The 230686-nt window shown below is 61.2% G+C and carries 184 protein-coding genes, 2 tRNA genes and 1 pseudogene (2 of these 187 cut by a window edge); 115 read left to right on the top strand and 72 right to left on the bottom strand.

Going from position 1 to position 230686, the window contains the following annotated elements; genetic code table 11:
* The 3 genes in view from ntrB to HNQ65_RS05970 are tightly spaced (at most 25 nt apart) and all read right to left on the bottom strand, a layout consistent with a single transcriptional unit that may run on beyond the window.
* Nucleotides 1-604 carry the 5' portion of a nitrate ABC transporter permease gene (ntrB, locus tag HNQ65_RS05960; RefSeq protein ID WP_184338582.1) on the bottom strand. 281 nt of this gene lie to the left of the window's left edge, so 604 of the gene's 885 nt are visible here — the first part of the coding sequence; it begins with the start codon at nt 602-604; its stop codon lies beyond the left edge, outside the window.
* A 25-nt stretch (nt 605-629) separates the two neighbouring features.
* The gene (locus HNQ65_RS05965) at nt 630-1913 is read right to left on the bottom strand and encodes a CmpA/NrtA family ABC transporter substrate-binding protein (RefSeq protein WP_184338583.1); all 1284 of its coding nucleotides are present in this window, start codon (nt 1911-1913) and stop codon (nt 630-632) included.
* Entirely contained in the window at nt 1910-3010 is a 1101-nt protein-coding gene (locus tag HNQ65_RS05970; RefSeq protein WP_184338584.1) for a CmpA/NrtA family ABC transporter substrate-binding protein, read from the bottom strand. The genes HNQ65_RS05965 and HNQ65_RS05970 overlap by 4 nt, the downstream gene beginning before the upstream one ends.
* A gap of 91 nt (nt 3011-3101) precedes the next feature.
* On the opposite strand from HNQ65_RS05970, the gene HNQ65_RS05975 reads away from it, so the two are divergent.
* Nucleotides 3102-4016, top strand: coding sequence for a LysR family transcriptional regulator (locus HNQ65_RS05975; protein WP_184338585.1), 915 nt, complete (start codon nt 3102-3104; stop codon nt 4014-4016).
* Here HNQ65_RS05975 and HNQ65_RS05980 read toward each other — a convergent pair.
* Both HNQ65_RS05980 and HNQ65_RS05985 read right to left on the bottom strand, forming a co-directional pair.
* The gene (locus HNQ65_RS05980; protein WP_221306052.1) at nt 3927-4883 is read right to left on the bottom strand and encodes a hypothetical protein; all 957 of its coding nucleotides are present in this window, start codon (nt 4881-4883) and stop codon (nt 3927-3929) included. The genes HNQ65_RS05975 and HNQ65_RS05980 overlap by 90 nt on opposite strands.
* Nucleotides 4880-6082, bottom strand: coding sequence for a magnesium transporter (locus tag HNQ65_RS05985; protein WP_246437714.1), 1203 nt, complete (start codon nt 6080-6082; stop codon nt 4880-4882). The genes HNQ65_RS05980 and HNQ65_RS05985 overlap by 4 nt, the downstream gene beginning before the upstream one ends.
* 97 nt (nt 6083-6179) lie before the next feature.
* Between HNQ65_RS05985 and HNQ65_RS05990 the strand changes: the two genes are divergently transcribed.
* The 3 genes from HNQ65_RS05990 (at nt 6180) to HNQ65_RS06000 (ending at nt 8025) form a co-directional block, all read left to right on the top strand.
* Complete coding sequence (locus tag HNQ65_RS05990) at nt 6180-7169, top strand: rhomboid family protein (RefSeq protein ID WP_184338587.1); 990 nt, start codon at nt 6180-6182, stop codon at nt 7167-7169.
* Nucleotides 7170-7215: 46 nt separating this feature from the next.
* Nucleotides 7216-7389, top strand: coding sequence for a hypothetical protein (locus HNQ65_RS05995; protein ID WP_184338588.1), 174 nt, complete (start codon nt 7216-7218; stop codon nt 7387-7389).
* Nucleotides 7390-7473: 84 nt separating this feature from the next.
* The gene (locus HNQ65_RS06000; RefSeq protein WP_184338589.1) at nt 7474-8025 is read left to right on the top strand and encodes a cob(I)yrinic acid a,c-diamide adenosyltransferase; all 552 of its coding nucleotides are present in this window, start codon (nt 7474-7476) and stop codon (nt 8023-8025) included.
* Between the two features lie 30 nt (nt 8026-8055).
* Here the strand turns inward: HNQ65_RS06000 and HNQ65_RS06005 are convergent, their stop codons facing one another.
* Together HNQ65_RS06005 and HNQ65_RS06010 are read right to left on the bottom strand one after the other, a co-directional pair.
* Nucleotides 8056-8739 carry an SDR family oxidoreductase gene (locus tag HNQ65_RS06005; RefSeq protein WP_184338590.1) on the bottom strand — a complete coding sequence of 228 codons (684 nt, stop codon included), beginning with the start codon at nt 8737-8739 and terminating at the stop codon, nt 8056-8058.
* 125 nt (nt 8740-8864) lie between these two features.
* Nucleotides 8865-9992, bottom strand: a complete 1128-nt coding sequence (locus HNQ65_RS06010) for a Gfo/Idh/MocA family protein (RefSeq protein WP_184338591.1) — start codon at nt 9990-9992, stop codon at nt 8865-8867.
* A gap of 137 nt (nt 9993-10129) precedes the next feature.
* On the opposite strand from HNQ65_RS06010, the gene queA reads away from it, so the two are divergent.
* Nucleotides 10130-11110, top strand: coding sequence for a tRNA preQ1(34) S-adenosylmethionine ribosyltransferase-isomerase QueA (gene queA, locus HNQ65_RS06015; RefSeq protein WP_184338592.1), 981 nt, complete (start codon nt 10130-10132; stop codon nt 11108-11110).
* Nucleotides 11111-11146: 36 nt separating this feature from the next.
* Here the strand turns inward: queA and HNQ65_RS06020 are convergent, their stop codons facing one another.
* Complete coding sequence (locus HNQ65_RS06020; protein WP_184338593.1) at nt 11147-13333, bottom strand: AMP-binding protein; 2187 nt, start codon at nt 13331-13333, stop codon at nt 11147-11149.
* Between the two features lie 185 nt (nt 13334-13518).
* Between HNQ65_RS06020 and HNQ65_RS06025 the strand changes: the two genes are divergently transcribed.
* The 4 genes from HNQ65_RS06025 to HNQ65_RS06040 all read left to right on the top strand — a co-directional run bounded on the left by HNQ65_RS06025 (nt 13519) and on the right by HNQ65_RS06040 (nt 19216).
* On the top strand, nt 13519-14763 hold the full coding sequence (locus tag HNQ65_RS06025; protein ID WP_184338594.1) for a class I SAM-dependent rRNA methyltransferase: 1245 nt from the start codon (nt 13519-13521) through the stop codon (nt 14761-14763).
* 79 nt (nt 14764-14842) lie between these two features.
* On the top strand, nt 14843-16684 hold the full coding sequence (locus HNQ65_RS06030; RefSeq protein ID WP_184338595.1) for a GreA/GreB family elongation factor: 1842 nt from the start codon (nt 14843-14845) through the stop codon (nt 16682-16684).
* Nucleotides 16685-17145: 461 nt separating this feature from the next.
* Nucleotides 17146-18237, top strand: a complete 1092-nt coding sequence (locus tag HNQ65_RS06035; protein ID WP_184338596.1) for a hypothetical protein — start codon at nt 17146-17148, stop codon at nt 18235-18237.
* A 91-nt stretch (nt 18238-18328) separates the two neighbouring features.
* Nucleotides 18329-19216 carry a sugar phosphate isomerase/epimerase family protein gene (locus HNQ65_RS06040; protein ID WP_184338597.1) on the top strand — a complete coding sequence of 296 codons (888 nt, stop codon included), beginning with the start codon at nt 18329-18331 and terminating at the stop codon, nt 19214-19216.
* 372 nt (nt 19217-19588) lie between these two features.
* On the opposite strand, the gene HNQ65_RS06045 is transcribed toward HNQ65_RS06040, so the two are convergent.
* Entirely contained in the window at nt 19589-20266 is a 678-nt protein-coding gene (locus HNQ65_RS06045; RefSeq protein WP_281382072.1) for a response regulator, read from the bottom strand.
* A gap of 683 nt (nt 20267-20949) precedes the next feature.
* Between HNQ65_RS06045 and HNQ65_RS06050 the strand changes: the two genes are divergently transcribed.
* The 5 genes from HNQ65_RS06050 to HNQ65_RS06070 all read left to right on the top strand — a co-directional run bounded on the left by HNQ65_RS06050 (nt 20950) and on the right by HNQ65_RS06070 (nt 28936).
* The gene (locus tag HNQ65_RS06050; RefSeq protein WP_184338599.1) at nt 20950-21570 is read left to right on the top strand and encodes a LuxR C-terminal-related transcriptional regulator; all 621 of its coding nucleotides are present in this window, start codon (nt 20950-20952) and stop codon (nt 21568-21570) included.
* A gap of 731 nt (nt 21571-22301) precedes the next feature.
* On the top strand, nt 22302-23030 hold the full coding sequence (locus HNQ65_RS06055) for a choice-of-anchor E domain-containing protein (RefSeq protein ID WP_184338600.1): 729 nt from the start codon (nt 22302-22304) through the stop codon (nt 23028-23030).
* 77 nt (nt 23031-23107) lie between these two features.
* Nucleotides 23108-24649, top strand: a complete 1542-nt coding sequence (xrtU, locus tag HNQ65_RS06060) for an exosortase U (protein ID WP_184338601.1) — start codon at nt 23108-23110, stop codon at nt 24647-24649.
* Nucleotides 24646-26121: a tetratricopeptide repeat protein gene (locus HNQ65_RS06065; RefSeq protein ID WP_184338602.1), complete on the top strand. Its 1476-nt coding sequence runs from the start codon at nt 24646-24648 to the stop codon at nt 26119-26121. Before xrtU ends, HNQ65_RS06065 begins: the two co-directional genes overlap by 4 nt.
* 223 nt (nt 26122-26344) lie before the next feature.
* Complete coding sequence (locus HNQ65_RS06070; RefSeq protein ID WP_184338603.1) at nt 26345-28936, top strand: DNA topoisomerase III; 2592 nt, start codon at nt 26345-26347, stop codon at nt 28934-28936.
* A gap of 79 nt (nt 28937-29015) precedes the next feature.
* Here the strand turns inward: HNQ65_RS06070 and HNQ65_RS06075 are convergent, their stop codons facing one another.
* The 3 genes from HNQ65_RS06075 to HNQ65_RS06085 are packed head-to-tail and all read right to left on the bottom strand — an operon-like array spanning nt 29016 to nt 31331.
* Nucleotides 29016-29438: an acyl-CoA thioesterase gene (locus tag HNQ65_RS06075; RefSeq protein ID WP_221306053.1), complete on the bottom strand. Its 423-nt coding sequence runs from the start codon at nt 29436-29438 to the stop codon at nt 29016-29018.
* A 4-nt stretch (nt 29439-29442) separates the two neighbouring features.
* A complete protein-coding gene (locus tag HNQ65_RS06080; RefSeq protein WP_184338604.1) occupies nt 29443-30681 on the bottom strand; it encodes a 4-hydroxy-3-methylbut-2-enyl diphosphate reductase in 1239 nt (412 codons plus the stop codon).
* A 23-nt stretch (nt 30682-30704) separates the two neighbouring features.
* Nucleotides 30705-31331 (bottom strand): L,D-transpeptidase, encoded by a 627-nt coding sequence (locus HNQ65_RS06085; protein WP_184338605.1) that lies wholly within the window; start codon nt 31329-31331, stop codon nt 30705-30707.
* Between the two features lie 112 nt (nt 31332-31443).
* Here HNQ65_RS06085 and HNQ65_RS06090 point away from each other — a divergent pair, with 112 nt between their 5' ends.
* The 16 genes from HNQ65_RS06090 (at nt 31444) to HNQ65_RS06165 (ending at nt 47308) form a co-directional block, all read left to right on the top strand.
* Entirely contained in the window at nt 31444-33141 is a 1698-nt protein-coding gene (locus HNQ65_RS06090; RefSeq protein WP_184338606.1) for a GspE/PulE family protein, read from the top strand.
* A gap of 35 nt (nt 33142-33176) precedes the next feature.
* Nucleotides 33177-33431 (top strand): addiction module protein, encoded by a 255-nt coding sequence (locus HNQ65_RS06095; protein ID WP_184338607.1) that lies wholly within the window; start codon nt 33177-33179, stop codon nt 33429-33431.
* The gene (locus HNQ65_RS06100; RefSeq protein ID WP_184338608.1) at nt 33415-33714 is read left to right on the top strand and encodes a type II toxin-antitoxin system RelE/ParE family toxin; all 300 of its coding nucleotides are present in this window, start codon (nt 33415-33417) and stop codon (nt 33712-33714) included. The genes HNQ65_RS06095 and HNQ65_RS06100 overlap by 17 nt, the downstream gene beginning before the upstream one ends.
* A 9-nt stretch (nt 33715-33723) precedes the next feature.
* Entirely contained in the window at nt 33724-34953 is a 1230-nt protein-coding gene (locus HNQ65_RS06105) for a type II secretion system F family protein (RefSeq protein WP_184338609.1), read from the top strand.
* A 65-nt stretch (nt 34954-35018) separates the two neighbouring features.
* Complete coding sequence (gspG, locus tag HNQ65_RS06110; protein WP_184338610.1) at nt 35019-35471, top strand: type II secretion system major pseudopilin GspG; 453 nt, start codon at nt 35019-35021, stop codon at nt 35469-35471.
* A gap of 7 nt (nt 35472-35478) precedes the next feature.
* Nucleotides 35479-36192, top strand: a complete 714-nt coding sequence (locus tag HNQ65_RS06115) for a pilus assembly FimT family protein (RefSeq protein ID WP_184338611.1) — start codon at nt 35479-35481, stop codon at nt 36190-36192.
* Nucleotides 36189-36602, top strand: coding sequence for a type IV pilus modification PilV family protein (locus tag HNQ65_RS06120; protein ID WP_184338612.1), 414 nt, complete (start codon nt 36189-36191; stop codon nt 36600-36602). Before HNQ65_RS06115 ends, HNQ65_RS06120 begins: the two co-directional genes overlap by 4 nt.
* Complete coding sequence (locus tag HNQ65_RS06125; RefSeq protein ID WP_184338613.1) at nt 36577-37605, top strand: PulJ/GspJ family protein; 1029 nt, start codon at nt 36577-36579, stop codon at nt 37603-37605. Before HNQ65_RS06120 ends, HNQ65_RS06125 begins: the two co-directional genes overlap by 26 nt.
* Entirely contained in the window at nt 37602-38552 is a 951-nt protein-coding gene (locus tag HNQ65_RS06130; RefSeq protein WP_184338614.1) for a type II secretion system minor pseudopilin, read from the top strand. Before HNQ65_RS06125 ends, HNQ65_RS06130 begins: the two co-directional genes overlap by 4 nt.
* A gap of 105 nt (nt 38553-38657) precedes the next feature.
* Nucleotides 38658-39875, top strand: coding sequence for a hypothetical protein (locus HNQ65_RS06135; RefSeq protein ID WP_184338615.1), 1218 nt, complete (start codon nt 38658-38660; stop codon nt 39873-39875).
* 21 nt (nt 39876-39896) lie between these two features.
* On the top strand, nt 39897-40466 hold the full coding sequence (locus HNQ65_RS06140) for a GspMb/PilO family protein (protein WP_184338616.1): 570 nt from the start codon (nt 39897-39899) through the stop codon (nt 40464-40466).
* Nucleotides 40463-41236, top strand: coding sequence for a hypothetical protein (locus HNQ65_RS06145; RefSeq protein ID WP_184338617.1), 774 nt, complete (start codon nt 40463-40465; stop codon nt 41234-41236). Before HNQ65_RS06140 ends, HNQ65_RS06145 begins: the two co-directional genes overlap by 4 nt.
* A gap of 54 nt (nt 41237-41290) precedes the next feature.
* Nucleotides 41291-43999: a secretin N-terminal domain-containing protein gene (locus HNQ65_RS06150; protein WP_184338618.1), complete on the top strand. Its 2709-nt coding sequence runs from the start codon at nt 41291-41293 to the stop codon at nt 43997-43999.
* A 92-nt stretch (nt 44000-44091) separates the two neighbouring features.
* Nucleotides 44092-45075, top strand: a complete 984-nt coding sequence (locus HNQ65_RS06155) for an enolase C-terminal domain-like protein (RefSeq protein ID WP_184338619.1) — start codon at nt 44092-44094, stop codon at nt 45073-45075.
* Complete coding sequence (locus HNQ65_RS06160) at nt 45072-46277, top strand: M20/M25/M40 family metallo-hydrolase (RefSeq protein ID WP_184338620.1); 1206 nt, start codon at nt 45072-45074, stop codon at nt 46275-46277. The genes HNQ65_RS06155 and HNQ65_RS06160 overlap by 4 nt, the downstream gene beginning before the upstream one ends.
* Before the next feature lie 71 nt (nt 46278-46348).
* Nucleotides 46349-47308, top strand: a complete 960-nt coding sequence (locus HNQ65_RS06165) for a nitrilase-related carbon-nitrogen hydrolase (RefSeq protein WP_184338621.1) — start codon at nt 46349-46351, stop codon at nt 47306-47308.
* 34 nt (nt 47309-47342) lie between these two features.
* On the opposite strand, the gene HNQ65_RS06170 is transcribed toward HNQ65_RS06165, so the two are convergent.
* Both HNQ65_RS06170 and HNQ65_RS06175 read right to left on the bottom strand, forming a co-directional pair.
* Nucleotides 47343-48641 (bottom strand): DUF1501 domain-containing protein, encoded by a 1299-nt coding sequence (locus HNQ65_RS06170; RefSeq protein ID WP_184338622.1) that lies wholly within the window; start codon nt 48639-48641, stop codon nt 47343-47345.
* Between the two features lie 29 nt (nt 48642-48670).
* Nucleotides 48671-50839: a DUF1549 domain-containing protein gene (locus HNQ65_RS06175; protein ID WP_184338623.1), complete on the bottom strand. Its 2169-nt coding sequence runs from the start codon at nt 50837-50839 to the stop codon at nt 48671-48673.
* 182 nt (nt 50840-51021) lie between these two features.
* Here HNQ65_RS06175 and HNQ65_RS06180 point away from each other — a divergent pair, with 182 nt between their 5' ends.
* From HNQ65_RS06180 to HNQ65_RS06205, 6 genes are all read left to right on the top strand, one after another.
* The gene (locus HNQ65_RS06180; protein ID WP_184338624.1) at nt 51022-51444 is read left to right on the top strand and encodes a hypothetical protein; all 423 of its coding nucleotides are present in this window, start codon (nt 51022-51024) and stop codon (nt 51442-51444) included.
* Between the two features lie 55 nt (nt 51445-51499).
* On the top strand, nt 51500-52453 hold the full coding sequence (locus HNQ65_RS06185) for a hypothetical protein (RefSeq protein ID WP_184338625.1): 954 nt from the start codon (nt 51500-51502) through the stop codon (nt 52451-52453).
* Between the two features lie 125 nt (nt 52454-52578).
* Nucleotides 52579-55323, top strand: a complete 2745-nt coding sequence (locus HNQ65_RS06190) for a zinc-dependent metalloprotease (protein ID WP_184338626.1) — start codon at nt 52579-52581, stop codon at nt 55321-55323.
* A 177-nt stretch (nt 55324-55500) separates the two neighbouring features.
* Nucleotides 55501-57690, top strand: coding sequence for a DUF1592 domain-containing protein (locus tag HNQ65_RS06195; RefSeq protein WP_246437725.1), 2190 nt, complete (start codon nt 55501-55503; stop codon nt 57688-57690).
* Nucleotides 57691-57763: 73 nt separating this feature from the next.
* Nucleotides 57764-58300: a hypothetical protein gene (locus HNQ65_RS06200; protein WP_184338627.1), complete on the top strand. Its 537-nt coding sequence runs from the start codon at nt 57764-57766 to the stop codon at nt 58298-58300.
* Nucleotides 58301-58419: 119 nt separating this feature from the next.
* Complete coding sequence (locus HNQ65_RS06205) at nt 58420-59844, top strand: DUF1552 domain-containing protein (RefSeq protein WP_184338628.1); 1425 nt, start codon at nt 58420-58422, stop codon at nt 59842-59844.
* Between the two features lie 13 nt (nt 59845-59857).
* On the opposite strand, the gene HNQ65_RS06210 is transcribed toward HNQ65_RS06205, so the two are convergent.
* Nucleotides 59858-61195, bottom strand: coding sequence for a CCA tRNA nucleotidyltransferase (locus HNQ65_RS06210; protein WP_184338629.1), 1338 nt, complete (start codon nt 61193-61195; stop codon nt 59858-59860).
* Nucleotides 61196-61290: 95 nt separating this feature from the next.
* On the opposite strand from HNQ65_RS06210, the gene HNQ65_RS06215 reads away from it, so the two are divergent.
* Complete coding sequence (locus HNQ65_RS06215; RefSeq protein WP_184338630.1) at nt 61291-61770, top strand: Lrp/AsnC family transcriptional regulator; 480 nt, start codon at nt 61291-61293, stop codon at nt 61768-61770.
* Between the two features lie 20 nt (nt 61771-61790).
* Complete coding sequence (locus HNQ65_RS06220; RefSeq protein ID WP_184338631.1) at nt 61791-62966, top strand: pyridoxal phosphate-dependent aminotransferase; 1176 nt, start codon at nt 61791-61793, stop codon at nt 62964-62966.
* Between the two features lie 84 nt (nt 62967-63050).
* Here the strand turns inward: HNQ65_RS06220 and HNQ65_RS06225 are convergent, their stop codons facing one another.
* From HNQ65_RS06225 to HNQ65_RS06240, 4 genes are all read right to left on the bottom strand, one after another.
* Nucleotides 63051-64331, bottom strand: coding sequence for a DUF1552 domain-containing protein (locus HNQ65_RS06225; RefSeq protein WP_184338632.1), 1281 nt, complete (start codon nt 64329-64331; stop codon nt 63051-63053).
* Nucleotides 64332-64363: 32 nt separating this feature from the next.
* The gene (locus tag HNQ65_RS06230) at nt 64364-66757 is read right to left on the bottom strand and encodes a DUF1592 domain-containing protein (RefSeq protein ID WP_184338633.1); all 2394 of its coding nucleotides are present in this window, start codon (nt 66755-66757) and stop codon (nt 64364-64366) included.
* A gap of 177 nt (nt 66758-66934) precedes the next feature.
* Nucleotides 66935-67810: a subclass B3 metallo-beta-lactamase gene (bla, locus tag HNQ65_RS06235; RefSeq protein ID WP_184338634.1), complete on the bottom strand. Its 876-nt coding sequence runs from the start codon at nt 67808-67810 to the stop codon at nt 66935-66937.
* The gene (locus HNQ65_RS06240) at nt 67803-68900 is read right to left on the bottom strand and encodes an aminopeptidase (RefSeq protein ID WP_184338635.1); all 1098 of its coding nucleotides are present in this window, start codon (nt 68898-68900) and stop codon (nt 67803-67805) included. The genes bla and HNQ65_RS06240 overlap by 8 nt, the downstream gene beginning before the upstream one ends.
* Here HNQ65_RS06240 and uxaC point away from each other — a divergent pair.
* A complete protein-coding gene (uxaC, locus tag HNQ65_RS06245; RefSeq protein WP_184338636.1) occupies nt 68890-70296 on the top strand; it encodes a glucuronate isomerase in 1407 nt (468 codons plus the stop codon). The two genes, HNQ65_RS06240 and uxaC, sit on opposite strands and share 11 nt — an antisense overlap.
* 6 nt (nt 70297-70302) lie before the next feature.
* Here the strand turns inward: uxaC and HNQ65_RS06250 are convergent, their stop codons facing one another.
* The 4 genes from HNQ65_RS06250 to HNQ65_RS06265 all read right to left on the bottom strand — a co-directional run bounded on the left by HNQ65_RS06250 (nt 70303) and on the right by HNQ65_RS06265 (nt 74408).
* Nucleotides 70303-70965 (bottom strand): DUF1294 domain-containing protein, encoded by a 663-nt coding sequence (locus HNQ65_RS06250; RefSeq protein WP_184338637.1) that lies wholly within the window; start codon nt 70963-70965, stop codon nt 70303-70305.
* A 63-nt stretch (nt 70966-71028) separates the two neighbouring features.
* Nucleotides 71029-71235 carry a hypothetical protein gene (locus tag HNQ65_RS06255; RefSeq protein WP_184338638.1) on the bottom strand — a complete coding sequence of 69 codons (207 nt, stop codon included), beginning with the start codon at nt 71233-71235 and terminating at the stop codon, nt 71029-71031.
* A 60-nt stretch (nt 71236-71295) separates the two neighbouring features.
* Nucleotides 71296-72729 (bottom strand): exopolysaccharide biosynthesis polyprenyl glycosylphosphotransferase, encoded by a 1434-nt coding sequence (locus HNQ65_RS06260; protein WP_343076551.1) that lies wholly within the window; start codon nt 72727-72729, stop codon nt 71296-71298.
* 86 nt (nt 72730-72815) lie between these two features.
* The gene (locus tag HNQ65_RS06265) at nt 72816-74408 is read right to left on the bottom strand and encodes an O-antigen ligase family protein (RefSeq protein ID WP_184338640.1); all 1593 of its coding nucleotides are present in this window, start codon (nt 74406-74408) and stop codon (nt 72816-72818) included.
* Between the two features lie 210 nt (nt 74409-74618).
* On the opposite strand from HNQ65_RS06265, the gene HNQ65_RS06270 reads away from it, so the two are divergent.
* The 27 genes from HNQ65_RS06270 to HNQ65_RS06400 all read left to right on the top strand — a co-directional run bounded on the left by HNQ65_RS06270 (nt 74619) and on the right by HNQ65_RS06400 (nt 107877).
* On the top strand, nt 74619-75614 hold the full coding sequence (locus tag HNQ65_RS06270) for a UDP-glucuronic acid decarboxylase family protein (RefSeq protein ID WP_184338641.1): 996 nt from the start codon (nt 74619-74621) through the stop codon (nt 75612-75614).
* Nucleotides 75615-75635: 21 nt separating this feature from the next.
* Complete coding sequence (locus HNQ65_RS06275; RefSeq protein ID WP_184338642.1) at nt 75636-77012, top strand: UDP-glucose 6-dehydrogenase; 1377 nt, start codon at nt 75636-75638, stop codon at nt 77010-77012.
* Nucleotides 77013-77078: 66 nt separating this feature from the next.
* Nucleotides 77079-78368, top strand: coding sequence for a lipopolysaccharide biosynthesis protein (locus tag HNQ65_RS06280; protein ID WP_184338643.1), 1290 nt, complete (start codon nt 77079-77081; stop codon nt 78366-78368).
* Nucleotides 78340-79233, top strand: a complete 894-nt coding sequence (locus HNQ65_RS06285; RefSeq protein ID WP_184338644.1) for a hypothetical protein — start codon at nt 78340-78342, stop codon at nt 79231-79233. Before HNQ65_RS06280 ends, HNQ65_RS06285 begins: the two co-directional genes overlap by 29 nt.
* A 17-nt stretch (nt 79234-79250) precedes the next feature.
* Nucleotides 79251-80417, top strand: a complete 1167-nt coding sequence (locus HNQ65_RS06290; protein WP_184338645.1) for a glycosyltransferase family 4 protein — start codon at nt 79251-79253, stop codon at nt 80415-80417.
* Nucleotides 80396-81556, top strand: a complete 1161-nt coding sequence (locus tag HNQ65_RS06295) for a polysaccharide pyruvyl transferase family protein (protein WP_221306054.1) — start codon at nt 80396-80398, stop codon at nt 81554-81556. Before HNQ65_RS06290 ends, HNQ65_RS06295 begins: the two co-directional genes overlap by 22 nt.
* 39 nt (nt 81557-81595) lie before the next feature.
* A complete protein-coding gene (locus HNQ65_RS06300; RefSeq protein WP_184338647.1) occupies nt 81596-82492 on the top strand; it encodes a glycosyltransferase family 2 protein in 897 nt (298 codons plus the stop codon).
* A 30-nt stretch (nt 82493-82522) separates the two neighbouring features.
* Nucleotides 82523-83095, top strand: coding sequence for an acyltransferase (locus HNQ65_RS06305; RefSeq protein WP_221306055.1), 573 nt, complete (start codon nt 82523-82525; stop codon nt 83093-83095).
* 78 nt (nt 83096-83173) lie between these two features.
* On the top strand, nt 83174-84391 hold the full coding sequence (locus HNQ65_RS06310; protein WP_184338648.1) for an acyltransferase family protein: 1218 nt from the start codon (nt 83174-83176) through the stop codon (nt 84389-84391).
* Between the two features lie 33 nt (nt 84392-84424).
* Nucleotides 84425-85693, top strand: a complete 1269-nt coding sequence (locus HNQ65_RS06315) for a glycosyltransferase family 4 protein (protein WP_184338649.1) — start codon at nt 84425-84427, stop codon at nt 85691-85693.
* A gap of 57 nt (nt 85694-85750) precedes the next feature.
* Nucleotides 85751-86962, top strand: a complete 1212-nt coding sequence (locus HNQ65_RS06320) for a glycosyltransferase family protein (RefSeq protein ID WP_184338650.1) — start codon at nt 85751-85753, stop codon at nt 86960-86962.
* Nucleotides 86913-88031 (top strand): glycosyltransferase, encoded by a 1119-nt coding sequence (locus HNQ65_RS06325; protein WP_184338651.1) that lies wholly within the window; start codon nt 86913-86915, stop codon nt 88029-88031. The genes HNQ65_RS06320 and HNQ65_RS06325 overlap by 50 nt, the downstream gene beginning before the upstream one ends.
* Nucleotides 88032-88106: 75 nt before the next feature.
* Nucleotides 88107-89465, top strand: a complete 1359-nt coding sequence (locus HNQ65_RS06330) for an O-antigen ligase family protein (protein ID WP_184338652.1) — start codon at nt 88107-88109, stop codon at nt 89463-89465.
* A 29-nt stretch (nt 89466-89494) separates the two neighbouring features.
* Nucleotides 89495-90646 (top strand): glycosyltransferase family 4 protein, encoded by a 1152-nt coding sequence (locus tag HNQ65_RS06335; protein ID WP_184338653.1) that lies wholly within the window; start codon nt 89495-89497, stop codon nt 90644-90646.
* 91 nt (nt 90647-90737) lie between these two features.
* Nucleotides 90738-91937 (top strand): glycosyltransferase, encoded by a 1200-nt coding sequence (locus tag HNQ65_RS06340; RefSeq protein ID WP_184338654.1) that lies wholly within the window; start codon nt 90738-90740, stop codon nt 91935-91937.
* A complete protein-coding gene (locus HNQ65_RS06345; RefSeq protein ID WP_184338655.1) occupies nt 91918-92376 on the top strand; it encodes a DapH/DapD/GlmU-related protein in 459 nt (152 codons plus the stop codon). Before HNQ65_RS06340 ends, HNQ65_RS06345 begins: the two co-directional genes overlap by 20 nt.
* Entirely contained in the window at nt 92373-93476 is a 1104-nt protein-coding gene (locus tag HNQ65_RS06350; RefSeq protein WP_184338656.1) for a glycosyltransferase family 4 protein, read from the top strand. Before HNQ65_RS06345 ends, HNQ65_RS06350 begins: the two co-directional genes overlap by 4 nt.
* Before the next feature lie 5 nt (nt 93477-93481).
* Nucleotides 93482-95098 carry a glycosyltransferase gene (locus tag HNQ65_RS06355; protein ID WP_184338657.1) on the top strand — a complete coding sequence of 539 codons (1617 nt, stop codon included), beginning with the start codon at nt 93482-93484 and terminating at the stop codon, nt 95096-95098.
* 38 nt (nt 95099-95136) lie between these two features.
* On the top strand, nt 95137-96387 hold the full coding sequence (locus tag HNQ65_RS06360) for a glycosyltransferase family 4 protein (protein ID WP_184338658.1): 1251 nt from the start codon (nt 95137-95139) through the stop codon (nt 96385-96387).
* Nucleotides 96388-97124: 737 nt separating this feature from the next.
* Nucleotides 97125-97964 (top strand): hypothetical protein, encoded by an 840-nt coding sequence (locus HNQ65_RS06365; protein ID WP_221306056.1) that lies wholly within the window; start codon nt 97125-97127, stop codon nt 97962-97964.
* Between the two features lie 8 nt (nt 97965-97972).
* On the top strand, nt 97973-99250 hold the full coding sequence (locus HNQ65_RS06370; protein ID WP_184338660.1) for a porin family protein: 1278 nt from the start codon (nt 97973-97975) through the stop codon (nt 99248-99250).
* Nucleotides 99251-99284: 34 nt separating this feature from the next.
* Nucleotides 99285-99998 (top strand): polysaccharide biosynthesis/export family protein, encoded by a 714-nt coding sequence (locus HNQ65_RS06375; RefSeq protein WP_221306057.1) that lies wholly within the window; start codon nt 99285-99287, stop codon nt 99996-99998.
* A 9-nt stretch (nt 99999-100007) separates the two neighbouring features.
* Nucleotides 100008-102245: a GumC family protein gene (locus tag HNQ65_RS06380; RefSeq protein ID WP_184338662.1), complete on the top strand. Its 2238-nt coding sequence runs from the start codon at nt 100008-100010 to the stop codon at nt 102243-102245.
* A gap of 362 nt (nt 102246-102607) precedes the next feature.
* Nucleotides 102608-104491, top strand: a complete 1884-nt coding sequence (locus tag HNQ65_RS06385; RefSeq protein ID WP_184338663.1) for a DUF1549 domain-containing protein — start codon at nt 102608-102610, stop codon at nt 104489-104491.
* An 80-nt stretch (nt 104492-104571) separates the two neighbouring features.
* A complete protein-coding gene (locus HNQ65_RS06390; protein ID WP_184338664.1) occupies nt 104572-105897 on the top strand; it encodes a DUF1501 domain-containing protein in 1326 nt (441 codons plus the stop codon).
* A gap of 15 nt (nt 105898-105912) precedes the next feature.
* A complete protein-coding gene (locus HNQ65_RS06395; protein ID WP_184338665.1) occupies nt 105913-106977 on the top strand; it encodes a WD40 repeat domain-containing protein in 1065 nt (354 codons plus the stop codon).
* Nucleotides 106978-107280: 303 nt separating this feature from the next.
* Nucleotides 107281-107877 (top strand): hypothetical protein, encoded by a 597-nt coding sequence (locus HNQ65_RS06400; RefSeq protein WP_184338666.1) that lies wholly within the window; start codon nt 107281-107283, stop codon nt 107875-107877.
* A 176-nt stretch (nt 107878-108053) separates the two neighbouring features.
* Here HNQ65_RS06400 and ybeY read toward each other — a convergent pair whose 3' ends face one another.
* The 6 genes from ybeY to HNQ65_RS06430 all read right to left on the bottom strand — a co-directional run bounded on the left by ybeY (nt 108054) and on the right by HNQ65_RS06430 (nt 113854).
* Nucleotides 108054-108503 carry an rRNA maturation RNase YbeY gene (gene ybeY / locus HNQ65_RS06405; RefSeq protein ID WP_184338667.1) on the bottom strand — a complete coding sequence of 150 codons (450 nt, stop codon included), beginning with the start codon at nt 108501-108503 and terminating at the stop codon, nt 108054-108056.
* On the bottom strand, nt 108503-110239 hold the full coding sequence (locus HNQ65_RS06410) for an HD family phosphohydrolase (protein ID WP_184338668.1): 1737 nt from the start codon (nt 110237-110239) through the stop codon (nt 108503-108505). Before HNQ65_RS06410 ends, ybeY begins: the two co-directional genes overlap by 1 nt.
* A gap of 87 nt (nt 110240-110326) precedes the next feature.
* Complete coding sequence (locus tag HNQ65_RS06415; protein ID WP_184338669.1) at nt 110327-111298, bottom strand: PhoH family protein; 972 nt, start codon at nt 111296-111298, stop codon at nt 110327-110329.
* The gene (locus tag HNQ65_RS06420) at nt 111298-111741 is read right to left on the bottom strand and encodes a hypothetical protein (RefSeq protein WP_184338670.1); all 444 of its coding nucleotides are present in this window, start codon (nt 111739-111741) and stop codon (nt 111298-111300) included. The genes HNQ65_RS06415 and HNQ65_RS06420 overlap by 1 nt, the downstream gene beginning before the upstream one ends.
* A gap of 55 nt (nt 111742-111796) precedes the next feature.
* Nucleotides 111797-112621, bottom strand: a complete 825-nt coding sequence (locus HNQ65_RS06425) for a hypothetical protein (protein ID WP_184338671.1) — start codon at nt 112619-112621, stop codon at nt 111797-111799.
* A gap of 480 nt (nt 112622-113101) precedes the next feature.
* Entirely contained in the window at nt 113102-113854 is a 753-nt protein-coding gene (locus tag HNQ65_RS06430; protein WP_184338672.1) for a hypothetical protein, read from the bottom strand.
* Nucleotides 113855-114055: 201 nt separating this feature from the next.
* Here HNQ65_RS06430 and HNQ65_RS06435 point away from each other — a divergent pair, with 201 nt between their 5' ends.
* From HNQ65_RS06435 to HNQ65_RS06445, 3 genes are all read left to right on the top strand, one after another.
* A complete protein-coding gene (locus HNQ65_RS06435; protein ID WP_184338673.1) occupies nt 114056-115396 on the top strand; it encodes a coproporphyrinogen-III oxidase family protein in 1341 nt (446 codons plus the stop codon).
* Nucleotides 115397-115443: 47 nt separating this feature from the next.
* Nucleotides 115444-115995: a hypothetical protein gene (locus HNQ65_RS06440; protein ID WP_184338674.1), complete on the top strand. Its 552-nt coding sequence runs from the start codon at nt 115444-115446 to the stop codon at nt 115993-115995.
* 699 nt (nt 115996-116694) lie between these two features.
* Nucleotides 116695-118086, top strand: a complete 1392-nt coding sequence (locus HNQ65_RS06445) for a trypsin-like peptidase domain-containing protein (RefSeq protein ID WP_184338675.1) — start codon at nt 116695-116697, stop codon at nt 118084-118086.
* Nucleotides 118087-118554: 468 nt separating this feature from the next.
* On the opposite strand, the gene HNQ65_RS06450 is transcribed toward HNQ65_RS06445, so the two are convergent.
* The 7 genes from HNQ65_RS06450 to HNQ65_RS06480 all read right to left on the bottom strand — a co-directional run bounded on the left by HNQ65_RS06450 (nt 118555) and on the right by HNQ65_RS06480 (nt 126195).
* On the bottom strand, nt 118555-121476 hold the full coding sequence (locus HNQ65_RS06450; RefSeq protein WP_184338676.1) for an ATP-binding protein: 2922 nt from the start codon (nt 121474-121476) through the stop codon (nt 118555-118557).
* Nucleotides 121473-121952 (bottom strand): response regulator, encoded by a 480-nt coding sequence (locus HNQ65_RS06455; RefSeq protein ID WP_184338677.1) that lies wholly within the window; start codon nt 121950-121952, stop codon nt 121473-121475. Before HNQ65_RS06455 ends, HNQ65_RS06450 begins: the two co-directional genes overlap by 4 nt.
* Before the next feature lie 51 nt (nt 121953-122003).
* Nucleotides 122004-124178 (bottom strand): GspE/PulE family protein, encoded by a 2175-nt coding sequence (locus tag HNQ65_RS06460; protein ID WP_184338678.1) that lies wholly within the window; start codon nt 124176-124178, stop codon nt 122004-122006.
* A gap of 14 nt (nt 124179-124192) precedes the next feature.
* On the bottom strand, nt 124193-124726 hold the full coding sequence (locus HNQ65_RS06465) for a type II secretion system protein (RefSeq protein ID WP_184338679.1): 534 nt from the start codon (nt 124724-124726) through the stop codon (nt 124193-124195).
* Nucleotides 124727-124742: 16 nt separating this feature from the next.
* Nucleotides 124743-125150, bottom strand: a complete 408-nt coding sequence (locus tag HNQ65_RS06470) for a type IV pilin protein (protein ID WP_184338680.1) — start codon at nt 125148-125150, stop codon at nt 124743-124745.
* A gap of 18 nt (nt 125151-125168) precedes the next feature.
* Entirely contained in the window at nt 125169-125648 is a 480-nt protein-coding gene (locus HNQ65_RS06475; RefSeq protein ID WP_184338681.1) for a type II secretion system protein, read from the bottom strand.
* Nucleotides 125649-125790: 142 nt separating this feature from the next.
* The gene (locus HNQ65_RS06480) at nt 125791-126195 is read right to left on the bottom strand and encodes a prepilin-type N-terminal cleavage/methylation domain-containing protein (protein WP_184338682.1); all 405 of its coding nucleotides are present in this window, start codon (nt 126193-126195) and stop codon (nt 125791-125793) included.
* A 615-nt stretch (nt 126196-126810) separates the two neighbouring features.
* On the opposite strand from HNQ65_RS06480, the gene HNQ65_RS06485 reads away from it, so the two are divergent.
* Entirely contained in the window at nt 126811-127251 is a 441-nt protein-coding gene (locus tag HNQ65_RS06485; protein WP_184338683.1) for a rhodanese-like domain-containing protein, read from the top strand.
* 24 nt (nt 127252-127275) lie between these two features.
* Here HNQ65_RS06485 and HNQ65_RS06490 read toward each other — a convergent pair whose 3' ends face one another.
* The gene (locus HNQ65_RS06490; protein WP_184338684.1) at nt 127276-128115 is read right to left on the bottom strand and encodes an MBL fold metallo-hydrolase; all 840 of its coding nucleotides are present in this window, start codon (nt 128113-128115) and stop codon (nt 127276-127278) included.
* Nucleotides 128112-129494, bottom strand: a complete 1383-nt coding sequence (locus tag HNQ65_RS06495; RefSeq protein ID WP_184338685.1) for an NAD(+)/NADH kinase — start codon at nt 129492-129494, stop codon at nt 128112-128114. The genes HNQ65_RS06490 and HNQ65_RS06495 overlap by 4 nt, the downstream gene beginning before the upstream one ends.
* 390 nt (nt 129495-129884) lie before the next feature.
* Between HNQ65_RS06495 and HNQ65_RS06500 the strand changes: the two genes are divergently transcribed.
* The 6 genes and pseudogenes from HNQ65_RS06500 to HNQ65_RS06525 form a co-directional block, all read left to right on the top strand.
* Complete coding sequence (locus tag HNQ65_RS06500) at nt 129885-131327, top strand: alginate export family protein (RefSeq protein ID WP_184338686.1); 1443 nt, start codon at nt 129885-129887, stop codon at nt 131325-131327.
* Nucleotides 131328-131444: 117 nt separating this feature from the next.
* The gene (locus HNQ65_RS06505) at nt 131445-132437 is read left to right on the top strand and encodes a sulfate ABC transporter substrate-binding protein (protein WP_184338687.1); all 993 of its coding nucleotides are present in this window, start codon (nt 131445-131447) and stop codon (nt 132435-132437) included.
* A 43-nt stretch (nt 132438-132480) separates the two neighbouring features.
* Nucleotides 132481-133257, top strand: coding sequence for a M14 family metallopeptidase (locus HNQ65_RS06510; protein WP_184338688.1), 777 nt, complete (start codon nt 132481-132483; stop codon nt 133255-133257).
* 23 nt (nt 133258-133280) lie between these two features.
* Entirely contained in the window at nt 133281-134108 is an 828-nt protein-coding gene (gene cysT, locus HNQ65_RS06515) for a sulfate ABC transporter permease subunit CysT (RefSeq protein WP_184338689.1), read from the top strand.
* Between the two features lie 41 nt (nt 134109-134149).
* Nucleotides 134150-135010 carry a sulfate ABC transporter permease subunit CysW gene (gene cysW, locus HNQ65_RS06520; protein WP_184338690.1) on the top strand — a complete coding sequence of 287 codons (861 nt, stop codon included), beginning with the start codon at nt 134150-134152 and terminating at the stop codon, nt 135008-135010.
* Nucleotides 135007-135723 (top strand): annotated as a pseudogene (locus HNQ65_RS06525) (sulfate/molybdate ABC transporter ATP-binding protein); the annotation flags it as partial. The gene cysW and the pseudogene HNQ65_RS06525, both read left to right, overlap by 4 nt.
* 659 nt (nt 135724-136382) lie before the next feature.
* Here the strand turns inward: HNQ65_RS06525 and HNQ65_RS06530 are convergent.
* Nucleotides 136383-136838 carry a hypothetical protein gene (locus HNQ65_RS06530; RefSeq protein WP_221306058.1) on the bottom strand — a complete coding sequence of 152 codons (456 nt, stop codon included), beginning with the start codon at nt 136836-136838 and terminating at the stop codon, nt 136383-136385.
* Between the two features lie 188 nt (nt 136839-137026).
* A tRNA-Leu gene (locus HNQ65_RS06535) sits at nt 137027-137111 on the bottom strand.
* Between the two features lie 154 nt (nt 137112-137265).
* On the opposite strand from HNQ65_RS06535, the gene HNQ65_RS06540 reads away from it, so the two are divergent.
* Both HNQ65_RS06540 and HNQ65_RS06545 read left to right on the top strand, forming a co-directional pair.
* Complete coding sequence (locus tag HNQ65_RS06540; RefSeq protein ID WP_221306059.1) at nt 137266-139461, top strand: alpha/beta hydrolase family protein; 2196 nt, start codon at nt 137266-137268, stop codon at nt 139459-139461.
* 57 nt (nt 139462-139518) lie between these two features.
* Nucleotides 139519-140151, top strand: coding sequence for a DUF1801 domain-containing protein (locus HNQ65_RS06545; protein WP_184338693.1), 633 nt, complete (start codon nt 139519-139521; stop codon nt 140149-140151).
* Between the two features lie 163 nt (nt 140152-140314).
* Here the strand turns inward: HNQ65_RS06545 and HNQ65_RS06550 are convergent, their stop codons facing one another.
* From HNQ65_RS06550 to HNQ65_RS06560, 3 genes are all read right to left on the bottom strand, one after another.
* On the bottom strand, nt 140315-142684 hold the full coding sequence (locus tag HNQ65_RS06550; RefSeq protein WP_184338694.1) for a hypothetical protein: 2370 nt from the start codon (nt 142682-142684) through the stop codon (nt 140315-140317).
* A gap of 239 nt (nt 142685-142923) precedes the next feature.
* Entirely contained in the window at nt 142924-143655 is a 732-nt protein-coding gene (locus tag HNQ65_RS06555; protein WP_184338695.1) for a hypothetical protein, read from the bottom strand.
* A gap of 90 nt (nt 143656-143745) precedes the next feature.
* Entirely contained in the window at nt 143746-144630 is an 885-nt protein-coding gene (locus HNQ65_RS06560; protein WP_184338696.1) for an alpha/beta hydrolase, read from the bottom strand.
* A 248-nt stretch (nt 144631-144878) separates the two neighbouring features.
* Between HNQ65_RS06560 and HNQ65_RS06565 the strand changes: the two genes are divergently transcribed.
* Nucleotides 144879-149561 carry a hypothetical protein gene (locus HNQ65_RS06565; protein ID WP_184338697.1) on the top strand — a complete coding sequence of 1561 codons (4683 nt, stop codon included), beginning with the start codon at nt 144879-144881 and terminating at the stop codon, nt 149559-149561.
* A gap of 261 nt (nt 149562-149822) precedes the next feature.
* Nucleotides 149823-154406, top strand: coding sequence for a PAS domain S-box protein (locus tag HNQ65_RS06570; RefSeq protein ID WP_184338698.1), 4584 nt, complete (start codon nt 149823-149825; stop codon nt 154404-154406).
* A gap of 12 nt (nt 154407-154418) precedes the next feature.
* Here HNQ65_RS06570 and HNQ65_RS06575 read toward each other — a convergent pair whose 3' ends face one another.
* The 4 genes from HNQ65_RS06575 to HNQ65_RS06590 form a co-directional block, all read right to left on the bottom strand.
* Nucleotides 154419-155330: a DUF58 domain-containing protein gene (locus HNQ65_RS06575; RefSeq protein WP_184338699.1), complete on the bottom strand. Its 912-nt coding sequence runs from the start codon at nt 155328-155330 to the stop codon at nt 154419-154421.
* 27 nt (nt 155331-155357) lie between these two features.
* Nucleotides 155358-155807: a hypothetical protein gene (locus tag HNQ65_RS06580; RefSeq protein WP_184338700.1), complete on the bottom strand. Its 450-nt coding sequence runs from the start codon at nt 155805-155807 to the stop codon at nt 155358-155360.
* A 17-nt stretch (nt 155808-155824) separates the two neighbouring features.
* On the bottom strand, nt 155825-156817 hold the full coding sequence (locus tag HNQ65_RS06585; protein WP_184338701.1) for an AAA family ATPase: 993 nt from the start codon (nt 156815-156817) through the stop codon (nt 155825-155827).
* Between the two features lie 94 nt (nt 156818-156911).
* Nucleotides 156912-159521, bottom strand: a complete 2610-nt coding sequence (locus tag HNQ65_RS06590) for a DNA translocase FtsK (RefSeq protein WP_184338702.1) — start codon at nt 159519-159521, stop codon at nt 156912-156914.
* Nucleotides 159522-159686: 165 nt separating this feature from the next.
* Here HNQ65_RS06590 and HNQ65_RS06595 point away from each other — a divergent pair, with 165 nt between their 5' ends.
* Nucleotides 159687-160121: a c-type cytochrome domain-containing protein gene (locus tag HNQ65_RS06595; protein ID WP_184338703.1), complete on the top strand. Its 435-nt coding sequence runs from the start codon at nt 159687-159689 to the stop codon at nt 160119-160121.
* Nucleotides 160122-160191: 70 nt separating this feature from the next.
* Nucleotides 160192-161235 (top strand): SAM-dependent methyltransferase, encoded by a 1044-nt coding sequence (locus HNQ65_RS06600; protein ID WP_184338704.1) that lies wholly within the window; start codon nt 160192-160194, stop codon nt 161233-161235.
* Nucleotides 161236-162297: 1062 nt separating this feature from the next.
* Here HNQ65_RS06600 and mutM read toward each other — a convergent pair.
* Nucleotides 162298-163110: a bifunctional DNA-formamidopyrimidine glycosylase/DNA-(apurinic or apyrimidinic site) lyase gene (mutM, locus tag HNQ65_RS06605; RefSeq protein WP_184338705.1), complete on the bottom strand. Its 813-nt coding sequence runs from the start codon at nt 163108-163110 to the stop codon at nt 162298-162300.
* A 236-nt stretch (nt 163111-163346) separates the two neighbouring features.
* Here mutM and HNQ65_RS06610 point away from each other — a divergent pair, with 236 nt between their 5' ends.
* Both HNQ65_RS06610 and HNQ65_RS06615 read left to right on the top strand, forming a co-directional pair.
* The gene (locus HNQ65_RS06610) at nt 163347-163496 is read left to right on the top strand and encodes a toll/interleukin-1 receptor domain-containing protein (RefSeq protein WP_184338706.1); all 150 of its coding nucleotides are present in this window, start codon (nt 163347-163349) and stop codon (nt 163494-163496) included.
* A gap of 26 nt (nt 163497-163522) precedes the next feature.
* A complete protein-coding gene (locus tag HNQ65_RS06615; protein WP_184338707.1) occupies nt 163523-166867 on the top strand; it encodes an SIR2 family protein in 3345 nt (1114 codons plus the stop codon).
* A gap of 759 nt (nt 166868-167626) precedes the next feature.
* Here HNQ65_RS06615 and sufU read toward each other — a convergent pair.
* The 4 genes from sufU to HNQ65_RS06635 all read right to left on the bottom strand — a co-directional run bounded on the left by sufU (nt 167627) and on the right by HNQ65_RS06635 (nt 169888).
* Entirely contained in the window at nt 167627-168064 is a 438-nt protein-coding gene (gene sufU, locus HNQ65_RS06620; RefSeq protein WP_184338708.1) for a Fe-S cluster assembly sulfur transfer protein SufU, read from the bottom strand.
* Between the two features lie 34 nt (nt 168065-168098).
* Nucleotides 168099-169316 carry a cysteine desulfurase gene (locus tag HNQ65_RS06625; RefSeq protein ID WP_184338709.1) on the bottom strand — a complete coding sequence of 406 codons (1218 nt, stop codon included), beginning with the start codon at nt 169314-169316 and terminating at the stop codon, nt 168099-168101.
* A gap of 17 nt (nt 169317-169333) precedes the next feature.
* Nucleotides 169334-169543: a hypothetical protein gene (locus HNQ65_RS06630; protein WP_184338710.1), complete on the bottom strand. Its 210-nt coding sequence runs from the start codon at nt 169541-169543 to the stop codon at nt 169334-169336.
* A gap of 114 nt (nt 169544-169657) precedes the next feature.
* Nucleotides 169658-169888, bottom strand: coding sequence for a hypothetical protein (locus tag HNQ65_RS06635; RefSeq protein WP_221306060.1), 231 nt, complete (start codon nt 169886-169888; stop codon nt 169658-169660).
* 134 nt (nt 169889-170022) lie between these two features.
* Between HNQ65_RS06635 and HNQ65_RS06640 the strand changes: the two genes are divergently transcribed.
* Both HNQ65_RS06640 and HNQ65_RS06645 read left to right on the top strand, forming a co-directional pair.
* Nucleotides 170023-173973, top strand: a complete 3951-nt coding sequence (locus tag HNQ65_RS06640; protein WP_184338712.1) for a PVC-type heme-binding CxxCH protein — start codon at nt 170023-170025, stop codon at nt 173971-173973.
* Between the two features lie 283 nt (nt 173974-174256).
* The gene (locus HNQ65_RS06645) at nt 174257-174769 is read left to right on the top strand and encodes a hypothetical protein (RefSeq protein WP_184338713.1); all 513 of its coding nucleotides are present in this window, start codon (nt 174257-174259) and stop codon (nt 174767-174769) included.
* Nucleotides 174770-174913: 144 nt separating this feature from the next.
* Here HNQ65_RS06645 and HNQ65_RS27100 read toward each other — a convergent pair whose 3' ends face one another.
* Nucleotides 174914-175096: a helix-turn-helix domain-containing protein gene (locus tag HNQ65_RS27100; RefSeq protein ID WP_408004802.1), complete on the bottom strand. Its 183-nt coding sequence runs from the start codon at nt 175094-175096 to the stop codon at nt 174914-174916.
* A gap of 63 nt (nt 175097-175159) precedes the next feature.
* On the opposite strand from HNQ65_RS27100, the gene HNQ65_RS06655 reads away from it, so the two are divergent.
* Complete coding sequence (locus HNQ65_RS06655; RefSeq protein ID WP_184338716.1) at nt 175160-175399, top strand: DUF2281 domain-containing protein; 240 nt, start codon at nt 175160-175162, stop codon at nt 175397-175399.
* Entirely contained in the window at nt 175396-175782 is a 387-nt protein-coding gene (locus tag HNQ65_RS06660) for a type II toxin-antitoxin system VapC family toxin (protein ID WP_184338717.1), read from the top strand. The genes HNQ65_RS06655 and HNQ65_RS06660 overlap by 4 nt, the downstream gene beginning before the upstream one ends.
* A 59-nt stretch (nt 175783-175841) precedes the next feature.
* Here the strand turns inward: HNQ65_RS06660 and dnaA are convergent, their stop codons facing one another.
* Together dnaA and HNQ65_RS06670 are read right to left on the bottom strand one after the other, a co-directional pair.
* The gene (gene dnaA / locus HNQ65_RS06665; protein ID WP_184338719.1) at nt 175842-177275 is read right to left on the bottom strand and encodes a chromosomal replication initiator protein DnaA; all 1434 of its coding nucleotides are present in this window, start codon (nt 177273-177275) and stop codon (nt 175842-175844) included.
* A 362-nt stretch (nt 177276-177637) separates the two neighbouring features.
* On the bottom strand, nt 177638-178690 hold the full coding sequence (locus HNQ65_RS06670) for a DUF3500 domain-containing protein (protein ID WP_221306062.1): 1053 nt from the start codon (nt 178688-178690) through the stop codon (nt 177638-177640).
* Nucleotides 178691-178898: 208 nt separating this feature from the next.
* On the opposite strand from HNQ65_RS06670, the gene HNQ65_RS06675 reads away from it, so the two are divergent.
* The 7 genes from HNQ65_RS06675 (at nt 178899) to HNQ65_RS06705 (ending at nt 186437) form a co-directional block, all read left to right on the top strand.
* Nucleotides 178899-180563 (top strand): GspE/PulE family protein, encoded by a 1665-nt coding sequence (locus HNQ65_RS06675; protein ID WP_184338721.1) that lies wholly within the window; start codon nt 178899-178901, stop codon nt 180561-180563.
* 51 nt (nt 180564-180614) lie between these two features.
* Nucleotides 180615-182279: a GspE/PulE family protein gene (locus tag HNQ65_RS06680; protein WP_184338722.1), complete on the top strand. Its 1665-nt coding sequence runs from the start codon at nt 180615-180617 to the stop codon at nt 182277-182279.
* A 125-nt stretch (nt 182280-182404) separates the two neighbouring features.
* Nucleotides 182405-183685 carry a type II secretion system F family protein gene (locus tag HNQ65_RS06685; RefSeq protein WP_184338723.1) on the top strand — a complete coding sequence of 427 codons (1281 nt, stop codon included), beginning with the start codon at nt 182405-182407 and terminating at the stop codon, nt 183683-183685.
* A gap of 55 nt (nt 183686-183740) precedes the next feature.
* Nucleotides 183741-184457, top strand: a complete 717-nt coding sequence (locus tag HNQ65_RS06690; protein WP_184338724.1) for a type II secretion system protein — start codon at nt 183741-183743, stop codon at nt 184455-184457.
* 68 nt (nt 184458-184525) lie between these two features.
* A complete protein-coding gene (locus HNQ65_RS06695; RefSeq protein ID WP_184338726.1) occupies nt 184526-184873 on the top strand; it encodes a hypothetical protein in 348 nt (115 codons plus the stop codon).
* A gap of 86 nt (nt 184874-184959) precedes the next feature.
* Entirely contained in the window at nt 184960-185754 is a 795-nt protein-coding gene (locus HNQ65_RS06700; RefSeq protein ID WP_184338728.1) for a class I fructose-bisphosphate aldolase, read from the top strand.
* 35 nt (nt 185755-185789) lie between these two features.
* Nucleotides 185790-186437: a hypothetical protein gene (locus HNQ65_RS06705; protein ID WP_184338729.1), complete on the top strand. Its 648-nt coding sequence runs from the start codon at nt 185790-185792 to the stop codon at nt 186435-186437.
* 29 nt (nt 186438-186466) lie between these two features.
* Here the strand turns inward: HNQ65_RS06705 and HNQ65_RS06710 are convergent, their stop codons facing one another.
* Nucleotides 186467-187324: a DUF3108 domain-containing protein gene (locus HNQ65_RS06710; protein ID WP_184338730.1), complete on the bottom strand. Its 858-nt coding sequence runs from the start codon at nt 187322-187324 to the stop codon at nt 186467-186469.
* Between the two features lie 77 nt (nt 187325-187401).
* Here HNQ65_RS06710 and HNQ65_RS06715 point away from each other — a divergent pair, with 77 nt between their 5' ends.
* On the top strand, nt 187402-188502 hold the full coding sequence (locus HNQ65_RS06715; RefSeq protein WP_184338732.1) for an aminopeptidase: 1101 nt from the start codon (nt 187402-187404) through the stop codon (nt 188500-188502).
* A gap of 85 nt (nt 188503-188587) precedes the next feature.
* On the opposite strand, the gene HNQ65_RS06720 is transcribed toward HNQ65_RS06715, so the two are convergent.
* The 3 genes from HNQ65_RS06720 to HNQ65_RS06730 all read right to left on the bottom strand — a co-directional run bounded on the left by HNQ65_RS06720 (nt 188588) and on the right by HNQ65_RS06730 (nt 192120).
* Complete coding sequence (locus tag HNQ65_RS06720; RefSeq protein WP_184338733.1) at nt 188588-189229, bottom strand: histidine phosphatase family protein; 642 nt, start codon at nt 189227-189229, stop codon at nt 188588-188590.
* 84 nt (nt 189230-189313) lie between these two features.
* The gene (fbaA, locus tag HNQ65_RS06725) at nt 189314-190345 is read right to left on the bottom strand and encodes a class II fructose-bisphosphate aldolase (protein WP_184338734.1); all 1032 of its coding nucleotides are present in this window, start codon (nt 190343-190345) and stop codon (nt 189314-189316) included.
* Between the two features lie 92 nt (nt 190346-190437).
* Entirely contained in the window at nt 190438-192120 is a 1683-nt protein-coding gene (locus tag HNQ65_RS06730; RefSeq protein ID WP_184338736.1) for an autotransporter outer membrane beta-barrel domain-containing protein, read from the bottom strand.
* A gap of 230 nt (nt 192121-192350) precedes the next feature.
* Here HNQ65_RS06730 and HNQ65_RS06735 point away from each other — a divergent pair, with 230 nt between their 5' ends.
* The 9 genes from HNQ65_RS06735 to HNQ65_RS06775 all read left to right on the top strand — a co-directional run bounded on the left by HNQ65_RS06735 (nt 192351) and on the right by HNQ65_RS06775 (nt 202358).
* Nucleotides 192351-193208 (top strand): MotA/TolQ/ExbB proton channel family protein, encoded by an 858-nt coding sequence (locus HNQ65_RS06735; protein ID WP_184338737.1) that lies wholly within the window; start codon nt 192351-192353, stop codon nt 193206-193208.
* On the top strand, nt 193205-193636 hold the full coding sequence (locus HNQ65_RS06740; protein ID WP_184338739.1) for an ExbD/TolR family protein: 432 nt from the start codon (nt 193205-193207) through the stop codon (nt 193634-193636). The genes HNQ65_RS06735 and HNQ65_RS06740 overlap by 4 nt, the downstream gene beginning before the upstream one ends.
* A gap of 22 nt (nt 193637-193658) precedes the next feature.
* Nucleotides 193659-194567 (top strand): TonB C-terminal domain-containing protein, encoded by a 909-nt coding sequence (locus HNQ65_RS06745; RefSeq protein ID WP_184338740.1) that lies wholly within the window; start codon nt 193659-193661, stop codon nt 194565-194567.
* 10 nt (nt 194568-194577) lie between these two features.
* Entirely contained in the window at nt 194578-195795 is a 1218-nt protein-coding gene (locus tag HNQ65_RS06750; protein WP_184338742.1) for a PD40 domain-containing protein, read from the top strand.
* Nucleotides 195796-195807: 12 nt separating this feature from the next.
* Nucleotides 195808-196302 (top strand): OmpA family protein, encoded by a 495-nt coding sequence (locus HNQ65_RS06755; RefSeq protein ID WP_184338743.1) that lies wholly within the window; start codon nt 195808-195810, stop codon nt 196300-196302.
* Between the two features lie 143 nt (nt 196303-196445).
* Nucleotides 196446-199178 carry a PVC-type heme-binding CxxCH protein gene (locus HNQ65_RS06760; protein WP_221306063.1) on the top strand — a complete coding sequence of 911 codons (2733 nt, stop codon included), beginning with the start codon at nt 196446-196448 and terminating at the stop codon, nt 199176-199178.
* Between the two features lie 70 nt (nt 199179-199248).
* A complete protein-coding gene (locus HNQ65_RS06765) occupies nt 199249-200316 on the top strand; it encodes a hypothetical protein (protein WP_184338744.1) in 1068 nt (355 codons plus the stop codon).
* A 142-nt stretch (nt 200317-200458) separates the two neighbouring features.
* The gene (rsmD, locus tag HNQ65_RS06770; RefSeq protein WP_184338746.1) at nt 200459-201040 is read left to right on the top strand and encodes a 16S rRNA (guanine(966)-N(2))-methyltransferase RsmD; all 582 of its coding nucleotides are present in this window, start codon (nt 200459-200461) and stop codon (nt 201038-201040) included.
* On the top strand, nt 201021-202358 hold the full coding sequence (locus tag HNQ65_RS06775; protein WP_184338747.1) for a 3-deoxy-D-manno-octulosonic acid transferase: 1338 nt from the start codon (nt 201021-201023) through the stop codon (nt 202356-202358). The genes rsmD and HNQ65_RS06775 overlap by 20 nt, the downstream gene beginning before the upstream one ends.
* Nucleotides 202359-202405: 47 nt before the next feature.
* Here HNQ65_RS06775 and HNQ65_RS06780 read toward each other — a convergent pair whose 3' ends face one another.
* Nucleotides 202406-203317 carry a nucleotidyltransferase family protein gene (locus HNQ65_RS06780; RefSeq protein WP_184338748.1) on the bottom strand — a complete coding sequence of 304 codons (912 nt, stop codon included), beginning with the start codon at nt 203315-203317 and terminating at the stop codon, nt 202406-202408.
* 179 nt (nt 203318-203496) lie between these two features.
* Here HNQ65_RS06780 and HNQ65_RS06785 point away from each other — a divergent pair, with 179 nt between their 5' ends.
* Entirely contained in the window at nt 203497-204201 is a 705-nt protein-coding gene (locus tag HNQ65_RS06785; RefSeq protein ID WP_184338750.1) for a zinc ribbon domain-containing protein, read from the top strand.
* A 15-nt stretch (nt 204202-204216) separates the two neighbouring features.
* Here HNQ65_RS06785 and HNQ65_RS06790 read toward each other — a convergent pair whose 3' ends face one another.
* Together HNQ65_RS06790 and HNQ65_RS06795 are read right to left on the bottom strand one after the other, a co-directional pair.
* Complete coding sequence (locus tag HNQ65_RS06790) at nt 204217-205668, bottom strand: DUF1501 domain-containing protein (RefSeq protein WP_184338751.1); 1452 nt, start codon at nt 205666-205668, stop codon at nt 204217-204219.
* Between the two features lie 97 nt (nt 205669-205765).
* Entirely contained in the window at nt 205766-207295 is a 1530-nt protein-coding gene (locus HNQ65_RS06795) for an SIS domain-containing protein (RefSeq protein WP_184338753.1), read from the bottom strand.
* Between the two features lie 89 nt (nt 207296-207384).
* On the opposite strand from HNQ65_RS06795, the gene HNQ65_RS06800 reads away from it, so the two are divergent.
* Both HNQ65_RS06800 and menD read left to right on the top strand, forming a co-directional pair.
* Entirely contained in the window at nt 207385-208416 is a 1032-nt protein-coding gene (locus HNQ65_RS06800) for a chorismate-binding protein (RefSeq protein ID WP_184338754.1), read from the top strand.
* Nucleotides 208413-209948: a 2-succinyl-5-enolpyruvyl-6-hydroxy-3-cyclohexene-1-carboxylic-acid synthase gene (gene menD / locus HNQ65_RS06805; RefSeq protein ID WP_184338755.1), complete on the top strand. Its 1536-nt coding sequence runs from the start codon at nt 208413-208415 to the stop codon at nt 209946-209948. The genes HNQ65_RS06800 and menD overlap by 4 nt, the downstream gene beginning before the upstream one ends.
* Here the strand turns inward: menD and dhaL are convergent.
* The 8 genes from dhaL to HNQ65_RS06845 form a co-directional block, all read right to left on the bottom strand.
* Nucleotides 209935-210570 carry a dihydroxyacetone kinase subunit DhaL gene (gene dhaL, locus HNQ65_RS06810; protein ID WP_221306064.1) on the bottom strand — a complete coding sequence of 212 codons (636 nt, stop codon included), beginning with the start codon at nt 210568-210570 and terminating at the stop codon, nt 209935-209937. The genes menD and dhaL overlap by 14 nt on opposite strands.
* Nucleotides 210571-210630: 60 nt before the next feature.
* A complete protein-coding gene (locus HNQ65_RS06815; RefSeq protein ID WP_184338756.1) occupies nt 210631-211623 on the bottom strand; it encodes a hypothetical protein in 993 nt (330 codons plus the stop codon).
* A gap of 138 nt (nt 211624-211761) precedes the next feature.
* The gene (locus HNQ65_RS06820; protein ID WP_184338757.1) at nt 211762-212142 is read right to left on the bottom strand and encodes a cyclic nucleotide-binding domain-containing protein; all 381 of its coding nucleotides are present in this window, start codon (nt 212140-212142) and stop codon (nt 211762-211764) included.
* Between the two features lie 33 nt (nt 212143-212175).
* The gene (locus tag HNQ65_RS06825; RefSeq protein WP_184338758.1) at nt 212176-213189 is read right to left on the bottom strand and encodes a dihydroxyacetone kinase subunit DhaK; all 1014 of its coding nucleotides are present in this window, start codon (nt 213187-213189) and stop codon (nt 212176-212178) included.
* 104 nt (nt 213190-213293) lie between these two features.
* On the bottom strand, nt 213294-213908 hold the full coding sequence (locus HNQ65_RS06830) for a hypothetical protein (protein WP_184338759.1): 615 nt from the start codon (nt 213906-213908) through the stop codon (nt 213294-213296).
* A 79-nt stretch (nt 213909-213987) separates the two neighbouring features.
* Nucleotides 213988-214518, bottom strand: a complete 531-nt coding sequence (locus tag HNQ65_RS06835; RefSeq protein WP_221306065.1) for a YraN family protein — start codon at nt 214516-214518, stop codon at nt 213988-213990.
* A complete protein-coding gene (locus tag HNQ65_RS06840; protein ID WP_184338760.1) occupies nt 214515-215132 on the bottom strand; it encodes a ribonuclease HII in 618 nt (205 codons plus the stop codon). Before HNQ65_RS06840 ends, HNQ65_RS06835 begins: the two co-directional genes overlap by 4 nt.
* 9 nt (nt 215133-215141) lie before the next feature.
* Nucleotides 215142-216062 (bottom strand): hypothetical protein, encoded by a 921-nt coding sequence (locus HNQ65_RS06845; RefSeq protein ID WP_184338761.1) that lies wholly within the window; start codon nt 216060-216062, stop codon nt 215142-215144.
* Between the two features lie 129 nt (nt 216063-216191).
* Between HNQ65_RS06845 and HNQ65_RS06850 the strand changes: the two genes are divergently transcribed.
* On the top strand, nt 216192-217064 hold the full coding sequence (locus tag HNQ65_RS06850) for an alpha/beta hydrolase (protein ID WP_184338762.1): 873 nt from the start codon (nt 216192-216194) through the stop codon (nt 217062-217064).
* Nucleotides 217065-217220: 156 nt separating this feature from the next.
* Nucleotides 217221-220031 (top strand): M16 family metallopeptidase, encoded by a 2811-nt coding sequence (locus HNQ65_RS06855; RefSeq protein WP_184338763.1) that lies wholly within the window; start codon nt 217221-217223, stop codon nt 220029-220031.
* Nucleotides 220032-221338: 1307 nt separating this feature from the next.
* On the opposite strand, the gene thiE is transcribed toward HNQ65_RS06855, so the two are convergent.
* The gene (gene thiE, locus HNQ65_RS06860; protein ID WP_184338764.1) at nt 221339-221968 is read right to left on the bottom strand and encodes a thiamine phosphate synthase; all 630 of its coding nucleotides are present in this window, start codon (nt 221966-221968) and stop codon (nt 221339-221341) included.
* Between the two features lie 413 nt (nt 221969-222381).
* Here thiE and HNQ65_RS06865 point away from each other — a divergent pair, with 413 nt between their 5' ends.
* From HNQ65_RS06865 to HNQ65_RS06875, 3 genes are all read left to right on the top strand, one after another.
* Entirely contained in the window at nt 222382-224331 is a 1950-nt protein-coding gene (locus tag HNQ65_RS06865; RefSeq protein ID WP_184338765.1) for a TonB-dependent receptor plug domain-containing protein, read from the top strand.
* A gap of 22 nt (nt 224332-224353) precedes the next feature.
* On the top strand, nt 224354-225130 hold the full coding sequence (locus HNQ65_RS06870; protein WP_343076552.1) for an AraC family transcriptional regulator: 777 nt from the start codon (nt 224354-224356) through the stop codon (nt 225128-225130).
* 162 nt (nt 225131-225292) lie between these two features.
* A tRNA-Val gene (locus tag HNQ65_RS06875) sits at nt 225293-225367 on the top strand.
* A gap of 16 nt (nt 225368-225383) precedes the next feature.
* On the opposite strand, the gene HNQ65_RS06880 is transcribed toward HNQ65_RS06875, so the two are convergent.
* Nucleotides 225384-225863 (bottom strand): hypothetical protein, encoded by a 480-nt coding sequence (locus HNQ65_RS06880; protein WP_184338766.1) that lies wholly within the window; start codon nt 225861-225863, stop codon nt 225384-225386.
* 409 nt (nt 225864-226272) lie between these two features.
* Here HNQ65_RS06880 and HNQ65_RS06885 point away from each other — a divergent pair, with 409 nt between their 5' ends.
* Nucleotides 226273-227322, top strand: coding sequence for a Fic family protein (locus HNQ65_RS06885; protein ID WP_184338767.1), 1050 nt, complete (start codon nt 226273-226275; stop codon nt 227320-227322).
* Nucleotides 227323-227555: 233 nt separating this feature from the next.
* Nucleotides 227556-230686, top strand: the 5' portion of a protein-coding gene (locus HNQ65_RS06890; protein ID WP_184338768.1) for a beta strand repeat-containing protein. It continues 2011 nt past the right edge of the window; only the first 3131 of its 5142 coding nucleotides appear in the window; its start codon is at nt 227556-227558; its stop codon lies beyond the right edge, outside the window.

The raw sequence follows: 230686 nt of genomic DNA on the forward strand, positions 1-230686 counted from the left end.
CCTTGGCCACATTGAGGTAATCCTGCGGCACGGCACGCACCCCCACGGCGGTGTTCATGACGGTGGGCCACATGGCGCAGATGGCGATGGTGAACAGAGCGGCGGCATCTGAGGCACCAAAGGTGGTGCGGCCGTCGGAGTTGACGAACTTGATCCCGCTGAAGAGGATCATGCCCAGCGGCAGCCAGGCCAGCGGTGAAACGGGCCGCAGCACCTGGATGAGCGGATCAAACGCCTGGGTGAACTTCTTTGAGAGGCCGAGGAAGAAGCCGATGGGCGTGCCAATGACCAGGGCGATGAAATACCCCTCCGCCACGAGCACGAGTGACATCCAGGTGAACCGCAGTATGCCCTGATCCAGCTCTCCACGTTTCGCAAAGGGCTCGGTGATGTAGAGCCTGCTGGCCGTCCAGGTCTCCCCGGGCGTGGGCAGGTCTGCCGAGAGACCTTCGCGTTTGGTGACTTTAACCTTGTCGCCAAATTCATCCACTTTTTCAGTCGTGATGGATTTTCCGGCAATCAAATACCAGAAAAGCCCACAAACTAATATTGCTGCCACCGGCAAAAGGATGGATTCGAGCTTGAAGCGTTGGATCAGGTGCATAATACGGCTATGCGGTTTGGGGTTATCAGGCTTTGAGGGTTTTGACCGCAAAGGACGCGGCGTAGGCTTCCAGGTCGGCCTTTGGATCAAAGGTGACGCCGTCGAAAAGGGTTTCCGGCTTGTCATCGGCACCACCGTGGGTGTAGCCGATCTCCTTCATAGCCTCCTCGTAGATATCCGAGCGCATGACCTGCTTTGCCACGCCTTCGTAATCAGGGGCGGTGTCCACAAAACCCCAGCGGCGGAGCTGCGTGAGCCACCACTTGGCGTACTTGGCCTGCGGGTAGTTGCAGTTGCGATCGCTGAAGATCATGTAGTTCGGGTCCTTGTACTTGCGGCCGTCTCCCATGTTGTACTTGCCCTGCAGACGGCCGAGGATGGCCTCGGGCGGGCAGTTGATGTAGGTCGCAGCGCTGACGATTTTTGCCTGCTCCTCGCGGTTTTCCATCTTGTCGAGCCAGACGCTGGCCTCATGCAGGGCCTTGAGCACGGCCTTGACGGTCTTGGGATTTTTTGCGGCAAACTCCTCGGTGAAGGCGCAGACTTTTTCCGGGTGATCCTTCCAGATACCCTGAGTGGCTATGGAGGTGTAGCCGATCTCGTCGGCGATGGTCTTGGCATTCCAGGGCTCGCCCACGCAGAAGCCGTCCATCTTGCCGACCTTCATGTTGGCCACCATCTGGGGAGGCGGCACGGTGATGAGGGAGATGTCCGCACCGGCACCGGCGGCGTCTCCAGGGTTGATGCCGCCGGCGGCAAGGTAGTAGCGCAGCCACATGGCATGCGTTCCCGGCGGGAAGGTCATGGCAAAGGTGAGCGGATTTCCCTTGGCCTTGGCTTCATCGACGAAAGGCTTCAATGCCTTGGGGTCATCAGCCACCTTGCCTTTGAAGGTGTTGGAAAGGGTAATGGCCTGGCCATTACGGTTGACGATCCACGGCACGATCATCGGTTTCTTCGGAGCGCCGCCCAGACCCATGGTGCTGGCGATGGGCATGCCGAGGAGCATGTGCGTGGCCTGGATGTCGCCATTGGTGAGGGAGTCGCGGATGGCGGCCCAGCTAGCACCTTTGCTGACGGTGGAGTTGATACCGTATTTTTTGAAGAGACCCTTTTCATGCGCCACCACGATGCTGGAGCAGTCGGTGAGGGCGATCATGCCGAACTTCAGGTCGGTGGTTTCTGGGGCGGCGGAAGCGTAGGCTGAGCCCACCCAGCCCTGAGGCAGGCCGGAGAAGAGGGCGCCGAGACCGGCGGTGGCGCCGGAGCGGAGGAGGGAGCGACGAGTGTGCGTAGCGGATGGATTCATGCTTTGAGTTGCTGGATGCGTTTGCTGGTTTTGTTGCTGGCGGCGGCTTTGGCTTGAGGGAAAGAGAGATCGGCAGTCCAGGCCTCCCGCATTGCGGTGCCGCCTGCGGCGTACTGGGCGCTGGTAATGAGGCCGTGGGCGATGAACTGATCGAGCAGCCAGCGGCCGCGATCACTCACCGGTGTGTTGGCATCCCGACGGTGGAAGATGTGGAAGTCGGTCACATCCACGGACTTCTCGGTGCCGAGGTCCAGCGGGCCGATGAGAGAGCGCTTGAGGATTTTTTCACTGACGGAGAAGTAGCCGCTGCCGGCCAGAATGCGGACGACCTCGGGGCGGTTCTCCCGCAGATCGCAAAACTGGCAAGCCTCCTTCAAGGCGCTGATGACGGCCTCCACCTCCGCAGAGTGTGTGGTGACAAACTGCTCGGTTGTAAGCAGCACCTTTTCAGGATGCTCTGGTACGAGCTGCGCGCTGGTGGCGGCGATCCAGCCGATACCCTGCTCCACGGCGTAGGAGTTCCATGGCTCGCCAACGCAGTAACCGTCGATGAGCCCCTCGGCGAGGCTGGAGGTCATCTGAGTGGGCGGAAGGGCGACGATGCGCACGTCCTTCTCCACATCAATGCCGCCCGACTGCAACCACTGGCGCAGCAGGAAGCAGTGGGAGGCGTAACGCGACACCATGGCAAAGGTGAAGCGGCGGCTGAAGGTGCTGCGGATGAGTTTTTTCAGGCTGGCGGCATCGCGCACGCCGCGGTTCCAAAGATCGCGGCTGAGAGTGATGGCATTGCCATGAAGATTGAAGACAAATGGGGCCACCACGCGGCAAGGCGGTGAGCTGAGCCCGAGGCGCAGGGCGAGCGCCAGGCCGGCAATGGCGTGTGCGGCATCCAGCTGGCCGTAGAGGAGCTTTTCGCGGACGGTAGCCCAGCCGACTTCGCAGCTCAGCTCCACCCGGGCGCCGTGTTTGCCGAAGAGATCCAGGTGCCTCGCCACCAGGAGAGGCGCGCAATCCACAAGCGGGATGAACCCGATGCGGACCGGCTTATAGGAGGCGGAGACAGCAGGCTTTTCGATCTGGGTGAGCTTCGGCATGCCCGAACATATCAGCAGCCTCAGGACCAGAAGCGATATTTCCCGCATAAACAACGCGCAAACTTTTTCAATCGATGTATGAATTTCATTCATGGATCAAGCCATCGACACCCGACAGCTCCGCGCCTTTGTTCGCCTGGCGCGCAGCGGCAGCTTCACCCAGACCGGCCGCGAGCTGCACCTGACACAGAGCGCCGTCAGCCATGCCATCAAGTCCCTGGAGACGGATCTGGGCAGCACTCTTTTCCACCGGCAGGGCAAGCGTGTGCACCTCACGCATGCCGGGCGCGAGCTGCTGCCGCATGCAGAATCCATCCTGCAGTCCATGAGCCATGCGCGCTCCGTTCTCGGCACGCTGGACCAGACGCCGCGCGGGCGGCTTCGCATAGGCTGCACCACGGCGGCGGCGCAGTTCATTCTGCCCACGGTGCTGCGGGAGTTTAAGGAGTCTTTTCCTCTTTATGAGATCAAGGTCACGTGCGGAGAGACGCCGGACACGATCGACCGGCTGGTGAACAACGAGGTGGATCTGGCAGTGAGCCTGCGACCGATGGATGTGTCCCGCATGAACTGCCACGCCATCTTTGATGACGAGCTGGAGTTTCTCGTCTCACCCCTGCACCGCTGGGCGCAGAACAAGCCGAAGCTGAAGGACGCGGCCAACGAGACCTTCATCGTAGCCAGCCGCAACAGCCTGAACTTTGCCATGATCCAGGAGTACTTTTTGAAGAACGGCGTCCGGCTGAACTCCTTCATCGAGCTGGGCAGCTCAGATGCGGCGGTGGAGCTGGCCAAGCTGGGGATCGGCGTGGCGATCGCGGCGCAGTGGATTGCGCGTGGAGAGATCGAGGCGGGGCAGCTGATCGCGCTGCCGCTGCCGAAGTCCAAGCTCAAAAGGCGCTGGATCGTCTCAGCCCTAAAGAACCGCCCGCTGAACCTGCCGGAGCGCACCTTCATCGGCCTGTGCGAGGAGGTGGGCCGGCGTATGGGAGATGGCAAGCTCTGAGAGCGTGAGGCACACGGACTGCAGCCTGCGTCGCAGCTCGACCGCTTGCTGCGCCAGTGCGCGCTGCTCGCGCTCATACTGCGCGCGGCCTTCGGGATTTTCAATTTTAAGCGCTTCGTAGCCGAGCGCCGCGAGATCATAGGGACTGGCGCGCATGTCGAGATCTCGCCCGCGCATGGCCAGCTCAAAGCATTCGCCGATGAGGTCAGAGCCAGTCCAGGGCCAGAGCTTGGAGGACCATTTGTAGAGGTCCATGTTGGCGTGCAGGCAGGCGCCCTGCTCAAAATCCGGACGGGTTTCGAGCGTGGGGTTCAGCACATTGAGCGGACGCGCCTCCGGCGTGAAGAAGCGGTAGGCGTCGTAGTGGGAGCAGCACACGGTCAGTGAATTGACAAAGGCGGCGAGCTCATCCGGCGGCAGGCGCAGCTCATAGCCCTGATGCCTCACTTCGTCCGCACTCTGGCGGTACACCATGGCCCACTCGTGCAGACCGTAGCAGGAGAAGCGCCCTGCCCTGCCAAGGATGCGCGCGCAGAGCGTGGCCACCCAGGAGGCAAAGTCCGCCTCACGCAGGGTAAAGCGACGTGTGTCGAGATGCAGCAGCCCGTTTGCCTGCACAAAGCGGTCGCCCTGCAGCCAGGGGTATGAGGCGAGATCTTCCGCCGTGCATTCAAGGCCGACGCCTGCTGGCGGCACCCACTGCTTGAGCCGTGCCGGGGCAAAGCTGTAGTAAGTGAAGAGGAAATCGTGCACGGGGTGCTTGGTGCCGCGGCTGCGGCGGTCCACAAAGGCGTCTGCCAGCGCCTCCACACGCGCCGCATGGGCCTGCATGCGTGCGCGCCACTGCTCCCTGCCCCAGATGATCATGGCACGAGCAGCGTGGCCAGACCAAGGAAGGTGCCCATGCTGATGACATCCGTGGCGGTGGTGAGGAAGATGCTGGAGGCGGTGGCGGGGTCGGTGCCCAGTTTTCGCAGCAGCAGCGGGATGAGCGCGCCGCTGAGGCCGCTGACCACACAGCTGGAGGTCATGGCCAGCCACACCACACCCGCCAGCGTGAGGGCGTGGGGATTGGCATTGTAGCGTGCATAGGCCCACATGCCGATGCCTGCGGAGATGCCGACCAGCATGCCATTGAGCAGGCCGAGGAGCCCTTCCTTGAGCACGAGCTGGCGCTCCTCTCCGGGCTTCAGGTCTCCGAGCGTCATACCACGCAGCGCCACGGCCAGGGCCTGGCAGCCGGTATTTCCAGACTGGCCCGCCAGCACGGGGAGAAAGACGGCCAGCAGCACCATGCGGTCCAGCGTGCCCTGAAACACACCCACCACAGCGGCTGCGACGAAGCAGGTGACGAGATTGATCTGCAGCCAGGGGTGGCGGAAGCGCAGGCTGCGCAGCAGTGGCGTGGAGAGGCGCTCCTCCTTTTCCACACCGACCATGGAGCCGACCTGCGCGCTGATCTCGATGGCGCGCGCCTCAAAGAGCGCCTGGCCGCGCACGAGGCCCAGCAGGATGCCGCCCTGATCACACACGGGATAGACGGGGTAGTGCTTGTTCACGACGACGCGCATGGCCTCGGTTAGCTCCATGGCGGGGTCCAGGGTGAAAGGCTCCCGGATCATGATGTCCTCCAGCCGCGCCTCCGGTGCTGCGAGCATGAGATCACGCATGACGAGGAGGCCTTTGAGGTGACCGGCTTCGTCCGTGATGTAGCCGTAGGTGACGAAGGCCTTTTTGCTGAGGCTGCGCACCTCCTCGATGGTGTCCCGCGCGGTGGCGTCAGGACGGAAGACGGCCACGGGCGCCTCCATGAGCCAGCCAATGCTGTCCTCCGGATACTCGCGGTTTTTCTCCCACTGGCGGGCCTTCTGCACAGGCACAAAGGTGAGGGCCGCGGTGCGCGGCTGCTCCTGCATCTCCTCCAGCACCTGCTGGGCCACCATGGGGTTGAGCTGCTGCAGCACGCGGGCGGCGTCCTCCCCGGAGGCCCGCTCCAGCAGGTCTGCGGCATCGTGGGCTCCGCTCTGGGAGACGGCGTCTAGCAGGGATTCAGAGGACGATTTCATACTGCACGCCGGCAGCGTAACAGCATGGTGCGGGCTTGTCATCGCGAACGAGAAAAAAACCTCGCACAGCGAGCGCGTAGAAGGCACATTGGAGGACATGTCCCTGTATGACCGAGACTACATGCGTGAAGATGCCCCCGGCTCTGAGAGCCGTACGGCCTCGGGTCCCACAGCGTTTCATGTGATCCTGGGCATCAACATCGCGGTGTTTGTACTGCAGTATGTCTTCGAGACCGGCTGGATGCGGGACCCGATGACCGGCGCGGCCATGCCGATCGGCGGTGTGAGCCTGGACGAGCTGGCGCACGGGAATGTGTGGACGCTCTTCAGCTACATGTTTGTGCACGGCGGTGTGGGCCACTTCATGCTGAACATGATGCTGCTGTGGTTTGCCGGGCGCGGGGTGCAGCAGCTCTTTGGCAGCTTTCACTTTACCATGATCTACCTGGTCTCCGGCATCGCCGGGGCGGCGGCGGAGATGGCGGTGAACGGGCTGCTGGAGGGAGACACCAGCACGACGCTGATCGGGGCTTCGGCCTCTGACTTTGGCCTGCTGATGGCGCTGGCGGTGCGTCAACCGGGAGAAAAAATCACGGCTTTCATCTATTTCATCATTCCCATCCAGATCCGTTTGTGGACGCTGGCCAAGGGGCTCTTCATCCTGCAGCTGGTGTTTGGACTGGCGAGCGTGCTTTTCCATGTGCTGCCGGAGGGCATGAAGATCGCGTATTTTGCCCATCTGGGTGGCGCGGCGCTGGGATGGTTTTATGCCCGCAGCCTGGGCTATGGCAGCCGCCCGATGTCGTATGCCAGCCAGTGGCAGCCGGTGCCTTACCAGCAGCAACAGCGCAAGCCCGCGATGGCACGCTCCACCGCCTCAAGACCACCCTCCGAGCTGGATGTGGACACTGTGCCTCTACCAAGACGACGCCCGCAAAAAACCCTGGAAGAGCTAATGGAAGAGGATGTGAACCCGCTGCTGGACAAGATCAGCCGCTACGGCAAGGACAGCCTGACACCGGAGGAGCAGCGCAAGCTGGAACACAGCAGCAATGAGCTGAAGCGCCGCCAGTCCGGCGATGCCTGAACCTGCGCCCTGCTCCTAGCCACACCTGACGCCCCGCTACCGAGCCATGCTGAACACGCGCTCCACACGCATCGCCGCAGCCTTGCTGCTGGCGCTGCTTTTTGGGTGGATCGTGCGAGCACATCGGAAAGATGGCACAGATACCCAACCCACAGACACTCCAGCACCACCGACTGCCATACAGGAGCCGCCCACCCAGAGCGTGCTGAATAACGAGTAGTCCGCTCGCTGCATCTTGAGGCATCCTTTGCGCTCTGGCATTCGTCATCCAGAGTTGCCGCTTCACGTCATTAATTTTCCTACCATGTCCATCGCCACCCGCAAAGGAGACCAAGGCCAGACCGATTTGCTGTTTGGATGCCGACTGACCAAGTCCCACCCGCGAGTTCATGCGCTGGGTGCGGTGGATGAGCTGAACGCCGCACTGGGTCCGCTGCGCATCGCGGCACTGCGTGCAGAGACGCGGGAGATCGTGCCGCAGGTGCAGCGATGGCTCATCGAGCTGATGGGAGAACTTGCCACCCCTCCAGGAGAAGAGGCCCGTTATGTAGCCACGCACCCAGAGCACATCTCCTCCAAGCATGTGCTGTGGCTGGATGAATGGGTGGCGAATCTGGAAGCCGGTGGTGCCCTGAAGTTTAAAGGCTGGGCCCTGCCTGGAGAAGCAGGTGTGATGAGCGGCGCCTATGCCGACCTGGCCCGCGTAGCCTGCCGACGTGCTGAGCGCAATGTCATCGACCTGCTAGGCACCCCTGACGAGGCACCGAATGCAGAGCTGATCCGTTTTTTAAACCGACTCTCCGATGTGCTGTGGCTGCTGGCACGCTGGGAGGAACAGAGTGCAGCGACAGAGTAGCGGCTTTTTAAAGCCCCTGCCCGCCGAGATTCAACTCCAGCGCCGAATGCGGCTGTCGAGCTGGAAGACCTGCCCGCTCACATTTTCCATGCTTTGGAGAAAGGCGATGAAGCGAGCGGCATCCTGAGGGCTGTTGAGGCGGCCGAGGACGTGAGAACCGAGGAGATCATCCTTCCTCGCGGCGTCTTCTATCAGGTGGCGAGTCATCTTGGTGTCCAGAAAGCCGGGCAGGATGCAGTTGGCGCGGATGTTTCGTGGGCCGTATTCCTTTGCAGTGCTCTGCGTCAGGCCGATGAGCCCTGCTTTGGCTGCAGCGTAGTTCGCCTGTCCAGCGGGGCCGCTGAGGGCAGAGTAGGAACCGATATTGATGATGTGGCCGTGGCGCTGCCGGGACATGAGCTTTACGGCGGCCTGCGTGGTGAAAAACGCGCCCTTCAGGTTCACATTCACGACGTGGTCGAAATCGGCCTCGGACATCTTGAGCGTAGAGGCGTCACAACAGACGCCAGCGTTGTTGATGAGTAAATCAAGACCAGTCAGTGTGGCGAAGAAGGCGCGCACGGAATCGGCACAGGTCACATCCATCGCAGCACGTCCGGGAGCGAGGACAGTGAAGCCTGCACACTGAAGCTCTGCGGCAATGGCCTGCGCCAAATCCCCCGCTCCGCCGGTGATGACGGCGGTGCGTGGGTGGGATGTGGCGGGCGTGGACATGCGGAGAAGCGGCGGCTGGCGGAACAAGTGAGCAGGACGAATGTGGATGTCCGCCCTGCACCCGGAACGATGACCTAGCGTAGCGTGGGCCATCCCACCCGCAAGCCGGGCGCTCTACAGCCTTCTCACTTCAGCGTGAAGGTCGGCAGTTTCACGATCTTGCCGCCGGCCATGGCGGACTGGTGGGCACAGAGGCCCACGCAAGTCCAGTTAGCGGACTGGGTGGCGTTCGGGAAGGGCTGGCGCTTTTCAGCGAGAGCACTGGCAAATTCATGAGCTAGATGCGGATGGCTGCCGCCGTGGCCGCTGCCTTGCGTGAAGCTGAGATGCGTTTTCTTGCCGAGATCGTAAACGCCTTTGGTGGTGAAGCGCTGGATGGGCTTGGGCAGGCGCTTGGCAAAGTCGGGAGCTTTTACCAGCTTGGGGATCTTATGCTCTGGCAACTTGGCGCGGTGCATGATGAGCGGCTCATGCTCGATGAGCGGCCACTCGATGGAGACTTTGTCGCCATAGACATCAATGCTCTCGCGGTACTGGCGGGCGGTGTCAAACAGGCTGCGGATGATCCGGGCGTTCACATCGGTGCCTTTGAATTTGATGTGAGCGGTCTCGACAGCGAAGGGAGAGCCATAGCACTTTTGCAGCTCCTTGCGCACGGTGCCGGAGCCAAAGCAGCTCACATATTCGGCGGGTTTGCCGATGAGGCCTGCTACAGGGCCGACGCAGTGAGTGGCGTACCACATGGGCGGGAGGCCCGGCCAGTAGTTGGGCCAGCCGTCCATGTCCTGCTGGTGGGAGGCCTGGACGAACTGCAGCTTGCCCAGCGTGCCTTTGTCCAGCTGCTCCTTCATGTAGAGGTACTCTCGGGCATAGACGACGGTCTCCATCATCATGTAGCTGAGGCCGGTTTTTTTGACGAGATCGCAGATCTTTTTGCAGTCCTCGATGTTGGTGGCCATGGGTACAGTGCAAGCCACGTGCTTGCCGGCTTTGAGCGCGGCGATACTCATCCAGCCGTGATCAGGAATCGGCGAGTTGATGTGCACGGCATCGATGTTCGGATCTTTGAGCATCGACTTGAAGTCCGTGTAGCGCACGTCCACGTCAAAGGCATCGCCGATGGTGTTGAGCTTCTTTTCATCGCGCTGGCAGATGGCGTAGCAGGTGGTCAGCGGGTGGCGCTGCCAGATGGGGATGAACTCCGCCCCGAATCCGAGGCCGACGACGGCGATGTTGAGCTTTTTGGCTGGCATGGTGGTTGAGGTGTGAACGCGGGCTTTATAGGCGGGGGCGGCGGGAAATGGGAAGGACAAAGTTTGGGAGAAATCGGACAGGCACGGCAAAGTTTCAGGTTTCAGGTTCAAAGTTTCAAGTTAGTGAGTCACACTCCATGCTTACCTCCGACTTCGACTACAACCTGCCACCCGAACTCATTGCCAGCGAGCCGCTGGCGGAAAGGTCAGCGTCTCGCATGATGGTAGTGCACCGGAAGGAGGGGCACATCGAACACCGGATGTTCCGTGACGTGGGGCAGTTCATCTCTCGGGAGGCGGGAGACCTGCTGGTGCTAAATGACACGCGCGTGGTTCCGGCGCGCTACTTTACCGACAAAGGCTACGAGGTACTGCGCGTGCAGATGCTCACACCAACGCGCTGGCGCTGCATGGTCAGGCCGGGAAAGAAATTCCGCGTGGGCCACACCTTCTCCATCGGCGAGGCAACGGGCACGGTGGTGGAGATCGCGGAAGAAAACGGCGACCGTATTATCGAGTTTGACCGTGTGGTGGATGAGTCAAAGCACGGCCACCTGGCACTGCCGCATTACATGGGGCGCGAGGACCAGCCTGCGGACCGCGAGCGCTACCAGACGGTGTTTGCGCGCAGCGAAGGCTCCATCGCCGCACCCACGGCCGGATTACACTTCACGCCGGAGGTGCTCAATCCCCTGCCCCACACCTTTGTCACGCTGCATGTGGGCGTGGGCACCTTCCAGCCCGTGAAGGTCGAAAACATCGCCGAGCACAAGATGCACTCGGAGGTCTATGAAGTTTCAGAAGCCACCGCGCAGGCCGTTCAAAAAGCAAAGCGTGTCATCCCCGTGGGCACCACCGCCATGCGCACGCTTGAGACCGTGGCGCGCGATCACGGAAAAGTCGTCGCAGCTCAGGGCAGCACAGACATTTTCATTCACCCAGGTTTTGAGTTTCGTGTAGCGGGCGGCCTGCTGACAAACTTCCACCTGCCCAAGTCCACGCTCATCATGCTGGTCAGCGCTCTCGCTGGAAGAGAGCTAATCCTGGAGGCGTACGCCGAGGCGATCCGGGAGAAGTACCGCTTCTTCAGCTACGGGGATTGCATGATGATTGTGTGAGGCAAATTGTCCAGTTGCGGCGCAACTGGCCTACTTTCACGCTCCCGCCTTCGCGATCTTCTCGCAGTTTTGCACGTCCAGCTTGCCAGATGCCAGCACGGGGATGTCACTCACTCGGATCATCTTCTTCGGAATCCACAGAGGCGGCATGCCTTTGTCGAGCAGGCGGTAACGGAGGTCGAGGATCTCTTGATGCTCGGGGCCGCCGGGCATGCTGGTGAGGAGGATGAGGGCCTCACCCTTCTCAATGTCCGGCACGCCGACGACGGCGATCTTTCGCACGGTTTCACTTTCGAGTCCCATGGCTTTAACCAGGGCTTCTTCGACAGTTTCGTGCGGCACCATCTCTCCGGCGATCTTGGAGAAGCGGCTGAGACGGCCTTCGATGTAGAGAAAGCCGTCGAGGTCCACGCGTCCGATGTCTCCGGTGCGGAACCAGCCGTTCTGCAGCACCTCGGCACTGCGCTTGGCATCGTTGAGGTAGCCTTCAAACACGTTGGCCCCCTTGAACCAGATCATGCCGCTCTGATGCAGGGGAACCGGGGCGTTGGTTTCGGGATTGGTGATGCGCACGGCCATACCGGGCAGCACATGGCCCACGGAGCCTTGGCGGTGGCTCGGCAGCCAGGAGTAGCCAGCCTCCTCGTCTCCGAGCGGTGCAGGATCGGGCAGGTTGATGTTGAAGGCGGGGGAGGTCTCAGTGAGGCCGTAACCTTCCAGCACGGACTTGCCAAAGCGGGCCTCGAAGGCATCCGCCACGGTGCTGGGCAGTTTTTCCGCGCCGGTGACGCAGTACTTGATCGAGGCGAGCGACTCACGGTTCACACCGCGCAGGTAGCTGCGCAGGAAGGTGGGCGTGGAGATCATGAGCGTGATGCGGTACTTCTCGATGAGCTGCGCGAGCTTCTTCACCTCCATAGGTGAAGGATAGGTGACGAGGTGCAGCCCGTAGATGATGGGGAACCAGAGCGTGACGGTGCAGCCAAAGCTATGGAAGAGCGGCAGGCAGCCGAGGATGCTGTCATTGGTCTGCATGCCGAGACGGCTGCCAAACTGGGTGACGTTGGCAATGATATTCCGGTGCGTGAGGGCCACGCCCTTGGGCTCGCCGGAGCTGCCACTCGTAAAGAGCAGCAGCGCCTCTTTGCGCCCGCCCTTGCGGGAGATGCCCAGCACAGCCGCGAGAATGGGCGCTGGCAGCACCTTGCTAAGCAGCAACCATTTGGCGATGGATGCCTTCATCTTGGGCAGGATGCGCTCGATAAGGATGAGCTGCTTGCTGGGCGGCCAGGGGAAGCTCTGCATCTTGCGCACGAAGATGTCGGCGGTGAGGAAGCGGTCGATGTCGCCACGGCGGATGGCGCTTTCGATGGAGGCACGCCCGGCGGTGAAGTTGAGGTTCACCGGGATCTTGCCCGCGAGGACCACGGCCACATTGCAAATGAGGCCGCCGAGCCCTGGAGGCAGGATGATGCCCACGCGCTGCTTCTGGGTCTCGCGCTTGATCACCTGGGCGAGTGCGAGCGCGGTGGCGAAGACTTTGTCAAAGCGCAGGATCTTCTCATCCTTGCCATCAACGACGCTGTTGCGAGTGCCGTGTTTTTTAAAACCGTGAATCAGGGCATAGCCCAGGCTCATGTCCAGCGTGGGAGACTCACCAAAGCTCTCCTCCGCGAGCATGAGGAGGGATTCCTGATAGCTGGCGAGGTTCACTTCGGAGCCTTGGAGCAGCTTGCCAAAATTGAAGATGACCTCAGCGTCGGAGTAGCGACGTTCGATAGGCAGGGCGGTGTCCTGGCGGCTGTGCACGTAGAGAGGCAGTACTGGGATCTCCCCTTTGAGGAGAAACTCCAGCTTGGTGCCCGGCACAGTGGTCATGGGCGCGGAGATGGTGGCCGCCTCGGCAGGCAGATAGATGATGACAGCCCCCCCTTTTGCGGCATCTGCCAGAGCCTGGCGATAGGCTGGCACAGCGGTCTCCCCGATCGCAAACTCCAATGCGTGGACGTTTTCGCGCTCCAGATGCACGCGCAGCAGCGGATGCAGAGCAGCGCCTTTCTTGACGACATAGACCACCGGGCGGCCCTCCAGCACGAGTTCCAGACGCAGGAGGTCAAAGTAGCCCAGCTTGCTGGGCAGGATCATGAACCCACCTCCGGAGGGCAGGTTTTCTTTGCCGAGGATGGTCAGGTCTTTGAGGGTGACGGGCTTTTCGGAGGCCATGGTGAGTACAGCGCTAGGGATGCGCCCCACCTAAGCGGGAAGCAACGCGCATGCCAGCGGGAAAAGGGGCGGTGGGGGAGTTTGCCGTTGTTTGCGATTGTTGGCAATGGTTTGCAGTTGTTGTGGGGGGCTGGCTGTGGAATGAGGTTCTGGCAAACCACTGCAAACAACCGTCAACTTCTGTCATGCCCCCTCCCCCGCGTCATCCCCGCCGTGATTCAGCCGCCAGTTCCTCCCCGCCTCCGGGCAGCGAGAACTGGCTGCGGCCCTGGGCACAGATGAAGTATTTTTCCTTCCACCCGGCGGTCTACCCCAACATGATTCGGGCCACCTCCCCAGACGCGGGAGCGGGAGATCTGGTGAATGTCTATGACAAGGAAGGGCAGCTCTTTGGCAGCGGCTTTTACAATCCCAAAGCGCACGTTCCGCTTCGCGTGCTGCAGCATGGTGAAAACGTGCTGACCGAGGACGCGCTGGACGCCCGCCTGGACGCCGCGCTGGACTTGCGCCTGAAGATGCTGCGCCTGCCGGACACAACCGACGCATGGCGTGTAATCTCCTCCGACGGTGATGGCCTCAGCGGCCTCGTGGTGGACCGCTATGCAGATGTGCTTTCCATCGAAGTCACCTCGCTAGGCGTGTGGCGCCGCCTGCGCCGCTGGCTGCCCAAGCTGCATGCGGCGCTGGGCACCAAGCAGCACGTCATTGACGTGGACGCAGACATCGCCCGCATCGAAGGCATGCGCCGGGCGGACGTGCCTGAGATGGACGACCCCGCTCCACGCAGTGTGCGCGTGCGCGAGCACGGCGTGCGCTATCAGGTGAATTTTGAAGACGGGCACAAGACGGGATTTTTCTGCGACCAGCGGGAGAACCGCCTAAAATTCGGCCAACTGACGCGCGGACGCCGTGTGCTGGACCTATGCAGTTACACGGGAGGTTTTGCCCTCAGCGCACGGATGGCCGGTTGCGAGGACGTCACCGGCGTGGACTTGGACGAAAAGGCCATCGCCCAGGCCAAAAAAAACGCGGACCTGAACCAGGTGCGCATCGACTGGGTGCACGGAGACACCTTCACCTGGGGCCGCCAGATGCAGCAGAACGGCAAGCAGTGGGACGCCGTGGTGCTGGACCCGCCGAAGCTCATCTTCTCCCGCGATGCGGAGGAAGGCCAGCTGGGCCGCAACAAGTACTACGACATGAACGCCGTGGCCCTGGGCCTGCTGGAGCGCGGCGGGCTGTTTGTGACCTGCTCGTGCTCCGGGCTGCTGGATGTGGCGGAGTTTGAAGACATCGTGATGCGTGCCGCGCACCGCAACAAGCGCCGCCTCCAGATCCTGGACCGCACCGGCGCAGGCGCGGACCATCCGGTGATGTCCAACTGTCCGGAAAGCCGCTACCTCAAGGTGCTGTGGTGTCTTGCGTGGTGATGACCACCCTCTGACAAGAAGAGAATCCGTCACAGGTTTCCTTTGCCTCCACTCCCCGTCTGTTTACTTTGGATGCCTCATGAATCCAGAGGTGCAAAACATTGTGGCCGCAGGCAAGCTTTCTGCAGCCGACGGCGAAAAACTTTCGAAACTCGAACCCGGGACCTTCTGTGTCCATAAAAGCTGGGGCGTAGGCAAAATCGCTGAATGGGACCTGCTGGGCGACCGCCTGCTGATCGACTTTGAGGGCAAGCCCGGGCATCCACTGAAACTAGCCTTTGCCATCAACTCCCTGGAAATCCTGCCGGCGGATCACCTGCTGTCCCGCCGTCTGGCAGATCTGGACGCCCTGAAGCAAATGGCTGCAGACAACGCCCCCGCACTGGTGGAGCTGGCGCTGAAGAGCAGCGGCAACACCCTGCATCTCGACGATCTGGAAAAGCTGCTCAAGGGCCGCATCATCCCCGACGCTGACTACAAGAAGTGGTGGGAAGGCGCCAAGCGCGCACTGAAGACGCACCGCCACATCGTGGTGCCCGCCAAGCGCACGGAGAAGCTTGTGCTGCGAGACCAGGCTGAAAACGCCGGAACCCAGATGGTGAAGTCCTTCCTGGCCGCACGCGATCTCAAGAGCAAGCTGGCCACCCTGGCGAGCATCCAGAAGGATCTGGACCTCTTCACTGATGCAAAGGCCGAACTGGTGCCCGTTTTTCAGGACATCTCCGACTCTGCGCGCAAAAGCGTGAAACTGAACCTCAAGGAGTGCCTGCAACTGCTGCTGGCGCGCGATGAGCTGATCGACACCCTGGGCACCACGGCCCCAATGGGCTCCATGAAGATCTCCGACCTGATCTGCGAGACGAAAGATGTGCTGGCGGACGCCATCAAGAGTCTGGCTTCCAGCGCTCTGGGCCGTATCTACCGCGCCTTCCCCGAGGCCTTCCCAAACCGAGCTTGGGTGTCTGAGATTCTCCACCACCTGACCAAGACCGGCGGCCGCGCCGTGGCGGAGATCGCCGTGGTGCTGGATGCCAATGACGAGCGCGATGTGCTGGCTGAGGCGCTGAAAAAATCCCTGCGCAACCGCATGCTCTCCTCCGACCTACTTATCTGGATGGCACGCGAGCGCAAAGGTCTGGCGGAATCCGTTTTCGACATCGATCTGGGCCACGCCATCCTCGGTGTGATCGAGAGCGACCACATGGAAGGTGGCCCGAAACGCACCGGCCGCCTGCAGGATCTCCTCTCCGACGACAAAACATTGCTGGGAGAAATGGTGGCTGAAGCCGACGACGAAGATGTGCGCCTGCTGGCCAAGCGCCTGATCAACGGCTCCCTCTTTGACGAACTGACACGCCGCTCCCTGATGGCGCGCATCATCAAGGCACGCCCTGAGATGGAGCAGATGATGGACGACAACTCCGCCGCAGTGAAGAATGACGCCCTGATCGCCTCCTGGGAGAGCCTGGAGAAGAAAAAGTTGGAGCTGGAAGACCTCGTCAATGTCAAGATCCCAGAGAACAAGCGCGAGATCCAGATCGCACGCGATGAGGGCGACTTGCGCGAAAACGGCGGCTACAAAGCGGCGCGCGACCAGCAGTCCGTTCTTCTGCGCATGCAGGCCAAGCTGGAACGTGAACTGCGCCACGCGCGTGGCACAGACTTTGCCAACGTTTCCACGGATAAAGTGGGCATCGGCACCATTGTGGACCTGGAAGACGTGCCCTCTGGTGAGAAGGAAACCTTCACCATCCTGGGCGCTTGGGACGGAGATCTGGAGAAGAATATCATCAGCTATCTCTCTGAATCTGCCAAAGCCCTGATCGGCAAAGCCGTAGGAGACGAAGTGGAACTCCCCACTGACAGTCATCATGTAAGCCGCAAGGCTAAAGTGACAGCAATCCGCGCCTTTAAAGTGTAAGCGGCAAGCCTATTTTTCAGCTTCAAATCACGAAAATCTCCGCTCTGGCGGAGATTTTTTTGCACCCCAGCATTCAGCATGATTTTTTCGAAATCTGCTGCACGTATGGATCGTCCATGCCTGATCTCCCCCTCAACCATGGGGATCGGCTAAATGAGCTACGCGAGTAGCATCTGCTCCATGCACGCCCCTGCCACATGTCCCTAGTTTCCCTCTCAGCCAGTCAAACCCAAAGCCTGCGAGAGTACATCTTTACAAGCCGTTCGCGCAGCACCCTTTTGCTGATGAAAGTCATCGCTGGCATGTGCCTCATGCCTGCCGCAGGAGTTGGCCAGAGCATACTGTCACAGAAATCCAGCGTCATTCTCAGTCAGCCAGCAAGCACGATTTTGAGCCAGGCTGAAGCAGCCCCCCCTTCCCTCCCGGGAGTCTTCGAGGCCCAGCCAGGCCCATGGGGACGCATGAAATGCGCCTATGTCTATCTGGAGGCGCCAGCCAGCCTTGTGGAGGAGTTTCCACTGCCCAGCCCGGTAACGCGATGGACCTTTCCAGCCTCAGCAGTCATCAGTCTGCCGATGCTGTTTTCCAAGGCCGGCCTCTCTCAGTCACTGGTGGAGACACTGCTAGCCCCCAAGCACCTGGTCAAAGACGGCCCGAATGTGCATGTGATGCCACCGCTCAACGAGGTGGAGGCCATGTCCGCAGAATCTCGTGCCATCATCTACGCTGAGCTGGCCAAATATCCGGAAAACGAATACTACGCCGACCCCGTGCTGATCATCGGCGCCAGCATTGATGAATGGTACAAGGGCAGCAAGCTGCGCATGGAAATCGTCAACAAGATCAAGCAGATGAGCTACATGCGCGGAGAAGCCGTGGCCTTCAGCGACATCTCTGTACTTCTAAACTACGCCCAGTCAGACTCCGAGGCGCGGGCCATTTTCAAGGCCTGCACCCGCACGCGCAACCTGATGATCCGCCTCATCCTGGACAAAACAGCCAATGCCGAGGAGATCCTCAAGTATTGGAGTTTTGGCCCGGGCATACGCCGTAAAGACCTCGAACCGCTGGTGCGCTCCGTCATCGAGTTGGATGGCGAGGACGAACTGGGCCTGGTGCATGTGCTGCCCGCCCTGCCCCGCAAACTGCTCTACACCTACCCTGGCCTTGATATGGCCAAACACGGCATGCTGCCAGACTGCCACTGGACCTCGCTGAACTTTTTCAACTTTGAGCCGCACGAGTACCTGCTAGACGCACGTCTGGCTACCAGCCAGGTTCTGGAGCAGTTTGTGCCAGTGGACCCGCCTTATCAGTTTGCGGATGTCCTCTTCTTTTTGGACAACAACACAGGAGACGCCTTCCACTCCTGCGTGCATCTGGCGGACAACATCGTGTACACCAAGAACGGGCGCAATGTGCTTTCCCCCTGGGTCATCATGAAGCTGGATGACGTCAAAAAGATCTATCTCTACAAGGGCAACGGCCGAGTTCAGGGTTTCCGTCGCAAGGACATCGCGGCAGAGAAGAAGGCATCGCAGGAAGCTCCTTAAAGGAGAGAGGCACCCAGCATTTGGCTCTGTTTCAAATGGTGGCTGCAATGTGCGGGCTGTGGCAGGCGTTAAACCACGCACTACTCTCACCATGTCCTCCCGCCGCCATTTCATCCACACCGTGCTCGGCACCAGCGCCGCAGCCGCCTTTGCAGCAGACTCCAAGCTTAGCTACAAAGGAGAGAACATCCAATTTGGCCTCGTGACGTACATGTGGGGCGCAGACTGGGACCTGCCCACGCTGCTGAAAAACTGCGAAACTGCGCAGGTGCTCGGCGTGGAGCTGCGCATCGACCATGCACACAAGGTCAGCCCTAGCCTCACGCCCGAACAGCGCGCAGCGGTGCGCAAACAGTTTGAGGACTCTCCCGTGGACCTCCTCGGCATGGGCACCAATTATGAATTTCACTCCCCCAATGTGGAAGAGGTGAAGAAGAATATCGAAGGAGCCAAGCAATACATCAAACTCTGCCACGATCTGGGGGGCACCGGTGTGAAGGTGAAGCCTAATGCCCTGCCGAAGGACGTACCAGCGGAGAAAACGCTGACTCAGATCGGCAAGGCGCTGGCGGAGCTGGGAGACTATGCGCTGGGCTTTGGCCAGGAGATTCGTCTGGAGGTACATGGCAAGGACACCTCCGAACTGCCCAACATCAAGACCATCATGGACGCCGCCAACCGCGACAACGTACGCGTCTGCTGGAATTCCAACGATACCGACCTCAATGGCGCAGGACTGGAGGCTAACTTTGCCCTCGTTAAGGACCACCTCGGCCACACCACGCACATCCGTGGTGTAAACCAGAGCAGCTACCCGCTCGACAAGCTGGCCAAACTTCTGGTGGAGGCCGACTATGAAGGCCATGTCTGCCTGGAAGCCCACAAGCTACCCTCTGGAGACCGAGTGGCAGCCTTGGCGGAACAGCGCGAGCTTTTCATGAATTTGGTGACGGAAGCACGTAAAAGCGCCAAGGACTAATCCCATGCACACCTCTAAGCGTTTCTAAAGACAGGGTGTGTCATCACACACCATCACTGAGAGAGCCAGGTGGCACACTGTGAGCATTCCACTTTGACCATTGTATTCTGGAAACACGCGACAGACGCTTGCAACTTTGGGAACATTCCGCCCCGTTGCCAGTTGAAGCGGTGCATCGCCTTCGTCGCAAACGCTGCCTCCCTGCTCATAGATTAACGCACTTGCTTCGAAGGCATTCCACATAACCTTACCTGACATTCACCCTTCACAGCACCAACAAATGACCGCGAATCCACACGAAGCAGCTGGTCAGATACCGGTATCGTGTCAATTAGCGGTCACAGCTCTGGCGTTGAGCTCATCGCTAAAGCGTTACGCCGCTTGAAAAGTCTGGGCTCCACCAGCCAGGAGGCCGTGCTCCACACAATAGCGGGCGATTTTGGCCCCGGAGTCGATGCCGGTCTTCTTCCAGATGTTGTGCTTGTGAACAGAAACCGTCTTGGCCGAGAGGCTTAGATCCAAGGAGATGGCTTTCAGACTCTTTCCATGCGCCAGTTGCAGGAAGATTTCAAACTCGCGACTGCTCAACACCTTGTGCAGTTCCTTGCCGCCGGTCGGCAGTCTCACGGCATTTTCTGCGAAGGACTGCGCCACGCTGCGGGAGAGGTATTTTTTGCCACGCAGGGCGTAATTGATAGCGGTGACGATCTCCCCTGGAGGAGAATCTTTGGCCACATACCCGCAGGCACCTGCCTTCAAAGCACGCTCGATCCACAACGCCTGGATGTGCATGCTGACGACGATACAGGCCGGAGAAGGCATGGCGGCGGCAAAGTCTGCCAGCAGAGTCAGACCGGAACAGTCAGTCATTTCGAGGTCGATTAGGACGACATCGACGGCCTGCCTTGATGATAACTCACGCGCTTTTTCAGCACTTGTAGCGATCAGGATTTCATAGTCTTTGAACATCAGGCGCAGATACTGGCCTAGCGTCTCAGCGAACATGGCATGGTCATCAACGAGCAAGATTTTTTTAGATGCGGGAGTCATTGTTGTTGAATGAGTTAGAGCACAAAGCGCTCTGTTATATGTGGGGTAAAAGCAGCCTGTCTGACTGCTATGACAATCCAAATTTATATGGAAAATCTCATATGGCGTCTAAATTAAGTTTTAATTATTTAGACGGAAACGTAACAAAACTTAAGGACACGCTTAAGGTCATCTGTTCCTTGTCTGAGGCACTCTTCCTGAGGCTCGTCTCAGGCTCCTCTCACCCAAGATTTAGCGCCTTCCGCCCACCATCTTGAGCCGTCTTGTGAAACGAGTGATATGCAAATAGCGTGCCACTGTGACATAAGCCGCTGCTTAGCCCATTCCAAGAATGGGCTTTAATGACCTTCAGCGCTTGTTTCCGATAATATTCAGAAATTCTATTCTCTTTGTTTTCAATCTTTAACAGCTTCGCGCTCTTAAGGACCGGATTCGAAAAGAACGTGTTAATATTTTTCTCCCCCCCGGCAGACTGCGATTCATTTACGGAGATATGAATAGTCAGCCCCTTTTACTGTAAAAACTACAAATTTTAAATCAGCTGACAAATTTTGATCGCCTTCACACTGCAATCGTTCGTTTTCTAATCTAGCCATCTTTCCGCACACACCCCTTCCACTAGACCGCTCTGAACTGCCTTCAGGCTCCGCCGGTCCCACCTGTTACCTGATATGCCCACTTGTGTGTTGTTTCACCCCAGCGAATTCACCCGTTCCAGCTGGAAGCTCCTGCTCAAGAAGATACTCCCTGGGTGCAAAGCGATCGAGACCTCATCTGTGGAAGAAGTACGCCATGCGGTGGAATCCGTGCAGGTGGACGCCTTGATGATGGAATTCCACCCGCGAGACGTGGAGCACGGCATCGATACCCTGAAAGCAGTAATTTCCATAACAGGCGGAAAGCGCGTCATGCTCATCTGCGGACCACCTGCACCCGTGACCACGAGGACCGCCATGCAAGCGGGAGCCAGTGTCTTTTTAGGATGCAACGAATCTGTGGAAGAGCTTAAGCGCGCCCTGAGCGCCGCGCTAGAATGCGTACCCTACATGTCTAGTGAACTGGCCTCTGCCCTGGCCCGCTCAGTAGGCCCAATCAACGCCCCGCAGGAAGAAGAGGAGTCATCACAGTACGCTCTCTCCGTTCGTGAGGAGGAGGTGCTAGAGTTGCTGGTCTCTGGCATGCGGCCCAGCCAGGTAGCCAGCCGCCTTGGCCTGAGCATGAAGACCATTTCGAGCCACAAGCGCAACGCTTTGGGCAAGCTGGGGGTTTCCAATATCTTGGAAGCAGTGCGTATCTGGGTGTGACCTGCATGCCTACGGGTTCTGCGGATGCCGCAGGCCCACCATGACTTTTCACGCCCATCCCCCTGCAAGCCAGCAGGAAGCTTTGCTTTCATGCCCATTCGTCAAAGGCTGCTCGTGAGTGCAAATCCTTCGCCGCCCTAGGAAATGATGCAGCATTCCAAAGGTGCCTGCATTGGCAAAAGCTAAGTCGCCCGCTGACTTGTTTGCGCCCGCTCAAGCAGGCTGCCATATTTAAACTATTTCATAGCCGATGAGAGCTGCAGCGGGTCACGGATTCCAAGAGAAATACTTAGCTCTATCAGAAAAATGCCGCGTCGATTTTTTGCCGATTTGGATTCTGCAAGGTCTCTAGTGTTGGTGGGACGTCAGGGAATCCATGAGCCATATTCACGTGCTCTCTAAAATGCTATCAAGAAAAGCTGAATACTGAAGCGCATGCGCGCTAAACATTGAATTCAATAAATCAGCCATTCCTTTAACAAACAACAAAGGTCTGGCTCACTTTATTCAGCCTGAAACGATCCCTTTATGAATAGTTGGATGGTTCCAAACCATCGAAAAGCATACCTGAAAGAGCACATTAAAACACGACATAATGAATTGATAACAAGCGATCTGTTTGAATCTTTTTTAACACCACTTACACATAAAAAAAGAAGCCACCCCTCATAAGGATTCACTTACCAAAGGTCATTTGTCTCCATCCTCTTTACCCTGACAGTATGGCTGCTATGAAAATAATCTCTTCTCTAGCCGCACTCATTCTAGCAACAGCTCTTAACAGCCATGCTAGCGTCATCACCCAAACGGTGGACTTTGGCACCATCAACAGTAGCCAGCAGTTCTACTTCAACCAGTTCAACACGTCCCTTGGCAACCTGACCAATGTGACCTTGGACTGGACAGTCAACTCCTCCATCAACTCGTTCACTTTGACCAACAAAAACACCGGAACGGTGACGCTCAAAAGCCTCTCCTTTACCGCATCGGTGCAAGGCTTTGTGCCATCCGTTGGCGACGCGGGCGATCAAGTTCTGTCAGGGTTTTCCAATGGCTCCAAGACCAACATCAACCAAACCCTCGCGAAAGACGCCTCCTACAGCACGACAAATGTCCTGCTGTCACCCACCATCTACCAGACTGACAGCTACGTAAGCGGCGACGCCAACTTCAATTCATTCAAAGGTACAGGCCAAGTTCCTCTTTACCTTTCGAGTGCATTTGGTGCTACTGTCACAGCTACCGGTGCCGGGTCCAATCCGACCTGGCTGACCAGCATGACGGGCAGCACCACGGGCAACCTGGTGGTGACCTACACCTATGATGCGGCCCCTCCCCCTGTCGCCCCTGTGCCTGAGCCGCCTGCGGTCATTCTTGGCTTTGGAGGCATCTTGGGCATGGCTGGCATCGCCTTCCTGCGCCGCTCCAAGCAACCTGCCGAAGAACAGGCTGCGGCATGATGCAGGCTGAACGGATCTTTTCTTAACCTTCACCCCTGGCTCTCTTGAACACTCGGAATTCAACAACAAACAGTTCTATGTGGCTGCTTTCGGCTGCATCTATCGTCTGTCTGTCTTTTGCTCTTCAGGAGATCTGGGTTCGTCATCCGGCCAGTCATTTCTTTCCGCTGCCTATGGTGGCGTGGATCTGGCTGGCCAGACGAGACGGCGTATTCCGCGCCGTCTCGTCTCCTCAAAATACGTCAGCCTTTAAATGGCTGACAGCTAGCCACTTGCTGCTGGCACTGGCTGCTTTTGTACTTGTCTCTCCTTTCCTGGCAGGAGTAGCCTTTGTGCTTGCCTCCACAGCGCTGGCCGCAGCCAAAGGTAGAACCTCCCTGAATGAGGCACCTGCGTGGTCTTTGCCGGTGCTTTCGCTCTTTTTCATTCCTACGCCTCTCATGCTGGATCAGCATCTGCACCAGGTGCTGGCGGGGCAAGCTGCACGCCTCAGCCAGGTGTGGCTGGACGCGATGAACGTGCTGCATGCCGTGCAGGGCACTATCGTTGCCACAGCGCAGAAACGCTTCTTTGTGGACGATGCCTGCAGTGGCACCAACACCCTTCTCGTGGCCGTTTGCATGGCGGTCATCCTCAGCTGCTTCAACCGCCGCTCATTTCTACACGTCGGCACCCTCATGCTCAGCGCAGCCCTCATCTCAGTGACCTCTAATGTGCTGCGCATCTGCGTCGTGATCGGCGGCCTCCACTACTGGGGCATGGAGCTCGACCAAGGGGCTGCACACGAGGCTGTGGGACTGGTCTTTTTCATTGTGGATCTGCTCATGGTATGGAGCGCCGACCACGGCATCCATTTCATCCTCAACAGCGCCCCTGGCAGGTTTGTTCAATCTCGTGAGCAGCCGAGGCAGATACCAGCCGCCAGCATGGGCCCGCTCGGTGGCTTCAGCGTGGCTGTGGCCGTTGTGGGCGCAGGCCTGCTGCTGGGTCCTGAAATTTTGGCCCTCACCCGCCCTGCTCAAACCGCACCGACACCTGCGATCTCTGAGAATGACGAGTTCCAGATGCCACACACGCTGGCCGGCTGGGTGCGCGAAGGGGACAAGCCCGTGGAGAACGCCATGATCGGCAAGCTCGGCGTGCGCAATCAAGTCTGGCTCTACCGCAAAGATGGCAGAGAGGCTTATGTTGCGGTCAATTTCCCATTCCTCGGCTTCCACGACACCCGCCTCTGCTACACCGGCCAGGGCTGGCAGTTCCAGCGTCAAGTGGATGGTGCCCTGCCCGGCGACAAGCAAAACACCGTGCGCTTTCTGGAAATGAATCAGCCAACGGAGATGGCACGCGCCAACCTCTGGCTGAGCGTGCTGGATCAGAACGGCATCCCGCAGACGTTTCATTCCGAAAAGCCAGCGAACCGGATCGCCGACCGCCTGATCTCCCGCTGGACGGCTCCCAAACCCGTCTCAAACACGTACGTGCTCCAAGTGATGTCATTGGACGCGGAGGCAGACGACCATGGCCAGGATGCCTTGACTGAGCTTCTCAGTGACGCCCGCAAAATCCTTGCTCAAACCCTCGTCAATCAAAGCACACTCGCAGGAAAGGAAAGCGAATGACCGGAGAATTTCTAGACCACACCCGACACCGTATCGACTACATGCTGGATGAGCGCCGCCCGAAGGACGCCATGCTGGGACTGCCGGCATTTTTTGCGCTGCTCGTGCTCATCTTCATGGTGATCAATTCCCGCACGGACGACAGCCTCGAAAACATTAGCAAACTTGAACGCGAGGCGCAAAGCCAGCTGGACCAGGGGCACTTTGCCGAAGCCCGCCTGGCCGCCATGCGTGTGATGCAGGATGGCAAGATCAACTCCAAGGCCATCGTCATCGAAGCCAAGGCGCTCAGTGGCATGAGGAGGGAGGGAGACGCTTTGCGCCTGCTTTCCCGCATCGCCCCGCTCACCCGCCCTGGCTATGCCCCTGCCCATGTCCTGCAGGCCGTCATCATCCTTGGCCAGAGGAATCCGAACGTGGCCCTGGCCCAGGAACATATCAATAACGCCATCAACAGCGATCCTGCCAACCAAGACGCCCGGGAACTGGCTGCGCGGCTCGCCGCAGGGCAGCAGCGATGGAAGCTGGCGCTCCAGCACCTGGATAAGATGGAGCTGGAGAAGCGTCCCGACATTATGCTCATGAAGGCCACCGCCCTGCAGTACACTGGCCAGGAAGACGCCTCCATCGAGCTCGCTGCGAAGGCTGAAAAAGCACTTCGCGCCATGGCCAAAAAGGTCACGGCCAGCGGGCATGAAGTGCGTTTCTCCATCGCTGTGTGCCTCAGCCTGCAACGCCGTTTTGACGAAGCGGTGCAGTGGATCACCAGCACCACCAAAGGCTCCCCCTCCAAAGAGGAGCGCCAGCTCATCGGCGGCATCTACCTTTCTTGGAGCCGTCACCTGAAGGACCAGCCCACCTATGACCGCACGCTGGTGCTGAAACTGCTGGAGCAAGGCATCCACGCCAGCCCTGAGAGCCAGGATCTGATCATGGCCTTCCTCGGCGACTGCGAAGAGCTGACCAGCGCTCCGGAAGAACGCCAGCGCTACGTTGAGCGCATCCTGGGCAATGGCGGCATCTCAAACTCCTTCCTCCATTATTATCTGGGTGTGATGGACTGGAAACAAGGCCGCCGCGAATCGGCCAAGTCTCATTTTGAACTGGCCAGCTCCCTGAATCCTGGATTCAAGGTCATCAGTAACAACCTCGCCATGGCCATAGCCTCGGTCTCCACTGACAAGGCCGAGCTGGAAAAGGCCCTGGCTATCATCAACGAACTAGTGCAGAAAGAACCTGAAAACCCCTTCTTCCTGGACACCCGAGGCCACATTTACGCCAAGATGGGCCAGCTCAAGGAAGCGGTGCGCGACATCGAGCGCAGCCTGCCAAACGCCCGCGACAAGAACTCCGCGCATGCCCTGCTGGCAGAGCTCTATCAGCAACTGAACATGCCGGAACTGGCCGCCAAGCACCGCTCTGCTTCCTTGATGCACATGGCCTCGACGGAAGATGCTCCTGCGACACGCTAATTCCGACAGCGAACTCCTCCGCCACAAAAAACCGCAGTTTCAGGGCTGCGGTTTTTTGTTTTCAGCACGCGTTATTGACAGACTCTGGGTGCATCCTGATGAACGATCTGGCACGTTGTCTGTGTAGCAACATTCCGGTTCTAAAGAGCACCAACCTTGACAGCCGGGGGTAAAGCATGCCCTAAGTAGGCCCCTTTTTCCGTTTCATTCTGTTCATACGCACATGCCCAAAGCCCTGATCATTGCCGAAAAGCCCAGCGTGGCAGCCGATCTTGCCCGCGCTCTAGCCAAAGCCCCCGGCATGACGCCATTCGCCAAAGAGAAGGACTGGTACGAAAACGAAACCCACGTCATCTCCTCCGCCGTTGGCCACCTGCTGGAGCTGGGCATGCCCATGGTCAACGGCAAGAAAATCGGCTGGGGCTTCACCAGCCTGCCGATCATGCCGGAGAAGTTTGAGCTCAATCCCATCGAGAGCAGCGAGGACCGCTATAAACTCCTGACCCGCCTGCTCAAGCGCAAGGACATAGACACCGTCATCAATGCATGCGACGCCGGCCGTGAGGGGGAACTGATCTTCCGCTACATCATGGATGCCAGCGGCTGCAAAAAGCCCGTGCAGCGTCTCTGGATGCAGTCCATGACCCAAGGTGCCATCCTCGATGCGTACAAAAACCTGCGCACCGACGAGCAGATGATGCCCCTGGCGGACGCCGCCAAATGCCGCAGCGAAAGCGACTGGCTGGTGGGCATCAACGGCACCCGTGCGCTCACCGCCCTGAACTCCCGCCACGGCGGCTTCCGCCTCACCCCCGTGGGCCGTGTGCAGACCCCCACGCTCTCCGTGCTGGCCCAGCGCGAGCGCGACATCGCCGCCTTTGTGCCGCGCACCTACTTTGAAGCCATTGCCCTGTTTGAAGTGCCCGCCGGCCGTTATGCGGGCCGCTGGATCGACGAGAGCTTCAAGAAGGACGAAACCGACGAGCACAAGAAAGCCGAGCGCATCTGGGACCAGGGCACGGCCCAAGCTATTGCTGACCGCTGCAACGGCAAGCCGGGCGTCATCGAGCAGACCACCAAGCCCGCACGCCAAGCCCCTCCCCTGCTCTACGATCTGACCAGCCTGCAACGCGAGGCCAGCAACCGCTTCGGCTTTTCCGCCCGCCGTACGCTGCAGATCGCGCAGGCGCTGTATGAAAAGTTCAAGGTGCTGACCTATCCTCGTACCGACTCCCGCCACCTGCCTGAAGATTACCTCGGCACCGTGACGGGTACGCTGAAGACCTTTGCCAGCCACGACAGCCGCAAGCAGGACGCCCTGCCGCATGAGCTGGGCACGCACGCCGCCACCGCGCTGGACAACAAGTGGGTGCGCCCGAACAAGCGCATCTTTGACAGCAGCAAAGTCAGCGACCACTTCGCCATCATCCCCACCGGCCAAATTCCGCCGAAGGAGCTGCCCGAGGCCGAGCAGAAGCTCTTCGACATGGTGGCCCGCCGCTTTGTGGCAGTGTTCTTCCCTGCCGCCGAGTTTGAAGTGACCACCCGCATCACCCGCGTGGGTCAGGACGCCTTCCAGAGCAACGGCAAGGTGCTCAAGGAAGCCGGCTGGCTGGCTGTGTATGGCAAGAAAGCCGCCGAAGAAGCCGCCGAGGAAGGCGAGGACTCCGGCAAGCTGCTCGTGGCCGCGAACACTGGCGACAAGGCGCAAACTCTCGATGTCGAGGTGAACGAGCACCAGACCAAGCCGCCGCCCCGCTACACGGAAGCCACCATCCTTTCCATGATGGAAGGCGCCGGCAAGCTGGTGGAAGACGAAGAACTCGCGGAAGCGATGAGCGAGCGAGGCCTGGGCACCCCCGCCACACGCGCCGCCATCATCGAAGGCCTGATCATGGATCGCTACATCGAGCGTGTGCAGCGTGACTTCCATGTGACCGCCAAAGGGCTGGCACTGATTGATCAGATCAGCGCCATCGGCATTGATGCCCTGCGTTCTCCGGAAATGACCGGCCAGTGGGAATACAAGCTGCGCCAGATGGAGCAGCGCCAGCTGGACCGTGAAAAGTTCATGCGGGAGATCCGCAGCCTGACCAAGGACGTGGTGGAAAAGACCAAGGCCTACTCCAAGGCGGCCAAGGACAAGGTCTTCCCCGACTTCCCCGCCACCTGCGGCACCTGTGGCAGCAAGGAAGGCTACAAGCAGACCGAGGAATTTTACGGCTGCAAAAACCCCAAGTGCAAGGTGCGCGTGTTCAAGACCGTGGCCGGACGCACTCTGACAGACGACGAGATCCGCACGCTCATCGAGCAGCGCTTTGTGGGCCCGCTCGAGGGCTTCCGCAGCAAAAAGGGCAAGGAATTCAGCGCCGGACTCCAGGTCAAGGAGGACATGAAAGTGGCTTTTGTCTTTGGCGACGGCTCCGACCCCGACAGCATCAACTGGGACGAGTGCCCCGTCATCACCGACTGCCCCGTGTGCGCCAAGAAGGGCCGCAAGGGCGAGAAGATCTACGAGACGCCCGACGCCTATCAGTGCAAGGTGAACGCCAACGAGTCCTCCAAGTGCAACGCCCGCCTGCCCAAGAAGCTCTGCCAGAAGGACATCACGCCGGAAAACGCGCGCGAGTTTTTCCACGATGGCAAGACCTCCCTCATCACGGGCATGATCTCCAAGCGCGGCCGCCCCTTCAGCAGCTTCCTCATCTGCACCCCCGGCGAAAAACGCCTTATGAGCTGGGAGTTCCCGCCGCGTGAAACCAAGCCGAAGGCCGAGAAGAAGCCTAAAAAGCCGGCAGGCGTGAGCGGGCGATGATCCATGTGATGCAGGCACTCATACCTGCAAAACGAGAGTCCTAAGCACATTCATTGCGGGCAGGAGTGCCCGCATCGCTTCAAGCCTTCATCAGATGCTCGTACTTTACCTTCCAGTCGTCAGGAAGGCGCACGGGCCTGCCCTCCGGCATCTGCACAAGTGCGAGTGACTGGCGGCAGGTGATGAGCAGGGCGTTGTCCTCAGCGCGGCGCATTTCAAAGGCGCACCAGAAGCGCACGCGCTCCACGCTTTCCAGACGGCCGTGGATGACGAGTTCGTCTCCCAGCTTTCCGGGTTTTTTGTAGTCGATCTCAGTGCGGACCACGACGGGAAAGAGGTGTGTCTGTGCCATCTCGCGCAGTTTCATGCCCATCAGCGCAGCCAGGCGCGTGCGCGCGGTTTCGATCATGCGCAGGTAGGCGATGTTGTGCACCACGCCGCCGCAGTCGGTGTCGAAGAACATGACCTCTTCGCGGGTCTCGATGGTCGGTGTGAGATGCATGGGATCAGGCAAGAGCGGCACGCACGGCGGCCTCGTCAATGCCACGCAGGCCAAACACGCGCAGCACGGTGTCTTCGATCAGATTATTGGGGCAGGACGCACCGGCGGTGATGCCCACCGTTACGGGGCCGTCACTGGCCAGCTTGGCGGAGTAGCTTTCCTTTTCCGCTTTGATGTGGAGGTCAAAATGCACAATCTGCTCCAACGACTTGAGGCAGTCAGCGGTGCGGATGAAGAAGGTCGGCAGCCGCTGCTCGCCGATCTCAACGAGATGGGTGGTGTTGGAACTGTTGTAGCCGCCCACGACCAGCAGCACGTCCAGAGGCTGCTGCAGCAGGCCAAAAAGCGAGTCCTGGCGTTCCTGGGTGGCACCGCAGATGGTGTCAAACACCTGGAAATTGGCACCTCCGCTTTCCGCACCATCGCGGTCCAGCACGGCCTGCTTCAGGCGGCGCTGCACCTCCTCGGTTTCGGATTTGAGCATGGTGGTCTGATTGGCCACGCCGATGCGCTTGAGATGAAGATCAGGATCAAAGCCATCCGAATGAGCGCCGGATGGGAAACGCTTCAGGAAAGCTTCTTTGTCTCCGCCATTGCGGATGTAGTCGCAAACATAATCCACGTCCGCCAAGGTGAGCACCACGAGGTAGTTTCCCATGCCGTCGTCTCCCATGGCGCGGGAAGAGGTGGCGCGGGTCTCCTCATGGCTGGCCTTACCGTGAATGATAGAGGTGAAGCCAGTCTTTGCGTATTGGCGCACACGCTTCCAAACACTCATCACGTCTCCACAGGTGGTGTCCACCACCATGCAGCCGCGGTCAGCGATGAGCTTCATGAGCCGGGTCTCGGCCCCAAAAGCGGGCACTATCACCACATCATCAGGGGTCAGGGTGGCGACGGTGGACTCGTGCTCAGTATTGGGAATGCTGATGACCCCCATCTCCGAGAGTTGTCGGTTTACCTCCTGATTGTGAATGATCTCCCCTAGCAAGAAAACGCGCCTGTCGGCAAAGACTTTGCGTGCAGCGTAGGCCAGGTCGATAGCGCGCTCAACACCGTAGCAGAAGCCGAAATCGCGTGCCAGACGGACAGTGGTATTACCAATCTGGATGACACTACCCTTGGCGCGGAGCTGCTCAACGATCAGGCTTCGATAGTGGGTCTCCACCTCGGCCTGCACACGCTCCATCACCTCCGGAGTGCGAACATTCACACGACGAGCGGCTGGAGCGGGAGTAGGCATGAGATGAGAGGATAAAAGTTAGACTAGAAGCGGAGCTTGCGGCCAGCGGCGGCGTCTTCAAAGAACTCACTGCTCATGAGGTAAGCACGGTTCGGGTTCGGCAGGGGGCCGTCGTCGATCGTGGGGAGTGTCTTGCCGATGGTAGCGTCCTCAGGCTGGGAGGGGGCGATGTTAATCGGGGTGCCCACCTTGGTGAGGGAGAAGAGCTTGCGGGCGGTGTTCATTGGCAGGCGGATGCAGCCGTGGGTGCAGGGATAGGGCTTCACAAAGCCCCAGTGCAGGCCGTAGGCGGGCTTCCACTCCTGCCAGTAGGCCATGGGGTAGCCGGAATCCGGCTCGCTCACGCGACGCTTGCGCGCATCCTTGTAGCCGATGGTGTAGCTGCCCTGACCGGTGGCTCCGTTCACGCCGACAGCGCATGGGGAGGCCAGGAGGACCTTGTTCCCTTCCACGGCATACACGCGGCCCGCGCCGGTGCTGACCTTGATCTTCACATTGCCGGGATTGGTCGGCTGCGTCACGGGCGGGTCAAAATCATGTCCATAATGGCCGGATTTTTTGACAGCGGCGCAGTTGCTCAGAGAGAGGGCGAGCCCCGCAAAGGCAAGCGCCTTCAGGGAACGGCTGAGGGTGGAGTGAGAAGAATTCATGGAGAGTTGGCATGTAGCACACGTTTCCATCTGCTCCACCGTTTTTCTTCCTCTCAACTCCCTTGCAGAGAACGAGAAACTTTGTCCTCCTTGGTGCGTTGTATCGCCGCTCATGCCTTCACCTACTTTGATCGATGTCCTCGTGCGCACGGCCGCCAGCGCCGGGTGCGAGGAACCCACGCGCCTGCGCCACACTCTCGAGCTCGCCTCGGACAACCGCCAGCCGCTCATGGATGCACTGGTGGACAGCAGCATGGTGGATGAGGACCGCTTCTTTGCCCAGCTGGCCACCGGCCTGGGCATGCCCTACTCCGAAGAAGGCGTGGGGGAAGGCGCGGAGGGTCTGCGCAACAACTTCCCCGCCAAGCTGGCGCTGCGCCACCGCATCTGCCCCCTCCAGGTGACGGGGGGAGATGCCACCATCCTGACGTACAACCCCTTTGACCTCAGCGCACGCCAGGCCGTGGGCCAGGAACTGCGCAAGCGCGTGCACTGGCAGATCGCCCCGCGCCACCGCATCCTGGAGGCCCTGCATCAGGGCTACGGGGTCGGCGCTGAGAATTTTGAGGAACTGCTCGAAGGCCGTGAAAGCGGCGATGACCACGACGACCTCAAGCAGGAAACCACCGTGCTGGATGAGGCGGACGAAGAAGCCACCGTGCTCAACTTTGTGAACCAGATCTTCCGCGAGGCACTCAAGGAGCGCGCCACGGACATCCACGTGGAGCCGCTGGAGCGTGATCTGCGCATCCGCTATCGAGTTGATGGCAAACTGCTGGAAGTGCCCGTGCCGCCAAACATGCGGCTGCTGCAGGCATCACTCATCTCCCGCCTCAAGATCATGGCGCATCTGGACATCGCTGAGCGCCGCCTGCCACAGGACGGCCGCATCAACCTGGAGCTGGATGGCGAACCCATCGACGTGCGCGTGGCCACCATTCCCAGCGTCAACGGCGAGTCCGTGGCGCTGCGACTGCTCACCCGCAAGAAATTCGACCTCCAGGCCATCGGTCTGGACCCCGCCACAGAGGCTACCATCCGCAAGCTGCTGGCTGCGCCCAATGGCATCATCCTCGTGACGGGCCCAACAGGCTCAGGAAAGTCGTCCACGCTTTACACCTTCCTTAAAGAGCTCAATACCAAGGATCGCCGTATCGTCACTATCGAAGACCCCGTAGAAAACAAGCTGGATGGCATCATCCAGATCGCAGTGAAGCCGGAGATCGATCTGACCTTTGCCGCCGGCCTGCGCAGCATCCTGCGCGGTGACCCTAACGTGATCATGGTGGGTGAAATGCGCGACCAGGAGACCGTAGAGATCGCCATCCGCGGCGCGCTTACAGGTCACCTGGTCTTCTCCACGCTGCATACCAATGACGCCGTCAGCGGCATCTCCCGTCTCATCGACATGGGCATTGAGCCCTTCATGATCTCCTCCTCCGTACGCGCCTTCCAGGCTCAGCGCCTCGTCCGCACGCTCTGCGGTTTGTGCAAGCAGCCCGCGCACCACGAAGACAGCCACCTGCGCACCATCGGCTTCCCGCTGGAGTGGAAAAACAAGCTCTTCAAACCCGTTGGCTGCCGCGCCTGCCGCAATACCGGCTTCACCGGGCGCCTGGCCATCATGGAGATCTGCCTCATGACCGAGGCCCTTCAGGAGAAGATCAACGTCCGAGCCAACACCATCGAGCTCAAGGCCCAGGCCATCAAAGACGGCATGGTGCCCATGCGCCAGTACGGCTTCCGCAAGGCCTCCGAAGGCGTGACAACGATCGAGGAAGTGATGACCGTCACGGCCGCCACGGAGTAGTGTTGCGCAGCCGTCCCTTGTGAATATCCTACCCCATGACCATCGCCTCCAATCCGCCCATTGAGATTCCGTTGGAACGCATGACCGCCCCCCAGAAGTGGGATCTGTTTCAGGTGCTCTGGGATGACCTCAGAGCCAGTGCGGACGACGAAGCTCTCTCGCCCGAGTGGCATGCAGATGTTTTGCGTGAACGCCTGGAACGCGAGGAGCGGGGCGAGGCCGTCTGGCGCAGCGTGGATGAAACCTTTGATCGCATTCGTGCCCAGATCGCTCATGGTCGTCCGAATTGAGGAAGGAGCAGAACGTGATCTGTTGAGTGGCTTCTGGTTCTATGAGGATCAAGAGCCTGGGATGGGAGACTATTGCCTGACCAAAATCCGCGAAGAGATTTTGGAACTGGCCGGGTGCGGCGGTGTTCATCGCAAACGCCACGGCTTTCATTTCTGCCCTGCACGACGCTTCCCTCATGGCTTTTATTATCAAATCAGCGGCGAGACTGTGAAAGTATACGCCGTTCTCGACTGCCGTCGCAATCCACGCTGGATACGCCGTCGGCTCAAAGATCGCTCCTAACCCCCAAAGATGCCCGCTTTCACCTACACCGCACTCACCGCCACCGGACAGACAGTCTCGGGCTCGATCACGGTCGGCTCGCGCGCGGAGGCGTTTCGAAAGATCGAGGCGCAGTCGCTCACACCAGTGAAGGTCACTCAGGAGGAAAAAGCGGGAGCGGCGAAGACGACGAAGAATGTGGACGAAGGACCGGTAACGATGAAGCGCGCGCAGCTCATCCTTTTCACCGAAGAGCTGGCAGACCTGCTGGATGGCGGACTGCAAATCGACCAGGCCTTCCGCGTCATGCAGGAGCGGCAGGAATCCGGAGCGCTGCGCCGTGTGGCCGCCACCATGCGCAATGAATTGCGCGAGGGCTCCTCCGTAGCCAAGGCGCTGCGCAAGGCCTCCCCCAGCTTTGACGATCTCTACTGCAACCTGGCCGCCGCAGGCGAAGTCAGCGGCTCCCTGCCGAGCATCCTGCGCCGTCTGGCCAACAACCTCGTGGTTATGGCAGACCTGCAGGCCAAGGTGACTCAGGCCATGATCTACCCGGCTTTCCTCATCGGCGCGTGTGTGGTGCTCATGATTGTGTTCATGACCTTCATGGTACCGCAGATCATGGATCTCATGGGCAAGAACGGCCAGAAGCTCCCGGCCGCCACGCAGTTGCTCATCAATTTCAACCACTTCATGGGCGAGTGGTGGTGGGTCATAGGCATTATCATCACCGCCATCGTGCTGACCTTCCGCGGCTACATCTCCAGCCCAGCAGGCCGCATGTGGTGGGATGAGACGAAGCTGAACCTGCCGCTTTTCGGTCCCATCATGAGCATGCGTTTCTACGCACAGTTTGCCCACTCGCTGGGGAACCTCATCATGAACGGCGTACCGCTGCTCAACAGCATACGCCTGGTGTCCAAGATTTCCGCCAATGTCTTCATCCAGTCGCTCCTGGCCAAAGTCACCACCCTCGTCTCCGAAGGTGCTCCACTCTCCAGCACACTGCGCAAGGTGGGCAGCTTCCCCCTGCTGCTGGCAGACATGATCGCCGTGGGCGAACAGACCGGCCAGTTGGGCAAATCCATGGAAAAATGCGCCGCCCGCTACGACAAGGAGCTGGACAAGCGTATCAAACGCATGACCTCGATGATAACGCCCATCATTCTCGTCATCATGGCCGTCATGGTCGGCACCGTGGCCTACTCGATTGTCGCCGCCATCGCCCAGAGCGTCACCGGCATTCGTGGCGGCGGCTAGGGCTGCGCAACCAACCTCATTTCCTTCTGTTCATAAACTCATAAATCCTGTTCAATCGTCCCATCATGAAAATCCGCACACCGCATCATCAGCACCGCTCCACAGCCGCCTTCACGCTCATCGAAATCGTCATCACCCTGACGATCATCGCCATCCTGGCTTCCGGCTCGATCTACCTGCTCAAAGGCCAGATCGACTCTGCCAAGGACACCCGTGTGGACAGCGACATCCAGGCCATCGGTCTGGCGCTGCAGTCCTATGAGTCCCGCGCCCTCCGCATGCCCACCACCGAACAGGGTCTGATGGCGCTGGTGGAAAAGCCCACCATCGAGCCCGTGCCTGAAAACTACCGCCCCTTCATGGAGGAGCTGCCCAAGGACCCTTGGGGCTCCCCTTACAAGTACCGTTTCCCCGCCCAAAAGTCCAAGAAGCCCTACGACCTCTGGACCGCCGGCCCTGATGGCGCAGACGGCACAGACGACGACATCGGCAACTGGAAGAAATCAGCGGCCAAGTAACTAACCCATGAAGCAAGCATGCCGCAGCCTGAAGACCAGCCCTGACGCGAGCGCCCATCCTGCCTCCCGTCATTGCCCCTTCACGCCTCAGCGGCATGCCGGCTTCACCTTGGTGGAGATCGTCATCGCGCTGACCATTGTTGCGGTGCTGGCGGCTGCCACCGTTCCAATGCTGAAAGGTTTCCAGGACGAGCGCCTGGCGCGAGAGCCCATCACTGCGCTGCTCAAGCTGGCACGTGAGGCACGCATGCGCGCCATGAAGGAAAAGCGCCCCTATCAGGTGGCGTTTCATGCTTCGGGATTCACCGCCTCGCGTTATTTCAATCCCTACCTGCAGCTGGCGGAGCTGAACGAATTTCTCACCGCTGGGGAATCTTCCACCGTCGTGGAGAGCACGGTGGAAGAGGGGGACAAGACCGATATCGACAGCGGAGGAAATGTGAAGGCCACCGAACTGCCGCTGGCACCGCCGCCACCCAAGTATGACGAGCACTGGTCGGAAAAATACGAGCTGCCCAAAGAGGTGAAATACCAGATCCAGCACTGGTATGACGCCGAGCCCACCCTGATCGAGGGAGAGGTGGTGAAGCTCTGGGTCTTCCAGCCCAGCGGTGTCTGCCAGCCGCTGAAGATCCATGTGGAGGGCACCTCCTCCGTTTATGATGTCGAGTTTGCCGCACTCACCGCAGACATCGTGAAGGAAACCGTGGATTTCCGATGAAACTCAAGCTCCAGCTCCATACACACGCTGCTCTGCGAGGCTATATTCTCTTTGAGCTGGTGCTGGCGCTCACCATTTTCTCCATCTCCGTGCTGGGGCTGGCCAAGTCCCTGAATCAGGCGCTGGAGACGGCCAACCTGCTGCGGCGGGACCAGATCATCCGCATCGGCATGCGCAATTTTTTCGAAGAGGTTCGCAACAAGCCGCTGGCACAGATGACCACCACCAAGACGGACACGACCTTTGGCATCACCTTCAGCAGCACCACGGAGGCCCTGTCTCTCAAGACCACCAATGGCGGCGTCTTGAGCGACATGTACAAGCTCACCATCCGCGCCACCTCCTCATTCGATGGCGTGCCGCAGGAGGACACCCTGACCGTTTATGTTTACAAGCCCTCACAGTCCTAGACTCAGAGGGCGCGCCGCCTTCACCCTGATCGAAGTCGTGATCGGCATCACGATCCTTTCCATGATCACAGCGGCTCTCTTTGCCATCATTCGCGGCTCCGTGCGCGGCGCCTCGGAGATCGAGCACGTGCAGCGAGAAAGCGATTCGATGAACCGCTTCATCGAGCTCTGCCGCCGCACCTTTGCCACGATGCCCAGCACGGCCTCTCTCTCACTCAAGATCGTGCAAAGCTCCGAGCCAGTGATCCAGGAGCTGACCATCAGCGGCTCACCCGACTGCTTTCCCTTTGGCAGCAATCCCATCACACGGAAGGACACCATCCTAACCCTGCGCCCCTACCCTGACCAGGCGGCAGATGACAACCAGAAGCTGCTGAATTACCTGAGCCTCTCCCGCGACGACCTCATCCCGCAGACCTCTGAAAAAAAGGCCGATTTCCAGCCCTCCATGAGCGGCCTCTACGCGCCAGACACCCAGGGCCGCTACTGGATGCCGCTGCTGCCGGATGTCGTGTCATTCAAATGGCGCTTCTACGTCGAGAAGGAAGACACCTGGTATGAGGAGTGGAGCAAGTCCAAGTGGCCCGATCTCATCGAGGGCCAGCTGGTCATGAAAAACCGTACGCTTCCCATACGCATGGTCTTCAGCCTGCCTGTCCTCACCATTGTGGCCGGACGGGCCCCGACCAACGCTGACAACAACAACCAGTCCGGGAACGCCAACTTCGGCGCTAACAACAATAACAACGGCCAAGGCGGCGGGCGTGGGGGCCCCGGAGGTCCTGGCGGTCCAGGTGGCCCCGGCGGAGGACGTGGCGGTCCTGGAGGACCAGGAGGCGGCCCCGGAGGTCCCCCCGGCGGTGGTCGTGGCGGTCCCGGAGGCTTCCCAGGTGGTCCACCCCCTGGAGGATTCCCCGGCGGCCCGCCTCCTGGCGGTGGATTTCCCGGCGGCCCCCCACCGGGCGGCGGAGGTGGCGGAGGAGGAGGTGCCCCACCACCATGAAGACAGCCCATCCATTACCTTCAGGCAGCCGTCGCCTGGCCACCGAGCGGGGCTCTGCCCTCATGCTCATGATCTGGGCCATTCTCGTCATGTCCGTTACTGTCATGGGGGTGGTGCAGTACATTTCCTTCAGTGCGGAGGAGTCCAAACAGGCGGCGTATGATTTCCGCGCCCTCCATCTTGCAGAGAGCGGACTGGCCGTGGGCCTGCACCCGAATACACGGCGCGGGGACATTGTGATGAAGCAAAAAGTGGGGCCTGACAGCGGCTTTGATGTGGTGATCAACTACGAAGGCGCACGCATCCCCATCAACTACATCACCGACGAACGCCTGCGCGAGGCCATTTACAACCTCTTCATCTACTGGCAGCTCAATGCTGAAGACGCCGGCATCGCCGCAGACTCGCTGGCAGACTGGGTGGACAATGACAACACCCAGCGCGCCAACGGCGCCGAAGCCGAGTACTACAAGAGCCTGGGCATCTACGACGCGCCGCGCAACCAGGGCTTCATCCGCGTGGAGGAGATGATCCTCGTGCGTGGCATGGACGCCGTGGACCGCAAGAAGCCCGACTGGCGCGAGTTTTTCAGTATCTATGGCGAAGGCCAGATCGACCTCCGCACGGTCTTCAAGGACGTGCTGCTGGCCGTCACTGGAGCGTCAGAGAATGATGTGCGGCGCTTCATCAGCGAGCGCGATGGAGGAGACGGCATCCCCGGCACCGAGGACGACCGCCGCATCCGCGCACCCGAGGCTTACCAGATGCTGGGCCTGAGCGGAGACCGCCTCAATGCCGTGAGCGGAATCGTGAACGACAGTGACACCACCCTGCGCCGCATCACCAGCATCGGCTGGGTGGGGGACAAACGCGCCAAGATCATCCTCGTGACCCGGCGAGATCAGACCACCGGAGCTGTCACTTATCTCGGGAGGATCGAGGAATGACTTTTGCTCCAGAATCCCTTCCAATCCCTCTCCCAACGAGTTTAGATATTCCGCAAGCAGCAGCGCAACTTCCACACCGTTTGCACGTTTAGAAGCCCCTCCCGCATGTCCTTAGCCGCCACTACCCTGCTCCTCCCCGCCCCTGATGCCTCCTGGCGTGTGTGGAAGCCGCGCGCTACCTCCAGCGCCGAGACCGTGGAGAGCCCCGCCGAGGCCGCGCATGTGAGCAAGCCGCTGCTCATCGGGCTGCCGGCCTCCGCCTGCCGCACCATCGGCCTCATTCTGCCGCAGACAGATGAGGAGCTGCTGGAACAGATCATCATCACCCAGCTGGAGCGCCGAGGCTTCAAGCTGGAGCAGGATGCCGTGGGCAGAAACTACCGCTGGCACCTGCTGGGACAGGTGAATGGCCAGGCTGTAATCAGCGTTGACATCCTGGCTGAGCCTTTTCCAGAGGCGCTGGCCGCCTCTCATGCCAGCGACTACACCGCTGCACTCCGACTCGCCCAGCTCCCGGCGGGCCACCTCGTCGTGGTGGAGGAGCAGGGAGACCTCGTGCTGGCGGCCTGCCATCAGGGCAGACTCTATCACAGCCATATTTTCTCCAAGGTGCCTGCCACCGAGGAGGGGCTCGCTTTGGAGATCACGCTGGCCCGCCTGACACTGGAAGCAGACCTAGGCCCCGACACCATCGAGGGCGTGGCACTCGTAGGTGCCAGCTTTGAGCGCAACCTCACCACCCGGCTGAGCTCCGTGCTCGAGCTGCCGGTACGCCTGCTCGCCGATCTGCCGCCCAACCCAGCCTTGGACACCAAGGCATGGACCAAGCTGCTGCCCGCCGGCGTGCGTTCCTCCATCAGCGCCAGCACACAAAAGGCCAAGATCATCCGCGGCCTCATTTTCGGCGGGCTGCTCTACGCATCCCTGGCCTTCCTGGGTTTTGCCTACCTGCATGTGCAGGAGCAGCGCGCCGCCAGACTGGCTGATGAGGTGGAGGCCACCAGCGAGCCTGCCGCCGCTGTGCGCAAGGCCAATGAACGCTGGCGCGCACTCGCGCCCGCCATCGAGCCGCAGCGCTACCCGATGTTCCTGCTGGGGGAGATCAACCGCATCATGCCCGCCAGCGGCATCGTCATCCGCAAATTTGAAATCAAAGGCAAGGAGATCGACATCCGTGGCGAAGCCCGCGACGCCCAACTGGCCTTTCAGTTCATCGAGGACTTCAAAAAGAACCGCGTCCTGAGCCGCTACGAATGGACGAACCCACGCCCCGAGGTCAAAGGCACCACGGCCAACTTCCGCGCCCAGGGCAAGCTGCAATAACTCTCGCGCCACACCCATTTCATGGCACTCGCCCTCACCCAACGTGAAAAGAAACTGCTCGGAGCCTGCATCGGCGCACTGGTGCTGATGGCCACATTCATCCTGCTCAAGCAGTTCCTGGACCGCCGCACGGCGGTATTGGCACGCATTACCTCGCTGGAGAATGAAAAAAAGGATAACAGCCACTGGATGAGTGACCGCGAGTTCTGGGACAAGCGCTCTGCCTGGATGGAGAAGAACATGCCCGTCACCGAAAGTCTGGGTACCGCGCAGGCCAAGCTGCTGGAGGAGATCCAGAACGTGGCGCTGGACAACCAGTTCCAGGTGCAGAAGCAGCAACTCCTGCCCGACGCGGCGGACAGCAAGGCCAATGCCAGTGTTTACCGTGAAGTGGCCGTGGAGGTGCGCCTGCGCGGAGATCAGACCACGCTGCTGAGCTGGCTGGCCACACTTCAGTCTCCAGAAAAGTTTCAGGCCATCAAGCAGCTGGAGATGGAGATCGACTCCAAGGCCAAGGAGAAGACACCGCAGGTGGTGTGCAACCTCGTACTGGCACGCTGGTTTAAACCCGAAAACGGATTCCAGCCATGAAAGCCTCCCTCGCCGTAATGTTTCTGCTGAGCGCTGCACTGAGTGTGCATGCGCAGACCATTGTGCCTGCCGCCCCGGCAGAGGCACCGCTTACAACCTCGGACCTGCTACCTCTCCCAGGGGATGAGTTGCTGGCCCCCGAACCGGCTTCTGCACCAACTCCAACTGCCCCCCCAACACCCGCAGACCCCGATCTGCCTCAGCCCTTTGATGCCACCACTCTCGGGCCGGTGATTCAAAACTCCCCATTTACCCGCATCGTCAGCATTTCAGATTCCCTCGTTCTAACCGGCATGGCCTACGTGAACGGCAAGCCGGTGGTGACCATTTTTGATAAAAACGAGAAGCAGTCTCTTGTCGTTTCCGAAGAGCCCAACCTCAAAGGCTGGAAGCTCATGGAAGCCACGCCCACCACCAACATCGAACGTGCTCAGGCCAAGATTGCCATCGGCGGCGAGACCTTCAGCATCCGCCACAGCGTGCTGGACAAGAACGACCTCACCAAAGGCAAGAGCGACAAGGGGGGCGACAAAGGCCCGCGTAGCGACTCTTCAAGCAGCGACCGCTACAATCGCGGCAGCCGTGGCCCGAGCGAGGAAGATCGCAAAAAGTACGAAAGCCTATCCGACAAGGCCAAGGAGAAATTCCGCGACGCCATGCGTGAAAAGTTCAGCGACGAGAAATTCCGCAACGCACCCGAAGAAGACCGCCGCAACGCCATCCGCGCCATGTTTGATAAAATTCAAAAAGAAGACGGCGGAGCCAAATAAGCCCCGACCGCGCTGCCCCACCCAACTGCCCTACACGCCTCATCCATCCTTCGCATGCCTCGCCGTCTTCTTGCCCTTGCCTCCTCAGTCCTCGCTCTCAGCTCGGTGAATGGACAGACCATCGTCCCCCCCGCACCACCTCCTTCTCCAACGCCAGCTCCTGCCGCCGCAACGCCAGCGGCATCAGACACCCCTGCAGCAGCCCCTGCCGTGGCTGCTCCTGCACCACCGCCCGCTGCCGCAGCACAGGCTCCTGATGCTGCCGCAGCACAGCCACAGCCTGCAGGGCCTGGTGGCCCCGGAGGTCCCGGTAGCGGAGGATTCCCCCCTGGAGGAGGCCGTGGCTTTGGAGGTTTCCGTCGTGGTGGCTTCGGCGGTCCCGGAGGTGGTTTTGGCGGAGATGGCGGAGGCCCTCCCGGAGAAGCCGAGTCCTTCCAGATCACGGGAGACAATGTGATGATGCAGTTTGCCAACAACCCCGTGGCGGACCTGCTGGCCATCTACGAAAAGCTCACCGGCTACACGCTTGTTAAAGACACCAACATTTTTGAGGGTGCCACCATCAGCCTTGTGACCCCCAAGCAGGTGGCCAAGGCGGAAGCCATCAAGCTCATCGAAGCCTCCTTGCTGGCCAACGGCTACGCCGTTGTGGCAGACCCTGGCGGCAAGAGCGCCAAGATTCTGCCAGCGCGCAACCAGAGCGCCAATGCCGTGCAGTTCTCTCATGGCGTTCAGTTTTACACCAGCGCCCGGGAGATTCCGGACAATGAGAGCATCGTGTCTTATTTCATGAAGCTGGATTTTCTCGACCCCGAGGACGCCGCCACCATGTTCTCCGGACATGTGGGTCTGGGTGCCTACGGCCGAATCACTCCCGTCACCGCACCTCCTGGCCTGCTCATCACGGAGAGCGCCACGGTGGTGAAGCAGCTCATCGGCATCCGCGAGGCGATCGATCTTGGCGATACCGGCTCCGCCCTCGTCACCAAATTCATCCCCATTAAGTTTGCGGATGCGGCTGTCATCGCCCAGGTCATTCAGGCCACGCTGACCGCCCAGGCTCAGGAAAAAGAAACCAAGGGTGTCAAGACCATCCGCGGCACTGCTGCCAGCGATGGCCGCGACAAGAGCAGCGGCGACAACAAGCAGCCGTCCGCCCCTCCCGTACCGGGCAGCACCTCCTCCCAGAGCCAGAACTCGCAAAATCCCCAGCCCAGCACGCAGGTGGTGGCGGACACGCGCCTCAATCAGATCCTCGTCGTGGCCTCGCCGCTGGATTACACCTATGTGGCCAGCCTCATCGCTGAATTTGACAAACCTCTGGAAGCCACGGAGCCCTATGAACGCAAGCTCAAGTATGCCGCCGCCATTGATGTTCTCAGCTCGCTGGTGGACCGCCTGCAAGAAGTGAACGCAGGAACCATCCAGCTTCCGGGGGGCGGCACCATCCAGCAGCAGCGCCAGCAGGTGCTGGCCACCAACAGTGCCCAGCTGCTCGGCGGCAGAACCACTCAGGGCACCCGTGGCGGCGTCATCGGCAACACCGGTGCCTCAGCCGCTGGCTCTGATACAGCCAGCACTGCTGGTGGCACTACAGGCTCGACCACGACTACCAGCAGCACCGGCGGCTCGCGTGCAGACGTCGTCTCCGGCCCCACGGAAAACAACGCCCCTGTGTCCGTGCTTGTGGGCAAATCCCGTATCGTCGCAGATCCCATGTCCAACACCATCATCGTCATGGGCCGGCAGGAAGAGATCGCCAAAGTGGATGCGCTGCTCGACAAACTGGACCGCAAGCCCTCCCAGGTTTACCTGGCCACTGTCATTGGCGAGCTCACTCTCACGGATACGCTGCTCACAGGCGTGGATTATATTTCCTCCCTGACGAACAAGAACTTCACCGCCAGCAGCATCACCAACCGCACGGACATCCTAGGCGGAACCGGGGGGGCTGGGCGGGCCATCAATGACCTGCGAAACAACGCCATCACCTCGGCTTTTGGACCGGCTTCAGGTCTGAATTTGTACGGAGCCGCAGGCAGCGGTCTGGGCGTCTTCCTCAATGCACTGCAGACCAACAACAATTTCAAAGTCCTCTCCAGACCCTCCATCTTTGCCCTGAACAACAAGAAGGCCGTCATCTCTTCAGGCCGCAAAGTCCCCTACCCCGCCAGCACGGTGACCAATGCCGCCAACCTCAATGGCACCGTCACCTCCACCACCAGCTACCTGGACGTAGTGCTGAAGCTCGAAGTCGTGCCGCTGATCAACACTGACGGCGAGGTAACCCTGACCATTTCTCAGATCAATGACACACTGATTGGCACGCAGCTCATCCAGCCGAACCTTGTTCCTATCATCGGCACCGAGCAGCTCGTCACCTCCGTGACCATCCCGGACCGCAACACCATCGTGCTCGGCGGCCTCATCTCCGAGGAAAAAAACCTCGCTCAAAACGGCATTCCCGTGCTGGGCAAGATCCCCGGCCTTGGCAAGCTCTTCCGCACCGACAACAACAGCCTCACGCGCAAAGAGCTTATTGTTTTCATTCAGCCACAGGTCGTGAGCGACAATGGCAGTATTCGCGAGACCTCCCTGAGCGAAGACATCCGCACCACCTCCGGCTCACAGGCCGCACAGCGCTTCCCGCAGGTACCTGCTCCGCCTGTGGCAACGCCGGTCGAAGTGCCCAAGAAAAAGAAGAACTTCTTCCAGCGCATCTTCAGCCGCAACCAGGGCACCGATCCCAATCCCGAACCGTGATCGCGGCCTCTGCATTCAGCAGGCAGATTCTCACAAGAACAAAGACAGGACTCCTTGACCATCGGGGGTCTTGATCGTTCACTGCGAGAGTCTTGCACTTCGAGCTTAAAACCCTTCAGCTGATTGAGCCTTTTCGCATTGCGCACGGCACCTCCGCCACGCGCCAGGTGCTACGCGCCACCAACGGTACATTGGTGACGGAGGCTCCTTTTGTGCCCTATTATGGCGAAGATCCGGCCGCAACGCTTGCCTTGCTGAATCAGACCGTGCTACCTCTGAATCTGCCGCGCACGGCCACACTGGCCCTCAACCTTCTGCGTCATGACATCGTAGGCCACCAGACCAGCAGGCCGCTTTCATCATACGCTGAGTCAAAGCTGGGCGCGCCTGTGCATCCTGCGCCACCCGGCTGCCGCTCCTTCAGCATTCCTGAAGACCTCGGCGCCTTTGCGGAAAAGGTGGCGGCCATAGCCGCGCAGTTTCCTGTGCTGAAACTCAAGCTCGGTTCCGGCGATCTCGGGCTGGACATTGCCACCGTCTCCGTGGCACGCATGGCCGCACCTGACGCACAGCTGCTGCTGGATGTAAATGGCGGCTGGGACATCGCCGAAGCCCCGCTGATGGTGGAGAAAGTCTCTGAATACAGTCCGGCATTGATTGAGCAGCCCATCCATCATCGCCACGGCGTCGAGGTCTGGGAGGAACTGCGCACTCAGCTTCCTGGAAATGCGCCGCCCATCTTTGCCGATGAAAGCATCCAGAACGTGGGAGACGTGGAGGCGCTGGCTGACTTCATCGACGGCATCAATATCAAGCTGCTCAAGTGCGGCAGTCTTGATGCCGCCGTGGCCATGATCTCCGCAGCGCAGAAGCAGAACCTGCAGATCCTGCTGGGTTGCATGATCGAGACCAGCCTGGGCACCACCGCCGCCGCACACCTCGCACCTTGGGCCGACTGGATCGATCTGGACGGCCACTTCTACGTGGCCAATGACGACTACACCGGCATCACCTACGATGCCAAGGGCAGGCTCATCATGCCAGAGCGCCCCGGCATCGGTGCCATACCACGATGAATATTTCCCAGCTTCAAGCCTCCGCCGAACACCATCTGCACGCAGCACTCAGTCTGCTACGCAAGCTGGTGGCTGTAAACAGCTTTACTTCCAACGCTGAAGGAGTGGACGAGGTGGCCCGCCTGACTGCGGCCGCCTTTGCACCACTCGGCTTTGAGGCGGAGCTGGTCCCGTGCAGCACGCCCGGCACCGGGCATCATCTCTTCCTCACCCATCGTGGCGCGGGTGGAGATCCCATCGTACTCGTCACACATTCAGACACCGTGTTTCCTCCAGAGGAAGAGCAGCAAAATGATTTCAAATGGGACGAGCGCCCCGATGAAGGCCGCATCTACGGCCCCGGCACGGTGGACAACAAAGGCGGCACCGCCTTGATCTGGCTCATCCTGCAGATGCTGCGTGAAGCCGCGCCCGAGGCCTTTGAGCGCACCCACTGGATGGTCGCTGCCAATGCCGCCGAGGAAATCATCGGCGACGATTTTGGCCGCGCCACTGCCGCGCGCTGTGGCGGCAAAGCACGGGCCGTGCTCGTCTTTGAAGGTGGCCCGAAAGATGAACGCGGCTGGCACATCGTCACTTCCCGCAAAGGCCGCAGTACTTGGCGGCTCAGCGCCGAAGGCAAGGCCGCACACGCCGGCAGCAAACACCACGAAGGCATCAATTCCATTGATGCCCTGGCAGCCGTTCTTCCATCCGTGGCCACGCTGACCAATGCAGCCGCAGAGCGCACGGTAAACATCGGCCTGGTCCACGGCGGCACGGTGGTCAACCGCGTGCCTCACGAGGCTTTTGCCGAATGGGAGTGCCGCGCCACCGAGCCCGCCATGCTGCAGCAGGCGGATGACTTTTTTGCCTCTCTCAGCGGCACCGCACCGAATGGTGCCAAACTGAACGCCGAGTGCACTGGATACACCGCAGCCTGGCCTGGGGGCAGCGAATCCCTCTTTCAGCTCTGGCATGAAGCGGCGGCGCAGATGGACCTCACCGCCATCTCCGTCCCTCGCGGTGGCCTCAGCGATGCCAATCACCTCTGGCATCTGGCTCCCACGCTCGACGGACTGGGCCCATACGGAAACAACGCCCACTGCTCCGAGCGCAGCCCCGATGGCAGCAAACTGCCCGAATATGTGGAGCCGGGCTCTTTTGTGCCAAAGGCGGTGATGAATGCCCTGGCGCTGCTGAAGCTGGCCACGACATCATGACTGCTGGCACAAGTGCTTTTTGACGGACGCCGGAATGGCGGCATGCTGACAGACAACAACCCCACGGATGCATGCCTGACTCCGACTCCAGCACAACCAGCAGCAACGCCAGCACGCCCAAGGCCAATGTGAAAGTAGAGGCCTGGACCCTCGACGTGGGAGATGCAGGCAAAACTGTGGACGAGTTTGCCGAAGAGGTGATGCACCGTGTGGAAACTGCCTGGGCGGGCGGCGCCGACATCGTGCTGCTGCCTGAATACCTCTGGGCGGCGCTGGAGCCTTTGCTGCCGCCGGACACGGATATGGACGACATCGCCAAAGTCGTGTGGGTTGACCTTATGCCACGCTTGCGGCAGCGCCTCTGCCGCAAGGGCAAGCACGCCGTGGTGGGCACCGCACCGTGGAGCGATCCGACAAACCGCCATCTCTACAACCGCGCCATCATTTTCACCGACGGCCGGGTGCTGCATCAGGACAAGCTCTTCCTCACCCCATGGGAGCATGAATTCCGCGCAGGCAAGGAGCTGTATGTCTTTGAGATGCAGGGGCTGCGTGTGGCCGTCGTCATCTGCCTGGACATCGAGGTTCCCGAGATAAGCTCTCGACTGCGCGGGCTGAACATTGATCTGCTGCTGGTACCCAGCGCCACGGAAACCATCTACGGCAGCGAGCGCGTGACGCGCTGCGCCTCCGCCCGCGCCATTGAGCTGGGCTGCGCTGTGGTGGTATGTCCGCTGGTGGGCAAGTGCGACTCCAGCATGGTGAATATCAATCTGGGCAAGATAGCCCTCTATCTTCCAGCGCAGAAATCCTTTGAGGCCTACGACCGCACCGAGGACACGCGCGTGGTGCGCCAGGGCTGGCATGTGCTCCGCGCCGATGTGCCCGCTGCTGTGATCCAGGAAACTCACCGCAGAAGACAAGAAACCAACCCCTCGCAGCTCAGCGTAAACCTGAGCCCGGACGAGATCAAAATCGACCCAAGCGCACGCGAAGCGCCGCGCAAAATCGTGCGCCGGGAGCGGATGTAAAACAGCAGGCGCATCACGGCACCCGCTGCTGCTGCTAGCCAAACAAGCTCGTGATCGGCTGTCCTTTGTCCGCCACGGTGAAGGGTCGCTTGGTGCTGGAGTACAGCACCAGATCCAGCGGCAGGCCCAGCGCATAGGCGATGGTGGCATTGAAATCGGGCACGCTGACTTTGTTCTCGGTCACTTCGATTCCTTTGTCCGTCTTGCCATAAATCTGACCACCGGCAATGCCGCCGCCCCACATCACGGAGCTGAAGGCTTTGGGGTAATGATCGCGGCCGTCGTTCTGATTGATCTTCGGCGTGCGGCCAAACTCGGAGGTGAGGACGACAAGGGTGTCGTCCAGCAGGCCACGACGCTCCAGATCAGTGATGAGCGCACCCAATGCCTGGTCCAGATCTCCACAGCGTTCCGGCAGGCGGGCGGCGATGTCCTGATGCATGTCCCAGCCGCCGAGGTTCACTTCCACAAAACGCACGCCGTGCTCCACGAGGCGGCGCGCGAGGAGGCAGCCCTGCGCGAAGTTTCCTTTGCCGTACTCCGCATGGGTGGTCTCTGATTCCTTGCTGAGATCAAAGGCGTCGAGGTCCTCGCTGCGCATGACCTTGATGGCATCCTTGTAAGCTTCGGCGTAGGCCTTCACATTTTTGTACTCGTAGGCCTGCTGAAAGCCCTGATCGAGACGGGCGGAGAGATTGAGGCGGTAGTCAAAGTCGCTTTCAGAAAGCGCGGCTGGGCGGTGGCTGTTTTGCAGCCCACGTGCTGGGTCGTTTAGAATGAGAGGCTGGCAGGCGGCCTCGAAGAATCCACCGCCAGGGTGTTTGCTGTCGCCCGTGATAATGACAGAGCCAGGGAGATCTGTGTTCCCCTTCCCTTGAAACTTCTGCAGCCAGGCACCCATGGTGGGATGGCGCGTGGCCCCGCGCATGGTGTAGCTGGTGTGCTGAAAATAGTTTCCCTGAGCATGCGCCCCCTGAGTGGAGGTGAGGGAGTTGATCACCGCCGCACGGTGCATGGTCTTGGCTGTATTCGGCAGCAGTTCGCCTATCTGCACCCCATCTGCACTCGTGGCGATGGTCTTCGTTCCGCCCATGGTGTCAGCACCAGGCACGCAGCCAAAGGTGTCCAGATGCGTCATGCCACCGGACATGTAAAGGTAGATCACACGTTTGGCGGTGGCGGCCTGTTTCATCTTGCTGGAGCCTTCAAACGGCGCAGCAAAACCACGCGGAGCCAGCGCGCTCATGAAAGAGACGCCTAGGCAGGTCTTGGCGATGTTTTTGGCAAAGTCGCGGCGGCTGACTTCATCGCAGGTGTGGAGGAGCGTTTTCATGAGTGGCGCGTTGGGAGGTAGTTTCAGGCTTACTGCACAAAGAGGAACTGGGAGCCGGTGATCAGCGCGTGGGCCACGTCGGCCACGGCCTTGTCTCCGCGCTCGCGGATCACGCCATCAAGGATGCTTTTTTCAGCAGCGGTGGGCTGACGGCTGAGCAGGGCTAGGTAGAGCGTGTTCACTTTGTCCGCCGCGCTGCCGCTGGCGGCCAGAGCCTGGCTGAGCTTGGAGGCAGGGCTGGAGAGCACCTCGGCAGCCGGACCATTGAGCAGCGTGAGTGCTTGAGGCACGGACGCGTCATCACTGGCGTTTTGGATCAGCTCGCGGTCGCTCTGGCCAAAGGTGCGCAGAAAGGTGCCCGGGCGCGCAGGGCTGGGCTGCTCGGAGGCGCGGGCTGTCAGCCCCATGGCGTCCTTGCCGCCGCCCTTCTTGTAGGCTTTGAGGAATTCCTTGCGCTGCTCGCTGGTCATGGCTTCGAGCGCCTTGCGGTCGATCTCTGGCTTGCTGTTGCCGCCGGGCTTTTCAGGCTTGTACCCCTGGCGCAGATCACTGGCGCGTTCCTTGCCCAGCAGGGCTACGAGGATGTCTTTTTCGGAGGACTTGCGCAGGCTGCTGGCCTCCTTGGCCAGGGCCTTGATTTCATCGCTGACATCCTCCCCCTTGGCCTTCAGCTCATCCAGCCTGGCTTTTTTTGCTTCGATCTTCTTCTGATTGTCTTCGATTTTGGCACGGCCTTCCTTGGCGATCTGCACCAGCCCCTCCGCCCCCTTGGACTTCACGGTGCCCAGGAAGGTGGCAAGATCATCCAGGTATTGGTGCAGGCGGGTGTTATCGTCGTCGATGGTGTCATCCACATTTCCTTTGGAAAGCGTCACGAAAGAATCCCAAATCTGCTCGGCGCTCATGCGTCGGAGGATGGGACCAGTAAAATGGTAAAGCTCTCCAGCAGGCACCTCATGGGTTGTGGCGGCGCGCTGGTAGGCGTCGGTGTTGTAGAGCACGCGCAGGAAGGATTTGAGAGAATACTTCTTCTCCACCATGAGCTGGGAGAGGTAGTCCATCAGCGCGGGATTGCTGGCCACGGTGCTGTCCGTCATTTCATCCACCGGCTCGATCAGGCCAATGCCAAAGGCCTTCTTCCACATGCGGTTGGCGATGACGGTGGTAAAGCGCGGATTCTCCGGACTCGTCATCCAGTCGGCAAAAGCCTGCAGGCGTGTCTGACCGGGTTGCGCCACAGCATCATGGCCAAACATGGTCTTGGGTTCAATCTTGGCACCAGGCTTCGCATCCGGGTATTTGTAGTCGGAGGGCAGACTGGGCAGCCGGGAGTCCTGCCACTCGGCGCTGGTGTAGCGCAGGGGTTTCATCACATCCTGCATGGCGCGCTTCACCTGCTGCATATCCTCACGGCTCACGCGGGATTCGGCTTCTTTCTTCTGCGCCTCGATGCGCGCTTTGTACGCCTTCTGCTCTTCCTTGCTCATGGACTTGAGCTTCTTTCTGTCGATCTCCTCCACCTTGGCAGCGGTGGGCTTGAACTCAAAGCCACGCCCCTTGGTGTCCATGCCGTAGGTAAAGGCGGCCATGTGGTAGTAGTCCATCTGCGACCACTTGTCGAAGGGGTGGTTGTGGCACTGGGCGCAGACGATGCTGGTGCCCAGAAAGACCTGCACGGTGTAAGCCAGGTGGTCGAGTTTGTTCTCATCCCGCTGCCAGAAGCCGATGCTGCCGCTGTCCCACACTCCGCCCTCGGTGGTCAGGAGGTTTTTCACCATCTGGTCATAGGGCGTGTTGTCCTTGACCTGTTTTTTCAACCACTCCTCGTAGGCTTCAGCAGTGATGCGCCCCTTCACATTGTCCGTCAGGCGCAGCACATCGGCCCAGTAGTTGAACATGTGGCTGGTATGGCCGTCGGAGGCCAGCAGAGTGTCGATGAGCTTGATTCGCTTCTCCGGATCCTTGGAGCTGAGATAGGCACGGGATTCCTCCACCGTAGGAATGCGGCCCACAATGTCCAGATACAGGCGCCGTACCAGCACCTCATCGCTGGCTGGTGGGTTGGGCTTCAGCCCGGCCTTGTCCCAGTCCTGACGCAGCAACTGGTCGATCCTCTGGCTTTCCGCAAGCGGAGCAGAGCGCAATGTGGCCAGGCCAAAACTGGCAATGAGCACAGGGGTAAGGTAAAGCGCTTTCATAGGGGGAGAAGGGGGCGTGTGTGGCGGCGGAAACGACGGGTTTACGCGCATCTTAGCGCAAAATGTGAGCAAACTGTTTTGCTGCGGCTTTCTGGCATCCACCTGGTGTTTTCAGCACCTGAGCGGCAATTATAAATGGTTTTTAGAATGCAGCCCCGGCGACTTGCTTATGTTGACGGCTAATGAAAATCCACCTTGTCCTCGCCAGCGTTTCTGTGCTGCTGGGCACCAACCTGCTGACCTATGCCCACACGCAGTATCACACCACCAGCAGCGTACTGGTGGCGGCCGAAGAACGCGTGCGCGCAGCTCTGCGCCCCGAAGGACTGGACGAGGAGCTCCTGCCACGCACGGGCGCAGACCGCAGCATGGTCCGCACGGCCTTGATGGATGCCGGAGGCAAATACTATGGATGGAATGAGCAGGTGGGCACCCGCATGCTGGGCCTCTTTCTGACGGGCACCGGACTCGTGCTGCCATTTTACAATCCTCGCCGCCGTACGGATGCCCTGCAAGTTTTCACCCTCACGCTGGTGCTGCTCAGCGCTGGAGCGGGTGGGTGCCTACTACGGCAAAGTGCTGCCGAATGGATGAGTCTGCACTGAGACTTCCCTGCCTTTACAGTGACTGTCATACAGATGACAGCGCATCCAACGCGCCATGTCCTGTTCTGTTTGTACCACGCTCTGCTGCCTCGTGGCCTCATTTGCCTGCCTGCATCCCAGGACAGTCATCGGAGAGGATGCACAGCCCACCCCCGCCCAGCGTCTCCTGAAAGCGCTGCAAGCCTGCCAGAAAAGCCAAGCCATCCTCTCTCTGGATGCCCATACTCGAACCTTGCGGGAAGGCCTGGAGCAATGCCGCGCACGCATCTCCGCCATGATGCCGCTGGACGGTAGTGAGAGATTTGCCGTGCTGAGCAGCACACCCCACCGCGAGCATGCCCCGCCGCCCGGCATAGAGACCAATCTATCTGCCACCTTCAATGGCCGATACTGGACCCTGGCCACCTACGACCGCGGCACAGTCGGCAGCATGCGACGCGCGGAAAAAACGCTGCATATCAGCCACAAAGCCCCCGATGTTTTCAGAGCCCATCGCCATGCCACCGCTTTATCCCTCTACCTGCCTTTTGTGCGCCTGCAGAGACCCGAGGGGAGCATCTTCCTGCATCAACTGCTGGAGGGAAAGACTTCACTCCGGTGGAAGGTGACTGAGGAAGCACGTGGAGAGTCACAGGTGCTGAAACTGAGCATCCCGCCAGACGAGTGGCTGATTATCGATCCCGCCAAACCCTTCGTGGTATTGGAACATGTGGTGGAGCACGCAGACAGCCGAGAGGAGACTCGTGCCCAGAAACTGGGACTGACCAGCTGCGGCCTATGGTTTGCCACCGACTTTGTTTTTGTTCGTTTCCAGAAGCATCAGGAGGAGCTGCGTATCGAAACCCAGCTGGATGATGTGACTTTTGCCGGGAGAAGTGAATTGGAGAAACGGCTGAAGCCAAGCTATGGCAGGGGCTGGCGTATCTGGGACGAGCGCACCCAAACAGAGTACAAGATTGAAGACGACTCCAAGTCGGTCTTTGAAAAGCTCGACGCCGTAACCCAGTAAAGCTGCGAGCAGGCCCGTGCCACGCCGCCCGCCACCTCCCCCCGCGCTTTTTTTATACAATGATCTGGCGGCTGGGCCGTTGTGTCGGGTAGCATCTTGCCAACGACCAACCCAACGACCTCTTCATGATCCAGCCACGCCGCCTCATCCTGGCCAGCTCAGCACTGCTCCTGCCCCTTTGCGAACTGCCAGCGGCTCCTGAGCGCAAACCGGAACCCAAACCCGCACCTGCCAAGCCTGAGCCAGCGAAGCCAGAACCAGCCAAACCAGAGCCACAGCGCGATCCGAAGCCGGAACCCAAACCCGAGCCTAAACCAGAACCCAAGCCCGACCCCAAACCGGAGCCAGCCAAACCCGCCCCGCAGCCCAGTGCGCCGGCAGCCCCAACTCCAGCCCCTGCAACGACCGCGACCAGGACAAACAGCGGCAGCGACGACAAAGCCAAAAAGAAGTCCGTGGAAGAATTCACCAAGGGCTTCAACCGCGTAAACGGCCTCTTCCGGATCTACCACGACGTCGAGCATGGAAACTCCTGGCTTTATGTATCCAAGAACCAGCTGGGCTCGGAGTTCATCTACTTCAACCACAGCGTGGACGGTCCCGTGGCCTCTGGTCACAACCGTGGGCGCTACGGCGACTCCCTCGTTTTCATCTTCCGCAAGATTTATGACCGCATCGAGATGGTGGAGCAAAACACCAAGCTCTACTTTGATCCGCAGAGCCCGCTGAATCGTGCCGCACGCGCCAACACCAGCAGCGCCATCCTCAACAGCGAAGCCGTGGCCGCCGAGGACGCCGAAGGCTACCTCATCCCTGCCACCAACATGTTTGTGCGCGAAAACCTCACCCAGGTGAAGTTTGGCGGCAGCGGAGACCGTGCCGTGCTGGGCCGTCTGTCCGAGCCCAAGTCCAAGATCCTGCGCATCAATGGCTACCCGCGGAACACCACCGTCACCGCTGAGTACGTTTACGAAAACCCCACTCCCGCCTGGGAGAGCGCCGCAGACGTGGCCAATCCGCGCTATATCAGTGTGAAGGTGCAGCACACCCTGCTGGCTCTGCCGGAGAGCGACTACAAACCCCGCGCCGACGATCCGCGCATCGGCTACTTCACCCATCAGATCACTGACATGACGAGCATCGACGCCGCCCCCTACCGCGACGTCATTCACCGCTGGCGCCTGGTGAAGCAGAAGCCCGGCACTCCACTCAGCGAGCCCGTGGAGCCGATCGTCTTCTGGATCGAAAACACCACCCCTGTGGAATTCCGCGACACTATTCGCGCTGCCGTGCTGCGTTGGAATGAGGCCTTTGAGACCGCCGGCTTCAAAGACGCCGTGGTGGTGAAACAGCAGCCCGATGACGCCAAGTGGGATGCGGATGACATTGAGCACAATGTCCTTCGCTGGACTAGCAGTGTGGCCCCTCCCTTCGGCGGTTACGGCCCCAGCTTTGCCAACCCCCGCACTGGAGAGATCCTCGGCGCGGACATCATGCTGGAATACAGTTTTGTGACCAAGCGCCTGCTGACCAAGAAGCTTTTCACTGATGCCAATGCCGTGGCCACTGACAAAACCGGCAGCAGCGAAACCGCCGCCTTTGATCCCTACGCCTGCGAGGCCAATGGCTCCGCACGCAACGGCCTGCTCTTTGGCCAGACCATGCTGCGTCTGCAAAAAAGTGACCGCGTGGAGGTGGACCGCCTGATCAAAGAGTCTCTCTACTACCTCTGCCTGCATGAGGTGGGCCACACACTGGGCCTGAACCATAACTTCCGAGCCAGCCAATTGCACAGCCTCAAGGACATTCACAATGCGGAGATCACCGAAAAGACCGGCCTCACCGGCTCTGTCATGGACTACCCGCCGGTCAACATCGCCCCCAAGGGCGTGAAGCAGGGCCAGTATTTCACCACCAAGCCCGGCCCCTACGACCACTGGGTCATCAAGTATGGCTACAGCGAGGCGCTGGAAGATCCCGTGGAGGAGGAGAAGCGCCTGGAGGAGATCGCCGCGCACTCCCACCAGCCAGAACTCGCCTTTGCCAATGATGCGGACGACATGCGCGCTCCTGGCAAGGCCATCGACCCCCGCGCCATGCTCTATGACATGAGCAGCGACTCCATCGGCTACGCCGAACAGCGCTGCGAGATGGTGCGCACCGAACTGGCAGACATCATGAAGGACGTTTCAGATCCCGGCAAAAGCTGGCAGGAACTGGCACAGGCCTTTGCCGCTGTGACCAAGGAGGCCAGCAGCTCGCTCAATGCAGTCTCCCGCTACGTAGGCGGTGTCTATGTGGAGCGTGCCGTGCAGGGCCAGGCCCCGAATACCGTGCCTTTCAAACCCGTCGAGGCGGACAAGCAGCGGCAGGCGCTCAAGGTGCTGGCAAAGCACGGATTCGGCCCGGACGCTCTCTCCGCGCCACCGGAGCTCTACGCCCACCTGCAGCTTCAGCGCCGTGGCTTTGACCACCGGGATGAAGGAGAAGACCCCAAGCTGCATGAGCGCATCTTCCAGATCCAGCGCGGCCTGCTGGACCACCTGCTGCACTCCCGCACGCTGGAGCGCATCGAAGACAGCAGCCTCTACGGCAACCAGGTGACCCTCGATGAAGTGATGGACACTCTCACCACCGCCATCTGCACCGGAGACGACCCCGCCAAGCCGGTGAGCATCGCACGTCAAAACCTGCAGTTGGATTATGTGACCCGCCTCATCAACATCGCCCACAACGGCAGCTATTACCACGCTGTGCATAGCGTGGCCCTGCTGCAACTGGAGCGCATCAAGGGGCTGACCTTTGCCAATTCACCCGCTCACCAGCTCGCCATCAAATACCGCATCCGCCGCGGGCTGGATGAGAAGTAAAAGCGCCGCAGAAGATTTAACCGCCCGGCCCCATGCGTGCAGCAGCGCGCATGGGGCCTCTTTTTTGCCTTGTGTGACGTGAGCCATGCCTGCTGCCTCAGCGTGTCCTTCTCTGATAAACTCACAGGCACGGCACCGTAACCTTCGGTGCCCCCCAAAAATTTGAATCCCTCATTCATGCCATTCACCCCCGGAATGCGAATGCTGCGGCAGCGCTGCCGTGCTCGCGTCATGCTCACGGCCAGCACAGCCCTGCTTCTTTTTTCCACGCTGCTGAGAGCCGCTGAGACTCCTGCACCTGCCGTCCCCGCGCTCACTCCTGCAGGCTCCAAGCCCGTTGCCTCGGCGCCAGGCAAACCAGCCACAGCAGCGCCCAAACCTGCGGCCAAGCCGCCCGAGCCCAAACCCAAGACGGACGAAAAGCGCAAGCCCCCCACCTTTCCAAAGCTGCCTCCGCCTGTGGGCCCGGTCCCCACCGACCCCGAAGACGCCTATCTCTACTCCCGCCAGGCGGCCACGCGCCAGACGTTCAACGACAAGATCATTCCCTTCGTCACCAAGTACTGCCACGAATGCCATGGCGACCGCCGCATGAAAGGAGGCGTCAATTTCCACCCAGCCATGCGCAATCCCGGCGACCCCGCCTACCTCCGCCGCTGGGTCACAGGCATGGCCACCGTGAACGCTCACGACATGCCCCCTGATGACGCTGACAATCAGCCTAGCGATGCCGAGCGCCAGGCCTTCATCGACTGGGTCGGCCAGCTCAAATACCTCAGCCCAAAAGACCCTGGCGTATTTGTCATTCGCCGCCTCACCAAGACCGAATACGGCAACACCCTGCACGACCTCCTCGGCGTCAGCACGGACCTCGTGAAAGACCTCCCAGATGAAGTCCCCGGAGAAGGCTACCTCAACACCCTCTCCCCGCTCCAGATGGAGCAGTACCTCAGCATCGCCAATGAGGCCTTGGACCGCGCACTTTCCGCTCCTGGTGCCAAGCCCACGGCCGTAGAGCAGCGACTCTTTGGTGCTGCGCTGAAACCAGATGGCGATCCACGCTCTGCTGCGCAGAGAGTGGCGCGCAGCCTAGCCCGCAGTTCCTACCGACGCCCCGCCACTGATCAGGAAACCAACGTGCTCATGCAGGTGTACGACCTCGCGCTGGCCAGCAAGCAGCCCCACGCCGCCGCCCTCCGGCTCATGCTCAAGGCCACTCTCGTGTCCCCACAGTTTCTCTACATCACTCCCGCCATCAAGGCCACCCCCGGTCAGCAGATCCTCCCGCTCGACGACTGGATGCTCGCCTCCCGCCTCTCCTACTTCCTCTGGGCCAGCATGCCGGACGAGCAGCTCTCCTCCTTGGCTGATGCTGGCAAACTGCACGAACCCGCAGTCCTCAAGGCCCAGGCGGTGCGCATGCTCAAAGACAAACGCTCCCGCGCCCTCTTCGATGGATTCGGCGCGCAGTGGCTCAGCCTCGCCGATCTCGCAGACAAGACCTTCGATACCACCAAATTCCCCCAGATGACACCCGCGCTCCGTCGCGCCATGTACGACGAAGCACGTCTCTTCTTTGACAGCATCGTCCGGGAAAACCGAAGCATCACCACCTTTGTGCAGAGCGACTACACCTTCCTCAATGCAGAGCTCGCCGCAATCTACGGCAGCGGCCTGCCCGAAGGCATCACCGGCGGCGAGATGCGCCGCGTGCAGCTCACCGATGCCAACCGCGGGGGCATCCTCGGCATGCCCGGCGTGCTGGCCATGACGTCTCTTCCCAATCGCACCAGCCCGGTGAAACGCGGAGTCTGGGTGCTGGAACAGGTCCTTGGCGAGCACGTCCCTCCCGCCCCGCCCAATGTCCCCACGCTGGAAAAGCAGGACAAAAACAAAATCGCCAATCTCACCCTCCGCCAGCGCACCGAGCTCCACCGCACCAACGCCGTCTGCGCCAACTGCCACAAGATCCTCGACCCCATCGGCTTCGGGCTGGAAAACTTTGACGCCATCGGCCGCTGGCGCACCCAGGATGACACCGGCGGGGCCATCGATGCCGGGGGCGAGCTCCCTGGCGGCAAACGCTTCACCAGCCCCAAGGAACTCAAGGCCATCATCGCCACCCGCAGCCAAGACCTCGCCCGCAACCTCACCGAAAAAATCCTCGCCTACGCCCTGTGCCGCGAGCTGGAAGGTTACGACCAAATCATCGTGGACGGCTTGCTCTCCAACCTCGCCCCCGAAGGCTACCGCATGCAGAGCCTCATCACCTCCATCGTCACCAGCTACCCCTTTACCCATCGCAGAGTGGTGGAGACGCTCGCTCCTGCAGTTCCAGCCAAACCTGCTGCCGCAGGAAAGAAGTAGGCATCTGAGGACAAAAGCGCTCCCAGTCGCTCCATAGGCGTATCAGGTTTGAACCGCTTACCTCTCAGACCGCATGAACACACAACGCGCCCTTGATCGCTGCTCCAGTCGGATCGCCCGCCCCTTCACGGCAGTATTGCTGCTCGGCATGCTGCTCACGCTCAGCTCATGCACCTCATGGAGAAAACAGGCAGACTATAAAAAACTGAACCGAAGAGTTCTGGAGGATCGCTACATGCGCGTGATCCAGCTCGAAAACCAAGTAGATGCTAAAACCCTGCAGTCAGTCACCCCAAAGACCTCTCGCAATTCACGAGGCCGCACCGAGCTCAGCGGCACTCCTTTCTGGACGGCTCCTCAGTTTGAATGGATTCGCTCCATAGACACCGCTGTCATGTCCGCCGGAGAGCGCCGTAGGTTCAAGCTCAAGCTCATCAAAAAATACGGTGTCGGCTACGTGGTGTTCAAGCCCGATCCCGCAGACACTCAATTCCCCCTGGTTGGCGAATCCGATGACGAAGGCTTCACCATGGCCGAGCTTCACCGAGCCTTCGGTCCGAAGCTCCCGCCCTTTTCATCCCTGCTGCAGCTCAGCCTGCGGCGGAACTAGGTGATTACGATGGCAGCCCCCCATGCAAGACATGTGCGGCCCCTTGCATACACCACGATAGAATCGCCGATGAGGGCGAGTAGGAATACGTGGACGATTTTGCCCCCGCTATCCCCCACATGACCCGCAGCCCCCTCATCTCCCGCCGCACCTGCCTGCGCGGCATTGGCACCACGCTGGCCCTGCCCCTTCTCGAAGTCATGGGCTGGGCGGAGACTGCCAAGAAAGCCAGCACAGCCGCTGCCTCCACCGCCGCACGCCCGCCGGTGCGCCTGGGCTTCATGTACATGCCGCATGGCGTCATCCCGGAGCAGTTCTGGCCAGCCAATCCGCAAAGTTTTCTCACGAATCCCACGCCCGCTCTGGAAAGCCTGCGTCCCATCATGAGCGAATGCCTTCTCATGAAAGGCATCGGCGGCATCCCCATCGCGCCCTTCAATGGAGCACCGCACGCGCTGGAGCTCAGCACCTGGCTCACCGCCCAGCTGCCGGACGCACGCCAGCGCAATAAGATTAACATCTCCATCTCCGCCGACCAGATCGCCGCGAACTACGTGGGCGCCTTCACCTCCCTGCCCTCCCTGGAGCTGGCCACCATGCCGCAGACGCACAAGGAGAACCAGGAAGGCCTGAATGAAGGCTACTACAGCCACTGCAGCTTCCGCTCCGCCACCCAGGCCATGCCAGCTGAGATCAATCCCCGCAGCGTGCTCAACCGCCTCTTCAATCAAGGCGACAGCGCCACTGCCGCCGCCTCCGGCAAAAATGCCGCCGCAACCACCCAAAACCGCGCGCTCGACCAAAGCATGCTCGACCTCGTGATTGGCGGAGCCAAAGACCTCCGCAAAACTCTCCCCCAAAGTGATCAGCACAAGCTCGATGAGTACCTGGACAGTGTGCGTGCCGTCGAGCGCCGCATCGCCGCCATCGAACAGCGCCAGAAAGATGCCGCCCTGGAAAAAGCTGGTCTTGCCCCCAGCCGCCATCGCGACTCGGACTCCCCGCCCATCGAGATCAAGATCCCCATCGGCGACAAGCGCAGTGAATACATGCAGGTGATGTGCGACCTCAACGTCCTCGCCTTCCAGACCGACACCACCCGCGTCAGCACCTACATTGGTTCCACGCCCAACGGCGTGTCGTATCCCGAACTCGGCTTCAAAGACGAGCACCACTCCCAAACTCACCACAACAACCGCCCCGAAATGGTGGCCAAGGTGCAAGCCATCACCGCCTTCAACATCTCTCAGTTTGCCTACATGGTGAAGAAGATGCACAGCCTGCGCGAAGGAGATGGCACCCTGCTGGACAACTGCATCATGATGTGGGGCTCCGGGCTGGAGGATGGCAACAAGCACTCCCGAGAAAATCTCCCCTTTATCCTCGCCGGCAAAGGCGGCGGCAGCATCAAGACCGGCCGCTTCCTTACCGACGTCAAAGGCAACCAGGGCGACCTTCTCACCACCCTCCTCTCCTGCATGGGCGTCCCTCTGGACCGCACCATCGGCATCGCCACCAAGCAGATCACCGAAATCAAGGCGTAGGCGGGCAGGCTCGCTACTCCTCCACCGTCTCAAAAACATCCGGCACCGGCGCGTTTTGGGCCACCCAGGTCAGCGCCTCCTCCTTTGTCTTGAGGGTGCCTTCGAGCTGCAGCGTCTGCAGCGTCGTCAGCAGCCGCCCCATCGCTTTCCCGGCGTGCCAGCCTTGAGCGATGAGGTCTGCGCCTGTGATCAGACGCGGAGGGAGCATGGGCTCGGCAGCCAGTTCCTCCCGCTTTGCCAGCAGAAAGTCATAGTTGTCCAGCCAGCCATTTGAACCCATGCAGTCCACGCGGTGCAGGGCCAGTTCGTCATCAAACGATGGGCGTGCCATGAAGCGTCGCAGCTTGGCGGTGCGCATCTTTTTAACGTCCTTGAAGACCATGTGGTTCTCCACCGCCACCACGGTGGGCTCGATGACGTCATTCGGAAACTTCATGCGCCGCATGATCTCGCCGGTCATATCCGCGCCCAGCTTGTCGTGGCCGTTGAAGCGGATGCGGCCAGTGTCGGCATCGCGCGTCTGTGTGGCCGGTTTGGCGATATCGTGCAGCAGCACGCTCATGACCAGCGGCAGGGACACCTGCTCCGGCAGCAGGCTGAGCATCAGCCGCGTGTGGATGAAGACATCTCCCTCCGGATGAAACTGCGGCGGCTGCTCGCAGCCCTGCAGCACCAGAATCTCCGGCAGGAACTGCTCCATGAGACCGCTGTTCACCAGCAGATCAAAGCCACGCACTCGGTTCGGGCTCAGCATCGTCTTCACAAACTCCTCTCGGATGCGCTCGATGCTCACGCTTCTGATCTTCGGTGCCAGCCCGCAAATGGACTCCCAGGTGGCGTGCTCGATGTCAAAACCCAGCACCGTGGCAAAGCGGACCGCGCGCAGCATGCGCAGGTGGTCCTCCTCAAAGCGGTCCCGCGCCACGCCGATGGCGCGCAGCAGGCCCATGCGCAGGTCCGCCTGGCCACCCACGTAGTCGATCACCTCCTCTTTGAGCGGATCAAAAAACAAGCCGTTGATGGTGAAGTCACGCCGCTGGGCATCGTGCTCAGGCGTGGAGTAGGTCACGCTGTCAGGGCGGCGGCCGTCGCTGTAGCTGCCGTCGCTGCGAAAGGTGGCCACCTCCACGTGGTGGTGGTCCAGGCGCACGATCACCACGCCAAAGTGCGCACCGACCGTTTGCGCTCCGGGAAACAGCCGCACCACCTGCTCCGGCGTGGCGCTGGTGGCCACGTCGTAGTCCTTGGCCTCGCGGCCCAGCAGCATGTCCCGCACGCAGCCGCCCGCCAGCAGGGCCGTGTGTCCGGCTTGCGTCAGTTTGGTGATGACCTTGATGGCGGTGTCTCTCATCCAGCCAGCTTCAGCGCAGCCCCGCTGCCGTGCAATCTTCATTCCGCTTTCCGCTGTTCAAAACCCAGACTCGCGCTAAAATCCCTCCCCCTATTATGGACCCACTCATCGAAATGCTGCACAACAACTCCAGGCGCTCCCATCACGAGATGGCCGCAGCCCTGGGCCTCACGGAATCCGAAGTCGCTTCACGGATCGCCGCCGCCGAGGCTGATGGCACCATTCTGGGTTACAGCGCCGTGGTGGACCGCCTGAAAGCGGGGCACCGTGGTGTCACAGCATTGATCGAGGTGCGGATCGCACCCGAGCGCGACGGCGGATTTGACCGCCTGGCACGCCGCATTTCCAAATTTGACCAGGTCCGCGAATGCTTCCTCATGAGCGGCGGCTATGACTTGGCTGTGATCGTCGAGGGCAAGGACCTGCTCGACGTGGCAACTTTTGTGGCTGAAAAACTCAGCACCCTCGGCGGCGTGCTTTCCACGGCCACTCGCTTCCAGCTGAAGGCGTACAAAGAGGGCGGATTTTTCGCAAATTCCGGCGGTGACGAAGAGCGCCTGCCGGTGAGTCCATGATTTAAGAGGAGCCTGTGATCATGGATTACGACAACAAGATTTCCACCATCATTCGCGACCTGCCGCGCTCCGGCATCCGCGATTTCTTTGAGCTCGTCATCGGCCGCTCCGACGTCATCTCCCTTGGCGTAGGCGAGCCCGACAAGCCCACTCCCTGGCCCATTCGCGAGGCGGTCATCCGCTCCCTGGAGAAAGGCCAGACCAGCTACACCTCCAATCTCGGCCTCGAAGCCCTGCGCGTAGGTATCAGCGAATACGTCACCAAGCACTTCCGCACCACGTATGACCCCAAGACGGAGATCCTCGTGACGGTGGGTGTTTCTGAGGCGCTGGACATCGCCTTCCGCGCGGTGCTCAATCCGGGAGATGAGGTGATCTATCATGAGCCCTGCTACGTTTCCTACAGCCCAAGCATCAAGATGGCCTACGGTGTGCCCGTCGTGGTGCAGACGCGGGAGGAGAATGAGTTTGCTCTCATGGCTGAGGATGTGGAGAAGGCCATCACGCCAAAGACGAAGGTCATCGCGCTGAACTTCCCCACCAACCCCACCGGCGGCATCATGCCGCACGAGGAGCTGGCCAAGATCGCCGCACTGGCGGTGAAGCATGACCTCTTTGTCTTCACTGACGAGATCTATAGCGAGCTGCTCTATGACGGCCGTCAGCACAAGAGCATCGTGGAGTTTCCCGGCATGCGTGAGCGCACCGTGCTGCTCCACGGCTTCAGCAAGGCCTTTGCCATGACCGGCTGGCGCCTTGGCTATGCCTGCGCCCCGGCCCCGCTGCGCGAGGCCATGATGAAAATCCACCAGTACTGCATGCTCTGCGCCCCGATCATGAGCCAGATGGCCGGCATCGAGGCGCTCAAGATGGGCGAGGCCGCCTACGAGGACATGCGCCAGAGCTACGAGCAGCGGCGCAATCTCATCGTGAGCCGCCTCAATGGCATGGGCCTGCACTGCTTCAATCCGGGCGGGGCATTCTATGTCTTCCCTGAGATCCGCAGCACCGGACTGACCAGCAAAGAATTCGCCATCCAGCTTCTGGAAAAAAAGAGCGTGGCCGTAGTTCCTGGCAGCGCTTTCAGCAGTGCAGGGGAAGGCTTCGTCCGCTGCTGCTACGCCACGGCACCGGAACTCATCGCCAAGGCCATGGATCTCATGGAAGAGTTTGTGAACGAGGTGTGCGGCAAGTAGCGCTTCTCCGCTCAAACAGATTCGTCAGGCCTGCAGGCAAACGCACTTCTGGTGCTTGTCTGCAGGCCTTTCTCTTTTCAGCGATCAAGCCACCAGCCCCGGCAGGCTCGTGCTTGTGCTCGATCCAAACGCATCGGCCTCGATCCCCATCCGCTGGAGCATCTGCACAAAGAGATTGCACATCGGCTGGTTGTTCTTGGCATCAAACGCCAGGTGCTGGCCATGCTTGAATCCACCGCCCGCAAAGAGCAGCGGCAGGTTGTGCCAGTCATGGCTGTTGGCATTGCCCAGGTTGCTGCCCAGAAGGATCATGGTGTTGTCCAACAAAGTGCCGTTGGCTTCCTTCTTGGCCTTGAGAGCGGTAAGCAGACCGTTGAAGGCTTCAAACTCGGCGCGCTCGATGCGCTGCAACTGCTCGATCTTCTCCGGGTCCTGGCCGTGGTGGGAGAGATTGTGATGAGCCATCGTCACTCCCTTCACCAGCGGCACATCTCCCCTGCCCTGGATGAGCACGGTGATGGCGCGCGTGCTGTCCGTCTGCAAGGCCAGCGGGATGAGGTCAAACAGCAGGCGCATGCGGGCGATGAGGTCGGCCTCGTTTTCCACATCGGTGGGCGGCTTGGCGTCCACCTTGGGCTTGGGCTTCTGCACCCAGGCTTCAGACTTCAGCATTCGCTCCTCCATCTCGCGCACCGAGGTGTAGTACTCATCCAGCTTCTCCTTGTCGGCTGCGCCCACACGATTCTCGAACCTCTTGGCCTCGGCCATCACGGTGTCCATGATACTGCGTCCTTCCTTCAGCTTGCGCATCTGGTTGCTGATCTCAACGGGTGTTCCATCGAGGAAGAGTTTGGCAAAGACCTGCGAGGGCTTTGAACTGGACGGCACCATGACACCGCTGCGTGTGTAGCTCTGGCTGCCCTGCCCCGCCGTGCTGAGCACCAGCGAGGGATAGCGCGTCTCATGGCCGATCTTTTCAGCCACCAGCTGATCGATGGAGACCGTGTTGCGAAACCCACCGAGCCCCGGACCGCGTGCCGAGGTGAGCCAGGTCTGCTCAGAGGTATGCCCATCCGCACCAGCCTGGTCCGGGTGAGAGACCCCGGAGAGCACGGTGAAGTCATCCCGGTGATCCTTCAGCGTCTCCAGATAAGGTGTCAGCGTGTAGGCCCGGCCGGTCTCCTTCGGGAAAAACGACGGGCCGTATATGCCGAGAGAGGCACAGGCAAACACCATGCGCTTGGGAGGCGTGGCTCCTGCTGCACTGGTGAGGCGCGGCATCATGGCCTCCAAAAACGGCAGGGCCAGCGAGACACCTGAGCCATGCAGAAAGGCGCGGCGGGAAAGGGCTGGGCGTGTGATCATAGGTGTGTAAGGCGGCTGGAGTAAAACGTTGGCTACTTGCTCAAAAACAAAGGTGACTGCACCACTGCATGCACCAGGGTGCGCAGGCCGGAGCCCTCGGCTTGGGTCTGGTTGGCGATGGTGTCGATGGCTTCGCGATCAGCAAACTGGATGCCTGCACCGGTGCCGTAGGTGACGAGGCTGCCTGCTAGTGCTCGCAGCACCTGATCCTGCTGCCCGAGGAGGAGCTGCTTGAAGTCGCGTATGTCTTTGAAGGTGCGGCCGTCTGCCAGCTCTCCGCTGGCATCCACCGGCAGCCCTTCTTTGTACTGCCAGATGTTCTGCCCGCGCAGCTTGCGCTTGGCGTTGGCTCCCTTCTCATTGGAGCGGTAGTTCTCACGGTAGCCACCGATGACGTCGAAACTCTCAAGCGCAAAGCCGGGAGGATCGATGTTCTTGTGGCAAGAGGCGCAGGATTCACTGTCGCGGTGCTTGGTCAGCTGCTCGCGAATGGTGGTGGAGCCCCGGGTGTCCGGCTCGATGCCACCCACACTGGCGGGCGGCGGAGGCGGGGGCTGCCCCAGCAGGTGCTTCATGACCCACGCACCGCGCAGCACGGGAGAGGTGACGGTGCCATTGGCCGTGACCTTCAGCACACTTGCATGAGTCAGCACACCGCCACGCGGACTGCCTGCAGGGAGCGAGACACGGCGGAACTGCTCTCCTGAGATGCCCGGCACCTCATAATGCTCTGCCAGACGATTGTTCAGCATGGCAAAGTCGCTTTGGATGAAATTGGCCACCGGCAGGTTGTGCTTGAGCAGCTCGCTGAAAAAAGCCTCTGTCTCCGTGACCATGCCCAGCTTCAGCAGCATGTCGTACTCAGGGTAGAGCTTGGCATCGGGAGCCGTGGCGTCGATGTTCCGCAGCTCCAGCCACTGGCCGACAAAGTTGGTCACGAAAGCTGCCGATCGCGGGCTCTTGAGCAGGCGCTCAGTCTGTGCTTTGAGGACTGCTGACTTGAGGATCTGGCCAGAAGCCGCCGCCTTCATGAGTTCATCATCCGGCATGGAGCTGGTGAGAAAGTAAGACAGACGAGAAGCCACGGCATAGGGGCTCAGCCTGCCGGGGTGCTCCTCAAGCAGCAGAAAGGCGGGAGAGGTGAGAATGGCGCGCAGACCGAGGCGCATGGCCTCCTCAAAGCCACGACCTGCGTCGAGCGCCTGGGTGGCGAGTGCGATGTATGGCGCAGCCTCATCGGCCTCCAGCGGGCGGCGAAAGGCACGGGAGGCAAAGCTCTGCAGCCCGGTGCTGACAGACTGGCGTACATCCTGGGGGGCCAATTCATAGCCGAGCGGTTTGCCATCGCGGAACTTGCGCTGTTTTTCATCCAGCTCTTTCAGCGGCACATCTCCGAGGGCTTTTTTCAGGCTGGCAGGCGGCCACTCCGAGGCAAGCGGGCCTTCCACCTCGATCCACTGCATGGCGATGCCCGAGCCCTGAAACTCTGCGGCTCCCACGTTGTAGATATTCTGCCCTTTTTTATCGCGGCCCACGTAGTCGCAGTTTACGACGATATGCTCGGTACCGTCCAGGCGTGCGGTAAACTCAAACTCACGCGGCTTGTCTGCGGGCAGCTCGCAGTAGCTGAGGAGACGCTTGAGCTTGTAGTTGTTGGCGTAAACCATGACAGTGAGGGGCTGCCCCTCGGTCTGAAAAGCATTGCCCGAGAGCCGGATGCGGTACAGTCCCGGCCCGGGGATGCGACACTGCTTCAGGCCCACCAGATAGTCTCCCGTGGTGAACATGATGACCTCCTTGTCCGTCTCCCGGAACATGACTCGGTGCCCGCTCTTGGGGTTCGTTTTGTCGCTGAGCGTGCCGGGCGGAGTGTCCAGGTTTTTGCGAATGGCCGGCTCGTCTTTATACGAGTAGCGCTTGTTGATGCCCTCCGGACGGCGGCTCAGCACGATAGCCGCATCCAGCGCGGCATCGGCCGCCTCCAGGTATTTCTCGATCTGGAGCTGGGAGAAGCGCAGCCCCTCCGCCACCGTGTCAAAGCCATGCATCGGCGTGTCCTCGGGCAGGATGTGCTTCAGCGGCAACGAGATGCCCAGAAGATCGTGCACGGTGTTTTCATACTCCGTGCGGTTCAGCCGGCGAAGCAGGGTGCGGCCGTTGTTTGCCTGCTGCGCCCGCTCGTAGCCACTGAGCGGCGTCTTGAGTGCCGCGAGAAATTGACGCTGATCTCCAGCCTCCGGCCGGGGCTTTTTGGCAGGCGGCATCTCCCCCTTTCCCACCCGGTCAAAGACCTTCACCCAGGTGTCGAAGTTCTTTTTGTCGTCAGGAGCAAACTTCAGCGCCGAGAGGTCCAGCCCGCCTTTTTTGACATCGCCATCGTGGCACTCGGTGCAGTGCTGCTCTAGAAAGGGCGCAACGGGAGGCATTGCTCCATGTGCACTGGCAAGCGCGATAAGCAAAAAGGCGGATGCAAAAACGGGAGGGCGTGACATGGCAAAAGCTGCAAGGGCAGGAACGTGCGGGGATCTTGCCAAATTGCACCGGAAACAGGCAAGCTTTTTGGCATGCCTGTCCCTTTTCTGGAATCTGGCTGCCCGTGATCCTTACTTCCCTTTCTTCTGCTTCTCCCATTCCGTGAGAAACGCCTTCTCCCGATCCAGCACATAGCTCATGTAGCCTGTGGGATCGATGAAAGGGTTCTCCTTTCCTCTGCCGAGGTGCGCATGCTTGGCCTCCATGCCATAGTAGCCGCCGTGGGCGCCCAGAAAAAGGTCCACGGGCAGAGCCTTGAGGGTGCGAAAGGTCATTTCGTAATCAGTGGCGATAGAGGGGTAGTTCTTGTTGCCCACCAGAATATAGCCGGGGTTCACATTCGGGCTGCCGATGACGACGGCGTTCAGCGCCTTGCCGCCGTCCATGACCTTCATCGTCCAGGTGGTGCAGCCGGGGGTATGGCCGGCCGTGCGGCGGGCCACCAGCACGGCGTCTCCCAGCTTCACCTCCTCGCCATCCTTCAGCCGGTGGTCCACCTTGGCGGCTGGAAACTGCGTGTAGTCCCCCTTGCCCACTCGCGATTTTGACGCACCGCCGCGCTCCACCACATCAGCGTCCTCATCCATTACATAATACTTCGCACCGGTGAGTTTGAGCATCTCCGCGCTGCCCGCGCAGTGGTCCGAATGAGCATGGCTGATGAGCAAAATGCGAATGTCCGTCAATTTAAAGCCCAGCTTTTCCACGCTGTCTCGGATCAGTGGCACGGACTCCTCCAGGCTGCTGTTGATCAGCACATGCCCCTGAGGTGTGGTGATGAGGTAGGAGGCCAGATCTCGCGACCCCACATAATAAAGATTGTCAGCGATGCGGTGCGGCGGAAACGGCTGCGTCCAGGCGGCGGTGTCGATCCCATACGCCCCCAAGGGCAGCAGGCTCAGCAGCAGCAGATGGAAAAAGGAGCGAATAAAACGAGTGTCAGTCATGGGATGGAATGGGTGTGCCGAGAATCTTCATTCGCTGCTCGTTGTTGAGCTTGCGCATATCATGGACCTCGCGATGAAACGCCTCCAGATCGCCTCCTTTTTCCTTGAGAAGACGCTCAAAGCCCGGAACCATGGTGAAATAGGTGGCCACGGTGTTGATGCGCGCATTGTTCCATGTCCTGGCTGCATGATGGATGTGCAGCTTCACATAGGGACCATCAGCGAGGGCCTTGCGCAGCATGTCATCAAAGATCCGCTGCTTGGCCTTGCGCTCCTCTTCCACACTGGGGTAGCTGCCAGCATAGACGGCTTTCAGTTTCTCGCGGGTGCTGAGCATGAGGTGCACCACCTCCCGCTGCTTGCTCAGATTGGCTTCATAGGCACGCAGGGTTTTAAAATCTCCCTTGGAGCGCAGCCAGCGGCGGACGCCGTCTTCGGCATTGGCGGTGGCAAAGGCCTCGTTGAAATCAGTATCCCCAGGCACAAAGACCTTGGCGTGCGTCAGTTCGTGGAAAATCAGCTCGGCCAGATCGGCATCGCTGCGGTGCAGGAAGGTGTTCAGCACCGGGTCTGCCAGGTATCCCAGGGTGGAGTAGGCCTCCACGCCGCCCATGAAGACATCATACCCTTTGGCCTTGAGCTTGTCCGCCTCCTGGCGTGCGTCTTTTTCATCAAAAAAGCCTCGGTACTTCAGGCTGCCCACCAGGGGGTACCACCACTTTTTCCCCTCCACGGAAAACTCCGGCGCGGCATATACCACCCAGACCACGTAGGGCCGCTGGAGATCGCAGTATTTGCCAAAGCTCTTGGTGGGCAGGTGCAGATCGCTCGCCGCAAAGGCCCGCAGCTCCTCGATGAGCTTCAGGCGCTGCTTCACGTGCTCCGCCACGCTGGGATCCGCCAGCGCCTCGGCATTGGGCCGGGATTTCCGCCAGATCTCGGACTGGCCGCTGAACGCCTGGGTGTAAAATTTCACCGTGCTGCACGCACAAAGCAGAAGGACGGGCAGCAGAGCGAACCAGTTGCGCGTTAAAATCATCCTGCCAGTGTAGGGCATCCACTCCAACCGACAAACATCAATGTCCTTCATCCACGACGATTTTCTGCTCTCCACCAAGTCTGCCAGCCGCCTCTACCACACCTTTGCCAAAGACGAGCCCATCCTGGACTACCATAATCACCTGCCGCCGAAGGACATCGCGGAAAACCGCCAGTTCAAGAACCTCTTCGAAATCTGGCTGGAGGGCGACCACTACAAATGGCGCGCCATGCGCTGCAACGGTGTCCCCGAGGAGTTCATCACCGGCAAGGCCTCCCCGCGCGACAAATTCCTCGCCTGGGCCAAAACCGTCCCCCACACCCTGCGTAATCCCCTCTACCACTGGACCCACCTGGAGCTGAAGCGCTACTTTGGCATCGACACCCTGCTGGATGAAAAGACCGCCCCCGCCATCTGGGAGCAGACCGAGGCCGCCCTGGCCAAGCCCGAGATGAGCGCCCGCGGCATCCTCCGCACGCAGAAGGTGAAGGCCCTCTGCACCACCGACGATCCCATCGACGACCTCGCCCACCACCAGAAATGCGCCGCAGACGGCTTTGAAGTCGGCGTGTATCCCACCTTCCGCCCGGACAAGGCCCTCGCCGTCCACCTCCCTGAAGCCTGGAATGCGTGGTGCGACAAGCTCAGCTCCGCCAGTGGCATCGAGGTGAAAAGCTACGCCTCCCTGCTCGATGCTCTCAAGCAGCGCCACGACTTCTTCCACAGTGTCGGTGGCCGCCTCAGCGACCACGGCCTGAACTACTGCCACTCCAATTTCGTCAGTGATGCTGAAGCCGAGCGCATCTTCCAGAAAGCCCGCTCAGGCACCGCCGCCAGCGCCCAGGAGCAGGACCAGTTTGCCAGCAACATCATGCTCCACATAGGCCGCCTCAATGCCGCCCGCGGATGGACCATGCAGCTGCACCTCGGCCCTGTGCGCAACAACAACAGCCGCCTGGCCCGCGAGATCGGCGCAGACGTCGGCTGCGACAGCATCGGCGACTACCTGCAGGCGGAGACGCTCTCCCGCTTCCTGGACCGCTTGGACACCGAAAACGCCCTGCCCAAGACCGTGCTCTACAACGTCAACCCCGCGCACAACTACGTCTTCGGCACCATGGCAGGAAACTTCGCCGACGGCACGACGCCCGGCAAAGTCCAGTTTGGCTCCGGCTGGTGGTTCGTCGATCAGAAGGAAGGCATGGAGTGGCAGATCAATGCCCTCAGCAATCTCGGCCTCCTCAGCCGCTTCATCGGCATGCTCACCGACAGCCGCAGTTTCATGAGCTTCCCCCGCCATGAGTACTTCCGCCGCACGCTCTGCAACCTCCTTGGCGCAGACATCGAAGGCGGCCTTATTCCAAACGATGACGCCCTCGTCGGCAGCATGGTGAAGAACATCTGCTACGCGAATGCGAAGGCTTACCTGGGGCTGAAGGTGTCCTGATCATACTTAGCCCCTCTGCCGGGTGCGTGTTGTTCTTTGATCCTCAAAAAGCGCTTGCTTCAACATGTGGGAATACTTCCACTGTTGAAGCGAGTCGAACGCCACAAACTGGTGGAGGCAGATGATCAGCCAGAAATGAAACTGGTAGAAGCCCTTTGAGCACTTGTGCCGCAGCCGCCGCTGCGCCACCCACGCTCCCGGCCAGCCGCCCGCAAGCTCCAGCAGATGCAGATGCATCTCCGGGATGCGCCACGCATCCATGCGCGCCTTGCGCTTGTCACTTCGATATGCCGCATACGTGATCAGTGACAAAGCGCAGACGTAGGTCACCAGTCTCCACATTTCCCAGCCTGTCTGCCGCCACGCATAGGCAGGCAGCACCAGCAGAGCGCCCAGAAGGCACAGCCCAGTCAGACGGAGATCCTCCACCTCACGTACCTGCACTGCATTTTGCGCGCACGGGCGGCATTCGGCATCCAGCCCCCAGTTAAAGCGAATCTCCTCCCCCACCCTCGGCGTGTGGTGCCACCTGGAAAAATCACGCCGATGCAGAAACAGCCGCTTGTCGTTAAACTTCAGCCAGCCAAACCCCTTGTCCGCATGCCACTCAACGACACGGGCCGTGTACTCAGGTTTGCGCGTTTCGGCGATCATTTTGGGAGGTGCCATGTCTGATGCGCCCCATCAGACGCGGCGAATTCCAAAGAGCAAGCTGCACCGTCTGCCGCCAGCCTACTCCTTCCAGCTCATCAGCACCAGCGTCAGCACCGCCCCGCTCGTCCACAGCAGCCAGCTTTCGGTGATGAGGTACGAGCAGGCGAGCATGCCAGCTCCCAGAACCATTTTGACCACGGAGCCCACCGATTTGCCGTAGAGCAGAGCCGCAAGGCCGATGGCTCCGACGATAAGGGAGCCGAAGAACACAGAGGCAGTGGGCATTTGAATCGAACGCAGTTTCACTCATCAGCCTTGCCGCTCTTTCTACTTCCCGCCCGGCCCTTAGCAGGACTTGGCGTGGAAGGAGAACACATGCAGGAAGGTGCGCGCGATGATGGCCAGATCCAGATAGAAGGACCAGTTCTGGCAGTATTCGATGTCGGAGGTGACGCGGTGCTTGATCTCGCTGGCATCATCCACCGGGCCGCGATGACCACGCACCTGGGCCAGGCCCGTCACTCCGGGTTTCACCGTATGGCGCAGGGCATACTGGCTGCACTCCATGGCAAAGAGCACGTCATGCTCCGCCATGTGCGGGCGTGGCCCTACGACAGACATGTCTCCCAGCAGAACGTTAAGAAACTGCGGCATTTCGTCGATGCTCAGCTTCCGCATCAGCCCGCCGCCGGTAAAGATGCGCGAGTCGTTCGCACGTGCCTGCACGCTTTCGCGGCCATGGTTCACTGTCATCGTGCGGAACTTGAAGATCTTGAACATCTGGCCGTCCGCACCTGAGCGGGACTGCTTGAAGAAGAGCGGGCCGGGGGAATAGATGCGGTGGAGAATCCAGACGCCCACGCAAAGGAAGGGCAGCACCAAAACCACCACCGGCAGGCTGATGGAGATGTCCAGCACACGCTTGAGGAAACGGTGTGCGGGGCTTACCAGCGGGTGCTTGTGCAGGCTGACCAGCTTCATCGGCAGATATTCCGTGAGCTGCACCGTCCCCATTTCTCCCACAATAGGCTCCAGATCCACGGCCAGATGCGTGCCATGGGATTCCGCGATGAGGCGGATCTTTTCCGTGCGTGCGGCATCGGTGGGCAGCCGCCAGATCAAAAGGTTGGGCCTCCCTTGGTTGAGCGCCTGCTCAAGCTGGTGCTCCAGGAAAGATTCATGGCGGGCATCATTTTCCACCGCCAGCACGTCGCAGAGGTGGATGCCGAGCATCGCCTTGTTGGCAAACCACTGGCGCGTGGCTGTTTCACTGGCTTCGTCACATACAGCCAGAATGCGCAGGCGTGGCTGCAGCCGGGCTCCCAAAGCGCGCAGAAACTTCATGAAAAGGAGTTTCCCAAGCCAGAGAGCAGGCCCCATCATGGTGATGAAGAGCAGCAGCATTTTGCGGGAGACATCGTAGTTCCGCCACAGGCCAAGATAGACGAAAAGCGTCAGCACCATGAAAAGCACCTGACCGGCGCACACCCTGAGCTTATGACCGCTGATGATCTGGAACATGTACTGACCATCACGCTCACGGAGCAACATGTGGAAGAGCAAACCGATGATTCCCAGCGCCAGAAGCACCCCATCTTTGGAAGGCGGCGCAAAAGCCATGATGGACATGTCCGGTTTCAGCAACTGGGAACAGACGAACGCTACAAAGTAGGCACCGGCAACGGCGATTGCGTCCACCAGCACAAAAAATGGGGTCCATCCGCGAACTCTGAGGCTAAGGGCGTCTTGCATATGGGAAAAATCCGCCCTACCAGCCATAAATTCCAGAATGGCTGGCCTTACATTCCAATCAGGATTGCTTTAGCCACCCCTCAGACAAACGGAAGACCGGCCCATCTTTTCCCCTAGCGCCAAGGGACCAACTCCGGATGAAGCGGCCTGGACCCGCTGCCTGATGATGCAGAGCGGGAAGCCGATGAACTCGTTAGCGCCAGGACTAATCCCATCACAACGGCAAACAGGTGCCTGATGGCATCAATCTGCAGTGGAAAGTCCACCAAGGAATGGACTAAGATGGAAATCACCCCCGCAGAGAGGCATATCAGCCCTGTCCGGCGATGGAAAGACATTTCACTTTTTCTGGGCGTTGGAGCAAAAACCTGCCGCAACGCTCTGATCCAGCGTCTGAAGGGAAACAAAAGCAGCAAGATGAAGAAGGCAGCGCCAGGCCAGCCCCATTCAGCAAAAAACTCCGCATAGTCGTTGTGCGCGTGCCGCCAGTGCCCGCCTTTCAGCACGGGATCCAGCGCCGTGTAGTGTTTCGACACCCATTCAAAAGTACCCGGCCCGGTGCCTGTAGCTCCGTAGTCCAGCCCTATTTTCAATGCCATCAGAGTCGAGTGCCTGCGCGCGGGGTCATCAAAGCGGCGCTGGGCAAACACATTCCACCGCTCCAAGCCCTCAGCTGCACCACTAAGCCATGCTCCGGCCACCAGCAGCCCGGCACCAATCCCGATGAGAGTTGCGAAACGCCAGCGTCCAAAAGGCAGCATGCTCATGTCGGGCTTCCACGCAAAAAGACCTCCGCCAACAAGCAGCAAAAGCTCAAGCACCAGCAGCAGATGCCCCATTTTGGAAACATTCACACATACCCCGATGATCTGCACCATGACGGCCACCAACAGCAGAGAGAGCATAATTTGCTGCTTGAAGCTACGCAGCCCATTGCGCAGGAGTTTCAGGCACAGCCACACACCCACCGGCCAGCTCAGATTGAGAAAAGACGCCGTGTTACCGTGATACCAGAAGAGGCCAAAAACAGAACTCGGCACATGCGGTACCTTCCACAGCGCCACCAGATCAGCGGAAGAATGAATGCACAACCCGGCAGCTGCTGTGATGAAGCCCGCCGTAGACACCGCCAGAGCTATGGCCACCCGGCACGAACGCTCCAATCCGAAATCCAGCGCCATGAGCAGCAGCATCAACGCATTAGTAACAGAGATCATTCCCTGCACCGAGGCGGCTTGATCCACAGTGCCAAAAGCAAGCCATGGGCTGCGGTCCAGCCCTAAAACCGCCCCTGTCATACGCTCCACCATCGCACTTGGAAAAGCCGTGACCAGCCACCCGAAGACACTTATCAACACCGCGAGCGCCCAGACAGCCTTTTCATGCGTCCTAGGCCCTCTCCATTCAGACAGGCGACCCACAACCCAGCAACAAAAAGCAGAGCAGGTCAGCCAGATAATCAGCATCTGTGTGGAACCAGGCAGTTTGGGGTTGGAGCCGGGCAGCAAACAAATACAGATCACCAGCAAGGTGAGTGAAATGTAACGAAAAATATGAGTCAGGTTGGTTATACCGCATCCTGCTACCACAGACACCCCTTGGTCAACCTTAGGGATTCGTAAGGAAACTAAGACAAGCCTTAGCGACATCTGAACCCACAGCAAGTGGAGTTCTTCTAACAGAAGCGGATTCTTATGGAAGTTCAAGTCAGGCTGAGGGGGAGCAAAGACTCAACCAATGGCGGCAGCTTGGAAAAATTTACTCAGAGTTCATTACAACCTAACCTTTCTGATTATGAAGGTGTGTTTTGACTCTGGAATCTCTAAGCGCCAATGTATTTCGTTGCTTTTTCCGGCAGACTCGCAGCCCAGATTCGCCTAAATCACCCCTAAAAAACTAAATCCTCGTACTAATCCATGAAAAAACGTATCCTCATTACAGGCGGAGCCGGCTTCCTCGGATCCCACCTCTGCGAACGTCTGCTGGCAGAAGAAAACGAAGTCATCTGCGCGGACAACCTCTTCACGGGCCGCAAGCAGAACATCGCCCACCTGATGAGCAATCCCAATTTCGAGTTCATCCGTCACGATATCACCGACCCCATCCATGTGGAAGTCGATCAGATTTACAACCTCGCCTGCCCAGCCTCGCCTCCGCATTATCAGCACAACGCCATCAAGACCATCAAGACCTCGGTCATGGGGGCCATCAATGTGCTGGGTCTGGCCCGCCGCCTGCAGGCCCGCGTCTTCCAGGCATCCACCTCTGAGATCTATGGTGACCCTGAAGTGCATCCGCAACCCGAGACCTACTGGGGTCACGTGAACACCATCGGCCCACGCTCCTGCTATGACGAGGGCAAGCGCGTGGCTGAGACACTCTTTTTTGATTACCACCGCCAAAACGGCGTGGACATCCGCGTGGTGCGCATCTTCAACACCTACGGTCCACGCATGCTGCCGGACGACGGCCGCGTCGTCTCCAATTTCATCGTCCAAGCTCTGAAAGGCAACGACATCACCATTTACGGGGACGGCACTCAGACACGCAGCTTTTGCTTCGTTGATGATCTGATCAGCGGCTTCATCAAGCTCATGGAGACAGACAATTTCACCGGCCCGGTCAACATCGGCAACCCCGGCGAATTCACCATTCTGGAACTCGCCGAACTGGTGCTCGCCAAGGTCGGCGGCAAATCGAAAATCGTCTTCCGCCCTCTGCCTGCAGATGACCCCAAGCAGCGCCAGCCAGACATCACCCTGGCCAAGACACGCCTCGGCTGGGAGCCAAAAATTCCGTTGTCTGAAGGTCTGGACCGCACCATCGCTTACTTTGCCCAGCTACTCGCCGGACCCGAGGCCAAACAGCCCCGCCCGATGAAAGCTCCGCTCAAGAAAGTGACCTTTAACTAATTTACCCCTCCTAAATCCCCTATGAGAATTTGCTGCATTGGCGCCGGCTACGTCGGCGGACCCACCATGGCCATGATCGCCGCGAAGTGCCCGCACATCCGCGTGGATGTCGTGGACCTGAACGCCACCCGTATCGCTGCCTGGAACTCTGACGAACTGCCCGTCTATGAACCTGGTCTGGACGACCTCGTAAGGTCTGCACGCGGCAGGAACCTCTTCTTTTCCACTGAGGTGAAGGAGAGCATCAAAGCCGCTGAGATCATCTTCGTCAGTGTCAACACCCCCACCAAGACTTTCGGAGTCGGTGCCCACAAAGCGGCAGACCTCCGGTTTATCGAATCTGTGGCACGCAGCATCGCAGAAGCGGCGGACACGCCCAAGATCATCGTGGAAAAGAGCACCATCCCGGTGCGCACCGCCGAGGCCATCCAGACCATCCTGGCCTCCAGCGAGAAAGGACTGAACCATCAGGTGCTGTCCAATCCTGAGTTCCTTGCCGAAGGCACTGCTGTGGCAGACCTCAACATGCCTGACCGCATCCTCATTGGCGGAGAGCAGACGGAAGCCGGACTGGCCGCCGTGGAAAAACTCGTCAGCGTTTACGCCAACTGGGTTCCCCGTGAGCGCATCCTCACCACCAACCTGTGGTCCTCGGAGCTCTCCAAGCTCGTGGCCAATGCCTTCCTGGCCCAGCGCATCTCCTCCATCAACAGCATCTCCGCCCTCTGCGAAAAAACCGGCGCGGATGTGGACGAAGTGGCACGCGCCATCGGTTCGGACTCCCGCATCGGTCCCAAGTTCCTGAAGTCCTCTGTGGGCTTTGGCGGCTCCTGCTTCCAGAAAGACGTGCTCAACCTCGTCTATCTCTGCGGACATTTTGGCCTTCCTGAAGTCGCCGAATACTGGAACCAGGTGATCGCCATGAACGACTGGCAGAAGCACCGCTTCTTTGAGCGCGTCCTTCGCACCCTCTTCAACACTGTCAGCGGCAAGCGCGTCGCCATACTCGGCTTCGCCTTCAAGAAGGACACCAATGACACCCGTGAATCTGCAGCCATCTACATCTGCAAGGACCTCATGGAAGAGCGCGCCAAGATCGCCATCTACGACCCCAAGGTGGAAGCGGAGCAAATCTGCCAGGATCTGGAAATCGAAAGCAATCATCCTGGCATCGAGTACTCCGCCAGCGCAGCAGAAGCTGCCGCAGGAGCCCACGCGCTGCTCGTGCTCACTGAGTGGGATGAATTCCGCAAGCTCGACTTTGAGGCCATTTACAAGTCCATGGTGAAGCCCGCCTGGATTTTCGACGGCCGCAGCCTGCTGGACCACGCGAAGCTGCGTCAGATCGGCTTCAAGGTTTACAGCATCGGCAAGCCCCTGCCGCCAGAAAGCCTGTAGTCGGCCCCTGGTCGCACGGACCAGGAAAATTCAGATCGGATGGAAGCCACGCCCACATCCGCCCACGTGTCTGCTCAGCAGCTGCGCACGCCCTTTCGAACGGGCGTGCGCCGCGCGCTCGGTGTGGTGCTTTCCTTTGCATCACTCAACATGCTCGGCCGCCTGCTCCAGATGGCCGCCGCCTTCATCGTGGTACGCTCCATGGCCAAGACGGATTACGCTTGGTATTCGCTCGCCAACAATCTGGTTGGCGCGCTCAGCATGTTCACCATCACGGGCATCAGCACCGGCCTCATGCCCCTGGCGGGCGAGGCTGCACATGACCCCGTCAAACTCGGTGGCATTCTGGCTTCTGCCGGGCGCTTCCGTGCCGCACTGCTCTTCTTCGGCGCGATCGTAGGCCTGCCGGTCTTCGTGAATCTGCTTCTCCACAGCCAATGCTCACTGCTGCAGACTTCCCTGCTCGTGCTGGCGGCCCTCGTTTCGGTCATGGTCAACATCGCAGGCCAGATCATAGCCACACCCCTCAATCTGGCGCGCCGTTATAACATCCCCCAGTGGGAGTCCATCATGAATTCAACGCTGCGGCTGGTGCTTGTGGCGGCGTTTGTTTTCGCGGGTTTGGCAGATGCTGTCACCGTCATGATCATCACGGTGCTGTCTCCGCTGCCGACCATGTTTGGGTGGATGCTTCCAAAATCACGTGCGCATGTCGCCTATGGTCAGGAGGCTGTTCCGGCCACCACCCAGCGGCTGAGAAAACACTTCATTGTGGGGCTCCCCACCAGCCTGACCTACCTGTTCGAAGCACAGATCGCCTCCTTCATCATCGGATACATCGGCAGCCTGGATAAAGTGGCCGATCTCGGCGCCATCAGCAGGGTGGCGCTCATCCTGCAGGTGCCCATCGCCGTCGTCACCGGCGTTCTGCTGCCACGCATGTCCGCTGAGCAGGACGGGCGTCGGCTCTTCCGCATGTGGGTGCAAAGCAGCGGCCTGGCCCTCGTCTTCGGCGCGTTCATTTTGCTCTGCGGCTGGCTCAGCAAGACTTACTTGCTCATGCTCCTCGGCCCTGAGTACGCGGGGCTTGAGGGAGAACTGGTCAATTTCCTCGCCTTCCAGGTGTTCGCCTTTTTCGTCACCGTCGTTCAGACTCCGATTCAGTCCAAAGGCTGGGTGCGCCATTCATGGGTCAGGCCGGTGTTTGTGTTCGGCAGCCAGGCGCTTGCTGCCAGCTTGCTTGATCTCTCCACGGTCCATGGTGCCATCGGGCTCATGTGGGCCGGCTCCATCGGCAACATGCTGCTCAATTGTTTCCTGCTTTTCAATGGCTGGCGTGGTCGCGCCAGCCTCTAATTCAACCAACACCACACGCTCCATGAAACAAATGCTCGCCAAAATCGGCCAGATTAAAGCCAACATCGATATTTCAGGAACATCCACTGCACGCTCAGCCAGCCTGCTTTGCGAACTGCTCGAGACGCAGCTCCTGCAAAAGAGCACCTATCAGGATCCGCGTTCACTAACGCCCAGCCGCAGCAAGATATTCTCTCAGTATGGCCAGGACGGCATGATCGCAGAAATCTTCCGTCGCATCGGTGAGGGCGAGCGCCGTTTTGTCGAAATCGGCACCGCGCCTTCGGAAAATAACACCAACTTGCTTCTGCTAAAAGGCTGGAGCGGCTTGTGGGTGGATGCGGGTCTTGATCCGGACGAAAACCTCCCGGTCAGCGTCCAGTCACTGTTGAAACAAAACAGGCTGAAAGTTTGCCGGGAGTTCGTCAACCGCGACAACTGCCGCTCCCTGCTCGAAGTCCGTGGGTTCGCCGAAAAGCTGGATCTGCTCAGCATCGACATCGACTACAATACCCATCACGTCTTCAAGGCCCTGCTGCCGCTCAAGCCCCGGGTGTTCAGCGTTGAGTATAATGGCATGTTGCCGCCTGATCTTGACTGGGCTGCCCCGTACGATGCCAGCGCCGTCTGGGATGGCACCACCCACTTTGGTGCCACTCTCGGCACCATCAGTCAGATGGCCGAAGAAGGCGGCTACTCTCTCGTCGGCTGCGAGCTCTCCGGCACAGATGCCTTTTTTGTCCGTCACGATCTTTTGCAGGAGCACTTTCTTCGTCCTGGCGACTGCATGTTCCACTGGGAGCCGCTGCGCATGCATCTCGGACAAATGCAGCGCCACCGGGCGGCACTTCCGCTGGCGGCCTGATCCTTTCCCAGCCCCCTATGAACGTTATGAAAGTGGCGATCGCATCCCGTGTTCATCCGGCTTCGGTCGGCGGCCTCGCAGCCTATCAGCGTGAACTCGCAGCAGGCCTTCAGACCTTTCAGAACGTCAACACTTGCTTTCTCAGTGTACAGCACTCCGGCTCCTCCGATTCTGAGAAAACGAGGCAGCTGAAATGGCCGGTTTCGGACCTGATGTCGCAGTCGGCTTGGGACAGGCAGTTTCGGCTGGTAAGCAGGCTCGCTTCGCGAACAAAGCTGCTGGGCATCGCAGATTCACTGAGCAATATGATGAACAACCAGGGCTCCTGGTCTCCGGCATCTTGTGAAGCCGATGTCCTGCACTTTGTGGGCACTGGCTGGGACATCATCGGCTACCCTCTCTGGCGCCAGGCACGTAAGGCAGGCGTGCCTTTCACTGTCTGGCCCGCTGTTCATCCAAAAAATTGGGGCGATGCCGCCTTCGATGTGCGGCTCTATCAAAAAGCTGATGCCGTTTTCTGCCAGTCAGACTACGAGAGGTCACATCTGGCATCCTTGGGTGTTCCCGCAAACAAGCTCTTCCGCTGCGGCCTCCCACCAATGTGCCAGACAGCCGGCAACGCCCACACCCTGCGCTCCCGGCTTGAAATCGGCAACCGTCCCACGGTGCTGTTCCTTGGCCGAAGGGATGTCGGCAAGGGCTATCCAGCCCTTCTTGATGCCTGGCCGCTCGTTTTGCAGAAATGTCCGGATGCCGTGCTCCTGATCGCCGGGCCTGGAGATGCAGACCATGCAAGGCTTTCGAACATTCCGGCCACAAGTTATCGTGACCTAGGCTGTCCTTCCGAGCAGGAGAAAGCGGACGCTTACGCTGCATGCGACATGTTTTGCATGCCCTCCTCCCACGAATCCTTCGGCATCGTTTACGTCGAAGCCTGGTCCTATGGCAAGGCCGTCATCTGCGGCACCGCTCCAGCCAGTCGCGAACTGGTGGAAGACGGTGTCACAGGTTTGTGGTCTGACCAGCAGCCGAAGCAGCTGGCCCACTGCCTCCTGCGGCTGCTGACAGCCCCTGACCTATGCAGGAGCATCGGCCAGGCAGGGCTGCGTCATCAACAGTCTCATTACACCGCGCAGAACATGGTTTCCATGCATCTGTCCTCATGGAGCGCCCTTTCAAACTAAGCCTCGGCCTGTCGTCTGCGCTCACCTGTATTCCTCCATTTTTTGACCTGATGTCCTTACTCACAAGAGCATCTCATTATTCCCGCTGGTGTGCACACCACCTGGCGGCCCCCAGAGTTGCGATTATCGGTGAATACCACGGTGCCAATCTCGGCGATCACCTTCTGGGCACAGCCGTGTCTGGTTACTTCAGAGAACAAAATCTCCAATCCGTGCGGCTGACGCTGCACAGCCTCGCACGCTGGCGTCGCTTTCCAGACGCCGATGTCGTTGTGGGAGGGGGTAATGTGCTCAATGACCACTCACTGCGGCTTCTGCACACCTACTTCAAGGGTCACCGAAAATCAGCCTACTGCATGGGCGTCGATTTCAGTGATCCCGAAGTTTTGAATCGCCACCGGGATGTGCTGGACCAGTTTGCACTGGTGACCTTCCGCAGCGAAGCGCAGCGCGCCCTTGCGGCAGAAGTGCTGGGGCCCTCCTGGCATGACCGCCTTGGCTGCCACCCTGACCTGGCATGGCTGCACCAGACACGCGTACGGCAGTCTTTCCCGGGCTGGCAGCCTAGGCGCCGCATCGCTTTAAATATCCTGCCTCTCTACCTCAGAGAAAACGGGAGCAGCTTTTGCTGCGCCTACGACGAAGGCCATCACTTCCACAATCAGGCCCGCAGGGAAACCACCGCCTATCTGCAAATCGTCGAGAAAACAGTGCGCCATTATCTCAGCAAAGGATACGAGGTGGTGCACCTGCCTTTTGCTGTGGAAGATGCCGCTTTTGCCAGTCAGTGGCTGCGCCCCATGGGCGTGCGCTGCATGAAATACACCCTGGGCTTGAAGTCTGTCCTCGGGACACTCTCTTCCTGCGAAGCTTTCATTGCCACCCGTTTTCACGCTCTGGTGCTTGGTCTCATGACGGGGATGCCAATCCGGCCCATCCCATATGCCCGAAAAAACAGCGATCTGCTCGCAGAGCTGGGCCAGCAGACCTGGGCATCGCAGACTCCACGATCTTTTTGCGAAGATGCATCCCCCCTGACCGAGCTGCTGTGCGAAGCAGATGCCGTCCGCATGCCGCAGGCCGTAAGCGCTGATTTCGATGCTGCGATCAAACAATGGATGGTGAAGGTCGCGCCTTGATCAGCCTTCCATCACCTTCAGCCAGCCCCCGTTTCCTCCATGTCCATCGCATCTATCATCATCCCCACGTGCAACCGCCCCGATGATCTGGCGCGCTGCCTTCGTGCCCTGGCCTCGCAGCTGGAGCAGCAAAGCTGCGAGGTCATCGTCTCGGATGACAGTCGTGACGAACGCACTCGCGAGATGCTGAAAAAGGATTTTCCTGCAGTTAAAATTGCCTCGGGTCCTCGTTGCGGCCCAGGAGCCAACCGTAATGCAGGCGCACGTCTGGCTTCAGGCGAATGGCTGATATTCATTGATGATGATGTGATTCCCGAGCCTGGCTTCCTAAGCGCCTATCTCTCTGCATTTGCCGCAGCAGGAAACACCAGCATCTTCCACGGCCTGACAGAAGCCATCCCTCAAAAGACTTCTCTGCTTTGGGAGGCTCCTGAAGTCCTTGCGCTGCTGCCATGCTTTCCCTCCTGCAATTTCGCCATACGCCGGGAGCTCTACAATAAAACGGACGGGTTTGATGAACGCTACACCCCCGCTTTTGAAGACATCGAGTTCGCCTCGCGCCTCCAGGGCTTGGGCGAAGCCTGCAGCTTTGTGGCAGCCGCTGCGGTGAAGCATCCTCTGCGGCCACTGCCATGCTCCCGCAAACTGGCGTTGCGCTGGGAACCACGCGTCATCTCCGCACTCGACTTGGGAGCCAGTCCGGCAGCTCTGCCCCTGCTGCTGACCAAGCATGTGGCTCTGGTCATTGCCTCCCGCTTTCGCGGTGCACGGTGCAGTTGGGCCAATGCCCGAGCCGCACTCGTCTTTGCAGGTGAGTTTGCCTGGTTTTTAGCAATGCTTCCTGGATGGCTGCTGCGGCACGCAGGAGCCGGACGCAGCCCGTTTTGGGAGCTTCAAAGAAGCCTGGGCAACACGCCTTTTCGTTACGGACTGTGATATTTTTCGTGCTCTCACCTGCTCTACCCCATGACTGTGGCTGAACTCATCCAGCGTGCCTGGAGACGCTGGGATATCCTGCCCGGCCCCATGCAATTTCTACGCGTGCTCCTGCTCCGCCTTCGCGGTGCGCAGGTCGGCGCAGGCACCTGGCTGCCCCGTGTGCTTGTGCCCTGGCCTCATCAGCTTTCCCTCGGACAGCGGTGCATCATCGAGCCTGATGTGTACTTCAAGTATGACGGCTTCTGGACACCAGGCCCCTCCATTCAGATCGGGAACCGCGTTTTCATAGGTCGTAACACTGAGTTCAACATTACAGGCGGCATCACCATCGGCGATGACTGCCTTATTGCCAGCGGCTGCACTTTTGTTGATGGAGACCACGGCATGGCTCCGGACCGCCCGATGAACGAGCAGCCCCTGAATCGCGCCGCCATTGTGCTGGAGGAGAACGTATGGCTGGGTGCCCAGTGCGTGGTGCTCAAAGGTGTCCGCCTGGGCCGCGGTGCCGTGATCGGCGCAGGCTCCGTTGTGACGAAGTCCGTGCCAGCCGGCGAAGTCTGGGCAGGGACTCCGGCACGAAGGCTGAAACAAGCCGCCTGATTCAAGCTGACCAGCTGCTCAGAACCGCCGCGCTTTCAGTAGGCTGAGAAGCCACCTCTCAAAAAAGACGACTCCATCATGAACATCGTTACTCCTACAGAACCGCTGGCATTCCCTCCACCCGTTCAGGAGATGACGCGCAGCCAGCCAGCCGGAGAAGCCAGTGCCGTGAGTGCCATTTCCATCCCTGACCGTCTGCCTTCATTGGACGGCTGGCGCGCCCTCAGCATCCTCCTCGTCCTAGGAGCACACACGGTTCTTGCCAGCGGATTTCCACAGCAGCATGCCAGCTTGGTGAACAAGATTTCCGATGGCCATCTCGGAGTGCGTTTCTTCTTTGTCATCTCCGGCTTCTTGATCACATGGCTCATGCTCAGTGAGGAACGCAAGACGTCCAGGGTAAAGCTGGGCAAGTTTTACGCGCGGCGTGCACTGCGTATTCTTCCGGTTTACATGGCCTTCCTGCTCGTGGCTGGAGTCCTCCAGTACTACACCGTCTGCGATCACGATCTGACCACCTGGATCGCAAACCTGACTTTCACGCGCGACTTCTTTCCTGGCGGCAACAAGGTGAGCAATCACTTTTGGTCCCTGGCTGTGGAGGAGCAGTTTTATCTCATCTGGCCGTTTGTCTTCGCCGCCATGGCTCCGGCAAGCCGAGCCAAAATCATGCCTTTGCTGGTGGCTGGCACCATCGTGGTGGCAGTCATCTGCAGGGTCTTTTGGTCTCACCCACTGTCCAGTTCCCCTGTATGGCACAGTGTGTTTCAGGAATGGTCATTCCTCAACAATGCAGACTCGCTGGCCATCGGCTGCATGGCCGCCATCTGGCTCGCAGCAGACACCTACGGCCTGCGCGCCTGGCTCACGACCCGCAGGCTGCTGGTCTTTTCCACAGGTTTCTTCATGCTGCTGGAGCCCCAGCTGGTTTACTGGCTCGCTGACCATCCTGGTCTTCCATCCGCATTGCGGCGCGCAGGATGGGCTTCTTCATTTTGCCTGGGTCGCACAGTCCAGTCGGCCGGCTTTGCCATCCTTGCCCTCCAGAGCATCCTGCTGCCAGCCTGGGGCCTCTACCGCTGCCTCAACTGGCGGCCTGTAGCCGCGCTCGGTGTGCTTTCCTACTCCATCTACATCTGGCAAAACCTCTTCTGTGCCAAGCCCTCCACCTATGGGCTCACGGATCCCTGGTGGATGAGCTTTCAATTCTGGCTCATTCCGGCTTTTACCACGGCCCTTATTTCCTACCACTTTTTGGAGAAGCCTTTCTTCAATCTCCGGCATCGCTTCCGCTGAAAGCACAGCCCCGGACACCACCTCCCGCCCCCCATGAAAATCGCCGCCACAGGTTATGTCTCCGAACAAGCAGGCAGCGTTGCCTCCGCTAATGCGCTGCTGCTGCGTGCGCTGCTGGATGCAGGGCATGAAGTGGACTTCTTTTCCAAACCCTCTTTCGTGGACCCACGCCCCTGCGTGGGGGAGCATGAGGGCTTCCGTTTCGTCTCCACAGACAATGTGGGCCCCGACCGCTTCCGCGCACGAGTGCAGCACCTTCCCATCATCGGCTTCCTGGCCTGTCGTGTGGACAGCGGCACCTACTCGCGCCTTCTGCTGCAAAACATCAGCCGTGAGCACAAGCAGCGCCGCTATGATCTCTGCCTGTGGCTGGGAGACTACGCACCAGGACGAGTCAAAAATCTGCCAATGATCAGCTTTGCACAGGGACCACCCGGTACGGATGCACGCTCCATCATCTCACGATTCTCAGAGATTCTCAGGCTCGCCGGGCTCAAGCGTGCTCTTCCCTGGTATGTGCTGGCACTGGTGCGCCTCTCCCCCGCAGGCCTTCCACCGCTCCGCCACTCAGACCACATCATCGTGGGCAGCAGGCAGTCTCAAAAAATGCTCCATGAGCATTATGGCGTGAGCCCAGAACGAACATCCGCGCTGCCTTACCCGATCGATCTCAACATGTTCCGTCAGCCCGCTGAAGCCACGCAGCCCGGCACCGACCTGCGTGTGGTCTGGCTGGGCCGCATCATACCTCGCAAGCGGCTGGACCTTTTTCTCCAGGGACTGGAACTGGCCATCCGTCAGGGCCTGCGCGTCAAGGCCACCATTGTAGGTGGCATCGGCTTTGTGCCGGGCTACGAAAAAATGATCGAGTCCTTCCCCTTTCCTGACCGGCTGCGCTGGATCAAATCCCTGCCACGCACCGAAGTCCCAGCACTTCTCCATCAGCATGATGTGCTCGCACAGCCCAGCGATGAGGAAAACTTCGGCTCCTCCGTGGCCGAGGCTCAGGCCTGCGGGCTGCGCAGCATCGTGGGCCACACCAACGGAAATTCAGCCTACCTGTGCGAACGAGACATCCATCTGGAAGATGATCGGCCGGAGAGCTTTTCCAAAGCCCTGATCCAGATGGCTGCGAAGACAGATCAGGACACTTCAGCATCACGCGCCGTGGCTGAACTGCATTTTGATATCAGCCGAGTAGCCGCCAGTCTCACACAGATCCTGCGTCACGTGGTGGACCAAACATCCCCCCGTGACATGGTCACGGCAGGAACAGGCACGAACCAGCTCGCCCATCTTTAAGTCTCCTTTGGATTGCTTGAATCAGGAGGACACTGCCGCAGCAACCGTCTAAAAGTCATGAATATTGCCCTCGTCAGTTCAGCCTACCCTCCAGATCTTGATGGCATTGGTGATCACACCTATTGGCTGGCTCATAGCCTTGCAACCCGTTCCAATGTGGAAGTTTTCACTCGGCGCGTCGGACAATTTGAGTCCGACGACAAAGTCAAGATAACACCGTTTTTCAATCCCGCCGAGCCTTCTTCGTTTGAGCAGCTGCATGATGCCATTGGAAGCTGGCTGTCTCCTGCCGCTGCAGCGCAGTGGCTGCTGCTCCAGTACAACCCCTTTGGCTTTGGCAAGCGCGGCTGGTGCCCATGGGTGCCGCAAACGCTGCGCAGAATACGCAGCCAGCACCCGCACCTTCGGGTGGCCACGATGTTTCATGAGACGATGGTCCCGGCCTGGCCGTGGAAATTCGCGGTGATGCACCTCTGGCAGTCGCGCCTTTTCCGCCAGGTGTGCCGCCTCTCGGACCTGGCCTTTGTCTCCACCACACGCTGGCAGCCACAGGTCTCGCGCGCTCATCCGCGACTCCCCTGCCATCATCTTCCTGTCGGCTCCAATATTCCGCTGGATGAGACGCCGCACGCCGTGGCACGCCAGAAGCTGGACCTGCCGGAGAAATCACTCGTGCTTGGCATCTTCGGCTCAGCGCATATCAGCCGGCAGCTCGACTGGATCGCGGCCGCAGCTCAAGAGGTCGGCAAGACGGGTCGGCAGGTCATCGTGGCACATGTGGGTCCGGACGCCGCGAAAATCGTCCAGGCGATGCCCAACCTCCAGGTGCGCAGCTTTGGTGAGCTGCCTGCAAACCAAGTAGGCATGCACCTCCGTGCCATGGATGTGCTTCTCGCTCCATTCTCCGATGGCGTTTCGACCCGGCGAGGCTCGGTCATGGCTGGACTGCAGCACGGCGTCCCAGTGATAACCACCGCCAAACCCTGGAGTGATCGCATCCTGATCAATGCCGATCATGAAGGCCTTCTGGCACTGGCCTGCGAGGACGGGGCCAGCTTCGCGGCGATGACCGCCAAACTTCTGCCCGGCCTGGTGAGTGCCAAAGACATCAGCCGGCGTGCCTCCCAATTCTATCACGGCCAGTTCGCGTGGGACACCATCGCTGAAAAGCTCACTGGTCATCTCACCGCCTGCTGCCACCCCAATGTTAAATCCAACGATGAAAACGCTCATAGTGATGCCTTCGGCCTCGTGCCATGGCGGCGCTGAGGCCGCCCTCCTGCACCTTATTCAGCAACGCACTGCTGCAGGACTGGAACTGAAACTGGTGTTTCTCGAATCTGGCGAAATGGTCGCGCTTGCCCGCGATTTTGGCCTCGAGGCGGAGGTGATACACGCAGGACGGCTGCGCTCAGTGCGCGCGGTCTTCAGCACCGTGCGTGCGATCCGCGAAGTCATCCAGGCCTGGAAACCCAGCATCGTGCTCGGCTGGATGACGAAAGCGCACATCTACAGCGGTCTGGCCGCCCGTGGCACCGCTGCAGCCCCGATGTATTTTCAGATGGGCCTGCCAGATGGTGGCGTGGTGGACTGCCTGGCACGTCTGGTCCCCGCAGCAGGTGCGCTTGGCTGCTCAGAATTTGTTGCCAGAGAGCAAGGGGCCAAGGTGCGCCACCCGGTCAAAGGAGTTGCCCTTGCTGCGGATGTTTCACATGCCAGCGCATCCGCATCTCCGGCGGAGCTTAAAAAGAAGCTTGGCTTTGCGCCTGACAAGCCTCTGGTCGGCATTGTTGGCCGCCTTCAGCATTGGAAGGGCATGCATGTGTACCTGCGCGCCATGGCGCAGGTGGTCAAAACCATGCCAGCGGTGCAGGGTGTCATTGTCGGTGGCGTCCACGATCAGGAGCCAGGCTATCTTGAGTCTCTGGAAAAACTCCGTGCTGAGCTTGGCCTGACCAAGGTGGTGAGCATGGTGGGCAGGCAGACCAACGTGCCGGAGTGGATGAGCGCCATGGATGTGGTGGTGCATGCATCGCAACGTGAACCCTTCGGCATCGTGGTGGTGGAAGCCATGGCCCTGGGAAAAGCCGTCATCGCCACCAGCCCGGGTGGCCCGGAAGAAATCATCACGGATGGCGAAGATGGCCTGCTGGTGCCTTGGAATGAGCCTGACGCCCTCGCCTCCGCCATCCTCCGCATGCTGCAGGATCCTGCAGCCGCAGCACAGATGGCGTCCAGAGCACGCCTGCGCTCTGAGGACTTCAGCACCGCATCTTACGCCCTCCGCACGGCATCGGCCCTCCGGTCCCTTCTGCCAGCAGTGCCTGCGGCTGCATAGAGAGCATGGCGGCGGAAACGCTGCATGCCTCTTTTCATCATCACCAAACCATCCCCGCCCGAATCGGGAACCTGTATGGAGTGGCTCATCTCTCTCGTCATCGTCGCACCTGCCATCTACATGGCACTGGTTCGATCCACCTACCTTCTGGATTACGTCTTTTTCGTTGTCGCTCTCAATCGGGGAATCCGGCGGCTGGTGGATTTTTACATCAATGGCGCTTTCAACCCTCTCTCTCCCATCAGCCTGACACCGCTGGTGGTAAGCGCCGCCTTGCTCGTCCCCGCATTCTCACACTTCAACACGCTGACAACCCGCACGCGCAACCTTGCAATGCTCATTATCGTGGCGCTGGCCCATGGTCTCGCCATCGGCGTTCTTAACCAGGGGCTTGGCGCCTTCTATGCCCTGGGAGAGTGGCTCGCTGGAGTGGGCGCATTTCTGTATGCGGCAACCGCACCTGTGACCCCTCGGATTTCAGACCGCTGGATGCGCTCTTCCGGCTACGCGGCGCTCGTTGTGGCACTCTATGGTTGGTACCAGTATTACACCATACCTGAGTGGGATGCCTTTTGGGTCACCGCCGTGAAATTTGTCGGTTATCTCGGCCAGCTCAAGCCCACGGAGATGACCGTCTTTTCCACTCTGCATGAGCGCGGCCCCTGTGCCAGCTTTCTGGCCTGGGCGGCCATCCCCATGATTCTAAATCCCCGATGGCGAATTCTGGGCGGCTGGCTCACGGTCATCCTGCTTCTCTCCGTGGTGGTTCTGACGCTCACACGCACCATGTTTCTCATCATCGCGCTGGTTACGATTCTCCAGCCCGCACTCTCCAAAGGCAAGGGCATTGGCCGGGTGCTTCTTCTCTCAGCAGTACTCGGCATCGGCGGCAGCGTGGGCCTGCAATACATGCCGGGCTCAGAACGCATCACCAAGCGTTACGATTCCATCAAAGACATCCAAAGTGACGGCTCTTACCAGGGGCGTCTGGCGATTTTGACTGACGGCATTCCATGGATCATCCAGCATCCACTCGGCCTCGGCCTCGGCAGTTCTGGCATCGGAGGTTCCCGCATGAACAATGGGGCCAAGGAAGGCTGGTGTGATAGCGGATACATCGAGATCTTCAGCCAGTTCGGATGGATCGGCGGGCTGGCGTTCTTTGCTGCGATGCTGCAAATCTGGACCGAGCTTTCAAGCCGCATCAAGCACGGCGGAAAAGATGCCTTCCTCTTCACCGGCAGAGCTGTGCTGCTGGGATGCATGGTGTTCCTCTACGTGGGAAACATCTTCAGCGGCTTCTCCCTTTTCTGGGTGTTTCTGGGCATCTCGCTCAACCGCATGACCAAGCCCGTGCAGAAGTCATTGCCCGAGTACCACCCGCCGCTGGCACATCCCATGCCCTGGGATGTGCCGCATCCGGCAGCCGGATGAATTTGCTGAAAACTCAAACCCCACCCCTCATGAAAATCGCCTACGCCATGATCAACTGCAACCGCCGGGACGGCAGCGCACGCGCGGTGAACGAAGTCGCCGAAAGGCTCGCAAAAAAGCATGACGTCCACCTTTACGCCCGTAAGGCGGAGGACCTGGACCTCACGCAAATCTCCTGGCACCGTGTGCCGGGTGTGAATTGGGCGGAGGTCATCGACTTCGGCAGCTACTATCTGGAGGTAAACCGCCGCGTGCGCCCGGGCCAGTATGACATCGTGCACAGCATCGGCTGCAATACCCAGCGCGGCAATGTCATCACCATCCAGAACATCCAGCCCGCCAAGAAGCAGATCCTCGATCGCCTTGGCCGCGCAGAGAATGTCTCACCCGCTCGTCGTCTCACGCGCTGGATGTACCTCAATGCCACCTGCGCTGCTGAAAAGCGCCTCTATCAGCACCAGCCTGGCCGCAAGGCTCCCCTCTTCCTGCCCGTCTCCCGAGGCGTGGCCTCGGAGCTGCAAAAGCACTATGACATCGGCCCCGCCAAAGTGCGCATCGTCCCCAATGCGGCAGACACCGTGCGCTTCAAACCGCTGAGCGAGGAAGCCCGCAAAGCATGGCGCATTCGGAACAACGTCCCACAAGACCGGCTCGTGGCCATCTTCGCTGGTGGTGAATGGGCGCGCAAAGGCCTCGACTTTGCCATTCAGGCCATGGGACATCTCAAAGATGTGCCGCTGACGCTTTATGTGGCTGGCGATGATCCCGACCGCGCACGCTTCTCCCAGATGGCACGCGACACCGGCGCTGCAGACAACATCATCTTTGGCGGCTTCCGCAAGGACATGCCGGAAGCGCTAGGCGCATCAGACCTCTTCCTGTTCCCCAGCTGGTATGAAGCCTTCAGCCTTGCCACCATCGAGGCCGCCGCCAGCGGGCTCCCGGTCGTGGCCACCAAGATCAATGGCACAGAAGACTTCATTACTCCCGGGGAAAACGGCGACTTCGTCGAGCATGACGGGGCCCACGTGGCCTCAATCCTCCGTCGTCTCTGCTCGCAGCCTCAGAATCTCAGGCAGATGGGGGCAAATGCCCGCCTGCGAGTGGAGCAGAACTACACTTGGGACCGCATCGCCCAGATGACGGAGGATGCCTACCAGGAAAGTCTGGCCACCAGGTAAGCACTGGAAACAAAGATTTATTTTCGCAATGCCGCGCAAAGCCAGCACCAAAGCTGCTCTACAGCAGCGCAAGACTTCATTTTAAACCACCATGCACCTCCTCATCGTCAGCCATTCCTGCGCCACGGCGCTCAATCAGGAGATCTACGCGCGCATCCAGCGCGAGACTGGGTGGAAGATCACGCTCGTCATTCCTGATGCGTGGAAGGACGAGTTTGGCAATGCCCTGCGTCAGGAGTCTCCTGCCGAGCTGAAAGGTTCCGTCATCCGCTGTGCCGTGTGGAAAAACGGCAGCATCATCTTCCACGCCTACCGCATGCGCTGGCGGCGCTTTCTGCGCGAGCTCAAGCCGGACGTGATCTACATGAACCATGAGCCCTACGCTCTGGCCACAGCCCAGGTCTGCCATGCCAACAACCACTCCATCCGGGTGCCCTTCGGCTTCTACTCCTGCCAGAACATCAACAAAAAGTATCCTGTCCCCTTCTCGTGGATGGAGTCCATGGTTTACCGCTCCTCCAGCTTTGCTCTGCCCATCACCGACCGTGTGGCGGACGTGCTCAAGGCGAAGGGTTATCAGGGCAGGCAGACAGTCTGCGCGCTGCCGCTGGATCCCGAGCTCTACCACCCTCGGCTGCGCTCCACGCCGCCTGAACGCTTTCCAAAATCTGACTCTCCCGTGATCGGCTACGTGGGCCGCCTCATCGAGCCCAAAGGCCTGCGAACACTCGCCGCCGCACTGGGCAAAGTGCGCGATCTCGACTGGCGCATGGTGCTCGTCGGCACCGGCGAGTTTCAGGCGGAGTTTGAGCAACTGCTCACCGCACAGGGTGTGCGCGACCGCATCTTCTTCGCAGGCTACGTGCCTCATCACGAGACGCCGCGCTGGCTGGCCTCCATGGACATGCTCGTGCTGCCTTCCGAGACGCAGGCCAACTGGGAAGAGCAGTTTGGCCGTGTGATCCCCGAGGCCATGGCCTGCGGCACGGCGGTCATCGGCTCAGACTCCGGGGAGATCCCCTACCTCATCCGCCAGAGCGAAGGTGGGCTGATCTTTACGCAGCGCGACTCCGAGCATCTCGGCACCATGCTGCGCCAGCTCGTCAGCGGGCCCAAGCTCCGCCGCCAGCTGGCCGAAAACGGCCGCCACTGGGTGGAGCGGGACATCTCCATCCCCGCCGTGGCTCAGAAAATGATCGAGGCCTTCAGCGCTGCTGCCAAAAATCAGCAGGCCGACCGCGCACAAAACCCACAGTCCCTTTCCTCCAGCCATGCGCTTGCACAGTCCTGAACTGCTCTGGCAATGGAGCCGCGACCTCCAGCACCGTGGCTGGCGGCTGCCCGCACGCGTCGTGAAGACGTTGAACTTCTTCCTGCACAAATGCCTGCTGCCCGCCGAGGCCGAGGTGGGAGAGGGTCTGATCCTGGAGCACTACGCGCTCGGTATCGTCATGCACCCGCAGGTGCGCATCGGTAAAGGCTGCCGTATTTATCACCATGTCACGCTCGCTGCGGAAACCTGGATCGGCTCGCCGCATTTCATCACGCTGGAGGACGACGTCACCATCGGCGCGCACAGCATCGTGGTGGCGCGTCCCAATACTCCGCTGACCATCGGAAAGAAATCCGTTCTCGGTGCAGGCTCCGTACTCACCAAAAGCATTCCCCCCTTTGAAATCTGGGCCGGCAATCCGGCACGCAAAATCGGCGACGTGGAGCAAAGCTCATGATAGCACAGCTCGGCATGAATCTGAAAGCCTCCGCCGGAGGCGTGGACCGCTACTTCAGCGGCCTGAACAACGCCCTGACACGCCAGGGCGTGAGGGTGGCCGCCTATGGCTTTGGCGACTCTGACAAGGCCACCTGCCTCGGTCCTGCCAACAAGCCTCTCATGCAACGCTGGAAGGCTGTGCGCTCCGCCGTGGTGCCGCGCCGTGGCAGGCTGCTGGCCTCCCACTTCGCACTCTATGCCCTGCCCGCCCTTCTCGGCAGGCGCTGGGACGGGCACGTGGTGCACTTTCACGGTCCCTGGGCCAGTGAATCCCAGCGCGAAGGCGGCAAAGCCTACTCCGTCATGGCCAAGCGCATGCTGGAGCGCGCCGTATATCATCGTGCCGATCGTTTCATTGTTCTTTCCAAAGCCTTTCGCGATCAGCTCTGCCAGGGCTACGGCATCAAACAAGACCGCGTGCACATCATCCCAGGCGGCGTGGAGATCGATCACTTTCAGCCGCTGGACATGACAGAGGCACGCCAGCGCCTCGTCTGGCCGCAGAAGCAGAAGATCATCGTCTGCGTGCGCCGCCTGGCACGGCGCATGGGGCTGGAGACGCTCATTGAGGCCTTTGCACAGGCCACCGTGGATCATCCTGAGGCAAAGCTCATGATCGGCGGCCAGGGCCCGCTGCGTAGTGAACTGGAGCAGCAGGTGCAGCGCGCCGGGCTGTCAAAGAACGTGGAATTCCTCGGCTTTGTGCCAGACGCCACGCTGCCCGCCGTCTATGCAGCGGCAGACCTTTCCATCGTGCCCAGTTCAGCACTGGAAGGCTTTGGCCTCATCTCCCTGGAGTCGCTGTCCTGCGGCACGCCTGTTCTGGTCACTCCAGTAGGCGGCCTGCCAGATACCGTACAGGGGCTGGGAGAGGATCTTGTCTTGAAGGGAACGAGCGTGGAAAACATCGCCGCTGGTCTGCGCGGCTGGCTGGATGGCACGCTGCAGATCCCCACACGCAAAGCCTGCCGCGAGCATGTGCTGCGCAGCTTTACATGGGACCGCATCGCACGCGAGGCATGCGAAGTGTACCGTCAGGCCGGATGGCAGCCCGAATGAGCACCATGAAAAGAAACGCACGGATCTTTCTCACATTGCTGCTAGGCGCGGGCCTGTGGCTGGCGCTCAAGCCCACTCTGGGCAACCGCCGCTTCACCTTCCTGCCCGTGCGCTTGTCGGAGCAGGTGGATCACATGGATTTTTTGCTCAATGCCGGAGCCTTTGCCCTTCTGGGGCTGACGGTTTGGCTGGCCTTTGGCGCACTGCGCCAGGTGCTGCTGCGCCTCTGCCTCATGGCCGGATTCATGACGCTGCTCAATGTCTCCCTTGAGATCGTGCAGACGCGCATCCCCGGACGTTCGCGAGATCTTGATGATGTGTGCGCAGGCCTGGTAGGCTGCGTGGTGGGCCTGTGCTGTGGCTTGCTGGTGGATGTCTGGCATTCACGCCGCAGATCTGGAAGCAGCGTGCCTCGGGTGCTTTTCCTGGATCAAACCGGACGCCTCGGTGGCGCAGAGCTCATGCTGCTGGACATCGTCTCCGCACGCTCCGCAGACAGCGAGGTGGCCTTGTTTCAAGACGGCGAATTCCGCACTGCCCTGGAAAAAGCAGGCGTGAAAACGCATGTGCACAAGCTCAGCGACGAAGCTGCCGCCGTGGACAAACAGGCTCGCCTGAGCAGCGTGCTCGGCATCATCCCGGCCATCGTGGATCTGGTGCTGCAGATCGCGCAGACCGCACGTGCTTTTGATGTGGTGTATGCCAACACCGCCAAGGCCCTCATCATCGGCGGCCCCGCCGCACGCCTGGCTGGCCGCAGGCTCATCTTCCACCTTCACGACATCATCTCAGACGGTCATTTCAGCAGGCTCAATCAACGCGCCCTCATCGGGTGTGCCAATGCCTGCGCCAGCAGCGTCATCGCCAATTCTGAAGCCACCAAGGCGGCTTTCATCGCCAGTGGCGGTCGTGCATCACTCTGCGTCGTGGTTCCAAATGGCTTCCACATTCCTGAAGAGCGCACTTCTGCTGAAACAGTGCGCGCACTTCGTTCCGAACTGCAGATTCCTCAGGATGCGTGGGCCGTCTTGATGGCAGGCAGGCTGGCTCCATGGAAGGGACAGCACGTACTGCTGGAGGCTCTGCGCTGTGTACCCGGCGCGCATGCCGTGCTGCTGGGAGACGCGCTTTTCACCGATGAAGACCGCCGTTATGCGCAGCAGCTGCACACTGCAGCGGAAGAGCCTGCGCTCGCAGGCCGCATCCACTTCGCGGGCTTCAAGACGGATACCCTGCCCTACTTTGACATGGCAGATGCAGTCGTGCATGCCTCCGTGCATGCGGAGCCTTTTGGCCGTGTCATCGTCGAAGGCATGCTGGCCGGGAAACCGGTGATCGCCACACGCGCAGGCGGTGCAGCCGAGATCCTGCGGCATGAGCACACCGGCCTGCTCGTGGCGCCAGGAGACGCTGCCGAGCTTTCCGCTGCGCTGCTTCGTCTGCAAAAGGAGCCGTCTTTCGCCTCCAGCCTGTCTGTGCAGGCACAGCAGACCGCGCGCCGTGTTTACGCACTCAGCTCCGTTCAGGAGCAGATCGAGTCCGTCATCCGCCAGACCGCCCGCCTCACGCCCGCACCTAAGGCAGCGGAAGAAACCAAATCCCAGATCCATCAGGTGGCATGAACACCCCCTCCAAAATCCCCCCCCAAGAAGCGCAAGCCATGTGCAGCATCAAATCCAAACGTCGCGTCGCCATCGTCCATGACTGGCTCCCTGTTTACGGCGGAGCCGAGCGTGTGCTGGAGCAGATGCTCATGGTTTATCCGGACGCCGATGTCTTCAGCCTCATCGATGCACTGGACGAGGAAAACCGGAAATTCCTCAAAGGCCGTCCGGTCAAAACCTCCTTCGTGCAGAAGCTCCCCGGCGGCAAAAAATACTACCGCCACTGCTTCCCCATCATGCCGCTGGCCATCGAGCAGTTTGACTTCAGCCCGTATGACATGGTCATCACCAGCAGTTATGCCTTTGCCAAAGGCATCATCACCGGCCCGCGCCAGCTTCACCTCTGCTACTGCCACTCTCCCATCCGTTACGCATGGGATCTGCAGACGCAGTACCTTAAGGAGTCACGCCTGGATCGCGGCCCCCTGACCTGGCTGGTGCGCGGCATGCTGCACTTCATCCGCATGTGGGACAGCCGCACCTCCGCCGGCGTGGACGCCTTCATGGCAAACTCCCGCTTCATCTCCCGCCGCATCGAAAAAGTCTACCGCCGCGACGCCACCGTGGTTTATCCGCCGGTGAACATCGACCGCTTTGAAGTCGGCACGGAAAAGGAGAACTTTTATGTCACCGCATCGCGCCTCGTGCCCTACAAGCGCATCGACCTCATCATCCAGGCATTCAATGGCATGCCTGACCGCCAGCTCGTCGTCATCGGCGACGGCCCGGAGCTGCCCAAGCTGCGCCGCCTTGCCGGACCGAATGTGAAAGTCATGGGCTGGCAGCCGCAGGAGGTGCTGAAAAGCCACCTCAAGCGCGCACGCGGTTTCGTCTTCGCTGGAGAGGAGGACTTTGGCATCATCCTGCTTGAGGCCCAGGCCAGCGGCACACCCGTCGTCGCCTTCGGCCGTGGTGGCGCGCTCGAAACCGTTGTCGAAAACCAGACCGGTCTTTTCTTTGGAGAACAGACCACTGAATCTCTGCAGGGAGCGGTGGCCGAATTTGAGAGCCGCCAGTGGAATGCTGATCAATGCCGGCAGAATGCCGAACGCTTCAGCGCCCAGGTCTTCCGTGAAAAATTCCATCAGTTTGTCGAGTCTGAATGGGAACGATTTGCCGCCATGACCGCAGGCGTGGACACCGCCACAGCCAGCCGTCACGGACATAGGCTCAGCACCCATGAAGACGAGTCAAGAGAGCAGAGCGCCCCTCTGGCCATGCGTATGCAGCCCGTGCTGCATTCCTAAGCGCATGATCTGACAGAGCATTCTCTGAAAAGGCAGCCACACGACGGGCCGCCTCACGCTCTGCCGAAAGCCTGTGACTGATGGCGGAGCCATGCCCAAATCCAGCCTTTCCCTGCGTGCGCTAGACGATGCCTGCGCTGAACAGGGCTGGATGCGCCTTCCTGCCTAGCGCTGACTGGGCCCGGGCGGCAGAAATGATCATCATGTTTGAGCCACTGATGGCAGAGCCATGCTCGCATAAGCAGAAAATCCATACACAAGCTCCATTTATCTGCTTCAGCACGCCCAAGCCCCCATCTTACATTAGGTTCTTTGACAAGATTATTAGCGTGATTCAAAAAACTGTAATCACTCTAATCCACCACGGTCTTTCCCTCTGGAAATTGCCTCACGTAGTGTCGGGCAGGCGGCAACACTTATTCCGAATCAGGATTTTTAAGGGCTAATTGTCGGATAATGAATGCTCAAGCCCTTCAAGAGTAAGCAAAGTCTTAACCGGATTTAAGTCACGCAGGTATCTCTGCGGCCGCTGGTCTGCTCTATGTTTGATAATGATTCTGAACAATCGAGTTATCATGGCAAATGTCACATCTCTGCCGAGCTCTGGCCGGACACGGTGGCTGCAGGGTCTGTTCGCATTCGGAATGGCGGCGGTGCTGCTCGCTGTTCCATCCCCGCTCCGCGCTCAACAAGGCACTTCCGTCACCGCACGTTTCTCAGCGGTCAAAGGTGTGGTGATGATCTCCCTGAATGGAGGCGGTGAAAAGCCGGTCGAAAAAGGAGACACCATCCGCTCTGGCACGGTGATCTCCTGCGGCGCGGACTCCGGCGCTTCTCTCAAACCCCTCCCCACCCTGCACATCATCCTCTATCCGGACAGCAAGGTGCGTTTTGACAGGGCCGACATCAACAGTGATGGCGGCGGCGGAGTGATGTGCACCATCATCGCAGGCAAAGCCCTCTTTCATGTGGATGAAAACGTTCCCGGCAGTCCAGGCGGCGGCGCTGGCAGCCCACCACCCCCCGTCAAAGTTACCGTCGTCACAGATGAAGGCACGATCGTCAACAACATGGGCGGACCGCCCCAGCCTGCCGGCAACACCGCGCAAGGAGGAGATGCTGGCACTCCCGTCATCATCGTCACCGCCACCTGGACTGTGCAGCACGACGAAGGCCGCACCATCGTGGCGGTCGGCGAAGGCCTGAGCAATGTCACCATCGGCAAGGGTTCCGCTGCCACCAACGGCGAAGTGGGCGGACAGGTCAAAGTGCCACAGGGCTCGGTCATCTGGCTCTTCAACCGCGGCGGCAAGATCGAGGCCGAGCTGGTGGATACCAATACGGGCAAGGTGACCAACCTCACCGGTGGCTCCTCCTCGGGTGGCAGCAATCTGGTGGCCCAGTCCAAGCAGCAGATCGTCACCCCTTCCAGTGGCGGTGGCGGAGGCGGCGGCACTCCCAGCACCCCAGGCACAGGCCCGGGCATCATACCCGGCACACCCAACACCCCTTCCTCCAATCCTGACATGTCAACCCCCCAGAAACCGCTCCCAGTGGTCTCTGCGGACACCCCCTGATTCAGCCGATGCTCCCACAAAGCCCCTCCCCCCTCAGATCCACTGCGGCATTGCTGATGTGCTGTGCTCTGCTGCATTCCGCAGGTGCCCTGGCCCAGGACGCGCTGCGTGATGCAGCCGCCGGCACCAAGGCCTCACTGGCAGGCCCCGCCACCGAAGTAGCCAATCCTGAAGCCAAGGACTCCGAGGACCTCTTCCTCGAAGAGTACATGAACTATCAGATGAAGCTGCTCAAAAACTGGAAGCTGCGCGTCTTTGCCTCCGGCACCTGGCGCTATGATTCCAATGTGTTTCTGCGCAACGTCAACGCGCAGCATGACATGCTCTGGAGCGCACGCCCGGGCTTTCAGTATTCCTACGGCGATGAGACGGCCAAGCTGCAGGTTCTGGCGGACTACAATGCACAGTTCAACTTCTACGACAGGTTCAGCCAGCAGAACTCCATCAACCAGTTCCTGAGCCTCTCCCTAAACTACCGCCTGCAGAAGACCTCGTTCAAATTCTCCGGACTCTTCAACAAGGTGACAGGTGGTGACCTGGATGTAGGTGGTCAGGCACAACGCACTAATTTCACCCCGCAGCTTCAGATCATGCACGAGGCCACTGAAAAAGTGCGCGTCGGCATCACCGGCCAGCTTCAGCATACTCACTACAATTCGCTCATCTCATCCCAGACATGGCGCTTTGGAGTCTTCGCAGATTACGCCTTCTCCCCGCGTTTCCGCCTTGGGCTTCAATTCAATGAAATGATCCAGGAAGTGCAGCAAAGCGGTCGTCAGACCGGCCAGGACTACCTGGTGCGCATGGAGTATGAAGCCTCCAAGAAGCTGTCCATCACCGGCTCAGGCGGCGTCCATATCCTTCACACCATCTCCGCCGGGGACGCTACGCTGCCTGTCGGAATGCTGGGCTTGAAATATGCCATGAGTCCAAAGACATCCATCTATGTCAATGCCTATGCCCGTGCGCAAAACTCCCCCTCGCTGACCGGCCAGTTCTTCCAGTCTCAGGGGCTGCTGGCTGGCATCCAGCAGCAGCTCGGCACCAAGATCACCATCGGTACAGACATCGGCTACGACTACTCGCAGTATCACAGATACATCGCCGGTCTGGTCAGCAACCGCCGCGACCACGTCTTCTTCGTGCGCCCCTGGCTGAAGTATACCCTCAGCAGGCATGTCTCCCTGGAAGTCTTCTACCAGCACACAGACAACGATTCCAAGGGCTTCGGCGCACAGCCCTTCGTGCGCGATCTCGTCGGCGCCGGCCTCACCAGCACCTGGTAGCCACACATCATTTTTTCACCCGCACCCCATTTTTATGATCACTCCTCGGCATCTTCCCAGCAGGAAAAGCAGCGGCCTTCGTGGCATCTGCATCATGCTCTGCTGCCTGGGCGGCCTGCTCAGCACACTGCCCGCACAGCAGACCACCGCGCAGGCCTATGGCAGCCAGTCACGTGCGGGTTCGTCATCTTCTCCATCACCTTACGGCGTCACGGCATCCAATTTGCAGCAGAGAGCCGCAGCGCCTGCAGATTACCTCATCCGGGAGGGGGACATGGTGCAGATCTCCGTCTTTGACGAGCCTGATCTGGCCGCTGGAGGCAAAGTGCGCAACGACGGCACCATCCAGTGCCCGCTCATCGGCTCGGTCAAAATCCAGGGTCTGAGCCAGTCTGCCGCCGCCCGCCTGATCGAGACTGAGTACCGCAAGGACTACCTCGTGCACCCGGAGGTGAACCTCTTTGTCTCGCAGTATTCCTCCCAGCACGTCACCATTCTCGGCCAGGTGGTTCGCCCCGGCTCCCATGAACTGCCGGTGGAAAAGAACCTCACCATCCTGCAGGTCCTTGGGCTGGCAGGTGGCCCCACCCGCATCGCCAACCTCAAGAAGGTGCTCGTAAAACGCATGGTCGGCGGGCAGGAGAAGATTTTCAAAGTGGACGTAAACGCCATGGCCTCGGGGAACGAAACCATGATGTTCTATGTCCACGAAGACGACGTCATCACTGTGCCGGAAAGCTTCTTTTAATTCACCATCATGCAACCAGCTTCTCTCAATCTCACCCGCCCTGCTTATGAGATGCCGCCACGCATGGAGGCAGAAGCAGAGCCCCAGTCTGCGCTCAACCCGGCGCAGCTCGTGGACGGCATGCGCCGCCACAGCTGGATCCCCATCACCCTCTCTCTCTTCGGGCTCATCCTTGGCTACGCTTATTTTAAACGTCAGAAGCCTGTCTATGAAGCCGTCAGTGTGGCCCAGTTTGGCTCCGAGCAGCAGTCGCTGCTGGGGATGAACGGTGTGAACTCCCCGACAAGCCTGGCGGATGAAAAATCCGTCAACACCCTCATCCAGGCCGCCAAAAGCCGCGAGGTCATGGGCCGGGTGGTCTCTGAGCTGAATCTCACCAAGATTCCAGCCTTTGCTGGCGGACATCCTGCCTCATCCAAAGAAGCGAAGGACAACGCCATCTTCATGATCAACTCCATGATCCGCATTTCGCTGCGCAAGGATACGCGCCTGATCGACTTTGCCGTGACCGGAGCCGAGCCCGAGCAGGTGGCATCCCTTTCCAACCAGGCCGTCCTCAGTCTCGTGGCAGAGCTGGAAAGCCAGAAGAGCAAGACCATGCAGAGTGCCGTCCAGTCGCTCGTCTCCGAAGGTCAGCGCCTGCAGGAAAAGCTCAAGAAGTCCGAGCTGGCCATGCACGACTACAAGCGGTCCAACCAGGCCATCTCCCTGGATGAGCGCAAGGACCTCGTGCTTACCAAGCTCAAGGAGCTGAGTTCCGAGCTCAACCAGCAGTCCAAGGAGCGCCTCACGCTCGAAACCCAGCTCCAGGCCTGCAAGGAAGGCAAGCTGCCCCGCGATGAGTTGCTCAATCTCCCCACTATTGCCAGCCATCCCAAAGTCTCCAGCATCCTGACCCAGTTGCAGACCCAAAAGGCCTCGCTTGCCCTGATCGCAGAACGCTACAAGCCCAAGCATCCCAAATACGAAGCCATCCAGGTGGTCATCAACAGCCAGGAGGAGCAGCTCAATGTCGTTCTGGCGGACGCCATGCATCTGCTGGAGTCCAGCTGCGAGCACGCGCGCGAAATGGAACGCCGACTGCAGGAGCAGCTCAAAAAGCAGGAGTCTGACGCCCTCGATCTGGAACAGCTGGCCGTGCAGTACAATGTGCTCAAGCGCGAGATGGAGTCCGACCAGGCCGTGTATGAGTCCGTGCTCAGCCGCATCAAGCAGGTGGACGTTTCCAGAGGCATGGAAACACCGCCCATCTGGGTGCACCAGCTGGCCATGGTTCCTGGAGAGCCCATCTCCCCCAATGCCAAGAAGGTCGTGGGAAGTTCCACCGCAGGCGGCTTCATGCTGGGCCTGGCCATCATCGGCCTCATCGTCATGCAGGACCGCTCCATCCGCTCGGTGGATGATGCCCGCCAAAGGCTGCGTGTGCCGGTGCTCGGCACCATCGCCAACCTCCGCCCCTCGGTTCTGGCTGAAACGCAGAAGGCGCAGGAACAGAATCATTCAGGGCTTACTCCCGTGCTGCTGGCCCACAAGGCCGTGGCGGAAAACTTCCGCGAATTCCGCGCCATCATCGCACGTATGGCCAAAAGCTCGCACACCTGCCACATGGTGGTCAGCGCCGTGCCGGATGAGGGCAAGACCTTTGTCTCCACGCACCTCGCCGTCAGCCTGGCCAGCCAGGGCTTCCGCACACTGCTTATCGACATGGACCTCCGCCGCTCCCAGCTCGCGGATGTCTTCGGTATCCCCAGCACCCGCAAAGGCGTGATCGACCTCCTGCTGGAAGAAGTCTCCTTCTCCGAAGTCTGCCTCAGCGGCGGCATCGCCCACCTGGCCATCCTTCCGGCTGGCAAACGCGTGGCCAATCCTGCGGAACTCCTCTCCACTTGCGGTGTGGAGCGACTCAAGGAAATGGCCTTTGCCGCTGGCTTTGACCGCATCGTCATCGACACCGCCCCGCTGATCCCGGTCAACGACACGCTGGAACTCGGCGCGCTCGCAGACAGCACCTTCCTCGTGGTGCGCTGCAACCGCACCCCCACCGACATCGTCCAGGAAGCCATCCGCAAGCTCTACCAGACCGGCATCCCGCTCACCGGCCTCGTGCTCAACCGCCTGGCCCACCGCGCCCGCACCTACGACTACTACTACCACCGCTCCTACTACAAGGCGAACGACCAGGAGGAATCCGCCCCCCTTCGCCCCAACTCACGCGGCATGAGCAATCCGCCCCGGATCATTGGCTGATCGCGTTGCCTGTGCAGTGCAGGCGAGGTAGGGAGGGCTGTCCCCAGCCCTCCGTCGTCGGAGCCCAGCGTGTGCTCGAAATCATTCCCCCCACGAGAGCCGGTCATCCTCCTCTTCCTCTCGGAAAGGGAGAAGAAGAAGATCTGAGCTGCGAATGGCCAGGGTGTCTTCAGTGTGACAGACCCCGGCGCTTGGAGGACCAAGCGCCCTACCCGCGCCGGGCATGCGCATGCCCAACGCAAGGTAGGGAAGGCTGTCCCCAGCCCTCCGTCCGAGCCCAGCGTGTGCGTGCAGACGATTCTGCGCAAGAAATGCATGCAGATGGTGTAGTTTTGGCTTCCCCAAAACCCTGTTTCCCCTGCATGCTGCGCCGTTCTCTGGTTCCGTCGTTGTCCTTCACCTTTGCGCTCTCCGCAGCCCCCACGCTGCCGGGTGCCGATGCTGCGGCCCTGTGGTCTGGCAAGGTGCGGCAGATCCTGGATGTGAACTGCGTGAAATGCCACGGCGTGCTGGAGCAGAAAGGCGGCCTGGAGTTGGACACCCCGGAGATGGTGCTCAAGGGCGGTGAAAACGGCGTGGTGGTGCTGCCAGGAAAACCTGAGGAAAGCGTGCTCTACTCCAGCCTTCAGGCAGGGGCCGATCCGCACATGCCGCCCAAAAAGCAGCTCTCCGACGCCGATCGCGCGGCGGTGAAAGAGTGGATCTCCCAGCTGCCCACTGCTCCTGTGGCCATCAAGGCGCAGCCGAAACCGAAGCGCCAGTTTGCCTCCGGCGAAGAGGCCATCGCCACTCTTGTTGAAGAAGGCTGGAAACAAGCTGGCGTGAAGCCCGCCGCCCCTGTCTCGGACGCCGTGTGGTGCCGGCGTGTGTATCTGGACCTGGCAGGGCGCATCCCCACGCAGGCGGAGCTGGCAGCCTTTATGGCCGCACCGCAGCGCGATGCGCTGATCGACAAGCTGCTCGCCTCCCCCGACTACCCCGTGCGCATGCGCGAGCTGTGGGACACGTTTTTGATGGGTCGCCTGGTTCGCCAAAATCCGGATGGCCGGCGCAAGGGCTCCGGCTGGTGGACCTTTCTGGAAAAGGCCTTCAAGGACAACCGTCCGTGGAACGAGGTGGTGTATGACATCCTCTGCGCGCGTCCTGACCCCAGCCCGGAACGCAAAGGCGCGGCGTGGTTTTTGTTTGAGCGCAAGAACGACTACCAGAAGATCGCCGAGGCCGTGGCCCCGGTGGTGTATGGCACCAAGATCGACTGCGCCCAGTGCCATGACCACCCGCTGGCGCGTGAAATCAAGCAGGCGCACTACTGGGGTCTGGTATCCGCCTTCAACCGCAGCAAGAACGTGGACGCCAGCCTTGGTGTGGCGGAGAGCGCCGTCGGCGGGTTCATGAATTTCACCAACCTCAAAAAGGAATCCCAGCCCGCCGTGGTGGCCATGCTCACCGGCCGCACGCTGCCCGAGACCTGGCCCAGCGGTGAAACCAAGGAGGAGGACAAGCCCGATCTCTACGAAGACCCCAAGGCCCCGGTGCGCGTGCCCAAATACTCCCGACGCGAAGCCTTTGCCGATGCCGCCACCCACGACAATCCGCTGCTGGCACGCGCCTTTGTGAATCGCATGTGGGCGGCGCTGACCGGACGCGGCATTGTGAATCCTCCTGACGAAATCAATGAGCGCAACACGCCCAGCCACCCGGAGCTGCTGGACTGGCTGGCGGAGGACTTTGCCGCGCACCACTACGACACCCGCCGCGTGGTGCGCCAGATCGTGCGCAGCCGCGTGTATGCGCTGGGGGCTTCATCATCCGCGCCGGAGCTGTTTGCCGGCATGCTGGAGCGCCCGCTCACGGCGGAGCAGCTCGCACGCTCCTGGCGCGTGGCGCTGGACCTGCCGCCAAATGATGATGAGTTCCGCAGGCAGGTGATCGCCGCGATGCCGGATGTGCTGCCAAAGGAGTACACCGCCACCTTTCAGCAGGCGCAGTTTCTCTCCCACTCCCCCACGATCAATGCGCTGCTGAAGGCCGCACAGGGTGGCATCACCACAAGGCTCACCGCACTGCCAGATGCAGGTGCACGAGTTAAAGAAGCCTTCCAGTCCATATACAGCCGCCCACCCGCCGCCGATGAAGCCACGGCAGCCACCGCCCTGCTCAAGGCCCAATCCGCCAAGCCCGCCGAAGCCACCCGCGATCTCCTCTGGGCGCTGCTGACCAGCGCGGAGTTCATGGCCATGCCGTAGCCGGTGATTCACTGCTAAAAACGATGACGCCGTGCTGTAAAGTGATGCATCTTTCCTCCCCTCTCCTTCCCCACTGACTGATGAACCTCCGCGATCCCCATCCCCGCTGCCCCACGGCTGAGCACACGCTGCACCGGCGGCTGTTTTTGAAGGGCCTCACGGGCGGGGCCCTGGCCAGCACGGCCAGCTTTACCGGGCTGTTTCACAATCCAGTCTTTGCAGAGGAAACGAAGAAGAAGCAGAAGCACTGCATCCTGCTGTGGCTGTGCGGCGCGCCGAGCCAGTTTGAGACATGGTACCCGAAGCCGGGCAGTCCAGGCAATGGGCCGTTTGGGGCCATCCCCACCAAGATCCCGGGCATTCAGTTCTCCGGGCTGATGCCCAAGTGCGCCAGCATCGCGGACAAGCTGAACATCGTGCGCAGCATGAAGACCGGCCAGCCCGAGCACCTGCAGGCGATCAATCTGCTGCAGCGCGGCAGCCCGGAGCGCGCGGGCTTTGTGCGCCCCACGCTGGGCAGCACGCTCTCCCAGGCCATGGGGCAGATGGATGCAAAGCTGCCCAATTTCATCTTCCTCGACCCCATCCCCGGCGGGAATGAATTTGAAGGCTTCAAGGCGGGCAACTGGGCCGGATGGCTGGGCGCGGCGCATGCGCCCGTGCGCCTGGGCGGCGACTACACCAAGATGCTGCACGAGGAAGCCGCCAGCATCCCGGCGCATGATCGTGAATCCCGTGAAACCCTGCGCCGCTTTCTCACCGCCAAATATGAGCGCGACCGCAGCAGCTCTGTGGCGCGCAGCCAGAATGCGGCCTTTGAGCGCCTCAAGGGGCTGTCTGCCAGCGCAGACCTCTTTGACCTGAACAAGATCCCCGCCAAGGACCGCGAGCGCTACGGGCCGGGCAGCTTTGCCCAGCATGCGCTGATGTCCCGCCATCTGGTGGAAAATGGCGCGCCGTTCGTCATGGTAGCCAATGGTATGAACTGGGACAACCATGTCTTCAATCACGAGATCCACCAGATGCTCGTGCCGGAGCTGGACCGCGTGCTTTACCACCTGATCACCGACCTGGAGGAGCGCGGCCTGCTGGACTCCACGCTGGTGATTGCGATGGGGGAATTTGGACGCAGCCCATGGATGAATGCAGCACGTGGACGCGAGCACTACCCCAATGCCTGGAGCCTGATGATGACCGGCTGCGGCCTGAAGCGCGGCGTGGTCACCGGGGCCACGGATGTGGACGGCGTGGACGTGATCGAAAAGCCCTACAGTGAGCAGAACCTCTTTGCCACGATCTTCACGGCGCTGGGGATCGATCCCTATGCGGAGTATGACCTGCCGGGCATGCCCACCTTTCACCGCGTGGAAAACAAGATGGAACCCATCCGCGACATCCTGGCCTGAGACTGACCGCCGACCATGAAACTGACCCGTACTAAACAACATGAACTGCCCGCCGGTGTGCTGGGCCTGGCCTCCACCCCGGACGGCGCGCAGGTCTATGCCGCGTGCATGGACGGCACCGTGCATGCCGTGGAGATGGCCACCGGCAAGAAGGAGAAGTTTGAAGCCACGCACACCTCCTACGCCAGCGGCTGCGTGCTGCTGCCCGATGGCAAGACGCTGATCTCCGCCGGCTATGACGGCCGCCTGATCTGGCATGACGTGACCACGCGCAAAGCCATCCGTGAGGTGAAGGCGCATGAGTTCTGGAGCTGGGAGATGGCGCTGTCTCCCGATGGCAAATACGTGGCCAGCGTGACCGGACAGTACCTGCCCGGCGGCTGGAAGTACGAGCCTGCGGCGGAGACGGAGCCAGGCGTGCGCATTTACGACACCGCCAGCGGCGCGCTGGTGGCCAGCTACAGCCACACACCGCCCGTGCTGAGCTGCGCCTTCAGCCCCGACTCCAGGCACCTGGCTGCGGGTAATATGATGGGAGAGGTGCGTGTGTGGGACGTGCAGGCCAAGGACGGCAAGCCCGTGGCGCAGTGGAGCACGCCTGACTTCACCTCCTGGGGCACGACCAAGTCCCACCACTACTCCGGCGGCATCTACGGCCTGGCTTTTTCACCAGATGGGAATGCGGTGGTAGGTTGTGGTATGGGACCAATGGGCGATCCCATGGCAGGCAATGGCAAGATGACCTGGCAGCGCTGGGACTGGCGCGCGGGCAGGAAAATCGATCAGATCAAGGACGGCCAGCACGGCTCCGGCCTCATGGAGGCGCTGGCCTGGCACCCGGATGGAAAATACTTCCTCATGGCAGGCAGGCAGGCGCAGGGCACCTGGAATGTGGCCGTCTTCAGCGCAGCGGATGGCAGCCTCGTCTCCTCCCTGGACTCCAAGTCCCGCCTGACCAATGCCCGCTTCACCGCGGACGGCAAAGGCATGGTGGCCTCGGTCATCACCGGCGCCGGCAAGGTCAAACCCGGCCACTGGGAGCCCATGGGCCGCGTGCAGACCTACAGCGTGGAGGCGTGAGGCTGGCGGTATATTTGGAGTGCGGTCGCGCAGATGCACGGCGCAAGCCTGCATCGGAGCTACCGCTTTCGCGGGGTGTTGCGTGTTGCTGTGGCCTCAGACCACTGTCCGCCTACGGGTGGGTGCTTTCGACAGCCTCATTTTTCTGCATGCCACCGGGTCTGCGAAAGCGGTAGCTACGGTCGTGCCTCCCTTCGCAACCGCACTCCAAATCAGCGCTGCCTACTTCGAGCCAACCTTCTCCACCGCACCCCGCAGCACCGTCTCCTGAATCCGTGCCATCTGCTTTGCCTCTTCAGCCTCATGGTCGTCCCATCCGGCGAGGTGCATGAGGTCTTGCCTGACACTGCTTTGGCAGCAAATTCGTCGATTGTGTCAACCCGCCCGCCAGCTGCCGTCAAAAGCCGAAATCCCTCAGCGGTGCTGCTGGCAGTGATTCTTTCGATTGGGCTCGTTGCAATCGTAAGGCTGGGCGGAAATCATCCTGAAACAGGGACTCGGCTGGAGGATGAAAAGGTACTCTCCGCCTGCAGGCTCGAATGGGACCTCAATTCAGGATGGCCGACCTCTGCGCAGCTCCAAACGGTCCACGCCCGACCGCCTTTGACTTCTTCTCAGCTTCAAGTCGTCGAGGCAGCTTTTCGCAAGGCGAGATCAGCGCTCTCCCACAAAGATCATCCCCTTTCAGGGCCGCGCACCTTGTGGCGGTTCACCACCTCAGACCGGGAATATCACGTGAGCTTTGAGCCTCTTCGCTCCAGAGATGGCCACTCCGGGCCTTGGGTGTCGATCCATGCCACAAGTGCGAATGCATCGTGGTTTGACGGAGGCTCTGAGCACGAAGTGGAAGGCGATGACGCCCTCCCACTCATCGATCTGCTCGATCATTTGGCTTTCTGAGCCGTAGGTTGGGGTGTGTTTGGCGTCGAGAGCACACGCCTGCCCGACCGCCACCCTCCGTCAAACCGCCCGACCATCAGCGCATTCCTACGCCACGGTACTTGCCAGACGCTGGTGGACGGGCGGGCTGTCGCCACACCCATCCTACGAGCGCGGACGTTCCCGCCCGCGCGCTGCTACTTCGCGGCCACTTTCTCCACCGCTCCCTTCAGCACTGCCTCCTGAATCCGCGCCATCTCCTGCGCTTCTTCTGCCTCATGGTCATCCCAGCCAGCCAGATGCATGAGGCCGTGGACGAGATAGAGCGCCACTTCGTGGTCGAGGGGCTGGCCGTGGTCGGAGCCCTGTCTCAGCGCGGTGTCGGCGCTGATGAGGATCTCTCCATGATGGAAGGTGATGACGTCTGTGGGCGTGGGATCGTCCAGAAAGTCCCCGTGCACGCGGGCGATGTCGGCGTCATCCACGATGGTGATCTCAATCTCCTCCAGCAGCGCCAGCGGGGCGTCGGGAGATTTCAGCGCGGCGAGGCAGCCAGGCAGCGCCGCTTTGCCGATGCGGCGCAGCCAGGGCAGCGGGATGGCGTGGGCTTTCTGCCGGTTGTAGATACGGAGCTTGGGCAGCGGCATCAGGCGGCGGAGGCGGGCGGGGATTTGCGGCTGCGGGGCTTCTTCACCGGTACCACCACCTCGGCAGGCGGTATGTCAGAGGTAAAGGAGGCCTCCACGATCTTGGCGGATGCGGCAGGCAGCGCCGAGGCTGCGGTTTCCTGATCTGCGGCGGCAGCAGGCTCGTCGCGCACGATCACCTGCGTGCTGGGCCGGGTTTCCAGAGCCTTCTGGTATTTGATGCGGCCGTGCATCATGCTCAGCAGCGTCTTGGCAAAGCTGGCCTTGATGCGGGCAAGTTCGGCGATGGTGAGGTCGCACTCGTCCAGCTGGCCGTCCACCATGCGTGCCTGCACGATCTCGTCGATCATCGTCTCAATGCGGGAGGCATTGGGCTTTTCCAGCGTGCGGGAGGCGCTCTCCACGGCGTCGGCCAGGGAGATGATGGCGGATTCCTTGAACTGCGGGCGCGGGCCTGGGTAGCGGAAGGTCTCCTCGCTCACCTGAGGGATGTCGTCCTCCTTGGCCTTGCCGAGCTTCACGAGGCGCTCCATCTCGGCCTTCTGCTCCAGCGCCTGACGGTAGAAGTAAAAGGCCAGCGAGGTGCCGTGGTGCTGCTCGATGACGTCGATGATGCGGGCGTTGAGATTGTTTTTGATGGCGAGGTCCACGCCGTCCTTCACATGCGCGATGATGACGAGCGCGCTCATGCGCGGGGTCAGGTCCTCGTGCGGGCTGTCCGCAGGGTCCATGTTTTCGATGAAGTACTCCGGCTTGCTGAGCTTGCCGATGTCATGGAAATAAGCGCAGACGCGGCACATGCTTGCGCTGGCCCCGATGTTTTCCGCAGCGGCTTCGGAGAGATTGGCCACCACGAGACTGTGGTGGTAGGTGCCAGGGGCCTCAATGCTGAGGCGACGCATCAGGGGGTGGTTCAGGTCCGCCAGCTCCAGCCAGGAGACATCCGTGGTCACGCCAAAGACGCTCTCCAGAACAGGCAGCACTCCGCCCACGACCAAGCCGGTGACGATGCCGATGAGCAGCGGCAGGCCCACCATGCGGCCCACTTTTTCCTCCATGATGACTCCGGCGGCATCATGCAGCAGGAGCGAGTAAAACATGGCCACCACACCCACATAGAGCCCGGCCATGAAGAGGCGGTTGCGGCGGCGCACGCGCTTCGTCAGCAGCACGCCGGTGAAGCCCAGCAGGGCCGATGTAGCCATGTAGGTGGGCGCGGAGATGGAGATGCACACCAGCACGCCGAAGAGCGTGCCGTAAATGGCCCCGAAGAGGCCTATGCGCCGCCCCAGGATCACTGAGAGCACCACCGGCCCAAAGGCATGCGGCAGCACGATGGCCTTCAGCGTCTTGCCCCAGCTCAGGCTGGAGGACACGTCCAGCATCAGCAGCACGAGAGACAGGTGGGTAAAGATGGTGCCCAGCACGAGCACGAGCACTCCATTGTCGCAGACCTCCGGGCGCAGCACCACGCGCTCATGCACCACCATGGCAAAGCCGATGGCCGCTGCGTAGAGCATGTGCAGCCAGGTGACGGCGGGCAGCCCGTCCTCCACCTGCGTGCCCAGGCGCATCAGGATGCCCAGGCCGATAAAAAAGAAGATGTAGGCCACCACGGCACCCGCCGGGTGCGTGCGCATCTCATCAATGAGGTCACCCTCCTGGTGCTTTCGGCGCGTTTTACCGCAGGAAAGCCCTTCGCGTTGCAAACGGGCACGACGAATGGACTCGAACATGTGGGGGGGTTTGGAAGGAGACTGGAGGGGAGGCTACCACACATCAGGGGACAAACAAGGAGCTTTCAACCCACCCCTTGAAATGGGTCATTGTGTCTCATTTTTGCGAGTTCGTCCGGCTTGGTAGGCCTCGATGATGCGCTGCACCACCGGCAGGCGCACGATGTCCTTGGGCGCAAAGGCCACAAAGCGCACGCCCTCAACGTCCTGGAGCATTTCCACCGCCTCGCGCAGGCCGGACTTCACATGGCGGCGCAGGTCCACCTGGGAGGGATCTCCGGTGACCACGCAGCGCGCCCCCTCCCCCAATCGGGTGAGAAACATGAGCATCTGCTCCGTGGTGGTATTCTGCGCCTCGTCGAGGATGATGAAGGCATTCTTCAGCGTGCGCCCGCGCATGTAGGCCAGCGGGGCGATCTCGATGCTGCCGCGCTCGATCAGGCGCTCCGCCTCCTCGGGCTCCAGCATGTCGTAGAGCGCATCGTACAGCGGGCGCAGGTAGGGAAAGATCTTTTCCTTCAGGTCTCCGGGCAGGAAGCCGAGCGCCTCCCCGGCCTCCACGGCGGGGCGGGTCAGCACCAGGCGCTGGACCAGCTTTTCTTTGAGGAAATGCAGCCCCTGGGCCATGGCCAGGTAGGTCTTGCCCGTGCCTGCGGGGCCGATGCCAAAGACCACCTCGCACTCGCGCATGGCCTGCACGTAGGCGATCTGCCCACGCGTCTTGGCCAGCACGGCGGGGCGCTTGCCAGAGCCCAGCAGCTTCAGCTGCATGATGGCGTCTGCCGGGGCGTCTCCGGTGTCCCGCTGCACGCTCTCGGCCACCAGCCGCACCATGCCGGCAGACACCTCTCCGCCGCTGCGGCGCACCTTTTCCAGCTGGGTCAGCACCTCGCGCACGGCGGCGATCTGGTCTTCCTCCCCCTCCAGGCGCACCCAGCCCTCGCGGCTGGTGATGCCCACGCCAAAGGTGTCTCCGATCAGGCGCAGGCTGCCGAGGTCATTGCCCAGCAGCTTGTGGAGAAACTGCGGCGTCTCGTACGTGAGGGTTTCGACGGGCATCAGCGGTAGCCATAGGCCAGCGCCCAGAGGACGCTGGGGTCTGTCTTTGATTTCAGCTCAAAGACGATCTTGTAGGTGCCCGTTTTGGGCGGATTCACGCGGGCGCTCATGAAGTTCTTGTCCGCCTTCGCATTGATCTGTATGGGCTGGTTTTTCTCGTCGTACACCTTCATGTCCAGCGCCACTCCTTCCTGGCTGGTGCCCAGCCAGAAGGCGTATTCATTGCCCTTGAAAAGCTGGTGGGTGATCATGAGCTTCTGCCCGCTCTTCACCTCGCCATTCCAGTAGTCCTCACGCACGATGAAGCCCTGCTCGACGAAAGGCGTGGCCGCCTCCATGGCATAGTCATGCGACTCATCGACGGTGGCGTGCAGCAGCGTGGCGCAGGCCAGCAGAGCGACCAGGGCGGTGAGAGCTTGGGAGCAGAAGCGAGGGCACTTCATGAGGGGATGTTCCTTCCAGGGGTGAGATCGTGGGCGGGAGGCGGGTGCAGGCGGATTACTTCTTGGCCAGGATTTCGGTCAGCAGGCTGTCGCAGGTCTTGCCGATCTGGTTCACGGCATCCTTGGTAAAGCCGTCCACCGCGCCTTCCATCTGATCCTGCACCACGGCCAGGCCCTTTTGAATGGACTTCACCACATCGTGCTCGCGGGTGCTGCCGGGCATTTTGGAGATGGCGTTCACAAAGTGCTCCACCAGCATGGGCTGGTTCAGCAGCTCGGCGCGGTCGGCGGAAAAGCTCTTCTTCACCACGGAGGTCACAGAGGCGGTGCCGCGCAGCCAGCCGCCGAGGCTCACGCATTGGGAGAGGTCCATGTCCTTCATCTGCTCCATGGTGTCCTTCACGGTCTTCTGGGTCAGGTCAAACTCCTTGCGGATGGAGCTCCAGTTGCCCTTGTCAGCGGCGTCCAGGATGGCCTGCGCGTGGGGCAGCACGGACTTGCTGAGTCCGAGGCTCTTGGCCAGGGAGATCACGTCATGGCCTATGTCCTTGACCGCCTCCTTGTCCTGGGCCTGCACGGCCACAAAGCCCTCGGCCACCGTGTAGCCAAAGAGGAGGGAGAGCTTGGTGCGGTCGCTGGTGGTGGGGATGTCCTGCTTGCGCAGCTCGGCCTGCCAGTTGGGCTCGCCCAGCTTGTCCAGCACGGAAAAGACCTCGCTCGGCACGGGCACGATGACGTCGTCCACCACCTTGCCGGGGAAGGCCAGCGGGTCAAAATTCTCCACTCCCTTGGTGCCCTGGGGGGCGGCGGCGAGGGACAGGCTGCCAGCCACCAGCAGGGCGGCGGTCAGAGCAGGGCGGATGAACGGGGAGCTTTTCATGTCAAAAAATAACCGAGGTGAGAGCAGCACGGAGCACTGATGTCACTCAACCGCATCAGACCCAAATCGCAACTGGTTTGACCACCGAGCGCAGGCAGTTTCAAGAAATGCCCCCTGAAGAAATGATGCCAGGGGGCAGGATGAGCGCCGGAGACCACAGCCTCCTGTCATGCCAGGAGCTGCATGTGGCATCTCTGCCCGGCACACGAAAGCCGGCATATGGAGTGCGGTCGCGGAGATGCAAGGCGCAGGCCTGCATCGCAGCTACCGCTTTCGCAGGGGACTACGGGGAGGTTGCGGCCTTGGCCCGCCGTCCGGCCCGCAAATGGGTTCTTTCGGCGGACTCAGGATTTCCGTACGCCAGCGGGCCTGCGAAAGCGGTAGCTGCGGTCGTTCCTCCCTCCGCGACCGCACTCCAAAACGCTCCGTGCTTGCTTAGAAGATTGCCATCCGCTGCCTGCGCGCAGACCGCCCCTTGCCTCACTGCCGCCTTCCCATCTCGGCGTCCATGATCTTGCGGTAGGTGTCGCCGGGGGGCACGGTTTTGCGCACGGCGTCGGCCACATCCAGCAGGTCGTGGCCGTCAAAATGGGAGCGCAGGCTGTCGCTGGCCTGATCGGCGGCGGGCTTGCCGCCGCTGAGGGTCACGATGAGGGTCTCCCAGTTGAAGAGCATGCGCCACTTTTGATAAGCAAAGTAGCTGCGGGTGGCCTCGGGCGTGCTGGCTTTGTCGATCGCCGCCTCTGCGGCCTCCACAGCGGGCCAGGCCTGCAGGTAGGTGGTTTGCACGGGCTGGTATTGCTCGGGAGTGTAGGCCATGCCGGCGGCTTTCCAGGCGGTGATGATCTCGGCGTCGGTCACCAGCGCGGGGATCAGGCGCAGCAGCACCTCCTCGCGGGAGTGTGCGTCCGGTTTGGCGGCCAGTCCGCTGGCAGCGCTGGCCCGGGCGCTGGCGTACTGCCCGGTGCGCCATTCGGAGATGGCGCGCATCATCCACGCGGTGGGCCGCTGGGCGGGCTCCAGCTTGGCGATGCCGTCATTTGAGAGAAAGCTGAGCACCGACTGGTAGCCCGAAGGCGCGGCGGAGATGCGGCCGGAGAAGAGCAGGTCGGTGTCAAAGGCCCGCTCAAACTGCGTGCGCACGCCCGGAAAGCTGGCGCTGGGGGCGATGTCTGAGCAGGCGGGCAGCAGCAGACTGAGGCAGGTGGTGCAAAGCAGGACAAGGTGGCGCATGGTTGGCGGGACAGGGAAAGACTCATGCAGAGCTTGAGGCAGAAAACAACCCTCCGGGCGCGGCAGTTGCGCGGGTGTTTGTCCTATGCGCAGTCCTGCCATGACAGGGCAGGAGATGCGAAATATTTCCCATTTGCGCAGACGGGGAACAGTTTGATCGTAGAACTAGAATCGGCAGCCGTTATTTTCTTACCCCCACTCATGCAAACCACGCTCGACACTTCCGCTCCGGAGAAAAAGGTCCAACAGACCGAGGCTGGAAACTACTTTGTCTCCAACTACCCGCCCTTCTCCTTCTGGAAGCCCGATCAGGTGCCTGCCGTGGAGGCCGTGCTGCAGCAGCCTGCGCCCGCCAACATCCCGCTGGGTGTGTACTTCCACATCCCTTTCTGCCGCAAGCGCTGCCACTTCTGCTACTTCAAGGTCTATACCGACAAAAACGCTCAGGAGGTGAAGGCCTACATCGACGCCGGCATGCGCGAGATGCAGCGCTTTGCCAGCCAGCCGTACCTGAAGGGCCGCAAGGCGCACTTCGTGTACTTCGGCGGCGGCACCCCCAGCTACCTCTCCGTGCCCCAGCTCAAGGACCTGACCAACCGCATGAAGGACATGATCCCCTGGGACGAGGCGGAGGAGGTGGCCTTTGAGGCCGAGCCCGGCACGCTCAATGAGGTGAAGCTCACCGGCATCCGCGACATCGGCGTGACCCGCCTGAGCCTGGGCGTGGAGAACTTTGACGACCACATCCTCGAAACCAACGGCCGCGCCCACCGCAGCGGCGAGATCGAGAAGGCCTACCGCTTTGCCCGCACGCTCGGCTTTGAGCACATCAATATCGACCTCATCGCCGGCATGATGAACGAGACCTGGGAAAACTGGCGCGAGGTGGTGCGCAAGGCCATCGCCCTGCAGCCCGATGCCGTGACCATCTACCAGATGGAGGTGCCCTACAACACCACCATGTACCAGCAGATGAAGGCGGAAGGAAAAGTCACCGCCCCCGTGGCCGACTGGCAGACCAAGCGCGACTGGGTCAGCTACGCCTTTGATGAGTTCCAGAAAGACGGCTACACCGTGACCAGCGCCTACACCGTGGTGAAGGACCCGCAGCGCATCAAGTTCGTCTATCGCGATGCCCTCTGGGAAGGGGCCGACCTGCTGAGCAATGGCGTGGCCTCCTTTGGCCATCTGGGTGGCGTGCACTACCAGAACCAGGCCGATGTGGGCCCCTACATGCAGGCCGTGGATGCCGGGCAGCTGCCCATCTTCCGCGCCTACCAGACCACGCCGGAGGACCGCTTTGTGCGCGAGTTCATCCTCAAGCTGAAGCTGGGCCGCAGCGAGTTTGACTACTACGTGAAAAAATTCGGGCAGGACCCGCGCCAGTTCTTTGCGCAGCAGCTTGAATACATCGCCAAGGAGGGCTTTGCCACGCTGGACGACAAAGGCGTGACCCTCAGCCGCGACGGCCTGCTGCAGGTGGACCGCCTGCTGCATGATTTCTTCCTGCCCCAGCACCGCCAGTACGCCCGCTACACCTGAGCCACGCCCCACTCCCTCCCCGACGCAACCGCACCCCCACATCGGCGATGAATGAGGCACCCCGGCAGGACGAGGACATTCTGGCTCCTCTGATCTTCTTTTACGGCATCGGCAGCGCGCGCCCGCGCGTGACCTTTGTGCAGCCCCAGGAGCTGGCAGACCAGGAGCGCTTCCTCCTCGTGCACGACAAGGACATGACACCGCACCTGCGGGAGTATCATGCCAGCGAGATCGACCTCGACGTGGCCGCCCGCGCCCGCATCGGCAACTACCTCGTGCGCGCCTCCGTGCTGCATCGGCGCAATGACGGCATGCCGGTGGAGTTTGGGGCCATCGGCATCCATCTGGACATTTTGCCTGAAGAGGCCCAGCAGCTCGTGCTCGAGGGCCTGGTGCCCTTTGGTGCCATCCTGGAGCGCTACCAGGTGCCCCACTCCAGCCACCCACGCGGCTACTTCCGCATCTCCGTGGACCAGCGCCTCGCCGACCTCCTCGGAGCCACCAGCGGCCAGATCCTCTTCGGCCGCTGCAACGAACTGCGCCACGGCAGCGGCCGAGTGCTGGCCGATGTGGTCGAGGTGCTGCCGAGGATGCATTGAGCTGGGGGTACACCCAGCGCAAGGTAGGGAGGCTGGTCCTCAGCCCTCCGCCGTAAGCGGTGTAAACGTGCGAATGGCATGACGTGGTGGCGGAGCCCAGCGCAAGGTAGGGAGGGCTGTCCCCAGCCCTCCGCCGTAAGCGGTGTAAACGTGCGAATGGCATGACGTGGTAGCGGAGCCCAGCGCAAGGTAGGGAGGGCTGTCCTCAGCCCTCCGCCGTAAGCGGTGTAAACGTGCGAATGGCATGACGTGGTAGCGGAGCCCAGCGCAAGGTAGGGAGGGCTGTCCCCAGCCCTCCGCCGTAAGCGGTGTAAACGTGCGAATGGCATGACGTGGTGGCGGAGCCCTGCGCTGGCGGCTTGCGGTGGGGTGGTGTTCTAGCAGGGTGCTCTTATCGCGATAGACCACGGCTGCTTGGGGACAAGCAGCCCTACCTGCGCCGGGCATACGAGCACCCAGCGCGAGAAGGTAGGGAGGGCTGTCCCCAGCCCTCCGCGTGAGCCGGATGTGTGATCGAATGACATGACGTGGTGGCGGAGCCCTGCGCTTGTGCTGGGATGCATGCTGAAGCGCGAGCCCCCCCTGAAGCAAGGCATGCCCCATCCCCTGCCCGGCTGGATTTGTGGCGGAATGGCTGCTGCGAGTCTCGTAATAGCATTGCCTCAGATGCTCGGATTTGCTTAAAATCCCTCAATAACGATGATCCTGCAAATCCAGTGCCCCAGCTGTCAGGCTGCTCTCTCCGTCGAGCAGCGCTTCGCAGGCAGCCAGATGCAATGTCCCTTCTGCCAGCAAGTGTTTGCGGTGGCTCCGCCTCCGGTCGTCCCCGTCGTCCAGGCTACAAGGGTGGTATCCGCCCCGCCGGTGCAGAGACCGGCAGGGCCGCCAGCGAGTGGCAGGCCGCAGCCTCGTGGTCCTCAGGCGGCAGCCAAGGCTGCGCCGAAGCCCGCCGCGCAGGCCAAGGGCATGACGGGCATCATCGTCAGCCTGGTGCTGGTGGCGGGGCTCGTGCTCGGCGGGGGCTGGTATCTCTATGGGATGGTGAAAAATTACCAGTCCGAGGACGAGCAGCTGGATGCCGCCATCAAGAGCCAGCTGGAGGCCAAACGTGCGGCCTCTGCCAAAGCCAAAAAGGAGGAGGAAGACGAGAAGGCCACCCTCATGGCCTCGCTCAAAAAGCTGGTCTCCGAGCAGCTCTGCCAGGGAAATGACAAGGTGGCCGGGGAGATCCTGCGGGAGATCGACGCTGTCATAGCCGAGGCGGACAAGCTCATGGCCGACGCGAGCATCGACAATGATCCCTCCGACATGCGGGCGTTTCTGGCCGAGCACATGGAGGGCCGCCTGAGGGCCAATCCCACCATCTATCACTGGCTGGGCGGCAGGATGTCACCCAAGGATTTCTGCGGCCTGCTCTTTGGCGTCCAGCCGCAGCAGCAGGTCAGGAGGGAGCGCGGGCAGGTGGCCGATTTCCTCGTCGCAGGCAATTACGCCGCCACGGGCACCGGATTTTACATCTCCAACGATGGCTGGCTGCTGACCAACGAGCACGTGGTGCATGACGCCACCGAGGTGGATGTGCGCGGTGCCGATGGCGTCATCCGCCGTGCCCAGGTGGTGAAGACCGACCTGCAGGGAGACGTGGCGGTGCTGAAGACCGGCGAGCCTTCGCCCCGGTGGCTGCCTCTCGCGCCGCAGGAGGGCACGATGGGGGCGGCTGTCTTCACGGTGGGCTTCCCCAATGCCACCGTGCAGGGAGTCGAGCCCAAATTTACCGACGGCCGCATCAGCAGCCTCAGCGGCATCCGCGATGACAAGGACCACTACCAGATCACGGTGCCTGCACAGCCGGGCAATTCCGGCGGCCCGCTGGTGGACGTCAAATCAGGCGCCATCGTCGGCATCGTCTCCGCCATTCTCCGAGGCCGTGAAAACGTCACCTACGCCATCAAGGCCCGCGTGGCCGCCAGCCTGCTGCAGGCCATCCCCGCTTTCACCGCTGCGCAGGCGCGGATGCCCGCAGGCGCAGACATGGAGACCCTGGCCTCGGAAGTACGCGCCGCCATCGTTCTGGTGTTGGTGAAGAAGTAGCAAGGCGCGGCAATGCTGGGCGTTGCGCAAGCGTGAGGGATCGGGACGATCCCTCTCCGCCAGAGCATGTGCTGGCCGCATGGGATGCTGAACTCCACCCGTAAGCGGTGCGGGGCGCTGATTGGCACGCGAAAGCATCCCATGCATTGGCATGCCACGAGACACTCGAAAGCGGCAGCTTCGCGTGCCGCACTCCAAATTCGCTGCGCGCGCTCTGGCGCTATTTGGAGTGCGGTCGCGGAGGGAGGAACGACCGCAGCTACCGCTTTTCGTGGGCCGAGTGACGATGCGAGCATCACGCAGCAATGAGAGGCAGAGGCTGGGGTGCGAGATGTGGCGCACGCGGGCCAGTCAGCCCACGCATGTCACGAGACTGCATCCTGTGGGCCACGATGGCTGCGGCCTTTCCGCTCAATGTACACTCAGCCAGGATGAGCCATCCCCATCCGCCTGCCGCTCAAGCCCGCATCACAGGCTCATCGGGATCTTGGAGGCCTCCACCGAGAGGGCGGGCGGGATGACGCGGCGGAAGTCGTCCAGGGACACCGGCTTGGTCAGGAAGGCGTTCATGCCACACTCGCGGCACTCCTCCTTCACGCCCGTGAGGGCATGCCCCGTCATGGCGATGATGGCGGGCTGGTGCTTGAGCTGGAAGTTTCCCCGGATGCGGCGGGTGGCCTCCACGCCGCCCATCACCGGCATCTGCAGGTCCATGAAAATAATGTCGTAGCCGCCCTGCGCCACCATGCTCACCGCCTCCTCGCCGTTGTTGGCGATGTCCATGTGCACATACCCCAGGCGCTGCAGCAGCATGGTGGCTATTTTCTGGTTCAGCGGCTGGTCTTCCACCAGCAGGATGTGCGCGGGGTTCTGGCTGGCAAAGTTGTCCGCCTCCGCCTTGGCGGCCTTGGCGATGGCGCGGTTGGTGGCGGCAGACACCTGCGCATCGTGCCCGCCAGCGGCGGCGCGTGCAGCGGCATGCTGGGAGATGGGCGGCGGGGCGGGTGTCTCCAGCACGGAGGCTGACTCAAAGGTGGCCGCCATGGGCTGCGCAGCAGGCGGCATCATATACTGCGGCGCAGGCTGCATCGGCGGCTGCATGCCGGGCTGCGGGGCTGCGGGCATGTAGCCGTGCTGCATCATGGGCATGACCATGCCCGGAACCTGCGTCTGTGGTCCCACTGGCTGCGGGTAGTAGGGCTGGGGTGCCGCTGCCTGCGGCGCCATGGGCTGGGGTGCAGGGCTGGTCATCGGGCGCATAGCGGTCATGGACTGCGGGCTCATGTAGCCCTGCGCAGCAGGTGCCGGACCAGATGGCGCGGTGGCGTTCACAATGGGCGAGAGGACGACCCGCCGTGGCATGCGGTAGAGCTCTGACATGGTGCGCAGCAGTTCGCGGCGTTTGATGGGCTTTGAAAGGCGCGAGTGCCGGCTGCCTGCAGGCGGGCTGAAGCGGTCGCGGTCCAGCTTGGCGCTGGTGATGCTCATGATGGTGATGATGGCCGTGCCGCGCATGGCGGCGGCATTCAGCATCTGCACCGCCTCCTCGTGCTGCAGGCCGGAGACATCCAGGATAAAGAGCCCCGCCTCCTCGATCATCGCGTCCAGTTCTGGCAGGGAGCGCTGTTTGAGCATGCGCACCATCATGCCCCATTGCATGAGGGACTGGTTCAGCACCTGCAGTGTGGTGGGGTGCGCGCTGTACACGGTCACGGGCCTGCCCTTCACCACATCCATCCAGGCCAGCTCCTCCTCGCGGGATTCATCATCCGCAGCCACCGCCAGCGGCAGCTCAAAGAAGAAGTCGGAGCCCCTGCCCTCCTCGCTCACCACGCTGATCTCTCCCTGCATCAGCTTCACCAGCTTCTTGGAGATGGCCAGCCCCAGGCCGGTGCCGCCGTATTTGCGCGTGGTGGAGGTGTCTGCCTGATTGAAGGCCTGGAAGAGCTGCCCGATCTTTTCCGGCGGAATGCCGATGCCCGTATCGCGCACAGAGAAGTGCAGCAGCGTGCGGTCCCCCTGCGGCGTCTGGCGGGAAACCTGGCGCACGAGGATGAGGATCTCACCCTTTTCGGTAAACTTGATCGCATTGCCCACCAGGTTCACCAGGATCTGCTTGATGCGCTGGAAGTCGCCCAAAACCTTGCGCGGCAGCGCGGAGTCGATGTGCACATTGAGCTCGATGTTTTTCTCCGCCGCCTTGTGGGAGAAGACGTCTGTCGTCTCGCTCAGCAGCTTCTCGATGTCCACCGGCAGCTTCTCCATGTCCATCTTGGCGGACTCCAGCTTGGAGAAGTCCAGGATGTCATTGATCACGTGCAGCAGGGACTCGCCGCTGGAGCGGATCATGCGCACCAGCTCCTCCTGCTCAGGGTCCAGCCCCATTTCAATGAGCAGGCTGGTGGTGCCGATGATGCCGTTCATGGGCGTGCGGATCTCATGGCTCATGTTGGCCAGGAAGCTGCCCTTGGCCGCGGTGGCGGTTTCCGCCTGCCGCTTGGCGGCCTCATACTCCACCAGCAGCGTGTGCTTGCGCTGGTCGTCCTCCTGGAGGTGGGAGATCATCGAGTTGAACTCCGCCTGCAGCATGTCCAGGTCGTCAAAGCCATTTGCAGGCACGCGCACGTTCATGTTGCCGGCACGCATGGCGCGGAAGGCATCCATGAGCGCACGCGTCTTGCGCGTGATGCGCCGCCCGATGATGTAGAAGCCGAAGACCGCAAAGCTCAGCCCCGCGCAGGCTCCCAGGATCGGCACGGTCAGGCGCTGCGCATTGAAAAGATGCCTCAGCTGCACCAGCGGCTGCCGGGCGATGAAGGCCCCCGCCACATGACCGGTGCGCCCGTAGAGCGGCCCGGCGCTGATGAGCCAGTGGTCGCCTCCATTGATTTCCAGCTGGCGGTTCTCGCTGGTATCATCCATCACCAGGCTGCTGCCGGCCATCACGCGGTAGATGAGGTTGTGCATGTGCTCCGCCGTGGGCTCCTCGATCACGCAATTCTGGCAGATGGGCAGGATGACGATCGGCGGCGACTCAGACATGGGGGGCGTGCCCGGCCCGGGTGCCTGGCGTGGCGCCACCAGCTCCACCTGCAGGCCCAGGCTTTGCAGCGCAGGCGGCACATCCACCGTCTGCAGCCGCATGCGCAGGCGTGTCTCATTTTCCCACGTGAGAGGGGCCACCCCTGTGAGCTCCCCGTCCGTGAGCACCTGCCGGTTCAGCTCCATCTGCCCTGCCAGCGCCACAGCCCCGAGATAGGAGCTCTGCACAAAGCGCAGGGTGATGAACTCCTGCCAGACGAATCCAGCAGCAGTCGCCCCAGCCCCCACCAGCACGGCAAACATGCCGAGCAGCGTGAAGCGGTTGGCGATCTGAAAATGAAACCTCATGAGATGGCACCAGGTTGATAGCCAGAGTAGCCCGACTCTGCGGCTTCAGGCTCCTGGACCATGGCCCGGCGCACCGCCAGCCCCAGGCTCTCCAGATTGAAGGGCTTGTGCAGCACATCCACAAAGCCGATCGCCTGGCAGAGATCCTTCACATCTTCCTGAAAGTAGCCGCTGCACGCGATCACGGGCAGCCGGGGGTCGCACGCACGCAGCCACTCCAGCACCTCAAAGCCCGAGGCACCGCCCGGCATCGTCAGATCCAGGATGGCCACGGAGAAACGCTGCCCGTCCTCCAGCCCGGTGCGCACCAGCTCCAGCGCCTCCTCGCCGCTGCGGCAGGCCACCGTTTCAAAACCGTGGGACTCCAGCACGGCCTTGCCCACGGCAAGCACATGCGGCTCATCATCGACAATCAACACACGTGCGACGGCACGCGAAACCATATCACGAGACAGGAGCTGGGTGGTCGGATTCATGGCTGCTGGATGGGAGTGAGAGGTCAAAATTCAAAAAAAGGTGGGCCTGTCCTACATGGCGGTGTAGCTGAGGCATTTGATCTCATCGAGGGACGTGTGCCCGCCGATGACCTGCTGCAGCCCCTCCTGGTAGAGGGAGCGGAAGCCGTTTTTAAAGGCGGCTGCACGCATGGCGCTGAGCGGTGCGCCGTCTTCGATCAGGTCGCGCAGCTCGTTGTTCACCTCGCACAGCTCCATGAGCGCCACACGTCCGGCGTAGCCGGTGCCATGGCACTCATCGCACCCGCGCGCGGTATAGATGGGAGTCGTCAGCGGCTGGGTGATCACGGCCTGCTTGGCCATCAGCTCCTGCACATCCTGCGGCACCTGCATGGGCTGCTTGCAGTAGCTGCACAGGCGGCGGCCCAGGCGCTGGGCCTGGCTCAGCGCCAGGGAGTCTGCCAGCAGGTACTTTTCCACCCCCATGGACAGCAGTCGGGAAACCGCACGCAGTGAGTCATTCGCATGCAGCGTGGTCAGCACCAGATGGCCCGTGAGGGAGGCATTCACCGCCGCGCCAGCTGTCTCGGCATCACGAGACTCACCGATCAGGATGATGTCCGGGTCGGCACGCAGCAGGGCACGCAGCCCGTTGGCAAAGTCCAGCCCGCGTGCATTGTTCGTCTGCGTCTGGTTGATGCCTTCGATCTCGTATTCGATGGGGTCTTCGATCGTCTGGATGTTCACCCCTTCATCGTTCACGCTGTTGAGCAGCGCGTAGAGCGTGGTCGTTTTACCAGAGCCGGTGGGGCCTGTCACCAGCACCAGCCCCTGGTCGCGCTGCATGGTGCGGTTCAGGATGTCGATCTGCCGCTGGGACAGATTGAAGTCCGAGAGGCGCTTCACCCCGTCCTGCTTGTCGAGGAAGCGCATGATCACCTTCTGGAACTCACGGCGCGTGGGCACGGCGGCCACACGGACATCCACGCGGCGGCGGCCGATGGACAGCGCCATGCGCCCGTCCTGGCACTCCTGCCGGTTCTGGCTCATGCCAGCGTAGTTTTTCAGCAGTGCCACGTAGCGGTTCAGCTGGCTCTCCGGCGCGGTCATGATGGTCTTCATCGTGCCGTCCATGCGCGCACGGAAGCGCGTGAAGTTGTAAAACTTCTCCAGGTGCAAGTCAGACGCACGGCAGCGAATGGCGGTGAAAAGCGCCCACTGCACCAGCTGCTCGGGCTCGTGGTTCGGGTTCTGCGGATTCACCCGGGCCATGTCCTCCGGGGAGATCTCCACCACGGTGCCGTCGTCCGCCACCGTGAGCGCAGCGCCCTCCAGCGAAGCCACCGCGCTCGCGTCAAAGGTGGCTCCGGCGCGGTTGATCGCCTCGCGAATGCCCGCCAGGTCTGCGAGCACAGGCACAATCTTCACCGAGGGATTGCCCATCGACAGCCACTCGTCTTCAAAGGCGTAGCAGTCGGAGCTCTCGCTCAGCAGGAAGACCACCTGCTTGCCAATGTAGAGCGGGTAAACATTGTGCCGCTCCAGCAGCGGCAGGGGGAAAAAGGTCTGCCTCTGCGCCTCTGTGGCGCTGTACACCAGCGTGCGGCAGCCGCTGACCAGATGCTGCAGCGCCACGCCCATGTTGCGCTGCACCACATTGAAATGCGTGATTCCGAGCACCTCGGACTTGCCCTTCTGCGCCTCGTAAAAGCCTTTCAGCTTGGTGATGTCCGCAGGCTCATAGGGGTAGTTGTCCAGCAGCCACTTGAAGGTGCCCTCCAGACCCAGGTCTGAAAACACCGGCGGCTGGAGCTGCTCCATCGCGTTGGACTGCGAGATGGGCATCTGCCCAAAACGCTGCACCAGGTCCTTGCGGGTGTTTTGGTACTGCTCCTGCGTGATCAGGACGCGAATCGTCAGAAAGTGCGGCACGCCCCACAGATCCCCGGCACGCGGGTTGTGGTGCGCCATCACCAGCAGCGGCCCGATCGTACTCACCGGCAGCCAGGGGTCCGCCACATAGGGCACACGGCCCAGCTTGCGGATCAGGCGCTCGGCCTCAGGAGAGCAGCTCTCGCGCAGCAGCGTCACCGGCAGCATGCCGTGCTGCAGCGCCAGTCCTTCGATCGACTGGATTGCTAAGATCGCTGTCTGCCGCGCCTCAACTATCGTGTTAGGCAGATTACTCGCAGCCCCAAAGGATTTTGAGGCTGGCTTGTGCTGAGGGATCTGGAGGGGGGCAGACATGGTGCGGGGCAGCTTCAGTTTCCTGCCATCTGGAAATCGGGCGGGAACGCGAAAGGCGTTGTAAAATCCGTTCCATCAAAATTCATCAGCAGGCCGCTGCCGCTGTCTCCGGGTTCCAGCACCTTGAAGACTTTTCCCGTCCATTGCAGACGGTAGTCCTTGGTGCTGCTGGACGTGCCCGGATTGTAACGCGGGTCAATATAGGGGGAGCCAAGCTTGGCACGGTAGCTGTTTGGGTCGCGGTACTGCAGGGTGCGCAAAATCGCCAGTTCATCCCCGGCATTGTCGCCCATCGGCGAAAACACGATCTGGTAGTTCTGCTGCGCAAAGGTGTACACCGCCCGGTTAAGCATTTCCTGCCTCTCCTGAGTCAGCGCTATTTTCCCGCCTTCCAGATATTGGTTCATGGCGTTCACGGTGATCGCCGCCAGCACCGAGAGAATGGAGATCACGATGACCAGTTCCGTCATCGAAAATCCGGCGGCGCACCGCCCCTGCTGCCAGGGGGCGTTGCGCGTGCGATTTCCGTTGGAACCAGCGAGGGTCATTCAGGGAGATTTCGGTTTAGTAGTAGATGACCCCTGTCGGGCTCGACAGAGACACCTTGGTCATGGACGTGATGGACGGGGGGAAAGTCACCGCATAACCGGCCGGCAGATACACGGCCAGCGACGACTCTGCGTAGCTGAGATAAGGACGCAGGAGATTGTATTTGGCGTCATTGGAACCCGCAGAGGCCCAGTCCAGCGCAGCCTGGGTGCGCCCCCGCACCTGCATGAAACTGGCCTGGGCCAGGTTCAGAGCCTCCGCGCGCGCGATTGCCAGATTGCGCTCGCTGTCGCTGCGCATGCGCGTCACGGACGGGATCGCCATGAAAGCAATGATGCCAATGATCGACACGCAGGCCATCATCTCCACGAGCGAGAAACCGCGTGGCTTGAGTCTGCTGTAAATGAAGGCAAAGGGGCTCATGGAAAAGAAGGCTGCGGCTTACTGCGTCACCAGATTCACCCGTGGAAAATCATCGCTCTGCCAGTCCGGGAGCGTGATGTACTGCTGCGAATTGACCAGGGCCTCCGTCTGAAGCTGCCCGCCACTGGAATAGCTGAGAAATTGATCCGCCGTTGTCTGGTCCACAAATCCAGCCCTCTGGATGGGATCGGCTGCGCCCGGTGTGGGCACCAGAAGGTTGAAGCGCCCCAGCGAGTTGCCGGCGCTGTTGTATCTGGCACGTATGTTTTCCAGACTCTGAAACTGAGCCGAAGTGCTGTTCACGCGGGTCTGGGCCATCACCCAGGCTGTCACCGCGCTCTGCAGCGATGCCTGCTGCTGCCTGGAGAGAACACGGTAGCTGTCGCGTGCGGCATTGGAGATGGCTGCGACCACGATCGATGACATGATGCCGATGATGGCAATCGTGAAGATCGCCTCGACAAAGCTGAATCCATGCTGCCGTCTGGAAGTGGCCATGTTCATAAGAGTCAATGCCGCGTAACCATGCCTGTCATAAAAAAGCCGCCGGGGAGAAACCTCCCCGGCGGACGAGAAGCGTCCGAATCTGTTGCTTTTGAGATCAACAAAGAACCGGGCGATGCACTACACGATCCTCAGATTACTGAGCGGAGGAGGTCGTGGTGTAGTTGAGCTGCTTGTTGCTGTTGTCCCAGCTCAGGTAGCTGATCACAGTGCTGCGGTCTTCGGCGTTGATGGCGCCGGAGGTGAAGAGCTTGCCCTTGAAGGCGCCCTGGGTGGGGGTCAGACCACCTTCAGCGGCGGCAACTGCGGAAGCAGTGTCGGTGATGGCGGTGGTGTCAACGCCAGCGGCGATGGCGGCGTTCACCACGGAAGCGACGGTCTGAGCGTTGCGGCGAGCAGAGGCGTCACGAGCGCTGGCGTTCAGGTTGCCGATGTTCGGGATGGCGATGGCGGCGATGATACCGATGATGGCGATCACGACGAGCATTTCCACGAGGCTGAAGCCAGACTTGCGGGAGGGATTGAGCTTGATGTTTTTCATAGTGTTTGTGTGTGTTTTGGCTGTTGGTGTTATTTCGAGTTGATCAGCTCGTTGAGTTGCTCAGCTTCGAATTATGAGAATTATAATTTGAACCGAAAATATGTTCAACGAATTTTTTCATAATTTTTACAAATTGAACGATTTATAGCAAATTTGAATATCTAAACCGCCCCTCATTGAGGTGGGATGATGGGCAGAAATAGCGTCTGAATACGGCCAGAAAGGCCTGCGACCACTACGATTGACGCGCACCGCCCCACATCCTTCGTCCGCGCAAACTGCCCCCGGATGAATCCATTATTTAATTGGTTATAAATGATTTACTATCAAGCCGTCTTCCCTGCCTGTTCACGATGGGCGCAGCTTGTTCACATCACCGCCACCTGCTTTAGCGCCTCGGCCCCTAGGAAACGGAGACCGCTGCCACGAGACCTGCACTGGTAAGCCTTACCTTATTATCAATTTTATAATCTAAATGGAATTTAAGGCGTTTTTAAACCCAGATGAAGCTGAAACGGGGGAGGCCACGCTCCATGATGCTATCGTGGCCCCACTACGCAGACGAGAATCCAAATCACCTGCTCGCCAAAGCTCCAGAAGCTGACAAAGTGCTGCATGATTCTCCTCAAAGCGTCTCTGTTCCTGCTCTCGGGCCTGTGTGTGGCTGCCATGGCCGCAGAAACACCAGCTGCCGCAGAACTCAGCCCTCCGGTGGTCGTCGTCCCAGCAGAGGTGCACGAGATCGCGCCTGAAATGGTGGAACGCCAGCTCGTGGACCACCCGGAGACGGTGATCATCGACGTACGCCAGGAGGAGGAGCGCCAGAACCGTGGCTACATCCTGAACTCCATCAATCTGGACTACTTCCACGGCCAGAAGACCCTGGACCTGCTGGCGCAGATGGACAAGACCAAGCCCTGCATCGTGTACTGCGCCCTCGGCGGACGGGCGCAGCGCATCGCGGTGGAGATGCACAAGATGGGTTTCAAGAACATCCTGCTGCTCAAAGGCGGCTTCAATGCGTGGACAGCCGCCGGGCAGGCTGTGGCGCGCTGAGACGGCGCTTCATGCCGCCTGCAGCTACCGCAGCACGAGCTTTTCCCCGCAGCGCATGACCTTGCAAGGCTGCTCCAGCCGCGCGCAGGCAGTCACAAATTCATCCGGGGTGTCGGTATTGAACTCAAACATCTCATAGTGGCAGGGCACCACCAGGCCTGCTCCCCCCGCCTTGGCCAGCGCGGCGGCCTCGGCGCCGTTCAGATTGCCAGCTACGCGGCGCTCCGGCTTGTTGCCATTGATGGGCAGCAACATGAGATCGCAGCGGTGTGCACGCACCTGCGCCACGATGTCGTCATGCCACAGGGTGTCGCCGCTATGGTAGATCGTGAAGGGGCCGCATTTGACGATGTAGCCTATATAGTGACAGCGGCCCTGGGAATCCCGCAGAACTTCATTGTGCCGGGCCACCACGCCGTGGATTTCCCACAGGCCTTCGGAGTAGATGCCATCGTCGCCAATACCACAATAGACCACCTCCTGCCCTCCCAGGCGTTTTTGTGCCTCCGGGATGATGGGATGCGGCAAATAGAGCCTGAAACCTGGATTTGCCTGCGCCAGCGGGATGAGGGTCTCGCCATCCAGATGATCAGTGTGCACGTGGCTGGCCGTCACGCGGGAGATGCCGGTGAGCAGGCGCGGGTCCACGCAGCGCTCGGTCATGCGCACGTGGGGCTTGTCCGTGGTGGCATACTTCTTGGTCAGCGAGTCGGAGAGGTAGGGATCAAACAGCATCCTCTCCCCTGCCCACTGCACCAGAAAGCCGCTCTGCCCCAGCCACCAGACGTGGAGAGAGTCCTTGTCATGGGGCGCAGCGGCGATGTCTGCCAGCAGGGTTTCGTCTTTTTGAAGAGGAATGATCATGCACCGAATTGAATGGCTGCGATTTTTTCCGCCATATCGTGACCGGCACAGAAGACCAGCTCCGCCGCCGCCGAGCGGGACATGCGCGCATGCAGGGCCACCACGCGGCCCATGCTCTGGCCGTCCACAAAAGCCTGCAGCGGGCGATGCTCGGGGTCGATGTTGCGGATCTCGACCGTGGTGTCAGGCGATAGCAGGGCGCTGCGCCAGTGCGCAGGCTGCAGCACGTTGGAGCCTACCAGCAGCCAGGCGGGGGTGTCTGCCAGCAGCGGAGCCGCGCCCATGCTGCGGGCGTAGGCGGTGGAACCGGCGGCCGTGGCCACCAGAGCGCCATCGCACACCAGCTTGGGGATGCGTTTGACGTGGTTCACGGTGATCTCCAGCCACGCGGACTGGCTGGTGGCGCGCTCCACCCAGGCATCATTGAAGCCATGCGCCGAATGCCTGCGCCCCTGCTCGTCCTCCACTTCGAGGAAAAGCATCGGCATCTGGCGGAAAATCACGTCACAAGGAGGAAAGGCATGCGCCGCGACCTGCTCCGGCGGATTCAGCAAAAAGCCCAGATGGCCCGCATTGATGCCGAAAAAGGGCAGTCGTGCGCGCCAGTGCTCGCGGATACTGCGGAGCATCGCGCCATCGCCACCGACGACATTGATGAAATCGGCGTCCTCTGCGCGCACATGGGCGCCATCCAGGGAGTCGCAGAGAGTTTTCACCTTGGGAATGGCCTGATCTGCCTGGAGGAAGTATTTGGCGTCGTCCAATGTCCCGCGTGCCCAGGTGCCCGGAACGGGCGCACGATAGAGACCGTAGCGTGCCATGTAGGCCTGCGCACGGGGTGGCACCAGATCATTCACCGGCTGGCCATGCACCAGGTGATCGCGGATCATGGTGCTGGAACCTTCCACCACCAGCTCGACGATCTGGGAATGAGGCGGCAGATCGTCGTCGCTGAGGGTATAGCCGGGGCGTTTGAGGACGGCGAAATTGGCCTGCTGCCAGAGCTCCGCGCCGCGCTCCCAGGTGCGCTGGATCATGGAGGCCCCGCGTGAGCCGCCGGCCACCAGGTCCGCGCCCACCACGTGCCAGACCTCTCCCTGCGTCTCAAAACGCTGCTGGAGCTGGTAATTCCGGGTAAAACTGTCCTGCTCGAAGTCAAAAAGGTCCACAATGACCCCGGGCAGGCAGCCAAAGACAATATCCGCCAAGGCAGCGCGATAAACGGCAGGAACACTGCCGGTGACCGGCTTGTCGGGCCGTGGGCCGCAGGGGATGACCCGGACCTCATCAAAGAGCTGGGTCAGCCGGGTGGCGATGGCCGCATGGTGGTTCCCGGGTGGGTTAAAGCTGCCTCCAAAAATAGCGATGCGCTTTGGCATTCGTCATCCTGCCAGCGCTGCGCCCGAGTGCAAGCACGTCGGCAGGGCTTTGGCGCAATGTCACCGAAAAGGCTGCTTTCTGTGTCGGATCCGGCAAAAGCGGGCCGCAGGGCATGGGAAGATGCGGAATGCGGCAAAAATTTCTTATTCCTACTTGATTTATATATTTTGGAGGAATATATACCGGTCACATAGCCTCAGACATCGCATTCAGCGCTGTCCTGCCATTCCTGGGACTGACCGGACCACCAGAAACACTCTTGATGTGTTTTCATCTGATTCGTTCAGTCCCATGCCGCACACGCCCACCGCTTGAAACGGAGACAATCCTTTTCTACCGCTGACGCCTGCCAGAAAACTGGATACCGAAGCCAGCAACGCCACCGAGACATGTTTTTCACCCAAGCCCTCAAACCCAAAACTCCAGCCGCACTGGCCCTGCTCCTCGTGGCAGCCACGACGGGCTGGGGTGCTGACACCGCCGGCAGCAAGATCACACGCGGTACGTTTTACCAAAACCCGCTGAGCTTTGGCACCACGCGCGATCCGGACCCGCCCAAGTATGCGCGCAATCTGAGCGAGATCGGGGTGGATTCCCTGCTGAACGTGAAGTGGCTGGACATCGGGCTGGACTACCGTTTCCGCTATGAGTACCGGGACAACGACCTCCGGCGCATCCAGTCCTCGCTGGACCAGCCGCTGCTGCACCGCACGCGGGCCTACATCGGGATCAAGGACATCCTGGACCCGTTCCGTTTTGCGTTTGAGATGCAGGATGCCCGGCGTGAGAACAGCCAGTTTGCCCGCGACAACCGCGACGTGAACGAGTTTGCGATCACGAGGCTGTATGGCGAGCTATACTTCAAGAACCTGCTGGGGCGCGATGCCATCGGCAGCAGCCGCCCGGTGAGCGTGCGCTTTGGGATTCACAACTTTGAATTCCTGGACCGTCGACTCCTCTCCAACAATGAGTGGCGCAACACGGCGAACACCTTCAAGGGCTTCCTGGGCAGCCTGGGGCAGGAGAGCAATGACTGGCAGGTGGACCTGCTGGCAGTGCAGCCGCTGAACCGTCAGAAGTATGCCTGGGACAGCCCGGTGCAAAAGCAGTGGGTGTATGGCGTGATCGGCCACTGGCGGCGCTGGTCCGACCTCGTGACACTGGAGCCCTACTACCTGGCGATGAACCAGTCTCCGCTGCCTGGAATCGCAGACTACCAGGTGCACTCCCCCGGCCTGCGTGCCTACGGCGTGGTGGGCACCACGGGGCTGGACTACGACTTCAGCCTGACCTACCAGACCGGGCGCAACGGGACACGCACCATCCAGGCCTATGCGGGCACCTTTGAGCTGGGCTACACCTTTGCCTCCAATCCGTGGAAGCCACGCCTGAGCCTCTTCTACGGACGTGCGAGCGGCGACCACAACCCGAATGACAACAAGGACAACCGCTTCCAGCGCTTCTACGGCTTCAGCCGGTCATGGTCTGCCAATGACTACATCACCTACCAGAACGTGAGCACGCCCACCGTGCGTCTGGAGATCAAGCCACACCAGAATCTGCGCCTGGACATGAACTGGAGCGCCTACTGGCTGGAAAGCGCCACGGATGTCTATTCTGTGGGCAATGTCATCCAGGTGCAGGATAAAACCGGAAGAAGCGGCAACTACCTGGGCAGCGAGTATGACATCCGCGCCCGCTACACGTGGGATCCGAAAACCGAGATCACCGTGGGCTACTCCTACTTTCAGTCCGGAGGCTACGTGAAAGCGCAGCTCCACCGAGACCACACGAACTTCGCCTACTTCCAGCTGAGCCGACGCTTCTTCTAACCCACGTCACCAAAGCCAGCCCCTGCTTTTTTCAGGCCGCCGTAGCCGGTCAAGGGGCGTGCCATGCCAATTTTTTCCATCCCATTCCTTCAATCCCCCCCGCAAACGCCATCTCTTATGAAAACAACCCTGACACTCATCACCACCGCCCTGCTGGGCCTCGCCGCACAGGCAGCCGACTTTGAGCTGCTGAACGTCTCCTACGACCCCACCCGCGAACTCTACGCGGAGTACAACAAAGCCTTTGCCAAGCACTACAAGGAAACAGCCGGCAAGAAGGTGAGCATTGATCAATCCCACGGCGGCTCCGGCAAGCAGGCGCGCGCCGTGATCGACGGCCTGGAGGCTGATGTGGTGACGCTGGCGCTGGCGGGAGACATTGACGTGATCGGACAGCAGGCGGGCCTCATCTCCAAAGACTGGCAAAAGCGCCTGCCCAACAGCAGCGCGCCCTACACGAGCACGATCGTCTTTGTGGTGCGCAAGGAGAACCCGAAAAACATCAAGGACTGGGACGACCTGGTGAAGGAAGGCGTGAACGTGGTGACGCCAAATCCCAAGACCTCCGGCGGTGCGCGCTGGAACTATCTGGCCGCGTGGGCCTATGCGCTGAAGAAATACGGCAGCGAGGCCAAGGCGAAGGAGTACATCACAGCCCTCTTCAAAAACGTGCCGGTGCTGGACACAGGCGCACGTGCGGCGACCACGACCTTTGCGCAGCGCGGCATCGGCGATGTGTTTCTCTCCTGGGAAAACGAGGCCTGGCTGATCCAGCGCGAGTTCCCGGGGCAGACACAGATCATCGTGCCCTCCATCAGCATCCTGGCCGAGCCGACGGTAGCCGTGGTGGACAAGAACGCCGAGAAAAAAGGCACCACCGAAGTGGCGAAGGCTTATCTGGAATACCTCTACTCCCCGGAAGCACAGGAGATCATCGGCAAGCACTACTACCGCCCGCGTGATGCTGCAGCCGCAGCGAAATACAGCGCCCGCTTTCCGAAGCTAAACCTCGTGACGATCGACGGCGACTTTGGTGGCTGGAGCAAGGCGCAGAAGAAGCATTTCGATGACGGCGGCATCTTTGACCAGATCTACCAGGGCGGAAAATAAACACATCCCACAGCTCCCGCGCAGCAAAGCAGCGCTTGAAACCATGAAACTCCCACCTCATTTGCAGTTCACCGGCAGACAGGCCGCCCAGCGTGGCGGTGTGCTGCCCCCGAGCACACGACTGATGACTGAAATTGATCCCCCAGAGCAGGGCGTCTTCATCCCGAAGATCGTCAGCAAGCCCCTGAAGAAGGGGCATGGGATCAAGATCGGCATCTTTGCAGGCATTCATGGCGATGAAGAGGCCGGCACGCTGGCCACGCAGGAGCTGATCCGCTGGGCGGCTGAAAAGCCTGAGGAACTGCATGACTATGAGCTGCACTTTTACCCGATCTGCAATCCCACGGGCCGCACGCTGGGCACACGCCACAGCCACAGCGGGCTGGACCTGAACCGCGAGTTCTGGTTTGGCTCCACGGAGCCAGAGGTCGTTTATCTGGAAGGCGAACTGAGGCGCGAGCGGTATGAGGGAATCATCTCCCTGCACTCGGACGACACCTCGGACGGCTGTTACGGCTTTGTGAGCGGCGCGCTGCTGAGCGAGCATCTGCTGGAGCCTGCGCTGCAGGCGGCGGCGGAGCATCTGCCACGCAACGAGCAGCACATCATCGACGGATTCCTGGCCTCCCGTGGCATCATCAAGGAAGGTTACCTGGGCATCCTCAGCGCGCCGCCGGAACAGCGACCGCATGCGCTGGAGATCGTGTTTGAAACGCCTGCGCTGGCCCCGATGGACGCGCAGGTGAAGGCCACGGTGGCAGCGGTGAAACGCATCCTGGCGGAATACCGCGAGCTGCAGGCCTACGCAGCCAATCTGTAACCCCAAGCACACACACGCCCCTCATGTCATCTCCACGGCATGTGCTGCCGGGCTTCAGGCTTTCGCTCGGCTTCACCATCACTTATTTAAGCCTCCTTGTGCTGTTTCCGCTCTCCATGCTTTTGTGGAAGGCTACCAGCGGCGGGTGGGACCACATGATCTCCACGCTGACGCAGGCACGCGTGCTGGCGTCTCTGAAGCTGAGCTTTGGGGCGTCCTTTGCGGCGGCACTGGTCAATGCAGTCTTTGGCCTGATCACAGCCTGGGCGCTGGAGCGCTACAGCTTTCCCGGCCGCCGCCTGCTGGATGCGATGGTGGACCTGCCTTTTGCGCTGCCGACGGCGGTGGCGGGCATCGCACTGGTGACGCTGTATGCGCCGAACGGCTGGATCGGAGCCTGGCTGGCGAAGCATGAGATCAAGGCCGCTTATGCGCCGCTGGGCATCACGATAGCGCTGGCGTTTGTGGGCTTCCCCTTTGTGGTGCGCACGCTGCAGCCGGTGATTGCGGATCTGTCCATGGATGTAGAAGAAGCCGCCGCCTGCCTGGGAGCGAACCGCTGGCAGACGCTGACGCGGGTGGTCTTCCCTGCCCTGCTGCCCTCTACGCTGGCGGGCACGACGCTGGCCTTTGGCCGTGCGGTGGGGGAATACGGCAGCGTGGTGTTCATCTCCGGCAACCTGCCGTTTAAAACAGAGATCGCGCCGCTGCTGATCACGATGCGGCTGGAGGAGTACGACTACTCAGGGGCGGCCACGATCGGTGTCGTGATGCTGGCCGCGTCCTTCCTCATTCTGCTGACGTCCAACCTGCTGACGCAGTGGAGCAAGAAGCGGACGGGAAGAGTGTGAGGATGAGGGCTCTTTGATTCTCTATTTTTCGATTTTTATCCATGCCTGCCATTATTGACCTAGCACCCACTCACGCTGCACGCCCACGCAAGGCGACGGCGGACTCCCTGACCTCACGCATCCTGATCATCGGGATGGCGGTGGGGTTCATGGGGCTGATGTTTGTGCTGCCGCTGATCATCATTTTCCAGGAGGCCTTTCGCAAAGGCTGGGAGGGATTTGCCGAGGCGTTTGACGACCGGGCCACGACGCACGCGATCTGGCTGACGCTGAAGGTTGCGGCGATCACGGTGCCGCTGAACACACTGTTTGGACTGGCGGCGGCGTGGTGCCTCTCGCGCTTCCGTTTCCAGGGCAGACGGCTGCTGAGCTCGCTGATCGAGCTGCCGCTGTGGGTTTCCCCGGTGATCGCGGGCATGGTGTATGTGCTGCTGTTTGGAGCGCAGGGCTTGTTTGGCCCCTCGCTGAAGGAGCATGGGATCAAGATCATCTTTGCGCTGCCGGGGATCGTGCTGAGCACGATCTTTGTGACCTTCACCTTTGTGGCACGCGTGCTGGCGCCGCAGATGGAGGCGCAGGGGCAGGCTGAAGAAGAGGCGGCGATGACGCTGGGAGCGAACGGCTGGCAGATGTTCTGGCGCGTGACGCTGCCAAAGATCAAATGGGGGCTGCTGTACGGCATCATCCTGTGCAATGCGCGCAGCATGGGAGAGTTTGGCGCGGTGTCGGTGGTGAGCGGCCACATCCGCAACAAGACGAACACCGTGCCGCTGCACATCGAGGTGCTGTACAATGAATACCAGTTTGTGCCGGCCTTTGCCGTGGCCTCCGTGCTGGCGCTGCTGGCACTGGTGACCCTGATTTTGAAAACTCTGACGACCACCCAACGAGGAGCAGCATGAGCATCCACATTCACCACATCTCAAAAACTTTTGGCAGTTTCCAAGCCCTGAAAAACGTCGATCTCGAAGTGAACACCGGGGAGCTGGTGGCGCTGCTGGGCCCGAGCGGCAGCGGCAAGACCACGCTGCTGCGCATCATTGCCGGGCTGGAGTTTGCCGACCCAGGAGAGGGCAGCATCCAGTTTCATGGCAAGGAGGTGACAAACCACAGCGCGTATGAGCGCAAGGCGGGCTTTGTTTTTCAAAACTACGCGCTCTTCAACCACATGACGGTGGCGGAGAACATCGCCTTTGGCCTGAAGGTGATGCCACGGGCCACGCGGCCGGAGAGGGAGGACATCGACAAAACAGTGACGGAGCTGCTGCGGCGAATCGCGCTGGAAGGCTATGGCGACCGCTACCCCTCACAGCTGAGCGGCGGGCAGAAGCAGCGCGTAGCACTGGCCCGTGCCCTGGCCGTGGAGCCGCAGGTGCTGCTGCTGGACGAGCCGTTTGGCGCGCTGGACGCCAAGGTGCGCAAGACGCTGCGCAAGTGGCTGCGGCAGTTTCATGATGAGACGAAGGTGACGACCCTCTTTGTGACGCATGACCAGGACGAGGCCTTTGAGCTGGCCGACCGCGTGGTGGTGCTGCATGAGGGAGACATCCAGCAGGTGGGATCGCCACGGCAGCTGAGGGAGAACCCGAAGAACGAGTTTGTGGCGGACTTTCTGGACTGCGTGATGATTTGAGGAAAGGCTGAGGGCGAACGCAAGTCAGCGGCGGCGCGACGATGAGACGCTACTGGAGAGCGCGGTGTAGAAGAGAACTGTGGGTTTGCTTCCCGGATTGTGCGTACATACCCAGGGTCTGCCTCGCTGAGGCTCGGCTGACCCTGGGCTCAAATACTCAGCCCCTTTGGGGCTGGTGTGCAGCGGAGTGATTGGGGCAAAAGTGAACGGACCTTTTTCAATCAATCTTGGCATTACACCACGATCAGTTAAAAACGGGTCTAAAGGTGGAGGCACGAGCTGACGGAGGGGGATCATCTTGATCCCCTCACCTGCAGCGTGTTCGCGGATGTGCGATGGCGCTGGATGATGCGGGAGGCTCGGCTTTGTGGAGGCGCGAGAATGCAGGGCGATGCGGGAGCGTGAGGGATCGGGACCATCCCTCTCCGCCAGAGCGCTGGCTGGGCGCATGAAATACTGGCTTCCACCCATGAGACCCGTTTTCAGCTGTGCGTGGTATTACACGATTCAATCTGAGGAAGAGCCAAGGATGCTGCGAGGCGGATGATGACTCGTTAGTCAGCGTGCTTGCGAGCCGCACAGAGGATTGCCTTCGGCTGGCTTCGCGTTGTGCGGACCACTATGGTGCCCGGGGCCTGGCGTCATTTCACCGGGGGCATGGCTTCCTCGATGGAGGCGTTTTCCTCCATGGTGACGCCGACATGGGAGTGGATCTTGAGGTAGGTCTTGGTGCCGGTGACGTTGTTCAAAATCGGCTCTGCGGACATGGCGATGACGAAGTCGGGGTCGGTGCTTTTGCGGCCTTTGCCAAAGTAGCGCCACTTTATGTCCTGGGTGAGCTCGGCGAACTCCTCCTGAGAGATCACCTGGGTGCCGACCAGCTCCTCCAAGGAGTCAGGAAAGGTTTCTTGATTGCGGCGAGAGTACACGATGCAGGCATTCTGGAGCGTGCAAGCCTGGCTGAGGCCCATTGTGATGCCACCGCGCTGATTTTTCTGCACCCAGCTCCAGCCGAGGGTGGCAGCGGCGATGATGAGGATGCTCATGACAAAGCGGCGGAGCTTTGTTGGCATGGCTTTCTTTTTCTTGGGCTTCACGAGTGAGAGGGGGCGGCTGATGAATCACGGGCAACCAGTTCAAAGACACTGGAGACGCTGCGTCATTCATTCCACCCGGAGCCTGGAAGTGCCACAGACTTTTCCAACAACGTGCGTGCAGCAATACCAACTGCGAATGATGCTGAAGTGCTTGTGCCACCTTTGATGACTCTTTGTACTTCAAAGAGTGGTGCTCGGGAAGGGACTCGAACCCTTAAGCCTTTCGGCACAAGATCCTTAGTCTTGCGCGTATACCAATTCCGCCACCCGAGCAGGTGCTGAAAACAGGGGCCGCGAATATAGACGATTCCGTTTTTATGCAACCAATGTTTTACGTTTTTCTTCATTCTTTTTGATCTGTGTGGGGAAAGTCGGATCAGTCTTGCCATGGCGGCGCGTTTTGGGTGTGATCCCAGCCTCTTTCCTCATGCGCCCTCCCCTGCTCTTCTGTCTCGGTCTGCTGTCCTCCGCACTGCTGGCGGCCTCTCCTTATCCGGAAAAGACGCCTGACACGCCGGGAAACCGCCTGATCGAACGCTATATGGCGGGGCAAACGCGGGAGATCACAGCGGAGAACGGGCTGGCGCAGATCGAAACGGCGGCGGACTGGGAGAGCAAAGCACCGGAGTACCGGCGCGAACTCTTTGAAATGCTGGGACTGGACCCGCTGCCGGAGAAAACGCCGCTGCAGGCCAACAAGACCGGCGAGGTGAAGGGTGACGGCTTTGTGGTGGAAAAGATGCACTACCAGTCGATGCCGGGACTTTATGTGACGGCCAATCTCTACCGCCCCGAGAAGGTGGAGAAGCCGCTGCCCACGATCCTGTATGTGTGCGGCCACGCGAATGTGGTGAAGAACGGCGTGAGCTATGGCAACAAGACGGGCTATGAGCACCACGGGGAGTGGTATGCGCGGCATGGGTATGTGTGCCTGATCATCGACACGGTGCAGCTGGGTGAGATCCGCGGGGAGCACCACGGCACCTACAGCAAGGGGCGCTGGTGGTGGTTTTCCCGTGGATACACGCCGGCCGGGCTGGAGGCGTGGAGCTGCATCCGCGCGCTGGACTACCTGGAGACACGCCCCGAGGTGGACAAGACGCGCTTTGGCGTGACGGGTCGCAGCGGCGGTGGTGCCTACTCATGGTGGATCACGGCGCTGGACGAGAGGATCAAGGCGAGCGCACCGACGGCGGGTGTGACGGACATGCAGAACCAGGTGATCGACGGCTGCGTGGAGGGGCACTGCGACTGCATGTTCTTTGTGAACACGTACCGCTGGAACTTTGAGCGGATGGTGGCGCTGGCGGCCCCACGCCCGCTGCTGATCGTGAACACGGACAAGGACAGCATCTTCCCCATCGACGGGGTGTTCCGCATCTACCAGAACGTGAGGCGGATCTATTCACTGCTGGGCAAGGAGGGAAACCTGGGCCTGCAGGTGGCGGAGGGGCCGCACAAGGACCTGCAGCCGCTGAACATCGGGGCCTTCCACTGGTTTGAGCGTCATCTGAAGGGCGCGGACCCGATGGCGGTGCTGGATGAAGGCGCCAAGAAGCACATCGAGCCCGAGGCGCTGCGTGTCTTTACCGAGCTGCCGAAGGATGAGCGGAACACGAAGATCGACGAAACGTTTGTGCCGATGGCGAAAGCACCTGCGCCTGCGACGAGCGGTGACGAATGGGCGAAGCAGAATGAGGCATGGATGCAGAGCCTGAAAGAGAAGGTGTTTGGCGGATGGCCCGCAGAGATCGCGTCGGTGAATCCGCAGAAGGAAGGCAGTGCGGAAGTGGATGGCGTGCGGGTGACGGCGTATGATTTTGAGAGCCAGTCGCCCTACCGGCTGCGGCTCTATTTGGTGCACCGCGACGGGCTGCGGCCGCAGGATCTGGAACTGGTGGCGCTGAATGTGCTGGACAAGGATGGCTGGGATGAGTTCTGCGCGGCCTACCACTCCCGCTTTGGCAAGCTGATCGAGGTTTTTCCCGGCAGCCCGAAGGACGATGCGGCCTTTGAGCAGGAGAAGAAGATGTTTACGAATTTTAGGTGGGGCATGGCCTACATCTGCCCGCGTGGCGTGGGCCCCACGGAGTGGACTGGCAGCGAGAAGGCACAGACGCAGAGGCTGCGGCGCTTTTACCTGCTGGGGCAGACGCTGGACGGGATGCGTGTGTGGGACATCCGCCGCACGCTGCAGGCCTTCCGGGCGATCCCGGGCTTTGAGGAGACGCCGCTGTGGATCCAGGCGCACCGGGACATGGCGGTGGACGCTGTGTATGCCTCTCTCTTTGAAGAGAAGATCAAGCGGCTGGATCTGCATGACATGCCGCTGACGCACAATGGCACGGTGGGCGGCGATCCGAAAGCTCCGGGCCCTGCCCTGCTGAATGTGCTGAAGTATCTGGACATCCCGCAGGCGGTGGCCATGGCCGCGATGCGCAGCCGTGTGGTGCTCTACTCGGCTGACAAGCCTGCGTGGGAATACCCCACCACGCTGACAAAGAACCTGGGCAAGGAGACGCAGTTTCAGATCCGCACGCCGGTGACTGCGGAGGATGGCAAAGAGGAGGTGAAGAGCAAGGACACGCCGAAGAAGGATGCAGGCAAAAAGAACAAACCGTGATTTAGGATGTAATGCAGTGAATGTCGTGCAGTGTGCCTGACATTCACTGCTTCATCCATGCACCCCGAGGTCGATGCCTACATCTCAAACGAGTCACGCTGGAAGCCTGAGCTGACAGTGCTGAGGCGCATCGTGTTGAGCATGGGGCTGACGGAAGAGTGGAAGTGGCGCAAGCCATGCTACACGCATGCAGGCACGAATCTGATCCTCATCCACGGCTTCAAGGAAAGCTGTGCGCTGATGTTTTGCCAGGGATCGCTGCTGAAGGACCCGCGCGGCCTGCTGCAAAAGCCCGGCGAGAACAGTCAGGATGGGAGGCTGATCAAGTTTACCAGCGTGCGGGAGATCGAAGCGCTGGAGACGGAGATCCGGACCTTCATTGAGGAGGCAAAAGCGGCTGAAGATGCCGGACTGAAGCCTGCACCCAGAACGACGACGGAGCCGGTGCCGGAGGAGCTGAAGCAGAAGCTGGAGGAAAGCGGTGAACTCAAGAAGGCCTTTGCCGCGCTGACTCCAGGGCGCAGGCGGGCGTATCTGCTGCACTTTAACGGAGCCAAGCAGGCTGCGACTCGGTGCTCGCGCATCGAGGCCTGCCGTGCGCGCATTCTCGCTGGGAAGGGACCGCATGACTGCATCTGCGGGCATTCGCAGCGGATGCCGAACTGTGACGGGAGCCACAAGAGGTTTTGAGGTTTGGGGTGTGCACGCGGCGAGGGGCTATCCTGCTGCAGCATGATGAGCTTTGGATTCTGCGCAGGTGGATGAAAGCTCGTGCGTCAGGGAGCTTGCGTGCCGCACAGAGGACTGTGCGGACCACTTTGCTGGCGCATTCGCGGTGCGCTGTAGAGATGCATCACGCTGCGCGGGTGACGCGCTTCCAGAAGAAGTCGAGCTCGCGGGCGAGGACGCTCATCACCTGGGTGGGGGTGACCTGGAGGGCGCCGGTTTCGGCCTCCTTGATGATGCGCTGCATGGCGTAGAGGGAGGCGACGCTCTGAGGGTCGAGGTGGATGGGGTCCACGTGAGGGCGGAGGGCCTCGGGGAAGGCGGCGCTGTGCTGGAGGATGTCCCAGCTCTGCTGCTCGCGCTCGGTCTTGAAGGTGGTGATCTTCAGGCGCGGGGCGGTGACGCCTGCATTTTGCGCATCCTGGCTGAGCTCAGTGAGGCGGCCAGCGGCAAAGCCTGCCAGAGTACGCCAGTAGGAGCCATCAGCAAAATTGGCCAGACCAAAGACGATCTCCAGGCCTTGCAGGGACCAGCACATGGCAAAGCGGCCTGTCATTCCTGGAAGCTCGTGCTCGCTGAAGCGGACGAGGGGGAAGCGGCGGCCAGCGAGGCGGATGAGGTCGGCGAGCTTGGTGTAGTCGAGCGGCAGGCTAGTGGCCTCCGCAGCCATCTGCAGACGCAGCGCCTCGTAGCGGCCGAGCAGCACTTCGCGCTCGACCTGGTCGGGCGTTTTGACAACCGATGGCGCAGGCAGCACTGCAGGTGTGGCGGCTGGAGCAGAAGGCGGTGGCGGGGTGGATTTCATCACACCCGCCAGGCGCTCGGCCACCACATGGCCGCCGTTTCCGGCCGCTGCGGGCGGTGTGGTGCTGGGCTGGCGGAGCTTTCCGAGCATCTCGCGCAGACTTTCAAAGGCCCCGGCTGAGCTGGGAGAAAACTGTGAGCTGACCTCCCCCGGACTGGTCGGTGTAGTCTCTTCATCCTCGGGCGCAGACAGTGTGCTGGCCGGAGCAGCAGGAGGTGGCGGGGGCTTGGGGAAATGGTGAGCCCCGTGTCCGTTGCCATTGATGGCGGATGGGGAAGGCGGCAGCAGAGGGGCTTCATCCTGCTGAGGCAGCGCGGGGCGGGGCTCAGCGAGCCCTTCGGCCATGCGCTTCATCTGAGCGGAGGTGCCGGAGTCGAAGATCATCACGTCTCCGCTGTGCGCAGGCTTTTGCAGTGAATTTTCATCCACCTCATCCTTCATCAGCGGGAGCACGCCCGGCTCATCGGACACGGGGCGTGGCGACATGGGGGGAGGCAACGAAGAGGTGCCTGAGAGCGTCTGCTGGAAAAAGTCCCACTGCTTGGCGGCATGGCGCAGGAAGCTGCGGGCAGATACCGAGCCCAGCGGGCGGCCCATGAAGTAGCGCTTTACATCGACAAAGGCGGTGAACTCGCGTGCCTGATCCTCTGATACAAACGCGTGCTGAAGGCGCAGGCGCAGCAGGGCGGCGGCTTCGGTTTCATGAATGCCACGCAGGAGCATCTGGCCGGTGGTGAGGCGGTCCTCCATGGCGCTGGGCAGATGGTGGCCAAAGGTGGCCTGCCACACGTCTTGATTGAGACTGAGGACGACGTGCACGCCGTCCATCTCTGACATATCCAAGAGGAGGGAGGCGATGCGGAGACCTGCCTCGGGGTTGCGATAGTATGCGTCGAGGTGATCGACGAGGAGGACCACGGGACGCCAGAGGCCGAGGAGGCGCAGCCAGGTGACGGGGCCTTCGTTTTTCTCATCGGCGGCCAGAGCGCGGAGCACGGCCACGTGGCTCATGCCGCCGTCGAGGGCGTAGTTGAGCATGGCATCGACCCACTGCTCCAGCGCAGCCGGGATGGCAGGGACGCGGCGCATGGCCTGCTCGGTCATGGGCTTGCGCAACTGGGCCTCAAAGCGGCGCACCCAGTCTCCGATGAGGCGGGCGGAGCCTTTGGGGTCAAAGATCTCGACGGGATCTCCTGCGAGCACGCGAAGGGCCTGATCAGGATTGGCGCAGGGGAGCGTGCCGTTTTCGATGAGCCGGCGCACGAGCACCGCGCAAACACCGGCGCAGGCCTCGCGGAGCTTGCACCAGTCGGTGCGAGGCATCTCGGCACGCGCCATGGACTCCAGTCCACGAACAGCGACGGCGGAGATGCCAATCTCATCCTCGAGACGGAAGGCGAGCGGTACAAGAACGACCTGCCCGTGGGCTGCGGCCGCCAGACGGCCAAGGAGATGCGTTTTCCCATACCCGGCACGCGGAGCCGTGAGGAGCAGCAGGGGCTGCCCCCCCGCCCGACCCACGCTTTTCTGGCGCTCGTCGATGGTGGCCGTGAGCTGGCCGAGGATGTCTGCATTTAGGCCCGGAACGCTGCGGTTTTCCTCCACCCCATAGGGGCCGGCACAGACGTCCTCCGCAAATGGGTTTAACCCCTCTGCCTGAGGCAAAGACGGCTGGCCCAGAGCGGCTGGCAACGGTGCTGGAGGTGTTGATTCTGGACTTTCCACAACGAATCCGGTTTCGGGCTTCTGATTCAGATCAGATAAAATGATATTTATGCCAAATCATACTCCACAGAAAGTAAGTTTTTTGAGAGTGGTGTTATTCTCGAAAACGAGAATGCTGGCGGAGCGGATGAAGCGTTTGCTGCTTGGAACGTTCTTGTGAAGCACTCCAAGCAGCTGAGCTATTGAAGCCAATCAAGCTTCATGCCTTAAGGCCAAGGGCGAAAATACAGATCCTCAGAAAGGCGAACTGCAGGCTTGTCCTCGGCACTGAATACGCGCCACTCGTGAATGGACAGGAAATCCAAGAAGACAGAGACTGTGGAACTGCCGGGATCTGGCGTGCAAAACGAATGACCGGTGAAAACGGCTGGCTCGGAGAACAGTCTTTTAAGATAAGCTATGTCAGCGACCGAATCACGGCCACTCGTAGCCAGAATCAAATCCCATCTGGCAAACGCGGGAGAAAGGTAGTCGCGCAAAAAGTCCCGCGGAGCCAGAAAGTGGAACAACCGCAGCATCTCCGATGTGGATATTTGAGTCAACGACCCGTACGAAGGAGCTCCGGAAGAAGCTAACTCAATCACTCCCCAATCAGCCTGTGACAAAGAAAGTGGCCCATGCTTCATCATCCAACCTGGTGGCGCATATTCACGAACCACCTCATCCCCTTTGAGCATGGCCTCAAAAGCTGGAATGAAAAGGACGCGGTCAGCAGCCCGGCGCAAAGCAACGCACCCACCCATACTGCAGCCCTTGAAAAGACACACCTCGCAAAGTTCAACCTCCAACAGAGAGTGGTCCGTCCACTCAATGTGATCAGTTGCATTGCAGATAATCACATCATCACAGAGCACCTGCCTAACCTTGCAGCCCAACTGTCCCGAAGCACTCAAATCGAGCTTTACCTTACGTGTTTCAATCTTGGCGGGGGTCCACATGGTTTGTTGATGAAGTCAAATTTGCCTGCTCACAGCTTTGAAACCATCGTGATGGGTTTCCAAAAAAGCAGCCTGAAGTCAAGCACGGCATCACCTCTTCAAATGCCGCTGAAAAAAGACGGAGACTTCGGCGAAGAGATCGTTTTCGAGGCGGAACCAGTGGTGCTTTTCGGGGGCGACGAGGAAGATGGTTTCGATGCCGGCTTCGGCGAGGGCGATATGGTAGCGCTCGCTCTGATGGATGGGGACAACGCCGTCGAACTGGCCGTGAATGATGAGAGTGGGCGGCGTGGAGGGGCCGATGTGGTGGATGGGGCTGGCCTGGGTGGCGAGCTCCAGCTTGTCCTCGACACGGCCGCCGAAGAGTTGATCGACAAGACTGAGGCCGTGGCGTTTGGCGTGGATGCGGGCGAGCTCGACCATGTCTGTGGGAGCATAGAGCATGCAGACGGCGCGGATGCGCTGCTTTCCCTCCTGAGCAGCGAGCATGGCGGCAAGCTGCCCGCCGGAGGATTCGCCGCTGGCGCCCATGCGGGTGGCGTCGATGCCGTATTCGGCACCGTGATCGCGCAGCCACTGGGCAGCGGCCTCGCAGTCGTGAAGCTGAGCGGGATACACAGCCTGATTGCTCATGCGGTACTGAATGGACGCCACGGCGATACCGCAGCTGGTGAGGTCCCGCACATTGACGTGGTAGCCCTTGCTGCCAAAGCGCCAGCAGCCCCCGAACATCCACAAAACTACGGGCACAGGGCGGTCTGATCGTGGGATGTAGAGGTCCATGCGTAGCTTATGACCGTCCGGCGCGGCAAATAGGACATCGCGGTAGACTTTCTCCCCGGGACGCTCCGGGCCGTAGGTGGCGCAGCCGCTGGCGAGGAGGCTGAGCGCCAGGCAGATCAGGCGCAGCGCCTGAGCGCCGGCTGCCGAGGCAGACGGGGGCTGCCAAAGGGTGGGCTGGAGGGCGGTGCTCATGGCTTGACTCTGTTACGCAAGGTATGAGATGGGAGAAGCCTCTTTTCGATTCGAAGCAAATCAATGGCCACCGGGATTTTCTGGGTCGGAGAATGGTGCGCTCTCTGCTGCTGCAGGCTGGAGAAACTGGCTCAGGCGTGCTTTTTGGGGCTTTTGCAGTTCCCTCTTTTCACCCCTGACATCCGCCTCCACCCTGCGCTTCAGAAAAGAACGCCCGCGACACCACGTTAAGCTCCCCTTCCCCCTGCATGAATCTTGCCCTCCGTCCCGCCACGCACGAAGCCCTGGAGCGTTTCCGCCTGCGTCGTCAAAAGCTGCTGCAGTGCCGCGCTCTGCTCTGCGCCGCAGCACTGGCCCTGGCCGCATTCACCTTGATCGCCCTGCTGGACCGGGCGTGGTTCATGCCGGATGTGCTGAGGCCATGGATCACCCTGATCAGCTATGGCGGTGCTGCCTATGCGGCGTGGCGTGTGGCATGGCGCTTCATCGCCGAGGGGCGCGGGAAAGAGGGTGCCGCAAGGCTGATCGAGGCCGTCGAACCGGCGCTGCGCGAGCGCCTGCTGGCTGCCGTGGAGCTGGCCTCACCCAATGGTGGTGCGGGAGTGCAGGACTCGACGGAGTTTCGTGAAAAACTGCAGAATGATGTGGCTGCGGCGCTGGAGGGGATCGACTGGGATGCACGTCTGCCCGCCCGTGCGCTGCGCCCATGGTTCATCGGGGCTGGTGCTGCGGTGGGTGTGATCCTGCTGCTGTGCCTGGTGCCGGGACTGCACCTTGCCGGCTTTATGGCGCGTGCGGCGCTGCCCTTTGCCAATCTGGAGCGCCCAGCCTCCGTGCAGATCCGCATCGTGGAACCGCTGAAGGCCCACGCGCTGGCTCCCATCGGGTCAGAGGTCCCGCTCGTCATCGAGACGGAAGGCCCGCAGCCGCCGCAGGCCACGCTGGAGTTTCAGGTGGAGGGCTCCAAAGCCCGCCGCACCGAACTCTCCGCCGTAGGCACCGCACGCTTTGAGGGGGTGATTCCCGTGGGGCAGACCGACGTGCGCTACCGTGTGCATGTGGCCGATGCCATCTCTCCCTGGCGCAGCCTGAGTGCGCGTGCACGACCACGTGTGGTGGAGTTTACCAAAACCATCATCCCGCCCGCCTACTCCGGCTGGAAGGAAACTAAAATCACGGCGGACCAGGGAGACTTGGAGGCACTGGACGGCTCCACCATCAAGCTGACGCTCAAGACGAACCAGCCGGTAACGCGCAGCGACATCATTTTAAATCCTGACCTGCCGGAAAAAAAGACGCTGCCCACCACCGCTGCTGCGGACGGCCAGCTCTCCACCGAACTGGTGGTGCAGCCCACGCACAGCTCCTGGCAGATCGCACTGAAGTCTGAAGAGACCGGCTTTACGAATGAGGAGAGCACGCCCTGGCGCATCTCCACCATTCCGGACCTGCCGCCCACGGCGCAGATCAATGACCCGATGGAGCAGATCGAGCTGCTGCCAGATGAAGCCGTGCGACTGAGCGGCCTTGTGACCGACGATGTGGGCCTCGCCACGGTGCAGCTCTCCCACGCCATCAATGGCGCCGACTGGACCGAGCGTGATCTGCCTGTGGAGAAAGCCGTGAAGGAATCTCCGGTACAGGCGCTGCTGCCGCTGGCTCCGCTGGGCGTGAAGCCCGGAGACGCACTGCTGCTCAAACTCGTCGTCACTGATCTCAAGGGACAAAAGGCCGAGTCCACCCCGGTGCGCGTGCTCATTCTGGAGCAGACGGTGGATCCCCGCCAGCGTGCATGGGCAGAGAGCCAGCGCCGCCTGGCCCTGAAGGCAGACCGCCTCGAAGAGCAGGCCCGCGACCTGCGACAGGCGCTGGACAAAGTGCGCAAGTCTGAACGCAACGCCCGCAAGAATCCCGACAAGGCCCAGGACGAAGCCGCCAGCGCACTGGCCAGCGCGCAGGAAAAATTCGACCAGGTCAAAACCCAGGCCGATGACCTCTGGAACGCACTGAAGGAGGCTTCCCGAGATGCGCCCAATCAGCTCGACACCGCCGAGGCCCAGGCCGTGGGACAAAAGCTCTCCCAGCTCCGCCGCGAAAACGTGGCCGACCTTGAAAAGCTGACCTCTGACGAGATCGAAAACACCGACCAGCTCAAGCGTGCCGCCAGTGAGGCGCAGGGTGCCGCAGCCACCATCGCCGATGCCCTGCGCGCCTTTGCCGCCGAGGACAGCGCACGCATCGCCGCGCAGGAGTCGCAGCAGCTGCAGCGCCAGTCGCGCATGCTCACCGAGACCTCCCTGCAGGCCAACCGTGATGCCGAGCAGCGCCCCAAGTGGCAGGAGCAGCAGCGCGCGCTGATGGCGCAGTCCAAGACGCTGCAAAAGGATCTTGAGAAACTGGGAGAGACGCAGAAAGGCCGCTACCGCAATCAATTCCAAGATCTGGATAAGAAGGTGACGGAATCCGCCGCTGATCTGGCCTCCAGCCTGGACAAGCCGGAACAAACCAAGAGCCCCGAGCATCTCTATGGTGCCTCTGACAATCTGCGCAATCGCCTCCAGCAGGCTGCAGACACCACACGCAACATCGCCGAGCAGACCGCCAATGAGGCCCAGCAGAAACGCGAAAACCTCCTGCGCCAGGAAAACCCTGCGTTAGCCAAGGTCGTCAAAGCCCGCTACTACCTCGCCGAGGCCGAAAACGCCACGCGCGACCCAAAGCATAAGAAGAAAAACGACAACGACGGCCTCACACCGCTCAAGAGCGCCGAGAAGCAGCTCACTGAGGCCTCCCGTCAGCTTCAGGATCAGGCTGAGCTGCGTGAGCAAAATCAGGCGTCCAACACCCAGGCAGCACTGGACATGAACCGCGCCAGCCGCGCCGTGGGAGAGCTGGCACGCCAGGCCGGAGCCGCTGAAGGCATTCCGCTTCCCACACAGGAAGAGGCGGACAAAACACGCCGCAGCAATGGCCCGCCCTCCCCTGCCACCAAGGCTGTGGCCGCCCTCAAAGATCAGGCCGCCGAGCTGGAACAGGCCGCACGCGTGCTGGATGCCGACGCAGCAGTGCAGGACGCCGCCCAGGCACTGGAATCTGCACAGGCAGGAGCCAGCCGCCCGCAAAACCAGCAGGACTTTGCTGAAACAGCCGCGCAATCCCGCGCCGCCGCCCAGGCCCTGCAGCAGGTGCCTGAGAAGATCAATCGCGCCCGCCTTGCAGAGGCCCTTCAGCAGAAAGATCCTGAGGCCGCCAACCTCCTGCGCCAGACCGCGCAGCAGGCCAGCGATTCCTCCCGCAATGCCGCCGAGCAGAGCAAGAACCTGGCCCGTGAAGCCTCCCAGATGCAGGCCGGTCAGCAGCTCAATACCCAGCCCTCCCAGCAAGCCACCGCAGACGCCAGCCAGAAGGCCAACCAGCTCACCGCACAGCTTCAGCCGCAGATCGATGCCGCACGTGCGCAGCTTGCCGCACTGACCCCCGGCGTCAGCGACATGATGAAACGTGTGGCTGAAGATCTGAAACAGACCCAGCAGGACACCCAGACCGCCGCAAACGATGCCAAGGCTGAAAAGCCCGTGGCCGAAGTGGCAGCCAAGGCTCAGGAACTCCGCCCGGAAGCTGCGGAAAACGCCGAGAAAATGGCCTCCCTGCAGGCCGCTCTGCGTCAGGAGGCCAATGCGGCGAACCTCGCCAAACAGAACGAGTCTCAGATGTCCCGCACGGCAGACGTGGCCCTGGCTCAGATGCAGCAGAAGGCGCCGCAGATTTCTCAAAATCTCAAGCAGGCCGCGCAGGCCACGCAGAGCCAGCCCCAGCAGCAGGCCCTGCAGTCTGCCGCCAATGCCCAGCAGCAGACAGCGCAGGCACTGGAGCAGCTGGCTCAGAACATGAAGAAGATCGAAGACGGCCAGCAGCTCACCGACGCCGAACAGGCCGCCATGCAGAAGATGGAGCAGGAGCTGGGCGTGCAGGAGCCACTGGACGAAGCCTACCAGCGCGCCCAGGAGCTGGCGGAGATGGCCAAGGACGCCACGCAGAACCCGCAGGCCGTGCTTGAGGCCCTGGAAAAAGAACTGCCCAAAAACCAGGCCATGCAGAAAGCCCTGGCAGAAACGGCGAAGAACACCGCGCAGATGGCCGAGCAGGCTGTGGCCAAGGAAACCCAGCAGGCCGTGCAGAACGGCATGGCGCAAAAGCAGGCCGCCAACGATCTCGCCCGCGTCTCCCGCCATCAGGAGCGTCTGGGAGACAAGGCCGCTGCGCAGAAGGTCGCACAGGCCAGCGCCCAGCTTCAGGAGGCAGGACAGAAAGCCGAGGCCATGCAGGCCAATCCAGTGCCCAATCCCCAGGCTGCGCAGCAAAGCCAGGCGAATGCAGCCCAGGCCGCCAAAGCCGCCGAGGCCACCGCCAGCCAGACCTCTCCCCCCATGCTGGCCTCTCCTCTGGAACAACTTCAGGGCCAGATGCTGGCTCAGGCGCTGGACCAGCTCGATGCCCAGCTCCACCCTGCTCAGGGCAGCCAGCAGCCATCTCAAAACGGCCAGCAACAGCAGCAGCAGCAACAACAAGGTGGCCAGCAGAATGCCCAGCAGAGCCTGAGCAATGCCCAGCAGGCGCAGCAGCAGAGCATGGCAGACGCACGCAATCAGGGCCAGGCCCCCGGCCAGAAGCCCTCCCAGCAGCAGGCGCAGAATCAGAAGCAGCAGGGCCAAAACACCCAGGCCCAGTCTGCCGAAGGTGGCAACCAGGCCACCCAGCTGCAGGACGGCACCCTGGGACAGATCATGGTCCTGACCAAAGGAGACTGGGGCCACCTTCCGCAGAAAATGGCCGAAGACCTCACCGAAGCCACCCGCTCGGAAGCAGCGCCGGAATACCGCGCCGCGATTGAGAACTACTACAAGGCCATCGCGGCGAAGGCGAAGAAGTAACCGGTTTCCTTCATCCCCCACCTGGGTTGCCGTTTCTCAGAAACACGCCGCCTGCCGCATACTGCGCGCCCGCTCTGCAGGCAGCGCCGCGTGCTCGCTGGTTATTTTGGAGCCACTCAATCGTGGGCCTTGCATTCCAAAACGTTCAAAATCAAAATCTGGAGGGATTATTCATTTATTTCTCATGCGAGAGCGGAAAATTTCACAAGGGGTCAGGTCGTGCTGATTCACCCCAAAAACCAAGCGGGTTTTACCCTGGCCTTGATCTTCCTCCTCCTCACTGGGATTGGAGCTTGGTGGAGCCAGCAGCAGAATGCGGCCGCTTTTGACTCCTTTGACCACACGCACCGCGTCAACGACACGCTCGATGCCATTCTGCTGAATGTACTGACGCTGAAAAAAGGTGCCACGGAGTTTGCCCTCTCCGGAGACGAAGCCACCCTGCGCTCCTACCAGGATGCCAAAGACTCCCTGCCAAAGGCCGCTGCAAAAGCACAGCAGCTCATGCAGGAAAATCCCCGCCAGCAGCAGCGAATGGCGCTACTGGCCCCCCTCCTGAGCGAGAGCCTGGATCAGGCGGCCGGCATCATCCAGATGCGCCGCAGCGGAGATACAGCCGGCGCTCATCAGCGCATCAGCCAGGACTTGGGCAGAAAAAACACGGAGGCCATCCGCAGCGTGATCCTGGCCATGAAGGCCGAGGAAAGCGATCTCCTTCCTGAGATCAAATCGCGCACGGCACAGCTCTACCTTCAGACGAAGGTCATCGTGGGCTGTGGCACCTTGCTTTCCCTTTGTGTGCTCCTGCTGGCACACGCCATGATGAAGAGGGACACGGCAAAAAGACTTCAAGCGGAAACGGAGCGCGATCTCTTCTTTACCGTGCCGCTGGACATGCTCTGCATCATCTCCGAAGACGGCTACCTCAAGCGCGCCAACCCCGCCCTCTCCGCCACCCTCGGCTGGAGCGTGGAGGAACTCCTGGCCCGCCCCTACGCCGAGCTGCTGCACCCGGATGACCGCGCCCCCACGGCGGCGGAGATCCAGCGACAGCTGCTGGTGGGAGAAGGCGTGCTGCAGTATGAAACACGCTGCCTGCACAAAGACGGCAGCTACCGCGTCTTTTGGTGGCGCTCCGTCCCGCAGCCAGGCGGCCTCATTTACGCCAGCGGGCGCGATGTCACCGCGCAGAAAGCCGCCGCCGAGGTGCTGCGCTCCAGCGAGGAAAAACTCTCCGTCACCCTCAACTCCATCGGGGACGCCGTGCTGGCCACCGATGCCGAGCGCCGCATCACACGCCTGAATCCCGTGGCGGAAAAGCTCACCGGCTGGACGCTGCAGGAGGCGCTCGGACATCCCGTGGATGAAGTGCTGAAGATCATCCATGAAGAGACGCGCCAGCCAGCCACACTCCCGGTGGATGAGGTGCTTGCCTCGGGAGAGATTCGTGGTCTGGCCAGCCGCACCATCGTCATCTCCCGCCATGGCGCTGAATGCCCCATCCGCGACAGCGCAGCGCCCATCCGCGACTCGACAGGCCGCATCATCGGCGTGGTGCTCGTCTTCCACGATTCGCGTCAGGAAAATCAAATGGAGCACATCCTGAGAGAAGGCGAGGCACTGAGCCGCGCCATCATCGACTCCATGCCTGCCAATGTCGCCGTCGTGGACAGGCAGGGCACCATCATCGCTGTCAATAATGGCTGGGAACGCTTCGCACGGGAAAATGGTGCGGAGTCCCTGGCTGCGGTGGGGCTTGGGGTCAACTATCTGGAGGTCTGTGAGCGTGCGGTGCCGGAGCTTGAGGAGGAGGCGAACGAGATCATGAAAGGCCTTCGTGGGGTGCTGGATCTTTCCCTCCCGTTGTTCAGCCGTGAATACCCCTGCCACTCGCCCACGGAGAAGCGCTGGTTTTCCATGCATGTCACCCCCCTGGCACGTGCTGAAGGCGGGGCTGTCATCTCCCACATCAACATCACTGCAAGCAAGAGGGCTGAGGCCGAGGTACGCCGCCTCAATGAAAATCTGGAGCAGCTCGTGGCCGACCGCACCTGCGCCCTGCAGGAGAGCGAGGAACGCACGCGCCAGATCATTGAGACAGCGCTCGATGCCATTATCACCGTCGATGCAGACGGCCACATCAGCGGCTGGAACCCCCAGGCACGCGCCATCTTTGGCTGGGATGCCTCGGAGGCGGTGGGCCGCAGCCTCGCGGAGACCATCATCACTCCCGGGCAGCGCGCCGCCCAGGCGCAGGTATGGCAGCAGCTCTTTGACTCCGAGAAAAAACGCCTGGAGCTCGAATGCACACGGCGGGATGGCAGCACCATCCTCGTGGAGCTGACCACGGCCTCCTTTACCCACGGGGGAAAACGCCAGCACAGCGCGTTTGTGCGCGACGTGACGGAGCAGCGGAAGGCAGAGGCCGAGATGCTGGCCAGCCGCCGACGCATGAGCGACATCCTCAACAGCATGTTCACCTTTGTGGGGCTCTTCACCCCCGAGGGGCGCATGCTGGAGGTGAACCACGCACCGCTCGAACTGACCGGCATGCAGCGGGAGCAGGTCATCGGCCAGCTCCTCTGGGAGACCGGCTGGTGGAGCCACTCCACTGAAGCCCGCGATAAAATACGCTCAGCCCTCGAACGTGCGGCTGCAGGTGAAATCGTGCGCGACGATTTTGAGGTGCTCAGCCAGGACGGAGCGCTCCTGGTGGTGGATGCTGTCTTCAATCCCCTGCGCGATGAAGCAGGGAACATCACCCAGGTCGTTGCCTCCGGCGTGGATGTCACCGTGCGCAAACATGCCGAGAAAGCCCTGCGCGAGAGTGAGCAGCTCTACCGCTCCCTCATTGAGACCAGCGGAGACGCCGTTTTCCTCGTCGCTGGAGACGGCCGCATTCTTTCCTGCAACGAAGCTGCCGCCAGCATGCACGGCTTCACGGAAGAGGAGATCACCCGCATGAACATCCGCGACCTCGACGACCTCGAGGCCGCCAAGGCATCCCCCGCACGCCTGCAGCGTATCAAACAGGGAGAGACGCTGCGCTTTGAGCTCAATCACCGCCGCAAAGACGGCTCCATCTTCCCCCTCGAAGTCGTGGCCACCCCCGTCCAGATCGCAGGAGAATGGTGCATCCTGGCGAATGAGCGGGACATCACGGAGCGCCGCCGCACAGCTGAACGCAATGCTGCCTACCTGCACAAACTGCGCCGGCTCTCTGAGCAGAGCATGCGCCTCTCGGGAGATCCTGCCGCAGTGTTTGAAGATGTTGCCGGCATGATCGCCGAGCTTTTTGACGTCCCCGTGGTCTGCCTCGCTGAGGTGGTAGGTCCGGAGCTGCGCTTCAGAGCAGTCCGCCTGAATGGCCAGACGGTGCGGGACGCCGGCGGCTGCCCCATCACGGGCACGCCCTGTGCCACCGTCGAGGCCACCCGAGACTTGTGTCTCTATGAGCGGGCCCAGGAGCTCTTCCCGCAGGCCACGCTGCTGCGCGACTACCAGGCTCAAACCTACTTTGGCGTTCCCTCGCTGGATGCCGCAGGAAAGGTGGTCGCCATCACCTGCCTGCTGGATTCCCGGCCGCGCGAGTTTGCCGACGAAGACCGGGAGATTCTCCGCATCATCGCCCAGCGTGTGGCCATGGAGCTGGAGCGCAGCCGCAGCCTGGCCGAGCGGCGTGACATGGAGCGCCATGCCTTGCGCTCCCAGCGCATGGAGGCCCTCGGCACGCTCTCCGGCGGCGTGGCGCATGATTTGAACAACGCCCTGGCCCCCATCCTGATGGGCGTGGACATGCTCCGCATCCGCTGCCCGCAGGAGTCCAAGATCCTGGACATCTTTGAATCCAGCGCCCGGCGCGGCGCGGAGATGGTGCGCCAGCTCCTCACCTTTGCCAAAGGTGCGGAAGGAGATCTCGTGCCGCTGCAGGTGGAGTACCTCGTGAGAGAAATGGAAAAGCTGATGAACAGCAGCTTCCCCAAAAACATCCAGTTCAGCATCTCCTGTGCGCCGGAATTGCCGGCCGTGAAGGGAGACGCCACCCAGCTCCACCAGGTGCTGCTGAATCTCTGCGTCAATGCCCGCGACGCCATGCCCACCGGCGGCACGCTGACCCTGGATGCCCAGCCCATGGTCGTGGACGAAGCCTTTGCCAGCATGATCCCGGACGCCAGGCCCGGCAGCTATGTGACCCTGCGTGTACAGGACACCGGCACCGGCATCCCGCAGGACATCATCGACCGTATCTTCGACCCCTTCTTCACCACCAAGAGCCCGGACAAGGGCACCGGCCTGGGGCTCTCCACCGTCATAGGCATCGTCAGAAGTCATGGCGGTTTCTTGAAGGTCACCTCTCAGGATGGGCAGGGCTCCACCTTCACCGTCTTCCTGCCAGCCCTGGCGGATGCCCTTCCCGCAGCAGTGCCCAGCAGCGCCATTCCCTCACCTGCCCCCATCTTCCGCGGCCATGGAGAGACCATCCTCCTGGTGGACGACGAGGAAGCCGTGCGCGAGATGGCCGGTGCCGTGCTGGAGCGTCTGAACTTCAAGGTCATCACCGCCACCAATGGCGCGGATGCCCTCCTCCTGGCCATGCACCATCAGCAGGAGCTCAGTGCCATCATCACCGATCTGCACATGCCCCACATGGACGGCCTCTCCTTTGTGCGCGTGCTGCGCAGGCTGCAGCCGGACATCCCCGTGGTGGTGGCCAGCGGCCGCCTGGAAGCCGCGCAGGCAGAGGAAATGCAGGAGCTGGGTGTTACCCACCGGCTGGACAAACCCTACACCGAACGCCAGCTCTCCGAGGTGCTGCACGCCATGCTCACACCTTCGGCGGCATGAGGAAGACCGCGCTCATGCGCCGCCGGAGAGAGCAGAGCCGCGCGCCAGGAGATCAAGGAAGCGGTCTTCGAAGGGCTCGTCGCTGCCCACCTGCATGAAGTCCACGCGGTGGCCGGCGCACTCGCGTGCGAGATTTTCCACAAAAGCGTCAAAGGTTTCCACGTAGCGCTGCACATCGCGGCGGGTGAGCCAGAAGCGGCGGCGCTCGCCGGTCTCCACCTCGGTCAGCTCCAGTTCGCCCTCGATCTGCGGCTGGCGCTCCTCGGGGTGCACGATCTGCAGAAAGTGATTTTCCCCCGGCCATGCGGACACACGGGCCACGGCCTCCGTGGCGCTGCCGATCTCGCGGCCAAAGAAGTCGCTGATGATGAAGATGATGCCGTAGCGCTGGCGGCTGGGGCGGAACTCCTCAAAGCAGCGCTTCATGTCGGTGAGGCCTTCAAACTTCAGCTTCAGCACGGCCTGGATCACCTTCTCGATGTTGCCCTGCCCGCGCAGCGGAGGCAGCTCCACATGCACGCCGCTGCTCATGGAGTAAAGGCTCACACGCTGCTGCGCACTGAGCGCCAGGTAGGCCAGCGCCACGGCAAAGCGCAACGCCTGCCGCCTCTTCTCCGTGAAGGGCTGCGCCATCGAGGTGCTGGTATCCAGCAGGATGTGCACATTCAGCTCCTGTGTCTCCTCATAGAGACGCACAAAGAGCTTGTCCAAACGAGCGTAGAGACGCCAGTCGATGGCGCGGTAGTCCTCTCGCGGGGTGTAATGGCGGTAGTCTTTGAACTCGCGTGTGAAACCCGTGGCCGGTGTGGACTGCGAGCCCCGCCGCATGAGCTGCCGCCTCTTCCGCAGCCGCAGCGCCAGCACCCGCAGCCGGTCCAGAAAGGTGGCGTCAAAGAGGTCTTCGCGTTCGAGGGTGTCGGGCATGAGGTGCTGCGGTGCGGTTCTGAGGTTTCAAAAACAGATCGCTCTTTCGAGAATGATAATGACATCGCCTGCTCTTAAATTCTCGAATGACGCCAAAGTTCTTCCAGATGGTTCGGCAGAACGCTTTGGTGGAAAACGAACGCCATACAAGGCGGCTGTGTTTGGCCTCCAAACGGCAACGTTGTAAAATGATGAGTAAAACTGATCACCATGAACGCGCTTGATCGCTTCATCCACTGTGATGCCCGGCTTAAAGCTTCCGCATCCTAGCGCTCCACAAAGAATGACCTCTGTGTCTTTGGATTTCCGCCAGATGCTTTCTGCCGTCATGACCCTCAGGTAGGCTCGGCTGTAGCTCGCCGCAGATGCCAGGCCAAAGTCACCGTACGGTGCCGTGGTGGAAACCTTACCAAACCTCGATCCACAGCAAGCCGACAGGCAGCTAACTGCAAAAAAAAGCATGGTAGAGAATTTCATACCGTGCTGAGCTTAACTCACGCCGCCTGCTGCGCGGGTGTCTTCACCTGATCCAAAAGCTTGGTGATGATGTCGTCCACCTTCACCTGACCGGCTTCGCCTTCAAAGTTGAGGATGATGCGGTGGCGCAGGGCCACGTGGGCGATGGCGCGGATGTCATCGGTGGACACCGCCGTAGCTCCCTGAATGGCGGCCCACACACGGGCACCACGAATGAGCGACTGCAGACCACGCGGGCTGGCTCCGTAGGAGACGTAGCGCTTCACCTCGGGCAGCGCATCTGGCTGCTCGGGATGGCTGCCGAGCACGAGGCGGGAGGCGTAGTGCGCCACGGGATCGGCCACCGGGATTTTGGAAAGCTGCTGCTGCAGTGCGATGAGCTTTGGCCCGTCGGTGAGCGTGGCCAGCTTGGGCTCGGTAAAGCCGGTGGTGCGGCGGGAGATTTCCACCAGTGCGTCCAAGTCCGGGAACGGCACCTTGATCTTGAACATGAAGCGGTCCAGCTGCGCCTCGGGCAGCGGGTAGGTGCCTTCCATTTCCATGGGGTTCTGCGTGGCCAGCACGAGGAAGGGCTCGGGCACCGCGTGGCGCTCGCCACCGGTAGTGACGCAGCGCTCCTGCATCACCTCCAGCAGCGCGGCCTGGGTCTTGGGGGTGGCGCGGTTGATTTCGTCCACCAGCAGCAGGTTTTTAAACACCGGCCCCTTCTCATAGCGCAGGGTGCGGCGGCCTTTCTCATCCTCGCCCACAATGTGGGTGCCGAGAATGTCCGCAGGCATGAGGTCCGGGGTGCACTGCACACGGCCAGGCTCCAGACCGACCACCTGCGAGAGCGTGCGCACGAGGTAGGTCTTTCCCAGGCCGGGCACGCCCTCCAGCAGCACATGCCCGCCGGAGAAGATGGCCACCAGCACATCCGTGAGCAGTTCGTCATACCCGACGATGGCTTTCTGCATCTCGGTCTTGAGCTGGTTGAAGAGGGCGCGGAAGTCGGCAGGAGCGTCTGACATGCCGCCGACTCTCGCCAGCGGCCCCGTTTGCGCAAGGGTGGTTCGTGCGGCGACTGAAAAGATTGGCTGCAAGCCGGAGGCTTGCGCTACGGGGTCAATCCATCTGCACCAGAATCTCGCGCGGCTTGGCTCCTTCTCCGGGGCCGATGATGCCGCGGTCTTCGAGGATGTCGATCATGCGGGCGGCTTTGCCGTAGCCGAGGCGGAGGCGGCGCTGCAGCAGGCTGGTGCTGGCTTTCTTCTCCTGGCGGATCACTTCGAGGCACTTCTCCAGGCACTCCTGCTCCTCGGAGCTCACGCCATCTTCGCCCATGTCATCGTCATCGCCAAACTCGCCGTTTTCGTCATCGACTTTGACATCAAAGACCGGCTTGCCCTGCGCGACGCAGTGCTCCACCAGCGCGTGGATTTCGTCATCGGTGACGAGCGCGCCCTGGCTGCGCACAGGCTGCGCACCGCCGGGCGGCACGTAGAGCATGTCCCCTTTGCCCACGAGATTCTCGGCGCCTTTGCGGTCCAGGATCACGCGGCTGTCGAGTGCGGAGGATACCTGGAAGGCGATGCGCGTGGGGATGTTGGCCTTGATCACGCCGGTGATCACGTCCGCACGCGGTGTCTGCGTGGCCACGATGAGGTGAATGCCGGCCGCACGCGCCATCTGCGTGATGCGGGCGATGGCCACTTCGATGTCAGCCGGAGCGGTCTGCATCAGGTCAGCCAGCTCGTCCACGATCACCACGATGTAGGGCATCGTATCGGGGATGACGACCTCCTGCTTGCGCGGTGCCGGGGCCTGAGAGTCTCCCAGCCAGGTGCCGCTGGCATCCCGCAGATCGGTGTCTCCGTCCACGGTACCCACTTCGGCGGTCTTGGGTACGGCGGCTTCTTCAGCAGCCTCTTTGGCAAAGGCGGCGGACACACTCGCGTCGTCCACACCGGCCTTGGTGGCAGCGGGTGCGGCGGCATTGCGTGCAGCACGGGCGGCATCCGCCTCGGCCTTGCGCTTGCGATTGCGGTTGTTGAAGGTCTCGAAATTGCGGCAGCCCTCCTGCGCAAAGATCTGGTAGCGGTTTTCCATCTCCTTCACCACCCAGCGCAGGGCCAGCAGCGCTTTCTTGGGATCGGTGACCACCGGCAGCGCCAGATGCGGCAGTTCCTCGTAGCTCTGCATTTCCACGACCTTGGGGTCGATCATGATGAAGCGCAGCTCATCCGGCGCAAAGCGGCAGATCAGGCTGGTGACGATGCTGTTGATGCACACGCTCTTTCCGCTGCCCGTGGCACCCGCCACCAGCAGGTGCGGCATGATGGCCAGATCGCCGATGATCGTCTTGCCATACACATCCTTGCCCAGCGCCACCGGCAGCTTGGCCTTGCCATTGACGAAGACATCGTCCTCCAGCAGCTCGCGCAGCGGCACGATGGTCTTCTCCGAGTTGGCCAGCTCGATGCCCACGGTGTCCTTCCCTGGAATAGGGGCCAGGATGTTGATGCGCTCCGCACGGGTGGCGCGGGCGATGTCGGCGTCCAGATTGGCGATGCGGCTGACGCGCAGACCATCCACAGGGCGCACCTCGTAGCGCGTGATGGCAGGGCCGCGCGTGATGTCTCCCGGCTCCACCGTGATGCCGAAACTGGCCAGCGCCTTGACGATGGTGGCCTGGATGCCCAGCAGCTCGCTCGTGTTGGTGGGGGCACGGCCTGTGTCCTCAGGCCATTTCAGCAGCTCCATGGAGGGCAGCTTGTAGTCCTTGAAAAGCTTGGTGAGATTTCCCAGCGATCCGTGCGGTGCCTGCTCGATCTTCTGCGCGCGCTTCTTTTCCCACACCTCGGCCAGCTTGGGTTTGTCGCTGCGGTCATCGTGCGCGCGGGACACGGAGGAGTCGATGATCTTGGGCGGTGGCGGCTCAAACTGCAGCGGCAGTTCCATGTTGGTCGCAGGGCCGGTGGCGACTGGTGTGTCGCCACGGATCTCGCCGCTCTTGTCCTTCTTCTTCTTTCGCAATCCTTCCGGCACTGGCGTCAGCGTACCGGGCACGGTGCTGGCCGCTTCTTCCGCCAGCTTTTCGGCGATCAGGCGCTGCGCCTCGCGCTCGGTCTTCCAGCGGGTGATCTCCGCACGGATGTTTTGAATGACCGATAGCGGATGCTGACCGGTGACGAGAAAGAGTCCGCCCATGTAGGCCGTGCCGAGGAGCAGCGTAGCGCCAGCCTTTCCCAGCAGGTGCTTCAGCAGCGTGCCGCCAATGACAAAGCCCAGCCCGCCGGAACCGCCCAGCGGTGTGAAGTGATCCCGCTCCGTGAGCAGGTTCTGCACCTCCAGCAGCGCCGCGCCGCTGATGATCATGATGGCCACGCCCAGCCACGCCGCACGCGTGACCCTGATCTTGGAGTGCAGCTTGCACACGCCAAACCACGTCATGCTGAAAGGCAGCAGGTAGGCCGCGTAGCCCATGAGCCACAGCATATGGCCCGCCATCAAAGCGCCCACACGGCCCACAAAATTATGCGTCACCTCGCCGGAGGACTCAGAGAGCGCCAGAAAGGACCACGAGGGCATGTCCCGAGGATCATACGAGATCAGCGCCAGCAGCAGCAGGCAGGCCACCATGAGAAAGCCGATGCCAAAGACATCATTCCATGGGCTCTCTTTCTCGTCCGTGGATCGGGCGCGAGGGGGGCGGGCTGCAGCGGCGCGGCTCATGACAGTAATTATGGGAATCTGCCAGACGAAATAATTTAAGGCTACCAAAATATTTACCTTGCCCCACTTTTATGAATCGGCTTCGATCCCCGCCGGGAAGCGGCTTGACCGCCAAAATTCCCGCGAACATCTTTGCGGGTCTCCTCGTCTTATCTCAACCCTCCAATGAAACCAACACTCGCCCTCACCCTCGCTGCCGTGCTCGCCCTCGGCGTTTCCACCACCTCCACCACCCGTGCGCAGGACGCAGGCAAGGTGGACTTTGAAAAGCAGGTGCTTCCCGTCCTCAAAGAAAGCTGCTTCAAGTGCCACGAGAAGGAGCATGAAGACGGCGGCAAGATCAAGAAGCCCAAAGGCGGCCTCCGTCTGGACGGCGCTGCGGTCATCATGAAGGGCGGCAAGGAATACCCGAATGAAAACGTCGTGGCCGGCAAGCCCGAAGCCAGCTGGCTGGTGAAGACCATGGCCCTCCCGGACAGCGACGACCTCGCCATGCCCCCGGAAGGCAAGGGCGACCGCGTCTCCGCCGCCAACATCGACCTCATCAAGAAGTGGATCTCCGAAGGCGCGAACTTCGGTGCCTGGAAGGGTGTGGAATAAGCATTTCTCAGCATAACAACATCTCACCACGGAGGGCGGAGCCTAGGCTCCGCCTTTCTTTTTCCCCCTCATGAACGCCCCCTTCCGCTTCACCACCTGCCGCGCAGGCTCCGAGCCCGCGCTCAAGCGCGACATCGCCGCCCACTTCTCCGGCGAGCTCACGCCGGCCTTCATGAAGCCGCAGTTCATCACCTGGAAGCTGCGCCACCCGGACTTTGTCCCACCCGGCAGCCTGAGCCACTTTGCGCGCGTCAGCGGCATCTCCATCGGCCTTTGCAAATCGGTGCCCGAGCTCGTGGAGCAGGCCCGCCAGTGCGCAGGCCGCCGCCCGGTGCGCCTGCATGTCTTTCCCCGTGTGACGGATGAGGATGGCGTGCCCGCCGCCGACTGGCAGCGCGTGGACGCCCTGACCGCAGACATCTCCCGCGCACTGCAGCAGGCAGGCGTGCTGCTGGAGACACGCCTCCCCTTTGCCACGGGCGATCTGGTGCTGGACGTCATCGTGGGAGAAACCGCTGACGAGCCCCTCTTTCTCGGCTGCCATCAGCACCAGCCCGGCATGCACACCCAGCCCGGCGGCCTGCCGCGCATCACCCTGCCGGAGGACGTGCCCTCGCGCGCCTGGCTCAAGCTGGAGCAGGCCCTGGCCTGGCGCGGCTGGGACAAGATGGACGCACGCGGCCACACCACCGTGGATCTCGGCTGCGCACCAGGCGGAGCCACCTATGCCATGCTGCAGCGCGGCATGAACGTCCTCGGCATCGACACCGGGGAGATGGACCCGCGTGTCGATAAACTGGCGCAGGAAAAGCGTGCCCGCTTTGAGCACTGGCGCGCCCCCGTGGGCCGTGTGCATCTGGACGACCTGCCGCAAGACATCGCCCTGCTGCTCTGCGACATCAATCTCTCCCCGCCCCAGGTCATCCCCGAGATCCGCCGCATCCAGTCCGCCGTGCAGGCACGCCGCATGATCCTCACCCTGAAGCTGAACTCCCCTGCCCTGGAAGACCGCGCGCATGAGTTCATCGAGGCCATCCGCTCCTTCGCCCCGCAGCCCGTCTTCGCCACCCAGCTCGCGGGAAATCGGCGGGAGATCTGCGTCACCGCAGGGTGAATCCGCCGAGAAAAGCCCCTCCAGCAGCTTTCGTGTCTCGTTTCCACCCTAGGGGGTAGTCCTGGTGGAAACAAAACACCCAAAATAGACGTAATTTATTGATAACAAGTCAATTACAAGATAAAACACACGGACACGAAGCCTCTTTAAAGCGGCCTTTTCGTGTCCAGCGCTGAGCCGGCGAGACAGACGCCCGCGCCTGCCACAGCACGCCACCACCCCCACCTTGCCATCATGGCACACCGCGCTTGCGTCATGGTTTATGATGGTATATGATACCATTAATAACCACCCGCCACCACAGTTGAAAACCCTGGCCTGTACGCCAAGGGGTGGCACTCCTGTTGTACAACCCAAAGCATGCCATGTGCCTGCTCATCCTGGCATGCCAGCGAGGTGAATACAGCGGATGGCAAAACACCTTTCCGTGTGGCGAACTGGGCTGGCGTGTGCCCACACGATGTAGGATGGGTGTGGCGACAGCCCGCCCGTCCACCAGCGTACGGCAAGTACCACGGCGTAGGAAGGCGCTGATGGTCGGGCGGTTTGGCGGAGGGGCGGTCGAGCAGGCGTGTGCTCTCGACGCCAAACACACCCAACCTACGACCAGAGTGCCACGCGCCCGCGCACACGGCACAAGCCCCTGCAGACCCGTTTTCAACAGATGGTGGTATCACAACCTCCTGGCCCATGAGATGCCAGTGCCAGTTCTTGTGCCGCAGCGCTGGCCCACCCTGCGGGAACTTTCGTGTCCACCAGAAGTGCCCCCTGGGGTGGAAACGAGACACGAAGACCCGTTTCCCCAGGGAAAACGGCACCAGCCGCCTGAAAACTGGAAACGAGCCGGACACGAGACTCCACAACCTCCTGGCCCATGAGATGCCAGTTCTTGTGCCGCAGCGCTGGCCCACCCTGCGGGAACTTTCGTGTCCACCAGGAGTGCCCCCTGAGGTGGACACGAGACACGAAGACCCGCTTCCCCAGGGAAAACGGCACCAGCCGCCTGAAAACTGGAAACGAGCCGGACACGAGACTCCACACGCTTGGCAAAACACGCAGCCCTCACTTCTGGCACTTCGGGCAGAAATACGTCGCCCTTTGCCCCTGCACGATGCGCTTCACCGGCGCCTCGCACACGCGGCAGGGCTCGCCCTCGCGGTCATACACGCGCAGCGTCTGCTTGAAGTAACCCGGCTCGCCGCTCTCGTTCACAAAATCGCGCAGCGTCGTGCCGCCCATCTTGATCGACGCCGCCAGCACCTTGCGGATCGCCTGCACCAGCTTGGTCAGTCGCGGTTTGGAAACTTTGCCCGCAGGCTGTCGCGGATCAATGCCCGCCATGAAGAGCGCCTCGCTCGCGTAGATGTTGCCCACGCCCACCACCACATGCGCGTCCATGATCACCTGCTTGATCGCCGCCGTCTTTCCGGCGCACGCCGCGTGCAGCGTCTCCACCGTAAACTCCTCTCCCAGCGGCTCCGGCCCCAGATCCTTCAGCAGCGCATGCTCCGCCGGATCTCCCTCGATCCACAGCGCCGCGCCAAACCGGCGCGGATCATGCAGCCGCAGTTGCCGCCCATCCTCCATCGTGATCGCCATATGATCATGCTTCTTGAAAGGCGTGTCCGCCGGCAGCACCCGCAGGTTTCCCGACATGCCCAGATGCAGGAGCAGCGTGCCCTTGGCCGTGCCAAACAGCATGTACTTCGCCCGCCGCTCCCCCGACTCAATGCGGCAGCCCTCAATCTCATGAATCTCATCCGGCACCGGCCACCGCATCCGTTTATCTCTCACCATCACCTCCCGCACCTTCTTCCCAATCACATGCGGCAGCACACCGCGCAGCGTGGTTTCGACTTCAGGGAGTTCAGGCATGGCGCGATATGCCGCATGCGAGAAATCCCGCAATCGCGAATTCATCCCCCCCTCTTCCAGCACTGATGTGGTTGGCCGAAAAAATCGAAAAAGGTCAAAAAAAATAAACCCCTCTGATTTTTTCCCTTCTTTCCCCTTTTTCGGCTCAGCCTTCCGGCACAACTCCTTGCCATTCCACCCTATTTCCGCTTTGATGGCGCAACTCCGATCAGACAATCACCTAACAGCGCCACCCAATGCCCGACGACAGCATCCCCGCCAAGATTGAGGAAGGCCCGGAGCAGTCGCGCGTGCTGGTGCTCTGCATCTCCGCGAAGGCCTTCGGCTCCGACTGGGCACAGTTGGAGCCCAGCACCTTCCGCTTCCGTGACCCGCTGAACAACTGAACCCCACCCACAATTTCGCATCGGCCATGCCTCATCCACCCTCTGATCCAGAAAAGGCTCTTCGTGAAGCGATCTCCAATGGCAACATCGTCTTCGTGGCGGGCACGGGTGTGTCAATGTCCGCCACTTTTGATCCAGCTAAAAAGGCATCCCATCCGCAGGCTTCGTGGGCGGGGCTCTTGAAGCATGGCGTGGACGAAGCCGAGCGCATGGGGCGACTCGCAGGCAAAAAAGCAGCCCTTTATCGTTCGATGCTCGATGTTGATCCCACGACACAAAATCTCATCTCCGCTGCCACCGCAGTGACCGATGCATTCGGTGGCGTCAGCTCTGGCATCTTCAAGGACTGGCTGGCGGCCACCATCGGAACGATCCGCCCCATCAACCGCGACATCATTGATGCCCTTCACGCTCTTCGTCAGGCAGACAACCTGCTCGCGACCACCAATTACGATGATGTCTTGCTGGATCATCCCTCCCCCTTGGTTCCGATCACTTGGACGGATGGGGATGACATCATCGGTGCGCAACGAAACCGCGAATTCGACAAGATCATCTACCTTCACGGCTATTGGAAAAGGCCCGAGACGGTCATTTTGAATGGACGTTCCTATGATCAGATCGCGCGGCATGAAGAATACCGTGACGATCTCGCCGCCTTCTGGCGCACCACGACTTGGGTTTACGTCGGTTGCGGCATCAGCGGCCTCAATGACCCCGACTTCGGCTTGCTCCTGGAACGCCACGGCGAACGAGCACGCGGTGCTCAGCATTGGGACTTCTGTCTCGTTCACAAGAATGACCGCGCCGCCTTCCAAAAGCATTTCGACGACCTTGAGCTCAACATCGTCGCCGTTTCCTATGGGGACAATCACGGCGCACTGCCAGCCTTCCTCCGCACCTTGCTGCCCGCTCCAGTCTCTCACGTCAGCGCGACGGCATTGGCCCCTTCTCCATGCACAATCCCCCGCCCCCCAGCGTTCTACGCTGAACCCGACTACATCGGCTCCCACAAATTCGTCGGACGCGCTGCCGAGTTGCAAATCCTATCCGACTGGGCCGCGCCAGCCGATCCCACGAACCTCCTTCTCTTCGAAGCCATTGGCGGCAACGGCAAGAGCATGCTCACCTGGGAGTGGACGACCAATCCCCGGCACGCCCTCGCCGCGCGCCCGGCGGACAAGCCCTGGGCCGGGCGCTTCTGGTATTCGTTCTACGAGGGTGGCGCGTGCATGGCCGATTTCTGCCACCACGCCCTCGCCTACATGACGGGCCGCCCGCTGGAGGACTTTGCGAAAAAGAAAACCGCCTACCTGAAGGACGACCTCCTCGCCCTGCTTCACGCCAATCCGTGGCTGCTCATCCTCGATGGACTCGAGCGCATACTCGTCGCCTACCACCGCATTGATGCCGCCGAAGTCCCCGACGAGGAGGCGAACATCCCGACCGACAAAATCGCCAACCGCAACCCCTGCGACGCCATCCGCGACGAGGACAACGACCTCCTACGCGCCCTCGCCGCCGCCGCCCCGTCAAAGCTCCTCGTCAGCTCCCGCCTCACCCCGCGCGTCCTGCTGAATCCCTCCGGCCAGCCCATCCCCGGCGCGAAGCGCATCACCCTCCCCGGCCTGCGCCCGCCGGATGCCGAGGCCCTCCTGCGCTCCTGCGGCATCGAGGGGAAAAGTGACGCCATCCAGAGCTACCTCACCGCCAACTGCGACAACCACCCGCTCGTCATCGGCATCCTCGGCGGCCTCATCGCCAACTACCTGCCCGCGCGCGGCGACTTCGACGCCTGGTCCGCCGCCGCCGACGGCGGAGCCCCGCTCGACCTCGCCAGCCTCGACCTCATCCAGCGCCGCAACCACATCCTTGAGGCTGCTATCCAAAAGCTGCCCGATGCCAGCCGCCAGCTCCTCTCCACCCTTGCCCTGCTCACCGACTCCTTGGACTACGAGACGCTTAAAGCCTTCAATCCCCACCTGTCGCCCGACCCAAAGAAGCTACAAGGCACCGTCAAGGACCTGGAGCAGCGCGGCCTGCTGCAATGGGATGGCCGCACGCGGAAGTATGACCTGCACCCCGTCGTCCGCGGCGTCGCCTCGGGCGCGATGGCGGCGGCGGACCGCGAACGCCACGGCCAGCGCGTGGTGGACCACTTCACCGCCCAGCCCCACCGCCCCTACGACGATGCCGAGACGCTGGAGGACGTGCGCAGCGGCCTGCACGTCGTCCGTGCCCTGCTCAAGCTCGGCCACTACCAGCAGGCAGCGGATGCCTATGCGGGTGCTTTGTCGGATGCGCTCTTTTTCAACCTCAATGCCTATGCCGAGGTCTTGTCTTTGCTGAAGCCCTTCTTCCCCAACGGCTGGGGCGAACTGCCGAAGGAGGTGACAGCCAGAGACAGTTCCTATCTGGCAGCTTGCGCAGCGATCGCCTTGGACTCTTGCGGTGAACCGGCTGCCGCCCTCGCCGCTTACGGCACGGCCCTGCGAGTTGACTTGAAAGCCGAAGACTGGACGAACACGACGACTGTTCTCCGCAATATCTCGGCCACTCAGTCCGCCCAGAATCGGCTCGCCCGAGAGCTCCGCACCGATTCCTTCGCCTTGGAGGTCGCCAAGTTGAGCGAAGACAAAGAAGGCGTTTTCAGGGGTCGGCTCAACCTTTTCGCCCACCAGTCGAGGCTGGGCCAGTGGGCGGAGGCCGCCGCCACCTGGAGCCTGCTTGCCCCCATGGGCCGCGCTTGGTCGCGCGCCGTCTATCGGCCCGGATTCGCTGAAAGGCTTTACGCCCAGTTTCACTTCTGGCAGGGCAGCTTGCAGGAGGCGCACCTAGCCGAGGCCGAGCGCCTGGCGGTCCAGGGCAAAAACCGCACCACCATCCGAAATCTCCACCGCCTGCGCGGCGACTGGCGGCTCACGCAGGGCGAGTGGGCGCTGGCGGCGGCGAGCTACCAGGAGGCCGTGCGCCTGGCCCGCGATACCCGGTCGGTCATTGATGCCGACTCCGAGACCGGCCTCGCCCTGGCCAAGCACCACCTCGGCCAGCTCGCCAATCCCCGCGAAGAAGCCGAGCGCCTCTCCACGATTACATCGGGCCACCTCCTCGCCCAGCTCTGGCTGGCCCTTGGCGACACCGAGCAGGCGAAGCACCACGCCCTCGCCGCCTACCAATGGGCCTGGGCCGATGGGGAGCCGTATGTGCACCGCTACGAACTCACCCAGACCACCGAACTGCTCCGGCAGATGAACGTTCCCATCCCCAACCTGCCGCCCTACGACCCCGCCAAGGACGAGAAGCTGCCGTGGGAAGATGAGGTGCGCGCCGCCATCGAAAATCTCCGCGACAAGAAGGGCATGGGAGATTGAATCTTGCCAGTTTTCCCAGAAGCAGAAGTTGCCCCACGCTGGTCGTGCGGCTGCATCACAGCGACGCGTTCGCGCAGGACGAGCTGTGGCCTTGCGCCGCCGTGTTCAAGACGAACGCCGGTGAAGCAGCTCGGCATCAAGCTGACGCGTCGCGCGCGGGGCGTGGATGATCTGGAGGTGTATTTCGACCCGGCGGTCGCGATGGAGGAGAAGATCATCTTCAGCACCCGCCTTGCGCATGGGCTGTGTGAGGATTGCCGCTGCCCGGAGTCGCAACCATGCCGTCGAAGCTCAGGCAAATTGCCGGCTTCAATTCGCCAGCGGGTGAAAGCATTCGATTGGAACCCAGCGCCCACGAGAACGCGAAGCGTCATGGAACCGGAGCGCAGCGGAGATAGACAGCCACAGGCTGCCCGAAGGGTGAGCGCAGCGAATCAATGCGGTGGCAGAGATGCACGGCGCAAGCCTGCATCGGCGGCACCGCTTTCACGGGGTTCAGCGTGCTGTCCGGCCACAGCACTCTTTTCCGGCCTGCGGGAGCAGCAGCGCTTTCGCGTGGTGCAGCGAGCACCTCGTCTTTGCCCCCCCTCCAGCCTGCGAAAGCGGCGTCGCGCTTAGGCTTGCCGCACGCACTCCAAGACGCTGTCGCGCTCGCGTAGGCCTTGGGCCTTCTACCGCAAAGCTTCACCCGTTGGTGAGTTTGAACCTGTAGCATGCAATGAGTTCGACTGCATGTTTACGGCTAAGCAAAATGCCCCCCTACTTCTCCTCCAGCGCCTGCTCCAGTGCGCGCCACGCCAGCATGGCGCACTTCACGCGCTGGGGGAATTTCTGCACGCCTTCGAGGAGGATGAGTTCGCCGAGGGCGTCTTCGTTGGCGGGGGCACCATCTCCCATGACGACGCGGCGGAAGTCTTCGCGGACGGCGGCGGCTTCGGTCTTGGACTTGCCCTTGATCTTCTGCGTCATCATCGACGCGCTGGCCTGGCTGATGGCGCAGCCCTGGCCGGTGAATTTGAGGTCTTCGATGCTGCCGTCGTCCTTCACTTTCACCCACACGTCGATCTCGTCGCCGCAGGAGGGGTTGTCCCCGTGGGCGTGCAGGCAGGGCGGCGGGATTTCACCGCGATTGCGCGGATTGCGGGAGTGATCCAGGATCACCTGCTGGTAGAGATCTCGAAGGTCGTCGGAAAGCATGGTCGTAGGGTCGGGTCAGGCCGGCGGGCCTGCCTCACGCAAAGAACTTACGCGCGAGGTGCAGTACTTCGACGAGACGATTGATCTCTTCAAGCGTGTTGTAGAAGTAGAAGCTGGCGCGGGTGGTGCCGGGCACCTTGAAGCGCCGCATGAGCGGCTGGGTGCAGTGGTGCCCGCCGCGCATGGCCACGCCGTGGCTGTTGGCAAATTCCACCAGGTCATGCGGATGCGCAAAATCGAGGTGGAAGGCCACCAGTGCGCCCCGGTGACCGCTCAGCGGCCCGAGGATGCGGATGCCGGGCACCTCGCCCATGAGCTGCACGGCGTAGTTGGCCAGGTTGTGGTCATGGCGCTGGATGTTCTCCAGGCCGATGGCCTGCAGGTAGTCGATGGCAGCGCCGAGCCCGATGACCCCGGAGATGTCCGGCGTGCCCGCCTCAAAGCGGTGGGGCGGCGGCTTGTAGGTGCTGCCTTCCAGGGTGACGTTCAGGATCATCTCGCCACCACCATGCCAGGGCGGCATGCTTTCCAGCAGGGCCATGCGGCCATACAGCGCGCCGATGCCCGTGGGGCCGCACATTTTGTGACCGGAGAAGGCCAGGAAATCGCAGCCGAGATCCTGCACATCGATGGGCATGTGGCCCACGCTCTGCGCGCCGTCCAGCAGCGTCACCGCACCCACGGCCTTCGCTTTGGCGATGAGTTCCTTGGCGGGATTGATGGTGCCGAGGGAGTTGGAGACGTGGACAAAGGCGAAGAGCTTCACCTGCTCGGTGAGCAGCGTGTCGAGCTGCGCCAGATCCAGCGTGCCGTCGTCCAGCACGGGGATGTGTTTCAGCGTGGCTCCGGTGCGCTGGGCCAGCAGGTGCCAGGGCACCAGATTGCTGTGGTGCTCCATGCCAGTCAGCAGAATGACGTCTCCTGCGCGCAGATTCTGCGTGCCCCAGGTGTTGGCCACAAGGTTGATGCCCTCGGTGGTGCCCCGGGTGAAGATGATCTCGTCCTCGGACGCTGCGCCGATGAGGCGGGCCACCTTGCCGCGCGTGGCCTCAAAGGCCTCGGTGGCGCGGTTGCTCAGCTCGTGCAGGGCGCGATGCACGTTGGCATTGTCACGCTCATAGTAGTGCGTGAGCGTCTGGATGACAGCGCGCGGCTTTTGACTGCTGGCGGCGCTGTCCAGATACACCAGCGGGTGTCCGTTTACCTGCTGGTCGAGAATGGGAAAGTCAGATCGTATGCGGTGCCAGTCCATGTGTGCTGGCAGCACACTTAGCGAGCCGCCATGCGCTGTCCAGCAGCAGCACCCACGGCTGCAGGGGTGCGACCCGCGTAGTGGCCGCGGCTTTCGATCTCACGTGCACGCTCCTGCATGGAGGCAGGCTTGCCGTCTGTGGGCAGATCATTCTCACCGATCAATCCCAGCATTTCTTTTCCCAGTTGATCAAACATTTTCACCGGAGCGCTGCCAGGGAGGGACATCAGAGTCTGGCAACTGGTCAGAGTGGCAGCAAGCAAAAGGAGAGAACTGAGGCGGGCAAATTTCATTAAAATCGTGTTTATCATGCCGTGGCGTTTCTGTAAACAATTAGATGATCAGGGCCGGAAGGCCACCTGGGCACCTGGGCTGCCAAAAGAGCGCGGAATGCCGTGACTGCCTTTCCCCTGCACTTCTCTGGCACGCATTTCCATGCTCTTGGGCTGGCCATTTTCATCGGCCAGCAGAAAGTAATAGGGAGCCAGTCGCAGTGCTGTGCCGATCAGCCCGCAGCTGCTGAGCAGGCAGCAGGCGGTGGCAGCAAGGAGAAGGCGGGATTTCACGGACATTCGGCCGTTTTATCACAGCCATAATTCACCGTAAACCTTTTTAATGGCGTGCTGCGCAGGCAAAACTTGCGCTCCACACGGCAAACTTTGCCCATGCGCCTGCGTATTTCACTGCCTTCCGCTCTCCAACCCACATGAAGAAACTGCTCCCCTTCCTCCTCCTGGCACTCGGCCTGCCGCTCCACGCTGAGATCGAGCTCAAACAGGGCGACAGCATCGCCATCCTCGGCAATGCGCTGCCAGACCGCTCCCAGTACTCCGCCTGGCTGGAGACCATGCTGACGCAGGCCCATGCAGAAAAAGACCTCACTTTCCGCAATCTGGCTTTCGCAGGAGACGAGGTGCAGACCTGGCACCGCATCGACAATTTCGGCACCCGTGACGAATGGCTGGCCAAGGTGAAAGCGGATGTCATCTTCGCCTTCTACGGCTACAACGAGTCCTTCAAAGGCTACGAAGGCATCGAGGAGTTTAAAAAGAACCTCGCCAAATTCATCGACGACGCCAAGGCGCAGAACTACAGCGGCAAGGGCGCGCCGCGCATCGTGCTCTTCTCCCCCATCGCGCTGCAAAAGGTGGCCAGCCCCAGCCTGCCGCCGGTGGATGAAAAGAACACCAACATCCAGAACTACACCGCCGCGATGAACGAGGTGGCCGCCGCCAAGGGCGTGACCTTTGTGGACCTCTTCCAGCCCAGCGCCAAGGGCCTGCCGGAAGGCTCCACGCTGGACGGCCTCTACATCACGGACAACGGCGAAAAGGCCATCGCAGCCTCCGCCTTCAAATCTCTCACCGGCAAGGACGCGCCACAGGTGAATGAAAAGCTGCGCCAGGCCATCATCGACAAAAACTGGGAGTGGCACCAGCGCTACCGCACCGTGGACGGCTATAATGTCTATGGTGGCCGCTCCGGACTGGCCTACGCGGCAGGCGTAGGCGGCTTTAAACAGAACGAACGCAACCCCGAGAAGCCCTACATCTCCAACTACCAGGTGATGATGGAGGAGATGGCGCAGCGCGATGTCAAAACAGCCAACCGCGACCAGCGCGTGCACGCCATCGCCAAAGGTGGCGATCTCGTGGTGAAGGACGACAACCTGCCGCCCGTGGAAAAGGTGCCCACCAACATGCCCAACCCGAAGGAGGGCAAGGAATTCAACAAGGTGCCCATGACCGGCATGACCTTCACCCCCGAGGGGCTGGTGGACTTTCCCGATGCCAAGGAGGCCATGAAGAACATCCAGCCTGAGGCGGGGCTGAAGATCACCCTCTTTGCCGATGAAAAGATGTACCCCGAGCTGGTGAATCCCGTGCAGATGGCCTGGGACACCCGCGGCCGCCTGTGGGTCAGCGCCTGGCTGAACTACCCCGAGCGCACCCCCACCAGCACCAAGGGGGACAGCCTGCTCGTCTTTGAAGACACCAATGGCGACGGCACGGCGGACAAGATGACTGAATTTGCCGATAACCTGAACTGCCCCACCGGATTCAATTTCTACAAGGACGGCGTCATTGTCATGCAGTCGCCCAATCTGGTGTATCTCGAAGACACCGATGGCGATGGAAAGAGCGACAAGCGCACCATCCTGCTCATGGGCCTGTGTGCCGCCGACTCCCACCATGAAACCAACGCACTGAGCTACGACTGCGGCGGCGCGCTGTATCCGAGCGATGGCGTCTTCCACCGCACCCAGGTGGAGACCCTGTACGGCCCGGTGCGCAACACCAACGGCTGCATCTACCGCTTTGACCTCAACCGCCGCACGCTGGAGCGCTTCACCACGGACGCCACGGTGAACCCCCACGGCAAGGTCTGGGACCGCTGGGGCAATGCCTACTTCACCGACGCCACCGGCAACGTGAACACCTTTGCCGAGGCCTCCTCATGCTATCTCCCCCGCGAAGGCGGTGGCAGTGCCAAGCTGCAGGAGTTCTGGAAGCGCCCCGCCCGCCCCAGCCCAGGCAACAACATCATCTCCAGCCGCCACTTCCCGGACGACTGGCAGAACAATTTCCTCAACACCAACGTCATCAGCTTCCAGGGCATCTGGCGCGTGCCGCTCATGCCAGATGGCGCCGCGATGAAGGGCGAAGTGAGCAATGAGCTCGTCAAGGTGGACCCCGCCGTCTATCCCACCTTCCGTCCCAGCGCCGTGAGCGTGGGCCCGGATGGCGCGCTGTATTTCTGCGACTGGTCCAATGCCATCATCGGCCACATGCAGCACCACCTGCGCGACCCCAACCGCGACCACAAGCATGGCCGCATCTACAAGCTGACCTATGAAGGCCGCCCGCTGCTCAAGCCCGCCAAAATCTACGGCGAGAGCATCGAAAACCTGCTCGAAAACCTGAAGGCCTGGGAGGACAACGTGCGCATGCGCAGCAAGATCGAGCTGGCCAAGCACGACGCGCAGAAGGTCGCCGCCGCAGCCAAAGCCTGGGCTGCCAAGCTGGACAAGAGCGACAAGGAATACGAGCACCACCGCCTTGAAGCCCTCTGGACGCACCAGTGGGTCGATGTGGTGGATGTGGATCTGCTCAAAGAAGTGCTCTCCTCCCCCGAGCCGCGCGCCCGAGCCGCCGCCACCCGTGTGCTCTGCTACTGGAAGGACCGCGTGCCCGGCGCGCTGGATCTTCTCAAGGTCGCCGTGAACGACCCCGCCATGCCTGTGCGCATGCACGCCGTGCGCGCCCTCAGCTTTTACCAGCCCACCCCGGATGCTGAAAAGGCGCTGGAGATTTCCTACGATGTGCTCAAGCAGCCCACCGACTACTACATCGACCACGTCTTCGGCGAATGCCGCAAGGGCCTGCAGTCCGTGCTCAAGACCAAGGTGCTGCCCAAGGACCCTGCTGCGCTGGCGGAGTTCATCGCCAAGACCACCGATGCCGATCTCAAAGGCCTGCCCGATCTGGAGCCGGTGCTCATCGAAAAGCTCACCCGTCCCAAACTCAGCGCAGACGTACGCGCTGCCGCTCTGACAGAACTGGCCAAGAACTCAGGCGACGACACCCCCGTGGTGCTGGTGAACATGCTCAAGAAAATCGAAGCCGCCGATGGCAGGCTCAACTCCACCGCCGACGACCTTGGCAAGCTCCTCCTGGCCCAGTCTGCCGGCATGCTGGCCCGCCATGGCACGCTGCTCAAGACGCTGGCCAAGAATGCCAAACAGGCCCCGGTGAAGCGCGCCTGCTACGCCGCCTACGTGGTGGGAGACAAGACGCCCGACAATCTGTGGAAGAGCGTCGCCGATGCGGGAGAGCGCAACGCGATCATCGAATCCATCGCCCTCATCCCGGCCAACGAAGCCGCTCTGCGTGCCAAGTTCCAGCCGCACCTCACCGCCATGCTTGGAGATACCTCCCTCAGCGCCGCAGGCCAGCGCGCCGTGCTCTCCGCCCTGCCACTCATGGGTCCGAACAACGCCGCCGCCAACTTCCAGATCGTGGCGCAATACCTCATCGACGGAAAAGATCGCAACGCCGCCGCCAAGGCCCTGCTGAAATTCCCCAAGACCAACTGGGACGCCGCGAAAGCCAAACCCATCACCGATGCCGTGCTGGCCTATGGCAAAAGCGTGAAGCCCGCCGACCGCAGCAAGCCCGAGTACGTGGAGATCATTGCCGCCGCCAAGGAGATGGCCGCGCTGCAGGGAGACGCCGCCAAGGGCATCCTGGCCGAGCTGAAGACGATCAGCGTGGATGTCTTCGTCGTCCACACGGTGCACGAGCAACTGCGCTTTGACACCACCAAGCTCGAAGTCACCGCCGGCAAGCAGTTTGAAGTCATTTTTGAAAACGACGACGTCATGCCGCACAATTTTGTCATTGTCCCTCCCGGCAAACATATGGAGATCGGCACCGCCGCCATGACCATGACGCCTGACAAGCTGGACAAGCAAGGCCGCGCCTACATGCCCGCCGCCTTTGAGAAAAGCATCCTCGCTGCCACCAAGCTGCTGGAACCCGGCCAGAAGGAAACCCTCAAGCTCAAAGCCCCGTCACAACCCGGTGAATATGAATTCGTCTGCACCTTCCCGGGACATGCCGTGCTCATGTGGGGCACGCTGAGCGTGGGGAAGTGAGGAGTGCAGCAACCGCGACAGCGTCTTGGAGTGCGTGCGGCAAGCCTCGGCGCGACGCCGCTTTCGCAAGGCCTGACGGCATGCTGAAGCCGAAGAACGCCCGCCCCCCGCGAAAGCGGTGCCGTCGATGCAGGCCTGCGCCGTGCATCTCTGTCACCGCAGTCGAAGACACTTTCGCACGGCTGAAAGCACCAGCGCCCATGCAGGCGTTGAGCTTGCTTCCTGGCCGTTCATAGCATGATTCCGATTTCGCAGCACTAGCATTGGCAGTAGAAAAGCCAGCATGAATTCCAGGCTCAGGTCAATACCTCTTGCCATCGGCACACGTCTGAGGCGTTTCTTTCTTTTCTTTCTTGGAGGGGAGACGTTGGAGTTTGAGGCCCCGTGTGCTCCCGAAGCTCTCAAAGCCAGCATTCTCAGCTCCAGAGATCATCTGCAACATTATGCCCATGTGCGTGTTTGGGGGGATCGCGTGCATGTCCAGCTACCGCCAGATTTTATGCGTCGAAGATCAACACTCGCCTTCCGCGGCATCATTGAATCCACTCCCGCTGGCAGCCGGATAAAGGGAGGCATTTCCGTCAACCTCTTCAACCGGTTGATGCTTGGATTATGGCTTGGCACCGTGACTCTCATCTCACTGATTGCCCTCCGCACAGTGCTCATTCCTGCTGGAGGCCTGGCTCTGTTCTGGTTGGGATGGCTTCTGACCGGCCTTGATGAGGCCGAGCCAAAAATCATCCGTTACCTCTCTTTTATGTGTGCTAACGCCGCACCAGCTACATCACCCGAATGACTCACCTGTCAGCACAGCAAGCGCAGAACTGACAGGCAGCATTTGATTCGTTTTCAAAGATTGCACGCCCTGAAGCCCTGGCGCCCCGAATCACTTCAGGACGCCTCCGTATTTGCCAAGATCCATGCGAGAAGAAAAGCCACCTCAGCTCTCCTGAATCTTCCCCGCCAGCGTGTCGAGCGTACGCTTGAAGTCGTTGGAGCTGCTGATGAGGTTGTTCACCACCTTGCAGGCGTGGATGACGGTGCCGTGGTCGCGGCCGCCAAACTCATCCCCGATCTGAACCAGTGGCAGCTTGGTCAGGGTGCGGGTCAGGCACGTAGCCACCTCTTCGCATGTCAGGAAACTCGCAGGCTTTGCGTTCCGGCCCAAATCGACTATCCTCGGACCATGAGCACCATCACCGCCATCTTCGAGCCTGCTCCGGACGGCACCTTGCATCTTCCTTTGCCAGCAGCCTGGCAAAAGATGCCCATCCGCGTTCAGGCGGTGTTGGAGCCGGTGACTTCGCCGGATTCACCAGACTTGCCCCGGTCTGCGCTGAAAGGCTTTGGCTGCCTCAAAGGCAAAATCTCGATGGCTGCAGACTTCGACGAACCTCTTGAAGACTTCAAAGAGTACGTTTCATGAGGCTCCTCATCGACACGCATGCACTGATCTGGTTCTGCGAAGGCAATCTCAGTCTCAGCTCCGCGGCCCGTGCAGCGATGGAAGATGATGCCAATGAAAGGTATATCAGCCACGCTGTGCTTTGGGAAATGGCGATCAAGCTTTCCCTCGGCAAACTTCAGCTTCAGGCGGATTACGATTTGATCTTTCCTGGGGTCGTGGATGCCAATGGTTTCCAAATGCTTCCCGCCCGGCTCGAACACTATCGGGATCTTCTCTCCCTGCCCCGCCACCATGGCGACCCTTTTGATCGCCTCATGATCTCACAGGCCCGAGCCGAAGGACTGACCATCATCACCTGCGACACACATTTCCCCGCCTACGGCGTTCCATTGCTTTGGTGAAAAAGGTCGTGTGGAGCACATCCGGGCCATACCCGGTGTGCTCCGTGACCTTGGCAGCCTCAGCTCTCCTGAATCTTCCCCGCCAGCGTGTCGAGCGTACGCTTGAAGTCGTTGGAGCTGCTGATGAGGTTGTTCACCACTTTGCAGGCGTGGATGACGGTGCCGTGGTCGCGGCCACCAAACTCATCCCCGATCTGCACCAGCGGCAGCTTGGTCATCGTACGTGTCAGGTACATGGCCACCTGGCGCGCTTCAGCGATGTTCTTGGGGCGACGCGGTCCGGTGAGGTCGCTCACGCGCAGGTCGTAGTGCGTGGCGATCACACGCTGGATGCGGTCCACCGTCACCGTCTTGGACGGATCCTCGTCGATCACATCATGCAGCATCGTGGCCAGGGCGGATTCCGTGGTCACCGCGCCTTCCAGGGAGACGTGGGCTGCCACGCGCATCAGCGCGCCTTCCAGCTTGCGCACGTTGGCGCGGATGCGCTGGGCCATGTAGTCGAGGATCCAGGGATCCAGGGAGACATTGAAGTCGCTCTGCTTGCGGCGCAGGATGGCGATGCGCGTTTCAAAATCCGGCACCTGGATCTGCGTGGCCAGGCCCCACTCAAAGCGGGACACGAGGCGGCTTTCCAGGTTCTTGATCTCGCTCGGCGGGCGGTCGCTGGCCAGCACGATCTGCTTCGCGTTGTTGAAGAGCTCGTTGAAGGTGTGGAAAAACTCCTCCTGCGTGCTGTCCTTGCCCTCAAAAAACTGCACGTCGTCGATCAGCAGCACGTCCACCTTGCGGTACTTCTGGCGGAACTGGCTGAACGTCTGGCGCTTGATCGCGTCCACAAACTCATTGGTGAACTGCTCTGAGGTGACGTAGCGCACATTCGCACGGGGCTTGCGGGCCAGCACCTCCTGGCCGATGGCCTGGAGCAGATGCGTCTTGCCAAGGCCGGTGGCGCCGTGGAAAAACAGCGGATTGTAGATGCGGCCCGGTTTTTCAGCCACGGCCTTGGCCACAGCCACGGAGTAGCTGCTGTTGGGGCCGATGACGTAGCTGTCAAAGTTGAACTTGGCGTTCAGACCCGCCTCGCTGAAGAAGCGGATCGGAGCCTGGTCGGCGGCGTTCACACGCGCGGCCTTCAGCTCGGGCTTTGGCGCAAAATTCACCGGCACGGCCTCGGTGGCCACATGGAACTCGATGACCGTCGGCTCTCCCGTCACCTCTGCCACGGCATCTGCCACGGCACCACTGTGGTTGCTCTCGATCCAAAGCTGATGGATCGGATTTGGCACCGTGATCACAAACCTGCCATCATCCGTCAGGCGTGCGGAGGTGCCGCTGAAGCAGCGCTGAAAATTGTCAGCACCCAGGCGCTTTACCAGCACCGCGCACACCTGGTCCCAGACGGTGGGCACTGGGGTGAACAACTCCGTTCCGACTGCATGCGAAGATCCATTGTGAGAAAGGTGATTCGTGTTTTCATCGGTGCGCGCCATGAGAGTTGGTTGCTGGTGGGAGAAAGGGGTCGGAGCGGGTTGGGAAAGCTGGGAAAAAGTCATTCGGTTGGAAGCATTCAAAAGGCCATCAGGCATCTTTTAAAATGACATCTCCTTGTATGACGAAACCGACACGTGAAACAAGCTCTTCTTCGATATATTTTTTGAATTTTTATCCACTCCGTACAAAAGATTTTAAATCTATTCACGTTCGATTGTGAAGATTCCAATGATCCTGCGTTAACAAGCTGTGAACAATCTGCGAATAGCTGTGTGCAAACGCATTTCGGCACGCTATGTGCGAACATAAAAAAAACCGGCGGCTGAATCAGCGCGCCGGTTTTGACTTCTGGATTGAGCGATCAATGTGCCTGCTTCACGTGCTCACCGAGCACATCACGGCCAAAGTCACCGTCAAAGCTGCGCCACACGCTGTGCACATGGTTGGCGTTGTTCTGTGTATTGTCGTATTCCAGCAGGAAGGTCTTACCCTGCACGCGGTAGTAGTGCGGCTCTCCACGCTCCTTGCCGCCAGCCCAGGCAAAATGAATGGGGCCGCTGGCCTGGAATTCTGCACGTGCTGCATCAGCAATCTCCGGACGAAGACGGTCCACATATTCGTCGATGAGGCGCTTGAGCATGCCCTTCTGCTTGGCGTCGAGATCCGTGTCTGCAATACCTTCAGGAGAAAGCGGGTCCACCTTGTGCTTGGCCTCGGTGATCATCTCTTTTGGAGCTTCCGTGGCGACAAAAGCTTTTTTAAACTGCTCTTCGCTCAGAGACTTCACCAGTTCGCGGCCCAGCTCCTCCTCAACGCCCAGCACGCGCAGGCCTGTAAGCGGCCCCTGACGAATTTCGCCGGGATTGGTGCCCATGAATGAGGGGGTGGCACGCAGCATCTGGCCGTCTTTGATCGTGAAATTCAGAGAGAGATGATGCCCCTCCACACGCCAGCCCCAGGCACCCTTGTCAGCAGGTTCGCCAAAGATGGAGACGTAATACTTTTCTGGGTCGCGCTTTTCACGGGTGGCGGCACGCTTGGACTCATCTGCGCCCTCGATCTGGTAGAGCACCTCCTCCAAGCTCATGATCGTCACCGCCTTGGCGGCACCACGGAAGCCCAGGCCTGTGTTGAGCAAGGCCTGCGCCAGCAAACGCTGCTGCGGGGTCATCTCCTTCATGGGCAGCCCCTTGCGTTCACGAGGGATGAAGTGCCAGTTTTCACGCTCTTCCGAGCCAAACTCAAAGCTGGCCTTGGCCTTCTGCTCCGGTGTCAGTGCGGAAAGAAACACTTTGGCGATGGCGGACATCTGCGCGCCGGCCTCATGCGCCCGGGCGCTTTGCGGTGCGATGCACGAAAAGGCAAGACAAATGCCGAAAAAAGGGACAGTGAGACGCTTGACGAGGTTCATCATGATGGTGGGTGGGGAGGCGATGCTTCGCCGTGAATGTCCGGCGTAGCAAGTCGAACGCCGGATAGCACTCCGGTTTGTCATGGATTGTGATCAATTTTCATCTTGTGCGCGCCGAGTCGTTGACACTTTCACACGCAAGGTAGTAGTCTGAGATTTATCGTAAAAAACCTGTCTCACGTACCATCAGACCAGCCGCCCCGATTTTTTCATGTACTCGAATGAAGCATACCTCCTCGAACAGCTCCAGGAAACCGGCCTGCTGACCCAGCGAGACATCCAGCAGGCCAAGACTGGCCTGAAGCCTGGAGACAGCGTCATCGCCGCACTCATCAAAGCCTCTGCCGTCACGGATGAGCAGATCGCACGCACCGTCGCCGTCAATTCAGGCATGGAGTACATTGACCTGCATGGATTCGAAGCGCACCCCAGCCTTCGCAGTTTGGTGTCACAGGAAGTGGCGCTGAAATACAAGATCACCCCGCTGGGGATGAACGGCACCGCCATTCAGATCGCTGTGGCCGACCCGTTTGATTTCGAGGCTCTGGATGCCCTTCCCCACCTGTTGCAGCCGGAAATCGAGTTTTACTGCTCCACCCCGGCCCTGATCAAGACCGTACAGTCCAACATCTATGGCAACGAGGCCGTGCTCGGCACCGTGACTACCAAGGGCAGCGGCAGCGAGTCCTCCAGCTCTGATGCGGACGCTCCAGTGATCAAGCTCGTCTCCAACCTGCTCATGGAAGCCTTCAAGCAGAAGGCCTCTGATATTCATATCGAGCCCCTCGACAAGGACATCCGCGTCCGCTACCGCATGGACGGTGTGCTGGTGGATGTGGAGCACCACCCCAAGCGCCTGCTCTCCTCCATCATCGGTCGTATCAAGATCATGACCGGCTCGATGCAGCTGGATGAAAAACGCATCCCGCAGGACGGCCGAATCCAGATGCAGTTTAATGACAAGGAGATCGACATGCGTGTGTCGATCATCCCCACCAATCATGGTGAGAGCGTCGTCATGCGTGTGCTGGACAAGAGCAGCCTCAAGCTCGGCCTCGTGGACCTCGGCTTCCTCAGCGATGACCAGGCCGCCTTTGAGCAGCTCATCACCCTGCCGGACGGCATCATCCTCGTGACCGGCCCCACGGGCTCAGGCAAGACCACGACGCTCTACGCCTGCCTCAACTTCATCAACCGCCCTGACCGCAAGATCATCACCGTGGAAGACCCGGTGGAATACGAGCTGGCCGGCATCAATCAGGTGATGGTGAAGGAAGATGTGGGAATGACCTTTGCCGCGGCCCTCCGCGCCATGCTGCGTCAGGCGCCCAACATCATCATGCTGGGGGAAATTCGTGACCTTGAGACCGCCTCCATCGCCATCCAGGCCTCCCTCACCGGTCACCTTGTCTTCAGTACGCTCCACACCAATGACGCCCCCAGCGCCGTGGCACGTCTCACCGACATCGGGGTCAAGCCCTTCCTCACCGCCTCCGCCGTGCGCGCCATCGAGGCCCAGCGCCTCGTGCGCAAGCTCTGCGGAGACTGCAAGCAGCCGGACACCCTCTCCTCCGGAGACCTGCGCGCCCTCGGCCTGGAGGCAGGCCAGATGGCCCAGGCCACCATCATGGGCGCACGCGGCTGCAGCAAGTGCCGCCAGCGCGGCTTCCGCGGCCGTATGTCCATCGTGGAGATCTTCAAGATCAACGACGAAGTGCGCAGCATGATCAACCAGCAGCTCACCACCCCGCAGCTGCGCAAGCGCGCCCGCGAACTGGGCATGCGCACCCTGCGCGAAGACGGCGTGCGCAAGGTTCTCGCCGGTCTTACCACCGCCGAAGAAGTCATTGAGGCCACCATGGCGGACGTTGACTGATTTTTTCCCTCTCTCTTCCATTCTCCAAACAACTTCCCAATCCAGCAGACTATGACTCCCCATAACGTGGTAGAGATGCTCAAAGGCCGGGGCGTGATCGACAAAGGTCTCGCCTTTGACATTGAGCAGGACGCCGTGCAGAACGGCAAAGACATCGTGCAGGTGCTGATGTCCTACGGCATTTACACGAACGAGGATGAATTCTGGGCCCAGGTGGCCGAAGAACTCGGTGCCGACCACTTCGACCTGGAAAACTACGAGCCCCCGCCCTCGGTCGTGGCCCTCATTCCCGCCGGCATGGCGCGCCTCTACGGTGCCTTCCCCATCACGTTGGACGCCCAAGGCCTGCATGTGGCCTTCACCGATCCGCTCAATCCTCAGCTCGTGGAAGATCTGCGCTTTGGCCTGGAAAAGACCATCGTGCCCGTCGTCGCCCGCCGCAGCCAGGTGCAGAGCCTGATTGAAAAGCACTACGGCAGCGGAGCCCCCAGCATTGACGAAATCTTCGGTCAGATGGGCAAGGGTCTCAAAGACGGACTTACCGCCGAAGCCGAGGCCAACTCGGCCCCCATCGTCAAGTTTGTGGACCTCGTCATGCAGCAGGCCATCAAGGAGCGTGCCAGCGACATCCACTTCGAGCCCTTCGAGCGCGAGTTCAAGATCCGCTACCGCGTGGACGGCGCGCTGTATGAAATGGCGCCGCCCCCTGTGCATCTGGCCAATTCCATCATCTCCCGCGTCAAGGTGATGGCCAGCATGAACATCGCCGAGCGCCGTATCCCTCAGGACGGTCGTATCATGACCACCGTGGGCGGAAAAGCGGTGGACATGCGCGTGAATTCCCTGCCCACCCAGCATGGCGAGTCGGTCGTTATGCGTGTTCTTGACCGCTCCTCCATCAATATCGAGCTCGATGCCCTGGGCATGCAGCCCTACCTGGAGGACTACATCGTCGAGACCATCCACAAGCCCAACGGCATCTTCATCGTCACGGGCCCCACGGGTGCCGGCAAGACCACCACCCTCTACGCCTGCCTGCGCAAGATCAACACCATCGACAGCAAGCTCCTCACCGCCGAAGACCCGGTGGAATATGAGCTCGATGGCGTGATGCAGGTGCCCATCAATGAAGGCGTGGGACTCACCTTCGCCAAGGCCCTGCGCTCTTTCCTGCGTCAGGATCCGGACCGCATCATGGTGGGGGAAATGCGTGACCTTGAGACCGCCCAGATCGCCATCCAGGCCTCCCTCACCGGCCACTTGGTGCTCAGCACCCTGCACACTAATGACGCCGCCGGTGCCGTCACCCGTCTCGTGGACATGGGCGTGGAACCTTTCCTCGTCTCCGCCACGCTGGAAGGCGTGCTGGCCCAGCGACTCCTGCGTACCATCTGCAAGAGCTGCCGCGCCGCCTATGAGCCCAGCCTGCACATCCTCAACCAGCTCGGGCTCAGCCCGGAAGACATCGGTGGCCGCAGCTTCTACACCGGGTCCGGCTGTGGTGTGTGCGGAAACAGCGGCTACAAAGGCCGTAAAGGCCTCTACGAACTGCTGGATGTGACAGACCCCATCCGCGAGCTCATCACCTCCCGCGCCCCATCCATCGTGCTCAAGCAAAAGGCCATCGAGCTGGGCATGATCACCCTCCGTGAGGACGGCCTTCGCAACATCTATGATGGTGTCACCACCATCGAAGAAGTCCTGAAATACACCTGATCTCCGCCGCAGCGGCTCGCTCCGTGCATCTCCTATGCACGCTGTACATTATTTGATGGACAGAACGCCCGCCGCCCCGGTATTCTAAAATTACCTGAATCAACGCCGCCCCCCGCACGCCCCCTATGCCCACGTTTCATTATATCGCCCTGGATCAAAACGGTCAGGAACAAGCCGGAAATCTGGATGCAGCCTCCGAGGCAGACGCCATCAACCTGCTGCGCCAATCCGGCCTTTATCCGACCAGCGTCGCCGCTGAGGGACAGGGTCAGGCTGCAGCCATCAAAAAACGGGCCAAAACCACCTCCAAGGGGCAGACCAAATCCGTCAAAGTGGGTGCCAACGCCAAGGTCAAGAGCAAGACGCTCATGATCTTCACCCGCCAGCTGGCCACGCTGATTGATTCTGGCCTCCCCCTCCTGCGCGGTCTCACCGTGCTGGGCCGTCAGGAGCCCCATCCGATCATGAAGGGCACCATCAACACCCTGGCGGACAACGTTCAGACGGGCAGCACCTTCTCCGAGAGCCTCCAGCAGTACCCGCGTATCTTCAACAAGCTCTACATCAACATGGTCAAGGCCGGCGAGCTCGGTGGTGTGCTTGAGCTCGTGCTCAACCGTCTGGCTGAATACCAGGAAAAGGCGCAGAAGCTCAAAAACAAGATCGTGGCCGCAATGGTTTACCCGATCATTGTGATGTTCATCGCCGCAGGCATCATGGTCTTCCTCATGATGGTCATCGTTCCCCGCTTCGAAGTCATCTTTGAAGACATGCTGGGCAGCAAGGACAAGCTGCCGGATCTGACCAAATGGGTCATCGGCTTCAGCCGTACCATGGCAGATAACATCTGGTACATCCTGGCAGCCACAGCCGCCATCATCGTCGGCTGGCGCATGATGGCTGCCACCAAAGGCGGCCGCCGCTGGATCGACCGGACCAAGCTCAAGCTCCCTCTCTTTGGCGATGTCCAACGCAAAACCGCCATCTCCCGCTTCACCCGCACCCTCGGTACACTGGTCACCTCCGGCGTGCCCATCCTGCAGGCCCTCAACATCACCCGTGACACCGCCGGCAACACCATCGTCTCTGATGCCATCAACAAGGTGCATGACGCTGTGAAGGAAGGTGAATCGATGGTCGCACCGCTGGAGTCCAGCGGCGTCTTCCCTCCCATGGTGATCTCCATGGTGGACGTGGGCGAAGAAACCGGCCAGCTCCCCGAAATGCTTCTCAAGATCGCAGATGTGTATGAAGACGAAGTGGACAACTCCGTCTCCGCACTCACCTCCATGCTCGAGCCGCTGATGATCGTTGTGCTCGCTCTCGTGGTCGGTGTCATCGTCATGGCCCTGTTCCTCCCGCTCATCGACGTGATCAAGAACCTCAGCGGTGGCGCCGGAGGCTAGTCTTTCCCTTCTTCTCCGCAACGCAAACGCACCCAACCCGCCCTTGCCTGGAGTCATGAAAATCACACGCCTTCATTCCCCGTCACGCAACCGCGCCTTCACCTTGGTGGAGATGCTCATCGTGGTCACCATCATTGCGCTGCTCGCAGCCTTGACTCTGGGTGGCTACACCTATGCCATGCGCTCCTCCAAGCGCCGTGTCACCACCGGAACCTTCGAAGCCATCAAGCTGGCGCTTGAGCGTTACAATTCGGAATTCGGTGAGTTCCCCCAGCCAGCGAGCACCAACCAACTGGCTCAATTCACTCCAGGGCGGACCATGTATGACATCTCCGGGGCTTCTTGCCTCTACCAGGCACTGACTGGGGATGGCTTTGACCAAATCAGCGGAGCGGCGAAAAATGCTGGTGCCACCCCTGGCGGTGGTGGTGGCGGTAAATCAGATGGTAAAACTGAAGGCACGGCGGAAATCACCAACAAGATGCTCGTCGAAATCCCCCAGACCATCTTCACAAAGAAGGGCGCTGCTTACATCTTGATCGATGGCTTTGGGCATCCGTTTCAGTACCTCAAAGCCGCACCAGCGACTACGAACACGAATGGTGGTGGCAGCGGCGGCAGTGGTGGCAGCAACAACGCGAATAATGCAACCACCATCAACTCCACGTACGACCTCTGGTCATACTCTGAAGATGAAGTAAACACCACCAAGCAGAGCATCAACTCTCTTGCAGATCCGAACATTTCCAAAAAGTGGATTAAAAACTGGTGATCAACCTGTTAACTGATCTTTTGGAAATCGTTATTGACTGATCGTCTGCGGGCAAAGATTGATCCATCATGCCCATTGGTCTGGCCATAGCCTCAATCCTGACGCTGTTTTTCAGCTTCTGGATACTGAACATTGCCCGGGATCCCAGTGTCTGGCGTCTTTGGTGGATGGATCTGATCGGCGTGCTGGATGTGGATGCTGATCGTGAAAAGCGTGGGTCGCAGGAGCGGCAGATGTCTTTCATCTGCTACCTGCTTTTCCTTCTGCTGCTTACCACCAGCCTCAGCGGCGGCTTCTGGACGGTGTATCTTGTGCGCGAATACAAACGGGAAAAAACCCGCTTTGAGCGTGAGGTGGACAGCTCCAACCGCGAGATCGAGAAGGTCAAACGCCAGCCCCAGAGCATCCGCCGCTGAGCGGCAGGTTGGACCGGCTGGCAGCATTTTGGTTTGCACGTGGCCCCCATCGCAGCGAAGAACCCCCATACCCCAACCCCGACTCCATGAACCGCCAGGAAAACCTCGAATCCCTTTTTCGCAACGGCAAGACCGTCATTCTCCCCATTGACCACGGTTGCGCCATCCCCGTGCCCGGTCTGGAAAACCCCTTTCAGCTCATCGACAGCGTCAATGAGTTCGTGGACGGCTACGTCATGAACCTCGGCGTGGCCCTGCGCGCCGCCGACAGCCTGGCCGGCAAGGGCATCATCCTCCGCACGGACATCTACAACACCCGCACCACCGGAGAAGGTGCGGGCAGCATCGGCGTCTTTGGCGTGGAAGAGGCTGAAATGGTCGGCGCCAACGCCGTCATGAATATGATCTACCCCTTCTCCAACTACGAGAAGACCAACTTCCAGGAGTGCGCCGACCTCATCCGCCTCAGCCTGGACACGGACATCCCCGTCATTCTGGAGTCCCTGCCCTACGCGCTCGGTGCTCCAGACAAGTACACCGTGGAAAACGTCAGCTTTGCCGTGCGCCTCGCCGCCGAGCTGGGCTCTGACGTCGTCAAGACCCCCTACCCCACCAACGGCACGGTGGAAGACTTCCGCCGCATTGTGGGCCAGAGTTTTGTGCCTGTCATCATCCTCGGCGGTGCCGCCATGGGAGACGACGCCGGCCTTCTTAAAATGGTGGAGGACGCCATGGACGCAGGTGCCGCTGGCATCGCCATCGGCCGCAACGTCTGGCAGCACAAAAACCCTGCCGCTATCGCCCGCAGCCTCGCCGCCATTGTGCATGAGGACGCCTCCGCTCTCGAAGCGCTCGCACTGCTGAAAGAACCGGTGCGCTGAGCCTGTTTCGTCTGCTCCCCCAGAGATCCCCAGCCATGAAAAGCTTGCTCCTTGCCGCCAGCCTCCTCACCGCCTGCACCCTTCACGCCCAGCAGCTCCAGACCTTTGACATCAAGGCGGACGACTGGGCAGAGGGAGAACCGCCCAAGGAGGTCTTCGTCGTGGACGGCACCATCAAGATCGGCGCACGGGATGGGAACAAGGCCATCATCATCGATCCCAGCCCCATCACCGACGCCAGCGCCCAGCTCGGCGTCTCGGCGGCTGGGAATGCCAGCATCGAGGCCAGGATCTTTGCCATTAAGCGCGGACGCAGCACTCCGCGCTTTGGCGTCAGCGTGCATGGCATGAGCGGCCACCGCCTCATCGTCAATCCCGCCAAAAAATCCATCGACCTCGTCAAAGGAGACCAGACGCTCGCCTCCGCCCCCTTCCCCTGGACCAGCGAGACCTGGGTCAAAGTGAAGCTCGAAGCCAAGAAAGCCGCAGACAATGCCTGGACCATCACCGGTAAAGCCTGGCCAGCCACCGGCACCGAGCCCGCAGAGCCCATGATCAAACACGAGGAAAAGAACCTCAAAGGCCAGGGCAAATGCGCTATCTGGGCCACCCCCTTCTCCGGCGAGCCCGTCTTCTTTGACGACATCCACCTCGCCCTCGAAGCCGCCCCAGCGGCTCCGTAAAAAGTGATGCAGGCACTCTTGCCTCCAGCTTAGGGCTCCTTCACCACCATGCTCTTTGGCAGTGCTGCCGTGGCGTCCTTGCCGCTGAGGTATTCAAACTTCGTCAGCCGGGCAAACATGTAGCCCACATACACACTGGCCTGCATCTCCAGTGGCACGCGCAGCTCATCGTCGCTCACCCAGATGGTGGCGGTTTTCATCTTCTTGTAGTCGCTCATCACCAGCGTCGTGCGGTCGATCTTGCGGATCTTCAGCCCCAGCTTGATGCAGGCCCGCTTCTTGCCCTCATACGTCATCGTATCGCGCCCGAGCACCTCAAAAGTCGTCAGATAAGGCGTGTCCCACGGCTGAACCACACGCGTGATCTTCTGCCCGTTTTTCAGCTCCTGGCTGCGCACATACAGGATGAAGGAAAGGATGTCATCCATCGGGCCAAACGGGCACACCGCCGTGGAGTGGCTCTCTTTTCCCTTCACCGGCTGCACCTGCGTTTCCGTCACCACGCGGTGCGGCTGAAACGCCACCCGGTAGCGGCAGGTCTCAGCGCTGTCCGTCTCCCGATGCTGCAGAAAATGCGCGCTCAGGCTGCCCCGGTGCATGATGGAGGTCATCTCGCAGTCATATTTCCACAACATCCGCGCCAGCCCCGTGCTCGCCGCGCTGGCATCGGCACGCCAGAAATCGGCAGCCGCCTCACGCACCGTCAACGTGGCCTGCCCCGCCGTCATCACATGGCTCCAGCCGATGTCAAAGGTCAGCTTGCAGGGCGGCACCGCGCGCGCGCCCGCATGGCCCGGCGTCAGCTCCTTCACCCACTCCGGCGGCCCTGCCACGGCAGCAGACAGACTCAGCAGACCAAGGACAGGCAGCAGCAGGTGGAGGCGCATGCACGTATCATTCCGCTGATTTTCCCTTTTGCCAGTCTGTGTCTTTTCCGCCACAGTCTTTCATACCACCACCCATCATGCACGATCCCCGTATTGACGCCCTCTCCCGCCAGCTCGTCCGCTACTCCACCAAGGTCAAAAAAGGCGACCTCGTCTGGATCGACCTTTTCGACGTGCCCAACACCGTGGGCCAGAGCCTCATCCGCGAAGTGGTCGCCGCAGGCGGCATGCCGATGGTTCGCATCAATGACGCCGTGCTCACCCGCGAGCAGATGATCCACGCCAGCGAAAAGCAGTACGACATCATCGCTGAAAACAACCTCGCCCTCATGAAGCAGACCGACTGCTACATCGCCGTGCGCGGCAGCCACAACATCACCGAGGCAGCCGACGTGCCCCCGGAGCAGATGAAGATGGTCATGGCCAAGCTCCGCCCCGTGCAGAATGAGCGTGTGAACAACAGCCGCTGGGTCGTCCTTCGCTGGCCCACCGCCTCCATGGCGCAGCAGGCCGGCATGAGCACCCAGGCCTTTGAAGACTTCTTCTTCCGCGTCTGCCTGCTCGACTACGCCGCGCTGCTTCCTGCCATGAACGCTTTGAAGAAGCTCATGGACAAGGCCAAGGACGTACACATTACCGGCCCGGGCACCGATCTGCGCTTCAGCCTCAAGGGGCTCAAGTCCTACGTCTGCGGCGGCGGTCACAACATCCCCGATGGCGAAGTCTTCTCCGCCCCCGTGAAGGAAAGCGTCGAGGGCGTCATCAGCTACAACGCCCCCACCATCTATCAGGGCATCGCTTTCGACAGCGTGAAACTCGAGTTCAGCAAAGGCAAGATCGTCAATGCCACCGCCAACAACACCGCCGCCATCAACAAGATCCTCGACAGCGACGAAGGCGCCCGCTACATCGGTGAATTCGCCATCGGCTTTAACCGCGAGATCAAGGAGCCCATGCGCGACATTCTCTTCGACGAAAAGATCGCTGGCAGCTTCCACTTCACCCCCGGCCAGGCCTACGAAGGCGTCGCCGACAACGGCAACCGCAGCCAGGTGCACTGGGACCTCGTGAACATCCAGCGCCCCGAATACGGCGGCGGCGAAATCCGCTTCGACGGCAAGCTCATCCGCAAGGACGGCAAGTTCCTGCTGCCTGAGCTCAAGCCGCTGAACTATTGAGTGATGCGGGCACTCCTGCCCGCAGTTCGAACGTCCAAGAACACTCATTGCGGGCAGGAGTGCCCGCATCACTTCCCAGCATTCCTTACTTGATGGGCGGCTGGAAATTCAGCAGCTCGATCTCCACAGCGTGCTTCCGCTCCGGCAGCAGCTCCACCAGGCTGATGCTGCCGTACTCGATGTTGAAGTGCGCCAGATGTGCCAGGGGCACTTCGAGCAGCAGCGCCAGGATCACGCGAATGATCCCGCCGTGGCAGTACACCGCCACCTTGCCGTTTGGGTGCGCGTGAATGATCTGCAGCATGCACTCCTGCACGCGGCTCTTCAGGTTCGCCACATCCTCACCATTCGGGATCCGGTTGCTCTCGATGATCTCCAGCCAGTCAAAGGCGCTCATGCCAAACTTGCTCTGGATCTCATCCCACGTGTTCCCCGTCCAGTCGCCGAAATCCATCTCGCGCAGCCCTGGCAGGATCTGCGGCTGCATGCCGCGCTGTGCCGCCATCGGTGCCAGCGTCTGCTGCACGCGCAGCATCGGGCTGGCATACATCACATCCAGCGGCGTGTCCTTCAGCCATTCCGCCACTGCTTCTCCCTGCTTCACTCCGCGCGGAGAAAGCCCCATATTGATACGCGATCCGCCAAACACCTTGTGGTATCCTTCCTCCACCTGCCCGTGGCGGATGAGGTAGATCTGCATGGGATGTCCGGGGAGATGAGATTTCACGGCTGAGTAAAGTGAGTGAGTGTAAAGACAGAAGGCAGCGCCTTCACGCTGCCTTCTGCAGGAGTTGTTAGAAGAGCTGAGGGCTTAGACCGTGCCGAAGATGGTCTTGCCGGTGCTCAGCAGGTCATCGCAGGCTTCCTTCATGCGGTCGCAGAGGCCCTGCTCGCCTTTCTTGAGGTAGCTGCGGGGGTCGTAGGCTTTCTTGTCACCCACTTCGCCGTCGATCTTGAGGACGCCGTCGTAATTCTTCATCATGTGGCCCACGATCGGGCGGGTGAAGGCGTACTGGGTGTCAGTGTCGATGTTCATCTTGATGACGCCGTAGCCAAGCGTCTCGCGGATTTCTTCCAGAGGAGTGCCGGAGCCGCCGTGGAAGACGAGGTCCATCTCGGCAGCCGCGCCGTACTTGGCGGTCACAGCGGCCTGGCCATCGCGCAGGATGGTGGGCTTCAGCTTCACTGCGCCTGGCTTGTAGGCGCCGTGCACGTTGCCAAAGGTGGCGGCAAACATAAAGCGGCCGATGCCGTTGAGGGTTTCATACACCGTCAGCATGTCTTCGGGGGTGGTGTAAAGCTTGTCATTGGCCACACCGGAGGTGTCGTGGCCGTCTTCCTCACCACCGACCACGCCGGCTTCGATTTCGAGGATGATGTCCAGTTCGGCGCACTGCTGCAGCAGCTCCTTGGACACGCGCATGTTCTCTTCCAGCGGCAGTTCGGAGCCGTCAAACATGTGGGAGTTGAAGAGATTGCCCTTGCCGGCCTCGCGGCGTGCCTTGGTGGCGGCGAGGAGGGGCTTGAGGAATTTTTCCACGTTCTTCGGGTGGCAGTGGTCGGTGTGCAGGGCCACGAGCACGTTGTAACGCTCTGCCAGGATGTGCACGGCCTCGGCCAGCACGATGGCACCCAGGGCCATGTCCTTGACGGAGGTGCCGGAGGCAAACTCACCACCGCCGGTGGAGACCTGGATGATGCCGTCGGACTTGGACTCGGCGAAAGCCTTCAGTGCGCCATTGATCGTGGGCAGGGAGGTGACGTTGATGGCCGGATAGGCGTATCCACCCTTCTGGGCGGCATCAAGCATGGCACGGTACTGGGCGGGTGTGGCGACTGGCATCTGTAGTTATAGGGGGTGATTTAGGGGTATTTAGAAAAGCAAGAAACGGGCCGGGTGCAAGAAAGGGTTCTTACACCCAGCCATTGGGAATTCTAGAACTTGTAAGAAAGTCGCACGCTGCCGAAGTGCGCCTGAAGATTGTTGCGGAAAAACTGAGTCTGGTAGCCCAGCAGCAGGCCAAAAGCCGGAGAAAACTGGAAGTTCACCCCGCCGCCCGCCACCATGTAGTCCTGTCCCGGGCTCTGATTTCCACCGCTGGCGGAAAAGGGGGCATTGATGGCCTGCACACTTGTACCGTTGCTGCTCACGTTCTGGCGCTCATAGCTCAGGCGCACCTGCGGTGTGATCACCGCAAAGTCCGTGGCGATCTTTTTAGACAGGCTCCAGCCCACACGGGTGACTAGCGACTGAAAGCTCTGGCTGGCGTAGCTCATGCCGGCAATACCACCGCCGGTTTCGCTGTAGGCATTGATCGAGCCATGAAGGTAATCAATGCCTGCAAAGGGCCCGGTGACCAGCGTGCCGTTCTGAAAGCGGAAGTTCCAGCCGGTGTTGAACTGGATGGCGTTGGTATAGGCATACGTGGAGCCCAGAGCAAAGGGCAGACCGCCTCCAGGATTGCGCGTAGAGCTGATCTGGTAGTCGCCAAAGCTGTAGAGCAGGTTCCCCCAGAATCCTTTCCGCACATACGAGAGATAGGCCGAGAGAGCCGGGCCGTCCAGATTCAGACTGCCCAGGCCACCGGTGTAGTGCTGGCTGCTGCTGAGGATGGTGACCGCAAAACCCGCAGTGAGACCGCGGCTGAGATGCCGCTGCAGGCCCACGGCAGGGGCCCAGGAGTCCACCTGCACACCCGCCTGGCTGCTGACAGGGCTGAGCCGCAGATTGCCATAGTTCACCGTCGTGAAGGCCTCCCACTGGCGTGAACGGCGGACACGGCGTGCGATGGGACTTTCCGGCCCATCTCCCTGGCCTAGCACGACCCCCTCATCCAAAGAGGCTGCTATTCCGCCTTCATCATCTTCTTCCCCGCCGCCTGCGCGCAGGTTGAAAAGCTGGTTATTCACGTCTCCCAGCACCGTCTGGCTGCCAGCCAGCACGCCCTGCTGCTCTCCCAGGGCCAGTTGCAGCGCCCCCTCGGTGTCGATCAGCGTGGCATCTACGCTGAAGAGCAGTCCCCCGCCCGGCGAAGCGAACAGCAACACATCATTGAGATTGAGCGGCCCAGGAATGCCCGGACCGGCAGAGCCATTGGCTATCACAAAATATCTTGAGCCACCGTCGGAGGAAGTTTGCCAGTTATACGTTCCTCCGCCTGCTCCCACTTGGCCGACCACCCAGAAACTGCTGCCAGCCGCCATTGGAGCCGAACCCGTGTACGTGTAGGAGCCCGCAGTGGCAGGATTAGACGAACCCGCAAGATCTTGCACAAGAGAGAAGGTGACTGTTCCACCGCCGTTGGCACTCAAGGTTTGCAGGCTGAGGCCAAAACCACCCGCCGTGCTCGTTGCATTTGCCATCTGGATCGTGACAGAGTTCAGGATGTAGTTTTGAGAAACCGAAAAATCCTGCACATGCACACCCGGCCCATTCTGGGAAAAAAAGTCAATGACGCTCATGCCCGTGGGGTAGGGCTGTACCGAAGCGCTGCCCCCATCGGGGAAGGAGTTGCCCACAACAACTTCCGCGTGCAACGGAGCGGTCACGACAGAGGTCATCCATGCCGCAGCAGCGAGCATAGTCAGCACTGGGCGGCAGAAAACAAGGTGGTTCATAGATGTGAGGCATTAGGTGTTAGTGCCAGCGCCCTTGTGAAGACAGTCGGCAAAAGCAGCTCATCAAAAGATGCTCTGCCTGCGCATTGCAAGCTTTCTGAAGAAAAAGCCTGCTAAAATCGTGAACTCACCTGCTCAAGCCCCCGCCGCCCCTCCATTATCCCCACCACTCCCCGGTTGACGCCAGACTATTAAGGCACATTAACTAGCGGTTAACTCATCTACACGCAATGCCGCCTCTGGAATCCTTTCTCTCCCCCGGCCTGCTATATGGTCTGGAACACGGCAGCCTCACCTGCTGGGTCATCTGCGGCTTGCTGGCATTGTTTTCCATCACCAGCTGGGCCGTCATCCTGAGCAAGCACTTCCTGCTCTCCCGGGTGCAGAAGGCGAATCTCTCCTTTCTGCGCGAGTATCGGGAGAGCAATCACGCGCTGGAGCTCTACCAGCAGCGGGAGCCGCATGAGTACTCCTCCTTTTACCACATCTACCACGCCGCCTGCCGGGAGCTCTCCTGGTATCTGCTGGGAGAGGACGAGCCCGGCTCCACCTTTGCCGCACGGCTGCAGGGCGCTGGGCGGATCACTCCTTCACAAATGGGTGCCGTACAGGTGGCCATGGAGCGCAGCGTGGCAGAGGCCGCCCTGCGTCTGGAGGCTCGCATGGGCTGGGTCTCCACCTCGCTGAGCGCAGCGCCCTTTCTAGGACTGCTGGGCACCGTGTGGGGCATTCTGGACACTTTCAGCACCATGACCACCGCTGCTGGAGGTGCCACGCTTTCCACCCTGGCCCCGGGCATCACCACCGCGCTAGTCACCACGGTGCTGGGCCTGCTGGTGGCCGTCCCCAGCATGATCTGCTACAACGCGCTCGTGAACCGCATTCGTGGCATGGTCGTAAGGCTGGACAACTTCGCCAGTGAGATCAGCGCCGGATTTGACCGCACCTTTGTGGACCACCGCTTCAGCAATGAGGCGCTGCCCAGCCTCAGCGCCCTGGGCACGCCCTCCATGCCCGCCTTCACCGGCAGCAGTTCCTCACCCATTCCCTCCGCCGCAGCCTCGCATGCCATGCATGCCCGCGTATGAAACGCCACTCCAACACCCACCAGCTCCGGCTCATCACCGAGATCAGCATGACTCCGTTCATGGATCTCGTGCTCGTGCTGCTGTTTGTGTTTCTCCTGGCCGCTCCCCTGCTCAAGGCTGACAAGGAAATGCTCGCCGCCGCCACAGCTCCCGCGCCTGCCAATCTCCCGCCTGCCACTCCAGCACCCACGGAGAAAATGGTCCTGCAGGTAAACAGCGACCTCTCCGTAACTCTCAATGGCGCCATGATGGCGCGCGCCGATCTGCCAGTGTCTCTAAAGCAGATTGCCGGACGTAATCCCGGTGTCGGCATCGAAGTACGTGTGCACCGGGACCTCCCCGTGCAGCAGCTCGTGGAGACCATGCAGGTCATCGAAGATGCCGGCATCCAGAAGACCGCCGTCACCACCCACGCAGCCGCTCCCTGACCTTCCCGCCACCCCTCACACCATGCCGCGCAGACGACCAACAACACTCGAGCCGATATCCCCGGCTGTGTTTGTCGTGGTCTCGTTGCACCTAGCCGCCGCGCTTGGCGTGTGGTGGAGTTTTCAAAACGTCAAGAGCAGCCACCTCGCTGCGCGGCAGCGTCAGCTCGCTTGGATGAACCCGGCCGACTTCAAGACCGTGGTGCCTCCGCTCACCGTGCCGCGTGCCAAAGCCATCGCGTCTGCTCCCACCAAGTCAAAGCCTGCAGCCGCACAGCCCGCCCCCGCAGCAGCCCCAGCTCCTGCTCCAGCGCCAGTCGCTCCTGCGGCATCTGCCACCGCCGAGGCCCCCGTGCAGAAAGCCACGCTGGTCTCCGCCCCACCGCAGCAGCACGTGATGGAGACCATCGGCAGTTCCACTTCCACACCTCTCTTTGCCTCTCCCACCCCGGCAGCCAAGCCATCGGCCAATCGCAGCATCACCCTGCGCCGCACCCAGGAGCGCGCTCCCACCGTGGCAGGCGTGGACTCACCCGCCCCGCCCATCACCAGCCCCTCGCTCATGGATATCGCACGGCTCAATGCCATGCGCCCTGCCGTGCCCCCGCCAGGCAGCCTCATGCCGGTCAAGGAGGACGAGGCCAACATGGACGTGGTCGATGAAGCGGTAAACACCGCCTTCCTTTCCACCTGGGTGGCTCCGCCCATCACCAGCGTGCCGGAAAACCAGCGCGAAGCCCGACTCAGCATCTCCATCGGCAAGGATGGCAGCGTCATCAAATCCCAGATGACCAAGTTCTCCCACTCCCACGCGCTCGATGAATCCATCCTGGAGGCCTCATCCAAGGTGAAAAAAATTTCCATATCCCTGCCTTCAAATTACAGCAAAGAGAGCTACGATCTGGAGCTGAATTTCCTTCTGCTGCCCTGACCGCCCCCACATGAACGCACGCGCGCTGCTTCTCCTGCTCTCCTTCACCGCCTCTCAGGGCGTCCAGGCCGAAGGCGGGTTCATGGACCGCCTGCGCGGCCTCGTCGGCCTGGGGCACAAGGCCAAGACGGAAGACACCAAAAAAGCCCCGCCTCGCATCCGCGTGGCCCCCTTCACCGGCGGCACCGGCTCCAGCGCCCAGCAGACCCTGCTCAAGGAACTGCGCGACTCCCGCGAATTCTTCGTGGCAGACGCATATGAAAAAGCGGACTTCACCGTCGAGGGAACCTCCGTGGGCGGACGCGTGGACGGCCGCCTGAAAGATGCCAAGGGCAAGGACGTCTTTCGCCGCAGCTATGCCGCCCCCGGCCTGGATGAAAACCTCAAGGCCCTCACCGACGACATCATTTACACCATCACCGGCAGGCCCGGTCTGGCCACCAGCCGCATCGTCTTTGTCAGCGACCACAGCGGCAAACGCCAGGTGTATGTGTGCGATGCCGAGGGCGGAGAGGTGCACCAGGTCACGCATGATAAATTCGGCGCGGTCTCCCCCACGCTCGCGCCGGACTCCTCCATGATCGCCTTCACCAGCTATCGCAGCGGCTTCCCCATCATCCGCCTGCTGGACCTGAACCTCGGCTGGGAGCGCGGCGTCACCGACACCCCCGGCAGCAGCTTTGGTGCTGCGTTTTCTCCAGACGGCACCCACATCGCGGCAGTGATGAGCTTCATCGGCAATCCCGAGATCTTTGTCAGCGATCTCAGCACCAACACCGCCGCCTGTGTCAGCGACTCCATCGGCGCACCCTCCAGTCCGTCGTGGCATCCGGACGGCAAGCACCTCGTTTTTTCCAGCGACGACGGCGACGGCCCTCGCCTCTATACCGTGGAGGTGCCTTTCAAAGAAGGAGAATCCTCCCGTCTCTACCGCTGGCGCACCGGTTACCAGTTTTGCACCGACCCCGAGTGGTCTCCCGACGGCAGCCACATCGCCTTCACCACACGCATCGGTGGAGAGTGGGCCGTGGCCATCAAGCCCTACCCCAATGGCCGCGTGCACGTGGTGCAGAAAGGCGGTGCGCAGCATCCCTCCTGGAGCCCCAACGGCCACTTCATCACCTACGCTCAGCACGGCCAGCTCTATGTGCATGACCTGCGCAGTGGCAACCGCCGAGCCATCGTCAACGGCTACAGCCGTATCACCGAACCGCGCTGGATGCGCTGAGACACGATCACAATGATGACCGCACTCCCAGCCAGCACTCTCCGCCTCAGCGCCGCCCTCGGCGTCTCTCTGCTGCTGACCTCCTGCGGCACCATTCCCATCCCCTCGGTCTTGGGAAAATCAGCACCAGAGACGGTCGTGTATGCACTGGGGCCACGCGAGGGCTACACCTCCCCGCTCAGCACCAGTCTGAAGCCCGCCTGCCCTGCCCTTGTGTTTGATGATGGGGGCTTCCTCCTCACTGATTCACATCAGGAGGCCCTGAGCCGCGTGGCGAAGGAAACACTGGTAGCCAATAAAAAAGCCCGCCTCCTCATCGCTGGCTACACGCCGCCGAATCTCCCGGCCGATCACGCCCGCTCTCTCTCCGAGCGCCGTGCCCTCGCCGTGCGCCAGCACCTCATCGGCCTTGGCTTTGAAGCTGCCAACCTGCAGACCGTAGGCTTTGGCAATGACTTCTCCCCTACCGGCCCGTCCTCCGATGTGGTGGTGATTTATCAGCAGTAGGCGGAAGGCCTGCGCACGAGCAAAGACTGCCCCTCAAGGCTGTGCCACACATGCTTTTCGCAAGGACAGCCAACCCCACATGTTCCCCCCACCTCCGGCGCAAGATCATGGCTCCGCGCCCGTTCTTTTCGTCCCCCCAAACCATGACCAAGTGCCCCAACTTTCTCGTCGTACTCGCCCTGGCCGCACCTTTCCTACTCATGTCCGCCGCACCGGACAAACCTGCCGCCAAGGGTAAAAAAGACAAAGGCCCCTTCGTCGCGGGAAAACCCGCCTTCACCCCGGATCTCACCGCTCCTGCCTTTGATCCCGCCAAGGTGCAGCCGGATCATCTGGAGCCTTCCATGTTCAAGGTGCCCGAGGGCCTGGAGATCACCGTCTGGGCCACATCGCCACAGCTCTTCAATCCGGCCAACATGGACATCGACCATGCTGGCCGCGTGTGGGTCACAGAAGGCGTGAACTACCGCCGCCATTCCGGCCGCAGCCGCGAGGGCGACTGCATCCGCGTGCTGCAGGATACGGATGGCGATGGCAAATGCGACCGCAGCCACATCTTTGTGCAGGAGAAGGAACTGGAGTGCCCGCTTGGCGTCGCTGTTTTTGACAACGTCATCTTCGTCTCCAACGCGCCCAACATCATCAAATACACCGATGTGAATCGCGACCTCAAATTTGATCCCGCCGTGGACAAGCGCGAGATCTTCCTCTCCGGCTTTGAGCAGCCGCAGCACGACCACAGCCTGCACAGCGTCTATGCCGGACCCGATGGCCGCCTCTACTTCAGCAATGGCAACTGCGGTGCTCAGTTCAGCGACAAAAGCGGCACCACCTTCCGCATCGGCGGCGCTTATCTCAACAACACCTACACCGGCCAGAAGAGCGACGACGGCCACGTGTATGTCGGCGGCTTCACCGCCAGCATCGATGATGAAGGCCACAACGCCCGCATCCTCGGCTTCAACTACCGCAACAGCTTTGAAGGCGTGCGCACCTCGTATGGCGACATGTTTCTCAATGACAACGACGATCCACCCGCCTGCCGCGTGAGCCACCTCATCGAAGGCGGCAGCTTTGGCTTCTTCTCCGCCGATGGCAAACGCCAGTGGCGTGCCGACAAGCGCCCCGGCCAGAGCATTCCCACCGCCGAGTGGCGTCAGGAAGACCCAGGCATCATCCCCGCTGGTGATGTGTATGGCGGCGGCGCACCCACCGGCATGTGCTTCTATGAAAACGGCGCGCTCGGCCCGAAGTGGAGCGGCCTGCTGCTGAGCTGCGAGACGGGCCGCAATGTGGTCTTTGGCTACCTGCCCAAACCGCACGGCGCAGGCTTCAAGCTGGAGCGCTTTGACTTCTGCACCACCAACACCTCCGGCGTCTTCAAAGGCAGCGACTTCGTGGGCGGTGCCAACAACCTCTCCGACGAGCGCCAGACGCTCTTCCGCCCCTCGGATGTGTGCGTGGGCCCTGACGGTGCTGTGTATATCAGCGACTGGTTTGACAAGCGCACCGGCGGCCATCAGGACACCGATGAAACCTGCAGCGGCACCATCTACCGCATCGCGCCCAAGGGCTTCAAGCCCAAGGTGCCCACGCTCAATCTCGACACGCAGGAAGGCCAGATCGCCGCGCTGCAGTCTCCGGCCACCAATGTGCGCCATGTGGCCTTTGCACGTCTGAAAGCAGCCGGGCAGGCCGCCATGCCTGCGGTGCAGCATCTGCGTGAAAATGCAGATCCCTACTTCGCCGCACGCGCCGTGTGGCTGCTGGCGCAGATGGGAGAGCAGGGTCTCATCTCCACACGCTCCTGGCTGGAGTCTGATGATGCCACCAAGCGCCTCGTGGCCCTGCGCGCCATCCGCGCCGCCACACCGGATGTCATCGACATCCTCAGCAGCCTCGCCGCCGATCTCTCCCCCATGGTGCGCAGCGAGGTGGCCGTGGCCCTCCGCGATGTACCTGCTGCACAGAGCGTGCCTCTCCTCGTGAAGCTCTCCCACCACATCGATGGCGGCGACCGCTCCCTGCTTGAGGCCTGGGGCATCGGCTGCACAGGCAAGGAAGAGGCCGTGTGGACCGCGCTCAAACCCATCGGTGCCTGGAACGATGACTTTGCCCACATCACCTGGCGCCTGCATCCCGCCGCCGCTGTGCCCGAGCTGCAAAAGCGTGCCGCAGATTCCAAGCTCTCCCCCGAACAGCGCAGGCTCGCGCTGGAGACTCTCGTCTTCATCCCCCAGGCAGAGGCTGCCAAAGCCGTGCTGGCCCTGGCCAAAGACACCGGCTCCCCCATCCACACGGACATCATGTGGTGGCTGATCAAGCGCAGCACCGATGAGTGGTCCACCTTTGGCATCGCCGAAGAGCTCAAGAAGGCCGGCATCTTTGATCCGGACAGCGCCAAGCTCGTCACCATCATCACGCCAGACGGCCCGCCCAGCAGTGTGAAGCTGGAGGACGTGCTCAAGCTCCAGGGCAATGCGAAAAACGGCCAGCAGCTCGTGACACGCTGCGTCATGTGCCATCAGGTGAACGGCCAGGGCGTCGAGTTTGGCCCCAATCTCGAAGGCTGGGGTCGCAGCCAGCCCGGAGAGATCATCGCCCAGGCTCTGATCGACCCCAGCAAGGACATCGCCCACGGCTACGACGGCCAGGAAATCGTGACCAAGGACGGCGTGACGATCCACGGCATGGTGCTCACCGAGGGAGACATCATGATCGTGCGCAGCATGGGCGGGCAGAACCAGTATGTGGCGCGCTCTCGCATCAAATCCCGCCGCAAGCTCACGCATAGCATGATGCTCAATGCCACGCAGCTCGGACTCACCGCGCAGGATGTGGCAGATGTGGTGTCCTATTTACGTAGCGGAAAATAATAGACAAACATCCGTGCGTCGCGCCTGTTACTTGCTGCGCCTCCTCCCAAAAAGCCCCCTTCGTTTTATCATGACCCTCTTCCGTCTCGGCCTGCTAGCCGCAGCCGTCAGCCTTAGCAGTTGCGTCGTTTCCAACGCCCCCGAACCTTCTGAATTCAAGCTCACTCCCACAGCCCTCGGCCAGAAGTACCACGCCAGCCGAAGAACCGGCTCCGTGCATCTCTACGCCCAGAGCATCGAGACCACGCGCGACCAGTGGGGTCGTGAATCCCACCAGGCCACCGGCGGTGCCATGTTCATCAAGGACACCACGCCACCCATCAAGGCCATCGCCCCCAGCATCTCCATCACACCCGACTACGCAGAGATCCTCGGCAAAGGCACGGTGAGAAAGAACGACCGCCTCTACATCGGCCAGAATGACAGCGCCAAGATCCGCATCGAGGGCGGCGTGGTCACGCCAGAAGGTGCCGTGACCGTCAGCGGCATCCTCGACGAAGCCGCCGCCGCTGAGGCCAAGGCCCAGGCAGAAGCCCGCGCCAAAGCCAAGGCTGAGGCCAGGCTGAAGGCCGAAGAAGAAGCCAAGCTCAAAGCTGAGGCCAAGGCTCAAGCTGACGCCGAAAAAGCAGAGGCGGACGCCAAGGCGAAAGCCGAGGCCAAAGTGAAGGCTGAAGAAGAGGCGAAAACCAGAGCTGCAGAAGAAGCCAAAGCCAAGGCCCTGGCCAAAGAGGAAAAGGCCAAGGCAGATGCCGAAGCGAAGGCCCGCAAGGAAGCCGAGGCTCAGGCCAAGGCCGAAGAACGCGCCAGGGCTAAAGCGGAAGCAAAAGCCAAAGAGGAGGCCGATGCCAAAGCGAAGGCAGAAGCCAGAGCCATGGCCAAAGAAGCTGAAGCCGAAAAAGCCAAAGCCAAGGAAGCAGCCGACATGAAGGCAGCCGCCGAGGTCAAGGCCGAGAAAGCCAAGGCTGACGCCAAGACCAAGCCCGCAGACGAGCCTGCAGCCAAAACCAAAAAGCCCTCTGCCGCTGCGAAAAAATCCACCTCCTCCAAGCCCAAGGCCAAACCCGCAGCCAAGCCCGCCGCACCCGCTGTGGACCGCTCCCGGTTGCTCAACCTTATGCGCGAGCCCACGGAACGGTAAGAGCGTGTTCAGCGCCGCGGAACGCCTCCGCGAGTTCATTCCTGCAAAGCATTCTCATATTGTCCTGGCTGTGGCGGATTCGCCCGCAACAGCCACCTCCATCCCTTCTTGCATCCCCACGCCCCACCGCTAAAGGAAAAGGGTGCGCATCATTTCCGGCTCAGCAGGCGGGCTCTCTTTGGAAGTCCCTAAAACCGTCACCCGTCCCACGCAGGACCGGGTGCGGCAGGCTGTGTTTTCCATGCTCGGAGAGCTGGTGCCCGGCGCGCATGTGCTGGACCTCTTTGCCGGCACCGGCGCACTGGGGCTGGAGTGCCTGAGCCGTGGCGCGGCCTCCGCCCTGCTGGTGGATGAAAACAAAGGCGCGTGCGAGGTCATCCGCAAAAACATCGCCAAGACCCGTCTCACCGGTGCCAGCGTGCGTCATAGCGATGTCTTCCGCCTGCTGCCGCTGCTGGCCAGAGACGGCAAGCAGTTTGACCTCATCTTTGCCGATCCGCCTTACACGCACAGCGATGCAGACACCGACTTCATCGCCAAGCTCCTCTCTGAGGAATCTCTGCCCGCGCTGCTGCATGCGGAGAGCCACCTCATTCTGGAAAGTCATCACTTCAACCGCGAAACGAAAAGCTGGCCCGGCTGGGAGGTCCTGACAGACCGCCATTACGGCTCCACCCGCATCGTCTGGCTGCGCAAAATCCCGCATGGCATCGAAAGCGCTTAGCCTCACTCTCTACAATCTGATGCTGCCGCTGGGGCTCGTCTTCATGCTGCCCGGTGCCATCGTCAAAATGCGCCGCCGCAATGGCCGCTGGCAGGATCTGGCGCAGCGCTTCGGCTTCTTCCCGCGCGAGACGCAGGCCGCCATCAATGCCCTGCCGCAGCGCGAGCGCTTCTGGGTGCACGCCGTGAGCGTGGGCGAGGTGGGCGTGGCCAAAAAGCTCATCAATCGCCTGCTCAAAACGCATGCCGATCTCGGCATCGTACTCAGCACCACCACCCCCACCGGCCATGCGCTCGCAGCCGAGCTGGCCGCACAGCACGCAGGCCGCATGGTGGCCATCTTCAGCCCGGTGGACCTCCCTGGAGTCGGCCGCCTCATGCTGGAGCGCATTCAGCCCACGCAGCTCGTGCTGGTGGAGGCCGAGGTGTGGCCCAACCTCACCGCCTCCGCCACCCGCCTCGGCATTCCCGTTTCCCTCGTCAATGCGCGCCTCTCCCCGCGCAGCGCACGCCGCTACCAGAAATTTCGCACGCTGATCGGCCCCATCTTTGGCATGCTCAAGCAGGTGCTGGTGCAAGAGCCCGAAGACGTGGCACGCTGGCAGGGTTTTGGCCTGGATGCGGATCAAGTTCACCTCACTGGCAGCATCAAGTACGACCCCGAGGGCGCTGTGGTGCCCGCCATCAAGCTCGAAGAGCTGCACATGGTACGCGCTCTAGCCGGCATCTCCGAGACCCAGCCCACACTGCTGGCTGCCAGCACGCATGCAGGCGAGGAAATCGAGCTCGCACGCGTCTTCCAGCGCCTGCGCCAGCATGTGCGCGATCTCGCTCTGCTCATCGTCCCACGCCACGTGGAACGCCGAGCGGAAATCGCCGCCGCGCTGCAATCTATCGGCATCTCCCCTGCCCTGCGCAGCGTGCCCAACTCTCGTGTCGATCCCAGCGCACCTGTCCTGCTGATCGACACCACCGGCGAGCTCGCCGCCTGGCAGCACCTCGCCACCCTCGTCGTCGTTGGCAAAAGCTTCCTCGCTGAAGGCGGACAGAATCCCGCCGAGGCCGCCCTCGCCCAGAAGCCCGTGCTCTTTGGGCCGCACATGGAAAACTTCACGCCCCTCGTGGAACTGCTTCTAAAACACGGCGGTGCCCAGCAGGTGGCTGATTTTACGGAACTCGAATCCGCCTGCCGCACGCTGCTGCAAAATCCGCAAAAAGCTGCGTGCATGGCACAGTCCGGCCACAACGCGCTTAAAACGCACGAAGGTGCAACACTCCGCAGCGCGGAGCGGCTGCTCCAAGGCTTGAGGGTCTCCTGACCCCCGTCAGAATACCGGGGTCGGGAGACCCCGGCACCTTGCAATCATCATCCCCACAGCGACTGCGGATACTCACCCGCATCCACCAGCGCACGGATGCTCGCCACCACTTCCGCCTTGTCCTCGGGATAGGTCACGCCAAACCACTTGCCCGTCGTCTCCAGCACACGCACGTCCGCCTTACCAGCGGCGATCAGTGCATCCACCTGCGCAGGCACGTAGCACTCGGATTTCTGCTCGTGGCCGCGCTCTTGGAGAAAGGCGGTGAAGGCCGTACGCAGATGCGCAAAGATGTCCGGCGTGAAACCGAAGAAGTTCATCGACACCACTTCCTCGCCCGTCAGTGGCACATAAGCGCCCTCCACCTCGCGGTTTTCGGCAGCATCGCCGTGCTTGAAGATCTTGGTCATTTCCAACACGGTTTTCAGCATGCCGCTGGCATCGCGGGTGCACACGCCACGCGAGACGCTGCCGTGGTCTGAGAGTGTGTTCTTCAGGTAAAAGCCCACCATGGACCAGTGGCTCTTGCCGTCCTGTGCACGCGGCTGCACCAGATCGGCGGCGATCTTCTTGTACGCATCCTGACCGTAGAAGTCGTCCGCATTGATCATGAGGAAGGGCTCATGCACCACCTTCTCCGCAGAGAGCAGCGCATGGGCGGTGCCCCAGGGCTTGGTGCGGCCTTCCGGCACGGTGAACCCGGCGGGCAGGTCGTTGATGTCCTGAAACGCATACTCCACCTCGATGCGGCCCGCATACTTGCTGCCGATCTGCGTGCGGAAGAGCTCTTCAAAGTCGCGGCGGATGACGAAGACCACCTTGCCGAATCCAGCGCGAATGGCGTCAAACACGGAGTAGTCCAGCACCACCTCCCCGGATGGGCCCATGGCATCGAGTTGTTTCAGACCGCCGTAACGGCTGCCCATGCCGGCAGCGAGGATGAGGAGTGTGGGCTTCATCAATGAAAAAGAAGGAAGTAGGTGGAAGGCGTACCTTTTCGCCGGGTGGCGGGCTGGTCAAGGTGGAAGACGTTCCCCTTTCTCACTTCCCTGCAAGCCAATCGCGACAAGCCGGGAACACAGAAGCCAAAAACAGAGCACTTGTGCTTTTTCCGCGTTTCGGCTTACATCCTCTACACATGCTTCAAGACATCACGAAACTCATCCAGCTCCAGGAACGAGACCAGCGCATTCGCGCCCTGCAGAAAGACCTCAAGGACATCCCCAACCAGCAAAACCGGGCCAAGATGCAGCTCGCGGGAGATCAGGCGGCGGTGGATGCGGCCAATCAGGCGATGAAGGAGGTCGAGGTAAAGATCAAAAACATCCAGCTCGATGTGCAGACGCGCCAGAACAGCATCAAGCGCATGCAGGACCAGCAGTTTGAAACGCGCAAAAACGACGAATTCGCCGCCCTGGGCCACGAAATCAAACGCTACCAGGACGATGTGACCAAGCTAGAAGACGGCGAACTGGAGCAGATGGAGGCCCTGGAGGCCGCCAAGCTCAAGCTCAAGGACGCCCAGGCCAAGCTGGCCGAAACGCAAAAGCGCGTGAACGAGGAACTCAAGGCGCTGGAGGAGCGCGGCGCCGGTGTGAACCGCCGCCTCACCGATCTGAATGCCGAGCGCAGCACCCTCGCCGCTCCCATCGATCCCGACACGCTGGACCTCTACACCCGCATCTTCAACAAGAAGGGAGACGCCGCCGTCGTCCCCATGGAAAACGCCATGTGTGGCGGCTGCCACATGAAGGTGGTCATGGGCGTCATCCAGTCCCTCAAGCAGTCCGAGAAGATCACCCAATGCGAAAGCTGCGGGCGCATTCTCTATCTGGTGGAGTAGGCAGCACCCCTCTGGCTACGCCAGCAGCCCGTGCAGCAGCTTGCCATGCACATCTGTCAGTCGGAAGTCGCGACCCTGGAATTTGAAAGTCAGCTTCTCATGCTCCAGGCCGAGCAGGTGCAGTATGGTCGCGTGCAGATCATGCACATGCGCCGGATTTTCAGCCACGCCAAAGCCCAGCTCATCGGTCTTGCCGTAGGTCTGCCCGGCCTTGATGCCGCCCCCGGCAAACCACATGGTGAAGGCGTCGATGTGGTGATTGCGCCCCGTCTTGTCGCGGTTCTCGCCCATCGGTGTGCGGCCAAATTCACCACCCCAGATGACGAGCGTTTCATCCAACAAGCCGCGTGATTTCAGGTCGCGAATCAGCGCCGCGCAGGCCTGGTCCACATCTTTGACCACCTTGGGGAAATCATCCTCCAGCGTCTCGCCTTTGCCGCCGTGATTGTCCCAGCTAGTATGGTAGAGCTGCACAAAGCGCGTGCCGCGCTCCACCAGACGACGTGCGAGGAGGCAATTGCGCGCAAAGGAGGGCTGCGTGGGATCTACGCCATAGAGATCCAGCGTGGCCTTGGACTCGCCTTTGAGGTCGATCAGCTCCGGCGCGCTGCTCTGCATGCGCCAGGCCATCTCGTAGGCATTGATGCGCGTCTGAATTTCCTCATCGCCGGTTTCCACCAGCCGCGACAGGTTCAGCTCGCGTGCGGTGTCGATGACACGGCGCTGGCTGGCAGCGCTGTATTCCGCCGGGGTGGAGAGATTCAGGATGGGCTCTCCGGTGCCACGCAGCGGCACGCCTTGGTAGGTGGTGGGCAGAAAGCCGCTGCCCCACAGCACCGAGCCGCCACGCGGACCACGCGGGCCGCTCTGCAGCACCACAAAGCCGGGCAGATCGCTCGACTCGCTGCCGATGCCGTACGTCACCCACGCGCCCATCGACGGCCTGCCAAACTGGCCGCTGCCGGTGTTCATGAAGAGCTTGGCCGGGGCGTGATTGAAAAGCTCCGTCTTGCAGGTGGTCACGATGCTGAGGTCATCCACCACACCCTGCATGTAGGGCATCATGTCGCTCACCCATGCGCCGCTCTGGCCATGCTGCTGGAAACTACGACGCGTGCCCAGCAGCTTGAAGCCATTGCTGGTGCCCATGAAGGCAAAGCGCTTCCCCTCCACATAGCTCTGCGGGATGGGCTGGCCGTTCAGCTCCACGAGCTTCGGCTTGTAATCAAACAGTTCCAGCTGCGATGGCCCGCCTGCCATGAAGAGGTAGATCACATTCTTCGCACGGGGCTTCACATCCCCCTTCTTCATCACCCCAGGTCCCGCCGCAGCCGCAGCACTGGCCGCATGCAGCCCGCGCTCAGCCATCATCGACGCCAGAGCCACCGAACCGATCCCCATGCCACACTGGCTGAAAAAATGGCGGCGGGTGATGTCGCGAAGCTGGCTGTCTGAGGGATGAAGCATCACCCGTGCTTACGAAGGCGGCGGGGCGGATGTTTCAAGGTGTAGGGTCTCCCGACCGGCATTCCGGACCTGGGGTCAGGAGGCCCCGACACCTTGGTCACACCTTCACCCCCAGCGCCGCCAGGGTCTTCAGTACAATCGGCTCTCCGGGCTGGAGCTTTTCGCGTTCGGCAAAGAGCAAGCGCGTCACCTCCTCGTAATCCGGCAGCACGCTGGTGCGGCGACGGGCCAGCAGGCGCACGTAGCGCACGGCGCGGTCGATGAGCTTGTTGTTGCTCGGCTTTACGTAGGTCATGAGGTTGTCCAGGTAGCGGCCCAGACGGCCCATCACCAGCGTGGAGTGAATGTTGATCAGCATCTTCAGCAGCAGATGCGCGTGAAACTCATGCACGCCGGTCAGGTCCACGTGGTGCACGAGACCATCAAACTCCCACACCATCTCCCCGGCACCGCCATCGATGTGAAACTGCAGATGCTCGGCGTCATGCGTACGGATCTTGCGGCGCGGCGCCAGCTGTGCGGAGAAGTCATACGAGGCCAGCACCTCGGCCCCGGCCACATGGCGTACGTCCGGCCACTCCAGGGTGCGTGGCTCCCGGTGCAGCAGCGCCAGCCAGGCCGCATGCGCCCCCGGCTGCTCAGGCATGAAAAAGTGGCTCCACGAGGCAGGTGCGGCAGGATCATCCTGCTTTTCAAACGGCACCAGACTGAAGGTGGGCGCGCGCTCGGTCGTGTCTGTGACAACGGTGATGCCAAAGCGCCTGCTCACGTAAAACACAAACGCACCGCGCTCATACGCGGCGGCCTCGTGCTCGATGAAAGGCACAAGAAACTGGCCGTCGCAGTGCACCACATGGCGCAGGAGCTGCAGCACCTCCTTGGGCGCGTTTTCGGGGTCATGCTGGTGCATGAAGGCAAAGCCGATGGCCGCCATCAGCACCGTGCTGGCTTGAAGACGCGTGCTTCCAGAGACAGCCATGGCCCCCACGGCGAGGTTCAGCTTGTGGATGGCCGGATTTTCGATCACACGACGTGAACGCGCCGCAGCGTCGAAGAGCTGCTCGTCCGGATTGCAGTAGAGAAACCAAGGGTGGTTGTGAGAGAGCTCCGCCGCACGCTCCGTGGCCCCGATGACAAAAGGCGTCTCACCGCCCTCGGTGGAGGCGATGAGCAAATCCCCGTCTTGAAACCCCAGCTCCACGAGCTGGCGTGCGCCGTATTCAGGGTGGTCTTCAAAGGTCTCGATGGCCTTGATCAGCGCCAGATCACCGCCCGCCATGAAGGCCACCACCCTCTCCGCATCCGGCACCGGCAGCACGCCCATGCGGCAGAAGATCTCGATGCTGAGAGACAGCCGCCCGGTGGCACCGCAGCCGCAGAGAAACACCCGCCGTCCCGCCGCAAAGGTGGCGTCGATGGCCCGCGCCAGATCCGCCAGCGCGGTGGACTTGGCGGCAAACTGCCGCAAGGCATGCACATCCACCTGATGCATCAGCTTCACCGCCTCCCCCACGTCGGCACGTGCCATCTGGGAGAGCGAGGTGGTGAAAGGGTGCTGTGACTCCGTGTCCAGCGCCCCGAGCTGGTAGTCGGTTGCAACCTTGAGAAACTCATCGGCAGCATTCATGCACTAAAGAATTCGACTGTCGCCGTCGGAAGGATGTTCACAAGTGTCAGTTTCCCATCTTGCACGCTGCGCGGCGCGTTTCACTATGCATGGAAACTCGCATGATGGAATTCGCATTGTTCAGGCTGCCCGATGGGCGGGCATGGCTGGGAGAAGGCCCCTTCACCGCGCTGGCAGCTGTGCCGGCGGCGGGAGGAGCCTTCTATATCAATGACTTCGATCTCAAAGACCCCGCCCCCTGGAAGGTGCCCGCACGCCTGCATGAGATCAGCCCCGCCAGCCTGGCGGAGGTGGTCCACCTCAATGGCTCCCAGCAGCCCCAGATTCACTGGGAAAAACCGGCCACAGAATGGTTTAAGATGGCCTTCCGCCGCATCCGCCGCGAGGTGCTGTCCAAGCGTCTGGAAAAAATGGTGCCCGTGCTCACGGAGTCCGGCACCCTGACCGCCGGAGACCCGCGCCGCCTGCTCCAGGCCGTGATGCAGGCCCCTGCCAACATGTGGGGCTATGCCCATGTGCAGGAGAGCGGCGGCTTTCTCGGCGCCACGCCGGAGCTGCTCTTCACCGTGAAGGACCGTACGCTGGAAACCATGGCGCTGGCAGGCACCGCCAAGCCGGGAAACCAGGAGGCCTTTCTCACGGATGTGAAGGAGATCGAGGAGCACGAGATCGTGGTGCGCTACCTCACGCAGCAGCTGCAGGCGCTGGGTGCCGTCTCCCGTGCCGAGCGCACGCTGTGCGAGACCGCCGGTCTGGTGCACTTTCAGTCAAAGCTCAGCGTGCAGCTCGCTGCCGCAGCCGACCCCGCGCAGCTGGTGCCCCTGCTGCACCCCACCCCGGCCGTGGGCTGCCTGCCCCGGGACAAGGAGTCTCTGGAAAAGCTGCGCGAGTACCGCCAGCAGCTTCAGGTGCCCGGCTTCTTCGGCGCGCCCTTCGGCTTTGCCGAGGCGGGTGGCACCACGCACATCGTGGTGTCCATCCGCGGCCTGTGCTGGAAAGGCGACGAGGTGCGCCTGCCCTCCGGCTGCGGCATCGTGGGCGGCAGCGCCTTTGACCACGAATGGCGGGAGCTGCGCCTGAAACGCGAGGCCGTGCTGCGACTGCTGGCTCTTCAATCATGACGCAGACGCAGCTCATCCATCAGACCCTCCACACACTGGCCTACCTGGGAGTACGGGAGGTGTGCGTGGCCGCAGGCGCGCGAAATGCCCCGCTCGTGGCCGCCCTGCTGAACTGCAGCGGCATCAAGATCTGGAACTTCTTTGAGGAGCGCAGCGCCGCCTTCTTTGCCATGGGCCGCATCATGGCGGACCGCCAGCCCGTGGCCGTGGTCACCACCTCCGGCACCGCCGCCGCAGAGCTGCTGCCCGCCGTGGTGGAGGCGCACTACCAGAACCTGCCACTCATCCTCGTCACCGCCGACCGCCCGAAAAGCTACCGTGGCAGCGGCGCGCCGCAGACCATCGAGCAGCCCGGCCTTTTCGGCGTGTATGCCACCATGGTGGGAGACTGGGATGCCACGGACGAGTCTCACGAAGGCCACTGCTCAGACGGCCCCATGCACCTGAACGTGTGCCTTGACGAGCCGCTGGAGACCAACATCCCCGGCGTGGACTTCGCCGCCGCACCACCGCCCGCGCCTTCAGAAGAAGGGCCCATCGGCCTCGTGCAGTGCGATCTCGTCGTGGCCTCCGGCATGCACCCGGAGGATGCCGCGCAGGCCGCTGCGCTGCTGGCCCGACTGGGTGCGCCCATCGTGGCCGAGGCCACCGCCAATCTGCACGCCTTTCCCGAACTGCAGCCGCTGCTCATCCCTGGTGGCGAGCGCGCCCTGCAGTCCGCACGCCCCGCCCACGTGCTGCGTATCGGCGCAGTGCCCTCCTGGCGCTGGTGGCGGGATCTGGATAAGGAGGCCAAGATCAAGGTCACCAACATCACCCGCACCGGCTTCAGCGGCCTGGCCCGCACGGAGAATGTGGAGACGTTGGCCTGGGAAAACGTACGCAGCACCGAGGCCACGCGCCTGGAGCAGCCCTGCAGCATCCTGCGCTTTGATCCAGATCTGACACGCTTCCCCGCCTCCGAGCCTGGATGGATGCTCCACCTGGCCAAGGCCATCCCTGCGGGCTCCCGCGTCTTTGTGGGCAACAGCATGCCCATTCGTGAATTCAATCTGGCACTTCAGTCCGTGAACAAGCCCGGTGTGGAATTTTTCGCCAATCGCGGCACCAACGGCATCGACGGCATCGTCTCCACCTTCCTCGGTGCCAGCGCCGTGCATGATGGCGAATGCTGGCTCATCCTGGGAGACCTCAGCGCGCTCTACGATCTCGCCGCGCCGTGGATCATCCAGCAGCTGGATCACCCGCGCCTGCGCATCGTCGTGGTGAATAACGGCGGCGGCAAAATCTTCTCCCGCGTGACCAGCCTGCGCGCCCTGCCAGACGCCGCCCGCAGCGTGATCGAAAACCGCCACGAGCTGAGCTTTGAGCCCTGGGCCCAGCTCTGGGGCCTGGAATACCTGCAGACCGAAGATCCCGCCGACCTGGAGGACCTGCTGCCCATGCCCATGATCATCGAGATCAATCCCGACCCGTATCAAACGGAGGCCTTCTGGCGCGACTGGCAGAAGCCGGTGATCAGGCCACGATAAAATCGCGGAAGGCGGTGAGGATCACCACCACGGAGCAGGCACCGGCGTCTGGGAAGCCGATGCAGGCCTCTCCGAGAGTCTTGGCACGGCCAAACTTGGCCACCATGGCCTTGCTGGCCTCCTTGCCCGCCTCGGCGGCAGCAGCCACGGCAGTGGCGGCATCTGGCAGAGACTGAGCAGCCACTTCGGTACCTTTGACAGCGGCAGGCTCCATGGCATCCACGCAGGTCTTGTCTCCCACGGCGGCGCCACCGCGCTGCTTCACGCCATCCAGGCCTGCCTGAAGGAAGGCAGCCAGACCGGCGGCATCAAAGGTTTCTTTGCCAGCCAGGGCTTTCCCGCCATTGCGGAAGAAGGTGCCAAAGATCGCGCCGCTCGCGCCGCCCATGCTGCTCATCATGGCCATGCCCACAGAGGAGAAGGCTTTCTCGATGCTCTCGGGCTCGGCAGCCTCCAGCTTGTCCTTGGCAGCACGCATGCCGCGCTCCATGCCCATGCCGTGGTCTCCGTCTCCGAGATCCCGGTCCGCCTGGGAGAGCATTGGCTCCGCCGCGATGACGCGCTCGCAAGCGAGAATAAGCATGGCTTTGACTTCGTCTTTGGAAAGGTTGGCTTTGGGCATGGGACCGCGACAGTTGGCGCAGGCGGGAGGATGTCAAACGGGCAATCCGGCTCCGTCGCCTCATTTGCGCTTTCTGACCACAGGTGGGGAGAGCCTAAGAACAGCTTCCTTGGAGCCTGTGACGGTGACCTTGAGACGCTTCATCAAAGGCAGCACCTCTGCAATCGGCTGACCATTAACAGTGTCATGATAGGCCGCTGCAGGAATGCCGGTTAACCTCTCGAAGAAATAGAGCTCGGAAGCTTCGAAGATTCCCGGGCTCTCGGCGGCAGGCTTCTGCCCCGGTTTCCAGTCCATCTCAACGGTGGCGTATGCGGCTTCACGTTCACCCTTGCCATCAGAATCGGACAAAACCTGCTTGATTTGAAATCCCTGATAAACTCTCAACACAGTGTCTGATTCACCCTGTGTGACCTGCCAGTAGGATTTATCAGGATCATAGGCATCATCATGCCAGGTGGCGACATGCACAGGCATGCCCATTTCCCACCGATAATAGTCTGTCTCTCCCCACCAGGATTTTCGCCCTGAATCATTAAAAGCAAGCAGGTAGCCTTCACGGGCCTGCGGAGGATTACGGCTGGAGTAGACATCCAGCAGCTGCGGCACAGCCTCACCTCGGCCCTTTTTAATCATCGCGTAGCCGAGACGGCATCCGTCATCGCTGAAGGTCACGAGAAGCTCGGGAATCGCATCACCATCCAGATCTCGAAGGCTGAAGGGGCTTCGCGGCGGCTCCGGCGTCATGTGGCTGTATTCAGGGAAGTCATTTTTCGTCTTCCCGGCAGGAATCCAGACGGGAGCCACATTCCACACCCCCAGCAAACGCCAGGCATTTTGCCGCCAGACCATGAGTGCAAGCCCTGCTTTTTGCTCACTAACTTCGACCACAGCCAGCCTTCGGCCGTCGGCAAACAGATCGCCAATCATGGCTGCAACACCTTCGCATTCCACGCTTTGAATGCCCTGGGCGACGACAGTTTGTGGGGCCTTGCTTAGGAAGGTTACAGCCCGCTTTTCCACCTGCATTTTTTCCTCGGCTGAGAATGGCATTGCCTTCTCAGGAAACCACTGTGCATGCCCCGATCTTACCAGGACAAGACAGCAGGTGGTAAAAATCAATATGCGCGACGCCATGCCACAGAATCTCACCCGCATGGCAGCAAAGCAATTCTCCAAATTGCCCCCCCTTCAGTCCTCCGTCTCCACCTCACCTGACGCACGGCGGTCGGCGCGGCGGAGGCGGTCGGCCATGCCTTTCATCACGTGCAGGGCAAACTGTGGAATCTCGTCCACCATGTAGAGAAAGTGATGGCGGTTCACGGGCAGCAGCTTGCAGTCGGTGCGGGCCACGGCGTCTGCGGTGCGCAAGGAGTCCTCGATGAGCGAGATCTCACCAAAGAACCCCTCCGCACGCACAGTTTCGACGACCTTGCCGTTGATCAGGATGTCCACCTCCCCGCTCTCCACCACGTACATCTCCCCGGAATCGTCCCCTTTTTTAAAGATGGTCGTTCCTTGCAGAACGGTCCTCATGTTGGCGGGGCTGGCGAAGATCGCGGGGAGTTTCATGATGAAGACGAGTGGGGGGCGAATTATCCGGGATCAGAGCTTGGTGTAGCCCACGCTCTCGCAGGGCAGGTCCCAGAGCTTCTTGAGCTCGGCGTCCAGCTTGGTGATGCTGAAGCTCACGCCGGCCATTTCCTGACAGGTGACGATGTTGTCCACGATGGTCTGGTGGATCTTGATGCCACGTGCTTCCAGAATCGGCTTGGCACCGCGCAGCAGGATCAGCAGTTCCATCATGTGCGTGGAGCCGAGGCTGTTCACAAAGAAGACGATCTCATCTCCGGACTTCAGCTCCAGGTCATCACCGAAGAGCAGGTCGAGAATCTTGGCAGCGAGTTCGTCCGCCGTGCACATGGGGATGAGGCCCACGCCTTTCTCTCCATGAATGCCCATGCCGAGGCCGATCACGTCATCGGCCAGCTCAAAGGTGGGCTTGCCGGTGGCGGGAATGCTGCCGGGCTTGGTGGAAACGCCCACGGTGCGGGTGTTGTCGCAGGCCTTTTGCGCGATGCGGACCAGCTCGTCCAGAGTGTCCACCGTCTGCGCGGCGGCACCGGCCAGCTTGACGATCGGCACCAGACCTGCCACGCCACGGCGCTTGTGCTTCTCTGTGGGAGGAGCGGAGCAGACGTCGTCGGCGATGATCACGGTCTTCACGTTGATGCCTTCGTCGGCAGCGAGTTCCGCGCCAATGTCAAAATTCATCACGTCTCCGGCGTAGTTGCCATAGAGGAAGAGCACGCCCTTGCCACGGTTCACGGCCTGCGCGGCTTCCAGCACGATGTCTGGCGGCGGAGCGGCAAAGATCTCGCCCACGGCGGCGCCGTCTGCCATGCCCTTGCCCACCAGGCCGTGATAGATCGGCTCATGCCCGGCGCCACCGCCCACCAGGAGTGCGGGCGCATCGGGGCGCAGATCATTCATGACAATGGAGCGCGTGCCCACGCGGCGGGCCTTGCCATCATAGGCCAGCACCAGACCTTCAAAGAGTTCGTCGGCGCACTTCAGCGGATTGTTGATGATCTTCTTGGCGGGATTGGCGTTGCTCATGGGTAGGTCGTCTGGGTTGGGAAAAAGGAAGCGCCAGTTTTACGACGTGCTCCGGTGCTGTCAAAGCCGATTGCCGCCCATCCCCTGCCCTCTGCGGCCCCTCATCAGCCCAGTCCGGCCCCCACCACCAGCAGCAGCCGTGCGGCGATCCACAGCGCCAGCGCCAGCAGCAGGGACTTCATGCCCTTGCGCACGTTGTGCAGCTTGGCCTCCAGCACGATGCACTTGGAGTGCACCTGGCCCAGCACGGAGCGTTTCACGCCATCATTCGACTGTTTGCAGAAGAGCTCGGCATATTCATCCCCCGGGATGCTGGCGATCTGGCCTGAGAAGTAGAGATTGGGATGGCGGTTGGCATCCGCCACCTTCTTCACCGCACGTGGGTAGGCAGCAGCGATGCCGCGCCCAAAAGCCTGGCACATGCAAACAATGAAAAGCGCATAGAGTCCCAGCACCGCCATCTCGTAGGTGCGCAGGGCCGCAAGGTTTGTCACCGCCACGCCGGGGCCGATGTTCACGATCATGGCCATCAGCACGGCGGAGGTGCTCAGCGTCAGCTGGGCCTTCAGGTCAGCGCGGTTGATCTGCTGCTCCACATCCTGATAGAGCATGTAGATCAGGCGGGTCACATCCACCTGTGTGTCCTGCACCAGGGTGGTCACGGTGCCGAGGAGGCTGGAGGCTGGGGTGGACGAAATGGAGGGAACGGCCGGCTGCATGAGATTTACGGAAGTCTCATAGGCAGAGCCATCGCAGCTGGCAAGACGCAGGCTGCAACCTGTCAAAAACGTCACTCAGTCACCGTCCGGCCATGGAGCTGTCCGGCATCTGGAAGGCGTCCTGGATCACATTCACACGCGGTTTCTCACCCTCGGTCAGCACCACCTCCACGATGTCAAAGCGGAAGCTCAGTAGGGGCCTTCCCAGCAGGCGCAGCCAGTCCATGGCTCCGCGCTGGATCAGGCGCTGCTTGTCCCTGCCCACGGCGTCTGCCGGGCGGCCAAACGCGGTGCTGGTGCGCGCCTTGACCTCCACAAAAGTGAGCACCTGTCCATGCCGCGCCACGATGTCCACCTCTCCACGATTGGACCCACGGTAGTTGCGGTAGAGCACCCGGCGGCCATTCGCCGAAAGCCAGCGCGCGGCCAGCAGTTCGCCCATCGCCCCCACCTCCTTGGGGCTCATGGGCAGCCCGGCCAGCTGTTTGCTGAAGGAGAGCCACGTCCGTGCCCGCAGCCACAGCACTGCCGTGCGCAGCCATGCAGCCTCCTGCACCCGCCTGCGCAGCCGGGACCACAGGCTCTCGGGCGGCGGCGGTTCAGGCGTCATGACAGGTCCAGCTCCAGCTGCGCCACCGGGGCAAAGCTGCGCCGGTGCTCCGGGCAGGGCCCGTGCTGGCGCAGCGCCGCCAGATGCCCTGGCGTGGGGTAGCCTTTGTGAATCTCAAAGCCATACTTAGGATACCGCTGCGCCATGGCCACCAGGAGACGATCCCGCGTGACCTTGGCGATGATGCTGGCCGCCGCGATGGAGTAGCTGAGGCTGTCCCCCTTCACCAGCGCCAACTGGTACAGCGGGTAGTTCTTCACCGGCTTGCCGTCTATGAGCACCGCATTCGGCACCGGCTGCAGCGCCAGCGCCGCACGCCGCATGCCCTCCCACGTGGCCTGTAAAATATTGATGCGGTCGATCTCTGCGGGCTCCACTGTCACACAATGCCAGCGGATGCGCGCATCTGCGGTGATCTCTTCATACAAACGCTCGCGTTTTACCTCGCTGAGCTGCTTGGAGTCATTGAGCACGGGGTGGGAAAAATCCTCCGGCAGCACCACCGCCGCCACACACACCGGCCCGGCCAGCGGCCCGCGCCCAGCCTCATCGACTCCAGCCACCACGCGAAAGCCTTCTGCGCGCAGTGTGTTTTCATGATCGAGCGTCGGCATGGCGGGGCGCTATTTCACTTCGATCGGCAGCGTCACTTTCTCCGGCACTCCGCTTTCAGGAGCGGCCCAGCGCAGAACTTCGCGGCTGGGCTTGGCCGGATCGTCTGGCACGAGATACACCCGGATCTGCAGCACCGGCTTCTCACCTTCAGGGCGGGGCACCGGCTTGATGAAGAGCGTCACCTCATTGCGGCCTTTGACCAGACCTCCGATGAGGATCTGCTGGTTGAGCCCGTCCTGCACAGGCTCGTAGCTGCTGCCATTGGCACTGAGGGTCGTCTGGTAACCAAAGCTCTCCAGCTTGTAGCCTGCCTTGAAGTCCGGCACACGGCACAGCGGCGGAGTAGGAGGCATCTTCCCCGGCGGAGTGAATTCTGCTGAGTCCAAAAACTCCGGCCGCGTTCCATCTTGCAGCGCTTTTAGCACCTCAGGCGGGGCCTTGTCCATGCGGGAGACGCGGTTGCTGTCGTACTTCCACACCCCGTTTTCACGGGCAAATTTCAGCTTCAGCAGGTTGTCACGCACCAGCTCCTTGCCCTGCCCCATGTCGATCTTTCCATAATAGACCAGATGCGCAGTCTCCCCCACCGCCTGGGCTTCCAGCAGGCGCAGCCCTGTGAGCAGGGGTGGCACGACGGGAGAATCAAAGACGGCATCAGGAAAGGGCTGCCGCTCGCTCACCACCTGGTTGCGGATCACGGTCTGGCGGTAGCGGCTGATGCTCCCTGCCCAGGCCAGGGCATCCTGCCGCAGCATGGCATCCCTCCATTTGAGGTAGGCTTTCTCCAGCGTGTCTCTCAGCTCCACGTCATCCCCCTGGGCATGAGCAGGAGCAAGGCAGGTCTGTAACAGGCTGATTCCAAGGAAGAACAGAAAAATCTGGCGCATGAAAGAGGTCGGCTGGCTGCCACGAACAAGACGTGGATTCATGCAAAAACAATCAGCCATCGTCATTTTATGATTAGCATACCGAGAATTTGCTGTGATATTTTTAATCCAGAGTAAAACCATTTGCTGATTTGGTGATTCTGGCAAACGTCAACGTCTTACCCCCAACACATGGAGTCTCACAGCGAAGGTCACCCACGCACACCCCCGATTGATCGCAATCGGGAGTTGCTGAAGACCGCCCGGGAAGAAATCTACAAAACCGTAGGCGGTGTGAATCTCTCCGCCTACATTTGGGAACCCGAGATGGACAAGGCTCCCTCCTACCCCAAGTCGGTGGCGGCTTTCTTTTTCAGCAGCGGCTGGGACAACGGCCAGGTGGCGCAGTTTGCCCCTCATTGCGTGTATTTTGCCTCCCGTGGCATGACCACGATCTGCTTTGACTACCGTGTGAGCACCCGCCACGGCACCGGCCCGGTGGAAGCCATGGCCGATGCGCGCTCCGCCATCCGCTGGATCCGCATGAATGCGGTGGAGCTGGGCATCAATCCCGGCAAGATCGTCGGTGTGGGCGGCTCTGGTGGCGGCCACGCCATCGCCTCCTCCGCCATTCTCAGCGGCTTTGACGATCCCTCCGATGCACTCGACTGCAGCCCGGCTCCGAACGCCATCGTGCTGTTCAATCCGGTGATGGACACCTACTCCAAGTACGCCTTTGGCCGCGACCGCTGGCCGGACCAGGCCACCTGCAAGGCCGCCGACCTCATCCGTGCCATCCGCCCCGGCCTGCCGCCCATGCTCATCATGCACGGCACCGGAGACCGCGTGGTGCCCTTTGACGGCTCCTATCAGTTTGCCCGCAAGTCGAGCAAGAAGAAGAACCTCTGCCGCCTGATCGAGTTCGAAGGCCAGGGCCACGGCTTCTTTAATTTCAATCTCTCCTTTGAGATGTACGAGGCCACCCTCATGGCCATGGACGAGCTCTTTGTCGAGCTCGGCTTCCTGGAGCCGGACCCCGAAGCGGGCCTCGGCAAGGTGGACTAAGCCCGCCACAGGCGGGAATGCCCCAATCCCAAATTCCCATGACGAATTTCTGCTGCAGCGCCGTTTCGTCATACGGTTCTGCGCGTATTCATTCGCCGCACTGAGTTTCCACGTTCGTCCGCTTCTTTCCCCAACCCCACAGCCAGCCGCACTCCCATGCTACGCTCCCTCCTTCTCGCAGCCGTCGTCGCCTCCACCGCGCATGCCGCCACCTGGCCTCAGGACACCAGCGATCTCAAGGCCGACCCCAAGGCCCAGTTTGGTCAGCTGGAAAACGGTCTGCGCTACGTCATCCTGCCGCACGATGAGCCCCCCGGCCGCGCCAGCATCCGCCTCTACATGGATGTGGGCTCGCTCATGGAGGAAAACGACCAGCAGGGCATGGCGCACTACCTGGAGCACATGGCCTTCAATGGCTCCCGCCACTTCAAAGGCGGGGAGATGGTGGAGTACTTCCAGCGCCTGGGCATGGGCTTTGGTGCCGACACGAATGCGCATACCTCCTTCAAGGAAACCGTGTACATGCTGGAGCTGCCCAAGGTGGAGCCCAAGTACATCGCCGAAGGCCTCCAGCTCTTCCGTGACGACCTCGACGGCATGCTGCTCAATGAGGCCGAGATCGACAAGGAGCGCGGCATCATCCTCAGCGAAAAGCTCAGCCGCGACTCCATCGAGTACCGCACCATGATGGCGGGCTACAAGTTTGCCATGCCCGAGTCCATCCTGCCGGACCGCATGCCCATCGGCACCGAGGAGATGATCAAGACGATGAAGCGTCCGCGATTTGCCGAATTCTACGAGAAGTACTACACCCCCAAGCGCGCCACCATCGTGGCCGTGGGCGATTTCAAAGACACCGCCGCTGTGAAGGCGGAGATCGAGAAGCAGTTTGCCGACGCCAAGCCCAAGCACGGCGATGCTGAAGACCCCAATCTCGGCAAGGTGACCTCCGGCTACGGCACCATCGCCAAGCTGCACACCGAGATGCAGGCCGAGGCCCTGACCATCTCCGTGGAGATCCCCCGCGCCGCCAAGAACAAGCCCGACAGCGCCGCCACCCGCCGCGAGAAAACCATCCGCGACCTGGCGGACATGATGATCAACCAGCGCCTCTCCAAGCTGGCCAAGGCCGAAGGCGCACCCTTCCTGGGCGCGGAGAGCTACAGCTACGAGTATCTCGAATTTGTCAGCGTGAACGGCATCCAGGCCCAGTGCGACCCCAAGAACTGGAAGGCCACGCTAACTCTGCTGGAAACAGAGCTGCGCCGTGCCATCGAGCATGGCTTTACCGATGCCGAATTTGAAGAAGCCAAGGCCACCGTGCTCAAAGGGGCCAAGCTGCGCGCCGACCAGGCCGAAAGCCGCAAGTCCCGCGATCTGGCCAGCGGCATCGTCAGCATCCTGGCTGGCAAGAAGGTCTTCACCCACCCCGCAGACGATCTGGCCCGTGTATCCACCGTGCTGGCCAGCCTGAAGAAGGAAGACAGCCACGCCGCGCTCGTGGAAGACTGGAAGGGCGATGACGTGCAGCTCTTCCTCGGCGGTAATCTGAAGCTGGAAGGCGATGCCAACAAACAGATCATCGACACCTTCAAGGCCAGCCGCGCCAAGCCCGTGGCCGCTCCCGCCAAGGAGGAAACCGCCGCCTTTGCCTACACCGAGTTTGGTCCTGCGGGCAAGGTGGCCAGCCGCTCCGAGGCCAAGGATCTGGAGATCGTCCAGGCCGTGTTTGAAAACAACGTGCGCTTCAACTTCAAGCACACTGAATTCGAAAAAGGCACCATCCGCGTGCTGATCAACTTCGGCGGTGGCAAGCTCAGCACTCCTGCAGACAAGCCGGGCATCATCCCCTTTGCGCAGAGCACCTTCCAGCTCGGCGGCCTGGAAAAGCATGGCGTGGACGACATCCGCCGCATCTTTGCCAGCCGCACCGTGGGCAGCGATTTCTCCATCGGCGACGAGGCCTTTGTGCTCAGCGGCCGCACCACCCCGGCAGATCTGGAGGCGCAGCTCCAGCTGCTCACCGCCTACCTCGTGGCCCCCGGCTACCGCGAGGAGGCCGCACGCCAGTTTGAGAAAAATCTGGAACCCATGTACACCCAGCTGCAGCACACCGCAGAAGGTGTCATGAATGGCGAGGTCGTCTCCTTCATCCACTCCGGCGACGCACGCTGGGGCTTCCCCAAGATCGAAGTGCTGCGCCAGCGCACCCTGGCCGAGCTGAAGGCCTGGCTCACCCCTGCCCTGACCCAGGACTACCTGGAGGTGACCGTGCTCGGAGATGTGGACGAAGATGCTGCGATCAAGGCCGTGGCCAAGACCCTCGGTGCCCTGCCCAAACGTGCTGAAAAGAAGCCCGACTACACCAAGGAGCGTGCCGTGGCCTTCCCCAAGCCCGAGGCCAGCAAGACCTTCCCCTTTGACACCGAAATCCCCAAGGCCATCGCCACCGTGTACTGGCCCACCACGGACATGACGGACATCAAGCGCGCCCGCCGCCTCACGCTGCTGGGCTCCATCCTGGATGACCGCCTGCGCATCAAGGTGCGCGAAGAGCTGGGAGACACCTACAGCCCCGCCTGCTACCACGTGGCCAATGACAGCTTCACCGGCTACGGCTACATGACGACGATGATCGAGTGCAAGCCCGAGCTGGCCGACTCCCTGACCAAGCTCGTCATCGAGATCGGCGACAAGCTGGCCGCAGGCCCTGTGACCGACGACGAATTTGACCGCGCCATGAAGCCCATGGTGGCTCAGCTGGAGCAGATGCGCCGCGACAACCGCTACTGGTCCATGAACGTGCTCCGCTGCTCCCAGGAGCACCCCGAGCGCCTCGACTGGGCCCGCAGCTTCATCACCGACTTCTCCGGCATCAAGAAAGACGAGATCGAAGCCCTGGCCAAAGAATACCTCGGAGCCAAACGCGCCGTGAGCGCCGGCATCATCCCCACCGAGAAGAAGTAACGCCCAAGGTGCCGGGGTCTCCGGACTCCGGGGTTGGAACTCTGAAGCAGCAGGGCAGCCGCATCGGCTGCGGGTGGTGTGCGCCCGGCCATGCCCCTGCCCTTTTCTGGAGAAAGTTCCGCAAATTCCCCAAATTCCTCGGGGGGGTGTACACACAGCAGCGCGGGCAGGGCGGCTGGTCCCCCAGCCGCCGCTGCCCAGCGTGTGATCAATGCCCTGGTAGGAGATGCCAGCGTGGTTTGCCAAGAGAGAAACTTCCGCAATTTCCCCAAATTCCTCGGGGGGGATATGCACGCAGGAGCGCGGGCAGGGCTTGCTCGTGGGCAGACTTCCCCCGTTTCCACGGGAGGGGGGTACACGCAGCAGCGCGGGTAGGGCGGCTGGTCCTCCAGCCGCCGCTGCCCTGCGCGTGATCAATGCCCTGCCAGGAAATACCAGCGTGGTTTGCCAAGAGAGAAACTTCCGCAAATTCCCCAAATTCCTCGGGGGGGTATGCACGCTAAGGCAAGCTCAGGCGCTGCTCGCTGAGGCTCATCCTCTTTACACATCTGGCAGACTCTTGGCTCATTGCCTGTGGGTGGCGAATACCGCCATAGTGCCGCACAGTCCTCTGTGCGGCACGCAAGCTCCCCTGAGCTGCTAATCACGATCTCCCTGCGAAGGAACCCAAAGCCCAATCTCCGGCTGCGCTTTGCAGAACGCGCGCGAAGGATCTGGAAGAACAGAGCACAATGGGCAGCACGAACCGCACAGAGGACTGTGCGGACCACCATGCTGCCGCCCTCGCCATGCCAGAGGCGTTTAGAGTCATCCTGTTGTTTAGCCTACTCCACGCAAAGGAAACACCCCACACCTGGCAAACCCTTACGACTGTCTTGGCTGCCAGGTGCAAACCACATGCCTGAAATGCAGCGACAGCGCACCGTGTGGCAGAATGGAGTGCCACTCCGCCCAAGACAACAATCTGCGGCACTAACATGAAATACCAGTCTGTATGGTCATCTTACAGCCAACGAGAAGAAAGAACCCGCTCCGGCACATCCGCCATGGCCCGCCGCGTGCGCATACCCCCCCGAGGAATTTGGGGAATTTGCGGAAGTTTCTCCGCTGGCAGCCTCTGCTGGCATCTCGTCCCAGGGCATTCATCACACGCTGGGCAGCGGCGGCTGGAGGACCAGCCGCCCTACCCGTGCTGCTGCGTGTATACCCCCCGCTGAAATTGCTGAATTTGCGGACGTTTCCCCTCAGGCCTCGGTGCCCTGCGTGGAGTTGGGCATGTGAGATCCAGCCCATCCCCTCCTGCCCGCTCAGCCCACCGGCAGCCGTTCCTTCAGCCGCCGCACCTCGTCCGCCACATCCGCCGCCTGCAGGAAGGCAGATACCACCACCACCCGCCGCGCCCCGGCGGAGATCACCTCGTCCAGCCGTCCCGCATTTACCCCGCCGATGCAGAAGATGGGCAGCTGCACCAGCCGGTGCACCTCAGTGATGTCCTGCAGGCCGATGGGCACGTAGTCCGGCTTTGTCCCCGTGGCATACAGCGGGCCAAAGCCGATGTAGTCCGCCCCCTCTGCCTGCGCGGCCACGGCCTGCGCCAGGCTGTGGGTGGACTTGCCCACAAAGCACTCCGGCCCCACCACCGCGCGCGCCCTGGCCACGGCATCGTCATCCTGCCCCACATGCACGCCCTCGCTGCCCACGACGGCGGCGATTTCCAGGTGGTCATTGATCACCAGCGGCACGCCGTGCTCCCGCGTCACCGGCAGCATCTGCCGCGCCAGCCGCTCGATCTCCGGCGCTCCCAGCTTCTTGGCACGCAGCTGCAGCACATCCACCCCTCCGGCACAAAGCTGCGCCGTCATGGAGACGACGTTTTCAGCCGTCACATAACCGAGGTCAACAATGCCGTAGAGCCGTGCGTCTTGAATGCGTTTCATGGAGGCGCTTTGCATGCGCAGAGATGAGCCGGTGTGCAAGGCGGACTTTCCAGTTGCCTCACATCCGCCAGCGGCCTATGGACGACCATGGCGGAGTCATTCCTCAGAATGCGCTCCGTTTTCTTTATCTGCAGGGTGCGAGTGCACCAGGCAGCCGTTCGCAGATGCAGGGAAGGCCGTGAGAACCGGCCACAGTGGCGCTGCGGTATCGGGTCACAGACCTCCATTCATGCCCCTCAGGCATGGAGCAAAGCCAATCGGGGAGCAATCCCTTGGTGAAGGCGGAGGCGAGGCGCGGTGGATCACTCCACCGCACAAACCCGGAGTCCGAACATCTCGCTGCGAACAAGCACATCCGTCACGCCTCATGGCGCAGACGGATGTTTCATCGAACCAATGAACAAACCTACGACATGTACCTCCAGAAAACCTCTGGTCGCCGCCCCTGCGCAGCGATCACGGCGGCGCTCCTAGCCGCCATCCAGCTCAGCGCGGCAGAGACGCCCGCCCAGCCTCAAACGAAGAAACAGACGCAGCCGCAAAAGCAGACACAGCAGAAGCCAGCGGCACCTGCCAGCACCGCAGCCGCTGACATCCCCGAAGTCGTGATCACCGCGACGATGACCGACACCGAATCCTGGCGCACCGCCAGCAGCGTGACTGTGATCGACCGCAAGAAGATCGAGGAAAACCAGTACCGCTTTGCCGTCGATGCCCTGCGCAATGTCCCCGGCATGGCCATCGCCACGCCCGGCGTCCCCGGAAACGTGGCCACGGTGATGACACGCGGCACCACCACCAAGGACACCGCCTTGATGATCGATGGCCGCCCACTGCCCGCCAACCTCGCAGGCTCTTTCAATCTCGAGACCATGGCGCTGGACAATGTGGAGCGTATCGAGGTGCTGCGCGGCCCCGCCGCCAGCCTCTACGGCGGCCGCACCATGGGCGGCGTGATCAACATCATCACCCGCAGCGGCAAAGGCCTGGAGAAGCCCAGGACCACCGTCTTTGCCGAAACCGGCAGCTACGGCACCATCCGCGAGGGCATCAGCTCCCTCGGTGCCATCGGCAAGATGGACTGGGGCTTTGAAGCCAGCCGCACCGACATGCAGGGGCAGCGCATCAACAGCCGCTTTTCGCAGACCAACATGTCAGGCAAAGCCGGGTATCAGTTCACCGACAGCCTGCGTTTTGATCTGGATGCGCGCCACTACACCGCCAATGCCGGCGACCCGCGCACCACGGACATCAATGACCCGGACAACCACCTCCTCACCGAGTTCTGGAGCATCTCCCCGCGTCTGGTATGGAATACCACGAGCAAATGGACGCAGTCGCTCACCTTCTCCCACAGCCAGTTCCGGCAGGTGGCCACCGGCTACAATGACCCGCCGTTTTTCCTGCCAAACAACCGCACCAGCTCCCGCACCGACTTCATTGAGTACAAGAGCGTCATCCAGATGATGGACAAATGGACCTTGACCGCAGGCGCGTGGTTCCAGGACCAGAAGATCAGCCGCTACAATGACACGGCGCAGATGATCGACATCTCCCAGGCTCAGACCAATTTCGCGCTCTTCCTGCAGTCGCAGGCCGAGCTCTTCAAGGGCTTCAACCTCATCAATGGCATCCGCTACGACAAGTACTCGGATTTTGACAACGCCTTCACCTGGCGCAGCGGCGTCAGCTACATGGTGCCCCGGGTCAATACCGTGCTGCATGCCAACTACGGCACCGCCTACACCCCGCCCACACCGCAGGATCTCACCCCCGTCTTTGGCGGAAACCCCGCTCTCGTGAACCCCGAGCGCAGCCGCGGCTACGAGGCGGGCATCATGCAGCCGCTCTTTAAAAACAAGCTCTCGCTGCGCGCCACCTTCTTCCGCAATGACCTGAGCAATACCTACCAGTATCCGCCGCCTGCCTTTATCCCCATGGCCATCGGCTCCGCCACCACCCAGGGCCTGGAGAGCGGGCTGGACTGGAATCCCTGCGCCATGTTTGGCCTGAACCTCAGCTACACCTACCTGGACGCGTATGACAATACGAACATGGCCCGCCTGGTGCGCCGCCCGCGCCACAGCATCTCCGGCGGCATCCGCTTCCAGCCGGTGAAGGACGTCACCTTCAATCTCAACGCCCTCTACGTGATCGACCGCGAGGACTACGATCCCATCACCTTTGCGCAGATCGATCAGAAGGACTACCTCAGCGTGCGTCTCTCCGCCAACTGGCGCGTGAACGAGCACCTGGATCTCTTTGCCCGCGTGGAAAACCTCCTCGGCCAGCCCTACTACGAGATCCCCGGCTACCCGGTCATGAGCACCGGAGCTTATGCGGGGCTGCGTTTGCGCTTTTGATCCGCATGGTTGACACTGGGGTGTGAGCAGCACCGCGCCACGCCCCGAATCCCCCGCCGCACTGCGCGAACGCTTCATCCGTCGCGTCAGTGCGGACAGCCCCTTTTACCGTCTTTTCGACCACCTGCCGGACCTCGCCTTCTTTGCCAAAGACAGCGACTTCCGCTTCATGTGCGCCAGCCGCCGCTTCATGGACCGCTTTGGCATCAGCGACGAAACGGACATCGTGGGCAAAAATGACTTTGATCTCTTCCCCACACGCCTGGCAGAAAACTTCCGCCGCGATGACGTGGAGGTGATGAGCAGCGGCAAGGCTCAGCTCAACATCGTCGAGCTCTTCTTTACCGATCAGGGACTGCCTGACTGGTTCGTCACCAACAAGCTCCCGCTCACCGACGCCAAAGGCCGCGTCATCGGCATCATGGGCACCGTGCAGAGCTTTGAGGGCAAGAAGCAGATGCTCCAGCCCTACCTGCAGATCGACCTCGCGCTCTCCTACATCCGCGACCACTTCCGCACCGGCGTCTCCATCACCGAGCTGGCGCAGATCGTGCACCTCTCGCCTAGGCAGCTGCACCGCAAATTTGTCGAGACCTTCGGCACCAGCCCCCAGGCCTTCATCATGAAGCTGCGCATCCAGGCCGCCTGCGAAGCCCTTCAGCGGGAAGGAGCCAACATCTCCGACGTCGCCCACGACCTCGGCTTCTGCGACCAGAGCGCCCTCACCCACCACTTCCACCGCCATATGGGCATGACACCGCTGAAATACCTGCGCCAGTTCCGCCTGCGGCGTGCGTGAGTCTTACCAGGTAGGGAGGCTTGTCCCCAAGCCTCCGCCGTGCGTCTCCAAGCGCCCATTCCCACGCCGCCGCAGCCATTTTCGCAAACAACCGCACCCGGACGCAAATTCTGGTTGCCGTGATGCGGAAGCCCGCTTAAAGACTCCCTCCCCACAACTTCCGCGCGGTTAGCTCAGCGGTAGAGCACTGCCTTCACACGGCAGGGGTCGCAGGTTCGAACCCTGCACCGCGCACCATTTGAGACAGTTGTTTTCAATTCGTTTGTCTGCCGTGACAGTCGATTAATTTGATCGCAGGATGAACCTGCTGAAGCGCCGCTTTAAATTCAGCGTATCCGCGAATGGCCAACATGGGCAGAGCGATGCTTGTGCCGTCACTCAGAATGAGGCAGTCAGAGCCCTTATCCACCAGCTTGAGTGCCTGGACAGATGCCAAAGGATAGTCGGCGGTCACCATTCCAAAGCCGTGCCAGTCTCGCCATGCAATCCGCTCGTGAGTAATTTCGACAAACGTGCTCTGCGGGCGCAGCACATGACACAACGAGAAAGCGAAAACCCATCCCGCCACCAAGATCAGAGGAAGGGCGATCAGGAACGCAATCGTCCGCGAATCGGCAGGTTCCGAGCGGCTGACGACTAAGATGGCAATGCATCCACAGACTATCAGCAGCGAGAAGAGCCCTGCCCAAATGCCGTGCCCGCGAGTGCTGCCGTCAGTGCGATAGCAGGTCATGGCGAGGGACTCGGCTCTCTGTGCGATCGACCGCAGGAAGCCAGCGTGGCGGCCGGAGCATTTCGCTGCAGCACTTGGTTAGACCAGTTCTCGAAAAAATTGTCATATTGAACCGGCGAGCGCAGCGGCCCCAGTGGCAAGGCGGGAGCGCCGCCTGCTATTTGAAAATAACAGGCAAGCGACTAAACCAGCCAATGGGGCTGCTCCGCCGTCCGGGCAATGTGACAAGATTTTGAGAGTTGGTCTAGGCGACTTGTTTGTATCAGAATTCATCGCGTGGCTCGTTTCTGGACATGTGCGACTACAACTGCGTTGTAAGCCTCGGCGTAGCGCATGCACAAGCTCACATTAGGCGTGTTTTGGCTGTTTTATGGGTGTTTGCGGGTGTATATATGGGTTTGAAGACCGAATGATCCAGACTGACTCCATCCTGATCACCCCCGAGCTGCTGGGGCTGATTGCCGAAATTGACGAGTTCAAAGGTGCTTGGCGCGCCCTTGGAACGCTCGCCCCTGAGCGTTTGAAGGCGTTGCGCCATGTCGCCACCATTGAGAGCATCGGTTCTTCCACGCGTATCGAGGGCAGCAAACTCACCGACCGCGAAGTGGAGCGGCTGCTTGCCAGCCTGGAGATCAAAAAGTTCGACACCCGGGACGAGCAGGAAGTCGCAGGCTATGCCGCGGTCATGGAAACCATCTTCCATGCATGTCAGGACATTCCCATTTCAGAAAATCACATCAAGCAGCTCCACCGCGACCTGCTGCGCTACAGCGAAAAGGACGAGCGGCATCGTGGCGAATACAAGACCCTTCCCAACAACGTCGCCGCCTTCGATGAAAGCGGCAGGCAGCTCGCCGTCGTGTTTGAAACGGCAACGCCGTTCGATACGCCGCGCCGCATGGCCGGGCTTGTCTCCTGGCTGAATGAAGCCCGGGAGCTGAAGCGCACGCACCCGCTGCTGGTGGTGTCTGTGTTTGTCGTGGTGTTTCTGGAGATCCACCCCTTCCAGGATGGCAATGGCCGCCTGAGCCGCGTCCTGACCACCCTGCTCCTCCTGCAGGCTGGCTATGCCTATGTGCCCTACAGTTCGCTGGAAAGCATCATCGAGAACAGCAAGGAGGGCTACTATCTCAGCCTGCGTCAGACTCAGGGCACCATCCGCACCCCGGCGCCCAACTGGCAGCCCTGGCTGCTGTTTTTTCTGCGTGCCTTGCAGCAGCAGACGCGCCGTCTGGCGATCAAGGTAGAGCGCGAAAAAATCGTCATGTCCTCTCTGCCGGAGCTTGCCGTGGCCATCATCGACCACGCCAGACAGCATGGTCGTGTGACCATGGGCGGCATGATCCAGATGACGGCAGCCAGCCGCAACACACTCAAGGAGCATTTCCGGCATTTGCTGGAGCAGGGCCATCTGATCAAGCACGGAGCAGGCAAAGGCACGTGGTATGGTCTGCCATAGAACTGCATGCGGTGCGCAGAAAAGCAGCTTTCCTCCGGCTAATGCACTGCAGTTCACTCTAGGGATGAGTGAAAACGCGGAAGCTAAGCCTTCAACGCATATCGCATGTAACGCCACCCGCCACATATGATGCAAGCGGCACTCATTTTTTGAACTTCGTGAGTTGTTGGGGTAACCAATAAGCCCCCCCTTGCTCTGCGTTCTGCGTGGAGCGCCCCCCAAAAAAATCCCCCATGAGTACTCCGCGACTCAAAAGGCAGCTTCGTCGCTCCGCCTTTTGCAAGACTTTCCATGCCCTAGCACTTCTTTCCCTGCTGCAACCGCTGAGCATGGCAGCAGATGCCACCTGGTCTGGCGGCACCGGCACGCAGGCCTGGTCCACCGGCACCAACTGGGTCGGCGGCATAGCGCCAGGCGCACTGACCGGCACGACCAATGCTGACACCGCCACCTTTGGCGGCACGCTTGGCACCACGGCCATCACCATCGACAACGGGCGCAATCTGCGCAGCCTCATTTTCGCCTCGGGTGCCACAGGTGCCATGACGATCGGCAGCGCTGGCACCAATGCGGGAGAAAGCCTGCTGCTGAGCAGCGGCGGCTCGATCTCGATGAACTCCGGCAACACCGCCTCCGTGACGCTGAACGCCCCGATGGTGCTGCAGCCCACCAGCAGCAGCGGCAATGGCAGCTACACCTTTACCAACAACTCCACCGCCGTCGCCGGTTCTGACACGAACCCGTACAAGATGATCATCAACGGGAACATCAGCGGCGGAGCTACCACGGGCACCATCGCGCTGAATTTCACCGCCACCACCGGCAACCGCAACACAGACTCCACGGCCAACGTGATGAACGGGCTGATCTCCAACGGCCAGTCCAGCAGTCTCAGCGTCACCGTCACTGGCAACAGCAACCAGCTCGGCGTGTGGAGCTTTACCAACAACAACAACAGCTACACCGGCACCACCAGCATCGTCGGCGGCACGCTCATCTTCACCAGCATTGCCAATGCCGGGGTGAACAGCGCCATCGGTGCCGGCAATACGCTCAATGTCGGCACCGCCTCGTATGTGAAATACGCCGGTGCCGCCGCCTCCACCGACCGCGCCATCACTGGCAACGGCTCCTTTTACAGCAACGGAACCGGCGCGCTGACGCTGAATGGCACCGTCAACACCGGACTCATCTTCCGTGGCACGCAGAACTTCATCATCAACGGCCTCGTCACGGGCAGCAGCGGCCTCTCCCGCACGGATCCAGGCACCGTCTTTCTGAACAACAACAACAACTCCTTCACCGGAAACATCTCCATCTCCGACGGCGCATTTCAGGTGACCAGCATTTTCAACAACGGCATCAACTCCGCCGCCGGCAACACTGGCAACATCAATCTCGGCCAGGCCAGCGCTACCAACGGCCGCTTTGAATACGCAGGCAGCACCACCTCCACGGACCGCCTCATCGTCATGAGCAACTCCGCCACCGGCAATACCGGACGCGGCACCCTCGGTGCCATGACCGCCGGGCAGACGATCACCTTCACCAACGGCGTGCGCCTTGGCACCGCCAATACGATCACCTCCGCCGCAAACTACTCCGATCTTACGCTGACCGGTCCTGGCAATGGCGAGATCCAGGGGCAGATCGGTGGCACCACAGGCAATGCCTCCGCTGTGGTGAACATGCAGATCATCAAGACCGGCAGCGGCACCTGGACCCTCTCCGGGGCCAACACCTACACACTGCAGACCACCGTCAGCGCAGGCATCCTGAACATCCGCAACAGCAGCGCGCTCGGTGCGGTGCTCTCCAGCGAAACCGTGCCCTCTGCCGCCAACGCAGGCACCACTGTCGCCAGCGGTGCCACCCTGCAGATCCAGAACAACATCAGCGTGGGTGCGGAAGCCCTCACACTGGCAGGCACCGGTGCCACCGGGCAGAATGGTGCGCTGGTAAATGTGAGCGGCACCAACACCTTTGGCGGCGCGCTCACCCTCACGGCCAATACCACCATCTCATCAGACAGCGGCAGCCTGGCCCTGACCAACACCACCGCCATCGTCGGCTCCGGCGGCAGCCGCGCGCTCACCCTCACTGGCGCAGGCAGCGGCAGCCTGGCCGCAGGCATGGACGCCACCAACATCGCCAGCCTGACCAAGAACGGCACCGGCCTGTGGACGCTCTCCGGCACCAGCAGCTACACCGGAGCCACCACCGTCAATGCAGGCACGCTGAATGTGAGCGGCACCCTGGGAAACACCGCCGTCACGGTGGCCAATGGCGCCACGTTTGCCTACGCGGGCAGCGTGGGTGGCAGCCTCACCGCCGCCACAGGCAGCACCCTCATCATAGGCAATGCACTCTCCGCAGGCAGCACCGGCACCCTCACGGTGGGTGGAAACCTGACCCTCAATGACAGCACGGTGCTGATGTTTGATCTCGGCACCACCAGCGACCTCATCCAGGCCAATGGCAGCACCATCACGCTCGATGGCATTGTGCGCGTCACCACCGGTGCCGGATTCACCGCAGGCACCTACAAGCTCATCGGCTACACCGGCACGCTGACAGACAACGGCCTCGTCGCACAGATGCTCGCTGGCTACAACCTGACCATCTCCGTGGACACCGTAAACCAGGCCGTGAACCTCATCGCCACCGCCATCAGTGCCCAGTACTGGGACGGCAGCGGCACCGTGGCAGACGGCGTGCAGAGCGGCGGCAACGGCGTCTGGACCAATGCCGGCACCAACTGGACACTCGCAGACGGCAGCAACAACGCCAGCTGGACGGGCTCGGTGGAAAAGATCGCCATCTTTGGCGGCGCCGCTGGTGGCACCGTGCAGGTGCAGGACGCCGTGACGGTCAATGGACTGCAGTTTTCTAAAAACTACACGCTCGCCGCAGCAGGTGGTCAGGTGCAGATCTCCAGTGCAACGACTGAAGTGCGCGTGGACACCGGCGTCACCGCCACCGTGGCCGCACCCGTCACAGGCTCAGGCGGCCTCAACAAAACCGGAGACGGCACACTGAACTTCACCGCTGCCAGCGGGTCCAATACCTACACCGGCCCCACCCTCGTCACCTCCGGCACGCTGAAGATCGGTGCCACAGACACCCTGCCCATCACCACCGCCCTCACCATCGGCTCCGGCGCATTCACCGCCGCGCTGGACCTCAGTACCGCCAGCCAGCGCGTGGGCAGCCTGCAGGTGGCCTCCAACAACGCCACACTCAGCAGCACCGTCACCATCGGTGCCGGGCAGACGCTGCAGGTCAATGGTGCCTTCTCCACCGGTGTGGCAGGCAATGTCAAAATCCAGACGCGTGCGGTCTTCACCGGCGGCGGCTCACTCGT

The organism is Prosthecobacter vanneervenii, assembly GCF_014203095.1.
Classification (GTDB): domain Bacteria; phylum Verrucomicrobiota; class Verrucomicrobiia; order Verrucomicrobiales; family Verrucomicrobiaceae; genus Prosthecobacter; species Prosthecobacter vanneervenii.

Excerpts from the sequence above, each read along its gene's own strand:
- HNQ65_RS06690 (WP_184338724.1), top strand. The coding sequence starts at position 183,741 with ATGAAAATCACACGCCTTCATTCCCCGTCACGCAACCGCGCCTTCACC.
- HNQ65_RS06710 (WP_184338730.1), bottom strand. The coding sequence starts at position 187,324 with ATGCGCCTCCACCTGCTGCTGCCTGTCCTTGGTCTGCTGAGTCTGTCT.
- HNQ65_RS06635 (WP_221306060.1), bottom strand. The coding sequence starts at position 169,888 with ATGTCCGTGAAATCCCGCCTTCTCCTTGCTGCCACCGCCTGCTGCCTG.
- HNQ65_RS06190 (WP_184338626.1), top strand. The coding sequence starts at position 52,579 with ATGATCCAGCCACGCCGCCTCATCCTGGCCAGCTCAGCACTGCTCCTG.
- HNQ65_RS06320 (WP_184338650.1), top strand. The coding sequence starts at position 85,751 with ATGAATATTGCCCTCGTCAGTTCAGCCTACCCTCCAGATCTTGATGGC.
- HNQ65_RS06555 (WP_184338695.1), bottom strand. The coding sequence starts at position 143,655 with ATGTGGACCCCCGCCAAGATTGAAACACGTAAGGTAAAGCTCGATTTG.
- HNQ65_RS06845 (WP_184338761.1), bottom strand. The coding sequence starts at position 216,062 with ATGAATCCACGTCTTGTTCGTGGCAGCCAGCCGACCTCTTTCATGCGC.
- HNQ65_RS06350 (WP_184338656.1), top strand. The coding sequence starts at position 92,373 with ATGATAGCACAGCTCGGCATGAATCTGAAAGCCTCCGCCGGAGGCGTG.
- HNQ65_RS06345 (WP_184338655.1), top strand. The coding sequence starts at position 91,918 with ATGCGCTTGCACAGTCCTGAACTGCTCTGGCAATGGAGCCGCGACCTC.
- HNQ65_RS06340 (WP_184338654.1), top strand. The coding sequence starts at position 90,738 with ATGCACCTCCTCATCGTCAGCCATTCCTGCGCCACGGCGCTCAATCAG.
- HNQ65_RS06750 (WP_184338742.1), top strand. The coding sequence starts at position 194,578 with ATGAACGCACGCGCGCTGCTTCTCCTGCTCTCCTTCACCGCCTCTCAG.
- HNQ65_RS06775 (WP_184338747.1), top strand. The coding sequence starts at position 201,021 with ATGGCATCGAAAGCGCTTAGCCTCACTCTCTACAATCTGATGCTGCCG.
- HNQ65_RS06250 (WP_184338637.1), bottom strand. The coding sequence starts at position 70,965 with ATGGCACCTCCCAAAATGATCGCCGAAACGCGCAAACCTGAGTACACG.
- HNQ65_RS06590 (WP_184338702.1), bottom strand. The coding sequence starts at position 159,521 with ATGAGCCGCGCCGCTGCAGCCCGCCCCCCTCGCGCCCGATCCACGGAC.
- HNQ65_RS06815 (WP_184338756.1), bottom strand. The coding sequence starts at position 211,623 with ATGCCATTCTCAGCCGAGGAAAAAATGCAGGTGGAAAAGCGGGCTGTA.
- HNQ65_RS06700 (WP_184338728.1), top strand. The coding sequence starts at position 184,960 with ATGAACCGCCAGGAAAACCTCGAATCCCTTTTTCGCAACGGCAAGACC.
- HNQ65_RS06825 (WP_184338758.1), bottom strand. The coding sequence starts at position 213,189 with ATGAGCAACGCCAATCCCGCCAAGAAGATCATCAACAATCCGCTGAAG.
- HNQ65_RS05980 (WP_221306052.1), bottom strand. The coding sequence starts at position 4,883 with ATGATCATCTGGGGCAGGGAGCAGTGGCGCGCACGCATGCAGGCCCAT.
- HNQ65_RS06255 (WP_184338638.1), bottom strand. The coding sequence starts at position 71,235 with ATGCCCACTGCCTCTGTGTTCTTCGGCTCCCTTATCGTCGGAGCCATC.
- HNQ65_RS06325 (WP_184338651.1), top strand. The coding sequence starts at position 86,913 with ATGAAAACGCTCATAGTGATGCCTTCGGCCTCGTGCCATGGCGGCGCT.
- HNQ65_RS06290 (WP_184338645.1), top strand. The coding sequence starts at position 79,251 with ATGAACGTTATGAAAGTGGCGATCGCATCCCGTGTTCATCCGGCTTCG.
- HNQ65_RS06200 (WP_184338627.1), top strand. The coding sequence starts at position 57,764 with ATGAACACACAACGCGCCCTTGATCGCTGCTCCAGTCGGATCGCCCGC.
- HNQ65_RS06065 (WP_184338602.1), top strand. The coding sequence starts at position 24,646 with ATGACCGGAGAATTTCTAGACCACACCCGACACCGTATCGACTACATG.
- HNQ65_RS06655 (WP_184338716.1), top strand. The coding sequence starts at position 175,160 with ATGAGCACCATCACCGCCATCTTCGAGCCTGCTCCGGACGGCACCTTG.
- HNQ65_RS06820 (WP_184338757.1), bottom strand. The coding sequence starts at position 212,142 with ATGAAACTCCCCGCGATCTTCGCCAGCCCCGCCAACATGAGGACCGTT.
- HNQ65_RS06695 (WP_184338726.1), top strand. The coding sequence starts at position 184,526 with ATGCCCATTGGTCTGGCCATAGCCTCAATCCTGACGCTGTTTTTCAGC.
- sufU (WP_184338708.1), bottom strand. The coding sequence starts at position 168,064 with ATGCTTTCCGACGACCTTCGAGATCTCTACCAGCAGGTGATCCTGGAT.
- HNQ65_RS06120 (WP_184338612.1), top strand. The coding sequence starts at position 36,189 with ATGAAACTCAAGCTCCAGCTCCATACACACGCTGCTCTGCGAGGCTAT.
- HNQ65_RS06440 (WP_184338674.1), top strand. The coding sequence starts at position 115,444 with ATGAATGAGGCACCCCGGCAGGACGAGGACATTCTGGCTCCTCTGATC.
- xrtU (WP_184338601.1), top strand. The coding sequence starts at position 23,108 with ATGTGGCTGCTTTCGGCTGCATCTATCGTCTGTCTGTCTTTTGCTCTT.
- HNQ65_RS06715 (WP_184338732.1), top strand. The coding sequence starts at position 187,402 with ATGCACGATCCCCGTATTGACGCCCTCTCCCGCCAGCTCGTCCGCTAC.
- HNQ65_RS05965 (WP_184338583.1), bottom strand. The coding sequence starts at position 1,913 with ATGAATCCATCCGCTACGCACACTCGTCGCTCCCTCCTCCGCTCCGGC.
- HNQ65_RS06400 (WP_184338666.1), top strand. The coding sequence starts at position 107,281 with ATGGTCGTCCCATCCGGCGAGGTGCATGAGGTCTTGCCTGACACTGCT.
- HNQ65_RS06545 (WP_184338693.1), top strand. The coding sequence starts at position 139,519 with ATGCACCCCGAGGTCGATGCCTACATCTCAAACGAGTCACGCTGGAAG.
- HNQ65_RS06660 (WP_184338717.1), top strand. The coding sequence starts at position 175,396 with ATGAGGCTCCTCATCGACACGCATGCACTGATCTGGTTCTGCGAAGGC.
- HNQ65_RS06420 (WP_184338670.1), bottom strand. The coding sequence starts at position 111,741 with ATGAAGTGCCCTCGCTTCTGCTCCCAAGCTCTCACCGCCCTGGTCGCT.
- HNQ65_RS06790 (WP_184338751.1), bottom strand. The coding sequence starts at position 205,668 with ATGCTTCATCCCTCAGACAGCCAGCTTCGCGACATCACCCGCCGCCAT.
- HNQ65_RS06305 (WP_221306055.1), top strand. The coding sequence starts at position 82,523 with ATGACTGTGGCTGAACTCATCCAGCGTGCCTGGAGACGCTGGGATATC.
- HNQ65_RS06045 (WP_281382072.1), bottom strand. The coding sequence starts at position 20,266 with ATGACTCCCGCATCTAAAAAAATCTTGCTCGTTGATGACCATGCCATG.
- HNQ65_RS06760 (WP_221306063.1), top strand. The coding sequence starts at position 196,446 with ATGACCAAGTGCCCCAACTTTCTCGTCGTACTCGCCCTGGCCGCACCT.
- HNQ65_RS06165 (WP_184338621.1), top strand. The coding sequence starts at position 46,349 with ATGCCTGACTCCGACTCCAGCACAACCAGCAGCAACGCCAGCACGCCC.
- dnaA (WP_184338719.1), bottom strand. The coding sequence starts at position 177,275 with ATGGCGCGCACCGATGAAAACACGAATCACCTTTCTCACAATGGATCT.
- HNQ65_RS06685 (WP_184338723.1), top strand. The coding sequence starts at position 182,405 with ATGCCCACGTTTCATTATATCGCCCTGGATCAAAACGGTCAGGAACAA.
- HNQ65_RS06385 (WP_184338663.1), top strand. The coding sequence starts at position 102,608 with ATGCTGCGCCGTTCTCTGGTTCCGTCGTTGTCCTTCACCTTTGCGCTC.
- HNQ65_RS06705 (WP_184338729.1), top strand. The coding sequence starts at position 185,790 with ATGAAAAGCTTGCTCCTTGCCGCCAGCCTCCTCACCGCCTGCACCCTT.
- HNQ65_RS06490 (WP_184338684.1), bottom strand. The coding sequence starts at position 128,115 with ATGATCATTCCTCTTCAAAAAGACGAAACCCTGCTGGCAGACATCGCC.
- fbaA (WP_184338734.1), bottom strand. The coding sequence starts at position 190,345 with ATGCCAGTCGCCACACCCGCCCAGTACCGTGCCATGCTTGATGCCGCC.
- HNQ65_RS06160 (WP_184338620.1), top strand. The coding sequence starts at position 45,072 with ATGAATATTTCCCAGCTTCAAGCCTCCGCCGAACACCATCTGCACGCA.
- HNQ65_RS06640 (WP_184338712.1), top strand. The coding sequence starts at position 170,023 with ATGAAGAAACTGCTCCCCTTCCTCCTCCTGGCACTCGGCCTGCCGCTC.
- HNQ65_RS06430 (WP_184338672.1), bottom strand. The coding sequence starts at position 113,854 with ATGCGCCACCTTGTCCTGCTTTGCACCACCTGCCTCAGTCTGCTGCTG.
- HNQ65_RS06630 (WP_184338710.1), bottom strand. The coding sequence starts at position 169,543 with ATGTCCCTCCCTGGCAGCGCTCCGGTGAAAATGTTTGATCAACTGGGA.
- HNQ65_RS06130 (WP_184338614.1), top strand. The coding sequence starts at position 37,602 with ATGAAGACAGCCCATCCATTACCTTCAGGCAGCCGTCGCCTGGCCACC.
- HNQ65_RS05990 (WP_184338587.1), top strand. The coding sequence starts at position 6,180 with ATGTCCCTGTATGACCGAGACTACATGCGTGAAGATGCCCCCGGCTCT.
- HNQ65_RS06600 (WP_184338704.1), top strand. The coding sequence starts at position 160,192 with ATGAACGCCCCCTTCCGCTTCACCACCTGCCGCGCAGGCTCCGAGCCC.
- HNQ65_RS06595 (WP_184338703.1), top strand. The coding sequence starts at position 159,687 with ATGAAACCAACACTCGCCCTCACCCTCGCTGCCGTGCTCGCCCTCGGC.
- HNQ65_RS06425 (WP_184338671.1), bottom strand. The coding sequence starts at position 112,621 with ATGAAAAGCTCCCCGTTCATCCGCCCTGCTCTGACCGCCGCCCTGCTG.
- HNQ65_RS06185 (WP_184338625.1), top strand. The coding sequence starts at position 51,500 with ATGTCCTGTTCTGTTTGTACCACGCTCTGCTGCCTCGTGGCCTCATTT.
- HNQ65_RS06225 (WP_184338632.1), bottom strand. The coding sequence starts at position 64,331 with ATGATCACACGCCCAGCCCTTTCCCGCCGCGCCTTTCTGCATGGCTCA.
- HNQ65_RS06540 (WP_221306059.1), top strand. The coding sequence starts at position 137,266 with ATGCGCCCTCCCCTGCTCTTCTGTCTCGGTCTGCTGTCCTCCGCACTG.
- HNQ65_RS06020 (WP_184338593.1), bottom strand. The coding sequence starts at position 13,333 with ATGGCCTCCGAAAAGCCCGTCACCCTCAAAGACCTGACCATCCTCGGC.
- HNQ65_RS06880 (WP_184338766.1), bottom strand. The coding sequence starts at position 225,863 with ATGACCTGCTATCGCACTGACGGCAGCACTCGCGGGCACGGCATTTGG.
- HNQ65_RS06300 (WP_184338647.1), top strand. The coding sequence starts at position 81,596 with ATGTCCATCGCATCTATCATCATCCCCACGTGCAACCGCCCCGATGAT.
- HNQ65_RS06115 (WP_184338611.1), top strand. The coding sequence starts at position 35,479 with ATGAAGCAAGCATGCCGCAGCCTGAAGACCAGCCCTGACGCGAGCGCC.
- HNQ65_RS06310 (WP_184338648.1), top strand. The coding sequence starts at position 83,174 with ATGAACATCGTTACTCCTACAGAACCGCTGGCATTCCCTCCACCCGTT.
- HNQ65_RS06765 (WP_184338744.1), top strand. The coding sequence starts at position 199,249 with ATGACCCTCTTCCGTCTCGGCCTGCTAGCCGCAGCCGTCAGCCTTAGC.
- HNQ65_RS06510 (WP_184338688.1), top strand. The coding sequence starts at position 132,481 with ATGAAACTCCCACCTCATTTGCAGTTCACCGGCAGACAGGCCGCCCAG.
- HNQ65_RS06220 (WP_184338631.1), top strand. The coding sequence starts at position 61,791 with ATGGATTACGACAACAAGATTTCCACCATCATTCGCGACCTGCCGCGC.
- HNQ65_RS06005 (WP_184338590.1), bottom strand. The coding sequence starts at position 8,739 with ATGTCCACGCCCGCCACATCCCACCCACGCACCGCCGTCATCACCGGC.
- HNQ65_RS06670 (WP_221306062.1), bottom strand. The coding sequence starts at position 178,690 with ATGATGAACCTCGTCAAGCGTCTCACTGTCCCTTTTTTCGGCATTTGT.
- HNQ65_RS06645 (WP_184338713.1), top strand. The coding sequence starts at position 174,257 with ATGAATTCCAGGCTCAGGTCAATACCTCTTGCCATCGGCACACGTCTG.
- menD (WP_184338755.1), top strand. The coding sequence starts at position 208,413 with ATGACGCAGACGCAGCTCATCCATCAGACCCTCCACACACTGGCCTAC.
- HNQ65_RS06865 (WP_184338765.1), top strand. The coding sequence starts at position 222,382 with ATGTACCTCCAGAAAACCTCTGGTCGCCGCCCCTGCGCAGCGATCACG.
- HNQ65_RS06145 (WP_184338617.1), top strand. The coding sequence starts at position 40,463 with ATGAAAGCCTCCCTCGCCGTAATGTTTCTGCTGAGCGCTGCACTGAGT.
- HNQ65_RS06460 (WP_184338678.1), bottom strand. The coding sequence starts at position 124,178 with ATGTCTGCCCCCCTCCAGATCCCTCAGCACAAGCCAGCCTCAAAATCC.
- HNQ65_RS06030 (WP_184338595.1), top strand. The coding sequence starts at position 14,843 with ATGAATCCAGAGGTGCAAAACATTGTGGCCGCAGGCAAGCTTTCTGCA.
- HNQ65_RS06370 (WP_184338660.1), top strand. The coding sequence starts at position 97,973 with ATGCTCCCACAAAGCCCCTCCCCCCTCAGATCCACTGCGGCATTGCTG.
- HNQ65_RS06105 (WP_184338609.1), top strand. The coding sequence starts at position 33,724 with ATGCCCGCTTTCACCTACACCGCACTCACCGCCACCGGACAGACAGTC.
- bla (WP_184338634.1), bottom strand. The coding sequence starts at position 67,810 with ATGACTGACACTCGTTTTATTCGCTCCTTTTTCCATCTGCTGCTGCTG.
- HNQ65_RS06140 (WP_184338616.1), top strand. The coding sequence starts at position 39,897 with ATGGCACTCGCCCTCACCCAACGTGAAAAGAAACTGCTCGGAGCCTGC.
- uxaC (WP_184338636.1), top strand. The coding sequence starts at position 68,890 with ATGTCCTTCATCCACGACGATTTTCTGCTCTCCACCAAGTCTGCCAGC.
- HNQ65_RS06135 (WP_184338615.1), top strand. The coding sequence starts at position 38,658 with ATGTCCTTAGCCGCCACTACCCTGCTCCTCCCCGCCCCTGATGCCTCC.
- HNQ65_RS06435 (WP_184338673.1), top strand. The coding sequence starts at position 114,056 with ATGCAAACCACGCTCGACACTTCCGCTCCGGAGAAAAAGGTCCAACAG.
- dhaL (WP_221306064.1), bottom strand. The coding sequence starts at position 210,570 with ATGCCCAAAGCCAACCTTTCCAAAGACGAAGTCAAAGCCATGCTTATT.
- HNQ65_RS06080 (WP_184338604.1), bottom strand. The coding sequence starts at position 30,681 with ATGCCTACTCCCGCTCCAGCCGCTCGTCGTGTGAATGTTCGCACTCCG.
- HNQ65_RS06295 (WP_221306054.1), top strand. The coding sequence starts at position 80,396 with ATGGAGCGCCCTTTCAAACTAAGCCTCGGCCTGTCGTCTGCGCTCACC.
- HNQ65_RS06195 (WP_246437725.1), top strand. The coding sequence starts at position 55,501 with ATGCCATTCACCCCCGGAATGCGAATGCTGCGGCAGCGCTGCCGTGCT.
- HNQ65_RS06415 (WP_184338669.1), bottom strand. The coding sequence starts at position 111,298 with ATGCCCGTCGAAACCCTCACGTACGAGACGCCGCAGTTTCTCCACAAG.
- HNQ65_RS06100 (WP_184338608.1), top strand. The coding sequence starts at position 33,415 with ATGGTCGTCCGAATTGAGGAAGGAGCAGAACGTGATCTGTTGAGTGGC.
- cysT (WP_184338689.1), top strand. The coding sequence starts at position 133,281 with ATGTCATCTCCACGGCATGTGCTGCCGGGCTTCAGGCTTTCGCTCGGC.
- HNQ65_RS06740 (WP_184338739.1), top strand. The coding sequence starts at position 193,205 with ATGAAACGCCACTCCAACACCCACCAGCTCCGGCTCATCACCGAGATC.
- HNQ65_RS06885 (WP_184338767.1), top strand. The coding sequence starts at position 226,273 with ATGATCCAGACTGACTCCATCCTGATCACCCCCGAGCTGCTGGGGCTG.
- HNQ65_RS06275 (WP_184338642.1), top strand. The coding sequence starts at position 75,636 with ATGAGAATTTGCTGCATTGGCGCCGGCTACGTCGGCGGACCCACCATG.
- HNQ65_RS06010 (WP_184338591.1), bottom strand. The coding sequence starts at position 9,992 with ATGCCAGCCAAAAAGCTCAACATCGCCGTCGTCGGCCTCGGATTCGGG.
- HNQ65_RS06175 (WP_184338623.1), bottom strand. The coding sequence starts at position 50,839 with ATGAAAGCGCTTTACCTTACCCCTGTGCTCATTGCCAGTTTTGGCCTG.
- HNQ65_RS06125 (WP_184338613.1), top strand. The coding sequence starts at position 36,577 with ATGTTTACAAGCCCTCACAGTCCTAGACTCAGAGGGCGCGCCGCCTTC.
- HNQ65_RS06585 (WP_184338701.1), bottom strand. The coding sequence starts at position 156,817 with ATGTCAGACGCTCCTGCCGACTTCCGCGCCCTCTTCAACCAGCTCAAG.
- cysW (WP_184338690.1), top strand. The coding sequence starts at position 134,150 with ATGCCTGCCATTATTGACCTAGCACCCACTCACGCTGCACGCCCACGC.
- HNQ65_RS06095 (WP_184338607.1), top strand. The coding sequence starts at position 33,177 with ATGACCATCGCCTCCAATCCGCCCATTGAGATTCCGTTGGAACGCATG.
- HNQ65_RS06270 (WP_184338641.1), top strand. The coding sequence starts at position 74,619 with ATGAAAAAACGTATCCTCATTACAGGCGGAGCCGGCTTCCTCGGATCC.
- HNQ65_RS06395 (WP_184338665.1), top strand. The coding sequence starts at position 105,913 with ATGAAACTGACCCGTACTAAACAACATGAACTGCCCGCCGGTGTGCTG.
- HNQ65_RS05985 (WP_246437714.1), bottom strand. The coding sequence starts at position 6,082 with ATGAAATCGTCCTCTGAATCCCTGCTAGACGCCGTCTCCCAGAGCGGA.
- HNQ65_RS06260 (WP_343076551.1), bottom strand. The coding sequence starts at position 72,729 with ATGGCTGGTAGGGCGGATTTTTCCCATATGCAAGACGCCCTTAGCCTC.
- HNQ65_RS06035 (WP_184338596.1), top strand. The coding sequence starts at position 17,146 with ATGAAATGCGCCTATGTCTATCTGGAGGCGCCAGCCAGCCTTGTGGAG.
- thiE (WP_184338764.1), bottom strand. The coding sequence starts at position 221,968 with ATGAAACGCATTCAAGACGCACGGCTCTACGGCATTGTTGACCTCGGT.
- HNQ65_RS06505 (WP_184338687.1), top strand. The coding sequence starts at position 131,445 with ATGAAAACAACCCTGACACTCATCACCACCGCCCTGCTGGGCCTCGCC.
- HNQ65_RS06330 (WP_184338652.1), top strand. The coding sequence starts at position 88,107 with ATGGAGTGGCTCATCTCTCTCGTCATCGTCGCACCTGCCATCTACATG.
- HNQ65_RS06315 (WP_184338649.1), top strand. The coding sequence starts at position 84,425 with ATGAAAATCGCCGCCACAGGTTATGTCTCCGAACAAGCAGGCAGCGTT.
- gspG (WP_184338610.1), top strand. The coding sequence starts at position 35,019 with ATGAAAATCCGCACACCGCATCATCAGCACCGCTCCACAGCCGCCTTC.
- HNQ65_RS06795 (WP_184338753.1), bottom strand. The coding sequence starts at position 207,295 with ATGAATGCTGCCGATGAGTTTCTCAAGGTTGCAACCGACTACCAGCTC.
- HNQ65_RS05975 (WP_184338585.1), top strand. The coding sequence starts at position 3,102 with ATGGATCAAGCCATCGACACCCGACAGCTCCGCGCCTTTGTTCGCCTG.
- HNQ65_RS06495 (WP_184338685.1), bottom strand. The coding sequence starts at position 129,494 with ATGCCAAAGCGCATCGCTATTTTTGGAGGCAGCTTTAACCCACCCGGG.
- HNQ65_RS06735 (WP_184338737.1), top strand. The coding sequence starts at position 192,351 with ATGCCGCCTCTGGAATCCTTTCTCTCCCCCGGCCTGCTATATGGTCTG.
- HNQ65_RS06040 (WP_184338597.1), top strand. The coding sequence starts at position 18,329 with ATGTCCTCCCGCCGCCATTTCATCCACACCGTGCTCGGCACCAGCGCC.
- HNQ65_RS06560 (WP_184338696.1), bottom strand. The coding sequence starts at position 144,630 with ATGAGCACCGCCCTCCAGCCCACCCTTTGGCAGCCCCCGTCTGCCTCG.
- HNQ65_RS06055 (WP_184338600.1), top strand. The coding sequence starts at position 22,302 with ATGAAAATAATCTCTTCTCTAGCCGCACTCATTCTAGCAACAGCTCTT.
- HNQ65_RS06205 (WP_184338628.1), top strand. The coding sequence starts at position 58,420 with ATGACCCGCAGCCCCCTCATCTCCCGCCGCACCTGCCTGCGCGGCATT.
- HNQ65_RS06390 (WP_184338664.1), top strand. The coding sequence starts at position 104,572 with ATGAACCTCCGCGATCCCCATCCCCGCTGCCCCACGGCTGAGCACACG.
- HNQ65_RS06830 (WP_184338759.1), bottom strand. The coding sequence starts at position 213,908 with ATGCAGCCGGCCGTTCCCTCCATTTCGTCCACCCCAGCCTCCAGCCTC.
- HNQ65_RS06000 (WP_184338589.1), top strand. The coding sequence starts at position 7,474 with ATGTCCATCGCCACCCGCAAAGGAGACCAAGGCCAGACCGATTTGCTG.
- HNQ65_RS06170 (WP_184338622.1), bottom strand. The coding sequence starts at position 48,641 with ATGAAAACGCTCCTCCACACCTGCGATGAAGTCAGCCGCCGCGACTTT.
- HNQ65_RS06840 (WP_184338760.1), bottom strand. The coding sequence starts at position 215,132 with ATGCCGACGCTCGATCATGAAAACACACTGCGCGCAGAAGGCTTTCGC.
- HNQ65_RS06755 (WP_184338743.1), top strand. The coding sequence starts at position 195,808 with ATGATGACCGCACTCCCAGCCAGCACTCTCCGCCTCAGCGCCGCCCTC.
- HNQ65_RS06800 (WP_184338754.1), top strand. The coding sequence starts at position 207,385 with ATGGAAACTCGCATGATGGAATTCGCATTGTTCAGGCTGCCCGATGGG.
- HNQ65_RS06215 (WP_184338630.1), top strand. The coding sequence starts at position 61,291 with ATGGACCCACTCATCGAAATGCTGCACAACAACTCCAGGCGCTCCCAT.
- HNQ65_RS06785 (WP_184338750.1), top strand. The coding sequence starts at position 203,497 with ATGCTTCAAGACATCACGAAACTCATCCAGCTCCAGGAACGAGACCAG.
- HNQ65_RS06410 (WP_184338668.1), bottom strand. The coding sequence starts at position 110,239 with ATGTTCGAGTCCATTCGTCGTGCCCGTTTGCAACGCGAAGGGCTTTCC.
- HNQ65_RS06090 (WP_184338606.1), top strand. The coding sequence starts at position 31,444 with ATGCCTTCACCTACTTTGATCGATGTCCTCGTGCGCACGGCCGCCAGC.
- HNQ65_RS06360 (WP_184338658.1), top strand. The coding sequence starts at position 95,137 with ATGTGCAGCATCAAATCCAAACGTCGCGTCGCCATCGTCCATGACTGG.
- HNQ65_RS06485 (WP_184338683.1), top strand. The coding sequence starts at position 126,811 with ATGATTCTCCTCAAAGCGTCTCTGTTCCTGCTCTCGGGCCTGTGTGTG.
- HNQ65_RS06565 (WP_184338697.1), top strand. The coding sequence starts at position 144,879 with ATGAATCTTGCCCTCCGTCCCGCCACGCACGAAGCCCTGGAGCGTTTC.
- HNQ65_RS06475 (WP_184338681.1), bottom strand. The coding sequence starts at position 125,648 with ATGGCCACTTCCAGACGGCAGCATGGATTCAGCTTTGTCGAGGCGATC.
- HNQ65_RS06480 (WP_184338682.1), bottom strand. The coding sequence starts at position 126,195 with ATGAAAAACATCAAGCTCAATCCCTCCCGCAAGTCTGGCTTCAGCCTC.
- HNQ65_RS06180 (WP_184338624.1), top strand. The coding sequence starts at position 51,022 with ATGAAAATCCACCTTGTCCTCGCCAGCGTTTCTGTGCTGCTGGGCACC.
- HNQ65_RS06675 (WP_184338721.1), top strand. The coding sequence starts at position 178,899 with ATGTACTCGAATGAAGCATACCTCCTCGAACAGCTCCAGGAAACCGGC.
- HNQ65_RS06500 (WP_184338686.1), top strand. The coding sequence starts at position 129,885 with ATGTTTTTCACCCAAGCCCTCAAACCCAAAACTCCAGCCGCACTGGCC.
- HNQ65_RS06365 (WP_221306056.1), top strand. The coding sequence starts at position 97,125 with ATGATCTCCCTGAATGGAGGCGGTGAAAAGCCGGTCGAAAAAGGAGAC.
- HNQ65_RS05970 (WP_184338584.1), bottom strand. The coding sequence starts at position 3,010 with ATGCCGAAGCTCACCCAGATCGAAAAGCCTGCTGTCTCCGCCTCCTAT.
- HNQ65_RS06465 (WP_184338679.1), bottom strand. The coding sequence starts at position 124,726 with ATGACCCTCGCTGGTTCCAACGGAAATCGCACGCGCAACGCCCCCTGG.
- HNQ65_RS06025 (WP_184338594.1), top strand. The coding sequence starts at position 13,519 with ATGCCCCCTCCCCCGCGTCATCCCCGCCGTGATTCAGCCGCCAGTTCC.
- HNQ65_RS06455 (WP_184338677.1), bottom strand. The coding sequence starts at position 121,952 with ATGAATCCGACCACCCAGCTCCTGTCTCGTGATATGGTTTCGCGTGCC.
- HNQ65_RS06335 (WP_184338653.1), top strand. The coding sequence starts at position 89,495 with ATGAAAATCGCCTACGCCATGATCAACTGCAACCGCCGGGACGGCAGC.
- HNQ65_RS06210 (WP_184338629.1), bottom strand. The coding sequence starts at position 61,195 with ATGAGAGACACCGCCATCAAGGTCATCACCAAACTGACGCAAGCCGGA.
- HNQ65_RS06780 (WP_184338748.1), bottom strand. The coding sequence starts at position 203,317 with ATGAAGCCCACACTCCTCATCCTCGCTGCCGGCATGGGCAGCCGTTAC.
- HNQ65_RS06580 (WP_184338700.1), bottom strand. The coding sequence starts at position 155,807 with ATGAAATTCTCTACCATGCTTTTTTTTGCAGTTAGCTGCCTGTCGGCT.
- HNQ65_RS06375 (WP_221306057.1), top strand. The coding sequence starts at position 99,285 with ATGATCACTCCTCGGCATCTTCCCAGCAGGAAAAGCAGCGGCCTTCGT.
- HNQ65_RS06610 (WP_184338706.1), top strand. The coding sequence starts at position 163,347 with ATGCCCGACGACAGCATCCCCGCCAAGATTGAGGAAGGCCCGGAGCAG.
- HNQ65_RS06070 (WP_184338603.1), top strand. The coding sequence starts at position 26,345 with ATGCCCAAAGCCCTGATCATTGCCGAAAAGCCCAGCGTGGCAGCCGAT.
- HNQ65_RS05995 (WP_184338588.1), top strand. The coding sequence starts at position 7,216 with ATGCTGAACACGCGCTCCACACGCATCGCCGCAGCCTTGCTGCTGGCG.
- HNQ65_RS06835 (WP_221306065.1), bottom strand. The coding sequence starts at position 214,518 with ATGACGCCTGAACCGCCGCCGCCCGAGAGCCTGTGGTCCCGGCTGCGC.
- HNQ65_RS06615 (WP_184338707.1), top strand. The coding sequence starts at position 163,523 with ATGCCTCATCCACCCTCTGATCCAGAAAAGGCTCTTCGTGAAGCGATC.
- mutM (WP_184338705.1), bottom strand. The coding sequence starts at position 163,110 with ATGCCTGAACTCCCTGAAGTCGAAACCACGCTGCGCGGTGTGCTGCCG.
- HNQ65_RS06470 (WP_184338680.1), bottom strand. The coding sequence starts at position 125,150 with ATGAGCCCCTTTGCCTTCATTTACAGCAGACTCAAGCCACGCGGTTTC.
- HNQ65_RS06625 (WP_184338709.1), bottom strand. The coding sequence starts at position 169,316 with ATGGACTGGCACCGCATACGATCTGACTTTCCCATTCTCGACCAGCAG.
- HNQ65_RS06730 (WP_184338736.1), bottom strand. The coding sequence starts at position 192,120 with ATGAACCACCTTGTTTTCTGCCGCCCAGTGCTGACTATGCTCGCTGCT.
- HNQ65_RS06240 (WP_184338635.1), bottom strand. The coding sequence starts at position 68,900 with ATGAAGGACATTGATGTTTGTCGGTTGGAGTGGATGCCCTACACTGGC.
- HNQ65_RS06850 (WP_184338762.1), top strand. The coding sequence starts at position 216,192 with ATGGAGTCTCACAGCGAAGGTCACCCACGCACACCCCCGATTGATCGC.
- HNQ65_RS06085 (WP_184338605.1), bottom strand. The coding sequence starts at position 31,331 with ATGAATTCTTCTCACTCCACCCTCAGCCGTTCCCTGAAGGCGCTTGCC.
- HNQ65_RS06745 (WP_184338740.1), top strand. The coding sequence starts at position 193,659 with ATGCCGCGCAGACGACCAACAACACTCGAGCCGATATCCCCGGCTGTG.
- HNQ65_RS06285 (WP_184338644.1), top strand. The coding sequence starts at position 78,340 with ATGGCTGGCGTGGTCGCGCCAGCCTCTAATTCAACCAACACCACACGC.
- HNQ65_RS06680 (WP_184338722.1), top strand. The coding sequence starts at position 180,615 with ATGACTCCCCATAACGTGGTAGAGATGCTCAAAGGCCGGGGCGTGATC.
- HNQ65_RS06230 (WP_184338633.1), bottom strand. The coding sequence starts at position 66,757 with ATGCCTCCCGTTGCGCCCTTTCTAGAGCAGCACTGCACCGAGTGCCAC.
- HNQ65_RS06380 (WP_184338662.1), top strand. The coding sequence starts at position 100,008 with ATGCAACCAGCTTCTCTCAATCTCACCCGCCCTGCTTATGAGATGCCG.
- queA (WP_184338592.1), top strand. The coding sequence starts at position 10,130 with ATGCTTACCTCCGACTTCGACTACAACCTGCCACCCGAACTCATTGCC.
- HNQ65_RS06445 (WP_184338675.1), top strand. The coding sequence starts at position 116,695 with ATGATCCTGCAAATCCAGTGCCCCAGCTGTCAGGCTGCTCTCTCCGTC.
- HNQ65_RS06855 (WP_184338763.1), top strand. The coding sequence starts at position 217,221 with ATGCTACGCTCCCTCCTTCTCGCAGCCGTCGTCGCCTCCACCGCGCAT.
- HNQ65_RS06150 (WP_184338618.1), top strand. The coding sequence starts at position 41,291 with ATGCCTCGCCGTCTTCTTGCCCTTGCCTCCTCAGTCCTCGCTCTCAGC.
- ybeY (WP_184338667.1), bottom strand. The coding sequence starts at position 108,503 with ATGCCGCTGCCCAAGCTCCGTATCTACAACCGGCAGAAAGCCCACGCC.
- HNQ65_RS06355 (WP_184338657.1), top strand. The coding sequence starts at position 93,482 with ATGAAAAGAAACGCACGGATCTTTCTCACATTGCTGCTAGGCGCGGGC.
- HNQ65_RS06450 (WP_184338676.1), bottom strand. The coding sequence starts at position 121,476 with ATGAGGTTTCATTTTCAGATCGCCAACCGCTTCACGCTGCTCGGCATG.
- HNQ65_RS06075 (WP_221306053.1), bottom strand. The coding sequence starts at position 29,438 with ATGCATCTCACACCGACCATCGAGACCCGCGAAGAGGTCATGTTCTTC.
- HNQ65_RS06575 (WP_184338699.1), bottom strand. The coding sequence starts at position 155,330 with ATGCCCGACACCCTCGAACGCGAAGACCTCTTTGACGCCACCTTTCTG.